This window comes from Streptomyces bullii, from assembly GCF_042657145.1.
In the GTDB taxonomy this organism is placed as follows: domain Bacteria; phylum Actinomycetota; class Actinomycetes; order Streptomycetales; family Streptomycetaceae; genus Streptomyces; species Streptomyces bullii.
The window spans coordinates 109188-331863 of record NZ_JBHSNY010000007.1 but is presented as its reverse complement, the minus strand read 5'-3'; the positions used below and the strand labels follow the sequence as shown (position 1 = coordinate 331863).

Annotated in this window: 198 protein-coding genes, 2 tRNA genes, 10 pseudogenes and 1 riboswitch (2 of these 211 only partly in view); of the genes and pseudogenes, 93 read left to right on the top strand and 117 right to left on the bottom strand. The window is 72.5% G+C overall.

Annotated elements, in window-relative coordinates; all coding sequences use genetic code 11:
- On the top strand, nucleotides 1–202 hold the 3' end of the coding sequence (mscL, locus tag ACFPZJ_RS21990; RefSeq protein WP_381024227.1) for a large conductance mechanosensitive channel protein MscL. The gene continues 275 nt to the left of window position 1, outside the view; only the last 202 of its 477 coding nucleotides appear in the window; its start codon lies off the left edge, out of view; it ends in the stop codon at nucleotides 200–202.
- A 22-nt stretch (nucleotides 203–224) separates the two neighbouring features.
- Here the strand turns inward: mscL and ACFPZJ_RS21985 are convergent, their stop codons facing one another.
- Nucleotides 225–401, bottom strand: a complete 177-nt coding sequence (locus tag ACFPZJ_RS21985) for a hypothetical protein (protein ID WP_381024225.1) — start codon at nucleotides 399–401, stop codon at nucleotides 225–227.
- Between the two features lie 113 nt (nucleotides 402–514).
- Between ACFPZJ_RS21985 and ACFPZJ_RS21980 the strand changes: the two genes are divergently transcribed.
- From ACFPZJ_RS21980 to ACFPZJ_RS21965, 4 genes are all read left to right on the top strand, one after another.
- Nucleotides 515–1747, top strand: a complete 1233-nt coding sequence (locus ACFPZJ_RS21980; RefSeq protein ID WP_381024223.1) for a low temperature requirement protein A — start codon at nucleotides 515–517, stop codon at nucleotides 1745–1747.
- Between the two features lie 53 nt (nucleotides 1748–1800).
- Nucleotides 1801–2829, top strand: coding sequence for a P1 family peptidase (locus ACFPZJ_RS21975; protein ID WP_381024221.1), 1029 nt, complete (start codon nucleotides 1801–1803; stop codon nucleotides 2827–2829).
- A gap of 150 nt (nucleotides 2830–2979) precedes the next feature.
- Complete coding sequence (locus tag ACFPZJ_RS21970; protein WP_381024219.1) at nucleotides 2980–4203, top strand: L,D-transpeptidase; 1224 nt, start codon at nucleotides 2980–2982, stop codon at nucleotides 4201–4203.
- A gap of 184 nt (nucleotides 4204–4387) precedes the next feature.
- Nucleotides 4388–5134 (top strand): DUF6227 family protein, encoded by a 747-nt coding sequence (locus ACFPZJ_RS21965; RefSeq protein ID WP_381024216.1) that lies wholly within the window; start codon nucleotides 4388–4390, stop codon nucleotides 5132–5134.
- A gap of 48 nt (nucleotides 5135–5182) precedes the next feature.
- On the opposite strand, the gene ACFPZJ_RS21960 is transcribed toward ACFPZJ_RS21965, so the two are convergent.
- The 5 genes from ACFPZJ_RS21960 to ACFPZJ_RS21940 all read right to left on the bottom strand — a co-directional run bounded on the left by ACFPZJ_RS21960 (nucleotide 5183) and on the right by ACFPZJ_RS21940 (nucleotide 11262).
- Nucleotides 5183–5434: a hypothetical protein gene (locus ACFPZJ_RS21960; protein ID WP_381024214.1), complete on the bottom strand. Its 252-nt coding sequence runs from the start codon at nucleotides 5432–5434 to the stop codon at nucleotides 5183–5185.
- A gap of 116 nt (nucleotides 5435–5550) precedes the next feature.
- Entirely contained in the window at nucleotides 5551–7593 is a 2043-nt protein-coding gene (locus ACFPZJ_RS21955; protein ID WP_381024211.1) for a PTS fructose transporter subunit IIABC, read from the bottom strand.
- A 235-nt stretch (nucleotides 7594–7828) separates the two neighbouring features.
- The gene (gene pfkB, locus ACFPZJ_RS21950) at nucleotides 7829–8776 is read right to left on the bottom strand and encodes a 1-phosphofructokinase (RefSeq protein WP_381024209.1); all 948 of its coding nucleotides are present in this window, start codon (nucleotides 8774–8776) and stop codon (nucleotides 7829–7831) included.
- Nucleotides 8773–9534: a DeoR/GlpR family DNA-binding transcription regulator gene (locus tag ACFPZJ_RS21945; protein WP_381024207.1), complete on the bottom strand. Its 762-nt coding sequence runs from the start codon at nucleotides 9532–9534 to the stop codon at nucleotides 8773–8775. Before ACFPZJ_RS21945 ends, pfkB begins: the two co-directional genes overlap by 4 nt.
- Before the next feature lie 216 nt (nucleotides 9535–9750).
- The gene (locus ACFPZJ_RS21940; RefSeq protein WP_381024205.1) at nucleotides 9751–11262 is read right to left on the bottom strand and encodes an MFS transporter; all 1512 of its coding nucleotides are present in this window, start codon (nucleotides 11260–11262) and stop codon (nucleotides 9751–9753) included.
- 97 nt (nucleotides 11263–11359) lie between these two features.
- Between ACFPZJ_RS21940 and ACFPZJ_RS21935 the strand changes: the two genes are divergently transcribed.
- Nucleotides 11360–12343: a helix-turn-helix transcriptional regulator gene (locus ACFPZJ_RS21935; RefSeq protein WP_381024203.1), complete on the top strand. Its 984-nt coding sequence runs from the start codon at nucleotides 11360–11362 to the stop codon at nucleotides 12341–12343.
- A gap of 86 nt (nucleotides 12344–12429) precedes the next feature.
- On the opposite strand, the gene ACFPZJ_RS21930 is transcribed toward ACFPZJ_RS21935, so the two are convergent.
- Nucleotides 12430–13197: a TetR/AcrR family transcriptional regulator gene (locus ACFPZJ_RS21930; RefSeq protein ID WP_381024201.1), complete on the bottom strand. Its 768-nt coding sequence runs from the start codon at nucleotides 13195–13197 to the stop codon at nucleotides 12430–12432.
- Between the two features lie 640 nt (nucleotides 13198–13837).
- A complete protein-coding gene (locus tag ACFPZJ_RS21925; RefSeq protein WP_381024199.1) occupies nucleotides 13838–14836 on the bottom strand; it encodes a sigma-70 family RNA polymerase sigma factor in 999 nt (332 codons plus the stop codon).
- A 192-nt stretch (nucleotides 14837–15028) separates the two neighbouring features.
- On the opposite strand from ACFPZJ_RS21925, the gene ACFPZJ_RS21920 reads away from it, so the two are divergent.
- Complete coding sequence (locus ACFPZJ_RS21920) at nucleotides 15029–15559, top strand: GNAT family N-acetyltransferase (RefSeq protein ID WP_381024197.1); 531 nt, start codon at nucleotides 15029–15031, stop codon at nucleotides 15557–15559.
- Between the two features lie 15 nt (nucleotides 15560–15574).
- Here ACFPZJ_RS21920 and ACFPZJ_RS21915 read toward each other — a convergent pair whose 3' ends face one another.
- On the bottom strand, nucleotides 15575–16339 hold the full coding sequence (locus ACFPZJ_RS21915) for a dioxygenase family protein (RefSeq protein WP_381024660.1): 765 nt from the start codon (nucleotides 16337–16339) through the stop codon (nucleotides 15575–15577).
- 159 nt (nucleotides 16340–16498) lie between these two features.
- Here ACFPZJ_RS21915 and ACFPZJ_RS21910 point away from each other — a divergent pair, with 159 nt between their 5' ends.
- On the top strand, nucleotides 16499–17035 hold the full coding sequence (locus ACFPZJ_RS21910; RefSeq protein ID WP_381024194.1) for a MarR family winged helix-turn-helix transcriptional regulator: 537 nt from the start codon (nucleotides 16499–16501) through the stop codon (nucleotides 17033–17035).
- A gap of 151 nt (nucleotides 17036–17186) precedes the next feature.
- On the opposite strand, the gene ACFPZJ_RS21905 is transcribed toward ACFPZJ_RS21910, so the two are convergent.
- Both ACFPZJ_RS21905 and ACFPZJ_RS21900 read right to left on the bottom strand, forming a co-directional pair.
- On the bottom strand, nucleotides 17187–18716 hold the full coding sequence (locus ACFPZJ_RS21905) for an MFS transporter (RefSeq protein ID WP_381024192.1): 1530 nt from the start codon (nucleotides 18714–18716) through the stop codon (nucleotides 17187–17189).
- Between the two features lie 187 nt (nucleotides 18717–18903).
- Nucleotides 18904–19548, bottom strand: coding sequence for a TetR/AcrR family transcriptional regulator (locus tag ACFPZJ_RS21900; RefSeq protein ID WP_381024190.1), 645 nt, complete (start codon nucleotides 19546–19548; stop codon nucleotides 18904–18906).
- Between the two features lie 306 nt (nucleotides 19549–19854).
- Here ACFPZJ_RS21900 and ACFPZJ_RS21895 point away from each other — a divergent pair, with 306 nt between their 5' ends.
- From ACFPZJ_RS21895 to ACFPZJ_RS21885, 3 genes are all read left to right on the top strand, one after another.
- Complete coding sequence (locus ACFPZJ_RS21895) at nucleotides 19855–21183, top strand: M6 family metalloprotease domain-containing protein (RefSeq protein WP_381024187.1); 1329 nt, start codon at nucleotides 19855–19857, stop codon at nucleotides 21181–21183.
- Nucleotides 21184–21403: 220 nt separating this feature from the next.
- Nucleotides 21404–23125 (top strand): IclR family transcriptional regulator domain-containing protein, encoded by a 1722-nt coding sequence (locus ACFPZJ_RS21890; RefSeq protein ID WP_381024184.1) that lies wholly within the window; start codon nucleotides 21404–21406, stop codon nucleotides 23123–23125.
- A gap of 60 nt (nucleotides 23126–23185) precedes the next feature.
- Nucleotides 23186–23258 (top strand) — tRNA-Arg (locus ACFPZJ_RS21885).
- Between the two features lie 123 nt (nucleotides 23259–23381).
- Here the strand turns inward: ACFPZJ_RS21885 and ACFPZJ_RS21880 are convergent.
- Together ACFPZJ_RS21880 and ACFPZJ_RS21875 are read right to left on the bottom strand one after the other, a co-directional pair.
- Nucleotides 23382–23876 carry a YxiG-like protein gene (locus ACFPZJ_RS21880; protein ID WP_461097115.1) on the bottom strand — a complete coding sequence of 165 codons (495 nt, stop codon included), beginning with the start codon at nucleotides 23874–23876 and terminating at the stop codon, nucleotides 23382–23384.
- Between the two features lie 2 nt (nucleotides 23877–23878).
- The gene (locus tag ACFPZJ_RS21875; RefSeq protein WP_381024181.1) at nucleotides 23879–25084 is read right to left on the bottom strand and encodes a tyrosine-type recombinase/integrase; all 1206 of its coding nucleotides are present in this window, start codon (nucleotides 25082–25084) and stop codon (nucleotides 23879–23881) included.
- A gap of 428 nt (nucleotides 25085–25512) precedes the next feature.
- On the opposite strand from ACFPZJ_RS21875, the gene ACFPZJ_RS21870 reads away from it, so the two are divergent.
- The gene (locus ACFPZJ_RS21870; RefSeq protein WP_381024179.1) at nucleotides 25513–25917 is read left to right on the top strand and encodes a hypothetical protein; all 405 of its coding nucleotides are present in this window, start codon (nucleotides 25513–25515) and stop codon (nucleotides 25915–25917) included.
- A gap of 275 nt (nucleotides 25918–26192) precedes the next feature.
- On the opposite strand, the pseudogene ACFPZJ_RS21865 reads toward ACFPZJ_RS21870, so the two are convergent.
- Together ACFPZJ_RS21865 and ACFPZJ_RS21860 are read right to left on the bottom strand one after the other, a co-directional pair.
- Nucleotides 26193–26826, bottom strand: a pseudogene (locus ACFPZJ_RS21865) (site-specific integrase); the annotation flags it as partial.
- Nucleotides 26827–26857: 31 nt separating this feature from the next.
- Nucleotides 26858–27415, bottom strand: coding sequence for a hypothetical protein (locus ACFPZJ_RS21860; protein WP_381024177.1), 558 nt, complete (start codon nucleotides 27413–27415; stop codon nucleotides 26858–26860).
- Nucleotides 27416–27608: 193 nt separating this feature from the next.
- Here ACFPZJ_RS21860 and ACFPZJ_RS39900 point away from each other — a divergent pair, with 193 nt between their 5' ends.
- The 3 genes and pseudogenes from ACFPZJ_RS39900 to ACFPZJ_RS21850 all read left to right on the top strand — a co-directional run bounded on the left by ACFPZJ_RS39900 (nucleotide 27609) and on the right by ACFPZJ_RS21850 (nucleotide 28674).
- The gene (locus ACFPZJ_RS39900) at nucleotides 27609–27818 is read left to right on the top strand and encodes a hypothetical protein (protein ID WP_461097112.1); all 210 of its coding nucleotides are present in this window, start codon (nucleotides 27609–27611) and stop codon (nucleotides 27816–27818) included.
- Nucleotides 27787–28227: pseudogene (locus ACFPZJ_RS21855) on the top strand (hypothetical protein); the annotation flags it as partial. The gene ACFPZJ_RS39900 and the pseudogene ACFPZJ_RS21855, both read left to right, overlap by 32 nt.
- A 225-nt stretch (nucleotides 28228–28452) precedes the next feature.
- Complete coding sequence (locus tag ACFPZJ_RS21850) at nucleotides 28453–28674, top strand: hypothetical protein (protein ID WP_381024175.1); 222 nt, start codon at nucleotides 28453–28455, stop codon at nucleotides 28672–28674.
- A gap of 799 nt (nucleotides 28675–29473) precedes the next feature.
- On the opposite strand, the gene ACFPZJ_RS21845 is transcribed toward ACFPZJ_RS21850, so the two are convergent.
- Entirely contained in the window at nucleotides 29474–30262 is a 789-nt protein-coding gene (locus ACFPZJ_RS21845) for a calcium-binding protein (protein ID WP_381024173.1), read from the bottom strand.
- Between the two features lie 352 nt (nucleotides 30263–30614).
- On the opposite strand from ACFPZJ_RS21845, the gene ACFPZJ_RS21840 reads away from it, so the two are divergent.
- The 4 genes and pseudogenes from ACFPZJ_RS21840 (at nucleotide 30615) to ACFPZJ_RS21825 (ending at nucleotide 32362) form a co-directional block, all read left to right on the top strand.
- Nucleotides 30615–30890, top strand: a complete 276-nt coding sequence (locus ACFPZJ_RS21840; protein WP_381024170.1) for a hypothetical protein — start codon at nucleotides 30615–30617, stop codon at nucleotides 30888–30890.
- A 5-nt stretch (nucleotides 30891–30895) separates the two neighbouring features.
- Complete coding sequence (locus ACFPZJ_RS21835; protein ID WP_381024168.1) at nucleotides 30896–31150, top strand: hypothetical protein; 255 nt, start codon at nucleotides 30896–30898, stop codon at nucleotides 31148–31150.
- A 97-nt stretch (nucleotides 31151–31247) separates the two neighbouring features.
- Nucleotides 31248–31538, top strand: a pseudogene (locus tag ACFPZJ_RS21830) (SAM-dependent methyltransferase); the annotation flags it as partial.
- 134 nt (nucleotides 31539–31672) lie between these two features.
- Nucleotides 31673–32362, top strand: a complete 690-nt coding sequence (locus ACFPZJ_RS21825; RefSeq protein ID WP_381024165.1) for a nucleotidyl transferase AbiEii/AbiGii toxin family protein — start codon at nucleotides 31673–31675, stop codon at nucleotides 32360–32362.
- On the opposite strand, the gene ACFPZJ_RS21820 is transcribed toward ACFPZJ_RS21825, so the two are convergent.
- A complete protein-coding gene (locus ACFPZJ_RS21820; protein ID WP_381024163.1) occupies nucleotides 32254–33534 on the bottom strand; it encodes an MFS transporter in 1281 nt (426 codons plus the stop codon). The genes ACFPZJ_RS21825 and ACFPZJ_RS21820 overlap by 109 nt on opposite strands.
- Before the next feature lie 134 nt (nucleotides 33535–33668).
- On the opposite strand from ACFPZJ_RS21820, the gene ACFPZJ_RS21815 reads away from it, so the two are divergent.
- Both ACFPZJ_RS21815 and ACFPZJ_RS21810 read left to right on the top strand, forming a co-directional pair.
- Nucleotides 33669–34739 carry an ArsR/SmtB family transcription factor gene (locus ACFPZJ_RS21815; RefSeq protein WP_381024161.1) on the top strand — a complete coding sequence of 357 codons (1071 nt, stop codon included), beginning with the start codon at nucleotides 33669–33671 and terminating at the stop codon, nucleotides 34737–34739.
- A gap of 9 nt (nucleotides 34740–34748) precedes the next feature.
- Nucleotides 34749–35258 (top strand): glutathione peroxidase, encoded by a 510-nt coding sequence (locus ACFPZJ_RS21810; protein ID WP_381024158.1) that lies wholly within the window; start codon nucleotides 34749–34751, stop codon nucleotides 35256–35258.
- A gap of 156 nt (nucleotides 35259–35414) precedes the next feature.
- Here the strand turns inward: ACFPZJ_RS21810 and ACFPZJ_RS21805 are convergent, their stop codons facing one another.
- The 3 genes from ACFPZJ_RS21805 to ACFPZJ_RS21795 all read right to left on the bottom strand — a co-directional run bounded on the left by ACFPZJ_RS21805 (nucleotide 35415) and on the right by ACFPZJ_RS21795 (nucleotide 37855).
- Entirely contained in the window at nucleotides 35415–35606 is a 192-nt protein-coding gene (locus tag ACFPZJ_RS21805; protein ID WP_381024156.1) for a DUF397 domain-containing protein, read from the bottom strand.
- Nucleotides 35607–35844: 238 nt separating this feature from the next.
- Nucleotides 35845–36702, bottom strand: a complete 858-nt coding sequence (locus tag ACFPZJ_RS21800) for a helix-turn-helix domain-containing protein (protein ID WP_381024153.1) — start codon at nucleotides 36700–36702, stop codon at nucleotides 35845–35847.
- 400 nt (nucleotides 36703–37102) lie between these two features.
- Nucleotides 37103–37855 (bottom strand): GOLPH3/VPS74 family protein, encoded by a 753-nt coding sequence (locus ACFPZJ_RS21795; protein WP_381024151.1) that lies wholly within the window; start codon nucleotides 37853–37855, stop codon nucleotides 37103–37105.
- Between the two features lie 223 nt (nucleotides 37856–38078).
- Between ACFPZJ_RS21795 and ACFPZJ_RS21790 the strand changes: the two genes are divergently transcribed.
- On the top strand, nucleotides 38079–41240 hold the full coding sequence (locus ACFPZJ_RS21790) for a D-alanyl-D-alanine carboxypeptidase (RefSeq protein WP_381024148.1): 3162 nt from the start codon (nucleotides 38079–38081) through the stop codon (nucleotides 41238–41240).
- A gap of 81 nt (nucleotides 41241–41321) precedes the next feature.
- Here the strand turns inward: ACFPZJ_RS21790 and ACFPZJ_RS21785 are convergent, their stop codons facing one another.
- Nucleotides 41322–43007, bottom strand: a complete 1686-nt coding sequence (locus tag ACFPZJ_RS21785; RefSeq protein WP_381024655.1) for a hypothetical protein — start codon at nucleotides 43005–43007, stop codon at nucleotides 41322–41324.
- Nucleotides 43008–43202: 195 nt separating this feature from the next.
- A complete protein-coding gene (locus tag ACFPZJ_RS21780; RefSeq protein ID WP_381024145.1) occupies nucleotides 43203–44072 on the bottom strand; it encodes a hypothetical protein in 870 nt (289 codons plus the stop codon).
- Nucleotides 44073–44120: 48 nt separating this feature from the next.
- Between ACFPZJ_RS21780 and ACFPZJ_RS21775 the strand changes: the two are divergent.
- Nucleotides 44121–44837, top strand: a pseudogene (locus tag ACFPZJ_RS21775) (SDR family oxidoreductase).
- 175 nt (nucleotides 44838–45012) lie between these two features.
- The gene (locus ACFPZJ_RS21770) at nucleotides 45013–46584 is read left to right on the top strand and encodes a sodium:solute symporter family protein (RefSeq protein WP_381024142.1); all 1572 of its coding nucleotides are present in this window, start codon (nucleotides 45013–45015) and stop codon (nucleotides 46582–46584) included.
- 31 nt (nucleotides 46585–46615) lie between these two features.
- On the opposite strand, the gene ACFPZJ_RS21765 is transcribed toward ACFPZJ_RS21770, so the two are convergent.
- The 3 genes from ACFPZJ_RS21765 to ACFPZJ_RS21755 form a co-directional block, all read right to left on the bottom strand.
- Nucleotides 46616–47734: an ADP-ribosylglycohydrolase family protein gene (locus ACFPZJ_RS21765; protein WP_381024139.1), complete on the bottom strand. Its 1119-nt coding sequence runs from the start codon at nucleotides 47732–47734 to the stop codon at nucleotides 46616–46618.
- Between the two features lie 371 nt (nucleotides 47735–48105).
- Nucleotides 48106–48447: a hypothetical protein gene (locus ACFPZJ_RS21760; RefSeq protein ID WP_381024136.1), complete on the bottom strand. Its 342-nt coding sequence runs from the start codon at nucleotides 48445–48447 to the stop codon at nucleotides 48106–48108.
- Nucleotides 48419–48919: an ATP-binding protein gene (locus tag ACFPZJ_RS21755; protein WP_381024134.1), complete on the bottom strand. Its 501-nt coding sequence runs from the start codon at nucleotides 48917–48919 to the stop codon at nucleotides 48419–48421. The genes ACFPZJ_RS21760 and ACFPZJ_RS21755 overlap by 29 nt, the downstream gene beginning before the upstream one ends.
- A 112-nt stretch (nucleotides 48920–49031) precedes the next feature.
- Between ACFPZJ_RS21755 and ACFPZJ_RS21750 the strand changes: the two genes are divergently transcribed.
- From ACFPZJ_RS21750 to ACFPZJ_RS21740, 3 genes are read left to right on the top strand one after another with little or no spacing between them, the layout of a single operon-like run.
- On the top strand, nucleotides 49032–49844 hold the full coding sequence (locus ACFPZJ_RS21750; protein ID WP_381024131.1) for a helix-turn-helix domain-containing protein: 813 nt from the start codon (nucleotides 49032–49034) through the stop codon (nucleotides 49842–49844).
- Nucleotides 49841–50038 (top strand): DUF397 domain-containing protein, encoded by a 198-nt coding sequence (locus ACFPZJ_RS21745; protein ID WP_381024129.1) that lies wholly within the window; start codon nucleotides 49841–49843, stop codon nucleotides 50036–50038. The genes ACFPZJ_RS21750 and ACFPZJ_RS21745 overlap by 4 nt, the downstream gene beginning before the upstream one ends.
- A 58-nt stretch (nucleotides 50039–50096) precedes the next feature.
- A complete protein-coding gene (locus ACFPZJ_RS21740; RefSeq protein WP_381024127.1) occupies nucleotides 50097–50603 on the top strand; it encodes a DUF2165 domain-containing protein in 507 nt (168 codons plus the stop codon).
- Here the strand turns inward: ACFPZJ_RS21740 and ACFPZJ_RS21735 are convergent.
- The 3 genes from ACFPZJ_RS21735 to ACFPZJ_RS21725 all read right to left on the bottom strand — a co-directional run bounded on the left by ACFPZJ_RS21735 (nucleotide 50600) and on the right by ACFPZJ_RS21725 (nucleotide 54716).
- Nucleotides 50600–51163, bottom strand: coding sequence for a hypothetical protein (locus tag ACFPZJ_RS21735; RefSeq protein WP_381024125.1), 564 nt, complete (start codon nucleotides 51161–51163; stop codon nucleotides 50600–50602). The genes ACFPZJ_RS21740 and ACFPZJ_RS21735 overlap by 4 nt on opposite strands.
- Before the next feature lie 80 nt (nucleotides 51164–51243).
- On the bottom strand, nucleotides 51244–53829 hold the full coding sequence (locus ACFPZJ_RS21730) for a bifunctional FO biosynthesis protein CofGH (RefSeq protein ID WP_381024123.1): 2586 nt from the start codon (nucleotides 53827–53829) through the stop codon (nucleotides 51244–51246).
- A 38-nt stretch (nucleotides 53830–53867) separates the two neighbouring features.
- Entirely contained in the window at nucleotides 53868–54716 is an 849-nt protein-coding gene (locus ACFPZJ_RS21725; RefSeq protein WP_381024120.1) for an LLM class F420-dependent oxidoreductase, read from the bottom strand.
- Nucleotides 54717–54903: 187 nt separating this feature from the next.
- Here ACFPZJ_RS21725 and ACFPZJ_RS21720 point away from each other — a divergent pair, with 187 nt between their 5' ends.
- Nucleotides 54904–56433 (top strand): CehA/McbA family metallohydrolase, encoded by a 1530-nt coding sequence (locus ACFPZJ_RS21720; protein ID WP_381024117.1) that lies wholly within the window; start codon nucleotides 54904–54906, stop codon nucleotides 56431–56433.
- Between the two features lie 85 nt (nucleotides 56434–56518).
- Here the strand turns inward: ACFPZJ_RS21720 and ACFPZJ_RS21715 are convergent, their stop codons facing one another.
- Entirely contained in the window at nucleotides 56519–57364 is an 846-nt protein-coding gene (locus ACFPZJ_RS21715; RefSeq protein ID WP_381024653.1) for an endonuclease/exonuclease/phosphatase family protein, read from the bottom strand.
- A gap of 97 nt (nucleotides 57365–57461) precedes the next feature.
- Here ACFPZJ_RS21715 and ACFPZJ_RS21710 point away from each other — a divergent pair, with 97 nt between their 5' ends.
- Nucleotides 57462–57854, top strand: coding sequence for a nitroreductase/quinone reductase family protein (locus ACFPZJ_RS21710; protein ID WP_381024114.1), 393 nt, complete (start codon nucleotides 57462–57464; stop codon nucleotides 57852–57854).
- Between the two features lie 9 nt (nucleotides 57855–57863).
- Here ACFPZJ_RS21710 and ACFPZJ_RS21705 read toward each other — a convergent pair whose 3' ends face one another.
- The 6 genes from ACFPZJ_RS21705 to ACFPZJ_RS21680 form a co-directional block, all read right to left on the bottom strand.
- Nucleotides 57864–59327: an aldehyde dehydrogenase family protein gene (locus ACFPZJ_RS21705; RefSeq protein WP_381024112.1), complete on the bottom strand. Its 1464-nt coding sequence runs from the start codon at nucleotides 59325–59327 to the stop codon at nucleotides 57864–57866.
- A complete protein-coding gene (locus ACFPZJ_RS21700; protein ID WP_381024110.1) occupies nucleotides 59324–61147 on the bottom strand; it encodes an N-acyl-D-amino-acid deacylase family protein in 1824 nt (607 codons plus the stop codon). The genes ACFPZJ_RS21705 and ACFPZJ_RS21700 overlap by 4 nt, the downstream gene beginning before the upstream one ends.
- 22 nt (nucleotides 61148–61169) lie before the next feature.
- A complete protein-coding gene (locus tag ACFPZJ_RS21695; protein WP_381024108.1) occupies nucleotides 61170–62288 on the bottom strand; it encodes an LLM class flavin-dependent oxidoreductase in 1119 nt (372 codons plus the stop codon).
- Between the two features lie 123 nt (nucleotides 62289–62411).
- Nucleotides 62412–63158, bottom strand: a complete 747-nt coding sequence (locus tag ACFPZJ_RS21690; RefSeq protein ID WP_381024106.1) for an SDR family NAD(P)-dependent oxidoreductase — start codon at nucleotides 63156–63158, stop codon at nucleotides 62412–62414.
- A gap of 9 nt (nucleotides 63159–63167) precedes the next feature.
- Nucleotides 63168–64082, bottom strand: a complete 915-nt coding sequence (locus ACFPZJ_RS21685; protein ID WP_381024651.1) for an LLM class F420-dependent oxidoreductase — start codon at nucleotides 64080–64082, stop codon at nucleotides 63168–63170.
- 2 nt (nucleotides 64083–64084) lie between these two features.
- Nucleotides 64085–65323 (bottom strand): amidohydrolase family protein, encoded by a 1239-nt coding sequence (locus tag ACFPZJ_RS21680; RefSeq protein ID WP_381024103.1) that lies wholly within the window; start codon nucleotides 65321–65323, stop codon nucleotides 64085–64087.
- A 206-nt stretch (nucleotides 65324–65529) separates the two neighbouring features.
- Between ACFPZJ_RS21680 and afsR the strand changes: the two genes are divergently transcribed.
- On the top strand, nucleotides 65530–68499 hold the full coding sequence (gene afsR, locus ACFPZJ_RS21675) for an SARP-family global regulator AfsR (protein WP_381024100.1): 2970 nt from the start codon (nucleotides 65530–65532) through the stop codon (nucleotides 68497–68499).
- A gap of 192 nt (nucleotides 68500–68691) precedes the next feature.
- Nucleotides 68692–68844: a hypothetical protein gene (locus tag ACFPZJ_RS21670; RefSeq protein ID WP_381024097.1), complete on the top strand. Its 153-nt coding sequence runs from the start codon at nucleotides 68692–68694 to the stop codon at nucleotides 68842–68844.
- Nucleotides 68845–69171: 327 nt separating this feature from the next.
- Here ACFPZJ_RS21670 and ACFPZJ_RS21665 read toward each other — a convergent pair whose 3' ends face one another.
- On the bottom strand, nucleotides 69172–70782 hold the full coding sequence (locus tag ACFPZJ_RS21665) for a FadD3 family acyl-CoA ligase (protein ID WP_381024095.1): 1611 nt from the start codon (nucleotides 70780–70782) through the stop codon (nucleotides 69172–69174).
- A gap of 102 nt (nucleotides 70783–70884) precedes the next feature.
- Between ACFPZJ_RS21665 and ACFPZJ_RS21660 the strand changes: the two genes are divergently transcribed.
- From ACFPZJ_RS21660 to ACFPZJ_RS21645, 4 genes and pseudogenes are all read left to right on the top strand, one after another.
- A complete protein-coding gene (locus tag ACFPZJ_RS21660) occupies nucleotides 70885–72042 on the top strand; it encodes a lipid-transfer protein (RefSeq protein WP_381024092.1) in 1158 nt (385 codons plus the stop codon).
- A 1-nt stretch (nucleotide 72043) separates the two neighbouring features.
- On the top strand, nucleotides 72044–72457 hold the full coding sequence (locus tag ACFPZJ_RS21655; RefSeq protein WP_381024091.1) for a Zn-ribbon domain-containing OB-fold protein: 414 nt from the start codon (nucleotides 72044–72046) through the stop codon (nucleotides 72455–72457).
- Nucleotides 72454–73224 (top strand): enoyl-CoA hydratase/isomerase family protein, encoded by a 771-nt coding sequence (locus ACFPZJ_RS21650; protein WP_381024088.1) that lies wholly within the window; start codon nucleotides 72454–72456, stop codon nucleotides 73222–73224. The genes ACFPZJ_RS21655 and ACFPZJ_RS21650 overlap by 4 nt, the downstream gene beginning before the upstream one ends.
- Before the next feature lie 74 nt (nucleotides 73225–73298).
- Nucleotides 73299–73544 (top strand): annotated as a pseudogene (locus tag ACFPZJ_RS21645) (alpha/beta fold hydrolase); the annotation flags it as partial.
- Nucleotides 73545–73754: 210 nt separating this feature from the next.
- Here the strand turns inward: ACFPZJ_RS21645 and afsK are convergent.
- Both afsK and kbpA read right to left on the bottom strand, forming a co-directional pair.
- Nucleotides 73755–76142: a protein serine/threonine kinase AfsK gene (gene afsK / locus ACFPZJ_RS21640; RefSeq protein WP_381024086.1), complete on the bottom strand. Its 2388-nt coding sequence runs from the start codon at nucleotides 76140–76142 to the stop codon at nucleotides 73755–73757.
- A 189-nt stretch (nucleotides 76143–76331) separates the two neighbouring features.
- Nucleotides 76332–77054 (bottom strand): AfsK-binding protein KbpA, encoded by a 723-nt coding sequence (gene kbpA, locus ACFPZJ_RS21635; protein ID WP_381024083.1) that lies wholly within the window; start codon nucleotides 77052–77054, stop codon nucleotides 76332–76334.
- A 133-nt stretch (nucleotides 77055–77187) separates the two neighbouring features.
- On the opposite strand from kbpA, the gene ACFPZJ_RS21630 reads away from it, so the two are divergent.
- Complete coding sequence (locus tag ACFPZJ_RS21630) at nucleotides 77188–77823, top strand: TetR family transcriptional regulator (RefSeq protein WP_381024649.1); 636 nt, start codon at nucleotides 77188–77190, stop codon at nucleotides 77821–77823.
- A gap of 104 nt (nucleotides 77824–77927) precedes the next feature.
- Here ACFPZJ_RS21630 and ACFPZJ_RS21625 read toward each other — a convergent pair whose 3' ends face one another.
- Nucleotides 77928–78380, bottom strand: a complete 453-nt coding sequence (locus tag ACFPZJ_RS21625) for an Lrp/AsnC family transcriptional regulator (protein ID WP_381024082.1) — start codon at nucleotides 78378–78380, stop codon at nucleotides 77928–77930.
- An 82-nt stretch (nucleotides 78381–78462) separates the two neighbouring features.
- Between ACFPZJ_RS21625 and ACFPZJ_RS21620 the strand changes: the two genes are divergently transcribed.
- On the top strand, nucleotides 78463–79086 hold the full coding sequence (locus ACFPZJ_RS21620; protein ID WP_381024079.1) for a LysE family translocator: 624 nt from the start codon (nucleotides 78463–78465) through the stop codon (nucleotides 79084–79086).
- Nucleotides 79087–79110: 24 nt separating this feature from the next.
- Here the strand turns inward: ACFPZJ_RS21620 and ACFPZJ_RS21615 are convergent, their stop codons facing one another.
- Together ACFPZJ_RS21615 and ACFPZJ_RS21610 are read right to left on the bottom strand one after the other, a co-directional pair.
- Nucleotides 79111–79587, bottom strand: coding sequence for a nitroreductase family deazaflavin-dependent oxidoreductase (locus tag ACFPZJ_RS21615; RefSeq protein ID WP_381024077.1), 477 nt, complete (start codon nucleotides 79585–79587; stop codon nucleotides 79111–79113).
- A complete protein-coding gene (locus ACFPZJ_RS21610) occupies nucleotides 79584–80771 on the bottom strand; it encodes an acyl-CoA dehydrogenase family protein (RefSeq protein WP_381024074.1) in 1188 nt (395 codons plus the stop codon). Before ACFPZJ_RS21610 ends, ACFPZJ_RS21615 begins: the two co-directional genes overlap by 4 nt.
- A 138-nt stretch (nucleotides 80772–80909) precedes the next feature.
- Here ACFPZJ_RS21610 and ACFPZJ_RS21605 point away from each other — a divergent pair, with 138 nt between their 5' ends.
- The 3 genes from ACFPZJ_RS21605 to ACFPZJ_RS21595 all read left to right on the top strand — a co-directional run bounded on the left by ACFPZJ_RS21605 (nucleotide 80910) and on the right by ACFPZJ_RS21595 (nucleotide 83254).
- A complete protein-coding gene (locus tag ACFPZJ_RS21605; RefSeq protein WP_381024071.1) occupies nucleotides 80910–82073 on the top strand; it encodes a thiolase C-terminal domain-containing protein in 1164 nt (387 codons plus the stop codon).
- A 76-nt stretch (nucleotides 82074–82149) separates the two neighbouring features.
- Nucleotides 82150–82608 (top strand): pyridoxamine 5'-phosphate oxidase family protein, encoded by a 459-nt coding sequence (locus ACFPZJ_RS21600; protein ID WP_381024068.1) that lies wholly within the window; start codon nucleotides 82150–82152, stop codon nucleotides 82606–82608.
- On the top strand, nucleotides 82592–83254 hold the full coding sequence (locus ACFPZJ_RS21595) for a pyridoxine/pyridoxamine 5'-phosphate oxidase (RefSeq protein ID WP_381024065.1): 663 nt from the start codon (nucleotides 82592–82594) through the stop codon (nucleotides 83252–83254). Before ACFPZJ_RS21600 ends, ACFPZJ_RS21595 begins: the two co-directional genes overlap by 17 nt.
- A 38-nt stretch (nucleotides 83255–83292) precedes the next feature.
- On the opposite strand, the gene ACFPZJ_RS21590 is transcribed toward ACFPZJ_RS21595, so the two are convergent.
- The 4 genes from ACFPZJ_RS21590 to ACFPZJ_RS21575 all read right to left on the bottom strand — a co-directional run bounded on the left by ACFPZJ_RS21590 (nucleotide 83293) and on the right by ACFPZJ_RS21575 (nucleotide 85931).
- On the bottom strand, nucleotides 83293–84222 hold the full coding sequence (locus tag ACFPZJ_RS21590; protein WP_381024063.1) for a GNAT family N-acetyltransferase: 930 nt from the start codon (nucleotides 84220–84222) through the stop codon (nucleotides 83293–83295).
- A gap of 129 nt (nucleotides 84223–84351) precedes the next feature.
- Complete coding sequence (locus ACFPZJ_RS21585) at nucleotides 84352–84954, bottom strand: GNAT family N-acetyltransferase (protein WP_381024060.1); 603 nt, start codon at nucleotides 84952–84954, stop codon at nucleotides 84352–84354.
- 39 nt (nucleotides 84955–84993) lie between these two features.
- A complete protein-coding gene (locus tag ACFPZJ_RS21580) occupies nucleotides 84994–85482 on the bottom strand; it encodes a Zn-ribbon domain-containing OB-fold protein (RefSeq protein ID WP_381024057.1) in 489 nt (162 codons plus the stop codon).
- Nucleotides 85482–85931 carry a DoxX family protein gene (locus tag ACFPZJ_RS21575; RefSeq protein WP_381024055.1) on the bottom strand — a complete coding sequence of 150 codons (450 nt, stop codon included), beginning with the start codon at nucleotides 85929–85931 and terminating at the stop codon, nucleotides 85482–85484. Before ACFPZJ_RS21575 ends, ACFPZJ_RS21580 begins: the two co-directional genes overlap by 1 nt.
- A gap of 375 nt (nucleotides 85932–86306) precedes the next feature.
- Here ACFPZJ_RS21575 and ACFPZJ_RS21570 point away from each other — a divergent pair, with 375 nt between their 5' ends.
- The 4 genes from ACFPZJ_RS21570 to ACFPZJ_RS21555 all read left to right on the top strand — a co-directional run bounded on the left by ACFPZJ_RS21570 (nucleotide 86307) and on the right by ACFPZJ_RS21555 (nucleotide 91681).
- Nucleotides 86307–87509, top strand: a complete 1203-nt coding sequence (locus ACFPZJ_RS21570; RefSeq protein ID WP_381024053.1) for a flavin-containing monooxygenase — start codon at nucleotides 86307–86309, stop codon at nucleotides 87507–87509.
- 432 nt (nucleotides 87510–87941) lie between these two features.
- Complete coding sequence (locus ACFPZJ_RS21565) at nucleotides 87942–90167, top strand: acetate--CoA ligase family protein (RefSeq protein ID WP_381024050.1); 2226 nt, start codon at nucleotides 87942–87944, stop codon at nucleotides 90165–90167.
- Nucleotides 90168–90174: 7 nt separating this feature from the next.
- A complete protein-coding gene (locus tag ACFPZJ_RS21560) occupies nucleotides 90175–90996 on the top strand; it encodes an enoyl-CoA hydratase/isomerase family protein (RefSeq protein ID WP_381024047.1) in 822 nt (273 codons plus the stop codon).
- Nucleotides 90997–91036: 40 nt separating this feature from the next.
- Nucleotides 91037–91681, top strand: coding sequence for a flavin reductase family protein (locus tag ACFPZJ_RS21555; RefSeq protein ID WP_381024044.1), 645 nt, complete (start codon nucleotides 91037–91039; stop codon nucleotides 91679–91681).
- A 17-nt stretch (nucleotides 91682–91698) separates the two neighbouring features.
- Here ACFPZJ_RS21555 and ACFPZJ_RS21550 read toward each other — a convergent pair whose 3' ends face one another.
- A complete protein-coding gene (locus tag ACFPZJ_RS21550; protein WP_381024041.1) occupies nucleotides 91699–93009 on the bottom strand; it encodes an MFS transporter in 1311 nt (436 codons plus the stop codon).
- Nucleotides 93010–93080: 71 nt separating this feature from the next.
- Here ACFPZJ_RS21550 and ACFPZJ_RS21545 point away from each other — a divergent pair, with 71 nt between their 5' ends.
- Entirely contained in the window at nucleotides 93081–94124 is a 1044-nt protein-coding gene (locus tag ACFPZJ_RS21545; RefSeq protein ID WP_381024039.1) for a GlxA family transcriptional regulator, read from the top strand.
- Here ACFPZJ_RS21545 and ACFPZJ_RS21540 read toward each other — a convergent pair.
- From ACFPZJ_RS21540 to ACFPZJ_RS21525, 4 genes are all read right to left on the bottom strand, one after another.
- Complete coding sequence (locus tag ACFPZJ_RS21540) at nucleotides 94008–95291, bottom strand: MFS transporter (RefSeq protein WP_381024036.1); 1284 nt, start codon at nucleotides 95289–95291, stop codon at nucleotides 94008–94010. The genes ACFPZJ_RS21545 and ACFPZJ_RS21540 overlap by 117 nt on opposite strands.
- Nucleotides 95292–95427: 136 nt before the next feature.
- Nucleotides 95428–96477, bottom strand: a complete 1050-nt coding sequence (locus ACFPZJ_RS21535; protein WP_381024033.1) for an alcohol dehydrogenase catalytic domain-containing protein — start codon at nucleotides 96475–96477, stop codon at nucleotides 95428–95430.
- 11 nt (nucleotides 96478–96488) lie between these two features.
- Complete coding sequence (locus ACFPZJ_RS21530) at nucleotides 96489–97640, bottom strand: acyl-CoA dehydrogenase family protein (RefSeq protein ID WP_381024030.1); 1152 nt, start codon at nucleotides 97638–97640, stop codon at nucleotides 96489–96491.
- 10 nt (nucleotides 97641–97650) lie between these two features.
- Complete coding sequence (locus ACFPZJ_RS21525) at nucleotides 97651–98577, bottom strand: SDR family NAD(P)-dependent oxidoreductase (protein ID WP_381024027.1); 927 nt, start codon at nucleotides 98575–98577, stop codon at nucleotides 97651–97653.
- A gap of 104 nt (nucleotides 98578–98681) precedes the next feature.
- On the opposite strand from ACFPZJ_RS21525, the gene ACFPZJ_RS21520 reads away from it, so the two are divergent.
- Entirely contained in the window at nucleotides 98682–99617 is a 936-nt protein-coding gene (locus ACFPZJ_RS21520; protein WP_381024024.1) for a cyclase family protein, read from the top strand.
- Between the two features lie 604 nt (nucleotides 99618–100221).
- Here the strand turns inward: ACFPZJ_RS21520 and ACFPZJ_RS21515 are convergent.
- The 4 genes from ACFPZJ_RS21515 to ACFPZJ_RS21500 all read right to left on the bottom strand — a co-directional run bounded on the left by ACFPZJ_RS21515 (nucleotide 100222) and on the right by ACFPZJ_RS21500 (nucleotide 104413).
- A complete protein-coding gene (locus ACFPZJ_RS21515; RefSeq protein WP_381024646.1) occupies nucleotides 100222–100701 on the bottom strand; it encodes an ATP-binding protein in 480 nt (159 codons plus the stop codon).
- A 510-nt stretch (nucleotides 100702–101211) separates the two neighbouring features.
- On the bottom strand, nucleotides 101212–102090 hold the full coding sequence (locus ACFPZJ_RS21510) for an acyl-CoA dehydrogenase family protein (protein ID WP_381024643.1): 879 nt from the start codon (nucleotides 102088–102090) through the stop codon (nucleotides 101212–101214).
- Between the two features lie 8 nt (nucleotides 102091–102098).
- The gene (locus ACFPZJ_RS21505) at nucleotides 102099–103220 is read right to left on the bottom strand and encodes an acyl-CoA dehydrogenase family protein (protein ID WP_381024022.1); all 1122 of its coding nucleotides are present in this window, start codon (nucleotides 103218–103220) and stop codon (nucleotides 102099–102101) included.
- Nucleotides 103220–104413, bottom strand: a complete 1194-nt coding sequence (locus ACFPZJ_RS21500) for an amidohydrolase family protein (RefSeq protein ID WP_417801331.1) — start codon at nucleotides 104411–104413, stop codon at nucleotides 103220–103222. Before ACFPZJ_RS21500 ends, ACFPZJ_RS21505 begins: the two co-directional genes overlap by 1 nt.
- A gap of 85 nt (nucleotides 104414–104498) precedes the next feature.
- Between ACFPZJ_RS21500 and ACFPZJ_RS21495 the strand changes: the two genes are divergently transcribed.
- On the top strand, nucleotides 104499–106007 hold the full coding sequence (locus ACFPZJ_RS21495; RefSeq protein WP_381024020.1) for a class I adenylate-forming enzyme family protein: 1509 nt from the start codon (nucleotides 104499–104501) through the stop codon (nucleotides 106005–106007).
- Between the two features lie 363 nt (nucleotides 106008–106370).
- Here ACFPZJ_RS21495 and ACFPZJ_RS21490 read toward each other — a convergent pair whose 3' ends face one another.
- Together ACFPZJ_RS21490 and ACFPZJ_RS21485 are read right to left on the bottom strand one after the other, a co-directional pair.
- The gene (locus tag ACFPZJ_RS21490) at nucleotides 106371–106883 is read right to left on the bottom strand and encodes an EF-hand domain-containing protein (protein ID WP_381024017.1); all 513 of its coding nucleotides are present in this window, start codon (nucleotides 106881–106883) and stop codon (nucleotides 106371–106373) included.
- Nucleotides 106884–107070: 187 nt separating this feature from the next.
- The gene (locus ACFPZJ_RS21485; protein WP_381024015.1) at nucleotides 107071–107445 is read right to left on the bottom strand and encodes an STAS domain-containing protein; all 375 of its coding nucleotides are present in this window, start codon (nucleotides 107443–107445) and stop codon (nucleotides 107071–107073) included.
- A 355-nt stretch (nucleotides 107446–107800) separates the two neighbouring features.
- On the opposite strand from ACFPZJ_RS21485, the gene ACFPZJ_RS21480 reads away from it, so the two are divergent.
- Complete coding sequence (locus ACFPZJ_RS21480) at nucleotides 107801–108382, top strand: sigma-70 family RNA polymerase sigma factor (RefSeq protein WP_381024014.1); 582 nt, start codon at nucleotides 107801–107803, stop codon at nucleotides 108380–108382.
- Nucleotides 108379–109803, top strand: a complete 1425-nt coding sequence (locus ACFPZJ_RS21475; RefSeq protein ID WP_381024011.1) for a maleylpyruvate isomerase N-terminal domain-containing protein — start codon at nucleotides 108379–108381, stop codon at nucleotides 109801–109803. The genes ACFPZJ_RS21480 and ACFPZJ_RS21475 overlap by 4 nt, the downstream gene beginning before the upstream one ends.
- Nucleotides 109804–109811: 8 nt before the next feature.
- Here the strand turns inward: ACFPZJ_RS21475 and purU are convergent, their stop codons facing one another.
- A complete protein-coding gene (gene purU, locus ACFPZJ_RS21470) occupies nucleotides 109812–110693 on the bottom strand; it encodes a formyltetrahydrofolate deformylase (RefSeq protein WP_381024009.1) in 882 nt (293 codons plus the stop codon).
- Nucleotides 110694–110760: 67 nt separating this feature from the next.
- A complete protein-coding gene (locus ACFPZJ_RS21465; RefSeq protein WP_381024006.1) occupies nucleotides 110761–111261 on the bottom strand; it encodes an SCO4402 family protein in 501 nt (166 codons plus the stop codon).
- A gap of 117 nt (nucleotides 111262–111378) precedes the next feature.
- Here ACFPZJ_RS21465 and ACFPZJ_RS21460 point away from each other — a divergent pair, with 117 nt between their 5' ends.
- On the top strand, nucleotides 111379–112689 hold the full coding sequence (locus tag ACFPZJ_RS21460) for an ABC transporter substrate-binding protein (protein WP_381024003.1): 1311 nt from the start codon (nucleotides 111379–111381) through the stop codon (nucleotides 112687–112689).
- An 84-nt stretch (nucleotides 112690–112773) separates the two neighbouring features.
- Here ACFPZJ_RS21460 and ACFPZJ_RS21455 read toward each other — a convergent pair whose 3' ends face one another.
- Nucleotides 112774–114591, bottom strand: a complete 1818-nt coding sequence (locus tag ACFPZJ_RS21455) for a hypothetical protein (protein ID WP_381024000.1) — start codon at nucleotides 114589–114591, stop codon at nucleotides 112774–112776.
- Nucleotides 114592–114788: 197 nt separating this feature from the next.
- The gene (locus tag ACFPZJ_RS21450) at nucleotides 114789–116174 is read right to left on the bottom strand and encodes a transcriptional regulator (RefSeq protein WP_381023998.1); all 1386 of its coding nucleotides are present in this window, start codon (nucleotides 116172–116174) and stop codon (nucleotides 114789–114791) included.
- A gap of 318 nt (nucleotides 116175–116492) precedes the next feature.
- On the opposite strand from ACFPZJ_RS21450, the gene ACFPZJ_RS21445 reads away from it, so the two are divergent.
- From ACFPZJ_RS21445 to ACFPZJ_RS21435, 3 genes are all read left to right on the top strand, one after another.
- Nucleotides 116493–117155, top strand: coding sequence for a bifunctional DNA primase/polymerase (locus tag ACFPZJ_RS21445; RefSeq protein WP_381024638.1), 663 nt, complete (start codon nucleotides 116493–116495; stop codon nucleotides 117153–117155).
- 72 nt (nucleotides 117156–117227) lie between these two features.
- Complete coding sequence (locus ACFPZJ_RS21440; RefSeq protein ID WP_381023995.1) at nucleotides 117228–118004, top strand: ABC transporter ATP-binding protein; 777 nt, start codon at nucleotides 117228–117230, stop codon at nucleotides 118002–118004.
- Nucleotides 118001–119593: a transporter gene (locus ACFPZJ_RS21435; RefSeq protein WP_381023992.1), complete on the top strand. Its 1593-nt coding sequence runs from the start codon at nucleotides 118001–118003 to the stop codon at nucleotides 119591–119593. Before ACFPZJ_RS21440 ends, ACFPZJ_RS21435 begins: the two co-directional genes overlap by 4 nt.
- 9 nt (nucleotides 119594–119602) lie before the next feature.
- On the opposite strand, the gene ACFPZJ_RS21430 is transcribed toward ACFPZJ_RS21435, so the two are convergent.
- Together ACFPZJ_RS21430 and ACFPZJ_RS21425 are read right to left on the bottom strand one after the other, a co-directional pair.
- Nucleotides 119603–120490 carry an alpha/beta fold hydrolase gene (locus ACFPZJ_RS21430; RefSeq protein WP_381023990.1) on the bottom strand — a complete coding sequence of 296 codons (888 nt, stop codon included), beginning with the start codon at nucleotides 120488–120490 and terminating at the stop codon, nucleotides 119603–119605.
- 647 nt (nucleotides 120491–121137) lie between these two features.
- Nucleotides 121138–121830, bottom strand: coding sequence for a metal-dependent transcriptional regulator (locus ACFPZJ_RS21425; RefSeq protein ID WP_381023988.1), 693 nt, complete (start codon nucleotides 121828–121830; stop codon nucleotides 121138–121140).
- 212 nt (nucleotides 121831–122042) lie between these two features.
- On the opposite strand from ACFPZJ_RS21425, the gene ACFPZJ_RS21420 reads away from it, so the two are divergent.
- Entirely contained in the window at nucleotides 122043–122798 is a 756-nt protein-coding gene (locus ACFPZJ_RS21420; RefSeq protein ID WP_381023986.1) for an SIS domain-containing protein, read from the top strand.
- Between the two features lie 428 nt (nucleotides 122799–123226).
- Here ACFPZJ_RS21420 and ACFPZJ_RS21415 read toward each other — a convergent pair whose 3' ends face one another.
- The 3 genes from ACFPZJ_RS21415 to ACFPZJ_RS21405 all read right to left on the bottom strand — a co-directional run bounded on the left by ACFPZJ_RS21415 (nucleotide 123227) and on the right by ACFPZJ_RS21405 (nucleotide 127384).
- Entirely contained in the window at nucleotides 123227–124627 is a 1401-nt protein-coding gene (locus tag ACFPZJ_RS21415; RefSeq protein WP_381023983.1) for a PAS domain-containing protein, read from the bottom strand.
- Nucleotides 124628–124920: 293 nt separating this feature from the next.
- A complete protein-coding gene (locus tag ACFPZJ_RS21410) occupies nucleotides 124921–125568 on the bottom strand; it encodes an FkbM family methyltransferase (protein ID WP_381023981.1) in 648 nt (215 codons plus the stop codon).
- Nucleotides 125569–126283: 715 nt separating this feature from the next.
- Nucleotides 126284–127384 (bottom strand): citrate synthase 2, encoded by a 1101-nt coding sequence (locus ACFPZJ_RS21405; RefSeq protein WP_381023978.1) that lies wholly within the window; start codon nucleotides 127382–127384, stop codon nucleotides 126284–126286.
- Between the two features lie 321 nt (nucleotides 127385–127705).
- Here ACFPZJ_RS21405 and pdxH point away from each other — a divergent pair, with 321 nt between their 5' ends.
- Nucleotides 127706–128374: a pyridoxamine 5'-phosphate oxidase gene (gene pdxH / locus ACFPZJ_RS21400; protein WP_381023975.1), complete on the top strand. Its 669-nt coding sequence runs from the start codon at nucleotides 127706–127708 to the stop codon at nucleotides 128372–128374.
- 33 nt (nucleotides 128375–128407) lie between these two features.
- Here pdxH and ACFPZJ_RS21395 read toward each other — a convergent pair whose 3' ends face one another.
- From ACFPZJ_RS21395 to ACFPZJ_RS21335, 13 genes are all read right to left on the bottom strand, one after another.
- Nucleotides 128408–129037, bottom strand: coding sequence for a hypothetical protein (locus ACFPZJ_RS21395; protein WP_381023972.1), 630 nt, complete (start codon nucleotides 129035–129037; stop codon nucleotides 128408–128410).
- 159 nt (nucleotides 129038–129196) lie between these two features.
- Nucleotides 129197–129811, bottom strand: coding sequence for a TetR/AcrR family transcriptional regulator (locus ACFPZJ_RS21390; RefSeq protein ID WP_381023969.1), 615 nt, complete (start codon nucleotides 129809–129811; stop codon nucleotides 129197–129199).
- Entirely contained in the window at nucleotides 129799–130533 is a 735-nt protein-coding gene (locus tag ACFPZJ_RS21385; RefSeq protein WP_381023966.1) for an enoyl-CoA hydratase family protein, read from the bottom strand. Before ACFPZJ_RS21385 ends, ACFPZJ_RS21390 begins: the two co-directional genes overlap by 13 nt.
- Nucleotides 130530–132098 (bottom strand): 4-coumarate--CoA ligase family protein, encoded by a 1569-nt coding sequence (locus ACFPZJ_RS21380; protein WP_381023963.1) that lies wholly within the window; start codon nucleotides 132096–132098, stop codon nucleotides 130530–130532. Before ACFPZJ_RS21380 ends, ACFPZJ_RS21385 begins: the two co-directional genes overlap by 4 nt.
- 30 nt (nucleotides 132099–132128) lie before the next feature.
- On the bottom strand, nucleotides 132129–133262 hold the full coding sequence (locus ACFPZJ_RS21375) for an acyl-CoA dehydrogenase family protein (protein ID WP_381023961.1): 1134 nt from the start codon (nucleotides 133260–133262) through the stop codon (nucleotides 132129–132131).
- Between the two features lie 82 nt (nucleotides 133263–133344).
- Complete coding sequence (locus tag ACFPZJ_RS21370) at nucleotides 133345–135180, bottom strand: acetyl/propionyl/methylcrotonyl-CoA carboxylase subunit alpha (protein ID WP_381023958.1); 1836 nt, start codon at nucleotides 135178–135180, stop codon at nucleotides 133345–133347.
- Nucleotides 135181–135190: 10 nt separating this feature from the next.
- Nucleotides 135191–136789, bottom strand: coding sequence for an acyl-CoA carboxylase subunit beta (locus ACFPZJ_RS21365; RefSeq protein WP_381023955.1), 1599 nt, complete (start codon nucleotides 136787–136789; stop codon nucleotides 135191–135193).
- Nucleotides 136786–138405, bottom strand: a complete 1620-nt coding sequence (locus ACFPZJ_RS21360) for an acyclic terpene utilization AtuA family protein (RefSeq protein WP_381024635.1) — start codon at nucleotides 138403–138405, stop codon at nucleotides 136786–136788. Before ACFPZJ_RS21360 ends, ACFPZJ_RS21365 begins: the two co-directional genes overlap by 4 nt.
- 68 nt (nucleotides 138406–138473) lie before the next feature.
- The gene (locus tag ACFPZJ_RS21355) at nucleotides 138474–139268 is read right to left on the bottom strand and encodes a TIGR03084 family metal-binding protein (RefSeq protein WP_381023951.1); all 795 of its coding nucleotides are present in this window, start codon (nucleotides 139266–139268) and stop codon (nucleotides 138474–138476) included.
- Between the two features lie 352 nt (nucleotides 139269–139620).
- The gene (locus ACFPZJ_RS21350; RefSeq protein ID WP_381023948.1) at nucleotides 139621–140583 is read right to left on the bottom strand and encodes an EamA family transporter; all 963 of its coding nucleotides are present in this window, start codon (nucleotides 140581–140583) and stop codon (nucleotides 139621–139623) included.
- A 128-nt stretch (nucleotides 140584–140711) separates the two neighbouring features.
- Entirely contained in the window at nucleotides 140712–141899 is a 1188-nt protein-coding gene (locus ACFPZJ_RS21345) for a lipid II:glycine glycyltransferase FemX (RefSeq protein ID WP_381023945.1), read from the bottom strand.
- Nucleotides 141900–141999: 100 nt separating this feature from the next.
- Nucleotides 142000–144903, bottom strand: a complete 2904-nt coding sequence (locus ACFPZJ_RS21340) for an FAD-binding and (Fe-S)-binding domain-containing protein (protein ID WP_381023944.1) — start codon at nucleotides 144901–144903, stop codon at nucleotides 142000–142002.
- A 96-nt stretch (nucleotides 144904–144999) separates the two neighbouring features.
- Nucleotides 145000–145512 (bottom strand): DUF2269 family protein, encoded by a 513-nt coding sequence (locus ACFPZJ_RS21335; RefSeq protein ID WP_381023942.1) that lies wholly within the window; start codon nucleotides 145510–145512, stop codon nucleotides 145000–145002.
- Nucleotides 145513–145973: 461 nt separating this feature from the next.
- On the opposite strand from ACFPZJ_RS21335, the gene serC reads away from it, so the two are divergent.
- A complete protein-coding gene (serC, locus tag ACFPZJ_RS21330) occupies nucleotides 145974–147092 on the top strand; it encodes a phosphoserine transaminase (protein WP_381023939.1) in 1119 nt (372 codons plus the stop codon).
- A 55-nt stretch (nucleotides 147093–147147) separates the two neighbouring features.
- Here the strand turns inward: serC and ACFPZJ_RS21325 are convergent, their stop codons facing one another.
- The 3 genes from ACFPZJ_RS21325 to ACFPZJ_RS21315 all read right to left on the bottom strand — a co-directional run bounded on the left by ACFPZJ_RS21325 (nucleotide 147148) and on the right by ACFPZJ_RS21315 (nucleotide 150534).
- Nucleotides 147148–148659, bottom strand: coding sequence for a cellulase family glycosylhydrolase (locus ACFPZJ_RS21325; RefSeq protein ID WP_381023937.1), 1512 nt, complete (start codon nucleotides 148657–148659; stop codon nucleotides 147148–147150).
- 106 nt (nucleotides 148660–148765) lie between these two features.
- Nucleotides 148766–149578 (bottom strand): ABC transporter permease, encoded by an 813-nt coding sequence (locus ACFPZJ_RS21320; protein ID WP_381023934.1) that lies wholly within the window; start codon nucleotides 149576–149578, stop codon nucleotides 148766–148768.
- Entirely contained in the window at nucleotides 149575–150534 is a 960-nt protein-coding gene (locus tag ACFPZJ_RS21315) for an ATP-binding cassette domain-containing protein (protein ID WP_381023932.1), read from the bottom strand. The genes ACFPZJ_RS21320 and ACFPZJ_RS21315 overlap by 4 nt, the downstream gene beginning before the upstream one ends.
- Nucleotides 150535–150653: 119 nt before the next feature.
- On the opposite strand from ACFPZJ_RS21315, the gene ACFPZJ_RS21310 reads away from it, so the two are divergent.
- Nucleotides 150654–151442 (top strand): TetR/AcrR family transcriptional regulator, encoded by a 789-nt coding sequence (locus ACFPZJ_RS21310; RefSeq protein WP_381023929.1) that lies wholly within the window; start codon nucleotides 150654–150656, stop codon nucleotides 151440–151442.
- On the opposite strand, the gene ACFPZJ_RS21305 is transcribed toward ACFPZJ_RS21310, so the two are convergent.
- Nucleotides 151439–152410 carry a WD40 repeat domain-containing protein gene (locus tag ACFPZJ_RS21305; RefSeq protein WP_381023926.1) on the bottom strand — a complete coding sequence of 324 codons (972 nt, stop codon included), beginning with the start codon at nucleotides 152408–152410 and terminating at the stop codon, nucleotides 151439–151441. The genes ACFPZJ_RS21310 and ACFPZJ_RS21305 overlap by 4 nt on opposite strands.
- An 87-nt stretch (nucleotides 152411–152497) precedes the next feature.
- Between ACFPZJ_RS21305 and ACFPZJ_RS21300 the strand changes: the two genes are divergently transcribed.
- Nucleotides 152498–153172 carry a GDSL-type esterase/lipase family protein gene (locus tag ACFPZJ_RS21300; protein ID WP_381023923.1) on the top strand — a complete coding sequence of 225 codons (675 nt, stop codon included), beginning with the start codon at nucleotides 152498–152500 and terminating at the stop codon, nucleotides 153170–153172.
- A gap of 68 nt (nucleotides 153173–153240) precedes the next feature.
- Nucleotides 153241–154236, top strand: a complete 996-nt coding sequence (locus tag ACFPZJ_RS21295; RefSeq protein ID WP_381023920.1) for an aldo/keto reductase — start codon at nucleotides 153241–153243, stop codon at nucleotides 154234–154236.
- 135 nt (nucleotides 154237–154371) lie between these two features.
- Here ACFPZJ_RS21295 and thpR read toward each other — a convergent pair whose 3' ends face one another.
- Nucleotides 154372–154944, bottom strand: a complete 573-nt coding sequence (gene thpR / locus ACFPZJ_RS21290; protein ID WP_381023917.1) for an RNA 2',3'-cyclic phosphodiesterase — start codon at nucleotides 154942–154944, stop codon at nucleotides 154372–154374.
- A 141-nt stretch (nucleotides 154945–155085) separates the two neighbouring features.
- Between thpR and ACFPZJ_RS21285 the strand changes: the two are divergent.
- A pseudogene (locus ACFPZJ_RS21285) lies at nucleotides 155086–155381 on the top strand (Uma2 family endonuclease); the annotation flags it as partial.
- A 26-nt stretch (nucleotides 155382–155407) separates the two neighbouring features.
- Here the strand turns inward: ACFPZJ_RS21285 and ACFPZJ_RS21280 are convergent.
- Together ACFPZJ_RS21280 and ACFPZJ_RS21275 are read right to left on the bottom strand one after the other, a co-directional pair.
- Nucleotides 155408–156775 (bottom strand): MFS transporter, encoded by a 1368-nt coding sequence (locus ACFPZJ_RS21280; protein WP_381023915.1) that lies wholly within the window; start codon nucleotides 156773–156775, stop codon nucleotides 155408–155410.
- A gap of 27 nt (nucleotides 156776–156802) precedes the next feature.
- Nucleotides 156803–157240, bottom strand: coding sequence for a MarR family winged helix-turn-helix transcriptional regulator (locus ACFPZJ_RS21275; protein WP_381023911.1), 438 nt, complete (start codon nucleotides 157238–157240; stop codon nucleotides 156803–156805).
- 155 nt (nucleotides 157241–157395) lie between these two features.
- Here ACFPZJ_RS21275 and ACFPZJ_RS21270 point away from each other — a divergent pair, with 155 nt between their 5' ends.
- Nucleotides 157396–157578, top strand: coding sequence for a ribbon-helix-helix protein, CopG family (locus ACFPZJ_RS21270; RefSeq protein WP_381023909.1), 183 nt, complete (start codon nucleotides 157396–157398; stop codon nucleotides 157576–157578).
- A 52-nt stretch (nucleotides 157579–157630) separates the two neighbouring features.
- On the opposite strand, the gene ACFPZJ_RS21265 is transcribed toward ACFPZJ_RS21270, so the two are convergent.
- Complete coding sequence (locus tag ACFPZJ_RS21265) at nucleotides 157631–159082, bottom strand: NCS2 family permease (RefSeq protein WP_381023907.1); 1452 nt, start codon at nucleotides 159080–159082, stop codon at nucleotides 157631–157633.
- Between the two features lie 149 nt (nucleotides 159083–159231).
- Here ACFPZJ_RS21265 and ACFPZJ_RS21260 point away from each other — a divergent pair, with 149 nt between their 5' ends.
- Both ACFPZJ_RS21260 and ACFPZJ_RS21255 read left to right on the top strand, forming a co-directional pair.
- On the top strand, nucleotides 159232–159519 hold the full coding sequence (locus tag ACFPZJ_RS21260) for a DUF2530 domain-containing protein (protein WP_381023905.1): 288 nt from the start codon (nucleotides 159232–159234) through the stop codon (nucleotides 159517–159519).
- A 267-nt stretch (nucleotides 159520–159786) separates the two neighbouring features.
- Nucleotides 159787–162198: an HAD-IC family P-type ATPase gene (locus ACFPZJ_RS21255; RefSeq protein WP_381023902.1), complete on the top strand. Its 2412-nt coding sequence runs from the start codon at nucleotides 159787–159789 to the stop codon at nucleotides 162196–162198.
- A gap of 49 nt (nucleotides 162199–162247) precedes the next feature.
- Here the strand turns inward: ACFPZJ_RS21255 and ACFPZJ_RS21250 are convergent, their stop codons facing one another.
- The 4 genes from ACFPZJ_RS21250 to ACFPZJ_RS21235 all read right to left on the bottom strand — a co-directional run bounded on the left by ACFPZJ_RS21250 (nucleotide 162248) and on the right by ACFPZJ_RS21235 (nucleotide 168703).
- Nucleotides 162248–163084 carry a hypothetical protein gene (locus ACFPZJ_RS21250; RefSeq protein ID WP_381023900.1) on the bottom strand — a complete coding sequence of 279 codons (837 nt, stop codon included), beginning with the start codon at nucleotides 163082–163084 and terminating at the stop codon, nucleotides 162248–162250.
- Nucleotides 163085–163316: 232 nt separating this feature from the next.
- The gene (locus ACFPZJ_RS21245) at nucleotides 163317–164201 is read right to left on the bottom strand and encodes a calcium-binding protein (RefSeq protein ID WP_381023897.1); all 885 of its coding nucleotides are present in this window, start codon (nucleotides 164199–164201) and stop codon (nucleotides 163317–163319) included.
- Nucleotides 164202–164413: 212 nt separating this feature from the next.
- Nucleotides 164414–167536: a sacsin N-terminal ATP-binding-like domain-containing protein gene (locus ACFPZJ_RS21240; RefSeq protein ID WP_381023894.1), complete on the bottom strand. Its 3123-nt coding sequence runs from the start codon at nucleotides 167534–167536 to the stop codon at nucleotides 164414–164416.
- A gap of 240 nt (nucleotides 167537–167776) precedes the next feature.
- The gene (locus ACFPZJ_RS21235) at nucleotides 167777–168703 is read right to left on the bottom strand and encodes a DUF3027 domain-containing protein (RefSeq protein ID WP_381023890.1); all 927 of its coding nucleotides are present in this window, start codon (nucleotides 168701–168703) and stop codon (nucleotides 167777–167779) included.
- 313 nt (nucleotides 168704–169016) lie between these two features.
- Here ACFPZJ_RS21235 and ACFPZJ_RS21230 point away from each other — a divergent pair, with 313 nt between their 5' ends.
- From ACFPZJ_RS21230 to ACFPZJ_RS21215, 4 genes are all read left to right on the top strand, one after another.
- Entirely contained in the window at nucleotides 169017–170453 is a 1437-nt protein-coding gene (locus tag ACFPZJ_RS21230; RefSeq protein WP_381023887.1) for an MFS transporter, read from the top strand.
- A 703-nt stretch (nucleotides 170454–171156) separates the two neighbouring features.
- Nucleotides 171157–171627: a hypothetical protein gene (locus tag ACFPZJ_RS21225; RefSeq protein ID WP_381023884.1), complete on the top strand. Its 471-nt coding sequence runs from the start codon at nucleotides 171157–171159 to the stop codon at nucleotides 171625–171627.
- Nucleotides 171628–171640: 13 nt separating this feature from the next.
- Complete coding sequence (locus tag ACFPZJ_RS21220) at nucleotides 171641–172363, top strand: futalosine hydrolase (protein WP_381024633.1); 723 nt, start codon at nucleotides 171641–171643, stop codon at nucleotides 172361–172363.
- Nucleotides 172353–173258, top strand: a complete 906-nt coding sequence (locus ACFPZJ_RS21215) for a 1,4-dihydroxy-6-naphthoate synthase (RefSeq protein WP_381023882.1) — start codon at nucleotides 172353–172355, stop codon at nucleotides 173256–173258. The genes ACFPZJ_RS21220 and ACFPZJ_RS21215 overlap by 11 nt, the downstream gene beginning before the upstream one ends.
- A 20-nt stretch (nucleotides 173259–173278) precedes the next feature.
- Here the strand turns inward: ACFPZJ_RS21215 and ACFPZJ_RS21210 are convergent, their stop codons facing one another.
- A complete protein-coding gene (locus tag ACFPZJ_RS21210; RefSeq protein ID WP_365822972.1) occupies nucleotides 173279–173662 on the bottom strand; it encodes a cold-shock protein in 384 nt (127 codons plus the stop codon).
- Between the two features lie 163 nt (nucleotides 173663–173825).
- Between ACFPZJ_RS21210 and ACFPZJ_RS21205 the strand changes: the two genes are divergently transcribed.
- On the top strand, nucleotides 173826–174074 hold the full coding sequence (locus ACFPZJ_RS21205; RefSeq protein WP_381023880.1) for a hypothetical protein: 249 nt from the start codon (nucleotides 173826–173828) through the stop codon (nucleotides 174072–174074).
- On the opposite strand, the gene ACFPZJ_RS21200 is transcribed toward ACFPZJ_RS21205, so the two are convergent.
- Complete coding sequence (locus ACFPZJ_RS21200; RefSeq protein ID WP_381023878.1) at nucleotides 174053–174715, bottom strand: HAD family hydrolase; 663 nt, start codon at nucleotides 174713–174715, stop codon at nucleotides 174053–174055. The genes ACFPZJ_RS21205 and ACFPZJ_RS21200 overlap by 22 nt on opposite strands.
- Nucleotides 174716–174767: 52 nt before the next feature.
- Nucleotides 174768–175781, bottom strand: a complete 1014-nt coding sequence (locus ACFPZJ_RS21195) for a hypothetical protein (protein ID WP_381023875.1) — start codon at nucleotides 175779–175781, stop codon at nucleotides 174768–174770.
- A 179-nt stretch (nucleotides 175782–175960) separates the two neighbouring features.
- On the opposite strand from ACFPZJ_RS21195, the gene ACFPZJ_RS21190 reads away from it, so the two are divergent.
- Both ACFPZJ_RS21190 and ACFPZJ_RS21185 read left to right on the top strand, forming a co-directional pair.
- Nucleotides 175961–178510 carry a helicase-associated domain-containing protein gene (locus ACFPZJ_RS21190; protein ID WP_381023873.1) on the top strand — a complete coding sequence of 850 codons (2550 nt, stop codon included), beginning with the start codon at nucleotides 175961–175963 and terminating at the stop codon, nucleotides 178508–178510.
- A 624-nt stretch (nucleotides 178511–179134) separates the two neighbouring features.
- Nucleotides 179135–180790: a DNA repair helicase XPB gene (locus tag ACFPZJ_RS21185; RefSeq protein WP_381023870.1), complete on the top strand. Its 1656-nt coding sequence runs from the start codon at nucleotides 179135–179137 to the stop codon at nucleotides 180788–180790.
- A gap of 70 nt (nucleotides 180791–180860) precedes the next feature.
- Here the strand turns inward: ACFPZJ_RS21185 and ACFPZJ_RS21180 are convergent, their stop codons facing one another.
- Nucleotides 180861–181037 carry a hypothetical protein gene (locus ACFPZJ_RS21180; RefSeq protein WP_381023868.1) on the bottom strand — a complete coding sequence of 59 codons (177 nt, stop codon included), beginning with the start codon at nucleotides 181035–181037 and terminating at the stop codon, nucleotides 180861–180863.
- Nucleotides 181038–181304: 267 nt separating this feature from the next.
- Between ACFPZJ_RS21180 and ACFPZJ_RS21175 the strand changes: the two genes are divergently transcribed.
- A complete protein-coding gene (locus ACFPZJ_RS21175; protein WP_381023866.1) occupies nucleotides 181305–183371 on the top strand; it encodes a HelD family protein in 2067 nt (688 codons plus the stop codon).
- A gap of 209 nt (nucleotides 183372–183580) precedes the next feature.
- Here ACFPZJ_RS21175 and ACFPZJ_RS21170 read toward each other — a convergent pair whose 3' ends face one another.
- Nucleotides 183581–184282, bottom strand: coding sequence for a copper homeostasis protein CutC (locus tag ACFPZJ_RS21170; RefSeq protein WP_381023863.1), 702 nt, complete (start codon nucleotides 184280–184282; stop codon nucleotides 183581–183583).
- An 84-nt stretch (nucleotides 184283–184366) separates the two neighbouring features.
- Nucleotides 184367–185044: a maleylpyruvate isomerase family mycothiol-dependent enzyme gene (locus tag ACFPZJ_RS21165; RefSeq protein WP_381023860.1), complete on the bottom strand. Its 678-nt coding sequence runs from the start codon at nucleotides 185042–185044 to the stop codon at nucleotides 184367–184369.
- Nucleotides 185045–185091: 47 nt separating this feature from the next.
- Between ACFPZJ_RS21165 and ACFPZJ_RS21160 the strand changes: the two genes are divergently transcribed.
- Both ACFPZJ_RS21160 and ACFPZJ_RS21155 read left to right on the top strand, forming a co-directional pair.
- Nucleotides 185092–185736 (top strand): HD domain-containing protein, encoded by a 645-nt coding sequence (locus ACFPZJ_RS21160; protein WP_381023858.1) that lies wholly within the window; start codon nucleotides 185092–185094, stop codon nucleotides 185734–185736.
- Between the two features lie 26 nt (nucleotides 185737–185762).
- Nucleotides 185763–186848: a GNAT family N-acetyltransferase gene (locus ACFPZJ_RS21155; protein ID WP_381023856.1), complete on the top strand. Its 1086-nt coding sequence runs from the start codon at nucleotides 185763–185765 to the stop codon at nucleotides 186846–186848.
- Here the strand turns inward: ACFPZJ_RS21155 and ACFPZJ_RS21150 are convergent.
- Nucleotides 186821–187108, bottom strand: coding sequence for a DUF4031 domain-containing protein (locus ACFPZJ_RS21150; protein ID WP_381023854.1), 288 nt, complete (start codon nucleotides 187106–187108; stop codon nucleotides 186821–186823). The genes ACFPZJ_RS21155 and ACFPZJ_RS21150 overlap by 28 nt on opposite strands.
- Before the next feature lie 7 nt (nucleotides 187109–187115).
- Nucleotides 187116–187511 (bottom strand): hypothetical protein, encoded by a 396-nt coding sequence (locus ACFPZJ_RS21145; RefSeq protein WP_381023851.1) that lies wholly within the window; start codon nucleotides 187509–187511, stop codon nucleotides 187116–187118.
- Nucleotides 187512–187566: 55 nt separating this feature from the next.
- On the opposite strand from ACFPZJ_RS21145, the gene ACFPZJ_RS21140 reads away from it, so the two are divergent.
- The 3 genes from ACFPZJ_RS21140 to ACFPZJ_RS21130 all read left to right on the top strand — a co-directional run bounded on the left by ACFPZJ_RS21140 (nucleotide 187567) and on the right by ACFPZJ_RS21130 (nucleotide 189991).
- The gene (locus ACFPZJ_RS21140; RefSeq protein WP_381023848.1) at nucleotides 187567–188511 is read left to right on the top strand and encodes a MurR/RpiR family transcriptional regulator; all 945 of its coding nucleotides are present in this window, start codon (nucleotides 187567–187569) and stop codon (nucleotides 188509–188511) included.
- A 37-nt stretch (nucleotides 188512–188548) separates the two neighbouring features.
- Entirely contained in the window at nucleotides 188549–189484 is a 936-nt protein-coding gene (murQ, locus tag ACFPZJ_RS21135) for an N-acetylmuramic acid 6-phosphate etherase (protein ID WP_381023845.1), read from the top strand.
- A gap of 135 nt (nucleotides 189485–189619) precedes the next feature.
- Nucleotides 189620–189991, top strand: coding sequence for a restriction system modified-DNA reader domain-containing protein (locus tag ACFPZJ_RS21130; RefSeq protein WP_381023844.1), 372 nt, complete (start codon nucleotides 189620–189622; stop codon nucleotides 189989–189991).
- Between the two features lie 91 nt (nucleotides 189992–190082).
- On the opposite strand, the gene ACFPZJ_RS21125 is transcribed toward ACFPZJ_RS21130, so the two are convergent.
- Nucleotides 190083–190307 (bottom strand): hypothetical protein, encoded by a 225-nt coding sequence (locus tag ACFPZJ_RS21125; protein WP_381023841.1) that lies wholly within the window; start codon nucleotides 190305–190307, stop codon nucleotides 190083–190085.
- Between the two features lie 3 nt (nucleotides 190308–190310).
- On the opposite strand from ACFPZJ_RS21125, the pseudogene ACFPZJ_RS21120 reads away from it, so the two are divergent.
- The 3 genes and pseudogenes from ACFPZJ_RS21120 to ACFPZJ_RS21110 all read left to right on the top strand — a co-directional run.
- A pseudogene (locus ACFPZJ_RS21120) lies at nucleotides 190311–190508 on the top strand (transcriptional regulator); the annotation flags it as partial.
- On the top strand, nucleotides 190500–190790 hold the full coding sequence (locus ACFPZJ_RS21115; protein ID WP_381024678.1) for a hypothetical protein: 291 nt from the start codon (nucleotides 190500–190502) through the stop codon (nucleotides 190788–190790). The pseudogene ACFPZJ_RS21120 and the gene ACFPZJ_RS21115, both read left to right, overlap by 9 nt.
- A gap of 15 nt (nucleotides 190791–190805) precedes the next feature.
- Entirely contained in the window at nucleotides 190806–191378 is a 573-nt protein-coding gene (locus ACFPZJ_RS21110) for a hypothetical protein (RefSeq protein WP_381023838.1), read from the top strand.
- Between the two features lie 3 nt (nucleotides 191379–191381).
- Here ACFPZJ_RS21110 and ACFPZJ_RS21105 read toward each other — a convergent pair whose 3' ends face one another.
- The gene (locus ACFPZJ_RS21105; RefSeq protein WP_381023835.1) at nucleotides 191382–192926 is read right to left on the bottom strand and encodes a carboxylesterase/lipase family protein; all 1545 of its coding nucleotides are present in this window, start codon (nucleotides 192924–192926) and stop codon (nucleotides 191382–191384) included.
- Nucleotides 192927–193150: 224 nt separating this feature from the next.
- Nucleotides 193151–193303, bottom strand: coding sequence for a hypothetical protein (locus ACFPZJ_RS21100; protein WP_381023832.1), 153 nt, complete (start codon nucleotides 193301–193303; stop codon nucleotides 193151–193153).
- Here ACFPZJ_RS21100 and ACFPZJ_RS21095 point away from each other — a divergent pair.
- Nucleotides 193230–193442, top strand: a pseudogene (locus tag ACFPZJ_RS21095) (oxidoreductase); the annotation flags it as partial. The gene ACFPZJ_RS21100 and the pseudogene ACFPZJ_RS21095 overlap by 74 nt on opposite strands.
- 135 nt (nucleotides 193443–193577) lie before the next feature.
- Here the strand turns inward: ACFPZJ_RS21095 and groL are convergent.
- The 4 genes from groL to thrC form a co-directional block, all read right to left on the bottom strand.
- A complete protein-coding gene (groL, locus tag ACFPZJ_RS21090) occupies nucleotides 193578–195200 on the bottom strand; it encodes a chaperonin GroEL (RefSeq protein ID WP_381023830.1) in 1623 nt (540 codons plus the stop codon).
- 824 nt (nucleotides 195201–196024) lie between these two features.
- On the bottom strand, nucleotides 196025–196228 hold the full coding sequence (locus ACFPZJ_RS21085) for a cold-shock protein (protein ID WP_004986573.1): 204 nt from the start codon (nucleotides 196226–196228) through the stop codon (nucleotides 196025–196027).
- 461 nt (nucleotides 196229–196689) lie between these two features.
- Nucleotides 196690–196965 (bottom strand): MoaD/ThiS family protein, encoded by a 276-nt coding sequence (locus ACFPZJ_RS21080; protein WP_381023827.1) that lies wholly within the window; start codon nucleotides 196963–196965, stop codon nucleotides 196690–196692.
- Nucleotides 196962–198242: a threonine synthase gene (gene thrC, locus ACFPZJ_RS21075; protein ID WP_381023824.1), complete on the bottom strand. Its 1281-nt coding sequence runs from the start codon at nucleotides 198240–198242 to the stop codon at nucleotides 196962–196964. Before thrC ends, ACFPZJ_RS21080 begins: the two co-directional genes overlap by 4 nt.
- 18 nt (nucleotides 198243–198260) lie before the next feature.
- Nucleotides 198261–198418, bottom strand: a riboswitch (SAM riboswitch).
- A 132-nt stretch (nucleotides 198419–198550) separates the two neighbouring features.
- Between thrC and ACFPZJ_RS21070 the strand changes: the two genes are divergently transcribed.
- The 3 genes from ACFPZJ_RS21070 (at nucleotide 198551) to otsB (ending at nucleotide 201922) form a co-directional block, all read left to right on the top strand.
- Nucleotides 198551–199522 (top strand): glucosyl-3-phosphoglycerate synthase, encoded by a 972-nt coding sequence (locus ACFPZJ_RS21070; protein ID WP_381023822.1) that lies wholly within the window; start codon nucleotides 198551–198553, stop codon nucleotides 199520–199522.
- Nucleotides 199523–199594: 72 nt separating this feature from the next.
- On the top strand, nucleotides 199595–200983 hold the full coding sequence (locus ACFPZJ_RS21065) for an alpha,alpha-trehalose-phosphate synthase (UDP-forming) (protein WP_381023819.1): 1389 nt from the start codon (nucleotides 199595–199597) through the stop codon (nucleotides 200981–200983).
- A gap of 75 nt (nucleotides 200984–201058) precedes the next feature.
- Nucleotides 201059–201922: a trehalose-phosphatase gene (gene otsB, locus ACFPZJ_RS21060; protein WP_381023817.1), complete on the top strand. Its 864-nt coding sequence runs from the start codon at nucleotides 201059–201061 to the stop codon at nucleotides 201920–201922.
- A gap of 53 nt (nucleotides 201923–201975) precedes the next feature.
- Here the strand turns inward: otsB and ACFPZJ_RS21055 are convergent, their stop codons facing one another.
- Nucleotides 201976–202209, bottom strand: coding sequence for a DUF3263 domain-containing protein (locus ACFPZJ_RS21055; RefSeq protein ID WP_381023816.1), 234 nt, complete (start codon nucleotides 202207–202209; stop codon nucleotides 201976–201978).
- 35 nt (nucleotides 202210–202244) lie between these two features.
- Nucleotides 202245–203492 (bottom strand): ABC transporter substrate-binding protein, encoded by a 1248-nt coding sequence (locus tag ACFPZJ_RS21050; protein ID WP_381023814.1) that lies wholly within the window; start codon nucleotides 203490–203492, stop codon nucleotides 202245–202247.
- Between the two features lie 131 nt (nucleotides 203493–203623).
- On the opposite strand from ACFPZJ_RS21050, the gene ACFPZJ_RS21045 reads away from it, so the two are divergent.
- The 3 genes from ACFPZJ_RS21045 (at nucleotide 203624) to ACFPZJ_RS21035 (ending at nucleotide 206786) form a co-directional block, all read left to right on the top strand.
- Nucleotides 203624–204565 carry an ROK family protein gene (locus ACFPZJ_RS21045; RefSeq protein ID WP_381023812.1) on the top strand — a complete coding sequence of 314 codons (942 nt, stop codon included), beginning with the start codon at nucleotides 203624–203626 and terminating at the stop codon, nucleotides 204563–204565.
- Complete coding sequence (nagA, locus tag ACFPZJ_RS21040; protein WP_381023809.1) at nucleotides 204565–205737, top strand: N-acetylglucosamine-6-phosphate deacetylase; 1173 nt, start codon at nucleotides 204565–204567, stop codon at nucleotides 205735–205737. Before ACFPZJ_RS21045 ends, nagA begins: the two co-directional genes overlap by 1 nt.
- 119 nt (nucleotides 205738–205856) lie before the next feature.
- Entirely contained in the window at nucleotides 205857–206786 is a 930-nt protein-coding gene (locus ACFPZJ_RS21035) for a 1-phosphofructokinase family hexose kinase (protein ID WP_381023806.1), read from the top strand.
- A gap of 13 nt (nucleotides 206787–206799) precedes the next feature.
- On the opposite strand, the gene ACFPZJ_RS21030 is transcribed toward ACFPZJ_RS21035, so the two are convergent.
- The gene (locus ACFPZJ_RS21030) at nucleotides 206800–207717 is read right to left on the bottom strand and encodes a carbohydrate-binding protein (RefSeq protein WP_381023804.1); all 918 of its coding nucleotides are present in this window, start codon (nucleotides 207715–207717) and stop codon (nucleotides 206800–206802) included.
- A gap of 118 nt (nucleotides 207718–207835) precedes the next feature.
- Nucleotides 207836–209506: a diguanylate cyclase CdgB gene (gene cdgB, locus ACFPZJ_RS21025; protein ID WP_381023802.1), complete on the bottom strand. Its 1671-nt coding sequence runs from the start codon at nucleotides 209504–209506 to the stop codon at nucleotides 207836–207838.
- Nucleotides 209507–209835: 329 nt separating this feature from the next.
- On the opposite strand from cdgB, the gene ACFPZJ_RS21020 reads away from it, so the two are divergent.
- Nucleotides 209836–210420, top strand: a complete 585-nt coding sequence (locus tag ACFPZJ_RS21020; RefSeq protein ID WP_381023800.1) for a flavin reductase — start codon at nucleotides 209836–209838, stop codon at nucleotides 210418–210420.
- Between the two features lie 56 nt (nucleotides 210421–210476).
- Nucleotides 210477–210736, top strand: a pseudogene (locus ACFPZJ_RS21015) (GNAT family N-acetyltransferase); the annotation flags it as partial.
- Between the two features lie 152 nt (nucleotides 210737–210888).
- Here ACFPZJ_RS21015 and arfB read toward each other — a convergent pair.
- Nucleotides 210889–211326, bottom strand: coding sequence for an alternative ribosome rescue aminoacyl-tRNA hydrolase ArfB (arfB, locus tag ACFPZJ_RS21010; protein ID WP_381023797.1), 438 nt, complete (start codon nucleotides 211324–211326; stop codon nucleotides 210889–210891).
- A gap of 181 nt (nucleotides 211327–211507) precedes the next feature.
- Between arfB and ACFPZJ_RS21005 the strand changes: the two genes are divergently transcribed.
- Entirely contained in the window at nucleotides 211508–212083 is a 576-nt protein-coding gene (locus tag ACFPZJ_RS21005) for a TerD family protein (RefSeq protein ID WP_381023795.1), read from the top strand.
- A gap of 86 nt (nucleotides 212084–212169) precedes the next feature.
- Here ACFPZJ_RS21005 and ACFPZJ_RS21000 read toward each other — a convergent pair whose 3' ends face one another.
- Nucleotides 212170–213567, bottom strand: coding sequence for a M1 family metallopeptidase (locus ACFPZJ_RS21000; RefSeq protein WP_381023791.1), 1398 nt, complete (start codon nucleotides 213565–213567; stop codon nucleotides 212170–212172).
- Nucleotides 213568–213685: 118 nt separating this feature from the next.
- Between ACFPZJ_RS21000 and ACFPZJ_RS20995 the strand changes: the two genes are divergently transcribed.
- On the top strand, nucleotides 213686–214186 hold the full coding sequence (locus tag ACFPZJ_RS20995) for a hypothetical protein (protein WP_381023789.1): 501 nt from the start codon (nucleotides 213686–213688) through the stop codon (nucleotides 214184–214186).
- Between the two features lie 153 nt (nucleotides 214187–214339).
- Here the strand turns inward: ACFPZJ_RS20995 and ACFPZJ_RS20990 are convergent.
- The 4 genes and pseudogenes from ACFPZJ_RS20990 to ACFPZJ_RS20975 all read right to left on the bottom strand — a co-directional run.
- A pseudogene (locus ACFPZJ_RS20990) lies at nucleotides 214340–215224 on the bottom strand (aminoglycoside phosphotransferase family protein); the annotation flags it as partial.
- 129 nt (nucleotides 215225–215353) lie between these two features.
- Complete coding sequence (locus tag ACFPZJ_RS20985; protein WP_381023786.1) at nucleotides 215354–216853, bottom strand: MFS transporter; 1500 nt, start codon at nucleotides 216851–216853, stop codon at nucleotides 215354–215356.
- A gap of 55 nt (nucleotides 216854–216908) precedes the next feature.
- The gene (locus ACFPZJ_RS20980; protein ID WP_381024630.1) at nucleotides 216909–217889 is read right to left on the bottom strand and encodes a zinc-binding dehydrogenase; all 981 of its coding nucleotides are present in this window, start codon (nucleotides 217887–217889) and stop codon (nucleotides 216909–216911) included.
- A 76-nt stretch (nucleotides 217890–217965) separates the two neighbouring features.
- Nucleotides 217966–219126: an NAD(P)-binding protein gene (locus ACFPZJ_RS20975; RefSeq protein WP_381023784.1), complete on the bottom strand. Its 1161-nt coding sequence runs from the start codon at nucleotides 219124–219126 to the stop codon at nucleotides 217966–217968.
- 156 nt (nucleotides 219127–219282) lie between these two features.
- Between ACFPZJ_RS20975 and ACFPZJ_RS20970 the strand changes: the two genes are divergently transcribed.
- Nucleotides 219283–219978 (top strand): pentapeptide repeat-containing protein, encoded by a 696-nt coding sequence (locus ACFPZJ_RS20970; RefSeq protein ID WP_381023782.1) that lies wholly within the window; start codon nucleotides 219283–219285, stop codon nucleotides 219976–219978.
- 67 nt (nucleotides 219979–220045) lie between these two features.
- Here ACFPZJ_RS20970 and ACFPZJ_RS20965 read toward each other — a convergent pair.
- Nucleotides 220046–220119, bottom strand: a tRNA-Thr gene (locus ACFPZJ_RS20965).
- 106 nt (nucleotides 220120–220225) lie between these two features.
- Nucleotides 220226–220636: a DUF3224 domain-containing protein gene (locus ACFPZJ_RS20960; RefSeq protein WP_381023779.1), complete on the bottom strand. Its 411-nt coding sequence runs from the start codon at nucleotides 220634–220636 to the stop codon at nucleotides 220226–220228.
- A 112-nt stretch (nucleotides 220637–220748) separates the two neighbouring features.
- Between ACFPZJ_RS20960 and ACFPZJ_RS20955 the strand changes: the two genes are divergently transcribed.
- On the top strand, nucleotides 220749–221744 hold the full coding sequence (locus ACFPZJ_RS20955; RefSeq protein WP_381023776.1) for a helix-turn-helix transcriptional regulator: 996 nt from the start codon (nucleotides 220749–220751) through the stop codon (nucleotides 221742–221744).
- Between the two features lie 199 nt (nucleotides 221745–221943).
- On the top strand, nucleotides 221944–222676 hold the 5' portion of the coding sequence (locus tag ACFPZJ_RS20950; protein WP_381023774.1) for an ABC transporter ATP-binding protein. It continues 356 nt past the right edge of the window; the window shows 733 of its 1089 coding nt (coding positions 1–733); the start codon lies at nucleotides 221944–221946; its stop codon lies off the right edge, out of view.

The following is a 222676-nucleotide window of genomic DNA, read 5'->3' as shown; positions in this document are numbered from 1 at the left end:
CACGCTCAGCTTCGTGATCACCGCGGCCGTCGTCTACTTCCTGATGGTCCTGCCGATGTCCAAGTACCTGGCCCGGCAGGAGGCCCGCAGGAAGGAGCAGGAGGGCGCGCAGGAGATCGTCGACGTCACCGAGCTGGAGGTGCTCAAGGAGATCCGGGACGCCCTGGTCGCCCAGCGGGGCTCGGGCCACGACCGGCAGTGACGCCGACTGCGGCCCGACCGGTTCAGAGGTGGTGGGGCGGCTTTTCGTCCAGGAAGCGCTTCAGGTCGGACACGGCGTCGCCGTCCGTGCGCTCGCCCCATCCGCCGTCGGTGTCGTCCGAGGTCTGCTGGTCCAGCGGGTCGTCGAAGACCAGGGCGGGTTTCGGCTCGCGCGGCTCGGGGTCGGGGGCGGTGCTCATGCGTCCAGGGTACGGCCCAGGGCCCGGCCCGCGGTCCGGCCGTTGGGCCCGCCCGCTCCCCTTGTGGACCCGCTCGCGAGAAAAACCGGGCCCCGTCTGTTGTGCTGAGAGGCATGACGTCGAGCCCGTCCCCCGCATCCGCCTCGCCCGGCGGGCCGGACAGCCGCGGACCGCTGCGCCGGCTCCGGGCCCGCGGCCGCGACGAGGCGCACCGGTCCGCCACCCCGCTGGAGCTCTTCTTCGACCTGTGCTTCGTCGTGGCCATCGCCCAGGCGGGCATCCAGCTGGTGCACTCCGTCGCCGAGCGCCACGCGGGCGAGGGCATCCTCGACTACGCGATGGTGTTCTTCGCCATCTGGTGGGCGTGGATGAACTTCACCTGGTTCGCCTCGGCGTACGACAACGACGACGTGCTGTACCGGGTCGTCACACTGGTGCAGATCGCGGGCGTCCTGGTCCTGGCGGCCGGGGTCTCGCGGGCGTTCGAGGACCACGAGTTCCTCGCCGTCTGGCTGGGCTACATGATCATGCGGCTCGCCCTGGCGGCGCAGTGGCTGCGTGCGGCCCTCGCCGGGGAGGGCCCGGAGCGGACGACGGCGCTGCGGTACGCCGTCGGGGTCCTGCTCTGCCAGATCGGCTGGCTGGGGCTGCTGTTCCTGCCGGTGGAGGCCCGGCCCTGGGTGTTCCTGGTGATGGTGCCGCTGGAGCTGTGCGTGCCACCCCTCGCGGAGAAGGACCACCCCACGACATGGCACCCGCGCCACATCGCGGAACGGTACGGGCTGTTCACCATCATCGTGCTGGGCGAGACGATCGCCGCGGCCACGGTGGCCGTGAAGTCCGGCATCGACGAGAACGACGCGCTGGACGAGCTGCTGCCGATCGCCGCGGGCGGGCTGCTGGTCATCTTCGCCGCCTGGTGGATCTACTTCGTGGTGCCCATCCACGGCCATCTGCGCTCCAACAGGCAGGCGTTCCTGTGGGGCTACGGCCACTACCTGGTGTTCGCGTCGGCGGCGGCGATCGGTGCGGGCCTGGAGGTGGCGGTGGAGCAGACGGTCGGCACGGCGCACGTTTCGACGCTGACCGCGTCGGCCGCCGTGACACTGCCGACGGCGCTGTTCCTGCTGACCGTGTGGGCGTTGCACGCGCGGCACTTCAAGGTGGGCATCTCCCAGCAGCTCGTGCTGCCGACGACGGCGCTGCTGGTGATCTGCTGCACGTTCCTCGGGCACTGGGCGGTGCTCGCGGCGGGCATCGTCTCCGCGCTGGCGGTGGCGACCGGTACGACGCTCACCGCGCGCCGGGCCGCCCGGGCGACCAGGACGGCGGCACCCGCCGGCTGACGTGGCGTCGCGGCGGCACCGATGCGCCAGGCCGCTGCACGAGACTTGGCGCCATGACAGTTGACGCGCTGACGGATGTCGCCGGGGTGCGGGTGGGGCACGCGACCCGGACCGGCGACGGATGGCTCACCGGTACCACGGTCGTGCTCGCCCCGCAGGGCGGTGCCGTCGCCGCCGTGGACGTGCGCGGTGGCGGCCCCGGCACCAAGGAGACCGACGCCCTGGACCCCCGCAACCTCGTGCAGAAGGTCGAGGCGATCGTGCTGACCGGCGGCAGCGCCTACGGTCTCGACGCGGCGTCCGGGGTGATGGCCTGGCTGGAGGAGCGGGGCCGCGGGGTGCGCGTCGGGCCGGATCCCGCGCACGTCGTGCCGGTGGTGCCCGCCGCGTGCGTCTTCGACCTCGGGCGGGGGGGCGACTTCCGGGCCCGGCCGGACGCGGCCACCGGTCGGCAGGCGGTCGAGGCGGCCGCGGCGAGCGAGCCGGGAGCGCCGGTGCCCGAGGGGTGCGTGGGCGCCGGTACGGGCGCCGTGATCGGGTCGGTGAAGGGCGGGATCGGAAGCGCCGCCACGGTCCTCGACTCGGGGATCACGGTGGCCGCGCTGGTGGTGGCCAACGCGGTGGGGTCGGCGGTGGACCCGGAGACGGGCGTCCTGTACGGGGAGTTGTTCCAGGGGCGCGTGCGCTACCCGGAACGGCGGGTCCACGAGGTCGCGCGCCGGCGGCTCGCCGAGGTCGCCGCGCGCAACGCCCCTCCCCCGCTGAACACCACGCTCGCGGTCGTCGCCACCGACGCCGACCTGTCCAAGGCGCAGGCGCGGAAGCTGGCCGGCACGGCGCACGACGGCATCGCGCGGGCCGTCCGCCCGGTGCACCTCCTCAACGACGGCGACACCGTGTTCGCCCTGGCGACCGGGCAGCACCCGCTCGACACCGGCACCCCCCTGGCGCTGAACGACGTCCTCGCGGCCGGCGCGGACATGGTCACCCGCGCGATCATCCGCGCGGTACGCGCCGCCGAGTCGGTGGACGGGCCGGGTGGGGCGTGGCCGTCGTACGAGGAGTTGTACGGGCGGCGTTGAGAGGGTCCGTGGCTCTCCAGCCGGGCGATTGTCGCGGTTCTGTCACGTGATGGTCCTCATCGCGGCCGCAGGGAACCCCGGCGGCCGCCCCGTCCCTCTTCCTCCACGTACTGGAACGGACCACGCGCATCACACGAACTGGAGCAGCCCGTGACAACGCCGGACATTGCAGCGCGGCGCGCACTGGGGGCCTGTGCCGTCCTGGTGGTCGGCGCCCTGACTCTCACCGCCTGCGGTGGCAGCGCCAACGCCAAGAACGACGACCGGGGCGACGGCAAGGCCTCCTCCCCCAAGACCTCCGTGGCGAAGATCGCCATCTCGGCGAAGGACGGCTCGACCGGCGCTTCCATCAACACGACCGGCGTGAAGGTCAGCGACGGCCGGCTGACCGAGGTGAGGATGACGGTGGCGGGCACGCGCCAGGCCGTACCGGGGGCGATATCCGCGAACGGCACCGTCTGGAAGCCGAAGGAGCAGCTGGAGCGCGGCACGAAGTACGAGATATCAGCGACCGCGAAGGACGCCGATGGCCGCCCGGCCGCCGCCAACTCCATCTTCACGACCGTCACCTCGGCGAACAGCTTCATCGGGACGTACACGCCGGACAACGGCACAACGGTCGGTGTCGGGATGCCGGTGTCGTTCACCTTCGACAGGGCGATCACCGACAAGAAGGCCGTGCAGTCGCACATCACGGTCACCTCCAGCAGCGGCCAGAAGGTGGTCGGGCACTGGTTCGGCGCGCAGCGGCTGGACTTCCGGCCCGAGGAGTACTGGAAGGCCGGCTCCAAGGTCACGATGAAGATCGACCTGGACGGCGTCGAGGGCACGAACGGCGTCTACGGGGCGCAGCAGAAGACGGTCACCTTCACCGTCGGGCGCTCGCAGGTCTCCACGGTCGACGCCGCCACGCAGACCATGACGGTGGTGCGGGACGGCAGGACCATCAAGACGATCCCGGTGTCGACCGGCAGCGCGAAGTACACGACGTACAACGGGCAGATGGTGATCTCCGAGAAGTTCGTGCAGACCCGGATGAACAGCCGGACCGTCGGCCTGGGCGGCGAGTACGACATCCCGAACGTCCCGCACGCGATGCGTCTGACGACGTCCGGCACCTTCATCCACGGCAACTTCTGGTACGACAAGGGCAATCCGCCCTTCGGCCGTGAGGGCACCAGCCACGGCTGCGTGGGGTTGCAGGACGTGGAGGGGGCGCGGGGCGCCACACCCGCCAAGTGGTTCTACGACAACTCCCTCATCGGGGACGTGGTGACCGTCAAGAACTCCCCCGACAAGACGGTGGCGCCGGACAACGGGCTCAACGGATGGAACATGCCGTGGAGCCAGTGGGTCGCCGGAAGCGCCACCTGAACCCTGAACCACTGAACCATCGTCTGAGCAGCGGTCTCTGACGACTTTCCGGGCCGCGCGGGAACGTTCCGCGCGGCCCGCGCGTTTTCCATGCGTACGTTTTCTCGGTTCCCGGACATGATGTCCGACCGAGGGGCTACGGTATGCACCCACAAGGTGACATGCAGCAACGCCGGGAGAAACCTTGAGCGTTCCGTACGAGACGGCAGCGTACGAAGCCCCCGACTCGCCCGAGTCTCCGGAGGAGCACCTCGCGCGACTCCTCGGCCGCGCGCTGAACTCCTTCGAGCTGCCCGACGAGACGATAGGGCGGCTGGACTGCGCGCTGGCGTGCGACAGTTCGCTGCACTCCGCGCACCACAGCGCGGGGCTGCACCGGGAGACGTACCGGCACACCTGGCTGCTGGCCGACGGCTCGTGGCTCACCCTGTGGGAGCTCGTGCACAACACCGCGCCGGGCAGTGAGCCGCAGCACGAGGTGTACGCCGACGAGGAGGAGCTGCGCGCCGCCACCGCCCGGCTGCCGCTGCCGCCGGACGCGCCGGACTTCGAACTGCCGGTCACGGTGCAGCTGTCGCCGGTCCTCCCGCCCCGGCACGTCTACGTGCCCGACGACTCGGCGGACCACGCGCGCCGGTTACTGCGCCGAGCGGAGAACCCGGACGGGCCGGGCGCCGACATGGCCGCGTTGCTGGCCACGGCATGTGCGCACCGGATCACCCAGGCCTTCGGCCGCCCGAGCCGGGCGGGACGGGCCGGACGGTGCTTCTCGCTCTACGAGCACGCGTTCCTGCTGCGCGACGGCAGCGAGGTCTCCCTCTGGGAGGTCGAGCACACGGCCACCCCCGACGGACGGCACATGTGCGAGGTGTACGTCACCGAGGACGCGGCACGGCAGGCGATGGAGCGGCGAGCGGCGCAGGTCTCCTGACACACCGCTCTCCCGACACACCGCTCTCCCGGCGCGTCGGCCCGGGGCTCAGTGACCTTCGCCGAACCGCCGCACCAGGCCCGTGAAGGCGGCCCGCTCCGCCGGGGTCAGTTCGACGGCCTCCACGCCGGGGCCCGCGCCCTGCTGCCGGGGCAGGCCGGGCAGGCGGTCGGTGGCGGGCCAGGAGGCCTCGGCACGGCCGCGGCGCAGGACACGGATCAGGCCGACCGTCCAGGCCCCGGTCGCCAGGGCGAGGAGGACCACGCCCGTCAGCTGCAGGATCGAGTCGTGCTCAGACATGTGCCCCAGTACACACCACGGTCCGGGGCCGTGGCCCCGGACCGTGATGATCGTGATCTATCTCGCAGCCGACGTGAACGGCTCACACCCGCACAAAGGGGCGGACTGTCGCCGTTCTACGCCGCCACCGGCTGCTTCTTCTCCGCCGGGGCGGCCCGGTCGTCCGGGGTGCCCGCGACCGCGGCGCCCGGCTGGGTCTTGCGCATGCCCTTCAGGACGATGACCAGACCGGCCGTGACCGCCGTGCCGGCCGCGATGGCCAGCAGGTACAGGAACGGCTTGCCGATCAGGAAGGTGACCCAGATGCCACCGTGCGGGGCCCGCAGGGTCGAGCCGAAGGCCATGGTCAGGGCGCCGGTGACCGCGCCGCCCGCCATGGAGGCGGGGATGACCCGCAGCGGGTCGGCGGCGGCGAACGGGATCGCGCCCTCGGAGATGAAGGACGCGCCGAGCACCCAGGCCGCCTTGCCGTTCTCGCGTTCGGCGGCGGTGAACAGCTTCTTGCGGACGGTCGTGGCCAGGGCCATGCCCAGCGGCGGGACCATTCCGGCGGCCATCACCGCGGCCATGATCTTCATGGCCGAGTCGCTCGGGGCGGCGACCGAGATGCCGGCCGTGGCGAAGGTGTAGGCGACCTTGTTGACCGGGCCGCCGAGGTCGAAGCACATCATGAGGCCGAGCAGCACGCCGAGCAGGATGGCGTTGGCACCGGACAGGCCGCTGAGCCAGTCGGTCAGGCCCTTCTGCGCCTCGGAGATCGGCTTGCCGATCACCACGAACATCAGGAACCCGACGACCGCCGAGGAGACCAGCGGGATCACCACCACCGGCATGATGCCGCGCAGCACCGGCGGGATGGTGAGCCGCTGGATGCCGAGGACCACACCACCGGCGATGAGACCCGCGACCAGGCCACCGAGGAAGCCGGCGCCGATCGTCACCGAGATCGCGCCGCCGACGAAGCCGGGCACGAGACCGGGCCGGTCGGCCATGCCGTAGGCGATGTATCCGGCGAGGACCGGGACGAGGAACCCGAAGGCGGCAGCGCCGATCTGGAACAGCAGGGCGCCCCAGCTGTCGACCTGGCCCCAGTCGAAGTGCTCGGTGACCGACTTGGCCTCGTTGATCTGGTAGCCGCCGATGGCGAAGCCGAGGGCGATCAGCAGACCACCGGCCGCGACGAAGGGGACCATGTAACTGACGCCGGACATCAGCCACTTGCGCAGCTTGGTTCCGTAGCCCTCGCCGGGCTCGCCGGCGCGTTCGACGGGGGTGCCGGGCCTGGCGGCGGCGGTGACCTCGCCGCGTTCGGCCTTGGCACGGACCTCGGCGATCAGTTCGGCGGGCCGGTTGATGGCCGCCTTCACCCCGGTGTCCACGGTCGGCTTCCCGGCGAACCGGTCCTTCTCCCGAACCGAGACGTCGTGCGCGAAGATCACGCCGTCGGCCGCCGCGATCACGGCCGGGTCGAGCCGGGTGAAGCCGGCCGAGCCCTGCGTCTCGACGACGATCTCGACGCCCGCATCGCGGCCCGCGTTCTCCAGCGACTCGGCGGCCATGTAGGTGTGGGCGATGCCGGTCGGGCAGGAGGTGACGGCCACGATCCGGAACGGGCGCCGGGCCTCGGGCGTCTCGGTGGTGGCCGTGGCGGCGGCGGAAGAGGCCGCTTCCGCCGACGCCACGGTGTCTTCGGAGGCTCCGGAACCCGATGCCTCAAGCTCCTCGCCCCGGATCAGCGCCGCCGCTGCCGCCGCGTCTCCCACCGAGCGCAGGGCGTCGGTGAACTCGGCGTTCATCAGCTGCCGGGCCAGCGACGACAGGATCGTCAGGTGGGCGTCGTCGGCGCCGGCCGGCGCGGCGATCAGGAAGATCAGGTCGGCGGGGCCGTCCGCCGCGCCGAAGTCGATGCCGTTCGCGCTGCGGCCGAAGGCCAGGGTCGGCTCGGTGACGTGTGCGCTGCGGCAGTGCGGGATGCCGATGCCGCCGTCAAGGCCGGTGGGCATCTGTGCCTCGCGGGCGGCCACGTCGGCGAGGAAGCCCTCCAGGTCGGTCACCCGGCCCAGGGCCACCATGCGCTCGGCGAGGGCACGCGCCGCCGCTTCCTTGGTATCGGCGGACAGGTCGAGGTCGACCAGGTCCGCGGTGATCATGTCGCTCATCGCGGGCTCCTTAGCACGCGTATCGCCCGGGGAGTGGGGTGGGCGGAAGTGGGGACGGGGGTGCGGTGGGGGGTCGGGGTGGGCAAGGCGGGGCCGGGGAACCCCCGCCTTCCCCGGGCGGCAGAGCGGCTCAGGTTGCCCTGCCGTCCGTCGGAGGCGGCGAGTAACGGTGAGCTTCGCCGCTTGTCGGCCGGTTCGGCAAGAAGCGGACCAATACGGACAAGCGTGGGATACGTCATGTCACCGGCTCCTTCAGTACGCGGTCCACCGGCACCTGCGCCGTGACCGTCACCGCCGCGGGGTCCAGGTCGGACGGCGTCGGCATGACACTGCCGGGCAGCTGCACGGCCGCCGCGCCGTGCGCCACCGCCGAGGCCAGGGCCTCGGGGCCGCGGCCGCCGGCGATCAGGAAACCGGCGAGGGAGGAGTCACCGGCCCCGACATTGCTGCGGACGGCGTCGACGCGCGCGGTGCCGTACCAGGCGCCGGCGTCGTCCACGAGCAGCTGGCCGTCGGCGCCGAGGCTCGCGAGGACGACCCGGGCGCCCATCTCGCGCAGCTCCTCCGCCGCCTTCACGGCGTCGCCCACGGTGGAAAGGGGGCGGCCGACGGCCTCGGCGAGTTCCTCGGCGTTCGGCTTGACCACGTCGGGCCGCTCGCGCAGCGCCTCGAGGAGGGCGGGCCCGGAGGTGTCCAGCGCGATACGGGCACCGGCGGCGTGCGCGCGGGCGACCAGTGCGGCGTACCAGGACGGGGCGAGTCCGCGCGGCAGGCTGCCGCAGCAGGCGATCCAGGAGGCGTCCCGGGACTGCTGCCGCACGGTCTCCAGCAGCAGTTCCTGCTCGGCCGCCGACAGCTCCGGCCCGGGCGCGTTGATCTTCGTGAGGACCCCGTCGGCCTCCGCGAGCGCGATGTTGGAGCGGGTGGCTCCGGCGACCGGGACCGGCGCGACCTCGATGCCCTGCGCGTCGAGCAGGTCGGCGACGACCGCGCCCGGCGCTCCGCCCAGCGGCAGCACGGCGACCGTGCGCTGCCCGGCGGCGGCGACGGCCCGTGAGACGTTCACGCCCTTGCCGCCCGGGTCCATGCGCTCGCCGGTGGCGCGGATGACCTCGCCGCGGTCGAGCGAGGGGACCTCGTAGGTGCGGTCCAGCGACGGGTTCGGGGTGACGGTGAGGATCATGCGCGCACTACTTCCGTGCCGCCGCGCTCGATGGCGACGGTGTCTTCGGGGCTCAGCCCGCTGTCGGTGATCAGCAGGTCCACATCGCTCAGGTCGCCGAAGCGGGCGAAGTGCTCCTGGCCGTGCTTGGAGGAGTCGGCGAGCAGCACCACGCGACGGGCGGCGGCCACGGCCGCCCGCTTGACGGCCGCCTCGGCGAGGTCGGGGGTGGTCAGGCCGTGCTCGGCGGAGAAACCGTTGGCCGCGACGAACAGCACGTCGGCGCGGATCTCGCCGTACGCGCGCAGCGCCCAGGCGTCCACGGCGGCGCGGGTGCGGTGCCGTACGCGCCCACCGACCAGGTGGAGCTGGATGCCGGGGTGGTCGGCGAGGCGGGCCGCGATGGGCAGGCTGTGCGTGACGACGGTCAGCGAGGTCTCCAGCGGCAGGGCGGCGGCCAGCCGGGCCACCGTGGTACCGGCGTCGAGGATCATCGTGCCCTCGGTCGGCAGTTCCGCCAGGGCCGCTTTGGCGATGCGGTCCTTCTCGTCGGCGGCGGTCGACTCGCGCTCGGCGAGGTCCGGCTCGAAGTCGAGGCGTCCGACCGGTATGGCGCCGCCGTGCACCCGGCGGACGAGCCCGGCGCGGTCGAGGGCCTTCAGGTCGCGGCGGATCGTCTCCGCGGTGACCTGGAACTCCTCGGCCAGCGACACGACGTCCACCCGCCCGCTGTCGCGGGCGAGCCGGAGGATCTCCTGTTGGCGCTCCGGTGCGTACATGTCCGTTCACCTCCGACCTGTGCCCGAACGTGTGGTTTAGGCGGGAGGCTACGCCTGGATTTCCAGAAAGTAAACAGCTTCGGGCTCAATCGGGCATGATCGGGCTTCCGGATGCGTCCGTTTCTCTGTGACCGAACGCCTCATGCCCGGCACGCGAGGTGCCGGGCCCCTTCCGTGTCCGGTGCTCCAGGAGACCAGGAGACGAGGTGGGGGACGTCAGGAGACCAGTTCGGGCTCCCGCTCCGCCGCCCGGACCTCCTCGCCGGCGCCCTCGACGTGCTGGGCCGGCCGCTTCGGCAGCGCGAACATCAGCAGGAAGATCGCACCCATCACGGCGGCCACCCAGCCCAGCGCGTACTGGAAGGCGTCCACGAAGGCCGGGCCCACCTCGGACGGGCGCAGGGTGTCGCCCATCACTCCGAAGAACACCACCGACACCAGCCCGAGCCCCAGCGCGTTGCCCATCTGCTGCACCGTGCTGATCAGCCCGGACGCCGACCCGGCGTGCGCCCGCGGCACCTCGGACAGGATCGCGTCGGTCAGCGGCGCGAAGATCAGCCCCATGCCCCCGCCCATCACGACCAGCGGCAGCGCCATCTGCCAGGGTTCGATGCCGAGGCCGTACCGCTCGGACTCCCACAGGTAGAGCAGGACTCCGGCCCCCATGACCAGCGCCCCGGCCTGGAGCACCTTGCGCCCGAAACGCGGCACCAGCTTCTGCACCGACAGCCCGGCCGCCACCGACACCGCGATCGAGAAGGGCACACCGGTCAGCCCCGCCCTGAGCGGGCTCCAGCCCAGGCCCTCCTGCATGTACAGCGTCCACACCAGGAAGAAGACGCCGAGCCCGATCCCGAAGACGGTCTGGACGGCGATCCCGGCCGCGAAGCTCTTCACCCTGAACAGCGACAGCTCGATCAGCGGGGAGCCGTCCCGCGCGCCCTTGCGCCGCTCGTACGCCACCAGCGCCGCGAGGACGGCGAGCGAGCCGGCCATCGAGACATGACCCCACAGCGGCCAGTCCAGCTCGTGGCCGCGGGTGAGCGGGTAGAGCAGCATCAGCAGGCCCAGCGTCACCAGCGCGACGCCCACCAGGTCCAGCTTCAGGGCCTTCGGCGCCTTGGACTCGGTGATGAAGCGGGCGCCGAGAACCAGGCCCGCGACACCGACGGGCAGGTTGATGAGGAAGATGGGCCGCCAGCCCAGCCCGAACAGGTCCCACTCGGTCAGCAGCGCGCCGAGGAGCGGACCGGAAACCGCCCCCAGCCCGACGATCGCGCCGAACAGCCCGAACACCTTGCCCCGCTCGTGCGCCGGGAAGGTGGCGTGCACGATCGCCAGCACCTGCGGCACCATCAGCGCCGCCATACCGCCCTGGAGCAGGCGGGAGGCGACCAGCATCTCCGGGTTCACGGCGAGGCCGCACAGCGCCGAGGCGACGGTGAAGCCGCCGATGCCGACGAGGAACACCCGCTTGCGGCCGTGGATGTCGCCGAGCCGCCCGCCGGTGATGAGACCGGCGGCGAAGGCGAGGGCGTACCCCGCGGTGATCCACTGGATCTGGCTGAAGGTGGCGCCCTCCTCACGCCGGATCGACGGCAGGGCGATGTTGACGATGGTGACGTCGACGAGGTCCATGAAGGCCGCCGTCATCACGATCGCGAGGGCGAACCAGCGGCGCCGGTCGGGAGCGGCGTCCGGCTTGCGCACAGGGGTTTGGGTGGTCATGCCGTAAAGCTAGAAGCCATATAGGTCAGATCATGTCCTAGTGATCGGGCATGCTCCGGTCCATGACGACGGACACGCGCAGCAAGGGGACGGCCCCATGACGACGGACACCCCGGCCCGGCTGCTCCAGCTGCTCTCCCTCCTCCAGACGCCCCGCGAGTGGCCCGGCGGCGAGCTCGCCGACCGCCTCGGCGTCTCCCGGCGCACGGTCCGCCGCGACATCGACCGGCTGCGCGAACTCGGCTACCCGGTGCAGGCCACCAAGGGCGCCGACGGCGGGTACCGGCTCGTCGCGGGCAAGGCCATGCCGCCGCTCGTCCTCGACGACGAGGAGGCCGTCGCCATCGCGGTCGGCCTGCGCGCCGGCGCGGGCCACGCGGTGGAGGGCGTGGACGAGGCGTCGGTGCGCGCCCTGGCCAAGCTGGAACAGGTGCTGCCCGGCCGGCTGCGTCACCGGGTCGCCACCCTCCAAGCCGCGACGACCCCGCTGACCAGCGGAGACGGCCCGAGCATCGCGCCGGAGACGCTGACCGTGATGGCCTCCACGGTGGCCGGGCGGGAGCGGTTGCGGTTCGCCTACCGCGCGGCCGACGGGACGGACACGCGGCGGGTCGTCGAGCCGTACCGGCTCGTGTCGACGGGCCGCCGCTGGTACCTCGTCGCGTACGACCTCGACCGCGCCGACTGGCGCACGTTCCGCGTCGACCGGGTGAGCGAGCCGTTCGCGACAGGGGCGCGGTTCGCCCCGCGGGAACTGCCGACGGGAAGCGCCGCGGAGTACTTGCGGCAGTCGATGCAGCGCCGGCAGGAGACGTACGACGTCGACGTCGCCTTCGCCGCCCCCGCCGAGGCCGTCGCGACCCGCCTGCCCGGCTGGCTCGGCAGCCCCGAGCCGGTCGACGACCACAGGTGCCGACTGCGGGCCACGGTCACGGACCACCTGGAGTGGCTGGCGGTCCGCCTGGCGATGCTCGGGTACGACTTCACGGTACGGGAGCCCGAGGAACTCGTGCGGTGCGTCAGGGAGTTGGGGGCCCGGTTGAGCAGAGCGGCGGAGGGAGCCCGGGCGGCGGAGGGCTGAGGCGCCGGGGGCGGCGGATCGCGGAGGTGCCGGCGGCGAAGAGCTCAGGTCCCGGGCGGCCGAGAGGCGACGCCACGATGTGAGGATCAGCCCGTCGTGGGGGCGCCCAGGTCCCGCCACGGAAAGTCCCGCAGCGCGGCCAGGTTTCCCAGGGCCCGTTCCACCGGGCCCCGCGGCCCCGTCGCCGGGGTGTCCTCGGCCGCCCAGTCCTCCACCGCCACACGGACTGCGGCGCTCGCGACGGCCGCGGCGAAGTGCAGACGGGGCGGCACGGCGGGCGCGGCGATGCTCTCGGCGGTGCTCCCGGCAACGTTGTCACGGTTCCCGTCAGGCAGTTGAGCCCCTGTCATCTGACCACTCGTCAACGCCGTCAACCGACTCGACAGCGCGTCGGCCAGTTCGCGCTCGGTGTCCTGGCACACCTCCGCCCACACCTTCCGCAGGGAGGGGTTCTCCATGGCCAGACGGATCAGGGTGCGGACCCACTCCCAGGAGGACACCGACACCCCGAGCCCGGGGGACAGGGTGTGACGGACGGCCGCTTCCAGGGCCTGCGGGACCGTGGCTCCGGGCGGGGCGGTGCGCACCGCCTCCACCCAGCGCCGGGCACCTGCCGCGTAGAGGGGGGCCACCGCCTCCTCCTTCGTGGCGAAGTACCGGTAGAAGGTGCGCGGGGCGACGCCGGCGGCCTGTGCGATGTCCTCGGCGCGGGTGGCCCGCAGACCGTGCCGTACGAAGAGGCCGGCCGCCGCACGGGCGATCGCCATACGGGTCTCCGCCTTCCGCCGCTCGGTCAGCGAGACCGGCTGTTTCGGGGGGTGCGGAGGGGTGGGAGACGGGGTGGTGCTGCTCACGTTCGGCAGGCTATGCCGTTGTGGCACAATCTGTCATCCGGCGGGCCACCCCGGGGTTCAGGTTCGGGGTGACCCGCCCTCCAGAAGGAGACGGCCGGGCTCCGGCGCCCGGGGGGAAGGCGCCGAAGCCCGGCTCGGGAGAGTCCCGGCGCCGGGGGGAGTGCGACGGGACGTGGCTCAGGGGGACCAGGGTTTCCCGGGGATGTGGCCCCGGGCCCGAACTCCTGGGCCCTGAATGCTTGTTCCCAGGGCCTTGGCACTTGAAGCGGCGTTACATCGCCATGTTTGCGCGGTCTCGCGCCACCCGGCGTACGCGCCTGCCTCCAGGCGCACACCGACCGCACCGACGCCCGCCGGCACCGGCCGGCCGACACCCGCCGGCCCGTCGCCCGCACCTCCCGCTGGCGCAGCTGCAGGCTCTCAACAGGCCGGGCACAGCTCACGAATCACAGGCGGCCCGGCACGAGGAACGCGCCGGTAGACACCCTGGCCGTACGGCACCCCGGCCATATGGCACCCCGGCCGGACGGCAGCCCGGCGCGCACGGAAGGCGTCCGCCGCGCGGATCAACGGGAGGCACCGCCTCCGCCCCGCGGATCGACGGACACCCGCATCCGCCGCCGTCCGGACGGGCTCGCGCTCACGCCGCCGCGTCGAACCCCGTGTCGCGCGCCAGCTTCTTCAGCTCCAGCAGCGCGTGCTTCTCGATCTGGCGGATGCGCTCGCGGGTCAGACCGTGCTCCTTGCCGACCTCGGTCAGCGTGCGCTCACGGCCGTCCTCGATGCCGTACCGCATCTTGATGATGGAGGCCGTGCGCTGGTCGAGGCGGCCGATGAGGTCGTCCAGCTCCTCGCTGCGCAGCAGCGTCAGCACCGACTGCTCGGGCGACACCGCCGACGTGTCCTCCAGCAGGTCGCCGAACTGCGTCTCGCCCTCGTCGTCCACCGACATGTTCAGCGAGACCGGGTCACGGGCCCAGTCCAGCACGTCGATGACGCGCTCCGGCGTCGAGCCGAGCTCGGCGGCGATCTCCGTCGGCTCCGGGTCCCGGCCGTTCTCGCGGTTGAACTCACGCTGCACGCGCCGGATCCGGCCCAGCTCCTCCACCAGGTGGACGGGCAGGCGGATGGTGCGGGACTGGTCGGCTATCGACCGCGTGATGGCCTGGCGGATCCACCACGTCGCGTACGTGGAGAACTTGAAGCCCTTGCGGTAGTCGAACTTCTCGACCGCGCGGACCAGGCCGGCGTTGCCCTCCTGGATCAGGTCGAGGAGCGGCAGACCGCTGCGGGGGTAGCGGCGCGCGACGGCGACGACCAGGCGGAGGTTGGAGCGGATGAAGATCTCCTTGGCCCGCTCCCCCTCGGCGACCAGGGCCTCCAGCTCCTCACGGGTGGCGTCCGCCTTCGTCTCCTCGTACCCGTCGAGGATCTGCCGCGCGAACACACCCGCCTCGATGACCTGGGACAGCTCGACCTCCTTGGCGGCGTCGAGCAGCGGTGTACGCGCGATCTCGTCGAGGTACATGCCGACCAGGTCGCGGTCGGCGATCTCGCCGCCATGGGCGCGAACACTGCTTGCCGCGTCGGCCGTCTCGCCGGTGGCGGACTGACGACGGGCGACGGCACGGGTTGCCATGCGTGCTCCCTTGCGATGGTGAGGTCAGCGGGTGGTCCTTCAGACGCTCAGCGCTCTTGTCAGGTCCCTCCGGACTCTGGCCGAGTGCCCTGCATCCGTGGGAAACAACGACTGGAATCCGGACAGAATTCCCAACCCGTCCCTCAATTTTTCTGATCATGCAGTACCCTGTGCCGCCACAGAGGAGGCGTGATGCTGTCGGAGCGTGCGGAGGTCCAGGTCAGACCGGGGACCGAGGAGGACCTCCAAGCCCTCACCGACCTCTACAACCACTACGTACGTGAGACGGCGATCACATTCGACACCGCGATCTTCGCTCCGGAGGAGCGCCGCCCGTGGCTGCTCTCCCACCTTGAAGACGGCCCGTACCGGCTGATGGTTGCCACGGGCGCGGATACGGACACGGACACACGGAAGGTCCTGGGCTACGCCACGTCCAGCCCCTTCCGGGCGAAGCCCGCGTACGCCACCTCCGTGGAGACGTCGGTCTACGTCGCCCCGGACGCCGGCCGCCGGGGCGTCGGCACACTCCTGTACAAGGCCCTCTTCGAGGCCCTGGCGGGCGAGGACCTGCACCGCGCCTACGCGGGCATCGCGCAGCCGAACGAGGCGTCGGCGCGGCTGCACGAGCGCTTCGGCTTCCGGTACGTGGGGACGTACCGCGAGGTGGGCCGCAAGTTCGGCCGGTACTGGGACGTGGCCTGGTACGAGAAGGAACTGTGAGGGGCGCCGCCCGGCTCAGCCGAACTGTACCGACCGCTTCGCCAGGCCCATCCAGAAGCCGTCGATCAACGATTTCCGCAGGTCCAGCTCCCCGGCCGCGTCCGCCGCGCCCATGGTCACGAACAGCGGCGCGAAGTGTTCGGTGCGCGGGTGGGCGAGCAGGCCCGCCGGGGACTTGCGGGTGAAGTCCAGCAGCGCGTCCACGTCGCCGGCCTCCAGCGCCCGCCGGCCCCAGTCGTCGAACTCGGCCGACCAGGAGGGCACCCCGCCGCCGTGCCGCAGCGCGGCCAGGTTGTGGGTGAAGAAGCCGGAGCCGACGATCAGTACGCCCTCGTCGCGCAGCGGCGACAGTTTCCGGCCGATCTCCATGAGCCGCACCGGGTCCAGGGTCGGCAGGGAGATCTGCAGCACCGGGACGTCGGCCTCGGGGTACATCTCGACGAGCGGCACGTAGGCGCCGTGGTCGAGACCGCGGTCCGGGATGTCCTGCACGGGCATGCCGGGGGCGCGCAGCAGTTTGCGCACGGACTCGGCGAGTTCCGGCGCGCCCGGGGCCTCGTACGTCACGCGGTAGTAGTGCTCGGGGAAGCCCCAGAAGTCGTAGACGAGCGGGACGGTCTCGGTGGCGCCGAGGGCCAGCGGGGCCTCCTCCCAGTGGGCGGAGACCATCAGGATCGCCTTCGGGCGCGGCAGACCGGCGGACCAGGCGGCGAGCTCACCGGGCCAGACCGGGTCGTCCGCCAGCGGCGGTGCGCCGTGGCTGAGGTACAGGGCGGGCATGCGCACCTGTGGGGTGGCGGACAGGGCGGCGGACATGGTGGCGGCTCCCTCCGGGACATGCTTCCACCGAGCTTGAATCCTCAAGCTTCTCTTGCAAAACCGACTGTACGCCCCATTTATTTAATATTCAAGGAGCCGTACAGTGGAGAAGTGGAGAACATGAAGGCACCCTCATCCGCACCCGCACCGGTCCCCGACCCGCCACCGGCCGAGGAGACCCGCTGGCTCAGTGACGAGGAGCAGCGGGTCTGGCGCTCGTACATCGAGGCCACCACCCTGCTCGAGGACCACATGGACCGCCAGCTCCAGCGGGACGCGGGCATGCCGCACATCTACTACGGCCTGCTGGTCAAGCTCGCCGAGTCGCCGCACCGCCGACTGCGGATGACGGAGCTGGCGATGCACGCGAAGATCACCCGCTCCCGGCTGTCGCACGCCGTGGCGCGCCTGGAGAAGAACGGCTGGGTGCGGCGCGAGGACTGCCCCTCCGACAAGCGCGGCCAGTTCGCGGTGCTGACCGACGAGGGCCACCAGGTGCTGCGGCGCTCCGCGCCGGGCCATGTGGCGCTCGTACGCCACGCGGTCTTCAGCCGGCTCACCCCGGAACAGCAGAAGTCCCTCGGCGAGATCATGCGGATCATCGCCGAGGGACTCCAGCCCGACGAAGCGGGCGCGGACCTGCCCTGGCTCCGCTGACCGCTCATCGGCACAGCCGGGACAGGTCCTGAGGACCGTACGGACGAGGCGTCCCCTCCCCGTCCGTACGGCGCCGAAGGGGTACGACGCACAGCGCGCGGCGCGTACGGCGAGCGGTACGACGCGACGGCTGCCGCCGGTCGGCGTCGGCTCAGTGGGCGACGACCGGGACGGGCACCTCGTCCTCGACGGTCTCGGCGGAGCCGGTCACCGTCGTACCGCCCGGACGGCCGGCGTTGACGAAGGTCAGGGCGATGGCCGCGGCCACGACGAGGATGCCGACGGCGAACCAGATCGCGCTGGTGTAGCCCTCCACCATGCCCTCCAGCTGGACCAGCTGCTGCTGGGACCGGCTGGTCGCCCCGGCCATGTGGTCGGCGATGTAGGACGCGGTCGCGGAGGCGGCGATCGTGTTCAGCAGGGCCGTGCCGATCGCGCCGCCCACCTGCTGCGAGGTGTTGACCATCGCGGAGGCGACACCGGCGTCCCGCGGCTCGACGCCCTGGGTGGCCAGGGACATGGCCGGCATGAACGCCGTACCCATGCCGAGGCCGAGCAGCAGCATCGACGGCAGCAGCAGGGCCGCGTACGAGGAGTCGGTCTCCAGCTGGGTCAGCAGCAGCATGCCGAGCGCGGCGACCAGGAAGCCGGGGCCCATCAGCAGGCGCGGCGCGACCCGGGTCATCAGGCGGGTGCCGATCTGCGTGGAACCGGTGATCATGCCCGCGATCATCGGCAGGAAGGCGAAGCCCGTCCTGACCGGCGAGTAGCCCTTCACGATCTGCAGGTAGTAGGTCAGGAAGAGGAACAGGCCGAACATCGCGATGATCGCCAGGCCGAGGGAGAGGTAGATCCCGCCGCGGTTGCGCTCGGTGACCACGCGCAGCGGCAGCAGCGGGGCCTTGACCCTGGCCTCGACGGCGACGAAGGCAGCGAGCAGCACCGCCGACGCGACGAACATCGTGACGGTGACGGAGTCGCTCCAGCCCTCGGACTCGGCGCGGGTGAAGCCGTAGACGAGGGCGACCAGGCCGAGCGTGGACAGGACGACGCCGGGGACGTCGAGCGGCGAGCGGTTGCGGCTGCCCTCCGGCTCACGGATGACGAACCAGGCACCGGCCGCGGCGACCACGGCGAACGGGATGTTCACGAAGAACGTCCAGCGCCAGTCCAGGTACTCGGTGAGGAAGCCGCCGAGGATCAGGCCGACGGCGCCGCCGCCACCGGCGATCGCGCCGTAGATGCCGAACGCCTTCGCACGCTCCTTGGCGTCCGTGAACATCACGGCGAGCAGCGAGAGCGCGGCCGGGGCGAGCAGGGCACCGAAGGCGCCCTGCAGGGCGCGGGCGCCGAACATCATGGCCTCGTTGGTGGCCGCGCCGCCCAGTGCGGAGGCCGCGGCGAAACCGGCCAGGCCGACGACGAACGCGCGCTTGCGGCCCCACAGGTCGGCGATGCGTCCGCCGAACAGCAGCAGACCGCCGAAGGCGAGCGCGTAGGCCGTGACGACCCACTGGCGGTTGCCGTCGGAGATGCCGAGGTCCTGCTGGGCGGAGGGCAGGGCGATGTTCACGATGGTGGCGTCCAGGACGACCATCAGCTGGGCGAGCGCGATGAACACGAGCGCTCTCCAGCGGCCCGGGTCGACGGCTCCTGGTGCCTTTACGGCTGTTTCAGACATGGGGGTACCCACTTCGGGACTTCGTGACGGAAATTCGGGACGTCGTTACGGAAAACGGAAACGGACAGGTGACTCGGTCACGGAGACGGCTGACGCCGGGTGACCGGGTGACTGCTTGACTCGGTGGCTGGACGGCTGGACGGCTGCTGACCGACTGATGACTGGGGTGGCGCGCTGAACTGATCGGTCAGGACTGCCGCAGCTCCTCCAGGGTCACGGCCGTGCCCGGCAGGACGGACGGGGCCGGCGCCCGCATCCCGTCCAGGAACAGCTGAAGATGGCGGTGGACGAAGCGGTCGGCGCTCAGGCACTCCGTACCGGCCGGGGGCCGGCTGAGCTGGGCGACGGCGACCAGGAGGTCACCGACGCCGACGTCGGGACGCAACTGCCCGGCCGCCCTGGCCCGGTCCATGACCTCGGCGACGAGCCCCTCGACCCGTTCGCGCGCGGCCTCCAGGTCCGGGTGGTGCCGGTCGAAGGTGCTGGAGATCATCGGGCACAGCGCGCTGATCCGCTCGTCGGCGGCGGCGTGCACGAAGCGCTCCAGCGCCCCGAAGGCGTCCCCGGTCTCCGCGAGCGCGTGCTCGGCCGCCCGCGCCGTACGCTCCATGACGGAGCACACGACCTCGCCAACCAGCGCATCGCGGTCGGGGAAGTTCCGGTACACCGTGGCGTTGCCCACGCCGGCCCTGCGGGCGATCTCGTCGAGCGGCACCTCGGGGCCGTACTCGACGAACATCTCCCGGGCGGCGGTGACGATCCGCTCCCGGTTGCGCAGGGCGTCGGCGCGCGGCCGGGTCGCCTTGCGCGGCGCGGGGGTGGCGGTCTGCACGGCGTACTCCTGGATGACTGGTGGCGGCTGGACTCCGACTGCCCTGAGCGGCTGCGGCCGGAAGGCCGGCCCGGCGGCGATCCGGGGAGTGACTCCCCGTTTCGTCGGACGCTGGGTTAAACGGGGAATCGATCCCCGGTTATTTCCCACCCGGCCGACGAACTCCCGTGACCTGAGTCACACCCCCTACTCGCGGGAAACCCACGATCGGTCCGCTCCAACGCGCGCCCCCCATTCCGTCGACGCAGTGTGATCGCAGGGGTGCAGCCGGCGACCATCGGCTGCCACGGAGCGGAGGGTGCCCGCATGCAGCAGCCGCCGAGCAGCCGTCGGATACGCCCGCGCCGCGTGGCCGCCCTGGCCTCGGCGACCGCCCTGACCTTCACGGTCAGCAGCTCGGCAGGCACCGGGCACCTCCCGCCCGGCACCACCGCGGCCGGCGCGGGCCCCGCCACCGTGGCACGCTCGGCCGCGCACGGCCCCTGCATGATCAGCGGCGACAGGGACGTCCAGATGTCGGAGGGCATACCCACCTCCACCGGCTACGCCCGCGCCACCGGCACCGTCCGCGCCCTCACCCTGATGATCGACTTCTCCGACGCGCGCGGCGAGGGCAGCGCCCTGCACCGTTTCCGGGAGTTCTTCCCGCAGACCCGCCAGTGGTTCCGCACCAGCTCCTACGGCCGCCTCGACTACCGCCCCGAGACCCCGATCCCGACCTGGCTGCGGATGCCCAAGTCCTTCCGCGCGTACGGCATAGAGCGCGGGGCCCCCTTCGACCCGGGCTACCGGGAACTCGTCCAGGACATCGTCGCGGCGGCCGACCCGAAGGTGGACTTCCGCGCGTACGACCTCGTGAACGTGCTGGTGACCCCCAACGCGGGCCCCTCCGCCCTCGACACGGTCCTGTCCGTCACCTTCGCCGGAAACCCGGAGGCCCCGACCGCGGACGGCGTCCCGGTGGCCAACGCCTCCTTCGTCTACTCCCGCCAGGACGACGGCTCCGGCTCCTACGAGCGCACCGGCTACCGCGTCCTGCCCCACGAGAACGGCCACGTCTTCGGCCTGCCCGACCTGTACACCCAGGAAGGCGGGGGCGCGGTCGGCCACTGGGACATCATGAGCGAGGACTGGGGGGCCAACAACGACCTGCTCGGGTGGCACAAGTGGAAGCTGGGCTGGCTGGACGCCCCCCAGGTGCACTGCGCGGCGGCGCGCGGGACGACGGAGTACACACTGACGCCGCTGGCCCGGGCGGGCGGCTCGAAGCTGATCGTCGTACCACTGGACCGGACGACCGCGTACGCCGTCGAACTGCGCACCCGCGCGGGCAACGACGAGAGCGTGTGCCGGCCGGGCGTGCTGATCTACCGGGTCGCCGCGGACGTCGACACGGGTATGGGCCCGGTGACGGTGTACGACTCCCAGCGCGACAGCGGCGGCTGCACCCGCAGCCCCAACGTCCACGCGGAACTCTCCGACGCGACGTTCCGCCCGGGCGAGACGTTCACGGACCCGGGCAGGGGGGTTCGGGTGAGTGTGGTGGGGGTGGAGGGAGATGAAGACGGGGACGGCGGTGGCGATGGGGTGCGAGGAGGGCAGCAGTCGTATCGGGTGCGGGTGACGAGGGAGTAGGGCGGGTCGCCCGGCTGAGGGCAGGGGTTGGCGGTCCCCCGGACCGGATGACGGTAGCTCTGCCGTAGTTTTGGGCCGGATGGCGCTAGCCCTGCCGCACCTCAGGGCCCGGATGGCGCTTGGCCCTGCCGCACCACCGTCCCCGGATGACACTCAGCCCTACCGCACCCTCCGGCCCGGATTACGGTAGCCCTGCCGCACCCCCCGTCCCGGAGAGCCGATGCCCGCGAAGACCACCGACGAGGCCCCGCGCGAGCGGACCGCCGTACCGGCCGAGGCGGTCACGCCGCTGATCCGCGGTGTCGCCGTGCTGAGGCAGCTCACCGAGGCAGGCGGAACGCTCAGCCCCAGCGGGCTGGAACGGGCCACCGGCCTGGCCCGCTCCACGGTCGACCGGATCACGGCCACCCTCGCCCGCATGGGCTACGTCCGCCTCGACGGCCGGGAGGTGACCCTCGCCCCCCGCCTGATGGAACTGGGCAACGCCTACCTGGCCGCCCTGCGCCTGCCGGCCCTGCTGTCCCGGCGGGCCGACGCGCTGGCCGACGAGCTGGACGAGTCGGTGTCCCTGGCCGTCGCCGACCGCGACGGCATCCGCTTCATCCACCAGGCCACCCGCCGCCGCGCGATGTCCCTCAGCTTCCGCATCGGCGACCTGCTCCCGGCGGAACGCACCGCTCCCGGCCCGTTGTTCGCGACGCAATGGACGGAAGAAGACTGGCAACGCTGGCGGGAACGCAGGGCGGCGGACCCGCAGGACAGGACGTTCCCGGCGATACCTCCACGCGGGCCCGCACGAGGCGACAGGGACGCCGAGGCTGCCGTGCACAGCGGTCACGGGCATGACGACGCGGACTTCGTACGCCGCACCACGCAGGCGGCCGAGGACGGCTGGGCGCTGGACGACCAGCTCATCGAGCCGGGTCTGGTCGCGGTCTCCGTACCCGTACGGGAGCCGCGGACGGGCCGGGTGGCGTGCGTGGCGAGCGTCGTGAGCCACACCAGCCGGCACACGGCCCGGGACCTGGGCAGCAGCCTGCTGCCGAGCCTGCGGTCGGCGGTGGCGGACATGGAACGCGAGCTGCGGCTGGCCCCGCCGCCGGAGCCGGGACCGCCGCCCGCGGGCCTGGCGATCTGGACGGGCGCGTCGAAGCAGGAACTGGGACGGGAGTTCGTCGAGTCGCTGGCCCGCGGGCTGACCGTCCTGACGGCCTTCGGGGAGGGCCGTCAGGAGCTGACGCTGACGGAGGTCGCCAAGGCGACGGGCCTGGCCCGGGCGACGGCCCGCCGGGCCTTGATCACGTACCAGCACCTGGGCCTGGTGACACCGGCCGGCGAGCGCGGGTTCGCGCTGACGCCGAGGGTGCTGTCCCTGGGGTTCCCTCCCCTGTCCCGTACGTCGCTGCCCCAGATCGCCGAGCCCCACCTGGCGGAGCTGGCGGACCGCGTCCACGAGTCGACGTCGCTGGCCGTTCTGACACCGTCCGGCGACGAGATCCAGTACATCGCCCGGGCGGCGACGAACCGCGTGATGAGCGTCAACATCACGGTCGGCACCCGCCTGCCCGCCCACGCGACTTCACTGGGCCGCGTGCTGCTGGCGGACCTCCCGGCCTCGGAACGCCACCTCGGCGAGCCGCACGCGCCGACCCCGCACACGGTCACCAGCACCACGGCCCTGACCGGCGTCCTGTCGGAGGTCCGTGCCGAGGGCTACGCCCTGGTAGACGAGGAGTTGGAGGAGGGCCTGCGCTCCATCGCGGTCCCGATCCGCGACCGCACGGGCCGGGTGGTCGCGGCCCTCAACACGGCGATGCACGCGACCCGCCACACGGTCGAGGAGTGCGTGACGCACATCCTCCCCGAGCTGAAAACCACCGCAGGCCACATCGAAACGGACCTCCACACGGCGAGCCGCTTCACCCACGTCCCACTGACCTGACCCCCACCGGGCGATCGATATCCGGTACCCTGACGCCTGTGGCCGCACGGCCACACCCACGCCTTCGTAGCTCAGGGGATAGAGCACCGCTCTCCTAAAGCGGGTGTCGCAGGTTCGAATCCTGCCGGGGGCACAGCCAGAAGGGCCAGCTCAGGAGGGGTTTCCTCCCAGGCTGGCCCTTCACCGTTCCGGGCTCCGTGCCACACGCGTGCCACTACGTCCGCTCGGCAGCCCGTCAAAGCGGAAGGGATGCCCGCTACTCCGTGACAAAGGGGGCGTACCCGTCCGGCACCTCGCTGACCTGCAAGTCCGAGAAGAGCAGGGTGAGACGGTGCGCGTTGGTCTCGATGCGGACCTCATGGAAGTCGATCCCAACGGCTTGCGCCCAACGGCGGGTCGCTTCCGACTGCGGGAGGACCTTCGCACCTGGGTACAAGGAGTGCCACTTCACGCCCCAGACGTACCCGTCGAGGTCGACGCCGGTCTCATGGTCGATGAGGCGGTCGTCCAAAGAGACACGCCAGGTCTCCGGCAGTACGGACGATTCGCACCGGGCCTCGACGCAGTACCGGAAGAGATACCGCAGATACGCCGGCTCGACGCCGGTGCGGGGATCCGCCGTCACGTAGACGATGACCTCGTAGTCGCGCATGTAGCTGGTGTATCCGTGGTGGACGACGGCGTGATCGAAGGTCTCGTCCAACATCTGTTCAAGCACTGCGGCGTCCCTACGACCGTTTCTATCCCACACGATCAGCCCCTGACAGCCTGATATCTACCGGTGCCAGGGGCTGAGGACTCCACAAGGATCGCTCGGACAAGTCTTAGCCGGGAGCTTCCTCTCCCCCCACCGTCGCGGATCATGGCCCCGAGTCGGTCGGCGATGGCCCGGTCCCGGTCGCTGGTCATGTGCTGGTAGATCAGTGCGGCCCGGGAGCTGCTGTGCCCCATCCGCGTCATCAGCTCCCGCGTGCTGGCCCCGGCCGTCGAGGCCAGTGTGTTGCCCGTGTGCCGCAGGTCGTGGAAGTGCAGCTCGGCCGTGACGCCCGCAGCCTTCCGAGCCTTGACCCAGTCGTCCCGGAAGTTGCTCCGCCGCAGCTGCCCACCTTGCGGCCCGACGAAGACGTGTCCATCGCGGCCGGGAGCGGCGAAGTGCTCCAGGTGGTGTGTGACCGCGTCGAGCAGTTCAGCCGGGAAGGAGACGGAGCGCACCCCGGCCGCGGATTTCGGCGCCTTGTCGAAGAGCCGGCCGTTCTGGAGCTCGGCCTGAGCCCGGCGGACGGTGACGGTCAGCCCCTCCAGGTCGATGTCCCGGCGCCTCAGGGCCGCCAGTTCCCCGAGCCGCAGGGTGGTGAAGGCCGCCAGGAGCACGAGCAGCCGGTAGCGCGGTGCGATGGAGTCGGCGACGGCGAAGACCTCCGCCACCGTGAGGACCGGCCGCTCGGGCACGTCGTAGCGGTCCGCGCCCTTGATGCGGCACGGGTTGCGCCGGATCAGCTCGTCGTCCACGGCCGTGTTCATCAGGGCACGCAGCAGTTGGTACGCCTTGACCACCGTCGGCTCACCGACGCCGGCCGCGAGGAGCTTGCCGCGCCAGCTGCGCACCCGGGCCGTCGTCACGTCGGCCACGCTCCCGGCCTCGAAGGTGGGCAGGATGTGCAGCCGTATCACCGACTCGTTCCGCTCACGGGTGCGGTCGGCGAGCTTCCGGTCCCGCAGCCACGCGGTGGCGTACTCCCCGAAGTTCACCGCCCCAGCGTCCGGGTCCGACCACTGCCCACGCGCGATGTCCGACTCGATGTGTGTCAGGGCGACTTGGGCATCGGTCTTGGTCGCGTACGTCTTCTCGGCCGGACGCAGTTGCCCCGTCTCGGGATCGCGGTAGCGGACCTGCCAACGGCCGGACGGAAGCTGTCGGACCGACCCGAAGTCCCGGCGCCTGCCTCTCCTGTTGGCCATCAGGCAGCCCTCCGCAGAGACCCGTGCCGGTGACCGGTAACCGTCCACAGCCTCGCCGGTTTCCAGGGCAGTAGCCGTTGCGTCCAGGAGGATTGCAAAGTCCTCGACTTCGATGCCGAGGCGGAGACGGCGAGGGCTGCTCACAGTGAACACGCAGTGCCGTACCAGCTGCCGTGGCTCGACGCGCGTTGAGCCTGCCACACGGGGCCACAGCGCTTGCGGTCGACAAGCTCATGACGAAAGAGCATGGTGGAACTAAAGGGGCATAGGGGAAATCAGGGGCTTCAGGCTAGCAATGCCAGGTCTCCTGAAAGCGCAACTGTCCGGATACGTCTTCTGGGCTCATGGCATCGATCTCGCTCGCGGAAGCCGCCATGCCACTGCACCCGTGCCGCCCCTGAGCGTCTGCCGAAAGCAAGGAGCTCGTTATGACTCGCAGGATCACCACGGTGGCAGCAGTCCATGGCATGGACTACGAGAACATCGGCACCAACGAACGAAGCTCTGCCATCCGCAACGGAGTGGAGTTCTTCCAGGAAGGAGAAGGGTATCGCCGCTTCTTCGACGGGGAACTGCGCTGGGGCGGAGAATGCCGCGGCGAGATCCATCTGGACGGAAGGGTTCAGAACAGCGAACTCTTCGTGCAGGGGACCGCGCTCCTGTACGAGGCGGACAGCGAGGACAACTGGGACCTCGACGGCAGCCAGCCACTCCAATTCTCCGTGCCGAAGGGCGCTACCGTTCAGCGGTCAGCGCACGTCACCAACACGGACGAGGACGCCGAGGACTACGTCCACTGGGACGTCACGATATCCAACAACATCGTCGAGTGACCTACCCCCACAACCGCACCGGCGCTGGCCGCTGGTGCGGTCACGGTGGGGCCCGCACAACTCATAGGATGAGGCTCGACTGCAAAAGCCGGTGTCGAGCCGGAGCAGTGCCGTCAAGCGTTGGACGGGGCGCCCAGGCGGCCGTGTAAGCGCCGACTAGGTTCGATCAGGCAGGGAGAGTCCCCCGCAACCTGTGCTGGGCGGGAGAAGAGCATGTGCCCTCTGCATGCCCGATCGAGGAGCGACCGGCGGGGAACAACGGCGGTCGCCAGCGTTGGGCGCCTCCGCAGCAGCCGGTCCATGTGGCTCATGGCCTCGCGCTGGGTGTCCTGAACGACATGGGTGCCACCACTCGGGGCACGACCCCGGCCGCCGTGAGAAGCGTGGCCGTGCCGGGCATCGTGCAGCCGGATGATCCCCGCCTTGGCGCGGGCAGCAGCCTGCAGCATCCGGTGCCAGCGCAGGGGCGCGATGCAGAGAGCGGGTAGCGGGACGGCACGACGGCGACGGCCCTTGGGGTCATCGCCGTACAGGACGCCACGGCGGCGTTGGGTCTGCTGCCGGACGTGGAGTACGCGGTTGTCGAGGTCGAGGTCCGACCAGCGAAGGCCGACGATCTCACCCCGCCGAAGGCCCATCGATGGCAAGCACGAAGGCCGCGTACAGCGGGTCCCTGCGGGACGCCGTCAGGAAGTCGAGCGTCTCGTCGAGGGTCCAGGCTTCAACTCGACGAGTGTTGGTGCGGGGTGGCTCGACCAACTTGGCAACATTGCGTGTGATCAGGTCCTCGCGGCAGGCGGAGGAACAGCGCGGAGCGCAGACTCGGTGCGACTCCTTGACGGTTGCGGCGGTGGTCTTCTTCTCCAAGCGGACGAGGAACCGGCGGACGTCGGCGACGCCAAGGGATTCAGCCGGTAGATCGCTCTTGTGCTGGTGGCGCCTATGATCTCGGCGGCTTGCGAGGTTTGCGCGGTCTGGCCCAGCTGCCGTGTGGCCGGTTCCGGTTCTGGACCAGTGCCGCCGCGTCGAACTGGGCTTTGCTGGTCACTGCTCGTGGTTCAGGTACGAGCTTGGTCGCAGTCGATCGCCACGGGACAGCCGAGGCCCAGCCGACCAAGGGCATGGTCTCGTCGTAGTGCGGCGCGAACTGCGCGACGATGATGGTGGGCATCTGATAGTTCAGGCTGCGGACGTGTTCGATGAACGCGTCCGGCAGCGAAACATGGTGGGTTTCCACGTAGTGCGGGAAGTCCTGGCGCCATAGCCAGGTGCCGTCGGTCACCAGTGACGAGCATCCGGGAGAGTGCCGGTGGGCGCTCCCGGTGATGACGTCGTGTCCGCCCTCCATGACGTCGACGAGGACGTGGCCGGCGTCCAGGTAGGCCACCAGGTCCGCCTCGTCCGGCTCGCCGACAGGCCGGACGGCATCGTGTATCGATCCGTTCGGCCGGCCGGAGCGGTTCTCCAGTTCGTCGTAGAAGCCCAGCAATCCCAGCACTGCGTCTCCTTCGACGAGCGTTCCAATCCCTGCTGGCACTCGTGGATGCGGCCACCGTTAATCATCGGGGTGTGCAGTAAAACGATCACGCGGTGGCCTCAGGGCACAGCATAAACACTGCCCACTGGCAGAAAGCCTTCGAGGATCTGATGGACCGCATCGCGGGCAGGTTCGCCCGGGTCGAAGTCGCCGAATGCGGCACCTGGTGCTGGGACTCCTCGCGGACCTGCCGCGGAAAAACTGCTGGACCATCGCCGAATGGGCCGGGGACACGACTCCCGACGCCATGCGGCACCTCCTGAGCCGCGCCAAGCGGGACGCCGGCGCCGTCCGCGACGACCTACGCGCCCACGTGGTGGCCAAGCATCCCGTCCGGTCATCACCACCTGCTGATCCGCCGTAACCGAAGCACCGGCGAACTCGCCTACTACCGCTGCTACTCACCCCAGCCGGTGCCCCTGACAGCCCTGGTGCGGGTCGCGGGACTCAGGTGGAGGGTCGAAGAGACGTTCCAGTCAGTGAAGCGTCCTGGTCCCGCTGGGTCACTCTCGCCATGCTCGCCCATGCCTTCCTGGCCGTCGTCCGGCGCCGACGAACACCGCCTCCGCCCCGGCCCCGGCCCCGGCCCCGACGACTTGATACCGCTGACGTGCAACGAAATCCAGCGACTCTTCACAGCCCTCGTCGCCCAACCCGTCCACGAGGCTGGTCACTGGCTTCGCTGGTCCCCCTGGAGGCGTCGTCATCAAGCCCGCACCGCGCCACTGCCGCCACCGGACCGTCGAAGATCCTCGCGACGACACCTGGCATGACTGCCTGATCTGGACGCACTCCGCCACCGCATCCGGCCCGTCGTCGCCCTGATGCGCCCGCCACTGACACCTTGCTGGGTGGAGGCCGGTGCGGGGACGAGCCGCAGGTCACCGGCGCGACGCTCCAGCCCCTCTCCTGGAGTGGAGGTTGCCGTCCGGCTATGTGTCGAACCTGACGTGCACGGCCGCAGCGAAGGGGACACCTGCGGGCGCATACTGGGGGCAATGACAAAGCCTGCTGCACTGAAGCGTCATTTGCCTACCAGCCCCTTCAAGGCCCGGGTCACGCCGGCTCCCAAGCACTTCGCGGTGGGTGACCAGGTGACGCACGACATGTACGGCCTCGGCCGGGTGATCGGCGTCGAGGACGGTATCGCGGCACTCGTGGATTTCGGGTCGGCGCAAGAGCGGATCTTGAGCCCGTACGCCAAGATGACCAAGCTGTAGGACCTCTGTGCCCAGTCAAGGCACGCCAGGTTTCTCCAGGGACTCGAAACGAAAAGGACGACCTCTCATCGATCTGACCTCGCTGTTCTCCGCTCCGGAAGGGGCAGCTCGCTGCTCTGCCACAGCATCGCCGCCTCCGACGACGAACCCTTTCCAGGCCCCGGACTTCGGGGAGGACCAGGCTGCCGTATTCGAGGACGCTCAAGGACACGTCTCAGGCATGAGTGCAGCGTGACCCAAGGCATATGGCTCCCACCGGCTACGGGGGGAATCGACAGCTGGCCGCGGGCCTTCCGTTTCCGTACTCCCCAGAGCTACGGATCAGCAGGCTTCTGACACCCACGGCTGACATCGACGAGGCCGGACGGCGGTGTACACCAGCGCTTCTGTCCGGCCGTCGCGCCAGTCGACGGCAGCAGCCGGCGCGGGCTCGGGTTCGAAGCCTGCCGGGGGGACTCGGGCCACCGGGGCTGGCGGTCGCGAGGATCGTGGTGACGTCGTCTTCCGTCGAACTCTAGGCGGTGGCCGTCCTCCCGCAGGTGCCATGCCTCCCGCTCGGCCCAGGCGCGGTCGGCCCGGCGTAACTGACGAAGACCGACTCCCCTGCTGCGGGCATCCCTGCACACTCCCCGGAATGTCATCGCTGACACTGGAAATCACGGTGAAAGCGGTACAGCGCCGACGCTGCTGGGGTTGTCACCGGACGGGTTCACCGGGGCGGGGATCCTGTCGGCGTGATGGCAAGTCGGCCATGACCTGGCACCGAGCCCCGGGAGAACCGACCGTCATGGGCTTGTGACTACTGCACGTCCACGTAGTCGCCGGTCGCCTTGGCCGCCGGCGTGGTGGAGGTGCCGGCGAAGTACCAGCGCCAGTAACCGTCCTCGGAAGCGGTGACCGTGCTCGTCAGGCCCCCGGTGCTGGAGGTGTACACGGTCTTGACGGTGGTGTAGGTCGTGGTGCCCGCCTTGCGGAACTGCAGCTTGACCGGCTGGTTGGTGTAGCCGCGGTAGTCGAGCGTGTCCCAGTTGGCCCGGCTGAGTTTGCCGGTGACCGTGAGCGTCCCGCCCTTGGCGATCGGTTCGGGACCGGCGTTGACGGTCAGGTTCGACAGGCGCTGCAGACGCGTGGTGGTGTAGGCCCACCGCTCCGTCCAGCTGTCGTCATTGGCCCAGACCTGCACACCGACTTTCCACGTCCCCGCGTCGGCGTTGGTGACCCACCAGTCCGGCTCGAAGGTGAAGGTCTTGGAGCAGGCGGAGGTCGTGGCGCTGGATGCGACGCAGTCCGCGGGCGTGGTGTCCTCGTTCGGAACGACGTAGTCGGTGGCGCTGTAGTAAGGGTCGGTGCCGTCCGGGCCGCGCCACAGGTAGAAGTCCGCGTCCCAGATGCCCGACGGGTCGGTGGCTGTCACGGACACCGTGACGGTCTTGTCGGTGACGCCGACGACGATGTCCTTGCCACCGTTGACGGAGACGTCGGTGATCTGTATGTCGCCGACGACCTCGTCCGCGTACGCTGCCGGGCCGGTGAATCCGCCCAGCGCGGCGGCAGCGGCCAGCACAGCGAAGATTGCGCGCTTGCGCATGGATCTCCCTTGCAAGGTGAAGACACCCGCCGGATGAACGCACGGCGGGCGGATGAGACCGCACACCGTAATGAGCACACCCACGGGGCACAAGCAGACGGCGATCTCCGTCATTGTGCGCGATAACCGGACATCCGGGCGGAGCGGAGTGGAAGCCAACAACGGCCCGGCGGGCATTGCCGCTCGCAGCACCAGTCAGTCTCAGCGAGACTGGCCCCTCTCACGTGGTGTACGCAGCCCCACGAAGATCGCTTACGTCTCCTGCCAGTTGGCGGTGCCGCCGTGAGAAAATCCGGCAGATGGCGTCGAGCCAGGTGGCAGAGGCCGTAGGGGCCTCGGGGGTGGGGCGGAGATGACGAGGCGTACGAGGGCCTGGCTGGCCGGTGGTTGGCTTGTGCTGGTTGTCGTCAGCTGGTCGTTCACGGAGTCGATCGACGACGGGATCGAGCCGACGTCGGGGCCGCGGCCGAAGCCGTCAGTGTCGGCGTCGGTGTCGTCCCCGGCATGTGCGGTGCCGACGCCGACGCCGTCGGCTGACCCGGAGGGCGACATCCTCGCCCACCGCGATGCCGACCCCGACCTGGAACCCGCCGTCGTCACGGCAGTCGTCTGCAAGGTCGATGACTGACATTCGTGGAGGATGAGCAGGTGCACGGTGACGGGGAGAGCGACGGGTCTGCGGCGGGCGATCGCGACGCGATCGGGATCTCGCTCGGGCTGTCGCTCGGGACCGCCGTCGGGATCGCGCTCGGGCTGACGGTCTTCGACAACCTCGGGCTGGGGCTCGCCCTGGGGATGGGCCTCGGCGCCGCCGTGGGCGCGGGTGCCGGTGCCGGTGCCGGTTGGGCAGCGGGGCAGGCACGCGCGGATGAGGGCGACAGCCCCTGACGGCAGGCGGGGCGTGCGGCCGAAACGTCCCGGTGTCGGGGGTCAGTCCGCACAACTCGGCGGTGCAGCGTTGTGTTGACGTACGTCGGGGATCGAATATCTGGTGATCAGCGACAGTACCGCGACCAGCGCGGGCCTGATCGCCGCGTCGGAGGCGTACAACGCCAGCGGTGCCGTGCCGTACCACGTGCGCGGCGTCGAGGAGATCGGCGCCTTCTTCGACGGGCTGGAGCTGGTGGAGCCCGGGATCGTGCGGGTCACCGAGTGGCGTCCGGAGGGCGGCACCGGCGCCGGTGGTGGCGCGGACGGTTCCGTGGGCGGCGCCGCGGGTGGCGCCGCGGGCGGTTCCGGCGTGCTCGTGGACGCCTACTGCGGTGTGGGGCGCAAGGTCCAGGCAGGGGCGTCACCCGTCCGCGCCGATCGTCTCCGCGGGCCGCGCACCAGCGGCGATAATCGGGGCATGCCCGCATCGCCGTCCCCGGTCTTCCCGTCGCGCCGCCCGTTCCGTGGGCGGGTGGTTGCGTGAGGCCGTCCCAGCCGGCGGGCCCGCCTGAGACGCATCTGCGGCTGCTGGGCGACCTGCTCGCCGCGGGTGAGCCGTACGGCCTCGTGGTCGCCGGGGGTTACGCGGTGCTGGCGCACGGCCTGGTGGACCGGCTCAGCCGGAGCGTGGACGTGGCCACCGAGCACGCCGCCGGTATGGCGGAGATCGCCGGCACCGTGCGGACCGGGCTGGAGGCACGGGGCTGGGTCGTACGGGCCGTGGAGACGTTCCCGCTCTCCGCGCGGCTGACCGTCGGCGACCCGGGCGGCGGGGAGGAGTGCGAGGCCGGTCTCCACAAGGAGGTGCTGTGGCGGCCGCCCGTGACGACGGAGTACGGTCCGGCGCTCGCCCTCGACGACCTCGTCGGCACGCGGGTGCGGGCGCTGGCCGACCGTGGGCTGCCCGGGGACCTCATCGACGTCCATGCCGCCTCGGCCCGTTGGAGCCGCCCCGAACTGGAGGAGCTCGGCCGACGCCACGCGCCCGACACCTTCGACCTGTCCGACCTCCAGGCCCGCTTGAGCGGTACGGACTGGCTCGACGACGCGGGGTTCGCCGCCTATGGACTCGACGAGCGGGACATCGTCGCGCTGCGCCGCTGGGCACAGGAATGGGCGGACGACATCGCGGAGCGGCTGGTCGAGGGGGAGGCGCCGGAGGACTCGTGAGCGGTGCGGCGCCCCTCCCACCGCCGCCCTGCCGCCGCCAGCGTCAGCGTCACGGCGACCGACCCCGCCGCCAACGCCGTCATCGCCGCCGCCGGGGAGACGAGTTGGGCCACCGCGCCCGCCAGCGCCGCGCTCACGCCCTGCATCGTGAGCATGCCGGCGGAGTGCAAGCCGAGGGCGTGGCCCGCCAGTTCGCCGGGGGTGAGCGACATCAAGCGTTCCTGCTGGGCCAGGTTCGCGCCGAAGCCGACGGAGGCCAGGGTCGCGAGGGCCGCTGCCAGGGGGAGCGGGGGGTGCAGGGCGAAGGCCAGGTAAGGCACGGCAAGGAGCAGCAGGAGCGGGGTGCCCAGGCGGGGGCGCAACCCGGGCGGTGACAGGCGGCCCACGGCGACGTCCCCGGCGAGCATGCCGAACGCGGCGCAGGCGAACAGGATGCCCGCGGCCTGCGGGGCGTAGGAGACGTACAGCGACTCGCAGCCGACGATCAGGCCGTTGGGGATCCACAGGGCCAGGTAGACGTGGCGGCGGGGCGGGGACGACCACAGAACGGCGTTGGTGCGCCAGGTGGCGGTCATGGACGGGCGGCCCGCGGCGCGTGGCGGGCGGCGGGTCAGGCCGAGGCGCAGGCCGAGGGCCGCCGTCAGGTACAGCACGGCGGAGAGCAGCAGGGCCGGGCGCGGGGACAGCGCCGCCACCAGGACGCCGCCCGTGGCGAATCCTGCGATCTGCATGACGCCGCTCATCATGTTGAACACCGAACGCCCCAGCAGGTAGCCGTCCTTGCTGAGCAGCTCGTTCAGCAGTCCCCAGCGCACTCCCCCGGCCACGGACTCGGCGAGGCCCTTGGCGAGGACGACGGTGAGGACCGCCCAGACCGGCAGGCCGGGCAGCGCCAGGACGGCCGTACCGGCCGCGAAGACCAGCGCGAGGCCCGTCAGGGCGGCGCGCGGGGGCAGCCGGTCGGCGGCCGACAGCAGGAACGTCGCGCCCAGCACCTGGGCGAGGGACGAGCCGAACATGCTCACCGCTGTCAGCAGCGGCGACTGGGTCGCCCGGTACACCAGGGTGCCCAGGGCCAGGCCGCCCGTGGTCTGGGCGACCGTCTGCGCCGACGCCGCCAGGAAGAACGGGGTGAACTCCGGGGTGCGGAAGAGATCGCGGTAACTGCGCATGGCTTCAGGCTCCGGCGGCCGGGAGCCGGGTCGTTATTGTTTCGCGCACGTGCGAAAGACTGAGACAGGTGGTCCACCTCCGTCGTTCGCCGTCGGTGGTTCGTGGTTCTCAGGCGAGGGGGTGGCGGCCGCTGATGGGCTGGTGGCAGATCAACGCCGACACCCTCGCGGGAAGCCGGTTCGTGCTCTCCCCGCTCGCCGAGACCTTCGCGAGTCTGCGGCTGCTGCACACGGCCGAGGCCACGCACCCCGGCGAACGGGCCTGGCTCGACGCCCACCTGCCCGCCTACCGGCGGTGCCTGGCGGACGACCCGGTGACCGCGCTGCTCGTTACCTGCGGGCTCGGGCCGGAGTGGATCGCCGACTTCCTCACTCCCACGCCGCGTGCCGGGGAGAGTTTCGAGCAGGAGGTCGCACGCGTCCGGGCGGCCTCACCGGACGCGGCCCGCGCCCACCTCGCCGTCTCCCTGCGCGGCCCGCTCCCGGCCCGCCTGGAGCGCGACGACCTCCCGGAGCGGGCCGCCGGCCTGCTGACGTACGTCTGGCGGGAGGCCGTACGGCCGTACTGGCCGCGGCGCCGGCGCGTCCTGGAGGCCGATGTGGCCGCGCGCACGGCGCAGGTCGGCCAGGGCGGCTGGGCGGCCGCGCTGGAGACGCTGCGACCGGGCACGCGGTGGCTCGGCGGGAACCGACTGCAGGTGAACGCCCACGAGTATCCGCCGCGGGAGATCTCCGGAGCGGAGCTGGTGTTCGTGCCCGTCACGCCGCAGCGCGTCGGCTGGGTGTCGTGGGAGGGCACGGACCGCTACGCACTCGTCTACCCGTGCGCGGGCGTCCTCGCCGACGGCGCCGGCCGACCCGTGCCCGCGAGCCTCGGCGCGCTGCTCGGCACGGCGCGCGCCCGAGTCCTGGTGCTGCTCGGCTCTCCCCTGAGCACGAGTCAGCTGGTCGCCGTGACCGGCCAGGGGCTCGGCTCGGTCGGACGGCATCTGCGGGTGCTGCTGGACGCGGGGCTGGTGGAGCGGCGGCGGGCGGGGCGTTCGGTGCTGTACGAGCGGACGGCGGCCGGGGAGGTGCTGGTGCGGTCGAGCCGGGGCCAGGAACCGCTCGTCGAGGCCGGGCACGGGCAGAACCCGCTCACGGCCGGGCACGGCCAGGAACCGCTCATGGAGGCCGGGCGCGGGGACGACACCTCGCGCGGCTAGCATCCGCGCATGACCACTGACATCCAGGGCGAGTCGCCCCTCAACGTCGAGATCGGCGCCCTCCAGGGCGGTTCCGCGGACCTCTCCCAATACGCCGGCACGGTCGTGCTGGTCGTGAACGTGGCCTCCAAGTGCGGGCTCACCCCGCAGTACGAGGGGCTGGAGAAGCTGCACGAGCGGTACGCGGGGCAGGGCTTCACCGTGCTGGGCGTGCCCTGCAACCAGTTCCTCGGGCAGGAGCCCGGCAGCGCCGGGGAGATCGCCGAGTTCTGCTCGGCGACGTACGGCGTGACGTTCCCGATGACCGAGAAGGTCGAGGTCAACGGGGAGGGCCGGCATCCGCTGTACGACCGCCTGGTCGGCTTCGCCGACGGCGAGGGGCACAGCGGGGACATCCGCTGGAACTTCGAAAAGTTCCTGATCGGCCGGGACGGCACGGTCGTCGCCCGCTTCTCGCCGCAGACCGAGCCGGAGTCGGCGGAGGTCGTGGCGGCCGTGGAGAGCGCGCTCGCCCGGTGAGAGCGGGGCACAGACCTGAGCAGGGCACAGACCTGCAAGGTCACAGACCGAACCCCCTCGGCAAGGACGGCGGGCTTGTCGAGAGGGCTCTTCCGGTGGTGCTGGTGCGATTGTCGCTCGCGCGGTGGGGCCGGGAGCGCGAGGCTGCTGCGCCGCTTAGGCCTTGACGGACGTCACGAAGGCGTTCCACGCGTCGGCGGGGAAGGCCAGCGTGGGACCGTCGGGGACCTTGGAGTCGCGTACGGCCAGTTCCGCCACGGACGGGGTCCTGACCTCGACACACGCGCCGTTTCCCGTGGAGTAGGAGGACTTGGTCCACGTCTCCGCGGAACCCTGAAGAATTGCCATGTTCGCTCCGGTAGCCAGTTGCTGAGCTGCTGTCACCGCTTCGCCGTCCGGCTGGACGGCGGAGCGGTTTGCGCCAACGTCGCTATGTCGTTGGCGTGATCGACGCTACTCGCCAACCTCGGCATTCGGAGCAGTCATTCACTCGACTGGATGGCATATTCCAGGGGAGTCTTCCAGTCCGGCGTGTCAGGGGTGTAGCATCCGGCGGCGTTTCACCGGCTACATCGCCGGGCACGGGTCATCGCGCGTACTCCTTGGCCACGTCCTCGATGAGCTGGCGGGACTGGTCGACGTTCAGCGACTGCGCCCGAAGGTGCTCGTACATCACCGTGTACTTCTGCACGTCGTGCGCCTTCTCCAGGTAGAGGTCGCTGGTCACGCCCTCGATGTAGACGACGCTGGAGTCGGCCGCGTCCGAGAACTCCAGGATGGCGTACTGCCCGTTGACTCCCGGATGCGCGCCCATGTCGAAGGGCAGCACCTGCACGGTGACGTGCGGGAGCTGGGACATCTCCGCGAGGTGCTCCAGCTGCTCGCGCATGACCTGGCGGCTTCCCACGACCCGGCGCAGGGACGCCTCGTCCAGGACCACCCACAGGCGGAGCGGGTTGGTCTCGGTGGTGATTCGTTCCTGCCGGCGCATCCGCACCTCGACCCGCTTGTCGATCTCCGTCGGCGAGGTCTCGGGCAGCGCGCCCCGGATGATGGCCTCGGCGTACGCGCGGGTCTGCAACAGGCCGGTGATGATCTGGGGTTCGTAGACCCGCAGCGACTCGGCGTCCGTCTCCAGGCCGATGTAGACGCTGTAGGGGATGTCCCCGAAGGCATGCCACCAGCCCTGCTGGCGCGAGTCCTTCGCCATCTGCATCAGCGACTCGACGATCCGCTGGTCCTCGACCTCGTACACCCCGCACAGGTCGCGGACGTCACGCTGGCTGATGCTGCGCCGGCCGTTCTCCAGCCGGCTGATCTTCGACTGCGACACCAGCAGTCGTTCTGCCACTTCCTCGGCCGTCATGCCCTTGAGCTCGCGGAGCCTGCGCAGCTCCTGGCCCAGCCGGCGCCGCCTGACGGTGGGATTGACATTGGACGCCACGGGACGTGCACCTCCGGCTGCGTGCCTCTACTTTGCGTATCTGCTGTTGAGCAGACTGCCACCAAGGCGCTTCGTACCGCTGGGAAACGGCGGATATGCGACGGGTACACGCCAGTTGGGGCACGCCGAGCGGGGTGGCAGAACCAGAACGGTTCTGCCACCCCGCTCGGACAGCGGCTCCCGGTGACCGGGTCTGGGGATCCCGTTGCGCGTGGTACCGGTCGTCGTACGGGCGTGACGCCGTACGTACTGCCGTACCTCCGCGCTGCGGTGCTGTGGTGCGGCGGTTTCGTGGTGCGGCGGTGCGATGTCGTGGTGGTTCTGCGGTGCGGTGGTTCTGCGGTGCGGTGCCTCTGCGGTGCGGTGGTGCGGTGTCCTGGTCCCGTGGTGGGACCGCGGCTCAGTGGGCCACGGCGCGTGCCATGGATCCACGGCGCGGCTGCACCGGAACACCACGGGCCGGTTCGGCCACTCCCCTGCCTCCGGGGGCGGCCTGGCGGCCGGCCGGGGCCGGGCGGCGCGGCTGGGCTGCCACGCCGTTCTGGACGTCCATCACGGCGTGCGCCACGAGGCCGCCCATCGGGTCGTGCCGGATCAGGTCCCGCAACCGGCTACGGGACGAGCGTCCCTCGTTGCCCGGGTACAGGTGCTTGCCGAGGCCGACCGCGTGTGCCAGCGCGGCGAGCGCCGCGGTCCGCGGGTCCGGCGGTACGCCGGTGCGGATCGCGGAATCCAGCCGGGCCCTGATCTCCCGGCTGATCGCGTTGTCCGTCGCCTGGTAGCGAGTCGTCGGCAGCACCCCGCACATCTGACCGGCCACGGCGTGCACCATGCCGCACCGCTCCAGATGCGAGAGGTAGGTCTGGCGGAGCCCGAGACGGGGTCCGCCGATCCAGTGGACGGCCCGAACCGGAGCGCCGCGCCTTCGCAGCAACTCCAACGCGCAGTCCAGTGTCGGATCTCCTGTCGGCCGTGGTACGACCACGGCGATACGATCCCCGTCTGGGGCTATCCGTCCGGCCAACGCCAGCTCCACTAGCTGCGCTCCGGCCAGACCGAGGTCGAGCGACTGCGGCTGTGCAGTGGTACCCGTGGTCGGGTCCAGTGCCAGCAGCAGAAGCTCCTCCGGAAGTGTTCTGCGGCTCCTGCCCATCCATGCCTCCCCGCGTGGATGAATGACAGGGTGACCCCTCTCACATTGGTCTGTCGAGGGTGCGTGACCGGTTCGTAGTGGAACCAGTAGGTATGTCGTTCTCGTCTACCGCGTGAGTCGGGCCCGCACACAGGACACTGGTACATGGTTCGGACAGCGCCGGGGGAGCGGTGTCCCGGGCGGCGATTCACGGTTCGTTTCGCGCACGCTGGGCGTGCGGCGCATGGAGGAGGCATCGGTGGCGGGCGAGTCCCCCGACAGGTCGAAGCAGCGCGAGTCGTCGGCACAACCGACGTCGGGGAGCGCGGGTCCGGTTCCCGAGGCCAGGAGCGAGGCGGGCGAGACGGGTACGTCGCGCGAGCCGCGCGACCCTCGGCTGGCGGTGGCCCGCGAGGCCTCGGCGTCGTCCTCCGCGTCTTCTGGGTCGTCTTCTTCGTCGTCTGCTGCGTCCTCCTCCGGGGCGCGGGGCGGCGTCGACACGGCGACGCGGACGCTGTCGGTCCGTGAGGTGAGGGCGGAGGACGAGCAGGCCGAGGACACGCAGGCGGATGCCGAGGAGGGCGGGCTCGGCGGGGGCGAGGGCTCTGGCAACGCGGACGCGGACGCGGCGGCGACCGGTGACGCGGACTCGTCCGATTCCTCCAACTCTTCCGTGCTTTCCGACTCTTCCGACTCTTCCGGTGCTTCGGGCTCTTCCGGTTCTTCGGGCTCTTCCGGTGCTTCCGGTGCTATCGACGCCTCCGGTTCGTCGGGTGGCGGTGCTGGGGCCACCGCCCGTGACGGGCGGCTGCGGGAGGCTGTCGCCGCGTGGGCGCGGCCGGCGGACGGGAACACGGGCGCCGACGCGGCCGGGAGCGGCGCCGGGGACGACGAGGGCGCCCCGGGCTCCCAGGCGCCCGCGCGCGGGGCCGAGGACGCCGAGGACGCCACTGCGGCCGGGACCGCGGTCGAGGGCGCCGAGGTCGGCGCGGGGGCGGCTTCCACGGACGACAGCGACAGCCAGGCGGCGCCGAAGGCGGGCGCGGCTGTGGGCAGGGCCGTGGGGACGGGCAGCGACACCGACGCGGGGAGCGGCGCGGGGGCGGACGGCACCGCGACTGCGAGCGGCGACCGGGGCGACGCGGACGCCACGGCGGACGCCGACACCGACGCCGGCGCGCAGGCGGTGGTGGACGCTGCCGAGCCCGCGAGCGGCGCCGACGGCGGCTCACGCGCCGCGGCGGACGCGGACGCGGCCACGGAGACCAGCAAGCCCGCGAGCCACAACGAGGACGACGCCGACACGGCCACGGACACCGCCAAGCCCGTGAGCGACGCGGAGGACGGCTCGGACGCCACGGCGGACGCCGACACCGACGCCGGCGCTCAGGCGGTGGTGGACACCGCCACGCCCGCGAGCCACCCCAAGGGCGACGCCGATGCGGCCACGGACACCAGCAAGCCTGCGAGCGCGGCCGAGGACGACGCCGACACCGACGCGGACGCCGCCGAGCCCGCGAGCGACACCGACGCCGACTCAGGCACCGCAGCGGGCGCCGGTGCTGCCTCGGACGCCGCCCAGCCCGCCAAGGGTGCCGAGCCCCTCAAGGACGGCTCACGGGCCGGAGTGGACGGCGGCGCGGTCACGGACGCCGTCAGCCCCCGGCCGGAGGCCGGAGCCCGCGGCGCGGACGACGACGGCGGTGAGGCCGAGGCCGCCGGGCACGACGGCCCCGAGGGTGCCGACGGCGCCCGTCGCCAGAGCGACACGCAGCCCGTCGATCAGCCCACCGCCGTGTTCAAGGCCGTGCGGCCCCCCGCCCCCGCCGTCGATCAGCCCACCACCATGCTGAAGATCGGCGACGCGGCGGGGAAGGCCGGCAAGAGCGACGACAAGGACGGCGCTCAGGCCGCACAGGACGCACCGGCCGCGCAGAGCGCCAAGACCGAGTCCGATGCCGAGCGGACCAGCAAGTTCGTCGCCCTCAGGGATCTGGACGACCCGGCGACCCGCAGGCCGAAGCCCGCCGAGGCGACGACCGCGCTGCCCCGGGTGGCCCCGGCGGAGTCCGCCTCGGCCGTGCCGCAGGTCGGGCCGGAGCGTACGACGCAGCAGCCGTTGCCGCCGAAGCCGCCGCTGGACCTGCTGGCGGAGCTGACGAACACCCCGCCGCCGCCGGACACCCCGCTGCGGACGGCCGTGCGGCGCGTGAAGATCTGGACGCCGCTGGTGCTGCTGCTGGTGATCGTCTTCGCGGTCGTACAGAGTGTGCGCCCGCTGCCGACGCCCACGCTCGACCTCACCGCCCAGGACAGCTACACCTTCCAGGGCGGCAAGGTCGACATCCCGTGGCCGGCCGCGGGGCAGGCGGCGCTGGACGTGCAGGGCATCGGCACGTTCGGCTCGTCCGGTGAGCAGAAGCCCGTGCCGATCGCCAGTGTCGCCAAGGTCATGACGGCGTACGTCATCCTGCGCGACCACCCGCTCAAGAGCGGCGAGGACGGGCCGAAGATCGAGATCGACCAGGCGGCAGAGGACCAGTCCGACGCGGGTCAGGAGTCGACCGTCGACGTGACCAAGGGCGACAAGATCTCCCAGCGGGAGGCCCTGGAGAGCATCCTGATCGCGTCCGCGAACAACGTGGCGCGGCTGCTGGCCCGCTGGGACGCGGGGTCCGAGAAGGCGTTCGTGGCGAAGATGAACGACGCCGCGAAGGACCTCGGCATGAAGAACACGACGTACACCGACCCGTCGGGTCTGAACAACACGACCGTCTCCACGGCCGTCGACCAGGTGAAGCTGGCGAAGGCGGCGATGCAGCAGCCCGCCTTCCGTGAGGTCGCCGCGATGATGTCCTACGTCGACTACAAGGGCGTCAAGCACGACAACTGGAACCGTCTGGTCGGTTACAACGACGTCGTCGGCATCAAGACCGGCACCACCACCTCGGCGCTCGGCAACCTCGTCTTCGCGGCGAAGAAGGAGGTCGGCGGCGAGACGCGCAGGATCGTCGGTGCCGTGGTGCGCCAGCCCGCGGGAGGCCCGGACAACACCATCCTGGGCGCCGCCCTGCACGAGGGCGACAAGCTGATCGGCGCCGCGCAGGACGCCCTCAAGTCGGAGACGATCCTGAAGAAGGGCACGGTCGTCGGGTACGCCGACGACGGCCTCGGCGGCCGTACGCCGGTCGTCGTCACCGAGGACGTCACGGCGGTCGGCTGGGCGGGCCTGACGGTGGAGCTGACGTTCGCCGCCGACGAGTTGCCGCACCAGGCCAAGGCCGGCGCGAAGGTGGGCACGCTCACCGTGGGCGACGGCACGAACAGCGCCGTGAAGGTTCCGGTCGCCCTGCAGAAGGACCTCGTGGAGCCCGGTCTCGCGGACAAGCTGACGCGGCTCGGCTGACCCGCGCCGAACGCGCGGCGCCCCGCCCGGTCCCGGCGGATCGGGCGGGGCGCTGTCCGTTCCCCCCGGATGGCCCCAGGGCTACTGCTCCCCCGCCTGCTCCTTCTCGCACTCCAGCGTCGTCGTGCGGGACGGGCCCGCGTACGTGGAGCTGATGCGGACGTTGCCCGACCCGTGGGTGGTCAGGCGGGTGAACTCGCCGTCGGCGGTCAGACAGGCGTTGTCCGCCCACAGCCACGGCGAGTAGGCGATCCGTACGGTGACCGAACCGGCCCTCGGCATGTGGACGACGAGGTTGGCGCCGTCGGCGCTCACCACCGAGGCTGGCTTGTCGACCAGCGGGGTCGCGTTCTTCACGCGGTAGATCTTCCAGTTGGCGTCCTCCCAGACCTTCTTGAGATAGTCCGGCTCGCTGGACACCAGGGCGTGTTCGAGTTCCGCGGGGCCGTCCGGGTCGCCGTTGACGAGGACGACGAAGCCCACGGCCCACTGGGAGAGCCAGGCCCGGTACGCCTCGGAGGAGAAGGCGCCCTCGGGCACCTTGGTGCCGCCGTGCCCCTCGTAGAAGAGGCGGCCGCGCTCGACGTCGACCTGGCGGTTCCAGCCGCGGGCCATGTTGATGTACGGCGCGAGGATCGCGGCCTCCCGGTGGTCGCGGGCCGGAACGACCTCGACCCGCGTCTTCCAGGCCCCGAGCCGCTCCAGCTCGTCGACGACGCCGTCGGTCTTGACGGCCCACTCGGGCACCTTGGTGTTGGTGACGATGTCGGCGACCGTCTTGCCGGACAGCCAGGTCAGGGACAGGGCCAGGGCCACCGCGCAGGTCACCCTGCGCCGCCGGGGCGTGAACCAGCCGAGCGGCAGCCGGGCGGACAGCGGGTCGGCGGCCTCGTCCTCGCGGCCGTCCCCCCGGTACCCGGCGACGACGAGCAGCGCCGCGGGCGCCGCCAGCTCCGCGAGCCGTTCGACGTTGGTGCCGACCGGCGAGGAGATCAGGTAGCAGAGCACCACGCCGAGCGCGTACACCACGGCGCCGAACCGCAGCACCCGCCAGGCGCGCGGCGCCGTCAGCACGACCGCCGCGCACAGCAGGACGGGCGGCCATATCCGTGCGAACGGCATGGGCTGCTCGCCCTCGAACGGGAAGAGCAGCGTGGTGGTGGCGACGACGGCGACCGGCGGCACGACCAGCACGGCGGCCCGGCCCCACTCGCGCGTCAGCAGGTACGCGGCGCCGACCACGAGGAGGAACAGCCCGGCGACGGGGCTCCCCAACGTGGACAGCGTCGCGGCCAGCGCCGCCACGGCCAGGCGCCGTCTGCCACGCCCGCTGACCACCGCCAGCAGGGCGGCCATCGCGAAGGCCGTGCCCAGCATGAACGTCGAACGCCCCGACACCACCTGGCACCACAGCGAGAACGTCACCGCGAGCGCGGGCCACACCGGTGCGCGCACCCCCGTCCGGGCGACCACCGCGCCGGCCAGCCACGACGCCGTGAGCCCCGACAGCATCGTGACGGGGACCACGCCGAGCGCCGCCATCAGGTACGGCGAGATCACGCTGTAGTTCGCCGCGTGCACACCGCCGTACCAGAACAGGTTGTACGCGGAGTCCGGGTACAGCCGCGCGAACTCCGCCCACGCCACCTGCGCGGCCAGGTCGCCGCCGCCGGTCGCGAACACCGCCCACCACACGAAGTACAGCGGCAGCGCGCAGACGAGGGCCGTGAGCGGGACGCGATGGCGCTCGTACCACGGCTCACGCACCTGCCCGGGCTTGTCGCCGCGCAGGACAGGGCGGTGTGGGGTCAGCTCGGCGAAGGCCACTGCGGCTGTTCCGTTCGGCTCGTGTCGGGCGGGTGTCTACCAGGTAGACGCTAATCAGCCTCCGACAGTTGGCCGACAGGTCCCCGCGAGTGATCGGGGAGTCGGCCGGTATGGCCCTCTATGCCCCGGTAGGTGTCAGCGGAGCTGGTCCACGTAGGTGTCGGTGCCCGGGACCGTGGGGACGAACGGCGCCACCAGTTCCACCCTGCCCAGTCCCGACCCGGTGACCGCCGTGTCCAGTCCGGTGAAGTGCGCCTCCCAGCACTCGCGCGGGTCGGACTGGAGGAACCACAGCAGCGTCAGCCGGGTGCCGACCGCCTCGACCTGCTTGACGTACGTCATGCGGTCGCCGGGCAGCGGGGCCGGGCGGAAGACGGTCACCAGCGCGGCCGGAGAGCCGGCCAGCCTCTGCGGCAGGTGGCGGGTGCGCAGCCACTCCACCAGCTCGGCGCGCCGCTCCGGCGACCGGGCGTCGACGACCTGGAGGACCAGGCCCGCGTAGGGGTGGTCGAGGGCGTGGACGTCCCGGGGGCCCGCCGCGCCGTCCCGGTAGACCGTCGCCTCGTGGTGCTGGAACGCGGTGAAGACGTGGGTGCGGTCGTGGTGGACGCGGCCGTCGCGGTTCAGCCGCCGGTTGATGGCGACCGTCCAGCGCATGTGGTCGTCGTAGCGTCCGTCGGTGATCCAGTACGTGGCGAGGTAGCAGCCCGTCGTGACCGGCCGGGCGACGGCCGACTTCTCCGGGTAGCGCAGCAGCCGCAGCTCCCGGGTGGCGACCCAGCGGCGGCCGGCGTACATCCAGGGCATGGCCATCGCGCCGGCGTAGTAGTGGTCGTCCTCGTACCAGCGGTTGTAGGCGTACTCGTGTCCGGGGTGCGGCTCGACCATGGTGATCAGGGCGTGGCCGGGGTGGGTGCCGTAGGGGCCGACGGCGGCCAGTTCGGCGTACAGCTCGCTGCGGGTCTCCTCGCTCACTACCTTCCCCTTCCTGGGTGAGTGACCCATACTCTGACGCTCCGTCAGATAAGGCCAGAGCCGCCGGGGAGGTCTCCCATGTCACCACTCGCGGGCAAGACCGTCGTCGTGTCGGGGGTGGGCGCGGGGCTCGGGCGGCAGGTCGCGGCGGCTGTCGTGCGGGACGGGGGCAGGGCGGTGCTGGGGGCGCGTACGGCGGCGAATCTGGCGGGGACGGCCGCCGAGCTGGACCCGGGCGGTACGCGCACCGCCCACCGGGCGACCGACATCACGGACGAGGCGCAGTGCGAGGCGCTGGCCGCCCTGGCGCGGGAGCGGTTCGGAGGGATCGACGCGGTCGTCTGGAGGACGCGGACTTCGCGGTGTGGCAGCGGGTGATCGACGTGAACCTGCTGGGGACCCTGCGGATGACGCGGGCCTGCCTGCCGGCGCTGAAGGAGCGCGGCGGCTCGGTCGTCTTCGTCGGGACGCAGTCGGCGGTGACGGCTCCGTCGCAGGTGCGGCAGGCGGCGTACGCGGCCTCGAAGGGGGCGCTGACCAGTGCGATGTACTCGCTCGCGCGGGAGCTCGGGCCGTACCGCGGGCCCGCCGGTGCAGGCGTACGTGCGGTTCACGGCGCGGGCGGAGGGGATATCGGAGGCGGAGGTGCTGGAGCGGCTGACGGACCGGACGGCGCTGCCGGAGCTGGCGACGGACGGTGACGTGGCGGACGCGGCGGTGTTCCTGGCCTCGGACCGGGCTCGGGCGATCACCGGCCAGTCGCTGCTGGTCAACGCGGGTGAGCTGATGCGCTGACACCGACGCTTTCCAGCCACACGACGGACTTGCGTCGGGGTTCATATACGTAAACACAAGTCATCAAGCCGAACTTTTTTACGGTCTCTTGACCTTCCTCTCGCTTGCCGTGGGCATGTCGTCGAACCCAGAGTTCACATGCCTGACCCTGGCGGCGAACCCTGGAAGGGGACACATGAACGGTCTCGACTGGGCCGTGCTCATCGGCTACTTCGCCGTGATGGTCGCGATCGGCGTCTGGTCGCACAAGCGGGTGGACAACGTCAGCGACTTCTTCACGGCCGGCGGCAAGATGCCCTGGTGGTTGTCCGGCATCTCGCACCACATGTCGGGCTACAGCGCGGTGATGTTCACGGGGTACGCGGGCATCGCGTACACCTACGGTGTCACGTCCTTCGTGACCTGGTCCTTCCCCATCGCCCTCGGCATCGCCATCGGGTCGAAGCTGTTCGCGCCGCGCATCAACCGGCTGCGCTCCCGTCTCCATGTGGCCTCCCCGCTGGAGTACCTGAAGAACCGTTACGACCTCAAGACCCAGCAGGCGCTGGCGTGGTCCGGCATGCTGCTGAAGATCGTGGACGTGGGCGCCAAGTGGGCCGCGATCGCCACCCTGCTCTCCGTCTTCACCGGGATCTCGCTCAACCAGGGCATCCTCATCACCGGCACCATCACGGCGATCTACTGCACGATCGGCGGCCTGTGGGCCGACGCGCTGACCGAACTCGGGCAGTTCGTCATCCAGTTGCTGGCCGGCATCGCCATGCTCATCGCGGTGTGGGTACGGCTCGACGACCACGGCGGCTTCTTCGGCGTCTGGGACTCGCCCGAACTCCAGGGCCACGAGAAACCGCTGGTCGGCCCGTACGGCACGGTCTTCCTGCTGGCCTTCCTCTTCATCAAGCTCTTCGAGTACAACGGCGGCATGCTCAACCAGGCCCAGCGCTACATGGCCACCCCCAACGCCCGTGAGGCGGAGCGCTCGGCGCGGCTGTCGGCGGCGCTGTGGCTGGTCTGGCCCCTGGTGCTGTTCTTCCCGATGTGGATGTCGCCGCTGCTGGTGGAGTCGCAGAAACCGGACGGTTCCGACTCCTACGCCCTGATGACCGAGCAGCTGCTGCCGCACGGACTGCTGGGCCTGGTCATCGTCGGCTTCTTCTCCCACACGATGGCCATGTGCTCCTCCGACGCCAACGCCATCGCGGCGGTGTTCACCCGGGACTGCGCGCCGGTGATCTGGGCCAGGGCGCGGACGTGGAGCCAGGGCCAGGGCCTGCGCGTGGCGCGGATCGCGACGGTGGTCTTCCTCGGCCTGTCCATGGCCGCGGCGACCCAGGTCAACTCCCCGGCGTTCAAGGACATCATCACGGTCGTCATCAAGTGGGTGGCCGGGCTGATGGGCCCGATGGCGATCCCGATGATGCTGGGCCTGCTGCGTCCGTTCCGCCGCTCCGGCCCGACGGCCGCGCTGGTGAGCTGGTCGATGGGTCTGCTGGCCTTCTGGCTGGTGAACTACCCGATCCACTGGAACATCGACGGCGGCGTGCCGCTCCAGTACCAGGTGTCGATCCCGCTGGCCGTGTCGCTGGTCCTCTACGTCCTGATCGGGTTCGTCAGGCCGGAGGACACCCCGGAGCGGCTGGCGATCATCGAGAAGATCAACACCGACGGGGACGGCGCCGCCGCGGCGGCGGTTCCGACGCCGGCGGGGGGTGTGCAGGACACGGTGCGTACGCCGGTCAAGGACTGACGGTCGCCCTCGGCGGACCGCCGGGAACCGGCTACGCGCCCCTGGGATACCGGGCCAGCCACGCCGGGGACGACCCGGCCGGGCCGTGCAGCGCGGGGCCCTGGGTCATCTCCATGGCGAAGTCGTCGGCCAGTTCCAGCATCGTCGGACGGCCCTCCAGCTCGGCCAGCCAGGCCGGGGGGAGGGCCGTCTCGCCGTGCAGGGCGCCGAGCAGCCCTCCGGTCAGGGCCCCCGCCACGGCCGACGGCCCGTCGTGGTTGACGGCCAGGCGCAGTCCGTGCCGGACGTCCTCCCCCACCAGCGCGCAGTACACGGCGGCGGACACCAGCCCGTCCGCCGTGCCGTCCCCGATCAGCCCCGCCACGCGGTCCGGCGTCGGCATGCCCTGCCGTACGGCGCCCAGCGCGTGCTGGAGCGCGTCGGACACCGGCTGGTGACCGGGCCGGGCGGCCATCAGGGCGAGCGCCCGCTGCACCGCGCCGTCGAGGCTGTCGCCCCGGGCCAGCGCGTGCACGATCACGGCGTACGCGCCCGCCGCGAGATACGCCGTGGGATGCCCGTGGGTCTGCGCCGCGCACTCCACGGCGAGCTGCACGACCAGCTGCGGCTCCCACCCGACGAGCAGCCCGAAGGGCGCGGAACGGGCGGCGGCCTCAGGCCCCGCCTCGCCGGGATTCTTGGGCGCCTCCAGGGTCCCCATCGTCTCGTCCCCGAGCCCCAGCAGCAGCGTCCGGACCGGGTCCCGCCGCGCGTACAGCCACTCCTCCCGCGCCAGCCACCCGTCGTCCTTGCGCCGCTCGTCGGGCCCCCAGTCGCGCTGGGTGGTGGCCCAGCGCAGGTAGGCCCGGTGCAGGTCGGTCGGCGGATGCCAGGCGCCGGTGTCGCGGCGCACCTGGGCGCGTATCAGCCCGTCCACGGAGAACAAGGTCATCTGTGTGAGGTGCGTCACAGACCCGCGTCTGCCGTACGCCGGGACCATGTCGACCAGGCCCTCGACCCCGTACAGCTCGCGGATCCCCTGGAGATCCAGCCCGTCGACGGGCGCGCCGAGGGCGTCCCCGACGGCCACCCCGAGCAACGTCCCGCGCACCCGACTCCGGAAGTCCTGCTGCTCGGTACGTCCCCAGACGGCACCAGCTGTCGCACTCACCTAGTCCTCCCCAGGGGCACCGTCCGTACGTACGACAGCTCAGCACTCTATGCGAAGGGGGGCGGACGACCAGAGGGGCGGGGCGGTATGCGAGGTGTGGGCGGATTGGTTACGAAAGTCACTCGGTGTTCGGGTGGTAGTCCCAGGCGCTGCGGGGCGCAGCTGAGACGGCACAGGTCACACGGCTTGTCCCAGGCGTGGCCAGGCGGCCTGTCGCTCTGGCTGGTCGTTCGTGCGGCAGTCCCGGCAGCGGCCGGGGCGGGGTGAGCGGAAGGCGCGTTCGCAGCCGTCGCAGGTCTGGAGCGGGGCCGGGCGGCTGGGGGTCGGCGCCGGGCCCGGCGAGGCGGGCAGCGGGGGCGGCAGGAGGGTGGTCAGGCGGTGGGCGAGGAAGGCCGCCGGGTGCTTGATCGGGTCCTGGGGCAGGCCGTCGTGAGCGTGCGCCGTACGGCCGTGGCGGGCACGCCTCGGTCCAGCCAGGCCGAGACCGCCGGGGCCAGGCGGCGCACGTCCCGTTCGGTGAGCGGCAGGCGGGAGTCGACGGCACGCAGGCCCGCGAGGAGGTCGGCGGCGGTGCGGTGCGGCGGCAGGGCCGCGGGCGCCGCCGTCGGCCGGGGCGGCTCGGGCGCCGCGGCCGCCGCAGTTCTTTTCCCAGTCCTTCCGTCTTTGGCGTCGGGCCGGACCGGGTCATGGATCAGCGGGTTCCGGCGCGGCATCCGGTGGCGACGGGTGCCCGGTGCTCCGGGTCTTCGGCAGTTGCTCCGTGCGCCTCGGGGCCACTTCCGCCCACACCGTCTTGCCGTGTGCCGGTGCCCGCTCGACGCCCCAACGGTCCGCGCAGGCCGCCACGATCCGCAGGCCACGCCCTGTTTCCGCGTCCTCCGCCACCGGATCCTGAAGACACGGGACCCGGTCGCCCCGGGCGTCGGTCACCTCGATACGGAGGGTGCGATCCGCGTACAGCCTCAGTCCCAGCCGGAAGTCCCTGCCCCGGACCCGCCCGTGCAGCACGGCGTTCGACGCCAGCTCGGCCACCACCTGCGACGCGGCCTCGAACGGCTCGCCCCAGTCGTCCAGTTGGCGCTCGGCGAGCAGACGGGCCAGTCGCGCGCCTCTGCGCGTGGCGGACAGCTGGATGGAGAAGTGACGGGCGAGACCCGTGACTTGGGGGAGCAATTCCTGACTCATGTCACCCAGCGTGGCCACGTGTCCCTACTCTGAACAGGAACGACCCCGGTACGGAGAGTGACTGTCCGGGCGCGGTCCGGGGTCGTACGGCTCGTACGTCGGGAGGGACGAGGTGGAGGACGAGGAGGCCACGGCCGTACTGAAGACGGTCGGACGGCAGATCAAGCTGTGGCGGGAGGCCGCCGGGCTGAAACAGGCGGAGCTGGGCGCGGCGATCGGGTACGGCGAGGAGATGGTCTCGTCGGTGGAGCGCGCGCGCCGGATCCCGAAGCCGGACTTCCTGGCCAGGGCCGATGAAGTGCTCGGGGCGGGCGGCAAGTTGTCCGCGATGCAGCGGGACGTGGAGCAGGCTCGGTATCCGAAGAAGGTTCGAGATCTGGCCAAGCTGGAGGAGGAAGCCGTGGAAATGGGTGCCTACGTGAGTCACCACATCCACGGCTTGTTGCAGACGCCCGAGTACGCGCGGGCAGTGCACGTGCTCCGGCGGCCCGCGTACACCGAGGACGAGATCGACCGTCTCGTCGCCGCCCGTATGGCGCGGAAGGCCGTCTTCGATCGCGTGCCCCGTCCGCTCATCACCTTTGTCCAGGAAGAAGCCACGCTGCGGCGACCGGTCGGGGGCAGAATGGTGCTGCGCCAGCAGCTCGAACACCTCCTGGAAGTCGGCAGGTTGCCACACGTCGAGATCCAGGTCATGCCCACGGACCGTGAGGACCACGCGGGCTTGAGCGGGCCCATCCGCCTGCTGAAGCTCAACGACGGCAAGACGTTCGGGCACTTGGAGGTCCAGTTGCACAGCCGTCTGATCAGCGATCCCCGTGAGGTGCAGATCCTCGAAATGCGCTATGGCATGATCCGGGCCCAGGCCCTCTCGCCGCGCGAGTCGCTCGCCTTCATCGAGAAAGTACTGGGAGAAGAGACATGACCTCCACCCCACTGACGTGGTTCAAGAGCAGCTACAGCAGCGCCGACGGCCCCGACTGCGTAGAGGTGGCCATATCCCCCACGACCCCCGCCACCGCCGTCCACGTCCGCGACTCCAAGGACAGGGACGGAGCGCGGCTGTCGTTCACCGGCAACTCCTGGGGAAAATTCGTGGAGTTCACGGCGGGACGCTGAGGAGCCGGCCTGGCTCAACACCTACCGGGCACCGCGCCCGGTCGGGAAAATGATCGGCATGACCACGACCACCCCCCGCACTCTTCACCTCGCAGCCACCCTTCTCACGGCCTCCGTCGCCCTCTACATGGCCCTGGTCGCGTTCGGGAACATCACGGACTTCGGGACCAACCAGCAGTTCGTCAGACATGTGCTGGCCATGGACACGACCTTCAAGGACGAGGACCTGATGTGGCGGGCGATCACCAGCAAGGGGATCCAGGACGCCGCCTACGTCGCGATCATCGTCTGGGAGACCCTCGCCGCGCTCGTGCTCAGTTACGGGACCTGGCTGTGGGCGCGGCGCGACCAGGCCCGCGCCCGCCGGTTCTCCACGTACGGCCTGCTGATGGTCATGCTGCTGTTCGGCGCCGGGTTCATCGCGATCGGCGGTGAGTGGTTCTCCATGTGGCAGTCGGAGAACTGGAACGGGCTGGACGCCGCGACCCGTGTCTTCGTGTTCAGCGGGATCGTGCTGATCGTCAACCACCTGTCCCGGGAGGGAGACAGGGGCGAGCGGCGCTAGTTGACGACGACGACCGTCGTCCCCACCGATCCGAACGTCCACAGCGCCGTCCCGTCGGCCTTGCGCATCCGGACCCCACCGGTCTGCGTGCCCGAGGCCGGCGGGGGCGAGGAGCCGTCGACCGCGTTGGAGAAGGCGATCGAGACGCCGGACTTCGCCGTGAAGTACACGATGTGCTCGATCCGGACGCCGTCCGAGCCGGTGGTGGCCTCGTTGCGCGAGGACACCGTGTACGTGCCGGGGTCGGGGCTGACCGTCCCCGGCCACACCGCGAACGTGCGGCGCGTGGCGTCGCTCGCGTCGACCAGCCACACCCGCTTCTGCCCGAGCGAGTAGACGATGCGCCGTCCCGTGCCGGAGCCGTCCGGCACCACCGCCGGGGCGGTCTCCTTGGGCGTCGGCCGCGCGCTCGCCGACGCCGAACTCTCCGGCCGGGCGGCTGTCGGGGAGGGGTGCGGGCCCTGGTCCGCCTGTACGGCCAGGACTGCCACCGCCGCGACCGCGCCCACGGTCAGTCCGGTCACCCAGGCCCACGAGGGAATTCGGGCAGGCACGGGCACGCCTCTCCTCAGTCTCCGGCCCCCGTACCGAGCGACACGGGGGTCGGATCATCGTACCGACCCGGGTTCACCGGCTTGTCTCAGTCCAGTACCGGCAGCAGCTCCGGCAGATGGCCGTCCGAGGCCAGGGCCGCCCGCTGCCGATCCTCCGGGACCTCCCCGTAGAGGGTGGTGCGCGGCTTCGCCGGGCGGCCGGCGGCCTCGGCGACGGCCACCAGGTCGCGCACCGACTTGTACGAGCCGTACGACGAGCCCGCCATGCGGGAGATGGTCTCCTCCATGAGGGTGCCGCCGAGGTCGTTGGCGCCGGAGCGCAGCATCTCGGCCGCGCCCTCCGTGCCGAGCTTCACCCAGCTCGTCTGGATGTTGGGGATCCAGGGGTGCAGGAGGAGCCGCGCCATCGCCGTGACCGCGCGGTTGTCGCGCATCGTGGGACCGGGGCGGGCGATGCCGGCCAGGTAGACCGGCGCGTTCGTGTGCACGAACGGCAGGGTCACGAACTCCGTGAAGCCGCCGGTGCGCCGCTGGATGGCGGCCAGTGTCCTCAGGTGTCCCAGCCAGTGCCTGGGCTGGTCGACGTGTCCGTACATCATCGTCGACGACGAGCGGATGCCCAGCTCGTGCGCGGTCGTGACGACCTCGGTCCAGGTCGCCGTGGGCAGTTTGCCCTTGGTCAGGATCCAGCGGACCTCGTCGTCGAGGATCTCGGCGGCCGTGCCGGGGATCGTGTCGAGTCCGGCCTCCTTCGCCGCCGTCAGCCATTCCCGGATCGACATCCCGGTGCGGGTCGCGCCGTTGACGACCTCCATGGGCGAGAAGGCGTGCACGTGCATGCCGGGGACGCGCTCCTTCACCGCCCTGGCGATGTCGAAGTACGCCGTGCCCGGCAGGTCGGGGTGGATGCCGCCCTGCATGCAGACCTCCACCGCGCCCACGTCCCAGGCCTGCTGGGCGCGGTCGGCGACCTGCTCCAGCGACAGGGTGTAGGCGTCGGCGTCCGTGCGGCGCTGGGCGAAGGCGCAGAAGCGGCAGCCGGTGTAGCAGACGTTGGTGAAGTTGATGTTGCGGGTGACGATGTAGGTCACGTCGTCGCCGACGGCCGACCTGCGGACGTCGTCGGCCACGGAGCACAGGGCGTCCAGCGCGGCCCCGTCCGCGTGCAGGAGGGCCAGCGCCTCCTCGTCGGTCAGTTGCGTCGGGTCGTCGGCCGCCGTCCGCAGCGCCTGGCGCACGTCCGTGTCGATGCGTTCGGGCGCCATGCCGGGGGCGGCCGCCTCGCGCAGGGCCTCCCAGTCGCCGTACACCACGTCGAAGTCGTCCCGGCGGTCGGAGGTACGGCCCTCGGTGTCGATGGACGCGTGCAGGTCCGTGCGGCCCGAGGGGACGAACACCTCCTCCGGCTCCTGCCAGGGGCGGCCCTCGACGACGGCGTCCTCGCGGGCCAGGCCGGTGTCCGGGTCGGCCAGCGCGCTCACGTGCGGGCGCAGCCGCGGGTCCAGCCAGGGCTCGCCGCGCCGGACGAACTCCGGGTAGACGCAGAGACGTTCCCGCAGCGCGAAGCCCGCCGCCGCCGACCGCTCGGCCAGTTCCTCGATCTGCGGCCAGGGGCGCTCCGGGTTGACGTGGTCGATCGTGAGCGGGGAGACACCGCCCCAGTCGTCGATGCCGGCGTGGATCAGGCGTTCGTACTCGGAGTCGACCAGGTTGGGAGGTGCCTGGAGGCAGGCGGCCGGGCCCAGGACGTGCCGGGCCACCGCGACCGTGGCGACCAGTTCGTCGAGTTCGGCGTCCGGCATGCCCCGCATCGCCGTGTCCGGTTTGGCCCGGAAGTTCTGGATGATGAGTTCCTGGATGCCGTGGTAGGCGCGGGAGATCTTCCGGAGCGCGAACAGCGACTCGGCGCGCTCCTCGTACGTCTCCCCGATTCCTATGAGGATTCCCGAGGTGAAGGGCACCGAGGAGCGGCCGGCGTCCTCCAGGACGCGCAGGCGTACGGCGGGCTCCTTGTCGGGGGAGCCGTGGTGGGGGCCGCCCGGCTCGGACCAGAGCCGGGTCGCCGTCGTCTCCAGCATCATGCCCATCGAGGGGGCGACGGGCTTCAGGCGCTGGAAGTCGGTCCAGGTCATGACGCCCGGGTTCAGGTGCGGCAGCAGGCCCGTCTCCTCCAGGATGCGGACGGAGACGGCCCGTACGTAGGCGATGGTGTCGTCGTAGCCGTGCGCGTCGAGCCACTCGCGCGCCTCGGGCCAGCGGTCCTCGGGCTTGTCGCCGAGGGTGATGAGGGCTTCCTTGCAGCCGAGCGCGGCGCCCTTGCGGGCGATGTCCAGGACCTCGTCCGGGGACATGAACATCCCGTGACCGGCGCGGCGCAGCTTGCCCGGGACGGTGACGAAGGTGCAGTAGTGGCACTTGTCCCGGCACAGCCGGGTCAGGGGGACGAAGACGCTCTTCGAGTACGTGATGACGCCGGGCCGGCCCGCCGCCTCCAGGCCCGCGTCGCGCACCCGGGCGGCCGAGGCGGCCAGGTCTTCCAGGTGCTCGCCGCGGGCCTGGAGCAGGACGGCCGCCTCGGTGACGTCGAGGGAGACGCCGTCCCGGGCGCGTTTGAGGGCGCGACGCATGGAGTTCTCGGTGGGGCCGGTTCCGGAGGTCGCGGAAGTCGTCATCCTTCGAGCATACGGTCGGGCCGATCAGCGCCCGGGCGTCAGCCCAGGAAGGCCCCGTAGCCGTCCAGGGCCCGCAGCACCTCGGCCTCCCCGGCGGGCGGCAGTTGGACGACGACCTCCTCGATGCCGAGGTCGGCGTAGTGGGCGAGCTTGCCCGGACTCGGGTGGACGGCGTACGGGACGACCTGGAGCCCCTGGGGGTCGCGGCCCGCGTCGGCCCAGGCGGCGCGCAGCCGCGGCAGGGTCTCGGACAGTCCCCGTCCGCCGATGGGCAGCCAGCCGTCGGCGTACTCGCAGATGTGCGCGAACAGTTTCGGCCCGGCCGTCCCGCCGATCAGCGTGCGGGGGCCGATGACCGGACCGCGTGGCTTCTGTACGGGTTTGGGGTGGGCGAAGCTGGCCCGGACGCTGCCGAACTCGCCCTCGTACGCGGTGGGTTCGTCCGACCACAGGGCACGCATGAGGCCCATCCGGTCGCGGACCAGTTCGCGCCGGGTGCGCCACTGCACGCCGTGGTCGGCCGCCTCCTCGACGTTCCAGCCGAAGCCGAGGCCGAGGGTGAAGCGCCCACCGGACAGGTGGTCCAGGGTCGCGATCTGCTTGGCGAGGTCGATCGGGTCGTGCTGGGCGACCAGCGTGATGCCGGTGCCCAGGCCGAGCCGCTCGGTGACGGCCGCGGCCTGGCCCAGCGCGACGAAGGGGTCGAGGGTGCGGCCGTACTCGGGCGGCAGCTCGCCGCCCGCCGGGTAGGGGCTGGTCCGCTCGACGGGGATGTGCGTGTGCTCGGGCAGGTACAGCCCGGCGAAACCACGCTGCTCCAGCTCACGGGCGAGCCGGGTCGGGGTGATCGTCTCGTCGGTGAGGAAGACCGTGACGGCGATGCGCATGCCCTCTCTCTACCCCGCCGCATCCCGTCTGTCCATACCGACTGGTCGGCACCACTTCCCTCCTCGTGCCCGAAAGCCGCCGATTCCCTTGCCGTGCACGGCAGTTCACTGCTCAATACGAAGGTTGCACGCACCACCCCTGCACCACCCATGCCCTGTCCGACCGCGACACCTTGGGAGCAGCAGCATGTGCGAGGACAACCACGGCGCCCACGGCGACACCGGCTCGGTCGGCAGACGCGCCCTGTTCGTGACGGGAGCCGCCGCCGCCCTTACGTTGGGAAGCGTGAGCTTCGCAGCGGCGGCCGGCCGGGACCAGGAGACACGGACCGTGCGCGGCACCCTGCCGCCCGGATCCCCCGACTTCGTGTACGTACCGGTCGAAGTCCCCTCCGGAGTACGGGAGATCAAGGTCGCCTACACCTACGACCGGCCCGCCGTCCCCGCCGGGACGACGGGCAACGCCCTCGACATCGGCGTCTTCGACGAACGTGGCACCGACCTGGGCGGTCGGGGCTTCCGCGGCTGGTCGGGCGGGGCCCGCACCGAGTTCTTCGTCCGCGCCGACGACGCCACGCCCGGCTACCTGCCCGGCCCGGTGCGCGAGGGCACCTGGCACATCGCGCTCGGACCGTACACGGTGGCCCCGCAGGGCCTGTCGTACGAGCTCACGATCACGCTGACGTACGGGGAGCCCGGCGAGGCCGCCGAGCCGGTGTACCCGCCGGAGCGGGCCGAGGGGCGGGGCCGCGCCTGGTACCGGGGCGACTGCCATCTGCACTCCTGGTACTCCGACGGCCGCCGCACCCCCGCGGAGATCGGGGCGCTGGCGCGGGCGGCGGGCCTGGACTTCATCAACTCCTCCGAGCACAACACGCACTCGGCGCACGCCCACTGGGCGGACGTGGCGGGCGACGACCTGCTCGTCCTGCTCGGGGAGGAGGTCACGACCCGCAACGGTCACGTGGTGGCGCTCGGCACCGACCCGGGCACGTTCATCGACTGGCGCTACCGGGCCCGCGACAACCGCTTCGGCCGTTTCGCCCGGCAGATCCGCCGCGCGGGCGGCCTGGTGGTCCCCGCGCATCCGCACGCCACCTGCGTCGGCTGCAACTGGAAGTTCGGCTTCGGCGAAGCGGACGCGGTGGAGGTGTGGAACGGGTCCTACTCACCCGAGGACGAGGTGGCGCTGGCCGACTGGGACAGCATGCTGGTCGCCTCGGTGCGCTCGCAGTCCCGGTCCTGGATCCCGGCGATGGGCAACAGCGACGCCCACCGCGATCCGGACGCCGTGGGGCATCCCCAGACGGTGGTCCTGGCCGACGCCCTGACCCGGGAGGCGATCCAGGAGGGCATCCGCGCGGGCCGTTCCTACGTCGCCGAGTCCCGGAACGTGTCGCTGTCCTTCACCGCGAGCGGCGGACGGGGTGAGCACGCGGGCATCGGCCAGCGGTTGCCCGTGGACCGGGACACCCCGGTCACCGTCCGGCTGGAGGTCACCGGCGCCCCGCGCTGCACCGTCCGCTTCGTCACCGACCAGGGCGTGCTGCACACCAGCGCCCCGCTGCCGGTGTCCGGCTCGGGCGTCGTCGAGTGGCGCACGACGCCCTCGTACGCGGCGTACGTACGGGCCGAGGTGCGGCACGAGACCGCGGTGGGACCACTGCCGGGGGCGTTGGCGGCGTTCACCAACCCGGTCTTCCTCGGGCGCGGCTGACACACGCGGACGGCGTCCCGGGCGGTGAGCGCCCGCGGCTCCGGCAGCGGCCGCTCGCGGCCCGGGCGTCCCGCCGCCTCCCTCGTCACACGGGCCGGCCGGCGTCCGGGTCAGGCCGTTCCGCCAGGTCGGCCACCACCGCCGCGTGGTCCGACGGCCACACGCCCTCCACCGGCCCGTCGCCCGCGCGCCGTACGCCCTGGACGTGCCCGAGCCCGCCGGGGCCGGGCGGCCCGACGTGGACGTAGTCGATCCGCACACTCGGCTCGTGGCAGGGCGCCACATACGGGTTGGCCGCGTCCCAGGTGGCGGAGGGAGCCGCCGGGTCGGCGTACTCCCAGGCGTCGAAGAGGACCTGGCGGGGCACGGCCGGCGCGGTCCTGTAGCCGCCGAGGAGACGGATCTCGTCGGAGTCCGGCCAGGCGTTGAAGTCGCCGGTGACGACGGACGGGAACGGGGTGTCGCCGCGGTGCCGGGCGACGAACTCGGCGAGCGCGGCGACCTGGCGGCAGCGGACCGCCGAGGCGTGCAGGGGCGAGGTCAGGTGGGTGGTGAAGAAGGCGATCTCGTAGGAGGGATGGGCGAGGCGGGCGTACAGGGCGAGCCGGCCGTCGTCCACGTCCGCCGGGGCGGGCAGCGGCAGCACGTCCCGGTCCACGACGGGCCATCTGCTGAGCACGGCGTTGCCGATGTCGACCTCGGCGCCGCCGATCCTGCGCCGCCAACGCTCGGGAGCGTGGGAGGCCGCCCAGGTCCAGTGCAGGCCCAGCTCACCGGCCAGCCACTCCGCGAGGTTCTCGCCGTCGGCGGCCCACACCTCCTGCAATCCGACCACATCGGGGCGCAGCTCCCGCAGCGCCGTCAGGATCGCCTTCTGCCGCGCCTCCCAGGGACCGAACCGCCACCACAGGTTCCACGTCACCACCCGCATCCGCAGCCACCCGCTCTCCTCGCGCCGCGTCGAGGACCATTGAAGCAAGGACTGTTGGAGAAACAGTGAGAGCCCGGTGCGAAGGAGTGTCCCGACGATGTCCCGCCCCGCCGACCTGAGGTTCCGCGCCACCACCGCCTTCCAGCGGCGGATCAACCCGCTGATGCGCCGCCTCCCGCTGCAGACGGTGCTGGAGACCACCGGCCGCGTCTCCGGGCTGCCCCGCCGGACGCCGGTGGGCGGCCGGCGCGTCGGCGGCTCCTTCTGGCTGGTGTCGGAGTTCGGCAACCGCTCGCAGTACGTCCGCAACATCCGGGCCGATCCCCGGGTACGGGTGCGGATCCGGGGCCGCTGGCACACCGGCACCGCCCACCTGCTGCCCGACGACGACCCCGTGGCCCGGCTGCGCTCCCTGCCCCGCCTCAACAGCGCCGGGGTCAGGGCGTTCGGGACGAACCTGCTGACGGTACGGGTGGACCTGGACGACTGAACGCCGCGCTCAGCCCTGCCACACGATCGACTGCACCTCGCTGTAGGCGTGCAGCGCGTAGGAGCCGACGTCCCGGCCGACGCCGCTCTTCTTGAAGCCGCCGAAGGGGGCCTCCATGTTGCGGGCCACGGTGTTCACGCCCACCCCGCCCGCCCGCAGCCGCCGCGCCACCCGGAAGGCGCGGGCGACGTCGCCGGACCAGACGTAGTCGATCAGGCCGTAGTCGCTGTCGTTGGCCAGCCGGACGCCTTCGTCCTCCTCGTCGAAGGGGATCACGACGACCACCGGGCCGAAGATCTCCTCGCGGGCCACGCGCATGTCGTTGGAGCAGTCGGCGAGGAGCGTCGGGGCGACGTAGAAACCGCGGTCGTGCGGCGGGCGTGCGCCGCCCGTGACGACCACCGCCCCCTCCGTGCGGCCCGTCTCCACGTACGACTCCACCCGCTCCCGGTGCCGCGCCGAGATCACCGGACCGACCGCCGTGTCCGGCTGCCGCGGATCACCGACCTTCAACCGGCGTGCGTAGCCGGCCAGTCGCTCCACCAGACGCTCGTACACGCCCCGCTGGGCCAGCACCCGCGTCGGGGCCGTGCAGATCTGCCCGCTGTAGAAGGAGAACGTCGTCCCGATCCCGGCCACCGCCGAGGCGAGGTCCGCGTCGTCGAACACGAGCGCCGCGCCCTTGCCGCCCAGCTCCATCAGCTGGCGCTTCATGCCGCGTCCGCACACCTCGGCGATGCGCTGCCCGACCGCCGTGGAGCCGGTGAAGCTCACCATGTCGACGTCGTCCGAGGCGACGGCCGCCTCGCCGACCTCGGTACGCGCGCCGCTGACCACGTTCACCACGCCGGGCGGCACGCCCGCCGCCTCCAGCGCGCGAGCCATCCGGTAGACCGACAGCGGGTCCTGCGGGGCCGGTTTCACCACCACCGTGTTGCCCATCGCCAGGGCCGGGGCGATCTTCCCCGCCGGGTTGGCCCAGGGGTTGTTGTAGGAGGTGACGCAGGTGACGACGCCCACGGGCTGCCGTACCGCCAGCGCACCCGTGACCCCCGCCCTGCCCATCGGGCCGGCTTCGGTGATCTGCGGCGGGACCGGCCACTCGGCGCTCTCCACGCGCGCGTAGCGCCGGAAACGGGCGGCGGCGACGCCCACCTGCATGCGCCTGGCCGTCGGTGTGGTCGCCCCGGTCTCCGCCCGGGCCACCTCGGCGTGCGCCGTGAGGTCCCGCGCGATCAGGTCCGCCGCCCGGGCCAGGACCGCCGTCCGCTCCTGCGGCGCGGTGCGCGACCACGGCCCGAAGGCCTCGCGGGCCGCGGCACAGGCCGCGAGCACCTGATCCCGCGAGGCCTCCGGCGCCCACCCGACGGTCAGTTCGGTCGCCGGGTCGACCACCTCGTAGTGGCCGCCGTCCGGCTCCACCCACGCGCCGCCCACGAACAGCGGCTGCCGGGCCGGCCCCGACGGACTCACCGGGTGCTCACCGTCCGCGTGTCCCGCCCGGAGCGCAGCACCTTGCCCGGCACCGCGCCCGTCACCACGTCGTCCCGGATCGCCTCGACCCCGTTGACCCACACGGCCCGCACGCCGAGGGCCTTCGCGTCCAGCCGCGGGCTGCCGCCCGGCAGGTCGTGCACCAGGGTGGCCTGGCCCGCGCCGATCCGCTCCGGGTCGAACAGGACCAGGTCGGCGTGCCAGCCCTCCCGGATGCGGCCCCGCCCCCGCAGCCCGAACAGCCGCGCCGGGTCGTCCGTCAGCATCCTCACGGCCTGCTCCAACCCGACCAGCCGCCGTCCGCGCAGGCAGTCCCCGAGGAACCGGGTGGTGTACGGGGCTCCGCACATGCGGTCCAGGTGCGCTCCGGCGTCCGAGCCGCCGAGCAGCACGTCCTCGTGCCGCCAGGTCTCGGCCCGCAACGCCCACGACGCCGGGTCGTTGTCCGTCGGCATGGGCCACAGCACCGTCCGCAGCTCGTCGTGGGCGCAGATCTCCACCAGGCACGTGAAGGGGTCCTGGCCGCGCTCCTCGGCGACGTCCTGCACGACCCGCCCGGTCAGGCCCCGGTTGGCCTCGCTGTAGGTGTCGCCGATGACGTACCGCCCGAAGTTCGTCAGCCGCCGGAAGACGCCCGCCTCCTTCGAACCGGCGCGCCGCAGCAGCTCGGCCCGGACCGCCGGGTCGCGGAGCCTGCCGATCCGTTCCGGGACGGGCAGGCCGAGGATCTCGCCCCAGCCCGGGATGAGGTTCAGCGCGCAGAACGTGCCCAGGGACATGTTCATCGGAGTGAGGATCGGCATGGTCAGCGCCACGATGCGGCCGCCCGCCTTCCTCGCCCGCTCGCTCGCCTCCAGCTGTCGCGGCACCCGCTCCGGGACGGCCGCGTCGATGGTGAGGACGTTCCAGTTCAGGGGCCGTCCCGCCGCCGCGCTCATCTCCACCAGCAGATCGATCTCGGCATCGCTGAACTGGTCCAGGCAGCCCGCGACGATCGCCTCGATCTGCGTGCCCTCGTGCTCGCCGACCGCGCGCGCGAGCGCCAGCAACTCCTGCGGGCGCGCGTGCCGGGAGGCCACGGGCTGCCCGTCCCCGTCGGTGTGACTGCTCGACTGGGTGGTGGACAGCCCCCAGGCACCGGCCTCCATGGCCTCGTGCGACAGCCGCACCATGGCGGCGAGTTGTCCGTCCGACGGCTGTCCTCCGACCGCCTCCGCCCCCATCACGTGCCGCCGCAGCGCGCAGTGCCCGACCATGAACCCGGCGTTCACGGCGACCCGCCCCTCCAGGGCGTCGAGATACTCGCCGAAGGTGTGCCAGCTCCACGGCGCCCCGCGCTCCAGGGCGACCAGGGACATCCCCTCGACCTTGGACATCATGCGGCGGGTGTAGTCGGCGTCCTCGGGCCGGTCGGGGTGCAGCGGGGCCAGGGTGAACCCGCAGTTCCCGGCCGCGACCGTGGTCACCCCGTGGTTGAGGGAGGGTGTGGCGTACGGGTCCCAGAACAGCTGGGCGTCGTAGTGCGTGTGCGGGTCGACGAAGCCGGGGGCGAGGACGAGTCCGGTGGCGTCCTCGGTGGTGCGGGCCTCCTCGGTGACCTGAGGACCGACGGCGGCGATGCGGCCGTCCCGGACACCGACGTCGGCGGTGCAGGCGGGCGCCCCCGTCCCGTCCACGACGGTCGCGCCCCTGATGACGTGATCGAGCATGGAGCTCCTCCTCGACTCCGAGTGCGGACACGCCCGGCGCGGGCCGCGTCGGTGTGCGGCGCCGCCGCGTGGGCGCGAGCGGCCACCCACCGCCCGCAGCCGCCGGCGACGCTCACGCGGCAGCCCGGAACCGCGCAGTCCGGTGCACGGGGTCCGTATCGATCTTCGGAATCACGTGCTCCCCGATCAGCCGGATCGTCTGCACCGTGTCCTCGGGCGGGATGCCGATCGGCACCCCGAACACCAGCTGATCGGCCCCGGCCTGCTCCCAGCGCTTGCACTGCGTGAGCACCTCCTGCGGATCCCCGCAGATCAGCAGCTCCTCGGCGATCAGATGCTCGATGACCTCCTCCGTGAACGCGGGCAGCGTCTCGGGCCACACGGGAAAGCCCTTGGGCCGGGGAAACGTGTCGTGGTACCGGAACAGCAGCGACTGGAGGTAGTGCAGCCCGCCGCCCGCCGCGATCCGCACCGCCTCCTCGTGCGTGGGCGCGCACACGGCCGTGGACGTCACCATCACGTTGTCGTTGACGAAGTCCCCGACGGGCTCGGCGTCGACGATCGCCGTCTTGTACCGCTCCAGCACCCACTCCATGTCGGAGACCTTCTGCACGCTGAAGCCCAGCACGCCCAGGCCCTTGCGGGCGGCCATGGCGTACGAGGGCGGGGAGCCCGCCGCGTACCACATCGCCGGGTGGGAGCCGCCGTACGGCTTCGGCAGCACCTTCCTCGGCGGCAGCGACCAGTGCCTGCCCCGGAAGCCGGCGTACTCGTCCTGGAGCCACATCTTCGGGAACTCCGCGATGGTCTCCTCCCAGATCTCCTTGGTGGCGTTCATGTCGGTGACGCCCGGGAGGAAGCCGAGGATCTCGTGCGAGCCCGCCCCGCGTCCGGTCCCGAACTCGAAGCGGCCCTCGGTGAGGTGGTCGAGCATCGCAGCCTTCTCGGCGACCTTCACGGGGTGGTTGACCGGGGCGAGCGGGTTGAAGATCCCGGAGCCGAGGTGGATGCGCCGCGTCGCGTGGGCGAGGTAGCCGAGGAAGACGTCGTTGGCGGAGAGGTGGGAGTACTCCTCCAGGAAGTGGTGCTCGGAGGCCCAGGCGTACTTGAAGCCGCACCGGTCCGCCTCGATGACGTACGCGGCCTCCTCCATCAGCGCCTTGTGCTCGGCGAGCGGGTCGGTCTCGGCGCGCTTGCCCACGTATCCCTGTACAAAGAGCCCGAATTCCACGGAGGTTCACCGTCCACAGGGTCTCGTCCCGCTGTTTCTGACGCTACGTCAGATCGATGGGTCGCACTGTTGCACCGACCCCCTGGACCGTCAATAGCTGACGGCCCGTCAGGTAGCTGCCGATCAGGAGATGCTCACACCCGCCAGCCATCCCCCGTCGATCACGAACGGCTGCCCGGTGATGTAGGACGAGTCGTCGCACGACAGGAACAGCGCGAGCCGCGCCACCTCCTCCGGACGCCCGATCCGCCCCAGCGGCACCAGCCTGCGGTAGAACGCGCCGGTCGCCTCCGGGCCGGCCCCGTCGGGCCTGCTCATCGCCGTGTCGACGGCGCCCGGGCACACGGCGTTGACGCGGATCCCCCGGCCCGCCAGCTCCAGCGCGGCGACCCTGGTCAGGCCGACGACGGCGTGCTTGGTGGCGGCGTACGCGCCCACCGCGGCCATGCCGGCCAGCCCGGTGTAGGAGGCGGTGTTGACGATCGTGCCGCCGTCGGTCATCTCCGGGGCGACGGTCTTGATCCCGAGGAAGCAGCCGACCTGGTTGACCCGTACGACCTCCATGAACTCGTCGAGCGGGGTGTCGAGCAGGGCGTGGAAGCGCAGGATGCCCGCGTTGTTCACCAGCCCGTCCACCCGGCCGCAGGCGTCCTTCACGGCCGCCACCGCGCCCCGCCAGTCGTCCTCCCGGCCGACGTCGAGGTGGACGTACCGGGCACCGATCTCCTTCGCGAGGGCCTCTCCCTGGTCGTCGAGGACGTCGGCGACGACCACCTCGGCGCCCTCGGCGGCGAACAGCCGGGCCTCCTGCTCGCCCTGGCCGCGTGCGGCGCCGGTGACGATGACGACCCGTCCGTCGAGCCTTCCCATGCGCTCTCCTCACAGGTGGGGTGCGATGTCGGCGCCGAACGCCGCGATCTGGTCGGTGAGTTCGGCACGGCTCCGACTGCGGAACCGCACCTGGATCTGGTGCACTCCCATCGCGCGGTACGCACGCAGCGACTCGGCGAGGCCGTCCGGGCAGCCGGTGAGCGTGCGCCGCCCGACCTCCCACGACGGCTCACCCACGTACAGCGGCTCGGTGATCGCACCGACGGTGAAGGGGCCGCGCAGACGCGCCTCTTCGCGCAGGCAGCGGATGCGGTCGAGCTGCGCGGGCAGCCGGTCCCGGGGGTCTCCCTGGGGCAGCCAGCCGTCGCCCTTGAGAGCGGCCCGGCGGACGGCGGCGGGCGAGGAGCCGCCGACCCAGACCGGAACGTGCCGCTGGGCCGGACGGGGACGCTGCCCGAGCCCCTCGAAGTCGTGGAACGTGCCGTGGTGCTCGGGGAACTCCTCCGGCCCGAGGGCGGCGCGCAGGGCGTCGATGGTCTCGTCGAGCACGGCGCCCCTGTGGCGGAAGTCCGCCCCCAGCGCCTGGAACTCCTCCTTCACGTGCCCGGCCCCGACCCCGAGGATCACCCGCCCGCCGCTGAGGTGATCGAGCGTGGCGTACTGCTTCGCGGTGAGCAGCGGATGCCGCAGCCCGACGACGGCGACATGGCTGAGCAGCCGGACGCGCGTGGTGGCGGCGGCGAGGAAGGAGAGCGTGGCGACGGGGTCGTACCAGACCGTGCTCATCGCCGCCGCCAGACGGCGCGGGATCCCGACGTGGTCGCAGCTCGCGATGTAGGCGAAACCGGCACGGTCGGCGGCCCGGGCGACCGCCAGCAGGTCCTCGGGGCCCGCCGTGGTCTCCCAGGGCTCGGTGTAGAGGGTGCTCTGGGACTGGACGGGAAGCTGGATGCCGCAGGGCAGGGTCAAGGGGCACCGCCCGGCCACAGTCCGTCGTCCGTGAGCCCGAGGAGCTCGATCGCGTTCCTCCGTACGATCCGCTCGACGACGTCCGCCTCCAGGTGCCCCATCTGCGCCTCGCCGACCTCGCGGGACTTGGGCCAGGTGGAGTCGGAGTGGGGGTAGTCGGTCTCGTACAGGACGTTTCCGACTCCGATGGAGTCGAGGTTGCGCAGCCCGAAGGCGTCGTCGAAGAAGCAGCCGTAGACGTGCTCGGCGAACAGCTCGGACGGCGGCCGGTGCACCTTGTCGGCGACGCCGCCCCAGCCCCGGTTCTCCTCCCACACCACGTCGGCGCGCTCCAGGATGTAGGGGATCCAGCCGATCTGCCCCTCGGCGTACATGACCCTGAGGTTCGGGAAGCGCTCGAACTTGCCGCTCATCAGCCAGTCGACCATCGAGAAGCAGCAGTTGGCGAAGGTGATGGTGGAGCCCACGGCGGGCGGTGCGTCGGCGGAGGTGGACGGCATCCGGCTGCTGGAGCCGATGTGCATGGCGACGACGGTGCCGGTCTCGTCGCAGGCGGCGAGGAAGGGGTCCCAGTCGTCGGTGTGCACGGACGGCAGTCCGAGGTGCGGGGGTATCTCGGAGAAGGCGACGGCCCGGACGCCGCGGGCGGCGTTGCGCCGGACCTCCCGGGCGGCCAGTCCGGCGTCCCACAGGGGTATGAGGGTGAGGGGGATCAGCCGCCCGTGGGCGTCGGGCCCGCACCACTCCTCCACCATCCAGTCGTTGTAGGCCCGGACGCACAGCAGCCCGAGTTCCCGGTCCTCCGCCTCGGTGAAGGTCTGCCCGCAGAAGCGGGGGAAGGTGGGGAAGCAGAGGGCGGACTGGACATGGTTGACGTCCATGTCGGCGAGGCGAGCGGGCACGTCGTACGACCCGGGCCGCATCTGCTCGTAGGTGATGACCTCCAGGCGGATCTCGTCCCGGTCGTGACCCACGGCGGTGTCGAGCCGGGTGAGGGGCCGGTGCAGATCCTCGTAGACCCACCAGTCGCCGACCGGACCGTCCTCCCCGGGCCGGCCCATGACCGGCTTGAAGCGCCCGCCGAGGAAGGTCATCTCCTTCAGCGGCGCGCGGACGATCCTGGGCGCGGTGTCCAGGTACTTCCTGGGCAGCCGGTCCTGCCAGACGTTCGCGGGTTCCACGGTGTGGTCGTCCACCGAGATGATCAGCGGAAACGTGCTGTCGCGGGTGTCCATGGCGCTCACGGTAGCGCTGATCTGACGGTCCGTCAGCTATACGGCGGGGGCCGAACGACGGTGACGCGTGTGCGGAAGTGTGCGGAGCGCGTGTGGACCTTGTGACCTCAGGTGTGCCCGCCTGTGATCGGTGTCTCCCACGGCTGACGCACATGCCGTGAACAAGGCAAACTGGCGTGGTTGTTCAGGAGGCCAAGGGGGACTGCATGGACGGTGTGCCGCGCGTACCGGAGCAGCGGCGTCCCGGCTCCTCGGCGGAGCCGCCGACGCTGCGCTTCAGCGTGCTCGGACCGGTGCGCGCCTGGCGCGACGACGAGCCGCTCCAGACCGGCTCCCCCCAGCAGCGCGCCCTGCTGGCGGCCCTGCTGCTGCGCGAGGGCCGTACCGCCACGGCGGCGGAGCTGATCGACGCCCTGTGGGGCGAGGAGCCGCCCTCGCAGGCCCTGGCGGCGGTCCGCACCTACGCCTCCCGCCTGCGCAAGGTCCTGGACGCCGGTGTCCTGGTCAGCGAGTCGGGCGGCTACGCGCTGCGCGGCCTCGGCGAGGGCACCCTGGACCTCGCGGTCGCCCAGGACCTGGCGACGGAGGCGGAGAAGGCCCGCTCCGCCGGGGACCTCTGCCACGCCCGTGACGTGCTCCGGCGGGCCCTCGCCCTGTGGGACGGCGAGGCGCTGGCGGGCGTACCGGGCCCGTACGCCGAGGCGCAACGGGTCCGCCTGGAGGAATGGCGCCTGCAACTGCTGGAGTGGCGCCTGGACATGGACCTGGAGCAGGGCTGCCACGCCGAGGCCGTCTCGGAACTGACGGCGCTCACGGCGGCGCACCCCCTGCGGGAGCGGCTGCGGGAACTGCTGATGCTGGCGCTGTACCGCAGCGGCCGCCAGGCGGAGGCACTGGCGGTGTACGCGGACACCCGGCGGCTGCTGGCCGAGGAGCTGGGCGTGGACCCGCGCCCGGGCCTGCGGGAGCTCCAGCAGCGCATCCTCCAGGCGGACCCGGGCCTGGCGGAGCCGTCGTCGCCGGCGCCGGAGCCGGCGGTGGTGCCGGTCCGCCCGGCGCAACTGCCCGCCACGGTGCCCGACTTCACGGGCCGCGGCGCCTTCGTGCGCGAGCTGAGCGAGACCCTGGCGTCGGCCTCCGGCGCCGAGGGCCGGGTGATGGCGGTCTCCGCGCTGGCCGGCATCGGCGGCGTCGGCAAGACGACCCTGGCGGTGCACGTCTCCCACCAGGCCCGGGCCGCCTTCCCGGACGGGCAGTTGTACGTGGACCTCCAGGGCGCGGGCCCCCGGGCCGCGGAACCGGAGACGGTGCTGGGTTCGTTCCTGCGGGCCCTGGGCACGGCGGACTCGGCGATCCCGGACTCCCTGGAGGAGCGGGCCGCCCTGTACCGCTCGGTGCTGGACGGCCGCCGGGTCCTGGTCCTGCTGGACAACGCCAAGGACGCGGCCCAGGTCCGGCCGTTGCTTCCCGGCACGGAGGGCTGCGCAGCCCTGGTCACCTCCCGGGTCCGCATGGTGGACCTGGCGGGCGCGCACCTGGTCGACCTGGACGTGATGGCGCCGGACGAGGCGCTGGCGCTGTTCACGAAGATCGTGGGCGAGGAGCGGGTGGCGTCCGAACGTGAGGCGGCCCTGGACGTGGTGGCGGCCTGCGGCTTCCTGCCCCTGGCCATCCGGATCGCGGCCTCCCGCCTGGCGGCACGCCGTACGTGGACGGTGTCGGTCCTGGCGGCCAAACTCGCCGACGAACGCCGTCGGCTGGACGAGCTCCAGGCCGGCGACCTGGCGGTGAAGGCGACCTTCGAGCTGGGATACGGCCAGCTGGAACCGGCCCAGGCCCGGGCGTTCCGCCTGCTGGGGCTGGCCGACGGTCCGGACATCTCCCTGGCCGCGGCGGCCGCGGTCCTGGACCTCCCGGTCGACGACACCGAGGACCTGCTGGAGTCCCTGGTGGACACGTCCCTGCTGGAGTCGGCGGCCCCGGGCCGCTACCGCTTCCACGACCTGGTCCGGCTCTACGCGCGTGCGTGCGCGGAACGGGACGAACAGCCGCCGAGCGAGCGGGAGGGGGCGTTGTCGCGGCTGCTGGACTTCTATCTGGCCACCGCGGCGGGGGTGTACGTCCTCGAACGGCCCGGCGACCAGCTGCTGGCGCACCTCGCCCCCACCACGCAGCCGGGGCTGACCTTCACCGACCGCAAGATGGCCGGTGACTGGCTCTACACGGAAGCCGCCTGCCTGCTGGCCTGCGTCCGCCAGCACGCCGCGGGCGCCTCCCTGCGTCGCGCGGTGGACCTCCTGTTCTCCGCCAAGGACCTCGCGGAGTCGGGGGTCGACTCCCGGCAGTACGAGCAAGTCGGCATGGCGGTCCTCACGGCCGCGGAACGGGCGGGTGACGCCCTCGTGCAGGCTCGCGCCCAAACGATCCTGGCGCACTCGCACAGCCTGTCCGGCAAGTTCCAGCAGGCCGACGAGCACGCGGCGCTGGGAATGCGCCTCAGCACGGCCGCCGACGACCCCGTGTCGGGTGGCTACGCGCCCAACGTGCGCGGGATCGTCGCGATCTACCAGCACCGGTACGAGGACGCGGAAGCGTACCTGGGGCAGGCCCTGACAGCGTTCCGCACCGACGACAACCGCCCAGGTGAAGCGAGTGCGCTGAGCAACCTGTCACGGGTCCATCTCAGCACCGGGAAACCGGAAGGCGCCGTGGCTCTGGCGGAGCAGGCCCTGTCCATCTACCGCGAGGTCGGCATCACCTGGCGCCTGGCCAACGGCAAGTACGCGCTGGGCCTGGCGCTCTCCGCGGTCGGGCGGCACGACGACGCCATGCGCGAACTCAGCTCCGCCCTCCCCGTCTTCCAGCAGAGCCGTCAGCGGCTCTGGGAGGGGATGACGCTGTTCCGCATGGCCGAGGTCTCGTTGGCGGCACGGCAACCGGCGCGGGCCGCCGCACAGGCGGAGAAGGCACTCGCCCTGCTCCGCGGCATCGGCGGCGAATGGCGGCGCGGGAACGTGCTGACCGTTCTCGGCCGCGCACTGGTCGCGATCGGTCAGTCCGGCCGGGCCCAGGCCTGTCTGACCGAGGCACTGGCCATCTACGAGAAGCTGGACAGGCCGGAGGCCGCCGAAGTCCGGGCCCTGCTGTCGCCGGCGACCGCCGGCTGCCCCTCGTAGTCGGCGTTCATCGTTCGTTTATCGCCTCACGGCAGTCTCTTCGTCAGTCGATGCGTCGCGTCGGGGGGCAGACGGATCGACTCGCACGGCCGCGTCACCAAGGTGAGCGGGCCTGTGGCGTCCGCCCGGCAGCGCTCGGGGGAGCCGCCGGGCGGACAGCCGAGAACCTCGCACCCTACGGAGTTGAATGCCATGAGCGATGAGAAGACGACCGAGCCTGTCGTGGTCAAGCCCCAGGACGATCACGCCACCGGCGGCACCGAGACCAAGCCGCTCGACGACCACGCCACGGGCGGCGGCGAGCTGACCCCTCAGGACGACCACGCGACCGGGGAGCAGGCGTAACCCACCTCGGTCCACGGGGGATCGGCCGCGGCGGCGCGGAGGGGGAGCCGTCGCGGCCGAGGCGCGTGCGGAGGCTGTCGCGCCTCACAGTGCGACGACCCCGACCCTCTCCCCGCACGGTGTGGTCATGTCGTCCTGGTCGGCCGTGTTCGCTCGCGCCAGACCGCCCGGGAGAGCGCCTCGCAGTCCGGCACGAAGGTGTCGACGCGCGTCAGCCCGCCAACGGCAGGTGAGGACCGGCGCCGGTGTCCGAGCCCGCGTCGCGCTCGGCGAAGTGGCGCTCGTGGTCGCGCGGCTCGGCCTCCGCCTGCGCCGGCTCTGCCTGCGTCAGCGCTCCGCCCGCCGCCGTCCCCACCGGCCGCGCAGCTCCCCCTTCACCACCTTCCCGCCGGCGTTCCGCGGCAGTTCCGCCACGAACTCCACCGTCCTCGGGACCTTGTAGTTCGCCATCTCACGGCGCGCCCATGCGATCAGGTCGTCAGCGGTCAGCACCGTGCCAGGGTGCCGTACCACGTACGCCTTCCCGACCTCCCCGAGGCGCCGGTCCGGGATGCCGACGACCGCGACCTCGGCCACCTGCGGGTGCAGGAGCAGGGTCTGCTCTATCTCGGCCGGGTAGGCGTTGAAGCCGCCGACGACGAACATGTCCTTGACGCGGTCGGTGATGCGGAGACGGCCCTCCGCGTCCAGCACGCCCACGTCGCCCGTGCGCAGCCAGCCGTCCTGCGTCAGGACCTCCGCCGTGGCCGCCTCGTCCTCGTGGTAGCCGCGCATGACGTTGAAGCCGCGGACCAGCACCTCGCCGGGCACCCCAGGGTCCACCGCCCGTCCGCCGGCGTCCACCACCTTCACCTCCGTGCCGGGGATCGGCCGGCCGGACGTCGACGCGATCACGCCCGGGTCGTCGCCCCGGCGGCACATCGTGACGATGCCGCTCGCCTCCGAGAGCCCGTACGCCGTCAGGACCGTTGTCACACCCAGTTCGCCGCGCAGGCGCTCCACCAGCGGCAGGGGGACCACCGCCGCGCCGGTCACCACCAGCCTCAGTGCCGACAGGTCGTACCCGTCCCGGCCCGGGTGGTCCAGCAGCGACTGGAGGAGGGTGGGCGGGCCGGGGAGGACCGAGACGCGTTCCGCCGCGATGTTCGCCAGGACCGTGGCCACGTTGAACACCGGCTGGGGGATCATCGTCGCGCCCCGCATCAGGCAGGCCAGCACGCCCGCCTTGTAGCCGAAGGTGTGGAAGAAGGGGTTCACGATCAGGTAGCGGTCGCCCTGCCGGAGGCCGGCGAGCTCGCTCCAGATCTCGTACGCCCGCAGCGTCTGCGCGTGCGTGATCACGGCGCCCTTGGGGCGGCCCGTGGTGCCCGAGGTGAAGACGATGTCGGACGGGGACGTCCCGTCCACCGTGCCGGCCCGGGCCCGTACCTCCGCCTCCCCCACCCCCTCCCCGCTCGCCAGGAAGTCCTTCCAGGTGAGGAAGCCGGCGGGGGCGTCCTCCGACAGGACGACCGCCCGATCCAGAGCGGGCAGTCCCGGCAGCGGTCCCTCACAGGTCCCCTCCCCCGCCGCCCTGCGCAGCGACGCCACGTACGACGTGCCCAGGAACGTGCCCGTCACGAACAGCAGCCGGGCGCCGCTGCGGCGCAGGACGTCCGCCGCCTCCGCGCCCTTGAAGCGGGTGTTCACCGGGACCAGGACGCCGCCCGCCGAGACCGCCCCGAGCGCGGCGACGATCCAGTCGAGGGAGTTCGGGGCCCAGATCCCCACCCGGTCCCCGGGCCGTAGCCCCTGCGCGACGCAGGCTGCCGCCGCCCGTTCGACCCGGGCGCCCAGTTCGCCGTACGTGACGCGGGTACGGCCCTCGACGACCGCCTGGGTCCGCGCGTACCGCTCGGCCGCCGACCGCACCAGGTCCGGAACGCTGTCCCACTCCACGGCCGGCCTCCTCGGAAACGGTACGGGAGCTGACAGTCCGTCAGATTAGCGGTAATCTGACGGACTGTCAGCAATACCGCCCACGGCCACGGAGGTGCGCGCATGGCAGGACCGGGAGGGCTCAAGGACGCCACCGCCATCGTCGGGATCGGGCAGACCGCCTTCGCCAAGCACCTCCCCGAGGACGAGCGCACCCTCGCCTGCCGTGCCGTGCTCGCCGCGCTGGACGACGCCGGGATCACGCCCGGCGAGGTCGACGCCCTCGCCTCCTACACGATGGAGGAGACCGACGAGGTGGAGCTGGCGAAGACCGTGGGGTTCGGCGATCTCACCTTCTTCGGACAAGTGCCCTACGGCGGCGGCGGTTCCTGCGGCACCGTCGCCCTGCTCGCCGCCGCCGTCGCCACCGGGCAGGCGACCGTCGGTGTCGCCTGGCGGTCCCGCAAGCGCGGCTCCGGACCCCGGCCGTGGACGAACACCACCCGCCAACTGCCCACGCCCGCCCAGTGGACCCGGCCCTTCGGCCTGCTCCGGCCCGTCGACGAGATCGCCATGCTCGCCCGCCGCTATCTGCACGAGTACGGCGCCACCCGGGACCACCTGTTCAACGTCGCCCTCGCCTGCCGCAACCGGGCCAACCAGAACCCGGCCGCGATCATGTACGACCGGCCCCTGACCCGCGAGATGTACATGACCTCCCGGTGGATCAGCGAGCCCCTGTGCCTCTTCGACAACTGCCTGGAGACGGACGGGGCGCTGGCCTGTGTGGTGGTCAGCCGTGAGCGCGCCCGGGACTGCCGCCGCAAACCCGTCCTCGTCCACGCCGCCGCCCAGGGCCTGCCCGCCCAGCACCACGGCATGGTCAGCTACTGGAACGACGACCCGCTCACCGGCCCGGCCTGGACCGCCGCCCGGCATCTGTGGAAGCACGCGGACCTCACGCCCGAGGACGTGGACGTCGCCCAGATCTACGACGCGTTCACCCCGCTCGTGCTGCTGTCCCTGGAGGGGTACGGCTTCTGCGGCCGGGGCGAGGGCGGCGCCTTCACGGAAGGGGGCGCTTTGGAGACCGGGGGACGGCTGCCCCTCAACACCGCCGGCGGCGGGCTCTCCGAGGCCTATGTGCACGGCTTCAACCTCATCACCGAGGCCGTGAAGCAGCTGCGCGGCACCAGCACCGCGCAGGTGCCCGGCGCCTCGGCCTGCCTGGTCACGGCGGGCGAAGGCGTCCCGACCTCCGCCCTCCTCCTCAGGAGCTGAGATGCTCGAACCCGTCATCGACACCGACGGCGCGCCCTTCTGGCAGTACGCCGCCCGGGGCGAGCTGCGCGTCCAGGCGTGCGCCGAGTGCGGGGAGCCGCGCTTCCCGCCCCGGCCCTGCTGCCCCCACTGCCGGTCCTTCGCGAGCGTGTGGCAGAGGACGGAGGGCCGCGGACGCGTCTGGTCCTACGTCGTGCCCCACCCGCCCCTGCTGCCCGGCTACGCGGAGCTGGCGCCGTACACCGTGGTCGTCGTCGAACTCGCCGAGGCGCCGCGGATACGGCTGGTCGGCAATCTGGTCGCCGGGCCCGGGCAGCCCCTGAACTCGCTCGCCGCGGACCGCGTCCGCATCGGCGCCCGGGTCCGGGCCGTCTTCCACGACGGACTGCCCCAGTGGGTCCTGGAGCGGCCATGACCGTGCGGGTCAGCGCCGACCAGGACACCGGGGTCGCCGTCGTCACCCTCGACCGGCCCGAGCGGCTCAACGCCATCGACCTCGCCACCGCTCGGCAACTGGCCGCCACCTGGCGGGAATTGCGGTTCGACGACTCGGTGCGGGCCGTCGTCCTCACCGGTGCCGGCGAGCGGGCGTTCTGCACCGGCCTCGACCGCGACGCCGACGTACCGCAGCCCGGATCGCCGTACATGCAGGACGATCCGCTGCTCACCGCCGGCCCGAAGGCGAACGACCTGTGGAAACCGGTCGTCGCCGCCGTGCGGGGCATGGCCTGCGGAGGCGCCTTCTACCTGCTCGGCGAGGCGGAGTTCGTCGTCGCCGACACCACCGCCCGTTTCTTCGACCCGCACACCACCTACGGCATGGTCAGCGCGTACGAGTCCGTCCTCATGGCGCAGCGCATGCCGTACGGGGAGGTGGCGCGGATGATGCTGATGGGCACCGCCGAGCGGCTCTCCGCTCAACGGGCGTACGACATCGGCCTGGTCAGCGAGCTCACCCCGCCCGGGGAGGCGCTGGCCGCCGCGACCGCCCGGGCCGCCGTCATCGCCGGGTATCCGGCCGGGGCCGTGCAGGGGACCGTGCGGGCCCTGTGGGCGTCCCGGGAAGCGGCCCTCGCCCACGGGTTCGCCCAGGCACCGCACCTGATCGCGCTCGGGAACCTGCCGCGCGAACGGCAGGCGGAGCTGTTCGCCGGACGCCGGCGCAGGTACCGGTCGCGTTAGCCGTCGTCGTGCACGACTGGGGAGCGCCGGTGGCCTGGCACACCGCGCTGCTGCGGCCGGACGTGGTGGCGGGGTGGGAACTGACCGCCCCCTGGGCCGGCGCCGTGGTGACGGCCCCGGCCCTGTACATGTAAGGCGACCGGGACCTGGTGCCCGCCTTCCGCGGCACGCCCGAACGGATCGCCCGGCTCCCCGAGCTGATGCCGAGCCTGCGCGGGAAGCCCGTCGTGCTGCCTGGCTGCGGCCACTGGACCCAGCAGGAACGCCCCGCCGAGGTGACCGCCGCCCTGCTCGACCTCCTCACCGGCCTGGCGGCCTGACGGACCGGGCAGGTCATCGCATGGCGACCACCGCGTCCCCGGCGTACCGTCTGCCCTGAGAGCGGCGAACGGGCCGCTCCCCGACGCGACGGCCGCCGTCTGGACCCCTTCCGCACGCCGGAACGACGGCCGTCCCCGAGCGGCCGTGCCCGAGCAGCGGAAGTCCCCGGCAGCGGGTCCCGCTTCCGCGGCGTGACCCGACGGCGGGCGCTAGGTGGAGCGCGCCGTGCCCGTGCCCAGCTCCGCGTCCAGGGCGTACACGCAGCGGTCCTTGCTGCACGCGTACACGACCCCGTCCTTGACGACCGGGGAGCCGGTGATCTCGCCGCCCGTGGCGAGCTTCCAGCGCAGCCGGCCGTCGTCGGCCTTGAGGGTGTACAGCAGGTGGTCCGTCGAGCCGAAGTGGATGCGGCCCTCCGCCACGGCCGGGGCACCGACGATGTCGCCGCCCGCCTGGAAGCGCCACTTGGGCGTCCCCGTCACCGCGTCCAGGGTGTACAGGCCCTTGCCGCTGCCGACGTGGACGTGGCCCGCGGCCACCAGCACCGGGTCGACCGAGGTCCGGGACTCCGTCGCGATGCGCCAGCGGTCGCGGCCGTCGGTCGCGTCGAGGGCGTACACCGTGCCGAGGTAGTCGGCCAGGTAGATGCCGCCGCCGGTGACCGCCGGGCCGGGCACGAAGGCGGGCGGGCTGAGGAAGGCCGCCGGGGCCTCGAAGTGCCACTTCACATGGCCGCCGGCCACGTCCAGCGCCAGGACTCGGGTGCCGGCGGAGACGTACACGCAGCCGTCCGGGGCCTGCGTGAGCCGTACCGGTACGCCGCCGCAGGAGGCCGCGTCACCGATCGGGTAGGACCAGCGCTCGTCGCCGGTGCGCGCGTCCAGCGCCCTGAGCCGGGCGTCCTGCCAGGCGTAGACCGTGCCGTCGTGGACGACCGGGCCCGCCTCCGGGGACTCGAAGTCGGTCTGGCAGCCGGTGATCTCCCACAGCTTCTGGCCGTTGGACGCCTCCCAGGCCTGGACGCCGCCGCCGCGGGTGCCGGTGACGACCGTGCCCCGGTCGGCCTTGAGCGAGTACACCCAGGCGTCCGTCTGCAGGCGCCACAGGTCCGTGCCCTCACGGGCGTCCAGGGCGAACAGCGTCGGCCCGTCGGAGGCGTGGACACGGCCGTCCGCGACCGCCATCGACCAGGCGACGTCCCGGGTCTTGAAGCGGCGCCGGCCGGTCGCCACGTCCAGGGCGTGCACCTCGAAGGAGGTGACGTAGACGAGGTCGCCGTCGACGGAGGGGGTGCCCCAGACGTCGTTGGACATGCGGAAGCGCCAGGGCCGCCAGCCGCCGGGCTGCTCCGGCGGCGCGGCCGGGGCCGCGGGTGCCGGCACGGCGGGGTCGGCGCCGTTGACGCCGGGGCGCGGCTTGGACCAGGACGCGGCGAGCGCGGCCTCCGGCGGGGGTGCCTTGACGGCGGCGGCGCGCACCTCGGCGACGCGCGGGCCGGGCCCGATGGGCACCCGGGCACCGGCCAGCTGTACGGGACCGGTGTCGGGGGCGCCGACCGGCGCGGGCACGGGTGCGGGCGCGGACGGCGGGGGCGGGACGACGGGGTCGTGGGGGGGCGGCGGCGGAACGGGGGGCGCGGCGGGCCGGGCCGCCCCCGCGCCGCCGCTGCGGCCGGTGCCCGGGCCCGGCTTGCTCGGCGGACGGCCGTTGCGCCGGGCCTCGATCAGGCTCACCGCGCGCTCGGGCAGCCAGGCCGACGCCGTACCGCTGTCGTCGGAGCCGGAGCCGAACAGGTGCGGGGCGAGCTGGGCCTGGAGGTCGGCGGGGGTGGGCCGGGCCGAGGCCTCCATCTGCATGCAGGACTCGATCAGGGGGCGCAGCTCGTCCGGCAGGCCCTCCAGGTCCGGGCCCTCGCGCAGCAGCATGAAGACCGTCTCGACCGGGTTGGCGCCGTGGAAGGGCGGATGCCCCGTGGCGGCGAAGACGAGCGTGGAGCCCAGCGAGAACACGTCGCTCGCACCCGTCACGCTCCGCGAGTCCTTGGCCTGCTCCGGCGACATGTAGGCGGGCGTACCGACGGCGACGTTGGTCATCGTCAAACGGGTGTTCGACACGCCCGAGGCGATACCGAAGTCGATCACGCGGGGCCCGTCCTCGACGACGAGGACGTTGGACGGCTTCAGGTCGCGGTGGACGAGCCCGGCCCCGTGGATGGACTGCAGGGCCTCGGCGACACCGGCCGCCAGCCAGCGCACCGCCTGGGCCGGGAGCGGCCCGCACTCGTTCACTATCTCCTCGAGGGAGGGCGCGGGGACGTACGCGGTGGCGAGCCACGGCACGGCGGCGCGCGGATCGGCGTCCACGACGGCCGCCGTGTAGAAACCGGACACCGCCCGGGCCGCCTCCACCTCGCGGGTGAAGCGGACCCGGAACAGCTGGTCCTCGGCCAGCTCCGTGCGGACCGTCTTGATCGCCACGCGCCGGCCGGACGCCGAGCGCGCGAGATAGACCAGCCCCATGCCACCGGCACCCAGCCGTCCCAGCACCTCGAACGGCCCGATCCGCCGCGGATCGTGCTGCGTCAGCTGATCCACCACTTGCCTGCCACCTCCCCGTACGAGCCGCGCCGGTCACTTCTGTACGCGACCCCGTGCAGCGTCTCACCACCGCACCGCCGTGGCGGCACGCACCCCGATTCTTCCTGTCCGGGGCGCTGGTTGCGAACCCGGTGAGAATTGGGGTGTCCAGCACCATATACGGATCAAAAGGGACCGAGAAGCGGCAGCTCAGCGGTGCAGCAGCGCGAACGACGCCCCTTGATTGTCGGTGACGACGGCGACCGTGCCGTAGGACGTCTCAAAGGGTGGCACCTGGACGCGTCCGCCGAGCCGGGTCACCTCCTCCAGCGTGGCCGGGACGTCCTCCACCGCGAAGTGGACGAGGAAGTGGGGCGGCATCTCGGCGGGAAAGACGGCCGAGACCGGCGCGCGGCCGAAGTCGGGCTCGGCGTCCGGCCCGAACAGGGCGTCGTGGAAGAGGTCGCCGTAGAAGGCGTTGGCCGCCCCGGTGTCGCGGGCGTACAGCTGGGCCCAGGCGAAGGTGCCGGGCTCGTGGCGGGTGCCGAAGCCGGGGTGGCTGCCCGGCTGCCACAGGGCGAAGACGGCGCCCTCCGCGTCGGTGACCAGCGCGGTGACGCCGAGCTCGGCGACCGGCAGGGGCACCGAGACGATCTGTCCGCCGGACGCCCGGATCCGCCCGCACAGCGCCTCGGCGTCCGGGGTGGCGAAGTAGACCGTCCACACGGTGGGCAGCCGGCCGTCCAGCTTGCGCACGAGCGCGGCGACGGGCTCCCCGTCCTTCAGCGCCCGGGCGAAGGAGCCGTACCACTCCTCGAAGGTCCACCCGAAGAGCGCACCGTAGAACCGCTTGCCCGCCTCGACGTCGGGCAGCTGCACGTCCACCCAGCAGGGGACGCCCTCTGCGTACACCGATGCCCTGTTTTCGGCCATGCCGCCAAAGTAACCGCGTTGTCCACGGCCCGCAGACCAGGCACACAGCCCCCACAGCCCCGCACACCCCATTTGCAGTCGGCCGAATCGCGCCCCGATCACGCCTCGGTAAGCTGACGGCATGACAGGACAAGTGCGTACCGTCGACGGCCGCGTGGCCGGTCGGCGTGGGCAGGCGACCCGGCAGAAGCTGCTCGACTGCCTCAGTGAGATGCTCAGTTCCTCTCCGTACCGGGACGTCAAGGTCATCGATGTCGCCCGGAAGGCGGGGACGTCGCCCGCGACCTTCTACCAGTACTTTCCGGACGTCGAGGGTGCCGTCCTGGAGATCGCCGAGCAGATGGCCGCCGAGGGCGCCGGGTTGACGCGGCTGCTGGAGGGCCGCTCCTGGGCCGGCAAGGCGGGCTGGCAGACCGCGCAGGAACTCGTCGACGGATTCCTGGAGTTCTGGCGTCAGAACGAGGCGATCCTGCGCGTCGTCGACCTCGGTGCCGCCGAGGGCGACAAGCGCTTCTACAAGATCCGCATGAAGATCCTCAACTCGGTCAACAACTCCTTGGCGGACACCGTCGCCGAGTTGCAGTCCAAGGGCCGGGTCGACAAGGACGTGAACCCGGCGGCCGTCGCCGGTTCGATCGTCGCGATGCTCGCGGCCGTCGCCTCGCACCAGAAGGGCTTCTCCTCCTGGGGTGTGAAGCAGGCCGAACTCAAACCGAACCTCGCGCTGTTGGTGTACCTCGGCGTCACCGGGAGAAAGCCGACGAAGTAACCCGGCCGGCCCCACGCCGGTTCTTGTCCCGTCCCAAGTCCTGTCTGCCAGGCGGTGGTTCACCCGAGTGGACCGCCGCCTGTCGCGTTTCCCGGCCGGCCGTGCTACGCGGGCAGCGGCCGGTCCTTCACCACGTGCTTCATCACCAGCGTGGACGTCAGCCGCTGCACGCCCGGCAGGGTGGCGAGCCGCTCGTCGTACAGCCGCTGGTAGGCCGCGAGGTCGGCGGCGACGACCCGCAGCAGGTAGTCCGGCTCCCCGAACAGCCGCTGCGCCTCCAGCACCTCGGCCACCTCGCTCACCGCCTTCTCGAACTCGGCGACCGTCTCGCGGTCCTCCTGCCGCATGGAGACGAAGACCAGCGCCTCGAAGGTCAGCCCCACGGCGGACGGGTCCACGACCGCCCGGTAGCCGCTGATCGCCCCCGATCGCTCCAGCTCCCGCAGCCGCCGGTGGCACGGCGAGACGCTCAGCCGCACCCGCGCGGCCAGCTCGGTCACGGTCAGCCGCCCGTCCTGCTGGAGCTCGGCAAGGATTTTCCGGTCCATGTCGTCCATGGAGAAGATTCTGCCTCGCTGTTCGAGAAAGCGGGGCAAATTCAGGAACACCTTCGGGCGGAATCCGCCTAATGTCCCCAGCATGGACTCGGGATCCCTTCTCTCCTTCCTCGCTCTGGACCTGCTGCTGGTGTGCGTGCCGGGTGCCGACTGGGCGTACACGATCTCGACCGGGCTGCGCGGCCGGTCGGTGGTGCCGGCGGTGACGGGCCTGGTGGCCGGGTACGCCCTGCACACCGTGCTGGCGGCGGCCGGGCTGGCGGTGCTGGTGGCGGGCTCGCCCGCGCTGCTCACCGCGCTGACGGTGGCGGGGGCGGCGTACCTGGTGTGGCTGGGCTGGGGGGTGCTGCGCCGGCCGGGCACCCCGGGCGCGGCCGAGGAGGCCGTGGGGGCGGGCGGTGCCCGGGCCTTCCTGCGCGGGGCCACGATCAGCGGACTGAACCCCAAGGGCCTGCTGCTCTATTTCTCCGTCCTGCCGCAGTTCCTGACCACCGGGGGCGCCCGTCTGCCGGTGCCCGTGCAGACCGGCGTGCTGGGACTGCTCCACATGGGGTGCTGCGCGGCCGTCTACCTCACGGTCGGTGTCGCGGCACGGGCCGTCCTCGGCGCCCGCCCGGCCGCCGCCCGCGCGGTGGTGCGCACCTCGGGCGCGGCGATGCTCGGCATCGGAGCGTTCATGCTGGTGCAGCGGCTGGCGACGCTGTAGGGGACAGCCGGGACGGCACTGTGATCACCTGCGGACGAGCCGGAACAACCGGATCTCCCGCTCCACCCGCGCCTGGTACGCCGCGTACGGCGGCCAGAACCCCAGCACGGCCTGCCAGGCCACCGCACGCTCCTCACCCTGGAGCAGCCGGGCGGTGACCGGGATGTCCCGGCCCCTGAAGCTGATCACGGCGTCGGGGTGGGCGAGGAGGTTGTGGCTCCAGGCGGGGTGGCCGGGCCGGCCGAAGTTGGATCCGACGAGGAGCCAGCCGCGCCCGCCCTCCTCGGGCATGCACGCGAGCGGAGTACGGCGGGGCAGCCCGCTCCTGGCGCCGGTCGAGGTGAGCACCAGACCCGGCAGCATGCGTGCGCTGAGCAGGACCCTGCCGCGCGTCAGCCGGTGGACGGCGCGGTCCAGCGCGGGCACGACGTACGGGGCGGCCCGCGCGAAGCCCCGGGTCGACGAGACCCGCTGCACGAACCTCGCCCCCGTCCCCCTCACACGGCCTCCCCGCCCGCTCCGAACAGGTGCGCCGCGTCGGCGGCGTACGCCCGCAGCCGGTGCGCCGGCCCGAACAGCAGCTCGTCGCCCGCCGCCCGCTTGAGGTACAGGTGGGCGTCGTGCTCCCAGGTGAAGCCGATCCCGCCGTGCACCTGGATCGCCTCGGCCGCGGCGGTGCGCAGCGCCTCCAGCGCCTGGGCGAGGGCGAGGCCGCCCACCCGCTCCTCGGTGTGAGCGGTGGCCCAGGCCGCGTAGTACGCCGCCGAGCGGGCCGCCTGGAGTCGGACGTACACGTCGGCCAGCCGGTGCTGCACCGCCTGGAAGGAACCGATCGGCCGCCCGAACTGCTCCCGCTGACCGGCGTACTCGACGGTCCGCTCCAGTACCCGGTCGGCGGCGCCGACGGCCTCGGCGGCGAGGACGGCGGCGGCGGTGTCGCCGGTACGGGCCAGCGCGGGCAGGACGTCCGCGCCCTCCTCGCCCAGCAACTCAGCCTTCACGTCGCGCAGTTGCACACGGCCCTGCGGCCGGGTGGCGTCCAGCGCCGTCTGCCGTGTCCGGACCAGCCCGGCGGCCCCGCCGGGGACGAGGAACAGCAGGACGCGGGAGCGGGCGAAGCCCCCGGTGTGGGCGGCGACCAGGAGCAGTCCCGCCCCGTGCCCGTCGAGAACCTGGCCGGCCTGCCCGTACAGCCGCCAGCCGTCCTCCGTCCGCCGGGCCTGGACCCCACCGACGCGGCCGCCGCCCGCCCAGTCCCCGCCGTTGCCGCCGGTGAGCGCGAGGGCGGTGGTCAGGGCGGTGCCCGGCACGGCGAGGGCGGCGGTGAGGCGGCCGGAGGCGAGACGGGGCAGCAGGTCGGCGCGCTGGGCGGCGGTGCCCAGGGCCAGCAGGACGGGCGCCGTGAGGACGGCGGTCGCCAGCAGCGGCGAGGGGGCGAGCACCCGGCCGGTCTCCTCGCAGGCCAGGGCCAGTTCGGTCGCCGAGCAGCCGACACCGCCGTACGCCTGCGGGAGGGCGAGTCCGGGCAGGCCGAGCCGGTCGGCGAGGGCGGTCCACAGGGCGGGGTCGTGTCCGGCCGGGGTGTCGACGGCGGCCCGCAGTTCCTCGGAACCGCACCGCTTGTGCAGCAGCTCGCGCAGGGTGCGGCGGATCTCGTCCTGCTCGGCGGTGAAGCGGGCGTCCATGACGGCCTCCGGGAGGATCTCGCCGGACCTGACGGATCGTCATGTTAGGGCGACGGGGCGGGGAAGCCCAGGGGTAGGACACCTGCCGGACGTCCGGACACCTGCCGGCCCTCCCATATCTGATGTACCGTCAGATCCATGTCCAGGAACGTAGCCGTCGTCGGCGTGGCCCTCTCCGACTGCGGGCGCGTGGACGACGCGACACCGTACGCCCTGCACGCCCAGGCCGCCCGCCGGGCCGTGGCCGACGCGGGACTCCCCCGGGAGCTGGTCGACGGTTTCGCCTCGGCGGGCCTGGGCGCCCTGGCGCCGGTGGAGGTCGCCGAGTACCTGGGCCTGCGCCCCACATGGGTCGACTCCACCTCGGTCGGCGGCGCCACCTGGGAGGTCATGGCGGCCCACGCGGCCGACGCGATCGCGGCCGGGCACGCGCGCGCGGTGCTGCTCGTCTACGGCTCCACGGCCCGCGCGGACATCCGGGCGGGCCGCCGCACCGCGAACCTGTCCTTCGGCGCCCGGGGGCCCGCCCAGTTCGAGGTGCCGTACGGCCACACCCTGATCGCCAAGTACGCGATGGCGGCCCGCCGCCACATGATCGAGTACGGCACGACGATCGAGCAGCTGGCCCAGGTGGCGGTCCAGGCCCGGGCCAACGCGGCGCTGAACCCGGAGGCGATGTTCCGCGCCCCGATCACCGTGGACGACGTTCTGTCCGGCCCGATGATCGCCGACCCCTTCACCAAGCTGCACTGCTGCCTGCGCTCCGACGGCGGCGCGGCGGTGCTGCTGGCGTCCGGGGAGTACGTGCGGGACTGCCGTACGGCGCCGGTGTGGGTGCTCGGGACCGGGGAGCACGTCTCGCACGCGGCCCTGTCCGAGTGGCCGGACTTCACCACGTCTCCCGCGGCGGTGAGCGGACGGCTGGCCTTCGGACGGGCCGGGGTGCGGCCGGCGGAGATCGACTTCGCGGAGATCTACGACGCCTTCACCTACATGACCCTGGTGACGCTGGAGGACCTCGGGTTCTGCGGCAAGGGAGAGGGCGGGGCGTTCGTCGGGACGGGACGGCTGAGGGTGGAGGGCGGGGACCTGCCGGTCAACACGGACGGCGGCGGACTGTCGGCCCAGCATCCCGGGATGCGGGGCCTGTTCCTGCTCGTGGAGGCGGTACGGCAGCTCAGGGGGGAGGCGGGTGCCCGGCAGGTGCGGGGGCGGGACGGCGGGCCACCGCGCCTCGGGGTGGCTTCCGGCACCGGGGGCTGGTTCTGCTCCTCGGGAACGGTGGTACTGGGCCGGGAATGAGGGAACACCCGCCCGCCCGGCCGGTGTTGACATGGGCGCAAGGTCAGTGACGCCCGAACCGCCGGAGGAGACCGACATGGCGCTGAGCCGTGCAGAGCGCGAGAAGTTCCTGGCCGAACCGCACATCGCCGCGCTGGCGGTCGACGCGGGACCGGGCAGGGCCCCGCTGACCGTGCCGATCTGGTACCAGTACGAGCCCGGCGGCGACATCTGGATCATGACGGGGCTGGACTCCCGCAAGAACACGCTGATCAGCGAGGCCGGCCGCTTCTCGCTGATGGTCGACCGGCTGGAGCCCACCATCCGGTACGTGTCGGTGGAGGGGCCGGTGGTCGAGACGACCCCCGCCACGCTGGAGCAGCTCCGGGAGATCTCCGCGCGCTACCTCCCGGCCGACAAGGTCGACGCCTACGTCGACTTTTCCTGGAAGAACCACGGCGAGCAGGTGGTCCTCCGGATGCGCCCCGAGCGCTGGGTGTCCTCCGACCTCGGTTCGCTCTCCGACTACGCTCCGGAGGATGCCGGATCTTCCTGAGCTGCTGAGGTCCCTGCGGGTGTGGGACCCGGCCGTCACCGACCTGCCGCCCTTCGACCCGGGCGCGGCGCCCGCCGACCCGCTGTCGCTGTTCACCCAGTGGTTCGCGGAGGCGGTGACGGCCGGGCAGCCCGAGCCGCACACCGTCTCCCTGGCGACGGCGGACGAGGCGGGCCTGCCCGACGTACGGATCGTGATGCTGCACGGCGCCGACGCGGACGGCTGGTCCTTCGCGACCCACGCCGGCAGCCGCAAGGGCCGCCAGCTGGCCGCACGGCCGTACGCCGCGCTCGCCTTCTACTGGCCCGTGCTGGGCCGGCAGGTCCGGGTGCGGGGGCCGGTGAGGGTGGCCCCGCCCGAGGAGGCCCGGGCCGACCTGCACGCCCGCTCCACCGGCGCCCTGGCCGCCGCGCTGACCGGACGCCAGAGCGAGGTCCTGGACTCCCTGGAGGACCTGCGGCACGCCTCCGAGGCGGCCTGGGAACGGGCCCGCCGCGAGCCGGAGGCCGCCGTACCGTCCTGGACCCTGTACCGGCTGCGGCCACAGGAGGCCGAGTTCTTCCAGGGCGACGCGGCGCGACGGCATGTGCGGCTGCGGTACCGGCGGGACCAGGAAGGGTGGGCGAGGGAACTGCTGTGGCCGTGAGCGGCCTCGGTCCCGGGGGCCTCCGGTGAGATCGGCCCCTAGGTGAAGTCGTACACCGCGAAGTCCGCGACCGGACGGTAGCCGATCCGCTGGTACAGCGCGTTGCTGGTCGGGTTGGCCAGGTCCGTGAAGAGCAGGACCTCGCGCACCCCGGCCGCCAGCGCGGCCCGGCTGACCTCGGCGGTGGCGGCGCCCGCGTAGCCCCGGCCGCGCAGGCGGGGCGGGGTGTAGACGCCGGCGACACGGACCTGGCCGGCGACCTTGGGGGTGGTCCCGGCCATCGCGACGGGGGTGCCGTCGGGGGTCTCCCAGAAGGTGACGCCGCCGCGCTCGATGCGGGCGTCCGCCCACGCGGCGGCGTCCTGGACGGTGCCCGTGCCGACGGCCTCGCCGAACTCCTCGCACCAGCGCACCAGTCGCTCACGGTCCGCCGCGCCGGCGACCCGGGGCCGGCCGGGCGGCAGGGGCTGCGGCACGGTCGGCGTGCCGAGCCGGTAGAGCCGCTGGCGCTGCCGCAGCGTGACCGTGACGCCCGTGTGCCGCTGCCAGGCCTCGGCGAAGGCGGCGGCGGTGTCCTGCTCGGCGTTCACCCCCGGCAGGCGCTGCCCGACGGCGGCCAGCCGGGCGGCGAGGGCGTCGGCCTCCTCGCCGGTCAGGGCGGTGAGGTTCAGCCAGTGCGGCGGCGTGCGGAAGAGGGACGCCCGGACCGTACCGTCCCGCTCCAGGACACCGAACTCCGGTACGCCGTCTCCGTACACGTGCGGTCCGCGGGTGCGGAGCGTCTCCGTGACGGTCAGCGGGACGGTGTGCTCGGCCGGCCGGGAACGGAGGAACGCGCCCGCCCGCGACAGGAAGTCGTCGAGGTCGTGGGTGAGACACCAGTGGTCGGAGCCGTCGAGATCGCTGGCGTCACTGAAGCCGTCGGGGGTGATGGAGCCGCCGGAGTCACCGCAGTCGTGGGAGCGCATGCGTCCCATCATGGGGTCGTTCCCAGTGCCCGGTCAGCGGCGAGGACCGGACGAGGCCCATCCCGAGGGCTGATCGGTGATGGCGGGTGGTGAGCGTCACGCCGGCGGTCGTCAGGCACCTCGGGGACCCTACGCGCCCGCCGGTTCCGGGTCCGTCGCCAGTCGTGCGTGCAGGTGGGCGTCCCGGAACGCGTCGTGCCGGTCCGCCTCGAAGACCGCCGCGCGCAGGGTGCCCTCGTAACGGAACCCGCAACGCTCCGCGACCCGGCACGAGACGGCGTGGCCGACGGCGTGGTCCAGCTCCAGCCGGTGCACCGCGAGTTCCTCGAACGCCCAGCGCGCGGCGAGCAGCAGGGCCCGCGTGGCGACGCCCCGGCCGCGCGCCTCCGGCAGCACCCAGTAGCCGACGCGCGCGATCCTCAGAACGGGCTTGATCTCGTTGACGCCGATGTGGCCCAGCGTCGTACCGCTCTTTGCGTCCGTGATCCGGAACGACACCGACGTGCCCTCCGCGGCGGCCCGCGCCCGGGCGCGCAGCGACTCCCGGGCGTCCGCGAGGTCCGTGACCGTCCGGACCGGGGTGTTCCAGCGGCGGAACTCCGGGTCCTGGTTGCCGCGCAGCCACGCGGCGACGTCCGCGTCGGACGCGGGGTCCCAGGGACGCAGGCGGAGGCCGTGGCCGCACGGGTCGGGGAGGGGACGGTTCCGGGAACGGTTTCGTGTGGGGGCCATTGAGTCATTCAAACCCATCGGTCTCCCCGGGCCACGGCGTCATGCGTGCCCGCGGACCCGGAACACGGGCACCCCCTCCCGGAACACCACCTCCAGCTCCGTTCCGGCCCGCAGTCCCCCTTCCAGCTCCGTCACGGTCACCGGTCCGCCCTCCACCTCTGTCCCGGCTGCCGGTTGCCCCACCGGCTCCGTCCCGGGCGGCAGTTCCGCTTCGCCCGCCGTCACGATCTCCGTCATCATCCGCGGCCCTTCGACCAGGTCGACGACGGCGGCGACATACGGCGTGCGGTGGGTGAACGGCGGCAGGTCGTTGCGGTGGACGACGGACCAGGTGTAGAGCGTGGCCCGGCCGCTCGCGCGCTCCCAGGTGACGTCCTCGCTCCAGCAGTGCGGGCAGAACTCGCGCGGGTAGTGGTGGGCGTGACCGCACGCGCCGCAGCGACGGATCAGCAACCGGCCCTCGGCCGCCGCGTCCCAATACGTACGGGTGAAGGGGTCCACCTCCGGGAGGTCGTGGCGCCCGGCCATCAGAGGATTCCCAGCGCGTCGTCCAGCGACCACGTCTGCCACGACATCCCGAACAGCGCGACCACCGAGATCAGCGCCATCATCGCGTTCTGCCCCTGCTCGGCCACGTCGTGGATCATGAGGATGAGGTAGAAGAGGTTCAGGAGCAGTCCGCCCGCCAGGGCGACCGGGGTGAGGAACCCGGTGATCAGGCCCAGCCCCAGGGCGAGTTCGGCGTAGACGACGACGTACGCCATCGTGCGCGGACGTGGCGCCACGAGCCGGTCGAAGCCGGAACGGACCGCGCCCCAGCGGTGCTGGGCGGCCACCTCGGCCGCCCAGAGAATGCCGGTGCCGCGCTCGAACCAGGCCTTGCGGTCCTTGTGCCGCCAGCTCTCCAGCCACCACAGCCCGAGCCCGACGCGCAACACGGCCAGCCATTCGGCACCGGTGAGCCAGATCGTGTCCATGGGCGCCCCCCACTCATTACCTGACGGCACGTCAGTTCAGCGGAGCCGGGCCGGTTTCGCAAGAGACCGGCGGCGGCGCCGTCAGCGGCGGTGTCGGCATCGGCGGCGACCGCGGGCGGACCGCACGGGCGACGGTGAAGCCGTGTCCCGACGGTGCAGCCGTGCGTCGGCCATGAACTGCCACGAGATCGCCGACATCCGCGCCCAGCCCCACCTTGCCGTCCCAGCCGGCGCCCGCGCCCCTCACCGACCCCCCACAACAAGGCCCCCGCCCCCACGACCCCCACCCCCTCCTCCCACAGCCGTGATCAATCCGCAACCGATTCCGGTCTTGACCGATACCCATCAAGCAGGTGCATGGCTACGCTCGCGCTCATGCCCGACTCCACAGACTCCGTACCACCGGCAGCGCCGCATCCCGCCGACCGCCCCGTCTACGTCATCGGCGGCGGCCCCGGCGGCCTGTCCGTCGCCTACGCGCTGCGCGCCCAGGGCGTACGGGCGGTCGTCCTGGAGAAGTCCGACCACGTCGGAGCGTCCTGGCGGCGTCACTACGACCGGCTGCACCTGCACACCACCCGGCGCCTGTCGAGCCTGCCCGGGCTGCCGATCCCGCGGCGGTTCGGCCGCTGGGTCTCGCGGGACAACGTGGTCCGGTACCTGGAGAAGTACGCCGAGCACCACCGGCTGGAGATCGTCACCGGCGTCGAGGTCTCCCGCGTCGACCGGGCGCCCGACGGCACCGGCTGGCTGCTGCACGCCACCGGCGGCCGTGAGCTGACCGGCGCCGCGGTCGTCGTCGCCACCGGCTACAACCACACCCCGCGCGTCCCGGACTGGCCCGGACGCGACACCTACACCGGTGAGTTCCTGCACGCCTCGTCCTATCGCAACGCCGAGCCGTTCGCCGGCCGGGACGTCCTCGTCGTGGGGGTCGGCAACACCGGCGCCGAGATCGCCGTCGACCTCGTGGAGGGCGGCGCCTCCCGGGTGCGGTTGGCGGTGCGCACCGTCCCGCACATCGTGCGCCGCTCGACCGCGGGCTGGGCCGCCCAGTACTCGGGCGTGCTCGTACGGCGCCTGCCCGTGCGGCTCGTGGACGGGCTCGCCCGGCCGCTGGCCAGACTCAGCACGCCGGACCTGTCGGCCCACGGCCTGCCCCGCCCCGACACCGGCCTGCTCAGCCGGGTCGCCGAAGGCGCGGTCCCCGTGCAGGACGTCGGCCTGATCGACGCCGTGCGCAAGGGCAGGGTCGAGATAGTCGCGGCCGTGGAGAGCTTCGAGGACGGGAAGGTCGCCCTCGCCGACGGCAGCCGCGTCGAACCGGACGCCGTCATCGCGGCCACCGGGTACGTCCGCGGCCTGGAGGGTCTCGTAGGCCACCTCGGCGTACTCGACGCGCGCGGCAAGCCAGTCGTACAGGGAGCCCGCACCCCACCGGACGCGCCCGGCCTGTACTTCACCGGCTTCACCAACCCCATCAGCGGCATGCTCCGCGAACTGGCGATCGACGCCCGGAAGATCGCGAAGGCACTGGCCAAGGACGGCGCGGCCACGCTGTCCCGACTGCCGGTCTGAGGCACCCCGGCAACCACGCCCGCTCCTCGACTCGACCGCCCCCGACTCGGGCACGCTACTGACCTGGGCTCACGCCCCGGCTTGACCCGTTGCCCGACTCGGCCGGCTCCCTCGGCACGAGCGCGCTCCTGGCCTCGCCCCGCACCCCGGCTCAGGCACGCCACTGACCTCGCCCCGCACCCATGCTCGCCCCGCACCCCGGCTCGGCCGGCTCTCCTCGGCGCGGGGCGCGCCTCTTCCGTCCGGCCTGCTTCCCAGCCTCGCCCGGCCCGCCTCACCCCCTGTCCGGCTTCCCCCGCCGCCCGCCTCCGCCCGCTCCTCGACTTTCCTTTCCTGCCCGCACAGCCATTCCTGACGGTCTGTCAGTTCTGTAATCTGACGGAGCATCAGCTATTCGCTGTTTCGAGCTGTCTCACAGGAGCGGGCGGAGCGATGCTTGGATCGACTCACGGCACCCTGACCACCGACTCCCGACGGGCCCGGGCCATCGCCTGTGGCGAGCGGCCCGGGCCCGCCGTGCACGGCAGGCCGGCCGAGGTGGGCGACCTCGATGTCAGCGGGCGCCCGCTGCACGCCGAGGTTCCCGACCTGGACCGCTTCTTCCGCCCCGAGTCCGTCGCCGTGATCGGCGCCTCGGACGCCGAGGGACGGCCGAACACCGACATCACCCGGAAGCTGCTCGACTGGGCCGGGCGGGTCGGCGCGCGGCTGCACCCCGTGCATCCGAGCCGCCCGACCGTCTTCGGCATCCCCTGCTTTCCTTCCGTCGCCGACCTGCCCGAGCAGGTCGATGTGGCGGTCGTGCTGGTCGGTGACCCCCTTCCGGTGGTCGAGGAACTCGCCGAGGCCAAGGCGAGGTTCGCGGTCGTCTTCGCCTCCGGGTTCGCGGAGACCGGCCCGCAGGGCGCCGCCGCCCAGGCCCGACTGGCCGCCGTCGCCGCACGGTCCGGGATGCGGCTGCTGGGCCCGAACACCAACCTCAACGCCTTCGAGCGGTTCCGGGACGACCTCGACGGGCCCGCGATCGCGCTCATCACCCAGTCCGGGCACCAGGGACGGCCCGTCTTCGCCCTCCAGGAGCTCGGCATCCGGCTCTCGCACTGGGCGCCGACCGGCAACGAGGCCGACCTGGAGACCGCCGACTTCCTCTCCTACTTCGCCGAACGACCCGAGGTGGGCGCCATCGCCGCCTATGTCGAGGGGCTGAAGGACGGACGCTCCTTCCTGCTGGCCGCCGACCGGGCCGCCCGGCGCGGGGTGCCGGTCGTCGCGGTGAAGGTGGGCCGCACCGACACCGGCGCCCGCACCGCCGCCTCACACACCGGCAAGCTGACCGGCGCGGACGCGGTGGTGGACGCGGCGATGCGGCAGTTCGGCGTGGTCCGTGTCGACGGCCTCGACGAACTCCAGGACACCGCGGCCCTGTTGGCGCGGGCCCGGCCGCCGCGCACCGACGGGGTCGTGGTCTATGCGATCTCGGGTGGCACGGGCGCACACGTCGCCGACCTGGCGGCCGGGGCCGGGTTGAAACTGCCGGTGCTGTCCGAGGCCAGGCAGGCGGAGCTGCACCAGTGGATACCCGAGTACCTGTCCGTGGCCAACCCGGTCGACAACGGGGGCCATCCGGTCGGGGACCGGCGCGGCCGGAGGATCATCGACGCGATCCTCGCCGACCCCGAGGTGGGCGTACTCGTCTGCCCGGTCACCGGCCCCTTCCCGCCGCTGAGCGACCGGCTCGTCAGGGACCTGGTGGACGCGGCCGAGCGGACCGACAAGCTGGTGTGCGTGGTGTGGGGGTCGCCGGTCGGGACCGAACCCGCCTACCGGGAGGTGCTGCTCGGCTCCTCGCGCGTGGCCACCTTCCGCACCGTCGGTAACTGCCTCACGGCCGTCCGCGCCTACCTCGACCACCACCGGTTCGTCAGCGGCTACCGCTCCCCCTTCGACGAGGCGCCGCGCACCCCCTCGCCGTCCTTCCGCAAGGCCCGGGCACTCATGCACCCGGGCCGGCAGCTCAGCGAGCACGCGGCCAAGCAGCTGCTGCGGGCGTACGGGATCCGGGTGCCGCGCGAACAGCTGGTGACCAGCGCGGCGGCGGCCGTGCGGGCGGCGGGGCAGGTGGGTTACCCGGTGGTGATGAAGGCCTCGGGCGCCAGGATCGCCCACAAGACCGAGCTGGGCCTGGTGAGGATCGGCCTGACCTCGGCCAGCCAGGTCCGGGACACCTACCGGGAGCTGACCGACATCGCCCGCTACGAGGACATCGCACTGGACGGCGTCCTGGTCTGCCAGATGGTCGAGCAGGGCGTCGAGATGGTCGTCGGCGTCTCCCACGACGACCTCTTCGGGCCGACCGTCACCGTCGGGCTCGGCGGGGTGCTCGTCGAAGTACTGCGCGACACGGCCGTGCGCGTACCGCCCTTCGGGGAGGAGCAGGCGCGGGGCATGCTCGCCGAGCTGCGCGGGCGGGCCCTCCTCGACGGGGTCCGGGGGCGTCCCCCGGCGGACCTCGACGCGCTCGTCGAGGTCGTCCTGCGGGTGCAGCGCATGGCGCTGGAGCTCGGGGACGAGCTCGCGGAACTCGACATCAATCCACTGATGGTGCTGCCCAGGGGACAGGGCGCCGTGGCGCTGGACGTGCTGGCGGTGTGCCGCTGAGATGAACATGCCTGATTCCCCCCGTGTGCCCGGAAATTCCGCTGAATCATGGGTACAGCACGCCACTGACAACCAGGTCTGCCGCATCACGCTCAACCGGCCCGAATCCCTCAACGCCCTCACCCCTGACCAGCGTGAACGCCTCATCCGACTGCTGTCCGAGGCGTCCGCCGACCCGGACGTGCGAGCCGTCGTGCTCACGGGGACGGGCCGGGGTTTCTGCGCCGGCGCGGACCTGCGGGGCTCAGCCTCGGCCGACCGGCGGGTCCCCGGCGACGTGGCCCGCACCCTCCGCCTCGGCGCCCAGCGCCTCATCGCGGCCGTCCTGGACTGCGAGAAGCCGGTGATCGCCGCCGTGAACGGCACGGCGGCCGGCCTCGGCGCCCATCTCGCGCTCGCCTGCGACCTCGTCCTCGCGGCGGAGTCGGCCCGGTTCATCGAGGTGTTCGTCCGGCGCGGGCTCGTGCCGGACGGCGGCGGCGCGTACCTGCTGCCGCGGCTGGTGGGGCCGCAGCGGGCGAAGGAGCTGATGTTCTTCGGCGACGCGCTCGGCGCGGCGGAGGCGGAGCGCCTGGGACTGGTCAACCGGGTCGTGCCTGACGCCGAGTTGGACAGCACGGCCCGCGAGTGGGCCGACCGCCTCGCCATCGGCCCGACCCGCGCCCTCGTGCTGACCAAGCAGCTCGTCAACGCCTCCCTCGACACCGACCGCGCCACCGCCTTCGCCGCCGAGGCCGCCGCACAGGAGATCAACATGACGACGCAGGACGCCCAGGAGGGCCTGGCGGGCTTCACGGCCCGCACAACCCCCGCGTACCGGGGCTGCTGACCTTCCCGTCTGACGCTCCGTCAGTTTTAATGGGTGCGTGATGGGACAAGCAGGAATGGCCGAAGCCGCCGTCCGCTACCTCAGGTCGGCCCGGACCCCGGTCCCGGAACCCTTCCCCGCGCTGCCGCGCCCCGACCTGCGGTGCGTCGGCGAGAACGAGCGGGCGCCCGTGGACCAGCGGGAGTTCCGGCGCGTCCTGGGGCACTTCGCGAGCGGCGTGACCGTTGTCACCGCACCGGCCGGGCGGGACGAGGACTCCCCCGCCGGCTTCGCCTGCCAGTCCTTCTCCTCCCTCTCCCTCGACCCGCCGCTCGTCGCCTTCATGGTGGGCCGTACGTCGACGACGTGGCCGCGCATCGCCCGCGCCGGGGTGTTCTGCGTGAACGTCCTGGGCGCCCACCAGTCCGCGCTGTGCCGCGCCTTCGCGGTGAGCGGCACGGACAAGTTCGCGGGCGTCGCCCACGACGCCGCCCCGGTGACCGGCTCCCCCCGCCTGACCGGCGCCCTCGCCTGGATCGACTGCACCATCCACGCCGTCCACACCGGCGGCGACCACCTGATCGTGGTGGGCAGGGTGGCGGCCCTCGGCACGGGCGAGGCCGCCGGCACCGGCGATCCGCTGGTCTTCCATCAGGGGCGGTTCGCCCGCCTCGCGCCCCTGCCCGCGGAGGGACCGGCGCAGTAGGTTCGGCGAAGGGGACCTCAGCCGGCGACAGGCGCGCCGGCCGCCGCCGGCCGGCGCCGGATCACCAGGGCCATCAGCGCCGCCGCCGCGCACAGCGCTCCGGAGGCGTACCAGACCACGTCGTACGAGCCGAAGGTGTCGCGGGCGACGCCGCCGAGGAAGGCGACGACCGCGGCGCCGACCTGGTGGGAGGCGAGGACCCAGCCGAAGACGATGGCGCTGTCCTCGCCGTACTGCTCCCGGCACAGGGCCAGGGTGGGCGGCACGGTGGCGACCCAGTCGAGGCCGTAGAAGACGATGAAGAAGAGCATCGGCGGGTGGACGCTCGGCGCCAGCAGGATCGGCAGGAAGAGCAGGGAGACGCCGCGCAGGGCGTAGTAGACCGCGAGCAGGCGGCGCGGTTCGAAGCGGTCGGTGAACCAGCCGGAGGCGATCGTGCCGACCACGTCGAACACGCCGATGACGGCGAGCAGGGAGGCGGCGGTCGTGACCGGCATGTGGTGGTCGTGGGCGGCGGGCACGAAGTGCGTCTGGATCAGGCCGTTGGTGGAGGCTCCGCAGATCGCGAAGGTGCCGGCCAGCAGCCAGAACGGGCCGGTGCGCACGGCCGAGAAGAGCACCGTCAGCGCCCGGCGCGCGGCGCCCGGCACCGGCACCGGCTTGGGGACGAACTCCTTCGCCCCGTAGGGCTTCTGGCCGATGTCGGCCGGATGGTCGTGCAGCAGGAGCCAGACGAACGGCACGACCGCGAGGGCGGCCAGGGCCACCGTGACGGCGGCCGGGCGCCAGTCGTACGACTCCACCATCCAGGACAGCACGGGCAGGAAGATCAGCTGTCCGGAGGCCGAGGCGGCGGTGAGGATGCCGCTGACCAGGCCGCGCCGCTCGGTGAACCAGCGGTTCGTCACCGTCGCGGCGAACGCCAGCGCCATGGAGCCGGAGCCGAGGCCGACCAGCAGACCCCAGCAGAGCATGAGCTGCCAGGCCGAGGTCATCCACACCGTGGTGCCCGAGCCGATCGCGATCACCGTCAGGGCCACCGCGACGACCCGGCGGATGCCGAAGCGGTCCATCAGCGCCGCGGCGAAGGGAGCCGTCAGCCCGTACAGCGCCAGGTTGACGGAGACGGCGGCGCCGATCGTGCCGCGCGACCAGCCGAAATCCTGGTTCAGCGGGTCGATGAGCAGTCCGGGCAGGGAACGGAACGCGGCGGCGCCGATGATGGTCACGAAGGTGACGGCGGCGACGAACCACGCTCTGTGGATGCGCGTCGGCCGGAAGGACCGGGTTTCCTCTACGGGCGTCGCGGCTTCGGTTGTCTGGGTCACGTCCTCAAGCTTCCGGTCCGCGATCACTCCCATCGAGTGGCCCGGAGGACAGCATTCGTTAGGATCGGGCCATGGATCCGGTCGCTGACTTCCGCCCGCACCGCGTCGTCGTCCTGGCCCTCGACGGGCTGCTCCCGTTCGAACTCGGCATCCCGCACCGGATCTTCGGGCGCCCCAAGGACGCCCGGGGGCGGCACCTGTACGAGGTCGTCACCTGCTCGGTCCGGCCACCGGGGCCGGTCGAGACGGACGCGGACTTCGCCATCCACGTCGCCAGCGGCCCGGAGGCCCTGGCCACCGCCGACACCGTCATCGTGCCGGCGTCGTACGAGCTCGGCCCGGTGCACGAGGAGGGCGTGCTGACCGACGAGCTGGCCGACGCGCTCGCGCACATCCGGCCCGGGACCCGGCTGGCCTCCATCTGCACCGGTGTCTACGTACTGGCCGCCGCCGGTTACCTCGACGGCCGCCCGGCCACCACCCACTGGGCCGACGCCGAACGCCTCCAGCGAATGTTCCCGCGGGTCAAGGTCGACCCGGACGTGCTGTTCATCGACGACGGCGATGTGCTGACCTCCGCCGGTGTGGCGGCCGGCATCGACCTGTGCCTGCACATCGTGCGCCGCGACCACGGCGCCGCCGTCGCCAACGACGTGGCCCGGCGCACGGTCGTACCGCCGCACCGCGACGGCGGGCAGGCGCAGTACATCCAGCGGCCGGTGCCCGACCCGCAGCAGGCGTCCACGACCACCGCCCGCGCCTGGGCGCTGGGGCGCCTGCACAAGCCGATCCAGCTGCGGGACATGGCCGCGCAGGAGTCCATGTCCGTACGGACCTTCACGCGCCGCTTCCGCGAGGAGGTCGGTGTCAGCCCGGGGCAGTGGCTCACACAGCAGCGGGTGGAACGGGCCCGGCACCTGCTGGAGTCCACCGACCTGTCCGTCGACCGGGTGGCCCGCGACGCCGGCTTCGGCACGGCCCAGTCGATGCGTCAGCACCTACAGGCGGCGCTCGGCGTCACCCCCACCGCGTATCGGCGGACCTTCCGGGCCAGGAGCAACGGCCTTAGGCGCGTCGGCGAAGCGGCCGACGGGCCGGTCGCCGCGCGCGGTTGAGCCGGCCGGGCGGACCTCTCCCCACCAGCCGGCCGCCGTCAGCACCAGGGCCAGGCCCACGCCGGCCAGGACCGCCGTCGAAGGGGCCGTGACCTTCAGCAGCAGACCGGCCAGGGAGCCGGTGGCGGCGTAACCCGCGCTGGCGGCCGCGTACATGACCGAGTAGCCCGCGGCCACGGCCTCCGGCGGCACCGCCTCGCGCAGCGACAGGTTCCGGGTGACGAGCACACAGGCCTGGAGCATGCCCCCGACCACCAGGGCGGCGGCGATACCGGCCGTGGTGGGTGACAAGGCGGCGACGACCACGCAGGCCGACATCCCGCACATCAGCACCGCGCTGCGCGTGCCGAGCCGCCCCGGCCAGGCACGCAGCCCGTACAGGAACGCCCCGAGTCCCGATCCCACCGCCAGTCCGGCCAGCAGCGGTCCGGCCCAGCCGACCTCGATGCCGCGCTGCTCCAGCAGCGCGGGCAGGACGAGTTCGGCCAGGCCGAGCAGGGTGATGCTGGCTGCGCCGGTGACGAACACCGGCCAGGCGCCGACCAGGGCACGTGCCCGTGACGGGCCTGCCGGGCTCTTCCCGTCCGCGCCGCCCGACGCCCAGCCGGCCGGCAGGAACCACAGGCCCGCCACCGACACGGCCATCAGGACGGCCCCCAGAAGCAGCGGGACACGCGGGGCGACGCCCAGGGCGAGTCCGGTGACCGCCGCCGGGGAGACGGCCCAGACACCGGACATCAGCAGCGACTCGGTGGACAGCGCCTGCTGCACGGCCCGTTCGGGGACCAGGGTGGTGAGCAGGGTGCGCAGCCCGCCGGCGACCCCCGCGGGCGCGCCACCGGCCAGGAGCGCGAACGCGGCGAGCAGCGCGGCGTGCGCGTCAGGCCACAGCCCGAGGCCCGCGAAGCCGGCCGATCCGGCCGCCAGTCCCGCGGCCAGCTGGGGCCGGGCCCGGTCCGGCCGCAGCCGCATCCCGAGCAGCGGCGCTCCCACGATCTCCCCGACCACGTAGGCCGCCGCGAGGATCGCGCCCAGCGAGTAGCCGCCCGGGCGTTCGCGCACCAGGAAGACCAGCGCCAGCGGCGCCATGGCCACCGGCAGCCGGGAGGCGACGGCCGTCAGGGACCAGGCCAGGACCTGCGGGGAGACGACATCGCGGTAGGTCATGCGACGACGGTAGGGGCCGCCGCCGACAACGCCCCAGCCGATTTCCGGGCCTGTGGAAAACGGCTCGGCGCCCCAACGGCCCACACCGCCGCGCCCGTGGAGAACCTGCCGGGCCGTGACCCGGGACAGCCCTGCGTCAGAACGTGAGGACCGCCCGCGCCACCCGTCCCGCCTCGGCGTCCGCGGCCGCCTTCGCGAAGTCCTCCACCGGGTAGGTCCCGGTCACCAGCTCGTCGAGCAGCAGCCGGCCCCGCCGGTACAGCTCCGCGTACAGCGCGATGTCCCGCTGCGGCCGGGAGGAGCCGTAACGGCAGCCGAGGACGGACTTGTCGAGGTACAGGGAGGAGACCCGGAAGGACGCCTCGGCGGTCGCGGGAGGCACGCCCAGCAGCACGGCCTGGCCGTGCCGGTCCAGCAGGTCGATCGCCGCCCTGACCAGCTCCACGCGCCCCACGCACTCGAAGACGTGGTCCGCGCCCGTCGGCAGCACATCCCGCACCTGCTCCGACGAGGTCAGGAAGTGCGTCGCGCCGAACCGCCGCGCCACCGCCTCCTTGGCCGGGTCGGCGTCGACGGCGACGATCTCCGACGCACCCGCCAGCCGGGCGCCTTGGAGCACGTTGAGGCCGATCCCGCCGGTGCCGATCACCACCACGCGGTCCCCGTGGCCGACCCGCGCCCGGTTCAGCACCGCCCCCACCCCGGTCAGCACCCCGCACCCGATCAGCGCGGCGGACGGCATCGGCACGTCCTTCGGGATCGGCACGGCCTGCACGCCCCGCACCACGGTCCGCCGGGCGAACACCGAACTGGACGCGAACTGGTACACCGCCCGCCCGCCCCGCGTGAACGGCTGCCCGGGCCGCCCGATCGCCCTCCGGCACATCGTCGGCCGCCCCCGGTCGCAGTCCGCGCACGTACCGCAGTTGGCGAGCGTGGACAGCGCCACGTGGTCTCCGGGCCCGACATGGGTGACGCCCGCGCCCACCGCCTCCACCACCCCGGCGCCCTCGTGCCCGAGCACCACGGGAACCGGGAAGGGGATGGTCCCGTCCACCACGGACAGGTCGCTGTGGCACAGCCCGGCCGCCGAGACCGCGACGAGCACCTCACCGGGACCCGGGTCCCGTACGTCCAGGTCGTCCACGACCCGGACCCGCTTCCCGTCGAAGACGACGCCTGTCATCGGCCGACTCATCACACGGCTCCCTTGGGCTCCCTGGGCAGGCCGAGCACCCGCTCGGCGATGATCGTGCTCTGGATCTGGTCCGAGCCGCCGTAGATCGTGTCGGCCCGGGAGAACAGGAACAGGTGCTGGTGCGCGTCGAGTTCGTACGGCGCGGACGGCGACCAGTCGGCCGGGCCCGCGCTCGCCGCCGCGCCCCGCACCAGCATCGCCAGCTCCCCGAGCCGCTGGTGCCAGCCCGCCCACAGCAGCTTGGCCACGCTGGGAGCGCCCGGGTCGCCCGAACCCCCCAGCGTCCGCAGGGCGTTCCAGCGCATGGCGCGCAGCTCGGCCCACTGCCGTACGAGCCGGTCGCGTACGACGGGGTCACCGGCAGCGCCGGTCCGCACGGCGGTCCGTACGACGTCGGCCAGCTCCTGTGCGAAGCCGATCTGCTGGGCGAGCGTGGACACGCCCCGTTCGAAGCCGAGGAGGCTCATCGCGACGCGCCACCCGTCTCCCTCGCCGCCGACGACGTGCTCCCCGCGCGCGCGTGCCCCGTCGAAGCAGACCTCGTTGAAGTCGCTCGTGCCGGTCGCCTGGCGGATCGGGCGGACCTCGATCCGGCCGGGCTGGTCCATGGGCACGAGGAGGAAGCTCAGGCCCCGGTGGCGGCGGGAGCCGGGCTCGGTGCGGGCCAGGACGAAGCACCAGTCGGCCTCGTGGGCGAGCGAGGTCCAGATCTTCCGGCCCGTGACGCGGTAGGTGCCGTCCGGGTCGCGCACGGCCGTGGTGCGGATGCCGGCCAGGTCGGAGCCGGCGTCGGGTTCGCTGTAGCCCTGGCACCACAGTTCCTCACCGGCGGCGACCGGCGGGAGGAAGCGGGCCTTCTGTTCGCCGGTGCCGTGGGCGATCAGGGTGGGGGCCAGGAGGTTCTCGCCGATGTGGCCGGAGCGTGGGGGCGCGGGCGAGCGGGCGTACTCCTCGGCCCAGGCGACCTGCTGGGTGAGGGTGGCGGTGCGGTTGCCGTACCCGGACTCGGACCAGCCGAGGCCTATCCAGCCGGCCTGTCCGAGGCTGCGTTCCCAGGTGCGGCGGTCGGGCACGTCCCGGGCGTGGGCGGCGAGCCAGGCGCGTGCCTCCGCCCGGAACGCCTCGTCCTCCTCGGTGAACCCGAAGTCCACGGGTGCCCCCCTACTTTCCCTGCTCGCCCTGCTTGGCCTGCTTGGCCTGTCGCGCGGCCCTGGCCATCTCCGTCACCTGCTCCAGCAGCGGCATCGGGTCCACCCCCACCGTCCCCGGCAGGAAGTCGGCGATCCTCTCCGGTGTCCAGGAGCCCTCGGCGTAGGCGGCGCGCAGTTCCCTCGGCTGGGCCCACACGGCGATCTTCGGTCCGGCGACGGTGTACACCTGCCCGGTGATCCGCGCCTGCCGGGCCCGGTCGGACAGCAGGTAGACCACCAGGGCGGCGACGTCCTCCGGTTCGCCGATCTCCGCAGGCTCCACGGGCACGTTCGCGGACATCCGCGTCCGGGCGACCGGTGCCACCGCGTTCGCCGTCACGCCGTACTTGTGCAGGCCCAGCGCGGCGCTGCGCACCAGCGAGACGATCCCGCCCTTGGCGGCGCTGTAGTTGGCCTGGGACACCGAGCCCTGGTGGTTGCCGCTGGTGAAGCCGATCAGTGTGCCGGTGCGCTGTTCGCGCATGACCGCGCAGGCCGCGCGGAAGACGGTGAAGGTGCCTTTGAGGTGGGTGGCGACCACCGGGTCCCACTCCTCCTCGGTCATGTTGAACAGCATCCGCTCGCGCAGGATCCCGGCCACGCAGACCGCGCCGTCGAGCCGCCCGTAGCAGGCCAGGGCCGTGTCGACGACCCGCTGCCCGCCCGCCATGGTGGAGATGTCGTCGGCCACCGCGACGGCCCGGCCGCCCGCCGCCTCGATCTCTTTGACCACGGCGTCGGCGACCTCGCTGGCCGGTCCGGCGCCGTCGACGGCGACCCCGTGGTCGTTGACGACGACCCGCGCGCCCTCGGCCGCCGCCGCGAGGGCGACCGCCCGGCCGATGCCCCGCCCGGCGCCCGTGACGGCGACGACCTTGCCTGCCAGGAAGTTCCCCACGCCCGGCCCCTTCCCGTTCCCCGGTATCTGACGGACCGTTAGTTTTGCTTCGCTCTGATTCTACGACCCGTCAGATACTCCGCGACAAGCCCCGGGGAGGACCCATGTCGCCGCCGACGCTCCGTCCCGAGTTCCACGAGATCGCCGAGCGCGTGAACAACTGGGGCCGTTGGGGCGCCGACGACGAGATCGGCACGCTGAACCTGATCACCGACGAGGTCGTCCGGGAGGCCGCCGCGACGGTCCGCACCGGACGCCGTATCCCTCTCGCCCTGCCCCTGCGGCAGGACGGCGTGCAGACCGGGATGATCCCGGGGCGGATCAATCCCCTGCACGTCATGGTGCAGATCAACCAGGAGGTCTTCGGGCCGGGCACGGTCGCGTGCAGCGACGACGCCGTGACGATGGGGCTGCAGGCAGCCACCCACTGGGACGCGCTGCCGCACGTCTCGCACTCCGGCAGGCTCTACAACGGCCGCCCGGCCGGCACCGTCACCGCGCACGGCGGCGCCGGGTTCAGCGGCATCGACAAGGTACGGCACCTCGTCTCGCGCGGGGTGCTCCTGGACGTCGCCCGCGTGCGGGGCGTCGACCGGCTCGACGGCTCGTGCGCCGTCGGCCCCGAGGACCTGGACGCCGCCGAGGAACTGGCCGGCACCCGCGTGCGTGCCGGTGACATCGTGCTCGTACGGACCGGGCAGATGAGGGTACTGCTGGCCGGGGACCGGCACGCGTACGCCTACCCGTCGCCGGGGCTGTCGATCCGGACGCCGGAGTGGTTCCACGCGCGCGATGTCGCCGCCGTCGCGAACGACACCCTGACGTTCGAGATCTTCCCGCCCGAAGTGGAGGATCTGTGGCTGCCGGTGCACGCCCTGGACCTGGTGGAGATGGGGATGCCGCAGGGGCAGAACTGGAATCTCGAAAAGTTGTCCACAGCCTGTGGAGAAGCGGGCCGCTACACGTTCCTGCTGGCGGCGACACCCGAACCGTTCACCGGAGCGACAGGGGCTCCGGTTGCGCCCGTGGCCGTCCTCTAGGCGGTCGCGCCCGGCCTGCGGGGATCATCGGCTGGCGGCGCGGCTTCCCCATTCCCGACCACGCCCGGCCGTGAGGCCCCCACCTCACCCGCCCGAACGCGCCAGTACGCGCCGCCACCCGACTCCGGCGTTTCCTCCCCCGCTCTCGACTTCGCTCGAGCGGAGGGGACCCCCATCGGTTCCCCGTGGCCCGACGGAACCGACGCCGCATCACGACTCACACTCGCCGAGGGCCTCCCGTCGTCGACGCCCTCGCCGTCCCCTCGCGGCGAATCGTTGCCCCCAAGGGTGATCAGACCATCACGGGGCGTCAACACCCGTAGGGCGATTCATCACTTAAGCCCTCTTTGCTCCGACCGCGCACGGAAGCACATCCCGGCGCACCGCCGCACGGGCCCGCACACACGCCCCGGCCCCGTGCCTCCCCGTGCACCGGTCCCGTCGCCGCCACCGCATCGCCGGACACGGCGCACCGCCGCACGCGAGGCATTGCCTGGCAAAGCACATCACCGGACGCGACGCACTGCCGGAGAGCGCATGACCAGACAGGACACATGACCAGACACGGCGCATCGCCAGACACGGCGCATCGCCAGGCGCGGACCTACACCGCCTCGTACGCCAGCCCCTCGCAGGCCGTACCGCCGCCGAACGCCACCGCGCCGGCCGGGCATCCCGTTGCGGTCCCGTGGGACTGGGCGTACCGGTCCAGTTCGCACCAGATGCGCTTGCCTGCGCCCTCGGCGCTCCAGCCCCAGCGGTCGGCGAGGCCGTCGACGAGGGCGAGACCGCGCCCGCCGGTAGCGTCGCCGTCCACGCAGCGCGGCACCGGCGCCCGGTCGCTGCGGTCGGCGACCTCCAGGCGGACGGTGGCCCCCTCGGCCGCCGCGCCCGGAAGGGACAGTCTCAGCACGGCGGGGCAGCCGGTGTGCACCACGGCGTTGGTGACGAGTTCGGAGACGAGCAGGATCAGCGTCTCGGCGAGCGGTTCGTCGGCCTGTATCCCGGACCCGGCCAGCCGCGAGCGGGCCCACCGCCGGGCTCGCCCCACCTCTGCGGGGTCGGGCCGGATCTCCAGCTGCACTTGAAGCACCTGCACCGCTCACACCATCCGAACCGGCGGACACTTAGGCTCGCGCCTCACGAGGGCCACGATCGTAGCCATTTTCTGCATGGCCAGAACAACGGCCGGGACGGGGATCACGGACCGTGAATCCCTTGTGGGACAGCATGGTTGACGTACAGTCACCCCAACAAGCGCTTCGGGCATATTCCAGCGCGAAGGAGTACCCGTGCGGCATACTGTGCGACGCTCGCCGCGGCGAGTCGAACAGGCAGCGGCGCAAGCCCTTGCCGCCCTGCGAACAGCGGCGCGCACCGGCGGAACCGGGGCCGCCCCTGGGGCAACTCCGGCGCGGCGCGCGCTCAGAACCACTCGCATCTCACACAAGGTACCGGAGCGGACGTCCGGCGACAGGCCGTGACGAGACTCCCGTAGGACACGACCCGGTATCAACGCTCCGTGATTCCGCTGTGCCACGATCCGCGACATGGGCGCGGCCGGTTCCGGTGATGCAGCAGCCCAGACTGCCCCTCAGGCCGTTCCGTTCAGCAGTTCGGACGCCAGCAGCTCCTCACTGTCCGTGACATCGCCCGCACGCCGGGTCCGTACCCAGGCCCGCTTGAGGTGCAGGTGGACATCGGAGTCCCAGGTGAAGCCCATGCCGCCGTGCACCTGGAGGCAGTCGCGGGTGCCGCGTACGGCGGCCTCGTCGGCGAGCAGGCGGGCCGCGGCGATGTCGGCCGGGTCGGCGGTGACGGCGGCCGCGTACACCGCGGCGCGGGCCGTCTCGACGCGCACCAGCATCCCCGCGCACAGATGGGCCACCGCCTGGAATGTCCCGATCGGCCGGCCGAACTGCTGGCGCGCCCGGGCGTGTTGCGCGGCCAGCTCGCACGCGCGTGTGGCCGTGCCGAGCTGCTCGGCGGCGGTCAGCAGGACGGCCACCGGGTCCCCGGCCGCCGCCGCGCCGGGCACCCGGTGCAGGGGCGTCAACGGGTCCACCGAGCGCAGCGGCACGGCACCTTCGGTGTCCCCCCGGACCACGTCGGCCTCCGTCAGCCACTCCACCAGGCCGCCCTGGACGGCCGTCACGACGGTCCGTCCGGTGGCCGCGCCCGGCACCGCGCCGGCCGCCAGGTGCGTGGCCACCAGCGGCCCGGGCAGCAGCGCCCGCCCCGCCTCCTCGAACGCCAGCACGGTCTCCGGCAGTCCGAGCCCCACCCCGCCGTCCGCCTCCGGCAGCCGCAGCGCGAAGAACCCGGCGTCTGCCAACTCGCGCCACAGCGCCCGGTCGAGTCCGCCCTCCCCGTCGACGGCGGCCCGCAGCGCCTCGTGTCCGAAGCGCCGCGCCAGCAGCTGCCGTACGCCGTCCCGCAAGGCCCGCTGATCGTCGGTGAGTCGGAACCGCACGGCGTCGCTCACCGGCCCTTCGGCAGGCCCAGGATGCGCCGGGCCACGATGTCGTGCTGGATCTGGGTGGTGCCGGCCGCGATGGTGTACGACAGGGACGACAGCCGGTCGGGCATCCACGGCCGCGCGAGGTCGAGACAGTCGGGGCCGAGGACGTCGGCGGCGGCGTCGTACAGGTCCTGACGTGCGTGCGAGTACCGCAGCTTGAACACCGATCCCCCGACGCCCGGGGACCGTGCCGTGCTCGCGTTCCACTGCACCAGCCGCCACAGCGCGCGGAACTCGGCGTCCAGCCGGCCCAGCCGCCGCCGCAGCACCGGGTCGTCCCAGCGGCCGTTCACGCGCGCGTGCGCGGCGAGTTCGCCCAGGACCCGGCGGCAGGCCACCACCTCGCCGGCGAAGGCCGTGCCGCGTTCGAAGGACAGCGTCACCAGGGTCACGCGCCAGCCGTCGTTCTCGTCCCCGACCCGGTTGCCGACCGGCACCCGCACCTCGTCCAGGAACACCTCGGCGAACTCGGCGGACCCGGCGAGCGTGCGCAGCGGCCGTACGGTGATGCCCGGCGCGTCCATGGGCACGGCCAGCCACGTGATGCCCCGGTGACGCTCGGCGGAGGGATCCGTGCGCACCAGCAGCTCGCACCAGTCGGCGACTTCGGCGTGCGAGGTCCAGATCTTGGACCCGGTCACCACGTAGACATCGCCGTCGCGCCACGCGCGCGTGCGCAGCGCCGCGAGGTCGGAGCCGGCCTCCGGTTCGCTGAAGCCCTGGCACCACACCTCCTCGCCGCGCAGGATCGGCGGCAGCCAGCGGGCCCGCTGCCGCTTGGTGCCCTCGGCGGCGATGGTCGGCCCGGCGTGCAGCAGGCCGACGAAGTTGGCGCCCACGTAGGGGGCGCCCGCACGTTCCGTCTCCTCCAGGAAGATCAGCCGCACGGCCGGGGAGGCGTCCCAGTGGACGTCGCCGTACCCGGCGTCGTGCAGCATCCGCTGCCAGCCGAGGTCGTACGCCCGTCGCCCGGGCCAGTCGTCGGGGGACGGCTTCGGCGGCAGGGTCGGTAGCACCGTGGCCAGCCACTCCCGCAACCGCGCCCGGAACTCCTCCTCTTCCCGCGTGTACGACAGGTCCATCAGCGATCGAGGTCCAGGTCCAACATCCGGATCGCGTTGCCCCGCATCAGCTTGTACACCGTCACGTCGTCGAGGCCCTTCACATGGTCGAGGGCGACCTCCTTGGTGTGCGGGAACGTCGAGTCGACGTGCGGGTAGTCGGTCTCGAAGGTGGCGTTGTCCCGGCCGACCACGTCCAGCGAGGCGATCCCGTGCCGGTCGCGGAAGAAGCAGCAGAACATCTGCCGGTAGTAGTACGTCGACGGGGGCTCGGGGATCGTGTCCCGCACCCCGCCCCAGGCCCGGTGCTCCTCCCAGACGTCGTCCGCGCGCTCCAGGGCGTACGGGATCCACCCCATCTGCCCCTCCGAATAGGCGAGTTTCAGGCGCGGGAAGCGCACCAGTACGCCGCTGAAGAGGAAGTCCATCATCGAGGCCATCGCGTTGTTGAAGGACAGCGAGGCCTGCACGGCGGGCGGGGCGTCCGGGGAGGCGGCCGGCATCTGCGACGACGACCCGATGTGCATGTTGACGACCGTCCCGGTCTCCTCGCAGACGGCGAAGAACGGGTCCCAGTGGCCGGAATGGATGGAGGGCAGCCCGAGGTGGGTGGGGATCTCGGAGAAGGTCACCGCCCGCACCCCGCGCGCGGCGTTCCGCCCGATCTCCTCCACCGCCAGTGCGACGTCCCACAGCGGGATCAGGCACAGCGGGATGAGCCGTCCGCCGCTGTCGCCGCACCACTCCTCCACCATCCAGTCGTTGTAGGCGCGCACGCAGGCCAGCGCGACCTCCTTGTCGTGCGCCTCGGCGAAGGTCTGCCCGCAAAAGCGCGGGAAGGTCGGGAAGCAGAGCGATGCCTCGACGTGGTTCAGGTCCATGTCCTTCAGGCGCTCGGCGGGGTCCCAGCAGCCGGGCCGCATCTGCTCCCGTGTGATGCCCTCCAGGGTCATCTCGTCGCGGTCGAAGCCGACGGCGGCGATGTTGCGCTTGTACGGGAACTTCAGGTCCTCGTAGATCCACCAGTCGGTGGGCGGGCCGTCCGGGTCCATCGTGATCTGGTACTTGCCGCCGACGTAGGCGAGCTCCCCGATGCCGGCGGTCAGTGGCCTGGGCCCGCGGTCCCGGTACTTCGCGGGCAGCCAGATCTCGAAGAGGTGGGCGGGCTCGATCACATGGTCGTCGACGCTGATGATGCGGGGCAGTTCGGTCATGGTCCCCTCCGCCGGGCCGCTACTGATCTGATGGTGCGTCAGATAGCATCCCATCTGACGCACTGTCAGCCAAGCAGGGGGCACCGTGAGAGAGACCCCGCACTCCCTGAGTTCCTCCCGCACGCTGTGGGAGCTGCTCGACCGTCGCGCCCGCCTCACGCCCGACCGCCCGCTCTTCCTCCAGGACGACCGCTCGCTGACGTTCGGCGGCCTGCGCGCGCGGGCCGAGCGGGTGGCGGCCGGGCTGTACGGCAGGGGCGTACGCCCCGGCACGGTGGTCGCCTGGCAGCTGCCCACCCGCGTCGAGACGGCCGTGCTGTCCTTCGCGCTGGCCCGGCTCGGCGCCGTGCAGACGCCGGTCATCCCGTTCTACCGGGACCGCGAGGTGGGCTTCGCGCTCCGGGAGTCGCGGGCGGAGTTCTTCGCCCTTCCCGGCGTGTGGCGCGGCTTCGACCACACCGCGATGGCGCGGCGGCTCGGCGCGAAGGGCGTCTTCGAGGCGTACGACGACCTGCCCGACGGCGACCCGGCCGTGCTGCCCCCGCCGCCCGCCGAGGGCACCTCGGTCCGCTGGATCTACTGGACCTCGGGCACGACCTCCGACCCCAAGGGCGTGCTGCACACCGACCGTTCCCTGATCGCGGGCGGCTCCTGCCTCGCGCACGCGCTGCGCCCCGCACCGGACGACGTGGGCTCGATCGCCTTCCCGTACGCCCATATCGGCGGCCCCGACTACACGGTCATGCTGCTGCTGTACGGCTTCCCGGCGGTGCTGTTCGAGCAGTTCGCGCTGCCTGAGGCCCTGGAGGCGTACCGCGCGCACAGGGTGACGATCGCGGGCGGGTCGACGGCGTTCTACTCGATGTTCCTGGCCGCGCAACGTGAACGGCCCGGCGAGAAGCTGATCCCCTCCCTGCGGCTGCTCGCGGGCGGCGGAGCGCCCAAGCCGCCGGAGCTCCACCGCGCCGTCGTACGGGAGATGGGGGTGGAACTCACCCACGGGTACGGCATGACCGAGGTGCCGATGATCACGATGGGCTCGCCGGACGACGGCCCCGAGCTGCTGGCGACGACAGAGGGGCGGCCGCCGGAGGGGATGGAGATACGGATCGTGGACGGGGAGGTGCGGCTGCGCGGGGAGGCGGTGTGCCGGGGCTATCTGGATCCGGCGCAGACGGCCGAGGCCTTCGACGAGGAGGGGTTCCTGCGCACCGGCGACCTGGGGCGGCTGACCGGCAGCGGGCACCTGGTCCTCACCGGCCGCCTGAAGGACGTGATCATCCGCAAGGGCGAGAACATCTCGGCCAAGGAGATCGAGGACCTGCTGCACCGGCATCCGGCGGTCGGGGACGTGGCGGTGATCGGGCTGCCGGACCCCGACCGCGGGGAGCGGGTGTGCGCCGTCGTCGAACAGCCGCCGGGGGCGCCGCCGCTGACGCCGGCGGACGTGACGGCGTTCCTGCGCGCGGAAGGGCTGTCGGTCCACAAGCTGCCGGAGCAGTTGGAGATCGTCGACGCCCTTCCCCGCAACGAGACCTTGCGCAAGGTCCTCAAGTACAAGCTGCGGGAGCGCTATTCGGGGACGGCGGAGTGAGGGGCGTACGCCGGCGCGCCCTCCGCCTTCCCCGCAAGCTGCGGTGACACGGTGCCGGGGGGAGCAGCGGGCGAAAGCCGGAATGGCCTCCGCCGTCCCACCGGCTGCGGCAGCTGGCGATCTCCGCCTTCCCCGCAAGCTGCGCTGGCACGCTGCGGGAAGCGGCGAAGCAGCGGGCGAGGCCCCCAACGGCCTCCGCCACCCCCACCGGCCGCGGCAGCGCTGCCCGGGCACGGCCAAGCAACGGGCGAAAGCCCGAACAGCCTCCGACCGGCCCACCCACTGCCGCAGCGCTACTCGGGCACGGTGAAACAGCGGGCGAAAGCCTGAACGGCCTCCGCCGTCCCACCGGCTGCCGCAGCGCTACTCAGGGACGGTGAAGTAGCGGGCGAAGGCCGGGATGATCTCCGCCTCGCCGACCTTGCCGTCGCCGTCCGCGTCCAGGGCGGCGGCAGCCGCGCGGGCGGCGTCCTCCGGGACGCCGAGTGCCGTGAGCGCGCGGGCGGTGTCGGCCACGGTGGCCGCACCGTCTGCGTCGGTGTCGGCGACACGGACGGCCGCGTGCAGGAAGGGGCGGGCGATCTCGGCGAACCGGTCCGGGTTGTCGCGCAGGCGCTTGACCGCTCCGGTGACGAACTCCTCGCGCGTGATGCGCTGGTCGCCGTCGCGGTCCGCGATGCCCGCCATGCCCTGCCAGAACGCCTCGGCTCCGCCGTACAGGGACTGTCCCTGGTCGGACCGTGCCGCCACGCCGAACTCGGCGAGCAGTGCCTTGGCCGCTCCGCTGAAGTCCTCGCGGTCGATGTAGCCGTTGCCGTCCTGGTCGAAGGTGGCGAACCGGGCGGCGATCCTGCGCTCGTACTCGCTGCTGACCATGTCTGTTTCGGGCCGCCTTACGTCGGTGGGGAGATTCTCGCTCGGAGCGTACGACGGAGGGGACTGTCCGGGAGCACGAAAACGTCGCTTGTGCCAAGACCGGGGGAATTCCGGGACAACGGCGTGGCAGAGAAAGGTGACCTGGCGCACACCCACCCGAGCCCGGGCTGAGGGGGACGTGCGGGACTCAGGCCGACAGGGGACGGGAATCCTCGTCCACGGCCGAGGTGAGGTCCGGGTGGACGTCGAAGAGCCGACGGACACCGAGCGCGCCGAGCACCCGGTTGACGTGACTGCCGTCGACGGCGCCCTGGGCGGGCAGTATCAGCCGCAGGCTGCCCTGGCAGGAGCGCAGCAGCCGGCGGGCGGCGATGAGCACGCCGACACCGCTGGAGTCGCAGAACAGCACCTCGGACAGGTCCAGGACGAGACGGTGCCGGCCGTCGGCCACCGCGTCGTGCACCCGCTGGCGCAGCACCGGTGACGTCACCAGGTCCAGTTCGCCCGACACTTGGAGCACGGCCCACCGGCCCTGCTCACCGTCGGTCACTTTGAAGGTCACCACGACGCCCTTCGCTCGCCAAACGGAAGCAGTCCCTACGCTTCCTTGCAGCGCGGCTGCCCAGCGGGCGTTTCCCTGAAACCCGGCCCGTAAAACGGATGCCGAGCAGAAAAGGCTTGTTCCAGTCGACTTCGACCCTGTTCGATCGAGTCTGATCGCAACATCGATGGGCAGGCGCGGCCCGAGCGGCAAACAGGCACGCCCCGACGGCCCCTACCACCTGCGGCTCGTCAGGGGGCGCACATTGCCACAAAGGGGCGTGCGCTGACGGACGTGCCGACTACATTCGGGGAGACGGTGGCCACAGGCTGGACACGGCACGGGCCTGGGTGACGAGCGGGGGTGAGGAGGCCGCATGACTGAAAAGGACGTACCGCCCCGCTGGGACCGCAAGATGCAGCAGCGGCTCGCGCACGGCGAGGCAGCCGCCCTCGGCGAGCTCTACGACCGCTTCGCCTCCCTCGTGCACGGCCTCGCCCACCGCGTCCTCGGCGACGAGCGCGCCGCCGACGCCATCACCCGGGACGTCTTCGCCCACGTCTGGGAACATCCGGACGCCTACGATCCCAGGCAGGGCCCGCTGCGCACCTGGGTCGCCACGCTGACCCACCGGCTTGCCGTGCAGCGGCTGCGCGCCGACGAGACCGCCGCGCTGGCCCGCGGCGGCCCAGGCAGCCCGGAGGACCTGGAGCGCACGGTGCGCCACGCCGCGGTCGCCGCCCGCGCCGATTACATCGTCCAGTCCATGCCCGCCCCCCTGCGCGCCGCCCTGGAACTGGCCTACTTCCAGCGCCGCGACTACCGCCAGACCGCCGCCGACCTGGGCGTCACCGAGGACGAGGCCCGCCGCCGCCTCCGCCTGGGCCTCCAACTCCTCTCCACCGCCCACGACACCGAGGCACCCGGGGCTCCGCCCGGATACGGGGGTGCGGCGTGACCGGCGCGGAGGGCTTCGATCCGGACGACGAGCGGCAGCCGAACGCCGACGACGACGGCGCCGACCACGGCGGCGGCGTCGGCCACAGCGGCGCCTCCGGCCACAGCGACTGCCCTCCGCACAGCGACGAACCCCGCCACACCGACGAACCCGACCACAGCCACGAACCCCGCCACAGCGACGATGCCACCCCCGGCGGCAGCCCCCAGCCGCCGCCGGCGCCGCGTATACCGCTGCCGCGTTCCTCCGTCGAGGACAGCGGGCTGCCGCTGCCCGCGTCCGAGGATCTCGCCGGCCCGCCGGCTGTCCCCGTGCTCGACCACCCTGTGCTGAAGTCGCTGCTGGGCGCCTGGGCGCTGGCCGCCTGCCCGGCGGAGGAGGCCGCGGCCGTCGAGGAGCACCTCGGGGCGTGCGGTGCCTGCGCGGACGAGGCGCGGCGGCTGCGCGAGGCCGTCGGCCTGTTGCAGCGCCCCGAGAGCCTCGACCTGGACCCGGGTCTGCGTACCCGCGTCCTGGACTCCTGCCTGGAGCGCCGCCCGCCGCGCATCCCGGTGCCCGACTGGGCCGCCGCGTACGACGCGGAGACCGCGCGTCTGGACGCCCTGTTGCAGGACTTCGGGGACGCCGAGTGGCACGCCCCCGTACGGCTGCGCTGGTACGAGGCCGACGAGGCGACCAGCCGCCGTACCACCGTCGCCGGGGTCATCGCCCACCTGCTGTCGGTCGACGGGCTGATCGCGGTCGCCCTCGGCCTGGACGACCCGCTCGGCGACGTCCGGTCCCCGTCGCCGGCCCCGGCGGCCCGCACCGAGGCGTACTGGCGTGCCTCCCCCTACCCGGCCACCCGCTCGGTGCGGGCACCCTGGCGGGAGCAGAGCCACAGTCTCGTCAGGACGGTCTCCTTCGTCGACGGCGGATCGGGACGGACGCCGGTCTCCTACGGCTCCTTCGAACTGCCGCTGCACGACGCCATGCTGGACCGCGCCTTCGAGTGCTGGGTGCACGCGGAGGACATCGCCGAGGCGGTGGACTACCCGTACGACACGCCCTCCGGGCGGCATCTGAACCGGATGGTCGACCTCGCCGCCCGCATGCTGCCGCGGGTGCTGGCCGCCCGCCGCCGCTCCGGGCTGGCCGCGCCCGCCACCCACCGGCACCTGGTCGCGGCCGGTGAGCCGGGCCGCAGCCTCCGGCTGGAGATCGAGGGCTCGGGCGGCGGCGAGTGGCTGATCCCGCTGGACTCGCCCGCCGCGAAGGGCTCCGCCGAGCACGAGGTGGCCCACATAGCGCTCGACGGGGCCGAGTTCTGCCGCCTGGCGGCGGGACACGTGCCGCCGCAGGAGGCGGCGGCCGGGCAGGTCGGGGATCGCGAGGCGATCAGGGAGGTGCTGTTCGCGGCGGCGTCACTGAGCCGGATGTGATCCGGTGCTCAGGCGAACACCACCGTGCGCCGCCCGTTGAGCAGGATGCGCCGCTCGGCGTGCCACTTCACGGCCCGGGCCAGCGCCTGGCACTCCACGTCGCGCCCGATCGCGACGAGCCCCTCGGGCGTCACGTCGTGCCCCACCCGCTCGACCTCCTGCTCGATGATCGGTCCCTCGTCGAGGTCGGCGGTGACGTAGTGCGCGGTCGCGCCGATCAGCTTCACGCCCCGGGCGTGCGCCTGGTGGTAGGGCTTGGCGCCCTTGAAGCTCGGCAGGAAGGAGTGGTGGATGTTGATGATCCGCCCGGCGAGCTGCTTGCACAGGTCGTCCGAGAGGACCTGCATGTAACGGGCGAGGACGACGAGTTCGACGTTCTCCTCGCGGACGATCTCCAACAGCCGCGCCTCGGCCTCGGGCTTGGTGTCCTTCGTCACCGGAATGTGGTGGAAGGGAATGTTGTACGACGCCACCAGCTCGGCGAAGTCAGTGTGGTTGGAGACCACCGCGGCGATCTCCACGGGCAGCGCCCCGATCCGCGCCCGGAACAGCAGGTCGTTCAGGCAGTGCCCGAACCTGCTGACCATGATGACGATGCGCATCTTCTCGTCGGCCCGGTTGATCTGCCAGTCCATCTGGAAGGAGTCACCGATCGCCGCGAAGCTGGCCCGCAGCTTGTCCACCGTCACCGGGGCATCCGCCGAGAAGTGGACGCGCATGAAGAACAGTCCCGTGTCGTGGTCCCCGAACTGCTGGCTGTCCTCGATGTTGCAGCCGGTCATGAACAGGTAGCTCGACACGGCGTGCACGATGCCCTGCTTGTCGGGGCAGGACAGCGTCAGGACGTACTGGTCGGCCGGGGCCGCGGCTCGGGTGGACTGCTCGTTCATGCTGGACAGGGTCCCATATCCACGGGACCTGCCGGGCCTGCGTCCGCTCCCCGGGACCACCGTCCCGCTATGCGGACCGGGTGAGGATCCGCAGCACCTCCAGCGACCGCGGCGGCGCGTCCGGGTCCTCCCCGTCGCTCGCCGCCAGCCGCACATGCGCGTCGCGGGCCGCCCGCACCGCCTCCGGCCACCCGGGGTGTTCGAGGTAGACGTTGACCGGCGCGTCGGGGCCGACCTGGTGCATGATCCGCAGCACGCGCAGCACGGCCGTGTCGACGAGGGCCGCCTCCTGCGAGTCGCGGAAGATCGTGCCGACGTACTTCTCGGCGGACCAGTGGTCCAGCCAGGTGTCCTCGACCAGCCGGTACACCGCGTCGGTCACGTCGCCGTAGCCGTCCACGCCGGCCAGCCAGACGTCCCGCTGGAAGGCGGGATCGGAGAGCATGTGCAGCGCCGAGCGCACGTTGCTGCGCCAGCGCCACCACGGCATGTCGTTCACAGGCATGCCGCCCATGGTGGATGAGCGACGGCCACGACGGGAAGAGTTCTCCGAACCTTGCACGGTCATCGATCGTACGTTCCCCTCCTCGGGAGCCCCACCGGCCCCCGTAATTCACCTCCGCGTCACCAACTGTTGACCGGAGGTCACTCCCGGGTTGGCCATGTGACGGAATCGTGCGTGACCATGACCGGCAGGCGACGCACCCCCCGCACCTTCCTCCCCGGCCTCCTCACCCGTCACCTCACATCCGGTGTCCTGACCGCCGGCGCACTGGTGGCGTGTGCGTCGCTCGTCACCGGCTGCGGGGTCGTCCCCGGTACCACGGGGGGTTCCAGGGACGACCCGATCACCGTCATGACCTGGGCGCCCGAGGGCACCAAGGCCACCAACAAGCCCGGCATGCCCGCCTTCGCCCGCGCCTACGCCCGCTGGGTCAACGCCAACGGCGGGATCGACGGCCGCAAGCTCAACGTCCTGACCTGCAACGACCACAACGACGCCGTGGACGCCGCGAAGTGCGCGCGGCGGGCCGCCAAGGAGAACGCCGTCGCGGTCGTCGGATCCTACAGCCAGCACGCCGACTCCTTCTTCCCGCCGCTGGAGGGCGAGGGCATCCCGTACATCGGCGGCTACGGCATCACGAACGAGGAGTTCACCAGCCCGCTGTCGTACCCCGTCAACGGCGGCCAGCCGGCCCTGCTGGCCGGTCTCGGCAGCGCCCTCGCCGAAAGCTGTGGGCCGGTCACGCTGGTCCGCCCCGACACCATCGCCGGCGACCAGCTGCCCGCGCTGCTCGACTCGGGCCTCCAGGCGGGCGGGCACCGGACGGCCGACGACCATCGGGCGGCAGAGGACGCCACCGACTACGACGGCCAGTCGCGCCGGGCACTGGAGGCGACGGCCACGGACCCGGCGAGGACGGGCTGCGTGGTGCCCGCACTCGGCGACCGCACCGGCACCTTCATGGACTTCTTCCGGCGTGCCCGCGCGGACTACCCCGACGTACGCACCGCCACCGTGCTCGGCAGCGTCGACCAGACGACGATCGACGCGACCGGCGGGGCGTCGGGGCCGTACGAGGGGTCGTACATCACCGGCTGGTACCCGGTGGCCGGCGATCCGCGCTGGGACGGGATGAAGGAGGTCATCCGGGAGGAGGCCTTCGGCGACAACCGCATCGACCCCGCGGACGCCGGAGTGCAGACCACCTGGATCGCCTACACCGTCTTCCGGCAGATCGTCGAGTCGCTGGGCGGCGGAGAGGTCACCGCGGACACGGTGCGACGGGCCCTCGACGGCGGTCTGCAGGTCACCACGGGCGGGCTGACGCCGAAGCTGCGCTGGAGGTTCCAGGACAAGCTCGCCTCCGTCGGATTCCCGCGCCTGGTCAACGCCAACGTGACCCTCCAGGTCGTACGGCAGGGACGGCTGGTGGCGGCCCGCAAGGGCTTCGTGGACGTGACGCGGACCCTGCGGGACGCGAACGTGGTGTGAGCACCCGCCGTCGCGGCTGCGGCATGGCATGCCGGAGCGGGCCGGGTGATCCCCGGCCCGCTTCCGTACGAGGCTCAGAGAGGCTCAGAGCTGGGTCGGCTGCCGCTCGGTCAGGCCGTACTGCCTCGCGATCGCGTTCCACAGCTGGGCGGCCTTGGCCTTCTCGGTGCTCGCGGTGCCGCTGGCCCGGTTGCCCGCCTGCGTCTGGGCGGTGGTGCGGGCCTGGCCCTTCTTGCAGCCCTTCTTGCCGGCGACCTGGTCGGCCCACGCCGCGTAGTGGTTGTCGGCCGACGCCGAGGCCCGCCACGCCTTGGTGAGGGCGGTGGTCAGCGCGGCGTGGTCGGGCAGCCGGTCCACCGTGAGGCCGGACAGGCGGGTGACCAGCTCGTTGCGCTGCTTGGCGGCGTCGCGCAGGTCGGCAGCCGCCTGGGAGAGGTTCTTGCAGGCCTTCACGTCGGCCACCGCGTTGATCACGGTGGTGCGGCTGTCGCCGCTGTCGGCCAGCAGCTTGTCCAGCTCGACGGCCTGCTGACGGACCGGGTCGGCCGACGGCGAAGCCGAGGCGCTGGTCGCGGGCGCGGTGGCGGAGACGGTCTGGTTGCCGCTCTTGTCGTCGTCGCCCCCGCCGCCGGCGAGCAGCGCGCCGGCGCCCACGCCGAGCACGGCGAGCCCGACGCCGACAGCCGCCAGGAGCGGCACACGGGACCCGGAACGGCCGCGTCCGCCCCGCCCGCCGCCCTCGCCGGGCGGGGCGTAGGAGGGCCGGGGAGCGGCGTGCGTGGGCGGCGCCTGCTCGACACGGGGCAGGTGCTGGGTGGCGGCGGCCGGGCTCTGGCCGCCCGGCTCGTTGCGGAAGAGGTTCTCGAACCCGGCGGGCGGCTGCCGGTCCGGCCCGCCGGGCGCGGCTCCGTACGGCGTCCCGCCGGGCTGGTCGGTCACCGGCGCGATGTACTGCGTGGCCTCGGCGTCCGGGGTGGCGGCGGGCGGCAGCGGCCCGGCGCCGGCGCGCGGCGCACGCCCCAGGTACCGCGTGGCCTCGGGGTCGGGCCCGGCGGGCGACTCGGGCGGCAGCGCCCCGGCCCCGACCGGCGGTATGTACTGCGTCGCGCCCTCGTCGGCCGTGCCTGCCACGGGCGGCAGGTACTGCGTGGCCGCGTGGCCGCCACCGGCCGGCGCGCCCGGGACGGGCGGCAGGTACTGCGTGGCGCCCTCGTCGGCGGGCGGCAGAGGGGCGCCTCCGGCCGCGGAGTGCGGCGCGCCGGCCCCGCCCGGCGGCATCGGCGCGCTGTGACCGCCGGGGCCGCCCGGAGCGCCGTAGGCACCGGAGGGCGGGGAGGGCTGCCCGCCGGGCAGCGGCAGGCTCTGGGCACCGGGCCCGCCCTGGGGGCCGTGGCCGCCGGAGGGCTGCGGGATGCCGGGCGGCGGCAGGGGCGCGCCCGTGCCCGGGGCACCGTACGCGTGCGTGCCCGGCGCGGGCGGCTGCGGTGACGCGTGGCCGTCCGGGGCGTAGGAGGGGTGGCCGCCGTGGGCCGGGGGCTGGGCGGCCTCGGGGGGCAGGGGGCCGGGACCCGGCTGGGGCGGCACGGCGCCGGGCGGCTCCTGCGCCCCCCAGGGGGCCTGGTCCGGGGTGCCCCACTGCTGGGGCGGCGGGGACTGCCAGCCCTGGCCCGGCGCCGGGGGCGGGGGCGGGGTCTGCTGCTCGGGGCCCCACGGCTGGCCCCAGGTCTGGCCGCTCGGCGGGGCCGAGGCCGGGGTCCGGCCCGGCGGCTGCGGGGCCGCGCCCTGGCCGCCGGGTCCGCCCGTCATCCCCGGCAGCAGGGGCGCACCACCGTCGGAGGGCAGCACGATGCCTTCGCGCGCGGGGCGCGCCGAGGGCTCCTCGCCCTGTCCACTCTGCGTCACCGGGACTCCTACTTATGGGGGACCTTGTGAATCGTCGGCTCACGCTACCGGGTCCCCTGAGCCCGGTGCCACGCAGCACGGGGCCTCCCCTCCTGCCCTGTGAGCGCCGTAACAAACCGGGCCCCGTGCGCCTGTGGGCTCACCTCCCCCGCGTCAACCCCGCGTTCGCCGTCGGTTCACGTCCCCGCCCCGTTGCGTCAGGCCGCCGCCTGGAGATCCAGCCGTGCCCCGAACTCCCGCACGACCGGCTCGTCGCGGTACGGCTCCAGCCGCTGCTGGAAGTCCTCCAGGTACTCGGCGCCCCGGTTGGAGCGGAGGCCTTCGAGCAGTTCCACGGCCTTCATGCCCGTGCTGCAGGCCTGTTCGATCTCGCGCTGCTGCACCTGCGCCGTGGCCAGCAGCACGTAGCCGATGGCCCGGCGCCGCGCCCGCGACTCGGGGTGCCCGGCCAGTGACTCCCGCGCGTGCCGCGCCGCCGCCTCGGCGTGCCCCAGGTCCCGGTGGCAGTGCGCCAACTCGTCGGCCAGGTACGCCTCGTCGAAGTGCGCGATCCACGCCGGGTCGTCCCCGGAGTCCGGGTCGGCCGCCTCCAGGGCGCTCACCGCTCGGCCGGCCGCCGTCTGAGCGGCGCGCGCGTCGCCCAGCAGCGCGTGCCCGCGCGCCTCCGCCGCGTGGAACATCGCCTCCGCGCGGGGAGTGACCCGCCCGCGCGCCCCCTCCTGCGCCGCGCGCGCCAACTGCGCGATCTCGCGCGGGTTGCCGAGCTGCGCGGCCAGGTGGCTCATGGAGGCGGCCAGGACGTATCCGCCGTACCCGCGGTCCCCGGCCGCCTGGGCGAGCCGCAGCGCCTGGATGTAGTAGCGCTGGGCCAGCCCCGGCTGCCCGGTGTCGACCGCCATGTACCCGGCGAGTTCGGTCAACCGTGCGACGGCGGCGAACAGTTCGCGTCCCACGCTCTCCCGGTACGAGCCGGCCAGCAGCCCGGAGACGACGCTGTTGAGGTAGTGCACGACGACCGGGCGCACATGTCCGCTGCCGTACTGGTGGTCGAGGTCCACCAGCGCCTGCGTCATGTCCCGTACGGCCGCCACGTCGGACTGCCCCACCCGCGGCCCGGCCGACCGCGCCACCTGCGAGTCCGGTGCGGAGATCAGCCAGTCGCGGCTCGGTTCGACCAGCGCGGACGCGGCGACGGAGGAACCGGACAGGAAATCCCGGCGGCCCACGTCACTGCGCCACAGCTCACACACCTGCTCGATGGCACCGAGGACGGTCGGCGAGAACTGGAGTCCCACACCCGACGCAAGGTTCTTGCCGTTGGCCATGCCGATCTCGTCGATCGTGACCGTTCGGCCCAGTTTGCGGCCCAGTGCCTCGGCGATGATCGCCGGGGCCCGTCCCCGCGGCTGCTGGCCCCGCAGCCAGCGCGCCACGGACGTCTTGTCGTACCGCAGGTCGAGACCGTGCTCGGCGCCGCACATGTTGACCCGGCGGGCGAGCCCGGCGTTGGAGCATCCGGCTTCCTGGATGAGCGCCTGCAGCCGTTCGTTCGGCTGTCGCGCGACGAGAGGCCTTGCGGCCATTGGCACTACCCCCTGTGGCTGCGGTGCCTGCCCACGCACCGAGTTGACGTGTCTTCCGCGGCCGAACCTCCTCGCGTCCCAGGAGTCCCAGGGAAGAGATCCGGCCGTGAAGATCAATGCCCCGCCGACATGCCGACAATGCGAGGCATGTGAGGATTGCCGGGGTAAGACGGAAGTCGACCCCACTCGTGGCTACCCAGCTCCCGCCGCGGCTCCTCCCGCGCGCCCCCACACATGCACCCATGCGCCCCGGGCGGTGAACCGGTGCTCCTCCCCCGCGCATGCGCGCGTGCGTAACCCCTGGTGATGGCCGGAGTTGTGTTCATCGTGGAAGAGACGATCGCCGGCACCGAAGCCGCTCAGATCCCGAAGCAGCGCGGGGAATCGCTGCTGGACACCGCCGTCCGTTACGCCGAGGAGCGCCACTGGGACGTGTTCCCGGGCACCTGGCTGGAAGCCGTCGACGGGGTGCAGCGTTGCTCCTGCGGTGACGCCGCGTGCCCGCTGCCCGGCGCGCACCCGGCCCGCCCGGACTGGGAGTCCCAGGCGACGGGCAGTGCCACGGTCGCCCGTCGGCTGTGGCAGAAGCAGCCGACGGCGTCGATCCTGCTGCCCACCGGCCGTACGTTCGACGCGCTCTCGGTGCCGGAGACGGCCGGGTTCCTGGCGCTGGCCCGGATGGAGCGGATGGAGCTGACGCTCGGGCCGGTGACGCTGACGCCGGAGCGGCGCATGGAGTTCTTCGTGCTGCCGGGAGCGTCGGTGAAGGTGCCGGACCTGGTGCGCAGGCTGGGCTGGTCCCTGTCGTCCCTCGCCCTGAACGTGCTGGGCGAGGGCGAGTACGTGGCGGCGCCGCCCACGCGGTTCGGGTCCCGGGGGGCTGTGCAGTGGGCCTGCCGTCCCACGGCGGCGAACCGGTGGCTGCCGGACGCGGAGGAGTTGATCTCGCCGTTGGCCTACGCGTGCGGCAGGGACCGCTGAGGGCGTCTGCTGCCACCGGCTCTTCCTTGGGCTCGGTCGTCCCCCCGTAGGGTTGAGGCGACGGAGGGAGACGTGGTGGGTGCTGGCGCGGTGCGCGTGCGCAATCTGTGGAAGCGGTTCGGGCAGCAGGTCGCCGTGGCCGGGATCGATCTGGAGCTGCCGGCGGGCAAGTTCATCGGGCTCGTGGGGCCGAACGGGGCCGGGAAGACCACCACGTTGTCGATGGTGACCGGGCTGCTGCGGCCCGACCAGGGCAGCGTCGAGGTCGTCGGGCACGACGTGTGGCGGGATCCGGTCGAGGTGAAGGCCCGGATCGGAGTCCTGCCGGAGGGGCTGCGGCTGTTCGAGCGGCTGTCGGGGCGTGAACTGCTGGCTTATTCGGGGCGGTTGCGGGGGCTGCCCGGCGCCGAGGTCGACAAACGGGCCACCCAGCTCCTGGACGTCCTCGACCTGGCCGGCAGCCAGCACAAGCTCGTCGTCGACTACTCGACCGGCATGCGCAAGAAGATCGGACTCGCGACCGCTCTCCTCCACAATCCCGAAGTGCTCTTCCTCGACGAGCCGTTCGAGGGCGTCGACCCGGTCTCCGCGCAGACCATCCGGGGCGTCCTGGAGCGGTACACGGCGTCGGGTGCCACGGTCGTGTTCTCTTCCCACGTCATGGAGCTCGTCGAGTCGCTGTGCGACTGGGTGGCGGTGATGGCGGCCGGGCGGATCCGCGCGCACGGCCCGCTCGCCGAGGTCCGGGGCGACGCGCCCTCGCTGCAACGGGCGTTCCTTGAACTCGTCGGCGCGCAGGGCCGCGACGCCGGTACCGATCTCGACTGGCTGGGGGGCGGACGCCGGTGAGCGCGCCCGCCCTCACCCCCGTCGTCGTACGGCTGAAGCTGTCGCTGCTGCGCAACGGGCTGCGGCAGTCCGGCGGACGGCGGGCCGCGTACGTCGCCTCCGCCGTCGGCGCGCTGCTGTTCGCGGCGCTGCAGCTGATCGGCCTGATAGTGCTGCGCGGCACCGCACACGCCGAGGCCCTCGTGGTGCTGCTGGTGGCGGTGCTGGGGCTGGGCTGGGCGGTGATGCCGCTGTTCTTCCCCAGCGGCGACGAGACGCTCGATCCGACCCGGCTGGTGATGCTGCCGCTGCGGCCCCGCCCGCTGGTGCGGGCGCTGCTCGCGGCCTCCCTGGTCGGCATCGGCCCGCTGTTCACGCTGTGCCTGCTGACCGGTTCCGTGATCGCGGTCGCCCACGGCGGGGCGGCCTACGCCGTCGGAGTCGTCGCCGTCGCCCTGGCGCTGCTGGTGTGCGTGGCCTTCGCGCGGGCCGTCGCCGCCGCCAACGTACGGCTGCTGACCAGCCGCAAGGGGCGGGATCTCGCGGTGCTGAGCGGGCTGGTCATCGCGGTCGGGGCGCAGGTCGTCAACTTCGGTGCGCAGCGGCTGGGTTCGTCGGGTCTCGAACAGCTCGATCCGGCCGCCGACGTGCTCCAGTGGGTGCCGCCCGCGTCGGCGGTCGGCGCGGTGCACGCGGTGAGCGAGGGCGCGTACGGGATCGCCGTCGCCCAGCTCGCCCTGACCGCCGGCGCGTTGGCGGTGCTGGTCGGCGTGTGGACACGGCATCTGACACGGCTGATGACCGCGCCCGACGGCTCCACGCTGCCCACCGCCGGGACGGCCGCCCGGCAGCGCACCTCGACGGGGCTGTCCCGGCTGCTGCCGGCGGGCCGCACCGGCACGGTCATGGAGCGCGGCCTGCGGTACGTGTGGCGCGACCCCAAGACCAAGGCGGCCTGGGTGACGGCACTGGCCATCGGGCTGATCGTGCCGGTCTTCAACGCCTGGCAGGGCACCGGGTCCGTGTACTTCGCGTGCTTCGCCGCCGGGATGCTCGGCATCCAGATGTACAACCAGTTCGGACAGGACACCTCCGCGTTCTGGATCGTCGCGATGAATATCTCCTCGACCCGTGACGCGTACGTCGAGCTGCGCGCGCGGGCGCTGGCCCTACTGTTGATCACGCTGCCGTACGCGACGCTGGTGACCGTGGTGACGACCGCGATGCTCGGCGACTGGCCGCGGCTGCCGGAGGCCCTGGGGCTGTCCTACGCGCTGCTCGGCGCGATGCTGGCGACCGGCGCGTGGACCTCGGCCCGCTTCCCCTACTCCATCCCGCAGGAGGGTTACAAGAACGTCGCCCCCGGGCAGGCCGGGCTCGCCTGGATCTCGATCTTCGGCGGGATGATCGCGGCCGCGCTGCTGTGCGCGCCCGTCATCGCTCTGGCGATCTGGGCGAACGTCAGCGCCGGAGGCGAGGCGTGGAGCTGGCTGCTGCTGCCCGCGGGCACCGGGTACGCGGCGGCCCTGACGAGCCTCGGTCTCCGGCTGGCCGCCCCGCAGACGGCGCGGCGGCTGCCGGAGATCCTGGCGGCCGTCAGCAAGGGGTGACCGGCGCGCTCAGTCGTCCCGGAGGCTGTCCAGGAACGGTTCGATCGCCGCCCGCCACGCCTCCGGCTGGTCGTAGTGGACGAGGTGGCCGGCGTCGGCGACCTCCGCGTACTGGCCGCGGGGCAGGACCCGGACCATCTCCTGGGCCTCGGCGCGGCCGAGCTGCCCGTCCAGGCCGCGGACGACCAGGGCGGGGCAGCGGACCTGGGCGAGCTCCTCCCAGTGCGCGTCGTACACCCACGTCTCGCGGGAGCTGAGCATCTGCTCCGGTTCGAAGACCGGCCGCCAGCCGTCCGGGGACTCGGCCATCACCTCGGCGTAGAACTCACCACGGGCCGGGTTCGGCCGCTCCGCCCAGGGGTCGTCCTCGCCGAACCACTTGCGGACGTCGGCGAGCGTGGCGAACGGGACGGGCCAGGACTTGAACCACTCGGCCCACTCGCGCTGCGAAGCCGCACCGAGCGCGGAGGCCCGCATGTCACAGATGATCACGCCGCGCACCAGGTCGGGGCGTTTGGCGGCGAGCTGCCAGGCGGTCAGCGCGCCCATGGCGTGACCGATCAGGACGGCCGGGGCCAGGGCCAGTTGTTCGAGGGCGGCCTCGGCGTCCTCGACGTAGGCGTCACGGGTGAAGGACGCCTGAGGGGGCTTGTCGCTCTGGCCGTGGCCGCGCTGGTCCAGGGCGACGGCGCGGTAACGGTCGGAGAGCCAGCGGGCGGTGGACGCCCAGTGCGAGGCCCGGCCCATCAAGCCGTGCAGTAACAGCACACCCGGGGTGCGTGCGCCGTGTTCCCGGTCGGGTGCGTCCGCCGCCGGGTCGGTCTTGGGCGGGTCGCCGAACTCCCAGGCGGCGAGGCGTACGCCGCCCGCCCCGGTCACGTCGATGCGTCGCACCATTGGTCCTGGCACCCCCCAAGCTCCGCTCGGACCGCGCGCTCCCGCTCGAGCCGGCCGGTCCTGTCAACCGTCTTCCGCCTGCCGTGCTGCTCGTTCCTGTTGCCGTCGCGCCTGCCGTTTGCGCGGCGCTCGTCGTGCCTGTGGTGTCTGTTTGCCTGCACACCTGTGAAGCGCGGGTTCCGCTTGACCCGTCACTCGCAGACTATCGAATGCCTATTCGAAAATGCTCCCTCGGCGGGCAACACCCCTCGTTCGAGTGACCTCTCTCAGGGATTGATCCGCGCTGCCGAGGGGAGATCTTTACCGTGAGGCGGACCGCTCGGGGAAACCGGTCCGCGGGGGATGACCCTGAGAGCTCGGGGCTCCGGGTCAGCACAGGGGAGGACAGGCCCCGGCGCCGTGTGGCGCCGGGGCTCTCCACGTGTTCACGGCACATCCTCCCGCCCCCTCCCCGGCCGGGCCGACATCGCTGTCATCCCCGGACCAAGAGCCTTCAGGTCATATGCCTCACGCGACAGCCTCGCACGCGAAGCGGGCGAGCGCTGCGATTCGACGGACTGAATCCTGGATTCGACGCGATCCGGTCAACGCCCCAACCGCCCCACCAGCACCACATGGTGGCGAAGAGCGCGTGCCGGGTGGCGCGATCAGGGCTTGGCCACGAACACGTGGGAGGCGACGTCCGCCTCCAGCTCGGCCGCCTCGCCGCCGCTGCCGACCAGTACGCCGCCCGCCGACTCCGTGACGCTCACCACCGAGCCGGGCTGCACGCCCGCGCGGCGCAGCGTGTACATCAGCTGCGCGTCGGTCTGGATGGGCTCGCCGATGCGGCGGACGACGACCGTCTTGCCCTCGGCCCCCGGGTCGAGATCGGCCAGCGAGACCATGCCCTCGTCCAGGAACGGCTCGGGACCGTCCTTCTCGCCCAGCTCCTCCAGGCCCGGGATGGGGTTGCCGTACGGCGACTCGGTCGGGTGCCGCAGCAGCTCCAGGACGCGGCGCTCCACGGCCTCGCTCATCACGTGCTCCCAGCGACATGCCTCGGCGTGCACCTGCTCCCACTCCAGGCCGATCACGTCGACGAGCAGGCACTCCGCGAGCCGGTGCTTGCGCATCACGCGCGTGGCGAGCCGGCGGCCCTCGTCCGTGAGCTCCAGATGGCGGTCGCTGGCGACGGAGACCAGGCCGTCACGCTCCATCCGGGCCACCGTCTGGCTGACCGTCGGCCCGCTCTGGTCGAGCCGCTCGGCGATCCGGGCGCGCATGGGGACCACACCTTCTTCCTCCAGCTCGAGGATGGTGCGGAGATACATCTCCGTGGTGTCGATCAGTCCGGACATACGTGCCCCTCGATTAGCTCTGCCGGAGGCTGGCCGCCTCACCGGCGCGTGCGCTGGCCCTGCACTCAATTCTGACGCATGCGACTGGCAACCGTGCGGCGGCGTGGAAAGCGGGCCGCCGGCAGTTGCCAGGGGGGTCACGCCCGTATTGACACCGCACTGGTCCAGACCGCACCGTGATCCGCGACACACCTACCCCCGGAGGGACCCGCATGAGCGACCGTCGGCCGGCCGACCAGTTTCTCGACGCCGCGATCGGCCTGCTCGAACGGCTCCGTGACGAGGAGGCCGCGGGCATCGCCGCCGCCGGCGCGCTGCTCGCCGACACCGTCGCCTCCGGCGGCCGGCTCTTCGCCTTCGGCGCCGGCCACTCCTCCCTCGCCGCGCAGGACGTCGTCTACCGCGCGGGCGGCCTCGCCCTGATGAACCTGCTCGCCGTCCCGGGCGTGGTCGGCGTCGACGTCATGCCCGCCCCGCTCGGCTCCGCCCTGGAACGGGTCGACGGCCTCGCGAGCGCCGTCCTGCACAGCTCCCCGCTCCGCGCCGGCGACGCCCTGGTGATCGTCTCGCTGTCCGGGCGCAACGCCCTGCCCGTGGAAATGGCCATGACCGCCCGGGCGACGGGCGTGAAGGTCATCGGCGTGACCTCGGTGGCGTACGCCTCGCAGACCACCTCGCGGCACGCCTCGGGAACGTTCCTGAAGGACCACTGCGACGTGGTCCTCGACTCGAAGATCGCGGTCGGCGACGCGGAACTCACCCTCGACAACGTCCCCGCGCCCTTCGCCCCCGCCTCCACGGTCGTCGCCACGGCCCTCCTCCAAGCCGTCATGGCCACGACGGCCGCCGCCCTAGCCGACCGAGGAATCGAGCCGCCGCTGCTGCGCTCGGGGAACGTCGACGGCGGGCACGAGTGGAACAACCACGTCATGGAGCAGTACGGGGACCGGATCTTCTACCGGCACTGACCCGGCGGGCCCGGCGGGCCCGCCTCACCCACCTAACCCGCCGGCCCACAAGGCCCGCCTCCTCGCCCGACCCGCCGGCCAACCCGACCCCCCGGCCACCCTGCACCGCGGACCCGCCTGGCCCGTCGGCCCACAAGGCCCGCCTCGCTCGCCCGACCCTGTGACCCACACAACCCGCCGGCCCACACGACCCGCCGGCCCACAAGGCCCGCCTCCTCGCCCGACCCGCCGGCCAACCCGACCCCCCGGCCACCCTGACACCACGGGCCCGCCTGGCCCGTCGGACCCGCGGAACGGCCTGGCCCGTCGGACCCGCGGAACGGCCTGGCCCGTCGGACCCGCGGAACGGCCTGCCGCCCGGCCCTCGGGCCCGCGGAACCGCCCGACCTGCGCCGGCACCGCCCGGCCCGGCTGACTCCCCGGCTCGCCTATCCCTGCGGGCGCACCGAGTCCGCCAGGTCCAGCGCCGCCGCGATCCGTACCGCCACATCCTCCGCGTAGGTCGCGTCGGACCGCTCGAACGCGCTACGGCCCGCACCCCGCAGAAACGTCACGACGCCCAGCGTCCGGCCCCGGCTGCGCAGCACCGCGCACAGCGCGTGCACCGCGTCCGGCGGCCACTGCCGTGCCAGCGCCCACGCGCGGGCCTCGTCGGCAGACACCGGGCCCGCGCCCGCCCGCACCGTCCCGGCCCGCTCGGCACACTGCAGGGCCGGATGCCCGGCCTCGTACCGCGCGGGCAGCCCCGCTTGGCCGGCGAGCCTGCTGGGACCCGGTGCCCCGGACGGGGTGGCGGCGACCCGCACCAGCCGGATCGGCCCGTCGGCGTCCGCGTCCGCCACCGGGCCGCCCGCCACGCGGTCGATCAGCGCGTGGTCGGCGAAACCGGCGAGCGCGAAGTCCAGGTGGACGGTCGCGGCCTCCCCCGGGTCCTCGCACTCGGCGGCCGCCCGCGCCGCCCGGTGCAGCTGCTGGGTACGGAACCGCAGCAGCGCCGCCTCCTGTTCGCTCTGCTTGGCCTCCGTGACGTCCTGGAAGAGCCAGCCGACCCCGAGCGGAACCGGCTCCTCCGCGAGCGGGGAGGCGAGGCGCAGGAAGCCGCTGCGCCAGCAGCGCCGCTTGTGGCCCTCCGGTGTGCGCACGCTCACCCAGATCTCGGCGGGTGCGGGCGGGGCGCCCTCGGCCAGTACGTGCGTGAGGGCACTCTCCAGTTCCTCGACGCCCTGGGCGAGCAGCTCCCCGAGAGGTCGCCCGAGGACGGACGTACGGCCCGTGCCCAGCGCGCGGGCCGCGTGCGCGTTGACCACCGCCGGGCGCAGGTCGGCGTCGACGAGCACGACGCCCCAGCTCGCGTCCTCGAACAGTGCCTCGCTCAGCGCGATCGACCGCTCCAGGTCGATCTGCGCGTGCACCTCGCTGAAGGCGCAGTACACGCCCGCGGGCTTGCCGTCCGGGCCGCGTACGGCCGCCGACTGGGTGCGTACGAGGACCCGCCCGCCGTCCTTCGTGAGCAGCGCGAACTCGTGCACCTGTCGGCCCGGGGCGTGCATGGCGGACATCAGCCGCCCCTCGACTTCCTCGGCGTCCGCGCGGCGCACGGCCCACCCGGCCAGCCCGTGCCGGCCCACCGCCTCGGCCGCCGTCCACCCCAGGATCCGCTCCGCCTCACGGTTCCAGTGCGTCACGACCCCGTCCGCGTCGAAGGCGCACAGAGCCGCGTCCATCCCGTCCAGCAACGCGGCAAGCAGATCCGAACCGTCCGAGCTGTCCCGCTCGGGCTCCTCCGGCCCCAGCTCGTCGGTGGTCCCACTACGCCGGGAAGCACTCACCTGGACCCCCTGCAGGCTGCGTCCGCACGTACGGCACGTCGGTTCGCTACTTGCAATCATTCAACTTGAACGTGACCCAGCGCACATCGGGTTCCCACAAGATTGCAGGAATCGTTGTACGGGTCCATCCACCGTCAGGGCCTGCTGCCGTGGCGTCCGACGCCCCCCGCGCCGCCGGCGATCCGCTCGTACGCGCGTACGAGACGGCGGCCCGTTCGTACCGGCCCCGTCCCCGGGCGATCAGCCCGTCGGCACCCCGGCGGCCCGCCGATCGAGGGGATCCTTTGAGGGACTTACCGCTTTCCACCCGTAGACGGAACCATGAATTCGTAGGTGGGCGAGGCATTGAAAACACGCCCTGTGGCCTGGTAGCCGTGCGGTTCCAGAACGGAAAGGATGCCGGCCATTTCTTCTTCCGTATGCGCCTCGGCGAACACCCGCGGCCGGTAATTTCGCAGAATCTCCCGAGCGCCCGCGAGTGCCTGTGCCTCCATGCCCTCGATGTCGAGCTTGATGACAGCGACGGGCCCTTTCACCAAGGTGTCCAGCCGACGAGTGTGGAGCGTGTGGTTCACCCGGTCCAGACGGACGTCCACCGTGCCCTCCGTGTCGGACAGCGCCCACTGCGAGGTCTCCACCCTGCTCTCCAGGCCGTTCAGCTCCAGGTTGCGCCGCAGACGTTGCATCGCCACTGAGCGCGGTTCGAAGGCGTAGACCCGGTCGGACGGGCAGCACAGGGCGAAGAAGACCGTGTGCGTTCCGATGCACGCACCGACATCAAGGTAGGTTCCGGGGATCTGCAACGAGGCGATGTAGTCAAGGAAGGCATGCTCGTAGAATTTTCCCCGGAGCAGCGGCCCGTACATGGTGCCGGGGCATTCCGGGTCGACGCCCTCGTCGTCGAAACGGCAGATTTTACCCGCGTACTTGATCTCGATCACAGATATTCTCCTCGCCTGGGTCGCCCCCATTTTCGATCCTGCACGTATTGCCGAGTCACCGCTGATCGAGTGATACGAGCTGGGACGACTCCTGCGCCTGCTGCCGCGCCGACCGCGAGCGCGTCCCGGACGACGTCGTCGCCGTCGACACAGCCGAGTGCGGGGCTCTGGCCTGCCGCGGGCGCGCACCTGCCGGGGCTGCTCGGTCAACGTCTCGAAAAACCGGTTGATCGGTGGCCGAGCGGTTCCTAAGGTGCCTGGTACACGAGAAGGGAGGTGGTTCGGCAGATGTATGAAAACCGGACGCGTGAGGTGGCTGCGGGCTAGCGGCCCGTCACCACATCCAGTGCGGTGCCGGACCAGCACGTGAGAGACGCGTGCAGCCGGCCCAATCCCAAGCAGTCACCCGACCCGCGAGTCGCCGGTACGTCCGGCCGGCTCCTCCACTGGAGGAACCAGACTCGCGGGTCGTCTGCGTTCTGGCCCTCGTTCCCGCACGCGCATGTGCGGACCCGCTACGGCTGAGAGCCGGCTGAGCTGGTGGGGCGGCCCGTGCGGCTGTATCCACCGGAGCGGTGGATCGAGGAGCGCGGAGCGGTGTGCGCCCGTGCCGCGGCACGACGAGCTGCGGGCCGCGGATCGCTGAGGAGCTGGACCGGCTCGCGTCCTGATGCCCGGCCGGGGTCAGGACGCGAGCCGCTCGGTGTGGGATGGGTCAGCGGGCTATGTCCGCGTACCCCTCGATCTCGCGCGGGTCGCGGGGGCCGGGGCCCATGTAGCGGGCCGAGGGGCGGACCAGGCGGCCGGTGCGCTTCTGTTCCAGGATGTGGGCGGACCAGCCGGCCGTGCGGGCGCAGGTGAACATCGACGTGAACATGTGGGCCGGCACCTCGGCGAAGTCCAGGACGATCGCCGCCCAGAACTCGACGTTCGTGGCCAGGACCCGGTCGGGGCGGCGGGCGTGCAGTTCGGCCAGGGCCGCCTTCTCCAGGGCCTCGGCGACCTCGAAGCGGGGGGCGCCGAGGTCGCGGGCCGTACGGCGCAGGACGCGGGCGCGGGGGTCCTCGGCGCGGTAGACACGATGGCCGAAGCCCATGAGGCGTTCGCCCTTGTCGAGGGTCCTCTTGACGTAGGCCTCGGCGTCCCCGGTGCGTTCGATCTCCTCGATCATGTGGAGGACCCGGGAGGGTGCACCGCCGTGCAGCGGGCCGGACATGGCGCCGACGGCGCCGGACAGCGCGGCCGCCACGTCGGCGCCGGTGGAGGCGATGACCCGCGCCGTGAAGGTGGAGGCGTTCATGCCGTGCTCGGCCGCCGAGGTCCAGTAGGCGTCGACCGCCGCGACGTGCTTGGGGTCGGGCTCGCCGCGCCAGCGGATCATGAAGCGCTCGACGACGGACCGGGCCTTGTCGATCTCGCGCTGCGGAACCATGGGCAGGCCCTGGCCGCGGGCGGACTGGGCGACGTACGACAGGGCCATGACGGCGGCCCGGGCGAGATCCTCGCGGGCCTGCTCGGCGTCGATGTCGAGGAGCGGTTTGAGGCCCCAGACGGGGGCCAGCATGGCGAGTGCCGACTGGACGTCGACGCGTATGTCGCCGGAGTGCACGGGGATCGGGAACGGCTCGGCGGGCGGCAGGCCGGGGTTGAAGGCGCCGTCGACGAGCAGGCCCCAGACGTTGCCGAACGAGACGTGCCCGACGAGGTCCTCGATGTCGACGCCCCGGTACCGCAGGGCGCCGCCCTCCTTGTCCGGTTCGGCGATCTCCGTCTCGAACGCGACGACTCCCTCGAGCCCGGGTACGAAGTCGGACATCAGGCGGCTCCTCGAGATGTGGACGACAGATGGTGTTGTGGGGTGGGACGGCCCCCTGGTGGACGTCCGGGGGCACGGCCGGGGGACGACCATGTGCCGGTGTGCGGGCGGAAGCGGTGGCCGTCCGCCGGTTCCACGGTCGTTTCCGGCGACTCGCGGTCCTGGACGGTCCGATCCCCCCTGTGATGCCCCGTGCGGTCGGCGGTCATCCAACCGGGACGGCACCAGCACGATATCCCCGGGTGTCAACCTTGGGGAGGGTTCGCGGCACTCAGTGCCACTCAGTGACGAAGGCCACCGTGCATACGGCAAGATGACCGGGTGACCGACCGCGACGCCGTCCCCTTCGATCTCGCCTCGATGCGCAAGCAGTACCGGGCCGAGGGTCTCTCCGAGTCCGACCTGGCCGCCACGCCCGTGGAACAGTTCGCGCGCTGGTTCAAACAGGCCGCGACGGAGGGCGGCATGTTCGAGCCGAACGCCATGGTGGTCTCCACGGCGGACGCCGAGGGCCGGCCGAGCTCCCGCACGGTGCTGCTGAAGCACTTCGACGAGCAGGGGTTCGTGTTCTACACCAACTACGACTCCCGCAAGGCGCGTGACCTGGCCGAGAACCCGTACGTCTCCCTGCTGTTCCCCTGGCACCCGATGGCCCGGCAGGTGATCGTCAGCGGGGTCGCGCGCCGGACCGGACGCGACGAGACGGCGGCGTACTTCCGTACCCGGCCGCACGGGTCCCAGCTCGGGGCCTGGGCCAGCGCCCAGTCCTCGGTGATCTCCACGCGCGCCGATCTCGACGGCGCGTACGCCGAGCTGGCGGCCCGCTACCCGGAGGGCGAGCAGGTGCCGGTCCCCCCGCACTGGGGCGGTTTCCGGGTGGCTCCGCAGACGGTGGAGTTCTGGCAGGGCCGGGAGAACCGGCTGCACGACCGGTTGCGGTACGTGGAGCAGGCGGACGGGAGCTGGCGGGTGGAGCGGCTCAGTCCGTGAGGAGCGGATTGCTGCCCCGCACCGCCGGGCTCGTCAGAGCTTGCCCCAGACGTACGCCGTGCGATGGCCGTCGAGGAGCTCGGCTATCCGGGTGCGGAACCGCGGGGTGAACTCGGGCCAGTTCCAGAACTCGAAGCCCAGGTGGCCCACGGCGAAGCAGTCGTCGGCCCAGACCCATTCGGGCAGCGGGACGGGCTGGGCGCAGGCCGGGCAGTCGACGGCGGCGGCGCCGGTCCTCCGCCAGTCGGTGATCGCCGCGACGAAGCGCGGCCAGACGCCGTCGCCTGCCGTGCCCGGGTGCTCCTGGTCGCTGCCGTCCGCGTCGTCCGGCACGAGGTCGTGCGGATCGGCGTCGAGCGGGGTCGTCGTGGCGCAGCGTGGGCAGGTCACCGCCTCCGGGGCGTCCTGGCCGCCGTCGAAGACCGTGCGCCCGGTGTGCACGGCCAGGCCGTCGGTCGGTTCCCAGTCGGCGTCGTCCTCCGCCGCCGCCCGCTCCCAGTGCGGGCCCGGCGGGTGCCCGAGCGGCTGCCCCAGGACGCAGTCCTCGCGCTCGGCGAGGACGATGCCCTCGGCCACGAGCCAGTCGACCACGCGCTGCGCGAGTCGTGGTGCCTCGTCCTCGCCCGCGTCCAGGTCGACGATCGTCTGGAAGTAGTCCCCCATGGCTGTCCCCCGTCCCCCGTGGTGTCACCTGCTGTCACCGGCTTCCCACCGTACGGCCCGCCACTGACAACGGCCGGGAACGACGCCGGGCGACGGCCTCGCCCCGGTCCTTCGCGCCCTTCTCCTGCTCGCCGCCGCCCTTCTCACTCCCGGGCAGCCTCAGCCCAGCGCCTCGTCCAGCAACTTCGCCCACTGCGTCACCACCCGGTCGCGCCGCGCGGCGTCGTCGGTGAGGAGGTTGGCCAGTCCCAGGCCCCGGGCCATGTCGAGGAGGCCCTGGACGGTTTCCCGGACACCCGGCCGGGACTCGTCGGCGCCGAGCAGTTCCACCGCGATGCGGTGGGTGTCGCGGCCCACCCGGGCCTCCAGCTCCGTGACGCGCGGGCGCAGCTGGTCCTCGTTGGAGGCGGCGACCCACAGGTGCAGCGCGGCGCGGAACAGCGGGCCGGTGTAGAGGTCCACGAGGGCCGCGACCACGGCCCGGCGGTCGCCCGCGGCGCCCTGCGGGAAGAGGGAGCGCAGGGCCACCGAGCGTTCCTCGGCGACGTACTCGACGGCCGCCGTGAACAGGTCCTCACGGGTCGGGAAGTGGTGCTGGGCGGCGCCGCGGGAGACCCCGGCGCGTTCGGCGACGACCAGGACCGTGGAGCCTGCCCAGCCGTGCTCGGCGAGGCAGGCCACGGCGGCTTCCAGGAGCCGCTGCCGGGTGGCCCGGCTGCGGTCCTGCTTGGGGAGTCGGTCGGCCCGAGCGTCGACCGCGTTCACAGCACCCATGCGGGATCCCGTCGTTCCAGGAAGGCCGTCATCCCCTCGCGGGCCTGCGCGGAGGAGAACAGCCGCGCCGAGAGCGCGGTCAGGTCGGCCGCGTCCCGGTCGAAGGTCTCCAGCACCCTAGCCGCGAGCAGTCGTTTCGTCTCGGCCAGGGCCTGGGGGGAGGCGCGGCGCACCCCGTCGAGGACGGGAGCCAGGACGGCGTCCACGTCGTCGCCCGCCGCCGTGAGCAGGCCGATGCGGGCGGCCTCGGGGGCGTCGAAGCGTTCGCCGGTGAGGTAGTACCGGGCCAGGGCGCGGGGGTCGGTACGGGGCAGCAGGGTCAGTGAGATGACCGCCGGGGCCACGCCGACGCGGACCTCGGTGAAGGCGAACGTGGCGTCCAGGGACGAGACGCCGATGTCGCAGGCGGCCAGCAGACCCAGGCCGCCCGCCCGGACATGGCCGGTGACCCGGGCGATGACCGGCTTGTCGACGCGGACGATCTGCCGGAGCAGGCCGACCAGCGCGTCCGGGGGCGGCGGGTCGCGCAGGTCGGCGCCCGCGCTGAAGGTGTTGCCGGTGTGGGTGAGGACGACCGCGCGGACGCCGTCGTCCTCGGCGCAGGCGGTCAGCGCGTCGCCGAGCTCCCCGACGAGCGCGGCCGACAGGGCGTTGCGGTTGTGCGGACAGTCGAGGCTGAGGGTCTCGACGCCACGCGCGCGCGTGCGGCCGACGAGGGTCATGGGCGCTCCCGGAGGCGGCGGCGCAGGATCTTGCCGGAGGCGGCGCGGGGGACGCCGTCGATGAAGGTGACGCGGCGGACCCGCTTGTACGGGGCGACGCGTTCGGCGACGTACATCATGACCTCTCCTTCGGACAGGTCGGGGGCGGTCGGCCGGCGGACGACGTGGGCGTGCGGGATCTCGTTGCCGTCGTCGTCGTGGACGCCGACGACGGCGGCGTCGGCGATGCCGGGGTGGGTCAGCAGCAGCGCCTCCAGTTCGGCGGGGGCGACCTGGAAGCCCTTGTACTTGATGAGTTCCTTGACGCGGTCGACGACGAAGAGCCAGCCGTCCTGGTCGACGTGGCCGACGTCCCCGGTGTGCAGCCAGCCGTCGCCGTCGATCATCGCGGCGGTGGCGTCGGGGCGGCCCAGGTAGCCCTTCATGACCTGGGGGCCGCGGATGAGGATCTCGCCGGACTCGCCGACGGCGAGGTCCTTGCCGGGGTCGTCGAGGGAGACGATGCGCATCTGGGTGCCGGCGATGAGCCTGCCGACCGTTCCGGGGGGCGCGTCGTGCACGGCGTCCAGCGGGACGACGTGGGTGCCGGGCGAGAGTTCGGTCATGCCGTAGGCCTGGCCGACGGGCGGCAGGCCCAGCCGCTTCGAGCAGGCGGCGGCGAGTTGGGCGTCCAGGGGGGCTGCGGCGCTGACGAGGTACTTCAGGGACGACAGGTCGTAGTCGGCGACCAAGGGGTGCTTGGCGAGGGCCAGGACGATCGGCGGGGCGACGTACAGGCCGGTGATGCGGTGGTTCTGTACGGCCGCGAGGAACGTCGTCAGGTCGAAGCGCGGCAGCACCACGACGGTGGCGCCCTGCCTGAGCGGCGCGTTCATCAGGGCCGTGAGGCCGTAGATGTGGAAGAACGGCAGGACGGCGAGGATGCGGTCGCCCGGTCCGGCCGAGATGGCCGGCTGGAGCTGGGCGAGGTTGGTGGCGATCTGGCGGTGCGTGAGCATCACGCCCTTGGGGACGCCGGTGGTCCCGGACGAGTACGGCAGGGCGGCCACGTCCTCGGCCGCGTCGATGTCCACCTCGGGCGCGGGGGCCGTGGAGGCCAGCATGTCGATCAGTGAGCGGTGTCCGGGCGCGCTGTCGCACACGAAGATCTCCCGTACTCCGCCGGAGATCTCGGCGGCCCGGCGCGCGATGTCCAGCATGGGTGACACGGTGACGATCCAGCGGGCCGCCGAGTCCCGCAGCTGCTTGCCGAACTCCTCGGCGGTGGCGAGCGGGTGGACGGTGGTGACGGTGGCGCCCGCGCGCGTGGCGGCGTAGAACGCCACGGGGAAGGAGATCGTGTTGGGGCTGTGCAGGGCGAGGACGTCGCCCTTGCGGACACCGGCCTCGGCGAGGGCGGCGGCGATGCGCCGGTGGAACCGGTCCACCTGCTCGTACGTGAGGGTCGTGCCGTCGGTGCCGTCGATCAGGGCGGGTGCCTCACCGAACGCGGCGGCCCGGCCCAGCACCGCCTCGTGGATGGGGAGTTCGACGGGCGGGACGTCTGCGTACTCGCTGCGGAACACGGTTCCTCCTCGCGGCACCGCTGTGCCGGATCAGTACGACTTGGGCAGGCCCAGCGTCTGGTGGGAGACGTAGTTGAGAATCATCTCCCGGCTCACCGGTGCGATACGAGACACCCGCGCGGCCGTGATGAGCGAGGCGAGCCCGAACTCGCGCGTGAGGCCGTTCCCGCCGAGGGTGTGCACGGCCTGGTCGACCGCCTTCACACAGGCCTCCCCGGCCGCGTACTTGGCCATGTTGGCGGCCTCGCCGGCGCCCGCGTCGTCCCCGGCGTCGTACAGACGGGCCGCCTTCTGGGTCATCAGCCGGGCCAGTTCGAGGTCGATGTGCGCCTGGGCCAGGGGGTGGGCGATGGCCTGGTGGGCGCCGATGGGGGCGTTCCAGACGGTGCGCTCGCGCGCGTACGCGACGGCCCGGGAGATCGCGTACCGGCCCATGCCGATCGCGAAGGCGGCCGTCATGACGCGCTCCGGGTTGAGGCCGGCGAAGAGCTGCAGCAGGCCGGCGTCCTCGTCGCCGACGAGGGCGTCGGCGGGCAGCCGTACGTCGTCCAGGACCAGCTCGAACTGCTTCTCCACGGCGTGCAGTTCCATGTCGATGGGGCGCCGGTGGAAGCCGGGCGCGTCGCGCGGGACGATGAACAGGCAGGGCTTGAGGCGCCCGGTGCGGGCGTCCTCGGTGCGGCCGACGACGAGGGTCGCGTCGGCGATGTCGACGCCGGAGACGAACACCTTGCGGCCGGTCAGGAGCCAGTCGGCGCCGTCGCGGCGGGCCGTGGTGGTGATGCGGTGGCTGTTGGACCCGGCGTCGGGCTCCGTGATGCCGAAGGCCATGAGGCGGCTGCCGTCCGCCAGGCCCGGGAGCCACCGCCGCTTCTGGGCGTCCGTGCCGAAGCGGGCTATCACCGTGCCGCAGATGGCCGGGGAGACGATCATCATCAGCAGGGGGCAGCCGGCGGTGCCGAGTTCCTCCAGGACGAGGGAGAGTTCGGTGATGCCGCCGCCTCCGCCGCCGTACTCCTTTGGCAGGTTGACGCCCAGGTAGCCGAGTTTTCCTGCCTCCGACCAAAGTTCCTGGGCGTTGCATGGGCGGCCGTGGCGGTTGCCGAGTGCTGCGACCGCGGATCGCAGGGCCTTGTGTTCGTCGGATTCCGTCGTTTGGGGCATGGGGCTCCTTCCCGGGTGCGGGTTCGTCATGGCGGGCGGGGGTGACGCGGTGGAGCCGCGCTCGCGGTGCGGCCCCGCGCCCCTAGAGCACGACCGCCAGCACCATGCCCGGCTCCACCTGCTGTCCGGGTACGGCGTGCAGGGCCGTCAGGGTGCCTGTGACGGGCGCTGTGATCTGGTGCTGCATCTTCATCGCCTCCAGCCACAGCAGGGGCTCTCCGGCCCGTACGGCGGCTCCTGCGGCCAGGCCGTCGGCGACACGGACGACCGTGCCCGGCATGGGGGCCAGGAGGGAGCCGGGGGCGTGCTGGGCGGTGGGGTCGGGGAAACGGGGCAGGGCGGTGAGGTGTGTGGTGCCGACGTCGACCTGGTCGCCGTAGCGGGCCACGTCGAACCGCCGTTGTACGCCGTCCACCTCCAGGACCACGAGCGCGGGGTCGGCGCGCACCACCCGCACGCCGTCGGCGGCCGGGCCGGTACGGGTGTGCCGGTAGCGCACCTCGTGCTCCTGCCCGGCCACGGCGTACCGCTTGAGCTGCGGCTGGGAGGGCAGGTTGCGCCAGCCGCCGAAGCGGGAGCGGCCGTGCGCGTCGGCGAGGGCGGCGGCCAGCGGCGCGTACGGGTCCGGCGCCGGTTCTGTGAGGTCGGGCAGGTGGCGGTCGTAGAAGGCCGTGTCCATGCAGCCCGTGGTGAACTCCTCGTGGCGCAGGGAGCGCACGAGCAGGTCCCGATTGGTGACGGGGCCGTGGAGCACCGTCCGCTCCAGGGCCGTCGCGAGCTTGCGGACCGCCTCCGCGCGCGTGGGGGCGTGAGCGACGGCCTTGGCCACCAACGGGTCGTAGTGGACGGTGATCTCGTCGCCGTCCTCGTAGCCGGTGTCCAGGCGGATGCCGTCGGGCACGGCGAGGCGGTGCAGACGGCCGGTCTGCGGGGCCCAGTGGCGGGCGGGGTCCTCCGCGTAGAGGCGTGCCTCCACGGCGTGGCCACGCGCGCGTGGCGGTTCGTCGTCGAGGGCGTGGCCCTCGGCGATCCGGATCTGCTCCGCGACCAGGTCGACGCCGAACACGGCCTCGGTGACGGGGTGTTCGACCTGGAGGCGGGTGTTCATCTCCAGGAAGTGCGCCCTGTCGTCGGCGACGAGGAACTCGACGGTGCCGGCGCCGACGTACGACACGGCGCGGGCCGCGCGCACGGCCAGCGCGTGCACCTCGCGGGTGAGCCGCTCGGACAGCCCGGGCGCCGGCGCCTCCTCGATCACCTTCTGGTGGCGCCTTTGGAGGGAGCAGTCGCGGGTGCCGAGCGCCCACACGGTCCCGTGGGTGTCGGCGAGGACCTGCACCTCGACGTGCCGGCCGCCCTCCACATAGGGCTCGACGAAGACCTCGCCGTCGCCGAAGGCGCTCGCGGCCTCGGCGCGTGCCCCGTCCAGGGCCGCCTCCAGCTCCTCCAGCCGCCGGACGACCCGCATGCCGCGTCCGCCGCCGCCCGCGGCCGCCTTCACCAGCACCGGCAGGTCGGCCTCGGTGACCTCGCGCAGGGGCTCGATGCCCATGAGCTCCTTGGCGCGCGTCTTGGACGCCATCGCCTCGATCGCCTCCGGGGGCGGCCCGATCCAGACCAGTCCCGCGTCGCGGACGGCCCGCGCGAAGCCGGCGTTCTCGGAGAGGAAGCCGTACCCGGGGTGCACGGCGTCCGCGCCGGCCGCGACGGCGGCCTTCACGATCGCCTCGCCGCGCAGGTACGTCTCGGCGGGCGCCGCTCCCGGCAGCCGTACCGCCGTGTCGGCCACGCGCGCGTGCAGGGCGCTTTCGTCGGGGTCGGAGTACACCGCGACCGTGCGGATGCCCAGTTCCCGGCAGGTGCGGAAGACGCGGCAGGCGATCTCGCCCCGGTTGGCGACGAGCACAGAAGTGATCACTGGGGGTCCCTCACATCCGGAAGACGCCGAAGCCGCCGCGCGCGCCCTCGTAGGGCGCGGTGTGGATGGCGGACAGGCACAGGCCGAGGACGGTGCGGGTGTCGCGCGGGTCGATGACGCCGTCGTCGTACAGCCGCCCGGACAGGAACATCGGCAGCGACTCGGACTCGATCTGCTGCTCCACCATGGCGCGCAGCGCCGCGTCCGCCTCCTCGTCGTAGGGCTGCCCCTTCGCGGCGGCCGACTGCCGGGCGACGATCGACAGCACACCGGCGAGCTGCTGCGGACCCATGACGGCCGACTTCGCGCTGGGCCAGGCGAACAGGAACCGCGGGCCGTAGGCCCGGCCGCACATGCCGTAGTGCCCGGCGCCGTACGACGCCCCCATGAGGACGGACAGGTGGGGCACCGTCGAGTTGCTGACCGCGTTGATCATCATCGCGCCGTGCTTGATGATGCCGCCCTGCTCGTACTCCTTGCCGACCATGTAGCCGGTGGTGTTGTGCAGGAACAGCAGCGGGATGTCGCGCTGGTTGGCGAGCTGGATGAACTGGGCGGCCTTCTGCGCCTCCGCGCTGAACAGCACCCCCCGGGCGTTCGCCAGCACCCCGACGGGATAGCCGTGCAGCGCCGCCCAGCCGGTCACCAGGCTGGTGCCGTACAGCGGCTTGAACTCGTCGAAGTCGGAGGCGTCGACGATCCGGGCGATGACCTCCCGCGGGTCGAAGGGGGTTTTCAGGTCGCCGGGGACGATGCCGAGGAGCTCGTCCTCGTCGTACTTGGGCGGCTCGGCGGGGCCCGGATCGCCGGACGCCTTGCGGTGGTTGAGCCGGGCCACGACGCGCCGCGCCTGCCTGAGCGCGTCGTGCTCGTCGACGGCGAAGTGGTCCGCGAGGCCCGACACGCGCGCGTGCATCTCGGCTCCGCCTAGGGACTCGTCGTCGCTCTCCTCCCCGGTGGCCATCTTCACCAGCGGTGGCCCGCCGAGGAACACCTTCGCCCGCTCCTTGACCATGATCACGTGGTCGGACATGCCGGGGACGTACGCGCCCCCGGCGGTGGAGTTGCCGAAGACGACGGCGATCGTCGGGATGCCGGCCGCGGAGAGCCGGGTGAGGTCGCGGAAGATGGCGCCCCCGGGGATGAAGATCTCCTTCTGCGACGGCAGGTCGGCGCCACCCGACTCCACCAGGCTGACGCAGGGCAGCCGGTTGGCGAGGGCGATGTCGTTCGCGCGCAAAGCCTTCCGCAGGCTCCAGGGGTTGCTCGCTCCGCCGCGCACGGTCGGGTCGTTGGCGGTGATGAGGCACTCGACGCCCTCCACGACGCCGATGCCGGTGACCAGGGAGGCGCCGACGGTGTGGTCGCTGCCCCAGGCCGCCAGCGGGGACAGCTCCAGGAACGGGGTGTCGGGGTCGAGGAGCAGCTCGATGCGCTCCCGGGCGAGGAGTTTGCCGCGGGCCCGGTGCCGTGCGACGTACTTCTCGCCGCCGCCCGCGAGGGCCTTGGCGTGCTCGGCGGCCAGCTCCTCCAGCTTGACGAGCATGGCCTCGCGGTTGGCCCGGTACTCGGGGCCGCTCGTGTCCAGGGCCGAGGTCAGGACGGTCACAGCAGGGCCTCCGGGATGTCCAGGTGGCGGGAGCGCAGCCATTCGCCGAGGGCCTTGGCCTGCGGGTCGAAGCGGTGCTGGGCGGCGACTCCCTGGCCGAGGATCCCCTCGACGACGAAGTTCAGGGCGCGCAGGTTCGGCAGCACGTGCCGGACGACGGGCAGTTCGCGGCTCTCGGGGATCAACTGCCGGAACCGCTCGGCCGTGAGCTCGTGCGCGAGCCACCGCCAGGCGTCGTCGGTCCGGGCCCACACTCCGACGTTGGCGTGGGAGCCCTTGTCCCCGCTGCGGGCGCCGGCGACCAGCCCGAGCGGGGCGCGTCTGACCGGCCCGGGCGGCAGCGGCTCGGGCAGCGGCGGCTCGGGGACGTCCTTCAGTACGGCGGTCTGCCGGGCCGGTTCCACAGGGACACGGCGCCCGTCGTGGAGAACGGCCACATGGTCGACGGCACCATGGGGGACGTATACATCCTCGAAGACCCCATAGGGTGTGCCCTTTCCCGGGGGCGCCAGCACATGGAATCCGGGGTAGGAGCCCAGCGCCAGCTCCACGGCGGCCCCGCTCAGCGCCCGGCCGACGACCTGCTGGTCCGGGTCCCGTACGACGAGCCGCAGCAGCGCGCTCGCGGTCTCCTCGGTGCCGGCGTCGGGCCGGTCGGTGCGCACCAGGTCCCACCGCACCTCGGCGGGCGGCGACTTGGCCAGCGCGTCCCGCATCTGCTCGCGCACGAGGGCGGCCTTGCGCTCCACGTCGAGCCCGGTGAGGACGAAGACGACCTCGTTGCGGAAGCCGCCGAGCCGGTTGAGCCCGACCTTCAGCGCCGGGGGCGGGGCCTCTCCCCGTACCCCTTCCACCCGCACCCGGTCGGGCCCCTCCCGGCGGATCCGTACGGTGTCCAGCCGGGCGGTGACGTCGGGTCCGGCGTACCGGGCGCCGGCCGTCTCGTACAGCAGCTGGGCGGTGACCGTGCCGGTGTCGGCGAAACCGCCGGTGCCGGGGTGCTTGGTGATGACGCTGCCGCCGTCCTCGTGGAGCTCGGCGAGCGGGAAACCGGGGTGCCGTACGTCGCCGTCGTCGAAGAAGGCGTAGTTGCCGCCGGTGGCCTGCGTCCCGCACTCCAGGACGTGCCCGGCGACGACCGCGCCCGCGAGCCGGTCGTGGTCCGTCGGCCCCCACCCGAAGTGGGCGGCGGCGGGCCCGGTGACCAGGGCCGCGTCGGTGACCCGCCCGGTGACCACCACGTCGGCGCCCTCCCGCAGACAGGCCGCGATGCCGAAGCCGCCGAGGTAGGCGTGGGCGGCCAGTGCCCCGGGATACCGGGCGGTGAGGTCGTCGCCCTCGACGTGCGCGACCCGTACGGGCAGACCGAGCCGGCCGGCCAACGCGCGGACGGCGTCGGCGAGTCCGGCGGGGTGGAGCCCTCCGGCGTTGGTGACGATCCGGACGCCCCGCTCGTGCGCGATCCCCAGGCACTCCTCCAGTTGCCGCAGGAAGGTGCGGGCGTACCCGGCGGAGGGGTCCTTCAGACGGTCCCGGCCGAGGATGAGCATGGTGAGTTCGGCGAGGTAGTCGCCGGTGAGGACGTCGAGTTCGCCGCCGGTGAGCATCTCGCGCATCGCGTCGAAGCGGTCGCCGTAGAAGCCGGAGGCGTTGCCGACGCGCAGGGGTGTCGTGGTCGCCGCCGTCACCGTGCCGCTCCCTGCGGCGGTCGTCCGGGACCGGCCGGCCCCGCGAAGGCCTGGGCGAGATCGAGCCAGCGGTCGGCGTCGGGGCCGTGCGCGCGCAGAGCGGTGTCCGACCGGTGGATCCGCTGGGTGACCAGGAGGCAGAAGTCGAGGGCGGGGCCGGTGACGCGCTGCGGGGCGTCCTCAGGGCCGTACGTCCACAGGTCGCCGCCGGGCGCGAGGAGTTCGACGCGGAAGGCGTCGGCGGGCGGCGTGAGCCCGTGCGCGCTGTAGGCGAAGTCCCGGGTCCGCACCCCGAGCCGGGCCACATGCCGCAGCCGGTCGGAGGGTGCGCGCACCACACCCAGCGCGTCCGCGACGTCCAGACCGTGCGCCCAGGTCTCCATGAGGCGGGCCGTCGCCATGGACGCGGCCGACATGGGTGGGCCGTACCAGGGAAAGCGCGCACCGGGTCGGGCGGCCCGTAGAGCATTCTCGAGCGCCAGGCGCCCTTCCCGCCACCGCGCCAGCAGCTCGGCCGGTGGCAGCCGGGCCCCCTCCTCCGCGCCCTCGTCGACGAACGACTCCGGCGCGGCCAGCGCCTTCTCGACCAGTTCGCGGAACGCCTCGCCGTCGGTCACGGCCAGCAGGGCCGAGCGGTCGGTCCAGGCGAGGTGGGCGATCTGGTGGGCCACGGACCAGCGGGGCGCGGGCGTCGCCAGCGTCCACCGATCCGGGTCGAGCCCGGCCACGAGCCGGTCGAGCTCCCCGCTCTCGTCGCGCAGATCGTCGATCACGGGCGTCGGATCGGACACGGGCGCTCCCCTCGGGGCACGGCGGTGTGCGGGTGGTGCGGGGTGGTGCGGCGTGGTGAGGAGCATGGCAGCGGCGCCTGAAACAATCAAGCGTGCTTGCATGAATTTGTGCGGCGGGGCTGTCGACTGTGGGGCTGCGGTGAAGTTCACCGGTCCGCCCGGTCCGGATCCTGGCAGGCGGAAACGGCCTCCGGGCGGTCACCGGCCTTCGGGCGGAACCGGCTGCCCGGCAGTCACGGCCTCGGGCGGTCCCCCGCCTCGGTGCGGTCACCCTCCGGGCCGTCACCGGCGTCCGAGCGGTCGCCCGCCTCCGCGCCGTCACCCACCTCCGCCCGTCACCCGCCTCAGGCCGTTACCGGCCTTCCGTCCCCTTCGGCTTGCCGCGGCCCACCTGGGTGCGCACCGCGCCCATGCTCGCCGCGACGACCAGGGCGATCGCGGCGGCCTGGGAGGCGGAGAGGGCCTGGGCGAGGACGAGGAAGCCCGCGGTCGCCGCGATGGCCGGTTCGAGGCTCATCAGGATGGCGAAGGTGGAGGCGGGCAGTCGGCGCAGCGCGAGGAGTTCCAGGGTGTAGGGCAGGACGGAGGAGAGGAGCGCGACGGCGGCGCCGAGCGCGAGGGTCGTCGGGTCGGTGAGCTTCGCCCCCGACTCCGCGATCCCCAGCGGCAGGAACAGCAGGGCCGCGGCGGCCATGGCGAGGGCGAGGCCGTCGGCCTGCGGGAAGCGGCGGCCCGTACGGGCGCTGAACACTATGTAGGCCGCCCACATGGCGCCGGCCCCCAGAGCGAAGGCGGCACCTGCGGGGTCAAGACGGTCGAAGCCTCCGCCGCCGAGGAGGAACACGCCGGCGAGGGCGAGCGCGGCCCACAGGAGGTTGACGGCACGGCGGGAGGCCAGCACCGACAGCGCCAGGGGGCCGAGGACCTCCAGGGTGACGGCCGGGCCCAGCGGGATGCGGGCGACGGCCTGGTAGAACAGGCCGTTCATCGCGGCCATGGTGATACCGAAGACGATCACCGTGCCCCAGTCGGTGCGCGAGTGCCCGCGCAGGCGGGGCCGGCAGATCACGAGCAGCACGACCGCGGCCACCAGCAGCCGCAGCGTCACCACGCCCAGGGCTCCGGCGCGCGGCATCAGGCTCACGGCCAGCGCGCCGCCGAACTGCACCGAGACTCCTCCGGCGAGCACCAGGCCGACGGGCCCGAGGGAACCCCGCCGGGGCGGGGCGCCGGCCGGAGCGGGCGGGTGCCCGGTCGCATGACCGGCCGGGGTCGGTGCGGGGCTGGAGGGCGTGGCGGAGCTGGGGGTGGTCACGGGGCCTTCCAAGGAGCTCGTGCTCTGTACACGTTCGTTCATCGCCATGTACTGCGTGGTCCAGAGTAATGGACTTCGACAGGGGCGTGAACCCTTTACAGGCCTGTCCTTGCCACCCGGTCACCGACTCACCGCCGCGACATGTACCACCCCAGCGCCTTGTGCAGCAGCCGGTTGAGCGGGAAGTCCCACTCGCCGAGGTACTCGACGGCTTCGCCGCCCGTGCCGACCTTGAAGCGGAGCAGTCCGAGCAGGTGGTTGGAGTCCTCCAGCGTGTCGGTGATGCCCCGCAGGTCGTAGACGGCGGCACCGAGTTCGTGGGCGTCGGTCATCATGCGCCACTGCACCGCGTTGCTCGGCTGCACCTCGCGCCGGCGGCTGGTGGAGGCGCCGTACGAGTACCAGACGTGCTCGCCGACGGTCAGCATCGTGGCCGCGGCGAGGACCTCGCCGTCGTGGTGGGCGAGATAGAGCCGCATGCGGTCGGGGTGCTCGGCGGTGAGCGCGGTCCACATGCGCTGGAAGTACGACAGGGGGCGCGGCAGGAAACGGTCCCGTTCGGCCGTCTCGGTGTACAGCTCGTGGAACGCGGGCAGGTCCTCGTAGCCGCCGCGGACCACCTTCACCCCGGCGTTCTCCGCCTTCTTGATGTTGCGCCGCCACTGCTGGTTGAGCCCGGCGTGGATGTCCTCCAGCGACCGCCCGGCGAACGGCACCTGGAAGACGTACCGGGGCTGTCCGGCGGCGAAGCCCTCCTCCCCGCCGGGTTCGGTCCGCCGCCAGCCCATCCGCCGCAGGCGGTCCGCGAGACCGGCGGCCCGCTCGTCGTACGCCGTCGCCTCCACGTCACCCAGTCGCCGCGCGGACGGGTCGGCGATCGCCGTCTTCACCGCCTCGGCGCTCCACCGGCGCACCACGACGGGCGGACCCATCCGCACCGAGAACGCACCCTGCCGCTTCAGGTGCGCGAGCATCGGCTCCAGCCAGCGGTCGATATCGTCGGCGAACCAGTCGATCAGCGGCCCCTCGGGCAGATACGCCAGGTACCGCCTCAGCCCGGGCAGCGGCCGCAACAGCACCAGCCCGACACCGACGAGCCGCCCGTGCCCGCCCGCACCCTCACCCGCGCCTGCGTCCTCTCCCGCGCCTGCGCCTGCGCCTGCGCCTGCGCCTGCGTCGAACCATCCCAGGCTCTGCGCCCGCCAGTCCGGCTTCACCTCGCCCCAGGACGGGACCTGCATGTGGCTGGCGGAGGGGCGGTCCGCGACGAACGCGAGGTGCTCTTCACGGGTGATGGGCTGGACGCGGAAAGCCATGCGCGGGCTCCTTCGGGTGGCTGATCCGGTCAGCGTAGGAGCCGCCAGGCCGTCTCCCGGCTCTGACACTCGCCGCCGTCCGCCCCGTGGCCCGAACGACTCAAAGGCGTCCGCGTCCGTCGTCGGCCGGCCCCGTGGGCAGCGCCTCCGCCAGCACCTCTGCCAGATGTCTCCCCCGCACCCCGGCCAGCTGTTCCAGCTGTGTCCGGCAGGAGAAGCCGTCCGCGAGGACGATCGTTCCCTCCGCCGCGCCGCGTATCGACGGGAGCAGCCGGTCCTCCGCGCAGGCCGTCGACACCTCGAAGTGGCCCCTTTCGAAGCCGAAGTCGCCCGCGAGGCCGCAGCAGCCGCCGCTCAGCTCACCGGTGAGGCCCGCGGCGGCGCGCAGCCGTCGGTCGGGGGTGTCGCCGAGGACCGCGTGCTGGTGGCAGTGGGTCTGGCCGGCCACCGGGCGGTCCACGCGGGGCGGTGTCCAGGTGGGGGCGTGGCGTTCCAGTGCCTCCGCGAAGGTCAGGACCCGGGCGGCGAGGCGGGCGGCGCGCGGGTCGTCGTGGAGCAGCTCGGGAACGTCGGTGCGCAGGGCGGCGGCGCAGCTCGGCTCCAGGACGACGACCGGGGTGTCCGTGTCGAGCACCGGCTCCATGAGGTCGAGGGTGCGGCGCATGACCGTGCGGGCGCGGTCCAGCTGGCCCGTCGAGACGTAGGTCAGCCCGCAGCAGACGCGGCCCCGGCCGCGCAGCAGGGACAGGGGGTCGAGGGCGACCGTTCTGCCGTCGCCCACCGGCGGTTTCGCCAGGTGCACGGTCGGCGGGAGCGCGACGCGCAGCCCGGCGGCCCTGAGCACCCGTACGGCCGCCTGCCCCACGGACGGTGACAGGTGCTCGGTGAACGTGTCGGGCCACAGGACGACCAGCGTGCCGCCCCCGGCGGTCGTCTCCTCGCGCTGCCCCTCCCACCACCGGCTGAACGTCCGCGGCGCCAGCCGCGGGATCTCCCGCTCGGGCGCGATCCCGCCGAGCCGTTTCGCCGCCCACGCCAGCGGCCGGACCCGAACGAGGGCGTTGACCAGCCGGGCCGTGCGCGTACGGGCCACCGCGCGGAGCCAGAGCGGCAGCCACCCCATCGTGTAGTGGGCCGCGGGGCGGCGGCGCCCGGCGTAGTGGTGGTGGAGGAACTCCGCCTTGTACGTGGCCATATCGACCTCGACCGGGCAGTCCGACCGGCAGCCCTTGCAGGACAGGCACAGGTCGAGGGCGTCCCGCACCTCCTCCGAGCGCCAGCCGTCGGTCACCAGTTCGCCCGCCAGCATCTCGTGCAGCAGACGGGCACGCCCGCGCGTGGAGTGCTGCTCCGCGCCGGTCGCCCGGAACGACGGGCACATCACGGCCGAGCCCGCCGCCGACGTCGTACGGCACTTGGCGACCCCCACGCAGCGCCGCACGGCCGCCGCGAAGTCTCCGCCGTCGGACGGGTAGCCGAAGGCCACGTCGACCGGCTCGCGGGGCAGGACCGAGAAGCGCAGGCCGGCGTCCAGCGGGGCGGGGCGGACCAGCATGCCGGGGTTGAGCAGGTCGTCGGGGTCCCAGACGCCCTTGACGCGCTCGAACAGGGCGACCGTCTCCGCCCCGTACATCTTCGGCAGCAGCTCGGCCCGCGCCTGCCCGTCCCCGTGCTCCCCGGACAGCGAGCCGCCGTGCGCCACCACCAGCTCGGCCAGCTCCTCGGAGAAGCGCCGGAAGCGGGCGACGCCCCGCTCGGTCAGCAGGTCGAAGTCGATGCGGACGTGGATGCAGCCGTCCCCGAAGTGCCCGTACGGCGTGCCGCGCAGCCCGTGAGCGGCCAGCAGCGCGCGGAAGTCCCGCAGGTACGCGCCGAGCCGGGCGGGCGGCACCGCGCAGTCCTCCCAGCCGGGCCACGCCTCGGACCCGTCCGGCATCCGGGTCGCCGTACCGCTCGCGTCCTCCCGGATCCGCCACAGCGCACGCTGCCCGGCCGGATCGGTGATCACCAGCGCGTCCACGACGTCCGCCGCCCGGACGATCGCCTCCGCACGCGCGCGTGCCCCGGCGGCCGACTCCCCGCCGGTCTCCACGAACAGCCAGGCACCGCCCCCCGGCAGCCCGGCCGCCGACGGCACCAGGTCCGCCGCCATGCCCTCCACCGTCAACGGCCGGTACGGCAGCAGCCCGGCCGCGGCCTCGGCGGCGGCGCTCTCGTCGGCGTACGCCAGCACGGCCAGCGCACGCGCGCGTGGGGCCTCCACCAGCCGTACGACCGCCTCCGTCAGCACGCCCAGCGTGCCCTCCGAGCCGCAGAAGGAGCGGGCCACGTCGGCGCCCCTCTCGGGCAGCAGGGCGTCCACGGCGTACCCCGAGATACGGCGGGGCAGCTCCGGGAAACCGGTGCGCAGCAGCGCCAACTCCCCCTCGACCAGCTCCCGCAGCCCCTCCGGCGCCCCGGCCCAGTCCGGGCCGAGCCGCAGCCGCCGCCCGCGCGCGGTGAGCACCGACAGCTCCCGGACGCTGTCCGCGGTCGTCCCCCACGCCACCGAGTGCGAGCCGCAGGAGTTGTTGCCGATCATCCCGCCGAGCGTGCACCTGCTGTGGGTGGAGGGGTCCGGGCCGAAGCGCAGCCCGTGCGGGGCGGCGGCCTCCTGGAGGCGGTCGAGGACGAGGCCCGGCTGGACGACGGCCGTCCGCTCCCGCGGGTCCAGCGCGACGAGGCGGTTCATGTGCCGGGTGAAGTCCAGCACCACGCCCGTGCCGGTGGCCTGCCCCGCGATCGAGGTCCCACCGCCGCGCGCCACGACCGGCACCCCGCGCTCCCGGCACACCTCCAGCACCGCCGCCACGTCGTCGGCGTCCCGGGGCGCCACGACCCCCAGCGGCACACGCCGGTAGTTGGACGCGTCCATGGTGACCAGCGCCCGGGACATGACGTCGAAGCCCACCTCGCCCCGGACGGCCCCGCGCAGCTCGGCCTGGAGACCCGAGAGATCCGTCATGCGTCCAGGATGCACTCGGCCACCGACAGTGACGCCCCGGGCCACGGAACCGGACCTGCACCTGGACCTGACCTTGCGTACGGTTCCGCGCCCCGCTCAGCGTTCCACCGCCCGGACGGACGCGCGCAAGCGGCGGCCCCGACAGGTCGGCCCCCAGGGCTTCAGTACCGAGATCGCCGTCATGAAGACGTACGCGGACAGGGAGACGACCGGGCCGAACAGCACGTCGCCGGGGTCGGGAAGCGGACGGCCCGCGGCGACGGAGGCGACCGCGGTGTTCACCCCGGGGCGCAGCGCGAACACCGTGGCGGTGGTCGTGGCCAGGGTCAGCCAGAACTTGGTGCACACCCAGCGGTGTCTGGCCAGGCCCCACGGGGTGCCCAGGGACAGCACCAGGCCGCTGAGGAGGGTGAGGAACGCGACGGGGAGCAGGAGCCAGTCGGCGAACAGCTTCATGTTCCGGACGGAGGCCTCCACGGTCACCGCGGCCCCGGTGGTGGTGGCGGTGATCCCGAGGGCGAGCAGCCCGAGCGTGAGCCCGAGCCAGCTCGCGGAGGCGGCGACGTGGACGACGACGAAGGCCCGGCGTGCGGTACGGCTCAGTTTCACACGCACCACCGTGCCGGGCACGGACGGCCCGGACGTCTGCCGCCGGGAGTAACCCGGCGTACTGGCGTCGGCGTACACGGCCCGGCCGCGACGCCTCCCACCGCCCCTCTCTTCGACCCGCCCGAGACGCCAGCCCGCCCGCGACGCCTCCCAGCCGCACACCCCCCAAGCCCCCGGCCACGACCTCTCTTCGACCCGCCCGAGACGCCAGCCCGCCCGAGACGCCAGCCCGCCCGCCACGCCTCCCAGCCGCGACGCCTCCCGCCGCCGCGCCCCCGGCCACGCCCCTCTCTTCGACCCGCCCGAGACGCCAGCCCGCCCGCCACGCCCCCGGCCGCCCCCTCTCCTCGACCCGCCCGAGACGCCGGCCCGGCCGCACAGTCCCCGGCCCCGCCCAGAACCCCGTCTCACCCGACGGACGACGTTTCGCCCGGGTTTCCCCGAACGGCTACGCTCCCACCGTGGCTGAGATCCAGATTCCCTCTGACATCAAGCCCGCGGACGGTCGTTTCGGCGCGGGTCCCTCCAAGGTGCGGACGGAGGCGCTGGAGGCGCTCGCCGCCACCGGTACGTCCCTCATGGGCACCTCCCACCGTCAGGCCCCCGTCAAGAACCTGGTCGGCCAGGTGCGCGAGGGCATCCGCGAGCTGTTCCAGCTCCCCGACGGCTACGAGGTGATCCTCGGCAACGGCGGCTCCACCGCGTTCTGGGACATCGCGACCCACGGTCTGATCGAGAACAGGTCGCAGCACCTCAGTTTCGGTGAGTTCTCCTCCAAGTTCGCCAAGGCCGCCAAGCTCGCCCCCTGGCTGGCCGAGCCCACGGTCGTCTCCTCCGACCCGGGCACGCACCCGGAGCCCGAGGCCGAGGCGGGCGTGGACGTCTACGCCTTCACCCACAACGAGACCTCGACCGGTGTCGCCATGCCCATCAAGCGGGTGGCCGGTGCCGACGAGGGCGCCCTCGTCCTGGTCGACGCCACCTCCGGCGCCGGCGGCCTGCCGGTCGACATCGCGGAGACCGACGTCTACTACTTCGCGCCGCAGAAGTCGTTCGCCTCCGACGGCGGCCTGTGGATCGGCGTGTTCTCCCCGGCGGCGATCGAGCGCGCCGAGCGGATCCACGCCTCCGGCCGCCACGTTCCGGAGTTCTTCTCCCTGCCGACGGCGATCGACAACTCCCGCAAGAACCAGACGTACAACACCCCGGCCCTCGCCACGCTGTTCCTGCTCAACCAGCAGCTGGAGTGGATCAACGGCCAGGGCGGTCTGGACTGGGCGGTCCGTCGTACGGCCACCTCCGCCCGCACGCTGTACGGCTGGGCCGAGGACGTGAAGTTCGCCACCCCCTTCGTCGCCGACCCGGCCAAGCGTTCCCAGGTCATCGGCACGATCGACTTCACGGACGAGGTGGACGCCGCCGCCGTCGCCAAGGTGCTGCGCGCCAACGGCATCGTCGACACCGAGCCCTACCGCAAGCTCGGCCGCAACCAGCTGCGCGTCGCGATGTTCCCGGCGATCGACCCGGCGGACATCGAGGCGCTGACGAAGTGCGTGGACTACGTGATCGAGAAGCTGTGACGGCTTCCCGAGCTCGTCGAGGGGCGCCCGGTGCTCACCGGGCGCCCCTCGCGCGTCACGCCGCCGTACAGGTCACGCCGGGCACACCCCCGCCCCCGGGCGCGCCCCCGAACCCGAAGGTCGCCGAACCGCCCGCGGGCAGGCTGCCGTTGTGCGCGGCGTTCACCGCGGTGACGGTCGCACCGCTCTGGGTGTAGGACGCGTTCCACATGCTGGTGACCTTCTGCGACCCGCTCCAGGTCCATGTGACCTTCCAGGACTTCAGCGGTGTGCCGCCCGTGTTGGTCACCTTGACCTCGGCGTTGAAGCCGCCGCCCCAGTCGCTGCTGACCGTGTAGACGGCACTGCACGCAACCGGGCCACCGCCCGGGTCGGGGGTGCCGCCGCCCCCGCCGGCGGGGAAGCCCGGCGCCTTGATGCTCGCCAGGTACCCGTCCTTCACGGTGTCCACGGTCTGCCAGTCGTCCTTCAGAACGCCGCCGGTGTCACCGGAGTTGGGGTTCCAGGACCAGAAGGTCCAGTGGAAGCTGTCCGCGCCGTGCGTCGAGGTCGACCGGAGGTAGGACACCAGGGCCGCCAGCCACTTCTGGTCCACCGGGGACTGCAGCGTCGTACCGAACTCGCCCAGCCAGACCGGCGCGATGTTCTGCTTGAAGACGTAGCCCCAGTACTTGTCCCAGATCCCGGGCATGTTGTCCGGGAAGGACGGGTCGCTGAACCACGGCTGCTGGGCCACGCTGGTCGCGTAGTCGTGGGCGGAGTAGACGAGCCGGTTGGGGACGTCCAGCCGGACCGGGTGCTGGGCGACGCCCATCAGGTTGCCGCCCCACCAGCCGTTGGCGCCGTTGTACGACTGCACGCCCTCGACCATGATCAGCAGTTCGGGGTTGACGGACAGCACGGCGTTGCCGGCCCGCTGGGCGGCCAGCCGCCAGTCGCGTGCCGTGTCGCCGCACCCCCAGCAGGCCGGATCGTGCGGCTCGTTGTGCAGGTCGATGCCGATGACGGTGGGGTTGCCCTGGTAGCGGGCGGCCAGCGACTTCAGGTTGGTGATCCACGTCGACTCGGGGACCGAGGAGGTGTACCAGAGCGCCGACTGGCCCGCCGCGTCCGGGCGGTGCCGGTCCAGGACGATCTTGAGGCCGGCCTGGCCGGCGTACCCGACGATCCTGTCCAGCACCTGCAAGGACGTCAGCCCCTGCAGGTCGGCGTTCCTGCCGTTGGCGTAGCTGATGCTGTCGGGCATGGTGCCGGGCTTGAGGATGTCGTCGCTGTAGGGCATCCGGATGGTGTTGTAGCCGAGCGACTTCATCTGGTCGATCATGCTCTTGTAGTCGCGGGCCCACAGGCCGTGGACCACGTGGTTGGCGGTCTCGAAGCCGAACCAGTTGACGCCGGCGATCCGGACGGGCTGGCCGGCCGCGTCCAGGATCTGGCGGCCGCTGGTGTGCCAGTAGCCGGCGCCGCCGGCCTTCGGCTCCGCCGCGTCGGCGGCCTGCACCCCTGCCAGCGGTATCAGGAGCGCGGCGGCCACCGCGCACAGCGCTCTTCGCATGCTGCGGAACATGTCGCTGCTTCCTCTCGGGAGGCGCGGGCCGGAACCAGTGGGAGCGCTCCCACTCCCGCACCTCCCATGGAAGGCACGCCACATGAACACGTCAAGGACTACGGCATCACCGGCTCAGCCTGTGGAACCTGCGCACCGCGAGCGGCAGGAAGAGCACCGTCAGGACGACCGGCCACACCCCGGCCATCAGCATCGCGTGCTCCTCGACCCACGAGTCACCGCCGCCGACCGGCGTCCCGAACAGCTCGCGGGTGGCCGCCGCCGTGGAGGAGATGGGGTTCCAGGCCGCCACCCAGCCCAGCCAGTCGGGCATGAGCTGCGGGGCGACGAAGATGCTGGAGATCATCGTCAGCGGGAAGGCGACCGCGAACAGGCCGCCCGCGGCCTCCGGATTGGGCACCAGCAGCCCGAGCCAGATCCCGATCCAGATCAGCGCGAACCGCAGCCACAGCAGCAGACCGAAGGCGGCCAGGAAGCCCCAGCCCCCGTCCGGGCGCCAGCCCATGGCGAACGCGGTGAGCATCATGATCGCGAGCTCGGCGCAGGCGACGACCAGATCGGTGACCCCGCGCCCGGCGACCACGGCCGACGACGCCATCGGCATGGAGCGGAACCGGTCGATGACGCCCTTGGTGGAGTCGTAGACGACGACGGTCGCGGTGTTGATGAAGCCGAACGCCATCGTCATCACGAACATGCCCGGCATCAGGAAGTCCTGGTAGTCCCCGCCACCCGGTACCTGCATCGCGCTGCCGAAGACATAGCCGTACAGCAGCACCGACAGGATCGGGAAGCCCAGCTGCCAGGCGATGTTGACGGGCTGGCGCTGGTAGTGGGTCAGGCCGCGGCGGACGATGTTCCAGCAGTCGGCGAGCAGCCAGTACGCGCGACTGCGGGCCACGGGAGCCAGGGCGGTCATGCGGCGGCCTCCTCCTTCGTACGGTGTCCGGTCAGACGCAGGAACACGTCGTCGAGGCTCGGCCTGCGCAGTCCGATGTCCTCCACCCGTACGCCCTCGTCCCGGAGCGTCCGGGCCACGTCCGTCAGCGCCGCGACCCGGTCGCTCACCGGGGCGTGCACCCGCAACCGGCCCTCGTCCGTCTCGGGTTCACCGTCCGCGACGCGGGCGACGGCCTTCACCACTCGGGGGATCTCGGCCCGTTCGGCGACGACGACCTCGATGTGGTCGCCCCCGACCCGGTTCTTCAGCCCGTCGGGGCTGTCGTCGGCGATGGCCCTCCCCCGGTCGATGACGGTGATCCGCGAGGCCAGCTTGTCGGCCTCCTCCAGATACTGCGTGGTCAGCAGCACGGTCGTACCGCCCGCCACCAACGCCCGTACGGAGTCCCACACTTCGCCCCGGCTGCGCGGATCCAGCCCCGTCGTCGGCTCGTCGAGGAAGAGGACGGCCGGGGCGAGGATCATCGAGGCGGCCAGGTCGAGGCGCCGTCGCATACCACCGCTGTAGCCCGCGACGCCCTTGTCGCCGGCGTCCGTCAGGTCGAACTGCCCCAGCAGCTCGGCCGCCCGCAGCTTGGCCCGCTTGCCGCCCAGGTGGAACAGCCGGCCGAACATCTCCAGGTTCTGCCGCCCGGTGAGCACCTCGTCCACGGCCGCGTACTGCCCGGTCAGCCCGATCCGGGCGCGTACCTCGCGCGGCTGCCGGGCCACGTCGAGCCCGGCCACCGTCGCCCGACCCCCGTCCAGCCGTACGAGCGTGGACAGGATGCGCACGGCGGTGGTCTTGCCGGCCCCGTTCGGTCCGAGCAGCCCGTGCACGCTGCCCGTGCGGACGGCCAGGTCGAATCCGTCCAGGGCGCGCTTCTCGCCGTAGCGCTTCTCCAGACCTTCGGCCTGTACGGCGTATCCGGTCATGCCGACCCCCAAAAAACTGAGTACGGTGTACCCACAAGAGAGTACGCCGTACTCAGTTTTTGTCCAGTGGTGTGCGACGACGGGCGAAGGTCCACGTCAGCAGGGATACGCTGATGTTCATGACGAGGATGGAGACCGGCGGCAGCAGCAACGTCAAGGTCAGCCTGGAGTTGCTGTGGGGCGCCGGCGAGCGCCCCAGCCGGGGTCCCAAACCGGGCCTGAGCCTCGACCGGATCGTCGAGGCGGCCGTCGCGATCGCCGACACCGACGGCCTGGAGGCGGTGTCGATGCGGCGCCTGTCCACGGCGCTGGATGCCGGGACGATGTCGCTGTACCGGTACGTGCCGGGCAAGGCCGAACTGCTCGACCTGATGCTCGACCGGGTGCAGGGCGAGGCCCTGGAGGCGAGCCGGCTGGAGACGGCCGACTGGCGGGCCGCGGTCACCTCCCTGGCCCGCGGCTACCTCGGCCTCTACCGCCGCCACCCGTGGCTGCTCCGCGTCAACCAGGCCCGCACGGTCCTCGGCCCGAGCTCCCTGCGCTCACTGGAGGCCGCCCTGGTGCCCCTGAAGAACATGGGGCTGCGCGACCCCGAGCTGATCTCGGTGATCATCACGGTGGAGAGTTTCACCGGCGGCATCGCGCGGATGGAGATCGACGCCGTCGAGGCCGCAAAGGAGACGGGCCTGAGCCACCAGGAGTTCTGGGAGCAGCAGACGCCGTTCCTGGAGAAGGCCATGGAGAGCGGAAAGTTCCCGGCCCTGGCCGCACTGTCCGGGGACGCCTTCTCCACCGACTTCGACCACTTCGAGTTCGGGCTCCAGCGGCTGCTCGACGGGCTGGAGGTCCTGGTCGCACAGCGCGGCAGGACCTCGGGAGACAGGACGACAGGAGACAAGGCTCCCTAGTGCCGGCGGCGCATCCTCCGCAGCCCGAGCAGCACGGCGCAGGCGACGGCCACGGCGAGGGCGCCGGCCTTGAGGCGGTCACCGGAGTCCTCGCCCGTGCCGTCACCGCGCTGCGCGGTCCCGCCCCGGGACGGTGACGTGCCGCCGCCTCCGGGCACGTCCTCCGCCTCGACGGGGCTGCCCGTGCCCTCACTGCCGTACATGAGCCTCGTCCCGTCGGCGGAGTAGCTGACGGACTCCCCCTGCGCCTGCAACGGCACGCTGAGCCGCCCCTTGCGCTGGATCCTCCCGTCGTTCCAGGCGTACCAGACACCGCCGAAGTAGCCGCGTACGGCGAGCTGTCGCCCGTCGGGCGAGAGGGCGGCGTCGGTGGCCCACAGGTCGACCGGGGCGACGGGCCGGAAGAGGTTGGTCCCGGACGGGGAGAGCCGGGCGGGCCCCTCGTACAGGTGCCCGCCCTCCTCGTTCTTGTCGATGATGTAGACGCGCCCGGTCTTCGGGTGCACGACGAGCGACTCGGCGTCGCGCGGCCCGTCGGAGTACTTGACGACGTACTGCGTGGCCCGGATCGTCTGGTCCTTCAGCTGCTCGGGCTCGGGCAGCCGGTAGACCCAGACGTAATCCCAGACCACGCCGTCGTTGTCGCCGATGTCGCCGACGTAGATCTGGTGGTCCGGGCCGATGGCGACGGCCTCGACGTCGCGCGGGGTGCCCACGCCGGTCAGGGTGATCCTCGCCACGGTCTCGCCGGTGCGGCTGTCGACGGCGTAGAGGTAGGCGCCGTCGTCCTGGTCGTTGTGCGTCCAGTAGACGCCGCGGTGGAGGTGCGAGGCGGCCAGTCCGCTGGACTCGGTGATGCGCGGATCCTTGAGGGTGAAGTCCTCGTCACCGTCGGCGGCGGAGGCGGCGGGCACGCCGGACGCGCCCACGAGGAGGGCCGCGGCGAGGAAGGCGAGCGGTCGGCGCATGCCCCAAGCCTGCCATCCTGTCCGGCGTTTCACCGGGGTGGCCGGTCTCACATCGCACCGGCCGCGGTGATCCACGATGATGAGCGGATGCTCAGGTTCATGCCCGTAGGTGACTCCATGACGATCGGGAGCGCGGGCGAACACACATGGCGCTACCGGCTGTGGCAGCACCTGTGCGCCTCGTACGGCGGCCCCTTCACCCTCGTCGGTCCGCGCGAGACGCTCTACGACAAGCAGGCCGACGCCCCGACCTCGTACGCGTACGCCGACCCCAGCTTCCCGCGCGCCCACCTGGCCGGCTGGGGCGAGGGCTGGCTGCACATGGCGCCGCTGATCGGCGAGGCGGTGCGGTCGTGCCGCGCGGACGTCCTCCTGGTCTCCCTGGGCCTGATCGACCTCGGCTTCTACACGAACGCGGAACAGACGGCGGAGAACGTACGGAGCTTCACCGCCCGGGCGAGGGCGGCGAACCGCCGGATCCGGATGGTGTGGCTGCCGGTCGTCCCGAACGTGCGCGCACGGACGGAGCCCGCCTTCGGCGCGGAGGTCGCCCGCTTCAACGAACTGCTGGCCAAGGCGGCGGCGGACCTGGACGAGCCGGGCTCTCCGCTGCTGCTGGCCTCGCCGCCGCCGTCGTACGACATCCACGCCGACACCTACGACGGCACACACCCCAACACCAGCGGCGAACACAAGATCGCGGCGGCCTTCGCGGAGGCGATGCACCAGGGCTGGGGGCTGGGCGATCCCTACGAGTCCTGAGCCACCTCCTCGAGCGTGCGACGGTGGTGCTTGCCTGGAGTTCACTCCAGGACGTTGGCTTGTGGACCATGAAGTACACGCAGCTCGGACGCACCGGACTCAAGGTCAGCCGCCTCGTCCTCGGCACGATGAACTTCGGTCCGCAGACCGAAGAGGCCGACAGCCACGCCATCATGGACGCGGCGCTGGACGCGGGCATCAACTTCTTCGACACCGCCAACGTGTACGGCTGGGGCGAGAACAAGGGCCGTACCGAGACGATCATCGGGAACTGGTTCGCCCAGGGCGGCGGGCGGCGCGAGAAGACGGTCCTCGCCACCAAGGTCTACGGCAACATGGGGCCGGACGGCGCGACCGTCTGGCCCAACCACGACAAGCTGTCCGCCCTCAACATCCGGCGCGCCGTCGACGCGTCGCTCCAGCGGCTGCGGACCGACTACATCGACCTCTACCAGTTCCACCACATCGACCGGAACACCCCGTTCGAGGAGATCTGGCAGGCCATCGACGTCCTCGTCCAGCAGGGCAAGATCCTCTACGTCGGGTCCAGCAACTTCCCCGGCTACAAGATCGCCCAGGCCAACGAGATCGCCGCCCGGCGCGGCGGGACCATCGGCCTCGTCAGCGAGCAGTGCCTGTACAACCTCGTCGAGCGCCGCGCGGAGATGGAGGTCGTACCGGCCGCGCAGGACTACGGGCTCGGGGTCATCCCCTGGTCGCCACTGCACGGCGGCCTGCTCGGCGGCGTGCTGAGGAAGGAGGCCGAGGGCGCCCGGCGCACCTCGGGACGGGCGGCCGAGAGCCTCGCTGACCCGGCCGTCCGCGCCCGGATCCAGTCGTACGAGGATCTGGTCGACAAGCACGGCCACGCCCCGGGCGAGGTGGCCCTGGCCTGGCTGCTCACCCGCCCCGGCGTCACCGGCCCGATCGTCGGTCCGCGCACGGCCGGGCAGCTCGACTCCGCCCTGCGCGCGGTCGAGCTGGAGCTGTCGGAGGAACTGCTGTCCGGGCTGGAGGACATCTTCCCGGGCCCCGGGCCCTCTCCGGAGGCCTTCGCCTGGTAGTCCGGGCACGCCGGGGGTGGCGGTCGCGGCGGTGCTCTACTTCCCGAGCGCCGCCGCGACCGCCACCACCACGAACATCATCACGAGCGCACCGGCCATGATCCGGTTCCGGGTCTTCGGGTCCACGGGTCGAGCCTAACCGGCCGCGCCGAGCGGCCAGCGGGCGACCGCCTCGTACCGGGGCTGCTCGCCGGCCACTCCCGACTTCGGCAGGTTGCTGCGCACCAGCACCAGCTCCTCCACCGTCCAGGTACGGCTCACGAACGCGTCCAGGGCGTCGACGTACGCGCGCACGTCGACCGCCTCCCGGCTGCGCGCCACCGTCAGGTGGGCCTTGTAGCGGCGGTGCTCGCCCATGTCGAGCCCGGCCTTGCGGGCCGCCGCCTCGGAGCGGTCCGCCAGCAGGCGCATGGTGTGGAGGTCCCCCTCGGCCCCGGCCCACAGGGCCCGCCCGTGCCCGAACTGGCCGCCGCCACGCAGCGCCAGCGGGAACGGCTCGGTGCGGTGGGCGGCCCGCTCCAGCCGGGCCGACAGATCGGGTACGAGCTCGTCGTCGACCTCCCCGTAGAACGCGAGGGTGAAGTGCCACCCGGGCCGGCCGGTCCAGCGCAGCGCGTCCGCACCGGGCAGTTTCTTCAACTGGGCGACCTCAGCGGCGAGTTGATGGGTGACGTCCTCGGGGGGCAGTACGGCGGCGAAGAGTCTCATGAGGGTCAGTCTCCCCGCCACGTGCCCAGGCGTGTCCGTTTGACCGTGCGTATCGATGTCCTGCGCTGCTGCATGCGACCAGGCAGCAGCGTGGAGGAGCGCCACAGTGACTGTTCTGGAAGACAGGATCGAGATGGCCGAGGGGCCCGGAAGGACGAGAAGGGGCACTGGCGACCCGCGGACGTCGAGTTCGTCGCCGAGTGATCTCCAAGGACACGGCCAGGAACGACTACGGACCGAAGAAGAAGGCCTACGCCGCCGCCGGGGTGCCGGTGTACCTGATCGTGGATCCGTACACCGGCACCTGGCATCTGCACACCCTGCCGAAGGACGGCGTCCACCGGGGCGAGCTGAGCCTGGACTTCGGCGAGGAGATCGATCTGACCGGCACGGTGGTCGGTCTCGTGCTCAAGACGGACGAGTTCCCCCGGGACTGAGCACGCCGATCGGCGCCCGGCTCGTCTCACGCCGCCGCCGTCAGCTCCTTCCGCCGCTCGCGCGGCACGAACCGTAGGTGCGGGTGTCCGCGGTGCCAGCCGATCGACAGGCGCAGGCCGCCCACACGGGCCAGGATCAGGCCGATCACCGCAGCGGCGGCGGCCGCGATCGCGCCGCCCACCGCGAGGCCCACGCGGGCGCCGTACGTGTCGGTGATCCAGCCGACGATCGGGGCGCCGACCGGCGAGCCGCCGAGGAACACCATCATGTACAGCGCCATCACACGGCCGCGCATGGCCGGGTCGGTGGACATCTGGATGCTGGTGTTCGTGGTGACGTTCACCGTCATGCCGAACAGGCCCAGCGGCACCATCAGCAGGGCGAACATCCACAGCGTCGGCGTCGTGGCCGCCAGGATCTCCAGCGCGCCGAAGGCCATCGCCGCCCCGATCAGCACCCGCAGCCGGGCGGTGCCGCGCCGCGCGGCCAGCAGGGCGCCGGCCACCGAGCCGACCGCCATCAGCGTGTTGAACATGCTGTAGGCGCCCGCGCCCGCGTGGAACACGTCGTCCGCGAAGGCCGACAGGTAGACCGGGAAGTTGAACGCGAACGTGCCCACGAAGCCGACCAGGACGATCGGCCAGATCAGCTCGGGCCGTCCGGTGACATAGCGCACGCCTTCACGCAGCTGTCCCTTGCCGCGCGGGGCGCGCTCCACGGTGTGCAGCTCACGGCCGCGCATCAGCAGCAGGCCGGTCAGGGGAGCGATGAAGGACAGGCCGTTGAACAGGAACGCCCAGCCGGTGCCGACGCCGGTGATCAGCAGGCCCGCGACGGCGGGGCCGACCAGCCGGGCGGACTGGAAGTTGGCCGAGTTCAGGCTGACCGCGTTCTGCAACTGCTCCTTCCCGACCAGTTCGGAGACGAAGGACTGGCGGGCCGGGTTGTCGACGACCGTGGCCAGGCCGACGGCGAAGGCGGCGACGTAGACGTGCCAGACCTGGACGTGGCCGGTCAGGGTCAGCACGGCCAGGGCCAGCGCGGTGAGCGCCATCGACGTCTGGGTCACGAGCAGCGTGGGCCGCTTGCGCAGACGGTCCACGAGGACGCCGCCGTAGAGGCCGAACAGCAGCATCGGCAGGAACTGCAGCGCGGTCGTGATGCCGACGGCGGCCGAGGAGCCGGTGAGGCTGAGCACCAGCCAGTCCTGGGCGATGCGCTGCATCCAGGTGCCGATGTTGGAGACGACCTGGCCGAGGAAGAACAGGCGGTAGTTCCTGACCCTCAGCGAGGAGAACATGGAGGACGTGCGGGCGGGCTTGCGGAGAGGGTCGGTCGGGGAGTCGTGGGGAGTAGGTGCGGGGGCGGAAGCTGCTCCGGGTCCCGTACTCAAAAGGGTTCGCCTCCTTGCTTTGCCTGCTTACAGATGTGCGAGCTTCTCCAGCACGGGGGCGGCGGCGCGGAGTCTCGCCCACTCGTCCTCGTCGAGGTTCTCGGCCAGGGAGGCCAGGAACGCGTTCCGCTTGCGGCGGCTCTCCTCGAGCATGGCCTCGGCCTGCTCGGTCTGCGTCACGACCTTCTGGCGCCGGTCCTCGGGGTGCGGCTCCAGACGGACCAGTCCCTTGGCCTCCAGCAGGGCCACGATGCGGGTCATCGAGGGCGGCTGGACGTGCTCCTTGCGGGCGAGCTCGCCCGGGGTGGCCCGGCCGCAGCGGGCCAGGGTGCCGAGCACCGACATCTCAGTGGGGCTGAGCGACTCGTCGACCCGCTGGTGCTTGAGACGACGGGACAGCCGCATCACGGCGGAGCGGAGGGCGTTCACGGCGGCAGCGTCGTCGCCATGGCTGAGGTCCGGCATGTCTTTAGCGTAACTCATTACTCTCGCTAAATACCAGCGATGACACGCACGGGCACCCGTGACTCCGGCCACGGAAACCCCCACATCACTCATACGGGTGAACCAGCGGCGGAACGCGACACGCCGCACGGCCCGGTCTCGCGACCCTCGTGGTCATGGGGACCAGCGTGCTCAGCCTGCGCATAGACCACGACCTGCTCGAACGGCTCCGGCACCGCGCCGCGAAAAGGGGAATGAGCGTCCAGGACTATGTCGTCCGGACGCTCATTCGGGATGACTTCGACGAGCGGTTCCAGACCGCCGTCGAGGAGACGGAGAAGTTCTACGGGGTCACCTGACCGGGAACACGCGATCGAGCGGATCACGCACCCCGCTCACGTCAGGCCGGGCTCACGTCAGGCCGAGGGCCGGCATCAGGTAGTAGAAGCCGAACACCGCGGCCACCACGTACATCGCCGCCGGCACCTCCCGGCCGCGCCCGGCCGCCAGGCGCAGCACCACGAAGGTGATGAAGCCCATGCCGATGCCGTTCGTGATCGAGTAGGTGAACGGCATCATCACCATCGTCACGAAGGCCGGGATGGCGATGGTGTGGTCGGCCCAGTCGATCTCCTTCACCGACCCGGCCAGGATCAGGAAGCCGACCGCGAGCAGCGCCGGGGTGGCCGCCTGGGAGGGCACCATCGTGGCGATCGGCGTCAGGAACAGCGCCACGGCGAACAGCGCGCCGGTCACGACGTTCGCGAAGCCGGTCCGCGCGCCCTCCCCGACACCGGCCGTCGACTCGACGAAGCAGGTGGTGGCCGAGGAGGAGCTGGCGCCACCGGCGGCGACGGCGACGCCGTCGACGAAGAGCACCTTGTTGATGCCGGGCATCTGCCCCTGTGCGTCGGTCAGCTTCGCCTCGTCGGAGACGCCCATGATCGTGCCCATCGCGTCGAAGAAGCACGACAGCAGCACGGTGAAGACGAAGAGCGCACCGGTCAGGAGACCGACCTTCTCGAAGCCGCCGAAGAGGCTGACCTGCCCGATGAGCCCGAAGTCCGGGGTGGCGAGGGGGTTGCCCGGCCACTTGGGCGTCGTGAGCCCCCAGCTCGGCACCTTCGCCACCGCGTTGATGACGACGGCGACGACGGTCATGGCGACGATCGAGATGAGGATCGCGCCGGACACCTTGCGCACGATGAGGGCGAGGGTGAGCAGGGCGCCCAGGACGAAGACGAGCACCGGCCAGCCGTCGAGGTGACCGTCGCCGCCCAGCTGGAGCGGGACGGTGGTCTGGGCGGCGTCGGGGATCCGGCTGACGAACCCGGCGTCGACGAGCCCGATCAGCATGATGAACAGGCCGATACCGATGGAGATGGCCTTGCGCAGGCCGTAGGGGACGGCGTTCATGACCCGCTCGCGCAGCCCGGTGGCCACCAGCAGCATCACGACGACGCCGGCCAGGACGACCATGCCCATGGCGTCCGGCCAGGACATGCGGGGCGCGAGCTGGAGGGCGACGACGGAGTTCACACCGAGACCGGCGGCGAGCGCGATGGGCACGTTGCCGATGACGCCCATGAGCAGCGTGGTCAGCGCCGCCGTCAGGGCCGTCGCGGTGACCAGCTGGCCGTTGTCCAGCTGATGCCCGTACATGTCCTTCGCGCTGCCCAGGATGATCGGGTTCAGCACGATGATGTAGGCCATCGCGAAGAAGGTGGCGAAACCGCCCCGGATCTCCCGGGACAGGGTGCTGCCCCGCTCGGAGATGCGGAAGAAGCGGTCGAGGGGGCCGTACGCGGAACCCGCCCCTGGCTGCTCAGGGGCGGGGATCTTGGCGGGGGCCGAGGCGGACATGCGGGACCTCATCACCAGCGGGCTCCCCCGGGCGCCGTTGGCGTTTCCTACGAACAGAAGCGGTCAGAGACAAACGGTTTCAGTATGAACATATGACGACGTGGGCGCCATCTCCGCGCGTAGACACGGCGGGCTCGTAAGCTGTGCGCATGGCGAAGTGGACCCCCAAGCACGAGGCGCCGGAGCCCCTGGAGGGCCCCGTGGTCGCCACCATCACCGGCGGCACGATCGTCTGGTTCGTCCTCTTCCTCGTGCAGCTGCCGTTCTACGGCTGGTTCGACGACCACGGGCACACGTGGTGGCTGTGGACCTGCCTGGCGGGCGGCGGGCTGGGATTCATCGGCATCTGGTACGTACGCAAGCGCGATGCCGCGCTCAAGAGGACGGCGACGCAGAAGCCGGGGGAACGGGAGAAGGCGGCGTCGGACCCCAAGTGACCACCGCACTCCCCGCCCCACCACCAGACACCACCGCGGTTCCACCGCCCGACCGCCCCACCGCCGGAGGCACCCCGCACCCCGACCGCACCGCCGCGGGGAACGCAGGCCCCTGGCCCCACCGCAAGTGACCACCGCACTCCCCGCTCCACCGCCGGAGGCACCCCGCACCGCCGTACGACCACGGCACGACAACCGTCCTACCCAGGTCGGATCTTCCGCGCATTCAGCGGGTGAAGGCCCAAATCCGCACGTACCGTCGAATGCATGACGCATCTCGACGCCGGCGCTCAGGTCGACGGCTCTGCCCACCCTGCCGGTGCTGCCGGTGCGGCCATCACCTCCAGGGTGACCGGGCTGACCTCCGCCGAGGTCGCCGAGCGGGTCGCGCGCGGGCAGGTCAACGACGTTCCGGTGCGCAGCAGCCGCTCCGTCGTCGACATCGTCCGCGCGAACGTCTTCACCCGGTTCAACGCCATCATCGGCGTCCTCTGGCTGATCATGCTGGTCGTCGCCCCCATCCAGGACAGCCTCTTCGGCTTCGTGATCCTCGCGAACACCGGCATCGGCATCGTCCAGGAGTGGCGGGCGAAGAAGACCCTCGACTCCCTCGCGCTCATCGGCGAGGTGCGTCCCACCGTCCGCCGGGACGGCGTCGCCGTGGAGGTCGGCACCTCCGAGATCGTCCTCGACGACCTCATGGAGATCGGCCCGGGCGACAAGGTCGTCGTCGACGGCGTGTGCGTCGAGACCGACAACCTGGAGATCGACGAGTCACTGCTCACCGGAGAGGCCGACCCCGTCCTCAAACGCCCCGGCGACCAGGTCATGTCGGGCAGCTTCGTCGTCGCCGGCGGTGGCGCCTTCCAGGCCACCAGGGTCGGCCGCGAGGCCTACGCCGCCCAGCTCGCCGAGGAGGCCTCCCGCTTCACCCTCGTCCACTCCGAGCTGCGCTCCGGCATCTCCACGATCCTCAAGTACGTGACGTGGATGATGGTCCCGACCGCGATCGGCCTGATCATCAGCCAGCTTGTCGTCAAGGACACCGACCTCAAGGACTCCGTCGCCCGCACCGTCGGCGGCATCGTCCCGATGGTCCCGGAGGGCCTCGTCCTGCTCACCTCCGTCGCCTTCGCCATCGGCGTGATCCGGCTCGGCCGCAAACAGTGCCTCGTGCAGGAGCTTCCCGCCATCGAGGGACTCGCCCGCGTCGACACCGTCTGCCTCGACAAGACCGGCACCCTGACGGAAGGCGGCATGGACGTCACCGAGCTGCGCCTGATCGGCGCCGGCGACGAGACGTACGTACGCAAGGTGCTCGGCGCCCTCGGCGAGTCCGACCCCCGCCCGAACGGCTCGCTCCAGGCGATCATCGACGCCTACCCGGACGTCGACGACTGGCGCTGCACCGAGGCCCTGCCCTTCTCCTCCGCCCGCAAGTACAGCGGCGCCTCCTTCAGCGAGGCCGACGGCGAGACCAGTACGTGGCTGCTCGGCGCGCCGGACGTGCTGCTGCCCGACGACGACCCGGCGCTCGCCGAGACCGAGCGGCTCAACGAGCAGGGCCTGCGGGTGCTGCTGCTGGCCCGCGCCGCCCGCGACCTCGACGATCCCGAGGTGGCCGAGGGCGCCCGCCCCACCGCCCTCGTCGTGCTGGAGCAGCGCCTGCGGCCGGACGCCGCCGACACCCTGCGCTACTTCGCCGAGCAGAACGTCCGCGCGAAGGTGATCTCCGGCGACAACGCCGTGTCGGTCGGGGCGGTCGCGGCCAAGCTCGGGCTGACCGGCACGGCCGTCGACGCCCGCCGGCTTCCCGCCGACCGGGCCGAGATGGCGACGGCCCTGGACGAGGGCACGGTGTTCGGGCGGGTCGCCCCGCAGCAGAAGCGGGACATGGTGGGCGCGCTGCAGTCGCACGGGCACACGGTCGCGATGACCGGCGACGGCGTGAACGACGTCCTGGCCCTGAAGGACGCCGACATCGGGGTGGCGATGGGCTCGGGCTCGGAGGCCACCCGGGCGGTCGCCCAGATCGTGCTGCTGAACAACAGCTTCGCCACGCTGCCCTCGGTCGTCGCGGAGGGCCGCCGGGTCATCGGCAACATCACCCGCGTCGCCACGCTGTTCCTCGTCAAGACCGTCTACTCGGTGCTGCTGGCGATCCTGGTGGTGTGCTCGCAGGTCGAATATCCCTTCCTGCCCCGCCACCTGACGCTCCTGTCCACCCTCACCATCGGCGTCCCGGCGTTCTTCCTCGCCCTCGCGCCGAACAAGGAACGGGCCAGGCCGAACTTCGTACGGCGGGTCATGCGGTACGCGATCCCGGGCGGGGCGCTGGCGGCGCTGGCGACCTTCGCGACGTACCTGATCGCGCGCGAGCACTACACGGGCGCGGGCGCGCTGGACGCGGAGACCAGTGCCGCGACGCTCACGCTCTTCCTGATCTCCATCTGGGTACTGGCGATCATCGCCCGCCCCTACACCTGGTGGCGGCTCACGCTGGTGGCGGCGATGGGCGCGGCGTTCCTGGTGGTGCTGGTCGTGCCCTGGCTGCAGGATTTCTTCGCGCTGAAGCTGGTCGGGGTCACGATGCCGTGGATCGCGGTCGGCATCGCGGCGGTGGCGGCGGCCACCCTGGAGTTGCTGTGGAGGTGGGTGGACCGCCGCGTGCCCGCCTAGCGCACGGCAGGTGCTGTCGCTCCGCGACCGCCGCGCCGCTCGGGGCGTGTCACTGCACGTCCACGTAGTCGCCCGTAGCGTTGACCGCCGGAGTCGTCGAGGTGCCCGCGAAGCTGAAGCGCCAGTAGCCGTCGTACTGGGCGGTGGCGGTGGCCTTCACATTGCCGTACGAGTCGGAGTACACGGTCTTGACGGTGGTGTACGTGCTGGTGCCCGCCTTGCGGAACTGCAGCTTGACCGGCTGGCCGGTGTAGCCGTGGTACTGGTTGTCCTCCCAGTTGGCGCGGGAGAGCTTGCCGGTGGTGGTGAGGGTCCTGCCCTTGACGACCGGCTCGGGCCCGGCGTTGGCGGTCAGCTTGGAGTAGCGCTGCACGAGGGTGGTGGCGAGGCCGCCCTGGTCCTTGAAGCCGACCTTGCTCATGTCGGGGTTGTTCGGGTCCTGGCCGTTGAAGGCGTAGGCCTCGGCGGCGACGCTCCAGCCGCCGGCGTCGGCGTTCCTCAGATCGCCGTCCGCCGGGTAGATGTCGATGATGCCCTTGCAGGTGGCGGTGGTCGTCGAGGTGGCCGTGCAGGTGGCGAAGTCGTCGCCCTCCAGCGTCTTGGTGGGGTCGTCGAGGGTGCCGCGGTAGAGGTAGGCGTCGGAGTAGAAGTCGCCGGCGGTGGTGTCGACGTCGGAGCCGTGGGTCAGCGTGTAGGTGTAGGTGGTGCTGACCTCGTTGGTGGTGCCGACCTTGATCGCCGGGGCGATCTTGAGGTTGGAGAAGCTGACGTCCAGGGTGTACGGGGTACCGCTGGAGTCGGCCGCCTGCGCCGTCGGCATGACGAAGGCGGAGAGGGCCAGGGCGCCGCTGATGACGGTCGCGGCGGCGGTGGCTCGTGTGCGCATGTGTTCCCCAGGTGGAGAAGTGGTTCGGGGAGTCTGACTGACTCACGCGATCAGATCCGCGGCCCCTGGGGCGGGTTGTGGGGCGCATTGGTGATTTTGCCGTGGCGTACGCGAGGTTTGGCACCCGCATGACGAAGAACGCCGCCGGCCCCGGGACGACCCGGGACCGGCGGCGCGCACCCGCTCAGCGGGCTCCTTGCGACACGTCCTACTGCACGTGGTGCTGGACGTCTTACTGCACGTCGACGAAGTCACCCGTGGCGTTGACCGCCGGGGTGGTCGAGGTGCCCGCGAAGGAGTAGCGGAAGTAGCCGTCGGTGGAGGCGGTGACGGTCGTGCTCAGGTTGCCCGTGGAGTTCGACTTGATCGTCTTGAGGGTGGTGTAGGTGCTGCTGTCCTTCTTGCGGAACTGCAGCTTCACGGACTGGCTGGTGTAGCCCGCGTACTTGAGGGTCTCCCAGTTGGCGCGGGACAGCTTGCCCGTGACCGTGATGGTCTTGCCCTTCTTGACCGGCTCGGGCGAGGCGTTGACCGTCAGCTTCGACGCCCGCTGGACCTTGTGGGTCCCGTAGTAGTCGTTCCAGTACACGTCGCCGCTCTTGGCCAGGGCGCCGGCGGTGACGTGCCACGTACCGGCCAGCGCGTTGGCGTACAGGTCGCCGACCGGGTCCTCGGTGAGGCCGGGGGTGGCCGTGATGGTGAGCTTGCACGTCGACGTCGTGGCGCTGGTGGCCGTGCAGGTGGCCGCTTCCTCGTTCGGCGGGAGGAAGCCGTCGATGTCCTCCTCGACGTCGGTGCCGTGCCACAGGTCGATGTACGCGTCCTCGATGCCCGAGGCGTGGCTGGCGGTCAGCGACACGGTGAAGGTCTTGGCGTACGTGGTGCCGACGACGACGGCCTTGCCGGAGTTGACCTTCACGTTCGACACGACGGGCGCGTCCTCGGCGGCGGCCGCGGTGCTGAAGGCCGACTTGGCGGAGGAGGCGCCGAAGCGCTCGGCGGCGCTCGGGTGGTTCAGGTTCACGTCGCCGTGAGAGTCCGCCTGCGCGGCCGGCACGGCGAAGGCGGAGAGGGCCAGGGCGCCGGAGACGGCGGCCACGGTGGCACGAATACGCATGCGTTCCCCAAGGTGGAGAGGGGCCCCGACGCTCGTCGTTCCCCACGGCTCGTCGTCCTGCCGGGGCCCAAGTGATCGTGGAGTCTGTTGACTCACGTGATCAGATTCGCGACAGGGGTGAATGGTTGTACGGCCGGTGAAAAACTCGTGCCGGAAATCTTCACGCGGCCGCGCGATCACCGGGGCCACCGGCAGAAGCCGGCGGCGCGGGCTCAGTCGAACCAGCGGTCCCGGGCCAACTCCTGCGTGCGTGACGGATCCTCCAGCAGCGCCGCCACCTCGAAGCGGCGTGGCCACTGGGCGGATGCCCAGGCCAGGCCCGCGGCCACGCCCTCCAGGGTGGCGGCGTGCAGGACGCCGTCGTCGGTCAGGCGCCAGTCGATCTCCACGCCGTCCACGACGAGTTCCTCGTGTTCGACGTATGAGGACGGGGTGCGCGGGCCGAGCAGGACCCGCACGGGCTCCGGCACCTCGTGCTCCGTGCCCTCGGAGTCCACCTCCCCGGTGACGGACTCGCTCAGCCTCCGTACCTGGAAGAGTTCGGCGAGGTCGGCGGCCCGGGTCGGGCGGACCGGCAGCAGGGGGACGCCTTCGGTGAAGGGCAGCAGGTCCGGGGAGTCCACCACCACGGCCTCGGCGGCGTCCACGACCTCCACGCGCCCGTCGACGACCGCGCGCAGCTCGTCCGGCAGGGTCACCTGCTCGGGGTCCAGGTCCGCCAGCGCGCCGTACAGGGCGTGCAGTTGGGCCGCTGTCACCGGCCGGTCCGGGTCGGCGAGCCGGTCCAGCAGCTCGGCCGCGCCGCCCGGCTCGTCGAGCAACGCGGCCACGGACGTCCGTACGCCCAGCGCCCGCAGCACCTGCTCGTCGTGGAAGCCGGTGGCGTCGGCCTCGTCGTACAGCCCCTCCAGCAGCGGGTCGCCGCCCGCCGCGCGCAGGCCGGCCGGGCGGCGGCCGCCGAGGACCGGGTGGCCGCGCAGCCACCACGCCGTGTACGGCCGTACGACCTCGTGGGTGCCGTCCGGCAGCAGGACGCGCACCGGCTGGACGATCGCGTCGCGCAGGGGCGGCCGCGACAGCAGGGCGAGCGCCTGGGGCCACTTGTCGTCGTCCACCAGCTCCAGATCGCGTACGGCGATGATCTCGGTCGCCACCGGTGGCACCGGGGAGTCCGGGAAGCGGTCGAGGACGTCCTCGCACCACACGTCGACGGCGTCCAGCAGGCCCGCGTCGTCGGGCTCGGGGAAGTCCCCGTCGCGGGGCTCCAGTTCGTCCGGGTCGAGGACGACGTCGGTGGCGCGGACGAGCGCGAAGTTCACCAGGACACCGCAGGCGGCCAGCGGCTGTTCGCCCCACTTGTCGGCCAGTTCGGCGTCCACGGCGGCGAGTTCACCCTCGCGCATGACCTGGGCGAAGGGGCCGGCGGGGAGGACGAGTTCGCAGGCGGGGGACAGTTCGCCCTCTTCGTCGGGGAGGGCCAGCGCACCGAGCCAGGGCTCGTCGCCGGGCTCCAGGCCCGCGTCGCGGACCAGGCCGAGCACGGTGTCGGCCAGCTCCTCGGCGTCGAGGGCGTCCTCCTCCCAGGTCACCCCGCCCTCGTCGTCGAGGGAGGCGGCCACGGCGGCGCGTACCTGCGGGGTGGTGAGCACCGCGCGGGGGCCGGCCGGCAGCGCGCCGAGCTTCTCCAGGATGGGGTGGGCGGCGTCCGGGTGGGTGACCTTCAGACCGAGCCGGGCCAGCACCTCCGGGTCGATGCGGGCGGCGTCGGGCGCGGGGAGGAGGACCTGCCGGGGGCCGATCGTCGTACGGCCGTCGGCGAGCGGGACCGGGAGGCCGGAGAGCCGGTCGGGGTCGACCCCGGCGAGACTGTCGTACAGCCGCCGCCACCAGCCGGGTTCCTTCTCCAGCCCGGCCAGCCGGTCGATCGCGTCGGTGAGCGGGACGCGGGCGACGCCCAGCGTGCGCAGCTCCGCGCGCCGCTCCAGCCCGGCGGGCAGCAGGGTGGGCAGCACCTCGGCGAGGACGCGTACCGTCTCCGCGCCCGCGCCCTCGACCACCTCGGCGTCCCGGGGCCGCAGGGATTCGGGGAGGTCGTCGGCGCCGTGGTCGCGGGGCTCGGCGGCGGGCGGCAGGAAGGAAATCCGCGGCAGCCGGTCGAGGATCGCCTGGCGCAGGGCGCCGTCCAGTTCGCCCTTGCCGAGCGGGCCGGGCACGAGGTCGATGATCCCGGCGGTCACCGGCCGCCAGTCGGCGAGCAGTTCGGCGTAGACGTCCGCCGCGCGCTGGACGAGGAAGTCGGTCAGCGGGCCGGGCGCCGCGTGCCGGCGGGTGGAGTCCAGCGGGAAGGACGCGACGAGCAGGGCCGGGACGCCGAGCGGCTCGTCGCTGGGGGTGGGGGCGTGGACGACGGGGCTCGTGCGGGGGCGGGCCGGGGCGCCGTCGGCTTCGACGGGCACGGCCCAGGTGACGGACCAGTGGGGCCGCAGCCGCTCCTCCACCGGCCGGTCGGCGAGGAGGCCGGGGGTGAGGGGGCCGTGGGCGGCGGCGGTGCGCCAGTGGGTGACGCCGTTGGCGGAGTCGTCGACGACGGTGAAGGGTCCGTCGGTGCGGCGGCCGACCGTGCGGGGGCTGTCGTCGCCGATCTCCACGACGACCTCGGACAAACCGGGCAGGGTGAGGAGCAGGGCGTCGTCGACCGCACGCAGCAGCCGCTCGGCGAGGTCGGCGGCGGCCGCGTCGCGCAGCGGCAGGATGACGGCCGTGTCGTACGGGTCGGGCGCGGTGCCCTCGGCGGCGAACGGCAGCCGCAGCAGCGGCACGTGCCCGTCGCGGCGGCGGATCTCGTCGCCCAGTCCGGGGCTGTGCCGGGCGACGTCGCCCGCGAGTTCGCGGGCCTCGGCCAGGGACCAGCGCACCCCGCCGTGCCGGCCGACGACGGCGGGCTCGTCGGTGACGGCGAGGACGGCGGCGAAGCCGACGCCGAACCGGCCCACGGAGGGGGTGTCCCGTTTGGCGGAGGCGCGCAGCGTGGACAGCGACTCGACACCGGCCGCGTCCAGCGGGGCGCCGGTGTTGGCGGCGACGAGGACGCCGTCGCGCAGGGTCAGCCGCAGCCGGCCGGGCACGCCGGCGCGGGCGGCGGCGTCGGCGGCGTTCTGGGCGAGTTCGACGACGAGCCGGTCCCGGTAGCCGCCGAGGACCAGGTCCTCCTCGGCGTTGGCGTCCTCACGGAACCGGGCGGGACTGGTGGCCCACGCGTCCAGCACCCCGCGACGCAGGCGTGCCGTACCGAACGGGTCCGCGCCCTCGGCGGCAGGCCGCACGAACTTGCTCACGTTCACTCTCCTCATCGGCGTGACGATGAAGGTATCGCGAGCGGCAGCCCCCGTGTCTCCGGCACCCGGGCGTCACCGGTGCCCCTGCGGACGCGCGTGCTACGAGTGTCCCAGCTGCGCCGAAGCCCGTCCCACGAGAGTGACCGAGCCGCGCCGCCCCGCCGACGACTCACCCCACGAGTGCCCGAGCCCGGCCGACCACTCATCCCACAAGTGCCCGACCCCGCCGGACGACTCGTCCTACGAGTGCCCCAGCTCCGCCGACGACTCGTCCTCCGTGACCGGGACCGAGCCCGAGTCCGCCGCGGGCCGCAGTGGGAACGGGTCGACCCGGGTCTCGTCGATCACCGGCGGGGCCGGCTGCGGCGGCTTCGGCATGACCGCGGCCTCGGAGTGGCCGCCGCAGCCGTACGCCAGCGACACGACCCGCCCGTCGGCCGGGGAGAACTCGTTGGCGCACACGCCGAAGGCCTGGCCGAGCGAGCCGCCGATACGGACGAGGAAACCGCAGCTCACACAGGAGGCAGGGGCCGCCTGGGCCATCGGGGTCTTCGGGCCGAACGCCTCCTCCCAGCGGTCGGCGGCGATGTGCAGGCCGTAGCGGGAGAGAACGCGGGCGCGGCGCAGCCCGAGTTCGTCGGCGACCGCCGCGATCGAGCCGCGCGGCGGGGCGGCCGGGAGGTCGGCCGGAGCGGCGGCGGTGACCTCGGCGTCCTCGGCCTCCGCCATGGCGGCCATCTCCGCGGAGATGGCGGAGTTCGGCGGCGGCTCGTCCTCGCCGGTCCAGCCCGGCTCCAGGCGCAGATCCTCGGCGTCGGTGGGGAGCAGGTCGCCGGGGCCCATGTCGCCGGGGCGCAGGCGCTCGCTCCACGGCACCCACTCGGGGGCGAGCAGCGCGTCGGGGCCGGGCAGCAGGACCGCCTCGTCCACTGTGACGATCTTGGCGCGGGAGGCGCGGGCCACCGTCACGGCCCAGCGCCAGCCGCGGTACCCGAGCTCCTTGCACTCGAAGAGGTGCGTGACGACGCGGTCGCCCTCGGAGACCAGACCCACGTGCTCGCCGACGACCCCCGGCGCGGCGGCCTCCTCGGCTGCGGCGCGAGCGAGGTCGACGGCCTCGGCGCACAGGCGGTCAGGGGTGCGGCTTCGCGTTGTCGCTGCGCTCACAGGTATCGCTTCTCTCCATACGCCGTCTCACGAGTGCGCCACTCCCAGCGCGGGGGGCGGACGGAGCGGACCGGGGGACCGCGTCGACGTCCGCGCCGAAACGTGCTCGGGCGCGCCTGCTCCATCCATTCTGCTGGATGGCTGAGATACGCACGCTACCCTTCCGCCGCACCATGCGTACACCGGCCGTTCCGTTCGCCGCTTCGCGGCGGGCGTTTCCCGCGGACCCGCCCGGCTCGGCCGACCGGAAAGTGCACCGCCATACGCGCGGTAACCGCACTACCCCCCGCCTTATCGGGGCACTATGAACGTCGTGGCAGCCGCGAGGACGCCCCAGGGCGCCGCCACCGGGACCGGTGGGCCGAAAGGGGTCAAGGGGAACAGGCGACGCAGCGGGCCGGGCCGCAACGGCGGCCCGCTCCGTGTGGTCGGCCGTGCCCTGCACTTCCCGGTGACCGGGACGGCCCGCGGAATCCGCAGGGCGACCCACGCGCACGGGGCCGGCGAGTCCGGCCTGGGCAAGCTGATCGAGCTGCACTGCGTGAACGGCGCCGGCGACGTCATGATCACCGTCGCGCTCGCGTCCACCGTGTTCTTCTCCGTGCCGACCGACGAGGCGCGCGGCCGGGTCGCGTTGTACCTGGCGATCACCATGGCGCCGTTCACGATCCTCGCGCCGGTGGTCGGCCCGCTCCTGGACCGCGTTCCGCACGGCCGCCGGGCGGCGATGGCCGCGGCGATGTTCGCCCGGGCGCTGCTCGCGCTGGTGCTGTCCGGCGCGGTCGTCACCGGCAGCATCCAGCTGTATCCGGCGGCGCTGGGCGTGCTCGTCGCCTCGAAGGCGTACGGGGTGGTCAGAAGCGCCGTCGTGCCGCGGCTGCTGCCGCCCCGGTTCTCCCTGGTGAAGGCCAACTCGCGGGTCACGCTGGGCGGGCTGCTGGCGACCGGGGTCGCGGCGCCGATCGGCGCGGGCCTGCAGCAGATCGGTCCGCGCTGGCCCCTGTACGGCGCGTGCGTCATCTTCCTCGCCGGAACGTTCCTGTCCTTCTCCCTGCCGCCGAAGGTCGACTCGGCCAAGGGCGAGGACACCGCGTTGCTCGCGGCGGACGAACAGCATCTGCACGGACCGCACCGCAAGCCGGTCAAGCGCCCCGGGCTGCGCACGGTCGGCCCGGCCGTCACCCACGCCCTGGGCGTCAACGCCGCCATCCGCTGCCTGTCCGGGTTCCTGATCTTCTTCCTGGCGTTCCTGCTGCGCGAGCACCCGATGACCGGGCAGAGCGCGGCGGTGTCGCTGGGCATGGTGGCGGTCTCGGCGGGCGCGGGCAACGCGCTCGGTACGGCGGTCGGGGCATGGCTGCGGTCCCGGGCGCCGGAGTTCATCATCGTGACGGTGGTGGCCTGTGTGCTGGGCGCGGCGATCACCGCCGCGGTCTTCTTCGGGGCGGTGCTGGTGGCGTGCCTGGCGGCGGTCGCCGGTTTCGCGCAGGCCCTCGCCAAGCTGTCCCTGGACGCGCTGATCCAGCGGGACGTGCCCGAACTGGTCCGCACGTCGGCGTTCGCGCGCTCCGAGACGCTGCTGCAGATGGCGTGGGTGCTGGGCGGTGCGATCGGCATCGCCATGCCGCTGAACGGCACGCTCGGCCTGGCGGTCGGCGCCGCCATCGTCGGCACGGGCTGGCTGACCACGGTCCGCGGCCTGATCGGCTCGGCCCGCCGAGGGGGCGCGACACGACCGCGCGTGGCCTGAGGGGGACGGCGCAGTCCGCAGGGCAGGAGGAATCCGCAGGGCACAGCGGAATGCGCAGGGGAGCGGGATCCGCACGGCTCAGCGGGATCCACCGGGACGGCCCGCCCCCGCCCGCCCGACCACCGCACGCAGGCCGGCCGACCCAGCCCGCGACCAGGGCACCACACGCCCCCGCCTGCCCCGACAGGCGCCGCGACAAGACCTGCCGCACGGCCTCCGCACCCGCCGGCTCAGCCCACCGCAGGGGCGCCGCATGGCCGGGCGCGACCCGAAGGGCGGGCCCAGAGGGACCTGCCGGAATGGCCCCGCCCCCGCCTGCCCCGACAGGCGCCGCGACAAGACCTGCCGCACGGCCTCCGCACCCGCCGGCTCAGCCCACCGCAGGGGCGCCGCATGGCCGGGCGCGACCCGAAGGGCGGGCCCAGAGGGACCTGCCGGAATGGCCCCGCCCCCGCCTGCCCCGACAGGCGCCGCGACAAGACCTGCCGCCCCTGCCCCGACGGGCGCCGCGACGAGACCTGCGGGCGCCGCGACAGAAACGCGCCACGGCCTCCCGCACCCGCCCGACCACCGTCCCGGGCCGGCCGGCCCGGCCCCACCAAGGCGCCGCACCACCGCACCTGGCGTAACCGGCGGAGTAACGGTACGGGCACGCCGTACCCCACGTGGGAGGACCGTGCGGAGCGCCCGATAGCCTTCGGGCATGACCTCCCAGCGTTCCCGTCGCGCCGCAGCCGCTCTCGGCGCCGTTTCCGCCGGACTCCTCGTCCTGTCCGCCTGTGACAAGCCGACGCCGATCGCCACCGTCACGTTCGGCAAGACCTCGGTGAGTGCCGAGGCCAAGTGCTACGAGGACGACCTCAGCCGCGAGCAGGCGACCAAGTGCGCCATGCGGAAGGCCTCGGACACCATCAAGGTGGAGCAGGGCGAGACCCTGCGCGTCGGGGTCGACCCGGAGATCGCGGACGAGGGCTGGGCCCTGTGGATCAACGGCCAGCAGGCGACCGACACGTTCAACAAGACGTACTACTCGTTCCAGGGCGCGGACCTCTTCGCCAGCCAGCAGGGCCAGGCCCCGCAGAAGCACCTGTACATCAGCATCGTCGAGCAGAACAAGGCCGGCTCGGAGTTCAAGGGCGTGTGGAACTTCAAGCTCGAGAACGCCGACGCCTGATCCGCCCGTGCCGATGCGCGTCCTCGTCGCCACCGCCGTCCCCGCCGAACGGGACGCGGTGGCCCGGGCCTTCGCGCGCGCGGGCCGGGAGGTCCGGCTCCCCGCGGTGACGCTGTACCGGTACGACGGGACGGACGCGGGCAGCGGGCACGACCTGCTGGCCGCCGGTGTCGGCCCCGCCCTGGCCGCCGCCGGCACGGCCACCGCGCTGACCGCGGCCGCCCTGGACGGCCGCCCCTACGGCCTGGTCGTCTCCGCCGGTATCGCCGGCGGTTTCCCGCCGCACGCCCCGGTCGGCTCCCTCGTCGTCGCCGACGAGATCACCGCGGCCGACCTGGGCGCCGAGACGGCCGACGGGTTCCTCCCGGTGACGGACCTCGGCTTCGGGACCGTCACCCACCGCCCGCCCGAGGCACTCGTCCGGCAGGCCGCCGCCGCCACCGGGGCGCGCACCGGGGCCGTGCTCACCGGGTCGACCGTGACCGGCACGGCCGCCCGAGCCGCCGAGCTCCGCGCGCGGCACCCCGGCGCCCTCGCCGAGGCGATGGAGGGCTTCGGTGTCGCCGAGGCGGCCGCCGCGCACGGGGTGCCCGTGCTGGAGGTGCGGGCGGTGTCCAATCCCGTCGGCCCCCGAGACCGCGCCGCCTGGCGCATCGCTGACGCCCTGGCCGCCCTGACGGAGGCCTTCGGGAAGCTCGCGCCCGTCCTGGAGGGTTGGACATCGCATGACCGCTGACCGGCTTCGGATCGCCTACTCCCCCTGCCCCAACGACACCTTCGTCTTCGACGCGCTGGCCCACGGCCGCGTCCCCGGCGCCCCCGCCCTGGACGTGACGTTCGCGGACATCGACGTCACCAACGGCATGGCCGAGCGCGGCGAGCTCGACGTGCTGAAGGTGTCGTACGCCGTGCTGCCGTACGTCCTGGACGACTACGCGCTGCTGCCCTGCGGGGGCGCGCTGGGCCGGGGCTGCGGGCCGCTGGTGCTCACGCGGGAGCCGGGTGTCGACCTCACCGGACGAACGGTCGCCGTGCCGAGCGAGCGGTCGACGGCCTATCTGCTGTTCCGGCTGTGGGCGGCGGACACGCTCGGAGTCACGAGGGGCGGGCCCGAGGAACCCTCGGTCGAGGGTGGTCGCGGGAGGCGGGCCGGCGGGGTCGGGGAGATCGTCGTGATGCCGTTCCACGAGATCATGCCGGCCGTGCGGGACGGGAAGGTCGACGCGGGCCTCGTCATCCACGAGGCGCGGTTCACGTACCGGACGTACGGCCTGCACAAGCTGGCCGACATGGGCGAGCACTGGGAGCACACCACCGGGCTGCCGATCCCGCTCGGTGCGATCATCGCCAAGCGGTCCCTGGGCGCGCCGACGCTGCGGCTGCTCGCCGACTCCATCCGTGCGTCCGTACGGGCGGCCTGGGACGACCCGGAGGCGTCCCGTCCGTACGTCATGGAGCACGCCCAGGAGATGGACCCGGCCGTCGCCGACCAGCACATCGGGCTGTACGTCAACGAGTTCACCGCCGGCCTCGGCGAGGACGGCTACGCGGCCGTGCGCGGGCTGCTGACACGCGCGGCGGCCGAGGGGCTGGTACCGCCCCTCGGCCCGGGCGCGCTGCGTTTCCCGTAGACCGGATCTACAGACCGGATCTAGACGTCGAGCTGGTCGGCGACCGCCCGCAGCAGGCCGGCGATCTTCTTGCCGGAGGCCCTTTCGGGGTAGCGGCCCTTCTCGAGCATCGGGGTGATGTTCTCCAGGAGGGTCGTCAGGTCCTGGACGATGGAGGCCAGCTCGTCGGGCTTCTTGCGCTGCGCGGCGGCGACCGACGGGGTCGGGTCGAGCAGGGTCAGGGAGAGCGCCTGGTCGCCGCGCTGCCCGGCGACCACACCGAACTCCACGCGCTGACCCGGCTTGAGCGTCTCGACTCCGGCGGGGAGGACCGAGGAATGAACGAAGACGTCACCGCCGTCGTCGCGGGAGAGAAAGCCGAAGCCCTTCTCGCTGTTGAACCACTTGACCTTGCCGGTAGGCACGTCTGTCCTCGTCCTCGTACTCGTCGGAAAACTGCTACGGAAACGGCTCTTGATAGCACTCGGGCGGGCCGTCGGGACCCGCCGGTTCCAAGGCTAATGCTCTTCAGGCCGGTGACAAGACGTCACCCGGTTGTTCCTTCGCGCTGGGAACTACCCTGGTCGGGTGCGTGACAAAACCCAAACGAATTCCGCCGCGCCCGGTGACCGTCTGGTCCGCGCCGGTGCCGTCGTCTTCTTCATCGGTGCCGTGGCCACCCTGGTCACGGTGGCCCCGCTGTTCCTCGGGACGACGCCCTTTCCCACCTACATGTTCGGATTGAGCATGCTCATGGCGGTCGGATTCCTGATCGCCGGTGCGGGTGTGCTGCGTTCGGTCGCGGCCGGACGGCGTCAGGCGCGCTCCGGGCGGTAGTCCGGCCCGCCGAGGTGGTCGGAGAACCAGCCGGGGAATGCGGTCAGGTCGGTGAGGACGACGTCGGCGCCGGCCGCGCGCAGTTCCTCGGCCGGGCAGGGGCCCGTGGCCACCGCGACCGACAGGGCGTCGGCGACCCGGGCGCCGCGCACGTCCCCCACGTGGTCGCCGACGTAGACGGCCGCTTCGTGTTCGCGCAGCGCCTCCGCCTTCTGCTCCGCCCACAGGTCGCCGATCACGGCGTCCGGCTCGATCCCGAGGTGGGCCAGGTGCAGTTTGGCGTTGGGCTCGTACTTCGCGGTCACGACGATCGCCCGCCCACCGGCGTTCCGTACCGCGTCGACGGCCTCGCGGGCGCCGGGCATCGCGGGGGTCGCGGTGACGGCGATCGCCGGGTACATCGCGCGGTAGAGGTCGGCGACGGCTTCGACCTCGTCGGCCGGGAACCAATGGATCAGCTCCTGCGCGAGCGGCGGACCGAGCCGGGTGACCGCCAGATCGGCGTCGATGTACGTCCCCGTCCGCTCGGACAGCGCCTGGTAGCAGGCGCGGATGCCGGGCCGGGAGTCGATGAGCGTCATGTCGAGGTCGAACCCGACGGTCGGCGCGGACGAGGGCGCGGGCAAGGTCGAGAAGGCCATATGGGCCATTGTGCCCAGGCGGTACGACAACCAGGCCTGTCCCCCGTGTGAGCTACCTGTGCCGCTGCGAGCGCCACACCAGGAACAGCGCCGACGCCACGGCCGCGCCCCGCACCACCCACGGCCAGGTCCCGGCGACCGCGTCGTTCATGTGCCCCTCGGGGATGGGGTCTCCCCAGCGGCCCTCGGTGCGGCCCCACAGCCACACCAGGCCGGCCGTGACCGCGAGCCCGGGCAGGCCCATGACCGCCCACTTGCGCTCCGGCTGGGTGAGCCGGCGCGAGGTGTAGGCGATGGCCCAGCCCACCAGCAGGCCGAACCAGTTCCCGAGCACGGCGCCCGCGACGAGCAGCAGGGCGGCGAGCAGCAGCAGCGGATTGCTCCAGCCTCCGGCGGGCAGCCTCGGCATCCTGCGGCGCGCGGCCGGGGCCTCGACGGGCTCCTGCACGGCCTGCGCCGGCTCCCCGGCGGCCTCCTTCTCCACCGCCTCCGCCGGCGCCTGCTTGCGCGGCGGAGGCTTGAGCAGCTCCGGGACCTCCACGCCGCCCACGAACCCGGGGACGTCGTCGCCGAGCGCGAGGGGGCCGTTGTCCACCCGCCACCAGTCCGGCTGGGCGGCGCCGTCCCCGAGCTCGTGCGCCGCCGCCAGGTGCGGCGGGGACGGGGCGTCGGCGGGCGACGGCTCCTCGGGCCGCTCCGCGCGGGCCGGACGGGGACGCGGTACGACACGCCGCAGCACACCCCTGGAGCGTTCGGCGGGCTCCTTCGGCTCACGGTCGGCCTGGGTGCGCTGGACGGGGACGGCGGCGGCCGGGGAGGGGGCCGCGCCGCCGGTTGCGGAGTCCTCGGCGGCGGCCACGACCTCGTGGGGGCTGCCGAGCCGGTTCAGGATGCGGCGGACGGCGGCGGGACTGTCCACGGGTGCCTTCGCCCGGCGCCGGTCGATCTCGTCGCGCAGGTGCGCGACCAGGCGCATGCGGGCGGCCGACGGCAGCTGCCGCTGCTGCGCCACGTCACCGACGCGGCTCAGATACTCGTAGACGACCTGGTCGCTCTCGATCCCCACGAAGTCCCTCCGGGGGTTGGCGCGTTCGAACCCGTGGGATGACGGTATCGCGTGTGAGCGGGTGCCCGGGGTCCGTGGGGCCGCCGACCAAGGGCCGGGCGCGCCGGGAGCGGGGAACGCCCCGCGCCTGGCGAACGGAGCCGGCCCCACCGCCGTACCCACCCGCTACCGTGGACCGGATGAGCACCGAGGAGACCCCCGCGGCCCCCCGTTCCCTCGCGGAAGCACTCCGCGCGCGGGGCGACGACGCCCTGGCCGCCCTCCTGCGCAGCCGCCCCGACCTCATCACGCCCGTCCCCACCGACCTGACGCAGCTCGCCACCCGCGCCGGGACCCGCGCCTCGGTCGTGCGCGCCCTGGAGCGGCTGGACCGGTTCGCGCTGCAGACGGCGGAGGCGCTGGCCGTGGCGGGGGACCCGGCGACGTACGGGGACCTGCTCGGTCTCATGGCGGGGGACGACCACGACCCCGCCGTCGCCGCCGCCCTGCCGCGCGCTCTCGGCACCCTGCGCGAGCAGGCCCTGGTATGGGGCGACCGGCTGCGGCTGGTCCGCACGGCACGGGAGCTGCTCGCGCCGTCCCCGCAGCACCCCTCTCCGACCGGGCTGGGGCCCACCGTCCAGGAGGCCACCGCCGGGATGTCCCCGGGCCGCATCCAGGAGATCGTCACCGCCGCCGGGCTGCCCTCCACGCACGACTCGGTCTCCGCCGTGGCCGCCCTGACCGCCCTGTTCACGGACCGCGAGCGGATGGCGGCGCTGCTCGCGGGGGCCCCCGCCGACTCGGTCGACGTGCTGGAGCGCCTGGTGTGGGGGCCGCCGTACGGGCAGGTCACGGCCGATCCGGCGCCCCGGCTGCGCTGGCTGCTGGACCGGGGGCTGCTGCTGCCGACCGCGCCCGGGACGGTCGTCCTGCCGCGCGAGGTGGCGCTGCACCTGCGGCGGGGCCGCGCGCACCGCACGCCCGAGCCGGTGCCGCCGCCCGTGGAGGCCACCGCCACCCACCGTCCGCAGATGGTGGACGCGACGGCGGCCGGGCAGGCCTACACCGCGCTGGCGACCGTCGAGGAACTGCTGAAGGACTGGGACGAGGGCGGCCCGGCCGTGCTGCGGGCCGGCGGGCTGAGCGTGCGGGACCTGAAGCGGACCGCCGTCGCCCTCGACGTGTCCGAGCCGGTCGCCGCGTTCTGGGTGGAACTGGCGTACGCGGCGGGACTGATCGCCCCCGACGGGGAGGCCGACGAACGGTACGCCGCGACCCCGGCGTGCGACGACTGGCGCGAACTGCCCGCAGCCGAGCGCTGGGCGCGGCTGGCCACGGCCTGGCTGGCCGGCACCCGGACGGCCGGGCTGGTCGGCGGACGGGACGCGAAGGACCGTACGCTCTCGGCGCTGGGGCCGGGACTGGACCGGTCGGCGGCGCCCGAGGTGCGCTACCGGGTGCTGACGCTGCTGGCCGGGCTGCCGGAGGGTGCCGCGCCGGCCGCCGAGTCCGTGCTGGCCCGGCTGCGGTGGGAGCGGCCGCTGCGCGGGCCGCAGCAGGACGACGATCTGCGCGCCCGGCTCGCCCGCTGGACGCTGTCGGAGGCGGAACTGCTGGGCGTCACGGGGCGCGGAGCGCTGTCGGCGCACGGGCGGGCCCTGCTCGGCGCGCCCGCGCCCACGGCACCGCCAGAGCAGCCCGAGGCACCGCCGGAGCAGCCCGAGGGGCCCGGCGACAAGCTGCCCGTCCACCACCGGCCCGTCCCCGCCCTCGCGCCCCTCGCCCCCGCCGAACAGGCCACGGCCTCCGCGACCGCCGCCCGGCTGCTCGCGCCGCTGCTGCCCGAGCCGCTCGACCACGTCCTGCTCCAGGCGGACCTGACGGCGGTGGCGCCCGGCCCGCTGCGACGGCCCCTCGCGGACATGCTCGGCGTCCTCGCCGACGTCGAGTCCAAGGGCGGGGCCACCGTCTACCGGTTCACGCCCGGCTCGGTGCGGCGCGCCCTGGACGCCGGGCAGACCGCCGCCGACCTGCACGCCTTCCTCGCCGCGCACTCCCGTACGCCGGTGCCGCAGCCGTTGACGTACCTGATCGACGACGTCGCCCGCCGCCACGGGCATCTGCGGGTGGGCGCGGCCTCGGCCTATGTGCGCTGCGACGACGACGCCGTGCTGAACGAGATCCTCGCCGACAAACGCGCCGCCGGTCTCGGGCTGCGCCGCCTCGCCCCGACCGTGCTGGCCGCGCGGGCCGACCCGGCCGGGCTGCTGGAGGGCCTGCGGGCGATGGGCTTCGCTCCGGCCGCCGAGTCGGCGGAGGGCGACGTGCTGATCACCCGTGCGCACGCCCACCGCACGCCGCCCCGTACGCCTCCCGAGCCGGTGCCGGACGGGCCGCCGGTCCCCGACGACACCCTCCTCGCCGCCGCCGTCCGCGCCATCCGGGCCGGCGACCTCGCCTCCACCGCGCCGCGCAAGCAGTCCGGGACCTCCGCCGTCGCGGGCGGCGAGCTGCCGCGCACGTCCTCCGCCGAGACCCTGGCCACCATGCAGGCGGCCGTCCTGACCGGCGATTCCCTGTGGATCGGCTACGTCAACGCCGAAGGCGCCGCCAGCCAGCGCGTCGTCGCCCCGATCCGCGTCGAGGGCGGCTTCGTGACGGCGTACGACCACACCGCGGACGAGGTCCGCACGTATCCGCTGCACCGGATCACGGGGGTCGCGGAGCTCGCCGACGGCGACCGCTGAGGCCCGGAAGGATCACTCGTCCGGGTGTGCGCCGGGCGCCCTGCCGGCCGCGCCGGAGACTTCGCACCCGCGGGCGATCCTGCTCGGCGTGTCGCATTCCGCGTGGGCCAGGGGGCAGCCACCGGGTGTCCTGACCGGACCCGGACGCCCCGCGGGGCCGGGTCAGAAAGGGCCGGCTCCCCAGGCCCTCCCAGCTCCCCGCCCATGCCGTCGCCGTGTCGGCCGCCGCGCTGGTGACCACCGCCGCCCTCCTCGCGGCGCTCACGCCCGAGGTCTCGGCGGCCCCCGGCCGCGCTGACGCTCGCGTTCGCCGGGGCCGAGATCCTGAGGGAGCGGGGCGCGTCCGGTGGCTGTCCCCGTCGATCCGGACGACTCGGCGTGGCGGACCAGCCGGCCCACCAGGGCGGCGGACGGGCCGCGGAAGACCTCGGCCCGGCGGCCGAGCCGGCGCTCGCCGGTGACGAGCGGAGCGGACCGCTCGCAGCGGTGCGCATCGCTCCGGGCCACCCACCGGGGTGAAGAGACATCCTCCACGACGGGTGGCGCACGCCACCCCGGCCCACGGAAGGATCAGGCACACTGGACGTTTGGCCGCGCCGTCTGGCCTACGAAAGGGTGCCGCGCGTGAATGGTCCGCTCATCGTCCAGTCCGACAAGACCCTGCTCCTGGAAGTCGACCACGAGCAGGCCGACGACTGCCGTCGGGCGATCGCGCCGTTCGCGGAGCTGGAGCGGGCTCCGGAGCACATCCACACCTACCGGGTGACCCCGCTGGGCCTGTGGAACGCCCGGGCCGCGGGCCATGACGCCGAGCAGGTCGTGGACGCGCTGGTGGAGTACAGCCGCTACCCGGTGCCGCACGCGCTGCTCGTCGACATCGCCGAGACGATGGACCGCTACGGCCGGCTGTCCCTGGTCAAGCACCCGGCGCACGGGCTGGTGCTGACCAGCACCGACCGGCCGGTGCTGGAGGAGGTCCTGCGCTCGAAGCGGATCGCGCCCCTGGTCGGCGCCCGCATCGACCCGGACAGCGTCGCCGTGCACCCCTCCGAGCGGGGGCAGATCAAGCAGGTGCTGCTGAAGCTGGGCTGGCCCGCCGAGGACCTCGCCGGGTACGTGGACGGCGAGGCGCACCCGATCGAGCTGCGCGAGGACGGCTGGGCCCTGCGGCCCTACCAGAAGCAGGCCGTGGAGAACTTCTGGCACGGCGGGTCGGGCGTGGTCGTCCTGCCCTGTGGTGCCGGGAAGACGCTGGTCGGCGCCGGGGCGATGGCGCAGGCGAAGTCCACGACGCTGATCCTCGTCACGAACACCGTCTCGGCGCGGCAGTGGAAGCACGAACTGGTCAAGCGCACGAGCCTGACCGAGGACGAGATCGGCGAGTACAGCGGGACCAAGAAGGAGATCCGGCCCGTCACCATCGCCACCTACCAGGTGCTGACGACCAAGCGGAAGGGCGTCTACCCCCACCTGGAGCTGTTCGACTCCCGGGACTGGGGGCTGATCGTCTACGACGAGGTGCACCTGCTGCCCGCGCCGGTGTTCAAGTTCACCGCGGACCTCCAGGCGCGGCGGCGGCTCGGCCTGACCGCGACGCTGGTGCGGGAGGACGGCCGCGAGTCGGACGTGTTCTCGCTGATCGGCCCCAAGCGGTTCGACGCGCCCTGGAAGGAGATCGAGGCGCAGGGCTACATCGCGCCCGCCGACTGCGTGGAGGTCCGGGTGAACCTCACGGACTCCGAGCGGCTCGCGTACGCCACCGCCGAGACCGAGGAGAAGTACCGCTTCTGCGCGACGACCGACACCAAGCGGAAGGTCACGGAGGCGATCGTCCGCCGCTTCGCGGGCCAGCAGATCCTGGTGATCGGGCAGTACATCGACCAGCTCGACGAACTGGGCGAGCACCTGGGCGCGCCGGTGATCAAGGGCGAGACGTCCAACGCGCAGCGGGAGAAGCTGTTCGACGCCTTCCGGGAGGGCGAGATCAGCGTGCTGGTGGTGTCCAAGGTCGCGAACTTCTCGATCGACCTGCCGGAGGCGACGGTCGCCGTCCAGGTGTCGGGCACGTTCGGGTCGCGGCAGGAGGAGGCCCAGCGGCTCGGCCGGGTGCTGCGTCCCAAGGCGGACGGGCACCAGGCGCACTTCTACTCGGTGGTGGCCCGGGACACCATCGACCAGGACTTCGCGGCCCACCGCCAGCGCTTCCTGGCGGAACAGGGGTACGCCTACCGGATCATGGACGCGGACGAGCTGCTGGCGGAGGGCGAACCGGGCAGGTGAGGCCCGCTCTGCTTGCAGGTCCTGCCGGTCCTGCCGTCGTACCGGACGCCGTCCGGGCAAAGGTGCCGGGTCACGTGCGGCGGACGCCGGCCTCCGTGCCGTACTCACCGAGGACGATCACGTCGAAGGCGGCGCCGACGAACACCCGGACGGCTCGCAGGGCTTCGCCGAACGGGTGACGGTGGCTGCCGGTCGCGCCGGACGGCCGGGCCGGTGCCGGGGCGGGGGAGATGGTTGCTGCGCTCATGTCCCCATGGTGGATTCCCGGACATAAGGAGAGCATCGGCCTGCGGGGCGAACCCGCGTACCCCGCTCGTACGCCTGTGGGCCGATCCACCCCCCTCAGGTAGGACGGCTCCGTCCCCTAGGGGACGGAGAAAACGGTTGGCCCTCGCACTGCCGGCCGTCCTAGAATCCCCGCTTCTCCCCGCCTCCCTCACGGAGTGCCGCCGACCGCTCGGAAACCGGCCGGCAACCGCAGCCATCCACGCAGCCGGCCCTCGGAGGCACCCCCGTGTCCACGCCCGTCGACGATCCTCTGTCCCGTGAACGCTCCCACCTCGCCGCGTCCCGGGCCGCCCTGCGCGCCATGCGGGAGGACGTCGAGTCCCTCGACATCAGCGACGTCACCGCGAACTGGGTCAACGCCCAGGTGCTGGCCCACCAGATCGAGGAGCGCGTCAAGGCCCTGGCCGACCTCAGCGACACCCCGCTGTTCTTCGGCCGGCTCGACTACCTGCACGCGCCCGGAGCCGAGCAGGCCGAGGGTGCGGAAGGGGAGTCGTTCTACATCGGGCGCAGGCATGTGCACGACGCGGACGGCGACCCGATGGTGATCGACTGGCGTGCGCCGGTCTCACAGCCGTTCTACCGGGCCTCCAAGAAGGACCCGATGGACATCGCGCTGCGCCGCCGCTTCGGCTACACGGGCGGCGAGCTCACGGCCTACGAGGACGAGCACCTGTCCGACCCGGCCGAGGCGGCCACAGCCAGCAAGCTGCTCCAGCACGAGATCGAGCGGCCGCGCGTCGGCCCGATGCGCGACATCGTCGCGACCATCCAGCCGGAGCAGGACGAGATCGTCCGCAGCGGCCTGGCCGGGTCGCTGTGCGTCCAGGGCGGCCCGGGCACCGGGAAGACCGCCGTCGGCCTGCACCGGGTCGCCTACCTGCTGTACGCCCACCGCGAGCGGCTCGCCCGTACCGGCACGCTGGTCATCGGCCCGAACCGGTCCTTCCTGCACTACATCGAGCAGGTGCTGCCCGCGCTGGGCGAACTGACGGTCGAACAGGCCACGGTGGCCGATCTGGTGGGTCACGTGGAGGTGCGCGGCACGGACGACGCGGCGGCCGCGCTCGTCAAGGGCGACGCGCGGATGGCCGAGGTGCTGCGCCGGGCCCTGTACGCGCACGTGACGGTGCCCACCGAACCGGTCGTGGTCGTGCGCGGCTCCCGCCGCTGGCGCGTCCCGGCGTACGAACTGCAGGACATCGTCCGCGAGTTGCTGGACCGCGGCATCCGGTACGGCGCCGCCCGCGAGGCCCTGCCGCAACGCATCGCGCACGCCGTGCTGGTGCAGATGGAGCGGTCGGGCGAGGCGCCGGACGACCGGGTGCAGGACGCGGTGGCCCGCAACAGCGCGGTGAAGGCGGCCGTGAAGGCGATCTGGCCGGCCGTCGACCCGGCGAAGCTCGTGCTGCGCCTGCTGTCGGACCCGGACTTCCTCGCGGAACACGCCGACGGCCTCCTGACCGAGGAGGAGCGGAAAGCGATCCTGTGGACCAAACCGGCCCGGTCGGTGAAGTCCGCGAAGTGGTCGCCCGCGGACGCGGTGCTGATCGACGAGGCCACGGACCTCGTCCAGCGCACCCCCTCCCTGGGGCACGTGGTCCTCGACGAGGCGCAGGACCTCTCCCCCATGCAGTACCGGGCGGTGGGCCGCCGCTGCACCACGGGGTCGGCGACGGTCCTCGGCGACCTCGCGCAGGGCACCACGCCGTGGGCGACGCGGAGCTGGCCGGAGGCGCTGGCCCACCTGGGCAAGCCGGAGGCGGTGGTCGAGGAGCTGACGGCCGGTTTCCGCGTCCCGACCGACGTCATCGCCTACGCCTCGCGGCTGCTCCCGCACATCGCCCCGGACCTGACCCCGGTCGCGTCGATCCGTGAGAACCCGGGCTTCTTCGAGGTCCGCGCGATCACGGGCACCGCCGAAGTCGTCGACGCCTGCCGGGAGTCGCTGCGCCACGAGGGCTCCACCGGCCTGATCGCCGCCGACGCCCGGATCCCGGAGCTCGCCGAGGCCCTCACGGCGGCCGGCATCGGCTACCTCGGCCCGGGCGAGGAGACGACGCCCGACACCCGGCTGACCCTGGTCCCGGCGTCCCTCGCCAAGGGTCTGGAGTACGACTACGTGGTGCTGGACGAGCCCCGCGCGATCGTCGACGGCGAACCGGACGAACGCACCGGCCTACGCCGCCTGTACGTGACCCTGACCCGAGCCGTCTCCGGCCTGACGGTGACCCACGCGGCCCCTCTGCCGCCGCAGCTGACCCAGCCGCCTGCGGACGGTCGCGCCGTCTAGCTGCGCGCGGTCGCGCACGCGGTGGCCCGGCTGCGGGCATGCCTGCCGCTGGGGAGGCACGGGCGCGGCGGCAACCCCGCAACGCCGAGATACCGGCTGCGGACATGCGTGCCGCCAGGGCGTCACGGGTGGGCGCAGCGGCACCCCGCGACGCCGGGTCGCGCACCCTCCGGCCTCGGCGCCGACGCCGGACACCGCTCGGCCGGGCCTCAGCACGCGTCCAGCACAGCCCGCCACTCCGCCACGGCCTCCGCCGACACCGGTGCCTGCCAGCCCCCGGGCCGGGCCGCCCCGCCGATGTGGAAGCCGTCGACCCCGGCGGCACGCAGCACCGGCACATGGTCGAGCCGCAGCCCGCCGCCCACCAACAACTGCTGCTCGTACCCCGGCTGCCCACGCCGCTCCGCCTCGGCGAGCAGCGTGGGGAGCCCGTCGTCCACCCCGCCCGCCGACCCGGCCGTCAGGTACGTGTCCAGCCCCGGCAGCCCGTCTAGCTGCTTGCGCAGCGCGTCCCGGTCGGCGGCCCGGTCGATCGCCCGGTGGAAGGTCCACGCGCAGCCGTCCAGCACGCCCACGACCCGCTCGACGGTGTCCAGGTCGACCCGCCCGTCGGAGTCGAGGAAGCCGAGCACGAACTCCTCCGCCCCGGCCTCGCGCAGCTCACCGACGGTGCGGACCAGCCGGTCGACGTCCCCGGCGTCCCCGGCGGCGAAACCGTCCGCGCGCCGCAGCATGATGCGCGCCCGGATGTCGACCGCGGCACGGATCCCGGCGACGGTCCCGGCCGACGGGGTGAGCCCGTCGGCCGCCATGTCGGTGACCAGTTCGAGGCGGTCCGCGCCTCCGGCCTGGGCGGCGACCGCGTCCTCGACGTCGAGGGCGATCACCTCCAGGACTGCACGCTTGCTCATGGGACCCCCTTCGGTTGCCGGTACAGGTCTAGTCCAATCTACAGGTCTAGTCCACCCGTACCCCCGAAGCCACCGCGGGATCCCTCACCCGAAGATGTTCAGCTCCCCCTCCTCCACCCCCGCCAGCTCGTACGACGCCCCGCCCACCGGCCGCCCCGCGTACAGCCGTACCAGCGTGGGCGCGTCCCCGATGTACCGCGCGGGCGGCCGGTCCCCCGCCGCGTCGCCCAGCCGGAGCGGCTCGTCCAGGTCGTCGAGGTCGGCGTGCAGCGGCAGGTGGCCCTTCTCACGGGTGACCTGGGCGAGCAGCGTCAGCGCGTACGGCAGCGAGTCGCCCGCGTACGCCCCGGGCTCCCCGAACGCCTCCCGCACGTCACCGGCGTGCACCCACTCGCCCAGCGCGACCGCGTCCAGCACTCCGCCCGCCTCGGCGATCACCGGTCCGGCCTCGGTCATCCCGCGTTCGAGCTCGTCGACGATCTGCGCGTGGGTCCAGCCGGCCCGTTCGGCGATGTCCCGGTCGTTCGCCTCGGGCGAGAACACGCCCTTCTCCAACCGGCTCTCCACCACCCGCGTCAGCGCGGCCGAGCAGTGCGCCAGCACATCCCGCACCGTCCAGCCCGGGCACGCGGCGGCCGGCCGCGCGAAGTCCTCCTCGGCCCTGGCACGCAGCAACGGGATCAACGCGTCCCGCTCGGCGGTCAGCAACCGCCCGGGCAGCTCGGGGTCTCGTACCTCGTACACATCCGCTGGAGTCGTCATGGACTCCACGCTAGGGGCCCGGACGCACCTGGCGGGAGAATGACCCCATGCCCGATCCCGAAGCCCTGCGCGTCCGCTTCGTCCGCACCCTGGAGGCAGCCCGGGGCGCCGCCGGCGGTCCGGACCCCGTGCCGTACGCCGACAACCTGCTGGCCCGCTGGCAGGAGCCGCAGCGGCGGTACCACACGCTCGCCCACCTCACGGCGGTGCTGGACCACGTCGACGTCCTGGAGCGGTACGCGGCGGACCCCGACGTGGTGCGTCTGGCCGCCTGGTTCCACGACGCCGTGTACCTGCCCGACCGTTCCGAGAACGAGGAGCGTTCGGCCCGCCTCGCCGAACGCGCCCTGCCCGAGGCCGGACTGGGCGGCGAGAAGACGGCGGAGGTGGCCCGCCTGGTCCGGCTGACCGTCGGCCACGACCCGGCCGGAGACGACCCCGACGGCCAGGTCCTGTGCGACGCCGACCTCGCGGTCCTCGCCTCGCCCCCGTCCTCGTACGCCGCCTACACCGCCGCCGTCCGCGAGGAGTACCACTTCGTCCCGCCCGACGCATTCCGCGCGGGCCGCTCCGCCGTCCTGCGCCAACTCCTGGACCTGCCACGGCTCTTCCACACCCCGCACGGCCGGGAGCAATGGGAGGCGACGGCCCGCTACAACCTGCGGGCCGAGCTGGAAATGCTGTCGACCTGAGGGCGGCGCCCGCCTAGCCTCGCCGTATGCACGACTTGGGCGGGGCACAGGTGGAAGAGGCCGTCGCGGACTGCGTGGCGCTGCTCAGGACGGTCACGGACCGGGACTGGGAGACGGTGCGGGCCGGGCGGCTGGAGTGGGACTGCCGGGCGACGGCGGCGCACATCGCGAGCGACCTCATCGCGTACGCGGGACAGCTGGCGGGCCGGGCCCAGGACGCCTACGTCCCGTTCGAGATCTCCCTCGACGAGGGCACCGGCAACGCCGGGATCCTGGACGTGATCGAGACGACCGGCGCCCTGCTCGCCGCCGCTGTGCGCACCACCCCCCGCGGGGTCCGCGCCTTCCACCCGTACCCCTTCCGCAGCGCCGACCGCGTGGGCTTCGCCGCGATGGGCGCGGCCGAGGTCCTGCTGCACACGCACGACATCGCCGAGGGCCTGGGGGTGGCGTACGAACCGCCCGCCGGGCTGTGCACGTTCGTCCTGACCCGGATCTTCCCGCATGTGCAGCCCGGCCCCTCCCCGTGGCAGACCCTGCTGTGGGCCACCGGCCGCGGCGACCTGCCCGGCCGCGCGCCGGTCACCGAGTGGCGCTGGTACAACAGCCCGTTGCTCCGCACCGACCGGCTCACGCTCGAAGGCGTCGCCCCGGCGGCCGCCATCGACCTGTCGACGGGCGGCGACGGCGGCTTCGAGTGGCTCACCGGCGGGCCGATCGACGGCACCCGGGAGGGCGCCGGAATGATGGTCAAGCAGTACGAGACCGGGGTGCTGCGCCCGGAGTGGGGCATGTACGCGCTGGTGCGCCGCGAGGACGGGCGCGCGGTCGGCGCGATGGGCTTCCACGGCGCGCCGGACGAGGACGGCCGGGTCGAGGTCGGCTACGACCTCGTCGAGGACGCCCGCGGCCACGGCTACGCCACCGAGGCGCTGCGCGCGCTGTCGGCGTGGGCTCTGGCGCGGGACGGCGTACGGGCCGTCACCGCGGTGGTCGACCGGGCCAACGTCCCCTCGCAGAACGTCGTCGCCCGCGCCGGCTTCGCCCTGGTCGCCCAGGACGCCGCGGAGGACGAGCAGTTCGTCTACGAGCTGCGCGCGTCCGGGGACTGAGCGCGCCCCTTGGGCCGGCGCAGCCCCGCCGCGTGCAGCAGCCGCACCACCTCGCGGCTGCTGACCTGGACGGCTCCGGCGCGCACCGCGTCCGCGTAGCGCTGGGCGGGAAGGTCGTAGTGGTCGCGTTCGAAGGCGCGCCGGGGCACGCCCAGTCCCTCGGCGAACGCGTGGAGTTCGTCGAAGGAGACGTCGCTGATCACGTGGGACCACATCCGGCCGTGTCCGGGCCAGGTGGGCGGGTCGATGTAGACGGTCACCGCATCCTCACGAGGAGGGCGCCCGGCCGGTGGCCTCTCCCAGCGCCCCGACCGCCGCGACCTTCACGCCCGCCTTGTGGCACACCCAGTGGGGGTCGGGCCCGAGTTCGGGCTCGACGTCCAGCGCGTGCGGGTCGCCCGAGCCGCACACCGAGCACAGCGGCCAGCGGCCGTACCGCTCCAGCAGGGCGTCCTGCACGTCCTGCGCGACCAGCCCGGCCAGGTAGGCGGCGCCCTCCGGCCACTGTTCGACCCACCACCGCCGCTCGGCGACGGACTTCTCGACCAGGGAGACCACGTCCGCCTCGGCGACCTCGCGCGCGACCAGGTCGGCGAGCACCAGGGCACGTGCCGCGTGCAACGCCTGTTCCAGGGGGCTGACGGGGTTGCCGATGGGTTCCATGCACCCATTGTGCGCACGCTTGACCACCACGCCGAGCCGAAAATATCTTTCACATGTGACCGAGCATGTGAAGGAAAGTTTCGCAAGCGAGCGCGGCGGCTCCTCCCGCACAGGCCTGACGCCTCCCGCGCCCGCCGCCCTCGCGGCCAAAGTACGCACGCTGGCCCCGTCGATGACCCGTTCCATGCAGCGGGTCGCCGAGGCCGTCGCGAGCGATCCGGCCGGCTGCGCGGCCCTCACGGTCACCGGCCTCGCCGAACGCACCGGCACCAGCGAGGCGACCGTCGTACGCACCGCCCGCCTGCTCGGCTATCCGGGCTACCGCGACCTGCGCCTCGCGCTCGCCGGCCTGGCCGCCCAGCAGCAGTCGGGCCGGGCGCCCGCGATCACAACGGACATCGCGGTGGACGACCCGATCGCGGACGTAGTGGCGAAGCTGGCCTACGACGAGCAGCAGACCCTCGCCGACACCGCCGCGGGACTCGACACCGCCCAGCTCGGCGCGGCGGTCGCGGCGCTGGCCACCGCCCGTCGCACCGACGTGTACGGCATCGGCGCCTCCGGCCTGGTCGCCCAGGACCTCACGCAGAAACTGCTGCGGATAGGGCTGATAGCCCACGCGCCCGGCGACCCGCACCTCGCCGTCACCAACGCCGTGCAACTGCGCGCGGGCGACGTGGCCCTTGCCATCACGCACTCCGGGTCGACGGGCGACGTGATCGAGCCGCTGCGCGTCGCCTTCGAGCGCGGGGCGACGACCGTGGCGATCACCGGGCGGCCCGGCAGCGCGGTCACCCAGTACGCCGACCACGTGCTGACCACGTCCACGGCGAGGGAGAGCGAGCTGCGGCCGGCCGCCATGTCCTCCCGGACGAGTCAACTCCTGGTCGTGGACTGCCTGTTCGTGGGAGTGGCGCAGCGGACCTACGAGACGGAGGCGCCGGCGCTGTCGGCGTCGTACGAGGCGTTGGCCCATCGGCACCGCAGTGCCTCCCGGTAACACCGCACCTCCTCGGAACCACCGGAAAGAGCCGTCCATGATTTCCCCGTCCGACCCCCGAGACCTCCGCGTGCAACTGGAGTCCCTCACCACCGAGGCGTTCCGCCCCGAATTGGCCGGCATCGACCGCCTGCCCACCCTCGACATCGCCCGGCTCATGAACGACGAGGACGCGACCGTGGCCGGCGCGGTCGCGCGGCGGCTGCCGGAGATCGCCGCCGCCATCGACGCCCTGGCCGCGCGGATGGCGCGCGGCGGGCGGCTGGTCTACGCGGGCGCGGGCACCGCGGGCCGGCTCGGCGTCCTGGACGCCTCCGAGTGCCCGCCGACGTTCAACACCGACCCCGCGCAGGTCGTGGGTCTCATCGCGGGCGGCCCGCAGGCCCTGGTCACCTCCGTCGAGGGCGCGGAGGACTCCGGGGAGCTGGCCGGGGCGGACCTCGACGCGCTGCGGGTGGGGCCCGACGACACGGTCGTCGGCATCTCCGCCTCCGGCCGCACCCCCTACGCGATCGGCGCGGTGGAGCACGCCCGGGCGCGCGGGGCCCTGACCATCGGCCTGGCCTGCAACTCCGGCAGCGCGCTGGCGGCCGCCGCCGACCACGGCATCGAGACCGTCGTCGGCCCGGAACTGCTCACCGGCTCCACCCGCCTGAAGGCCGGCACGGCCCAGAAACTCGTCCTCAACATGCTCTCGACGATCACGATGATCCGGCTGGGCAAGACGTACGGGAACCTGATGGTCGACGTCCGGGCCTCCAACGACAAGCTGCGCGCCCGCTCCCGCCGGATCGTCGCCCTGGCCACAGGCGCCGGCGAGGACGAGATCGAACGGGCCCTGGCGGCCACGGACGGCGAGGTCAAGAACGCGATCCTCACCATCCTCGCCGAGGTGGACGGCCCCACGGCCGCCCGCCTCCTGCAGGAGTCCGACGGCCACCTGCGGGCGGCACTGGCGGCGGCGACGGGCTGAGCCGCCCCTCCTCCTCCAACGCGCTCTGGCGTTCCGGCACTTGGCCTGTGCCGGAACGCCAGAGCGCGTTGACGGTGTCCCCCGTGGCCGCTAGTCTCAGATTTGCCAGTCCCGAGAGATTGAGAGTGACTCCCCATGGCTGTCCACATTCACGTGTCGCTGCCCGACGCGGAGGTCCAGACCCGGACCGTCGGCAACGACGTGCACATCGACATCCGGCCGATCGCCCGTGAGGAGCAGTCGACGGAGACGCAGCCCGGCGACCTCGCCCCGTTGATCCAGGCGAACGCCCTGAAGGCCGGCGAGACCCTGTACTGGTCGCGCCCCAAGCTCGGAGTGCGGCACACGGCGACCGTTCTCCCCAATGGATGGATCCGGTTCGAGGGCAAGGCCTACCGGTCACCGTCCGGTGCGGCCGTGGCCGCGACCGGCGGCTCGCAGGCCAACGGCTGGACGGCCTGGCGGCGCGAGAAGGACGGCGTGATCATCGGCTCACTGCGCCCCTGATCCGCGGGGAGCCGGCTGCACTCGCCCTCATCATGGACAGGCTTCCGCGACGGTGGGGCGAAGGGTTGTACAGCTGACGATCACCCCTCATTCACCCTCGTCCGACCTCCCGGTTGACCTGCCGCACCCTGGCCCGCAGCGTCTCGCCCACGGGCAGGGAGCGCAGCACCTCGGCCAGGTGCTCCGCCGTCCGTACGTTGCACCGCCCCAGCTCGACCAGGGCGAACGGCTCGTCGCTCGCCCCGGTCACCGGGTCGACGCCGAGCGACGGCAGCACGACACCGACCCCCTTGAGAGGGTCCCGCAGCGACTCCACGATGTCGGCCAGCTGGAGGCGGGAACGCGGCGGATGCAGCCGGATTGCGCGCGGCTGTTGGACGAGGTGCTGGGGACGGGGAAGTTCTTCGCGAGGAACTGTGGGGCGGCGGCGAAGTCGAGATACCGGGAGCATTTCGCGGAGGCCGCAGAGGCGGAGGCGCAGACGACAGCGATCAGGGAGTACGCCTCCATGCTGATTTCACGCGCGGGGACGTACCCGAGCGCCGAGAAGCTCCGCCCCCCCACCGGTCCCGCGCCCACGTCCTCCTGGCTGCCCTCGGCCGTACGGCGCCCGTCCTGTCCCTCTCCCAGGCCGACTGCGCCGCCCTCGCCCCGCTGGTCGCCGAGAGTCCGGGTCTTCAGCGCGCCGAAGGACGGCCGCTACCAGCAGGTCTCCTCGTATTCCTGGCGCCCCCGTCGAACTGCCCTCCCCCTGGCCATCGCCCTGAACACCGAGAAGCTCAAGGACCACGCCGACTGACCCACAATTGACCCCATGAACCACGCCCAGCTCACCGCCCTGGGCCGTGCCCTGCGCCTCCTCGGCGAGCACGGCGAAGCCCTCACCGCCGACACCCCGGACGCCAAACTGCACGAGGTGCGGGCCGATCTGCGGCGAGCCCTGGACCTGCTGGAGGAGAGCGTCACGACGGCCGCGCCGAGCACGCGGTGCCCGGAGCATCCGAACGGGCCCGTCGACGCCTCCGCCCCCGACCTGTGCCTGCTGTGCGAGACGCGCCGCAGGGCCGCCCGCCGCGCCGAGTACGCAGGCGGCGGCTCCCCACAGCCCCGGCCCACCGAGCCCGTCCAGTCCCGCTACGGAGTGCGCGGCGACCGCCCCCAGCCCCAGCAGCGCTGGCTCCCGGAAGCCTGGAACGGCCAGGCGTGGCAGCTGTGCGGCACCCCGCGCCGGGACCGCCGCGAGGCCGAGCTGTACGTCGCCGCCCAGCTGCGCGGGCCCCGGCCGGCCATGGCGTACCGGGTGGTGCACGAGTTCACCGACTACGAGGTGCTGCGCGTGTGGGGGCACCCGGTGCGGGTCGACATCGAGCCGATGGGCAACCTGTAGCGCCTACAGAAGCGGCAGAGGCGCGAACGCGTACCCCTCCCACAGGCGGCGCGACGCCTCCTGCGGGTAGGGCCTGACCTCCGGCTGCGCGTCCAGCACCTGCGTCAGCCGCCGCTCAGTGTCGTACGCCGGCCAGCCCGGGTCGCCGCTCCTGGCGAACGCCGTCCAGGACGCCCGGAACCGGGACGACAGCGCCTCCGCCTCCGGCGACGGCTCCACCCCGGCGAACAGCAGGGCACCCAGGTCGGCCTGGTACGTGCCGAACAACAGGGGGATGTCCAGGCCGTGGCAGGCGCCGAAGGCGCCGCCGTTGACGGGGGCCGGCCAGGTCAGTTCGTAGACGTACGCGCGTCCGCCGCCCGCGAGCCGCGCCTCGGCCAGACGCAGCGAGGGCATGGCGAACAGCCAGTCCGTCTGCACGCGTTCGAACAGTTCGCCCGGCGTGGCCCGCGGGTAAGCGGCGCGGTACGCCCGTTCCCCGGTCGGTGCGAACAGGCGCAGCGCCGAGGTGGCCTGCTCGTCGCTGATCTGACCGAGGCGGCCGGAAAGGGCGACGAAGAGGCGGAACTCGTCGCGGTTGTGGCCGACGACGAGGTCGACGTCCCCGGCCGCGCCGGACGCCAGTGCCTGCCAGGGAGTCGTCGGCAGGATCTCACCGTCGACGACAGGAGAGAACGGGGTCACCGTGGGGGCCACCTGACCCCAGCGGTCCACGTACTGGAGCATCTTCGCGCTCAGCGCCTCACCGGCGGAGGTCAGCCGGCGCGGGTCCACGGTGGACAGGTCGGCGGCCGTCGGGCGCAGGCCCGCCTCCGCGGCGAGGGCCGTCGCGATGTCCCGGGCCAGTTCGTCGGAGAAGAAGGTCCCCGGCACGCTCTGGGCGATCGCCCGCCGGAACAGTCCGGCCGCGCTCGGCATGGCCAGCAGCGAGGCGACCGAACCGGCGCCCGCCGACTCGCCGAACACCGTGACCTGGTCCGGGTCGCCGCCGAACACCGTGATGTTGTCCCGTACCCACTCCAGCGCGGCGACCTGGTCGAGCAGGCCCCGGTTGGCGGGCGCACCGTCGATCCGGGCGAAACCCTCCATGCCGACGCGGTAGTTGAGCGTGACGACGACCAGGTCGCCGTCGCGGGCGATCAGGCGGGCGTCGTAGCCGGGGCTGCCGGAGTGGCCGAGCTTGTAGGCGCCGCCGTAGATCCACACCATCACGGGGCGGCGGGCCACCGGGTCCGGGTCCGGTGTCCAGACGTTGACGGTCAGCCAGTCGTCGCCCTCCGGGGTGTCGAGGACACCGGGGCGGCCCGCTATGCCCAGGTCCTGCGGGGGCGGCGGCCCGAAGGCGGAGGCGTCCCGTGTGCCGTCCCAGCCGCGGGCCGGCCGGGGCGCCGCGAACCTCGCCTCGCCCACCGGCGGTTCGGCGAAGGGGATGCCGCGGAACACCGCGAGCCCGTCCTCCCACCGCCCGCGCACCGCTCCGGCGGCGGTGTGGACGACGGGCTCGGCGGCGTCGCCGGCCTTCGACGGGCGGGGGGCGGGTGTCGTCATCGCGGGCTCCTCGCTGCGGGAGGTGGACGTGCGTGGACGCGCCGTGTCGTTCGTGACATGCGACCGCCCACGATAATTGACTGAGGCAATCAAGTGGAGGCCCGGCCGACCGTGCCGGCAAAGGCCCCCCGGACGCGCCTCGCCGAGTCGCCCGAGGAGCTGGAGGCGATCCTCGCCCCGCTGGCGGCGGCCGGTGTGGACGCCTTCCACGCGTCGACGCGCCGCTACTGACTGCCGGAGTTCGAGGGCTGCTCGACCGGCTGGAGAGCCGCCGTACGCGAGACCGTCTCGCCCGAGTTCCCGGTGATCTTCCGCCACTCGCAGTGGAAGCAGGACGCCTGCGCGTTCGCCGAGGCCGCGGCCGCCGCCGAGCGCATCGGCTTCGACGGCGTGGAGATCCACGGCGCCCACGGCTACCTCCTCGACCAGCTCCTGTGGGCGGGCACCAACCGCCGGGTGGACCGGTCGGTAGGTGCACGCGCAATGATCGCGTCTCACGGTCAACCGGTCCGGCGCGGGAGGGCATTCCGCCCGGCGGGCGCGCCGCCCTGTGATCCCGCACACGCCCGAGGGCGGCACCCCCTGCTTCCAGGGAGTGCCGCCCTCGGCACGGAAAGGGACGTGTCCGATCCTCGAAGAATCTTCGGAGGATCAGAAGTCCATGTCACCGCCCGGCATGCCGCCGCCGGCCGGGGCAGCGGCCTTCTCCGGCTTGTCGGCGATGACGGCCTCGGTGGTGAGGAAGAGCGCGGCGATGGAGGCGGCGTTCTGCAGCGCGGAACGGGTCACCTTCGCCGGGTCGATGATGCCTTCCTTGACCAGGTCGACGTACTCGCCGGTCGCGGCGTTCAGGCCGTGGCCCGGGGTCAGGTTGCGCACCTTCTCCACCACGACGCCGCCCTCGAGGCCGGCGTTGACGGCGATCTGCTTCAGCGGGGCCTCGAGCGCGATGCGCACGGCGTTGGCGCCGGTCGCCTCGTCACCCTCGAGCTCCAGCTTCTCGAAGACCTGGGAGGCCTGGAGCAGGGCCACGCCACCACCGGCGACGATGCCCTCCTCGACGGCCGCCTTGGCGTTGCGGACGGCGTCCTCGATGCGGTGCTTGCGCTCCTTGAGCTCCACCTCGGTGGCGGCACCGGCCTTGATGACCGCGACGCCGCCCGCGAGCTTGGCCAGGCGCTCCTGGAGCTTTTCGCGGTCGTAGTCGGAGTCGGACTGCTCGATCTCGGCGCGGATCTGGTTCACGCGGCCCGCGACCTGCTCGGCGGAACCGGCACCGTCGACGATCGTGGTCTCGTCCTTGGTGATGACGACCTTGCGGGCGCGGCCCAGGAGGTCCAGGGAGGTGTTCTCCAGCTTGAGGCCGACCTCCTCGGAGATGACCTCACCGCCGGTGAGGATGGCGATGTCGTTCAGCATCGCCTTGCGGCGGTCGCCGAAGCCCGGGGCCTTGACGGCGACGGACTTGAAGGTGCCGCGGATCTTGTTGACGACCAGGGTCGACAGGGCCTCGCCCTCGACGTCCTCGGCGATGATCAGCAGCGGCTTGCCCGACTGCATGACCTTCTCCAGGAGCGGGAGCAGGTCCTTGACCGCGGAGATCTTCTGGTTGGCGATCAGGATGTACGGGTCGTCGAGGACGGCCTCCATACGCTCCATGTCGGTGGCGAAGTACGCCGAGATGTAGCCCTTGTCGAAGCGCATACCCTCGGTGAGCTCCAGCTCCAGACCGAAGGTCTGGGACTCCTCGACGGTGATGACGCCTTCCTTGCCGACCTTGTCCATCGCCTCGGCGATGAGCTCACCGATCTGGGTGTCGGCGGCGGAGATGGAGGCCGTGGAGGCGATCTGCTCCTTGGTCTCGACGTCCTTCGCCTGCTCCAGCAGGGCGGCGGAGACGGCCTCGACGGCCTTCTCGATACCGCGCTTCAGGGCCATCGGGTTGGCGCCGGCGGCTACGTTGCGCAGACCCTCCTTGACCAGGGCCTGGGCGAGAACGGTCGCGGTGGTCGTACCGTCACCGGCGACGTCGTCCGTCTTCTTGGCGACTTCCTTGACCAGCTCGGCGCCGATCTTCTCGTACGGGTCCTCGAGCTCGATCTCCTTGGCGATGGAGACACCGTCGTTGGTGATCGTGGGGGCGCCCCACTTCTTCTCGAGGACGACGTTGCGGCCCTTGGGGCCGAGGGTCACCTTGACGGCGTCCGCGAGCTGGTTCATGCCGCGCTCGAGGCCGCGCCGCGCCTCCTCGTCGAACGCGATGATCTTGGCCATGTGAAGTGGTCCCTCCAGGACTGGGGGTGATTACTTCGGACCGCGCCCGCGCCCGCGACGGACGGCCCCGACCGGTGGTTCCTTGCCCCACCTGGCCCGTGGCCTCACCGACCCGGTCCTTCCAGTTGTCACTCTCACCTTCAGAGTGCTAACGCCAATGATTAGCACTCGCCCTAGTCGAGTGCAAGCGGCTCCCGCCCTACGGTCCCCCTACTCAGCCCCGGGCGAACAGACCGTCGCAGCACTCGACACCCCGGCGGCGGTGTTACGAAGGGGCACCGACCAGGCACGCGACCGCGAGCACGCGCGCGACACCACCACTCCGACGCGCCACGCGCCGGCGGCGCCTCAGGCGCGTCAGCGCCCCGACAAGCCGCAAGGCGGCACGACGGCCGGATCACGAAGCCGGGAACCGGCGCCTGGCACCCGCGACGAAACCGGGAACCCGGCGCCCCGCGACACGCTCAGCACGACGAGCCGAACGCGGTCGCGGCCACCACCCCGCCGCATCGGCGCCCGCGCCACCGGACGGCCCCGGAGGCGCCGCACCCGCGGTCGCGGCGGGACCACGACGAGCAGGGACACGGGCGCGAGCGGCCCGCCGAACAGCCCGGTGCGCCGCGCACGGAGGCCAGTGGGCCCCGGAGAGACCAGCAGGCCGCCTGGGCCGCACCACCGGCGGGTCGGCGAGCCGGGCGACCCGGGGGTCAGGACGCCCGCGCGCCTCAACTCGGCCCCCGGGACAAGCCGAAGGGCCCGTACCCCGGGAGGTACGGGCCCTTCGGAGAAGACCCTTTGGTTGCGGTTGGTCGTTGGTCGCGCGTTCAGGCGGTGACGCGAACCATGTCGGCCTGCGGGCCCTTCTGGCCCTGCGAGATCTCGAACTCGACCCGCTGGCCCTCTTCCAGGGTGCGGTAGCCGTCCATCTGGATCGCGCTGTAGTGGACGAAAACATCCGCACCACCGTCGACCGCGATGAAGCCGTACCCCTTCTCCGCGTTGAACCACTTGACGGTGCCCTGAGCCATGCCTAACTCCCCTATTACTGGCCCTTGCACAGATCCACACTTCGCGGATCCGGGTCAGACCTCACCCCCCAACGGTTGGGGGCGTGCGCCGGAACGCGTCGACCGCGGCCGAATGTATCTGTCCAACTGCCGTCTGCAACAGGTCAATCGGACGAGAATTCTGGACGCGACCGGTCCGGAATGTGGCGACAATTCGTCCCACTTCAGGGCAAGTCGGACCACGCGAAAGCCACAAAAGGCGCGAATGACACCCACACTTTGGCTACATCTCGACGGGTGCGCGGCAGGAATTCAGGGTGCGCGATCAGCGGATCGACATCGCGTTCCCCAACTGTACCGCGCTCAATCACACTGAATTGCCCCTTCCGCTTCTCTTACGGAGGGGGCAATTCGATGAACTCTCGGTGACCTTCGTTACCGATGGTAACGACCACACCCGGAATCGGGGCGGCCGACCCGATTCAGCCGCCGGCGACCGCCGGAATGATGGACACGCCGGCGCCCTCGGGGGTCGGCGTCTGCAGGCCCTGCTCGAACCGCACGTCGTCGTCGTTGACGTACACGTTGACGAACCGGCGCAGCTTGCCCTGGTCGTCCAGGACGCGGGCGGCGATGCCGGTGTGGTTCTTCTCCAGGTCGGCGATGACCTCGGCGAGGGTCGCGCCCTCGGCCGGAACCTCGGCCTGGCCGCCGGTGTAGGTGCGCAGGATGGTGGGGATGCGGACGGTCACGCTCATGCGAGGCCAGCCTCTCGGAAGGAGTCCAGGGTCGGGCGGATGGTGGCGGTCAGACCGGTGCCGGCCACCGCGTCGAGGGTCTTGAGGCCGTCGCCGGTGTTCAGCACGACGGTGGTCTTGGACGGGTCCAGTGCGCCGTTGTCGATCAGCTTGCGCGTGACGCCCACCGTCACGCCACCCGCCGTCTCGGCGAAGATGCCCTCGGTGCGGGCCAGCAGCTTGATCGCGTCGACCACCTGCTCGTCCGTGACGTCCTCCACGGCACCGCCCGTGCGGCGCGCGATGTCCAGGACGTAGGGGCCGTCGGCCGGGTTGCCGATGGCGAGGGACTTGGCGATCGTGTTCGGCTTCTGGGGACGTACGACGTCGTGCCCGGCCTTGAAGGCCGTCGACACCGGCGAGCAGCCCTCGGCCTGAGCACCGAAGATCTTGTACGGCCTGTCCTCGACCAGCCCCAGCTTGATCAGCTCCTGCAGACCCTTGTCGATCTTGGTGAGCTGCGAACCGGAGGCGATCGGGACGACGATCTGGTCCGGCAGCCGCCAGCCGAGCTGCTCGCAGATCTCGTACGCCAGGGTCTTGGAGCCCTCCGCGTAGTACGGCCGCAGGTTGACGTTGACGAAGCCCCAGCCCTCGCCCGCCGGGTCGCCGATCAGCTCGGAACAGAAGCGGTTCACGTCGTCGTAGTTGCCGTCGATGCCGACGAGCTCACCGCCGTAGACGGCGGCCATGACGACCTTGCCCTGCTCCAGGTCGTGCGGGATGAACACGCAGGAGCGGAAACCGGCCCGGGCGGCGGCCGCGCCGACGGCGCCGGCCAGGTTGCCGGTGGAGGAGCAGGAGAGCGTGGTGAAGCCGAAGGCGCGGGCGGCCTCCAGGGCCTGGGCGACGACGCGGTCCTTGAAGGAGTGCGTCGGGTTGCCGGAGTCGTCCTTCACATACAGTCCGCCGGTCACGCCGAGCTCGCGCGCCAGGTTGTCGGCCTGGACCAGCTTGGTCCAGCCCGGGTTCAGGTTCGGCTTGCCGGCCACGTCCGCGGGGACGGGCAGCAGCGGCGCGTAACGCCAGATGTTCGCGGGGCCCGCCTCGATCCGCTTGCGGAGCTCCTCGGCGTCGTAGGCGGAGAAGTCGTAGGCGATCTCCAGCGGGCCGAAACACTCCTCGCATGCGAAGACCGGTCCCAGGGGTACCCGGTGACCGCACTCGCGGCAGCTCAGCGCGGCCGCGGGACCGAGGTCGACGGAATGGGTGGTGCTTGCAGCAGTCTGCACAGCCATGTGAGGCGAGGCCCTTTCTCCTCATCTTCCTCACGACGCATCTCGCCGTGAGACGGATTTGGCACCTTCCCTAGCCGGGAGCCTCGCGCGAAGCGGTCGCCAGTGACCTACGAGAACCGGCTGGAGGGTTGCCGGGGCTTCATCGGGCCGTGTCCCTCTGCCCCTCTGGATGAGCTGTATGCGGTTGTCAGCGGCGGGCGACCCCGGACATGCGATGGTCACCCGCGTTGGTCAAGACTGTAACCGAAGGCCAGGACAGTTGAGATAGTCGTCCGAACCGCGAGACAACAGTGAGGAGCCCGCAGACCGTGCTGGAAGAAGTCGAGCGCTGGCTGAGCACCCGCTCCTGGTCCGTGACCGATCGCCCCCTCCACCGCATCCTGGCCGCCAAGCACCGCACGGGCCAGTCGGTCTCCGTCGTCCTGCCCGCGCTCAACGAGGAGGAGACCGTCGGCGACATCGTCGCGGTCGTCCGCCACGACCTCATGCGGCAGGTGCCCCTGGTCGACGAGATCGTCGTCGTCGACTCGGGGTCGGCCGACCGCACGTCGGAGGTGGCCGCCGCCGCGGGCGCGACGGTGGTGCACCGGGACGAGATACTCCCGCGTCTCCCGGCCCTGCCCGGCAAGGGGGAGGTGCTGTGGCGCTCCCTGCTGGCCACCCGCGGGGACATCGTCTGCTTCGTCGACGCCGACCTGAGGGAGTTCTCCTCCGACTTCGTCTCCGGGATCGTCGGCCCGCTGCTCACCGACCCGGACGTGCACCTGGTGAAAGCCATGTACGACCGTCCGCTCACCGTGTCCGACGGGCCCGCCTCCGGCACGACGGCGGCCGGGCAGGGCGGCCGGGTCACCGAGCTGATGGCCCGCCCGCTGCTCAACATGCACTGGCCGCAGCTGGCCGGTTTCGTGCAGCCGCTCGGCGGCGAGTACGCGGCCCGCCGCTCGCTGCTGGAACAGCTGCCGTTCCCGGTCGGGTACGGCGTGGAGCTCGGCATGCTGGTCGACGCCCTGCACCTGGTGGGCCTGGACGCCCTCGCCCAGGTCGACGTCGGGGTGCGCAAGCACCGGCACCAGGACGGCCAGGCGCTCGGCCGGATGTCCGCCGCGATCTACCGCACGGCCCAGCTGCGGCTGGCCCGCGGCCATCTGATCCGGCCGGCGCTCACCCAGTTCGAGCGGGGCGAGGACGGCTTCGAACCGCGCACGTACTCGGTGGACACCGAGGAGCGGCCGCCGATGGTGGAGATCGCCGAGTACCAGAAACGCAAGGTGGCGTGAGGTGCACGCGTCCGGCCGTATACGGCGGGATCGTACGTTTGAGCGTTTCCGGGCCGGGCTAGGTTGAGGCGTATGGCTTCAACGTACGGTGCTGCGCAGGTACTGGTGGCCTCCAACCGTGGCCCGGTCTCCTACTCGGTCGGCGACGACGGCTCGCTGCACGCCAAACGGGGCGGCGGCGGGCTGGTCTCCGGGCTGTCGGCGATCGGGCCGGACGCGGGCGCGCTGTGGGTGTGCTCGGCGCTGTCCGACGGCGACCGCGAGGCGGTCCGGCGCAGGGTCGGCGAGGACGGCGTGCGGATGCTGGACATCCCGGCCGACGTGCACGCCGACGCCTACAACGGCATCTCCAACTCGGTCCTGTGGTTCGTGCACCACATGCTCTACCAGACGCCCCTGGAGCCGGTCTTCGACGCGGAGTTCCGGCGGCAGTGGGCGTCGTACGAGACGTACAACCGGGCGTTCGCCGAGGCGCTGGCCGAGGAGGCGGCCGAGGGTGCGGCCGTGCTGGTGCAGGACTACCACCTGACGCTGGTGCCGGGCATGCTGCGCGCACTGCGCCCGGACCTGCGCATCGGGCACTTCTCGCACACACCGTGGGCGCCGCCGGAGTACTTCCGGATGCTCCCGGAGGACGTCGCCGGCCAGGTGTTGCGCGGCATGCTGGGCGCGGACCGGCTGGGCTTCCTCACCCGGCGCTGGGCGGACGCGTTCACCGCGTGCTGCGAGCAGTTCGCCGGCGGGCCGGGCGACACGCGCGTCGGGGTGCACGGGCTGGGCGCGGACGCCGACTTCCTGCGCGCCCGCTCCCACGAGCCGGACGTCGAGGAACGGATCGGGGCGCTGCGGCAGGAGATCGGCGAGGGTCGCAGGACGATCGTCCGGGTCGACCGCACGGAACTGTCGAAGAACATCGTGCGCGGCCTGCTGGCCTACCGGCAGCTGCTCGACGACCACCCCGAGTGGCGCGAGCGGGTCGTGCACGTCGCCTTCGCCTATCCCTCCCGCCAGGACCTCGCCGTGTACCGCGACTACACGGCCGAGGTCCAGCGCGTCGCGGAGGAGATCAACGAGCGGTACGGGTCGCCGGGCTGGACCCCGGTCGTCCTGCACGTCAAGGACGACTTCGCCCGGTCCCTGGCGGCCTACCGGCTGGCCGACGTGGCCCTGGTCAACCCCATCCGGGACGGCATGAACCTGGTCGCCAAGGAGGTACCGGTCGTCTCCGACACGGGCTGCGCGCTGGTGCTGTCGAGGGAGGCGGGGGCGCACGAGGAGCTGGGCGAGGACGCGATCACCGTCAACCCGTACGACGTCGTCGGCACGGCGAAGGCGCTGCACGAGGCGCTGTCGATGGCACCGGAGGAACGGGCGGCACGCTCCAAGCGACTGTCCGCGGCAGCGACCGCACTGCCTCCGGCGCAGTGGTTCCTGGACCAACTGGAGGCACTGAGAAGCTGACCCGCGCAGGCGGCGCCGGCCGACCCGTGGTGGTGGGTCATGCGTGGGTCGGCGGTCCCTGGATAGGGTCGCCGTATGGGCAGCCACACGGACTCCACGGACCCGCAGCACCCTTGGCCGACGCCTGCCACCCGCGGTGGTCGGGACGGCCTCGACGCCCTCCTGGCGCAGCCGGGCAAGGCGTTGGTCGGACTCGACTTCGACGGCACACTCGCGCCGATCGTCGCCGATCCCGAGCAGGCCCGGGCGCATCCCGACGCGGTGCCCGCGCTCGCCGCCCTCGCCCCGAAGGTGGCCGCCGTCGCGGTGATCACGGGACGGCCGGCCGGTGTCGCCGTGCGGCACGGCGGCTTCGCCGGCGTGCCCGGCCTGGAACACCTCGTCGTCCTCGGCCACTACGGCGCGGAACGCTGGGACGCCGCCACCGGCGACGTCACCGCCCCGCCCCCGCACCCGGGCGTCGCCGCCGTCCGCGCCGAGCTGCCGGGGTTCCTCGACCAGATCGGCGCCTGGCAGGGCACCTGGATCGAGGAGAAGGGCCGGGCGGTGGCCGTCCACACCCGCCGGGCCGCCGACCCGCAGGCCGCCTTCGAGGCCCTGCGCGACCCGCTGACCGAGCTGGCCCACCGACACGGCCTGATCGTCGAGCCCGGCCGCATGGTCCTCGAACTGCGCCCGCCGGGCATGGACAAGGGCGTCGCCCTGCTGGACTTCGCGCGCGAGATCGGCGCCGGATCCGTCCTGTACGCCGGTGACGACCTCGGCGACCTGCCGGCCTTCGGCGCGGTCGACACCCTCCGCTCCGACGGAACGCCCGGCCTGCTGGTGTGCAGCGGCAGCGACGAGGTGACCGAGCTGCGGAAGCGGGCGGACCTGGTGGTGGGCGGCCCGCAGGGCGTCGTCCGGCTGCTGCGGTCGCTGGCGGAACGGATCGGCTGAGAGCCGCCCCCGCATCCCCCGACGCCGCGTCCGAGGGTGCTGAGGAGCGGCTCTCAGCGTTCGGCGCGCCGGGCCTCCCGGACCCGGCGCAGGCGGTTGACCGTCACCGGGTCGAAGGCCAGGGCGCGGGGATCGTCCAGCAGGGCGTTGAGGAGCTGGTAGTAGCGCACGGGCGCCAGCCCCAGCTCCTCCCGTATCGCCCGTTCCTTGGCGCCGGGGCCGGGAAAGCCACGGCGTTCGAGGGCGAGGATGTCCTGTTCGCGCCGTCCGAGCTGCTCCTGGTCCATGCCAGGAACCGTAGCCCCCGCCACCGACAGCCGGGCTACTGGTGGGCGCTCTCCGCCCGCGTGGCCGTCGCCTGGATCTGCGTCAGGACGGCCGAGGGGCTGCCGCCCGGCGCGACCGCCTTGCCGATCCGCGCCTTGATCTGGGCGCTGACCTCGGCCCAGGAGGTCTTGCCGACCGGGTACAGCTCGGAGGAGGCCAGTTCCTGGAGGAACGGCTTGAGGTGACGGTCCTGCTCGGCGCCGGCCATGGCCCGGGACGCGGAGGTGGTGACGGGCAGCAGGTCGTACTCGCGGGAGAAGTCGACGACGTTCTTCTCGCTGTAGACGAAGTCGAGGAAGTCACCGATCTGCTCATGGTGGCCGTTCTTCTTGAAGGCCAGCATCCAGTCGGCGACACCTAGGGTCCGCTTGCTCTCCCCGTCGGCCCCCGGCATCGGCACCATGCCGAACTTCACGCCCTTCTTGGCGGCGATCTTCATCAGCGAGGGATGGCCATTGAGCATGCCGACCTCACCGTCGGCGAAGGCCGCGAAGGCGTCGGCCCGGTTGAGTTCGCCGGGCGCGACCGGGCCGGTCAGGCCCTTGCCGACCAGCTCGTTCTTCAGCCAGGTGAAGGTCTCGACGTTCTGCGGGGAGTCGATGCCGTAGGTGCCGACGTCGTCGGTGTAGCCGCCTCCGCCGCCGAGCAGCCACTGCAGGGTCTCCGCCTGCGCCTCCTCGGGGCCGAGGGGCAGGGCGTACGGGTACGTCACACCCTCGGCCTTGAGCGCCTGGGCGTCGGCGGCGAGCTCGGCCCAGGTCCTCGGCGGGGTGATGCCGGCCTCGGCGAAGAGGCTCTTGTTGTAGAAGAGCAGGCGGGTGGAGGAGGCGAACGGCATGCCGTACTGCACCCCGTTGACCTCGCCCGCGGCGGACAGCTGCGAGACGAAGTCGGCCTGGACGGGGATGGAGAGCACGTCGCCGGCCTTGTACAGCAGGTCCTTGGCCGCGTAGTCGGCGTACGCGCCGATCTGGGCCAGGTCCGGCGGGTTCCCGGCGTCGACCATCTTCTTGACCTCGCGGTCGACGTCGTTCCAGGAGTAGACGCTGACGTCGATCTTCACTCCGGGATGGTCGGCCTCGTACTCCTTGACGAGTGCGCCCCAGTACTTCTCGGAGCTGTTGGCCGCGCTGTTGCCGTAGTCGGCGGCGACCAGCTTCAAGGTCACGTCGCCCGAGGCGCCGGTGAGGCCGCAGCCGCTCAGGACCGCCGTCATGCCCAGGGCGGACACCACCGCGATCATTCCTGTCCTACGCCGACGTTGCACCGTTGCCCCATATCTCGCTGTGCGAAAGTTTTCGATTCATCAGACTTTAGGTCTACACCACGTGAGTGGACTAGACCTCTCACGGGTCCCCGGGCCACACTGTTCCCGTGAGACATGTCATCGCCCTGGACGTGGGCGGCACCGGGATGAAGGCCGCCCTGGCAGGGGCGGACGGCGGCCTGCTGCACCAGGCGCGCCGGGCCACCGGCCGCGAGCGCGGACCGGAGGCCGTCGTCGCGGGCATCCTCGACTTCGCCGGCGAACTGCGGGCGTACGGCATGGAACACTTCGGGGAACCCGCGTCCGCCGCCGGCGTCGCCGTCCCCGGCATCGTCGACGAGGCCGGCGGCGTCGCCGCCTACGCGGCCAACCTCGGCTGGCGCGACGTCCCCCTGCGCGACCTGCTGGCGCGGCGGCTCGGCGTGCCGGTCGCCCTGGGGCACGACGTGCGCACCGGCGGGCTCGCCGAGGGCCGCCTCGGCGCGGGCCGGGGCGCCGACCGGTACCTGTTCGTCGCGCTGGGCACCGGCATCGCGGGCGCCATCGGCGTCGACGGCCGGGTGGAGGCGGGCGCGCACGGCTTCGCGGGCGAGATCGGCCACATCGTCGTACGGCCCGGCGGGACGCCCTGCCCGTGCGGGCAGCGCGGCTGTCTGGAGCGGTTCGCGTCCGCGGCGGCGGTGAGCGAGGCATGGGTTTCGGCCTGCGGCGACGCCCACGCGGACGCCGCCGACTGCGCGAAGGCCGTCGAGTCCGGCGACCCCCGGGCCCGGGCCGTGTGGCAGACGGCCGTGGACGCCCTCGCCGACGGACTGGTCACCGCGCTCACCCTGCTGGACCCGAGCACCCTGATCATCGGTGGCGGGCTCGCCGAAGCGGGGGAAACCTTGTTCACGCCACTGCGGCACGCCGTCCGGCGGCGTGTCACCTTCCAGAAGCTGCCCTCCATCGTCCCGGCGGCGCTGGGCGACACGGCGGGATGCCTGGGCGCGGGCCTGCTGGCCTGGGATCTCCTGGACACCACCGACCGTACGGAGGTAACCCCCTGATGCCCGACGCCCTGCCCGCGACGGACGGAACACCCCTGGTCCTGTCCGGCGCCCGCGTGGTCCTGCCCACCGGAACCGTCGACAACGGCCGGGTGGTCGTCGAGGGCGCCCGCATCGCCCGCACAGCCCCCCCGGACCACGCCCCTGTCGTCGACGTGAGCGGCCACTGGCTGGTCCCCGGCTTCATCGACCTGCACAACCACGGCGGCGGCGGAGCCTCTTTCACCTCCGGGACCGTCGAGGACGTGCTGCACGGCATCCACACCCATCGGCTGCACGGCACCACCACCCTGGTCGCCTCCACCGTCACCGGCGACATGGACTTCCTCGCCCACCGCGCGGGCCTGCTGAGCGAGCTGGCCGAGCAGGGCGACATCGCCGGCATCCACTTCGAGGGGCCGTTCATCTCACCGTGCCGCAAGGGCGCGCACTCCGAGGAGCTGCTGCGCGACCCGGACCCGGCGGAGGTCCGCAAACTGATCGACGCGGCCCGCGGCCGGGCCACGATGATGACGCTGGCCACCGAACTGCCGGGCGGCGTGGACTCCGTACGGCTGCTCGCGGAGCACGGCGTGATCGCGGCGATCGGGCACACGGACGCCACCTACGAGCAGACCGTGGCGGCGATCGACGCCGGCGCGACCGTCGCCACGCACCTGTTCAACGCGATGCCGCCGCTCGGCCACCGCTCCCCCGGCCCGATCGCCGCCCTCCTGGAGGACGAGCGGGTCACGGTCGAGCTGATCAACGACGGCACCCATCTGCACCCGGCGGCCCTCCAGCTGGCGTTCCACCACGCGGGCGCGGACCGGGTCGCCTTCATCACCGACGCGATGGACGCGGCCGGTTTCGGCGACGGCCGCTACATGCTCGGCCCGCTGGAGGTCGAGGTCGCCGACGGGGTCGCCCGTCTGGTCGAGGGCGGTTCGATCGCGGGCTCCACCCTCACCCTGGACCGCGCCTTCCAGCGGGCCGTCACGGTCGACGGCCTCACGGTCGAGGACGCGGTCGCGGCCCTGTCCGCCAACCCGGCCCGCCTGCTGGGCATGACCGACACGATCGGCTCACTGGAGCCGGGGAAGTTCGCCGACCTGGTGGTCCTGAACCACAACTTCGAGGTCACAGGCGTGATGCGCCGGGGTGAATGGGTGGTCGATCCCCAACTGGCCTAGTCCGTCCCCCAGTCAGGAGACGGTGGCCGACGCCAGGACTGGGCCGGCCGCCGTCTCTTTGGCATGATCGGCCTTCCGGAACGTATGGCAAGCGCATCAATCGGGGGAGGTCGGCCCAGGTGATCCTGACGGTCACGCTGAACACCGCTCTCGACATCACCTACCGCGTGGCGGCCCTGCGGCCGCACGCCTCCCACCGAGTGTCCGAGGTGACGGAGCGCCCCGGCGGCAAGGGCGTCAACGTGGCCCGGGTCCTCGCCGCCCTCGGGCACGAGGTGACGGTCACCGGCTTCGCCGGGGGCGCCACGGGACGGGTCGTGCGGGACCGGCTCACCGCGACGCCCGGCCTGGTGGACGCCCTGGTCCCGATCGGCGGCGCCACCCGCCGCACCATCGCCGTGGTCGACGAGCGGACCGGCGACACCACCCAGCTCAACGAATCCGGCCCGGCCGTCACGCCCGCCGAGTGGGCCGCCTTCCAGGAGGCGTACGGGGACCTGCTCGCCCCGGCGTCGGCGGTGGCCCTGTGCGGCAGCCTGCCGCCGGGCGTGCCGGTGGGCGCGTACGCGGGCCTGGTCCGCACGGCCCGGGCGGCCGGGGTTCCGGTCCTGCTGGACACCAGCGGGGAACCGCTGCGCCGGGGGGTGGCGGCCCGCCCGGACGTCATCAAGCCGAACGCCGACGAACTGGCCGAGCTGACCGGCTCCCACGAGCCGCTGCGGGCCACGCTGGACGCCCGCCGGCGCGGCGCCCGTGCCGTGGTCGCCTCCCTGGGCGCCGAGGGCCTGCTGGCGGCGACCCCGGAGGGCCGCTGGCGCGCCACCCCGCCCGCCCCCGTCCGCGGCAACCCGACCGGCGCCGGCGACTCGGCGGTCGCGGGCCTGCTGTCGGCCCTGGTGGAACGCCTCCCGTGGCCGGACCGCCTGGCCCGCGCGGCAGCGCTGTCGGCGGCGACGGTGCAGGCGCCGACAGCGGGCGAGTTCGACCGCGGGATCTACGAGGAGCTGCTGGGGCGGGTGGCGGTGACGGGGGAGGTCAGCGCGGCCTGACGTCACCCGCCGGTTACTTCGTGAGGTACATCTGGTCCAGCACGGCGTCGCACTTGTTGCCCTGCTGGCAGGAGAGCTCGATCGTGTTGGTGCCCTTGGTCAGGTTGACGTTCGCCCAGGTCGTCTTCCAGCCCTGTTCCCAGTCGCCCTTGGGAGTGTTGCCGAAGTTCTTCATGTTCAGCGGCTGGGCGTTGGGCTTCCCGTTGACGGTCAGCGTCGCGTCGGCATCCACGCCGGGGATGCCGTAACGCACGTAGAGACGGTAGGTGCCGTCCTTCTGGATACCGTCCACGCTCCAGGTGACCTTGGCACCCACCTGGTTGAAACCGGCCACGTAGACGCCGCCGTCGGCCTTGGCGCCCTTGATGTCCGACGCGAGAGTGGCGCCGCCGTCCAGCCGCATCGCCTTGGCGTCGATCTTCGGCAGGTCTGCCTCGCTCGCGTCGCTCTCGCTCGCCGACGGGCTCGGCTCGGCGCTCTGGGACTGCCCCGGCGTCGCGCCGCCGGCCTGGTCGGTGGTGTCGCCCTTGTCCTTCTCGCCGCCCAGCATCGCCACGCCGATGCCGATCACGACCGCGGCGACCACCGCGATCGCGCCGATCAGCAGGCCCTTGGTGTTCGGGCCGCGGCCCCGGCCGCCCGCGGGCGCCTGCTGCTGCACGGTGGGCGCGCCGCCGGGGAAGGTCTCCGGGGCGGCGTAGTGGGCGCTGGGCTGGCCGTACGCCCCCTGCTGCTGCGGCATCTGCCCGTACGGAGCCGTCTGCTGCTGGCCGTACTGGCGCTGCCCGACCGTCCGCACGCGGTTGACCGCGTTCGGGTAGCCGTAGCCACCGGACGGCGGCTGGGCTCCGTTGGCCTGCCCGTCGGCGTAGAGATAGCCGAACGGGTCGTCGTCCTCGGGCGTGCTCGCGCCGTTGTTGCCGGGCGTCATCCCTTGGTCTCCTTAGGCAGGTGCGTGTGGATGCGGTAGGGGTGTGAGAGGGCGAGCCTACCCGCTCCAGGTGACCCAAACGGGTGACACAGACCGCATCAACTCGCTGACCTGGGTTTCATCCCGCGCGTCTGTGCTGTTTGGGACGAGATCGTTTCTCGACGTACATCCGTTCGTCGGCAGACTTCAACACTTCGTCCGCAGTCATGCCACAGTGTGCCCATCCGATGCCGAAGCTGGCGCCCACGCGGACGGCCCGTCCCTCGGCCCGGATGGGCTGGATGATCTCGTTGCGCAGCCGCACGGCGAGGTCCTGGGCGTCGGCCCGGCCGAGCCCGTCGGCGAGGATCACGAACTCGTCGCCGCCGAGCCGGGCCACGGTGTCGCCGTCGCGCACGCCGTTGCTGAGCCGGCGGGCGACCTCGATGAGGACGGCGTCGCCCGCGTTGTGCCCGAACCGGTCGTTGATCGACTTGAAGCCGTCGAGGTCGCAGAAGAGGACGGCGAGCCCCTTGGTGCCGTCGTCGCGGTCACCGGCGGGGGCGACGGTGTGCACATGGTGGTCGTAGGCGTCGTACGCCTCGGCGCCCGGCGGGAAGTCGAAGGCGTGGCCGATCGAGTCGAACGAGTCGAAGGCGGCGTGGCCGTAGGCCGCGTCCTGCGAGTCGGCCTCGGCGGGGTGCGGCGACGCGGGGCGCCGGCACAGCCGGGCAGAGAGCCGGGCGCGCAGCTCGGCGGAGTTCGGCAGGCCGGTGAGGGAGTCGTGGGAGGCGCGGTGGGCGAGCTGGAGCTCGCGGCGCTTGCGCTCCTCGATGTCCTCGACGTGGGTGAGCAGGAAGCGGGGCCCGTCGGCGGCGTCGGCGACGACGGAGTTGCGCAGGGACACCCACACGTAGCTGCCGTCGCGGCGGGCGAGCCGGAGCTCGGCCCGTCCGCCCTCGGCGGAGGTGCGCAGCAGCGTGCCGATGTCCTCGGGGTGGACGAGGTCGGAGAAGGAGTAGCGGCGCATCGCGGAGGCGGGACGGCCCAGCAGGCGGCACAGGGCGTCGTTGGTGCGCAGGATCCGGCCGTGCTGCTCGCCGCCCATCTCGGCGATGGCCATGCCGGAGGGGGCGTACTCGAAGGCCTGCCTGAAGCTTTCCTCGCTGGCGCGCAGCGCCTGCTGCTCGCGTTCCAGGCGGACCAGGGCGCGCTGCATGTTGGCGCGCAGCCGGGCGTTGCTGATGGCTATCGCGGCCTGGAAGGCGTACATCTGCAGCGCCTCGCGGCCCCACGCGCCGGGGCGCCGCCCGTTGCGCGGCCGGTCCACGGACAGCACGCCGACCAGCTCGCCGGAGGAGCCGCCGCCCTGCGGGCCCGGCGCGTACATCGGCGCGAAGAGGCGGTCGGCGGGGTGCCACTCGTCCTCGAAGCGGGGCGCCGGCCCGTCGGTGTACCACTGCGGGACGTCGTCGTCGTCGAGGACCCAGCCCTCGGTGTGCGGTATGAACACCAGGTCGCCCCACTGCTCGCCCATGCTCAGGCGGCGCTCCCAGGAGTCGCGGGAGCCGACGCGGCCGGTGATGAGGGCCTCGGCGGCGGGGTTGCCGGCGAGTGCGGCGACGACGAGGTCACCGTCGGGACGTACGAGGTTCACGCACGCCAGCTCGTACCCGAGGGCGTTGACCGCGCCGTCGGCGACCGTCTGCAGGGTGTCCGCCAGGCTGCGGGCCGTGTTCATGTCGGCCATGACCTGGTGCAGTTGTCGCAGGGACGCAAGACGGACGTAGGGTTCCGACTCGGTCTCCATGCTCGCCCTCCCCCCGAGACCTCGCAGTGAATCCAAGGGTTCTCTTCGGCGCTTCTTTCGGTCTGATGCCGTCGCACCTTCCCCGCCACTGAATCACAGCGCGCTGCTCACTCGGTACACAGGGTCAACAATTCCTGCCCCTTGTGACTCAAGTCACAGGCAAACATGAACAATTGAGTGGTGTTTCTGCGATTTCCCGATGCGTTTACTGAGCGCAAATTTGTGACGGTGTACGTCGGGAGTTCCGCCTGCTCCGACGTGAGTCCTAGGTCTCCGCTCGGACCGAGGTCCGATGCGGTGCGCACACACCGGAGACTAGCGTTTCGGGCGTGCCGAACACTCCCGCTGCCCCGTCCCCGATGATCCCTTCGCCCGCCGCCGGGCATGCTGAGGGGGTGAGCAACGACGAGTTCCGCGCCGCCATGTCCCGGCTGGCCGCCGGCGTGGTCCTGGTGACCGCGCAGGAGCCGCCGCTCGACCCGGACGACCCCGAGGCACCGGGCGGCGAGGACGTCGGCATGACGGCCACCGCGTTCATGTCGGTGTCCCTGGACCCGCCGCTGGTGCTGGTCAGCCTGCGCGAGGGCTCCCGCATGGACGAGCTGCTCGACGAGCAGCCCCTGTGGGCGGTCTCCGTCCTCTCCGAGAGCCAGCGGCACATCGCCGGCCGCTTCGCCATGAAGGGCCGGGTCAGTGACCGGCTGCTGTTCCAGGACATCCCGTACGCGCGCGGCGAGTACACCGGCGCCCCGCTGGTGCGCGGCGCCCTGGCGACCCTGGAGTGCCGCACCGAGCAGCGGGTGACGGCCGGGGACCACACACTGGTGATCGGCCGGGTGCTGACGGCCCGCGTGCCGAGTGCGGACGGCGGGCCGCTGACGTACTTCAGGGGCCGCTACCGGCAACTGGGCTGACCTGCGCGCCGCACACCCCTTCGCTCCCCGCCGATCACCCCGCCTACGCTGCCCGGGTGACGGCCAGGGCATCCCGCCTCGAAGAGATCACATCCGCGAATCTCGACGCCGCCCTCGCCGTCCGGGTCCGCCCGGCCAGGAACACGCGGTCGAGCCGGTCGTGAGGTCCCTCGCCGAGGCGTACGTCCGTCCCGGCGTCGCCTGGCCCGGCCTGATCGTCGACGGCGACCGCCCGGTCGGCTTCCTCATGGCCTTCTCCGACATCGACCGGCAGGGCGACGGCAGCGGCCCGTCCGCTCCGGACTGCGGCGGGGCCGCTGCGCCTCGAAGCTCCGGGCGAGGAACTGCGGGTCGGCCATCGGGTCGCCGGTCATCTTCCACACCCCTCGGCGCGGTCCGCCGTCGGTTGCCTGACGGAGGGCGGGGCGGGCATGCGACGGGGGCGTGCCGGTGACCGGGGACGGTGAGCTAGGTCCAGTTCCGCCCGGAGCGCCCGCGCTTGGTCTCCGCGCGCTGCTTCTTCTCCCGCAGCCGGCGTTCGTCGATGCCGCGGGGGACGCGGGTCGGCCTGCGCGGCCTGGGCGGGGGCGCGGTCGCCTCCGCGAGCAGCGCGGCCAGACGTACGGCTGCGGTCTCGCGGTTGCGCCACTGGGAGCGGTGCTCGGAGGCGCGGACCGTGACCACCCCGTCGGCCAGGCGTCCGGCCAGCCGTTCCAGCGCCCGTTGCTTCCACACCTCGGGCAGCGCCTCGGTCCGCGCGAGGTCGAAGCGCAGCTCGACCTGCGAGTCGGTGGTGTTGACGTGCTGCCCTCCGGGCCCCGACGACCGCGAGAACCGCCACAGGAGCTCGGCCTCGGGAAGGGAGACGGAGCCGCGGATGACATAGGGACCGGACATGCCGTACATGTTCCCGCCCGTGACCGGTCCACGTCATCCGAATATCCCCCTGCCTTCCCCGAATGCCCTCCGCGCGGCTCCGGCTCGGTAAAGAAAGTAAAGACACGGGAACCTTGTCCACCCCGCGCCGCGTTCCTTGGGGTAGCTGTAGCTTCGTGCCCGTACATCACGAGGGAAGGGACTCCCAACAATGGCTGTAAGCCTGTCCAAGGGTGGCAACGTCTCGCTCACCAAGGAGGCTCCGGGCCTGACCGCTGTCACCGTGGGCCTCGGCTGGGACGTCCGCACCACCACCGGCACGGACTTCGACCTCGACGCCTCCGCGATCGCGGTCAACCCGCAGGGCAAGGTCTACTCGGACGCCCACTTCGTCTTCTTCAACAACAAGCAGACCCCGGACAACACGATCGTCCACACCGGCGACAACCGCACCGGTGAGGGCGCCGGCGACGACGAGGCGATCAACGTCAACCTCGCCGCCCTCCCGGCCGACATCGACAAGGTCGTCTTCCCGGTCTCCATCTACGACGCCGAGAACCGCGGCCAGAACTTCGGCCAGGTCCGCAACGCCTACATCCGCATCATCAACCAGGCCGGCGGCACCGAGATCGCCCGCTACGACCTGTCGGAGGACGCGGCCACCGAGACCGCGATGGTCTTCGGCGAGCTGTACCGCAACGGCGCCGAGTGGAAGTTCCGCGCGGTCGGCCAGGGCTACGCCTCGGGTCTGGTGGGCATCGCCCAGGACTTCGGCGTGAACGTCTGACGGACGCGGCCACGCCGTCATCCGTCCCTGACGCCCCCGGTGCTGCGAAGCCCGGGGGCTTCGGCGTCCGGCGCGCCGGCGGGTGGCTACGGCCGCTCCGGCCGGCCCTCCCCGTACAGCCAGTCGGCCCAGACACGCGCGAAGTCCTTGTCGGGCGCCTGCTTCTCCACGTACGCCGTGAAGTCGTCGGTGTCCGCGGTGCCGTGCCGGTGAGCGTCCGCCCAGCCCCGGACGATGGCGCGGAAGACGGCGTCGCCGACCGTCTGGCGGATCTTGTGGAGGACCATCGCGCCACGCCAGTAGACGGGCGCGTCGGAGAGGTGCGCGGCGCCGGGCGGCCGCGCGGGCGGGAACGCCCAGACGGCCTCGGCGTCCTCGTCGGTGTCGAAGTGGTCGCCGGAGTACACGGCGTCGAAGGTCTCCTGCGCGGTGTCGCCGCCGTGGTCCTCCTGCCACAGCCACTCGGCGTACGTGGCGAATCCCTCGTTGAGCCACATGTCCCGCCAGGTCCTCGGCGTGACCGAGTCGCCGAACCACTGGTGGGCCAGTTCGTGGACGAGCGTGTCCAGCTCCGGGGCACCGGGGAAGAAGGGCCGGGTCTGGGTCTCCAGGGCGTATCCGGCGTCGTACGGGCGGTCGACGACGGCGCCGGCGGCGGAGAAGGGGTAGGGGCCGAAGGTGTCCTCGGCCCACCGCATGATCTCGGGGAACCGCGCGAGCACCGCCCGGCTCGCCTCCGCCTGGTCCGGGTCGACGGCCGTGTACACCACGGTGCCGTCGCCGCCGGTGGAGCGGGTGATCCGGTAGTGGCCGATCGCGACGGTGGCGAGGTAGCTCGCCATCGGCTCGGCGGCGCGCCAGGTGAAGGTCGTCCGGCCCCGCTCGGTGGTCTCGCCGGTCGGCTCCCCGTTGGAGACGGCCTGGAGGCCGGCGGGCACGGTGACGGCGATGTCGTACGTCGCCTTGTCGCGTGGGTGGTGGTTGCCGGGGAACCACGCCATCGACCCCGTCGGTTCGCCGAGCGCGACCGCGCCGTCCGCCGTGCGCAGCCAGCCCTCCACCGACCCGTCCGGGTCGGTGATCGTCTCCGGGGCTCCGGAGTAGTGGACGGTCACGCCGAACGCCCGGTCGGCGGCGAGCTCGTGGGGCGGCCGGACGGTGAGCTCCTGGCCGGCCCGGTGCCAGCGGGCGGTCCTCCCGTCGACGGTGACCCGCTCGACGCGCAGGCCCCTGAGGTCGAGGTTGAACGCGGACAGGTCCTGGGCCGCGCGTGCCCTGATCGTGGTGGTGCCGGTGAGGTGGTGCCCGCCCGGGTCGTAGGCCAGCTTCAGGCCGTAGTGGGTGACGTCGTAGCCGCCGTTGCCCGCCTTCGGGAAGTACGGATCGCGCACGCCGGAGCCGCCGGGGGTGCCGTGGACACCGCCGCCGCACGCGGCCAGCACGACGAGGGCGGCGGCGGTGACGAGCGGACGGTGAGGACGCACCCCGTGATCCTACGAACTCGCAGCCCGCAGGCGGGCCGGCGCCGCCGCCCCGGCCACGGGAACGGGGGCGGTCGGACCTGGCGGGACCGGCTCCCGGCGCCATGACACCATCACACCCGTGCTCGACATCGGTTACGCCCTCTCCAACCGCTTCCCCGACCCGCCGCAGACGGACTACCGCCGCGCGGACGTCCGCGCCCTGCGCCACGACCTGTTCTGCGGTGACGTGTACCTCGCCGACACCGAGTCGGACCGGGAGATCTCCACAGCCTGGGGATGGGTGCCGGTGCTCGACTTCGCGTGGGCGCTGTGCGACATCGTGGAACGCCTGGACCGGGACCCGGCCGGCTCCCGCGCCTCCCGCCCCCAGCGGGCCGAACTCGACTTCACCGAATCGACGGACCGGCTGCTCTTCGAGCGTCGCTTCGGCTGGGTCGACATCGCGTCCGACTGGATGCCCGCGGAGGAGCCCCCGCTGGCCTTCTCCCACGCCGAACTGCGCCGCGAGGCCCGGGACTTCCTGCACGACCTGGTCGCCGACCTGTGCGACCTGCACGAGGACCTGGCGGAGAACCCGGCGATCTGGACGCTCCAGGCCCGCTTCCCCAGGGTGCCCTGACCGCTCCCGTCACCCCGGTGGCTGGACCGTCGAGCCGGTCGCGGGGCCCGTACCCCACGACCGCCACGGCCGGTTGGTGGGGTGGGCGCGCGAATCGTGCGGCCCGCACTGGCAGGCGACCGGCGCGGACGGCCGACGCCAGGTGGTCCCGTCCCGCAGCCGGCGCGCGATCTCCAGCTGTTCCTCCTGCAGCGGCCTGCCGTCCTCGATCTCCCACAGGCAGTTCTGCAGGACCCGGCCGAGAGTCCAGGCGCGGGCCCGGGCGCGGTCCACGCTGAGGACATCGGTCATCGCGTCGAAGCGCCGACGGACCTCGTCGGCGTCGAACCGGTTGGCCAGGGCCGGAAGCAGCTCGAACCCGGGGTCGCCCGCCAGGGGCTTGGGGTCGATGGCGAGCCAGGGCGCGCGGTCGGCGGCGAGGACGTTGTCGTAGTGCAGGTCCCAGTGCAGGAGGCGGTCGCCGGGGGTGTCGACGACCTCGCGTACGGCGGCCGCGCAGTCGGCGAGCAGCCCCCGGGCCTCCGCGTCGGGCACGCGCTCCAGGGCCCGGGGCGTCCGCTCCAGCATGGCCCCGGCGATGTCACCGAGGTGGCGCAGGCCCTCGGGAGCGGGAAAGGACGTGAGGTGGGCCAGCAGCTCGGCGATGACCAGGACCGCCGCGCGGGAGTCCGGGAGACGGCTGAGCATGCGGGAGGCGTCGAGGCGCTCCAGCAGCATCGTGCCGGTGGCCTCGTCGTGGCCGAGGAGACGTACGGCACCGTCGCCGTCCCAGACGCGCAGCGCGACGGGCTCGCCCGCGCTCTCCTCGTCGGGGAGGTGCAGTTTGAGAACCGCCCGGGTGCCGTCCGCGCGGCGGACGACCGGCAGGACCAGGGCGGCCACGCCGGACATCGACGGGCCGTCGAGCCGCAGTTTCCAGCGGTCCAGGAACCCGGCCGCCAGAGCGGGCAGTCGCTCGACGAAGGCGCTCCCCGCCGCCCCGTTGTACTTCCGCTGTGCCGCCACCAGTTCCCGGGGTATGTCGATCACGTCCCGCACGCTACCGGCGGACGCTCACCGGGTGGGGCTGTGGACCGCCTGGGACCGTCTGCTGCCTGAAGAAGGCGGCCCCGTCCCTCCGCATCGCCCGTCGCGGAGCAGACGCCGAGCCCGCCGAGGTCCCTGCCCTCAGGCCACCGACTCGGGTACCGGCGCATCCGCCACAGTGCCGTGTCTCGGGGCCTTGGCCGTCACCATCAGGCCAGCGACCAGGGCGGCCAGCAGCATGATGCAGGCGGCCCACCAGAGGGCGACCGTGTAGCCGTGGACGACGCCCTCCCGCACGATGTCGGACCGCAGGCCCGGACCGGACGGACGGGCGGCGACGTAGGCCGCACCGCTCGCGGTCGCGATCGTGTTCAGCAGGGCCGTGCCGATGGAGCCGCCCACCTGCTGGGAGGTGTTGACGGTCGCCGAGGTCACGCCCGAGTCCTGCGGAGCGACCCCGGCGGTCGCGGTGGAGAACACCGGCATGAACGTCAGCCCCATGCCGAGGCCGATCAGGATCAGCGCGGGCAGGATCTCGGTGGCGTACGAGGAGCGCACGGTCATCCGCGTCAGGATCAGCATGCCGCTCGCCGCCAGCACCATGCCCGGGGCCAGCAGCATGCGCGGCGGCAGGCGGGGCAGCAGCCGCGCCGAGACCTGCGTGGAGCCGATGAGGATCGACGCGGTCAGCGGCAGGAAGGCCAGCCCGGTCCGCACCGGCGAGTACCCGAGGACGGCCTGCAGGTAGTACGTCATGAACAGGAACAGGCCGAACATGGCGAGGACCGCGAGCATCATGGTCAGGAAGCAGCCGGCGCGGTCGCGGTCCCGCAGGATGTGCAGCGGCAGCAGCGGCACGGCCGCCCGCGACTGCCACCACACGAACACCGTCAGCAGGGCGACGCCCACCGCGAACAGCGCCAGCACCAGCCCGTCGGACCAGCCCCGCGACTCGGCCTCGCTGAACCCGTAGACCAGTGCGACCAGACCACCGCAGCCCAGCACCACACCGGGCACGTCGAGACGGGCACCGGCATGGCGGGGCGGGTCGCGCAGCAGGGCGAGGGCACCGGCCACGGCGATGACCGCGATGGGCACGTTGACGAACAGGCACCAGCGCCAGTCGAGGTACTCGGTGAGCAGCCCGCCGACGATGAACCCCGTCGCCGACCCGCTGGCGGCCAGCACCCCGTAGATGCCGAAGGCCCGGCCGCGTTCCCTCGGATCGGTGAAGGCCGTGGTGAGCAGGGACAGGGCGGACGGCGCCAGCACGGCGGCGAAGACGCCTTGCAGGGCGCGGGCGCCGAAGAGCAGGCCCGGGGTGGTCGCGGCGCCACCGAGGGCCGAGGCGGCGGCGAAGCCGACGAGCCCGGTGACGAACGTCCGCTTGCGGCCCACCAGGTCCGCGATCCGGCCGCCCAGCAGGAGCAGACCGCCGAAGGCCAGCGTATAGGCGGTGATCACCCACTGCCGGTTGCCGTCCGTCATCCCCAGATCGCGCTGCGCGGACGGCAGCGCGATGTTCACGATGGTCGAGTCCAGCACGACCATCAGCTGGGCGAGTGCGATCACCACCAGACCCCACCAGCGGCGGGGGTCGGCGGGCACGGGATCCGCGGCCTCACCTGCCCAGACACTCATTTCGCCAGAAGACCATGAGCCCGGGCGTATCGCATGCGCGGTTCGCCCTTCCGGGTCATGGCTCCAGCACGACCTTCCCGATGGTCCTCCGCGTCTCCAGCGCCCGGTGCGCAGCGGCGGCCTGCGCCAGCGGGAACCGCTGCACGGCCGGGACGAGCCGCCCCGCGCCGGCCTCGGCGAGGGCACGCAGCTCCAGGGTCCGCACGGGGTCGGGCCCGCCGGCCTTCCCCAGCATCACCGGACCGAGCACCTCCTGCGAGACCCCCTCGACGAGGTACGGCCGCCCGTCGTGCAGGCCCTCGCCGGACCAGCCGAACACGATGTGCCGCCCGCCCGGCCCCAGCAGGGCGACGGCCTCCCGGGCCGCGGTGCCACCGACACCGTCGAAGACGACCGTGGCGCTCCGTCCGCCCAGGAAGGCACGCACCTTCCCCGGCCAGGAGGGGTCCTCGTAGTCCACGGCGAGATCGGCCCCGTTGGCCCGCACCCGCGCGGCCTTCTCCGGCCCGCCCGCGAGCCCGATCACCGTGGCACCGGCGTTCCCGGCGAACTGCACCAGCAGCGTGCCGATACCGCCGGCGGCGGCCGGTACGACCACCACGGAGCCGGGACCGAGCTCCGCGAACTGCACGATGCCCATCGCCGTACGGCCCGTACCGATCATCGCGACCGCTTGGGCGAAGTCCAGACGCTTCGGAACCTCGTGCAGACGGTCGACGTCCGTCACGGCGAGCTCGGCGTAACCGCCCGGCGCGAACCCGAGATGGGCGACGACACGCCTGCCGAGCCAGCCCTCCGGGACGCCGTCCCCCAGCGCCTCGACGACACCGGCGACCTCGCGGCCCGGGACGGTGGGCAGGACCGGCAGCTCGGGCAGCGGACCCCGCATGCCCTCACGCAGCGCCGTGTCCAGCAGATGGACACCCGCCGCCCGGACGGCGACCCGCACCTGCCCCGGTCCCGGCCGGGGGTCCTCCACCTCCGCGTAGGTGAGGTTCTCGGCCGGACCGAAAGCGTGCAGACGGATGGCGCGCATGGGATCCCCCGGTTCTTCACGACCGCTCTTCATGACCGCGGCCTTCACGGCTGTCTCGGGACCCCACTCTTCGACCTCAAGCATGCTTGAGGTCAAGCTCCTTCCGGCCGAGCGCCAACGACACCGCCGTCAGGGCACTGTTGAAGGACACTTCCGACAGCACCCCCGGAGCCGCGACCTGGTCCCCGGCGAGATACACACCGTCACCGCGATCCACGGCGGGCCGGTCACGCCAGCTCGTACCCGGCAGATCGACGGCGCCCGTACGCCCGTTCGCCACCGCCTCCCGCCGCCAGGTGACCCGCTCACGCCACCCCTCGAAGGCCAGGTCCAGCAACTCCTCCGCACGAGCGACACCGTCCGCCTTGGACTCCCGCGGGCCGATCGGGATCTGGCCCTGGATCAGCTGCTCGCCGGCCGGGGCGAGGGAACGGTCCCGAGCGGTGAACCGCTCCAGCCACCCGGGCGCGTCCAGATCCGACACGGCGAACGCGTCCCCGCGCCGGGCCCGCACCGCCAGGTCAACGAGCACCGTACGGCCGCTCGGCCACGTCAGGGAGTCGTCCCTCAGCAGACGGCGCGCGGCGTCCAGCGAAGTGGCGACCACGACCGGCGTGCCGGTGGGCAGCGTGTCCACACGCGACAGCGTCTCCATCCGGACACCCATGTTCCATGCCCGGGCCGCCATCCGGTCGACGACACCGCCCCATCCCCCACGCGGACAGTGCGCCTCGGGCGGCACCTTGGTCGCCCGCCGCAACCGCTCCTGCACGAAGGCGGCCGACAGCCCACCCGGATCGTGGTGGAACAGCGCCACGGCCGAGTAGTGAGCGGCGGCCCGGGCCCCCTCCTCACCCGCCACCCCCGACGCCCAGCTCAGGAAGTCCACGTCCACCGGCGCCTGTTGCGCGGTACGCCGCAGCAGCTTCAGCATCGAAAAGGGCGGGGTACGGCGCAGCGCGCCGCGATGGCGCAGCCGGAGCCGGGCCGCCTCCAGGGGAGGAATCGGCGCCGGCGGCCCGATCAGATCGCGCTGCCTGAGCCACGTCCAGTGCGGACCGCCGCTGTACAGGGCGTGCGGGCCCTCGTTCGTCCGGTACGGGCCCTCGGCGGTCCGCGCCCGGCCCCCCAAGGTGTGATGGGCCTCGTACACGGTGACCTTGGCGCCCGCCTCGGCAGCGGTGATGGCCGCGGTCAGTCCGGCGAAGCCGCCGCCGACGACGGTGATGCGGTGCATGACTGGGATCTCCCTCGGGGTCGGGATCGGGCTCGGAGGTCGCATCGGGTGCGATCCGCTCTCCGACTACGAGCCCCCGAGCCCTGCGGAATGTGACATCACCGACGTCGCCGCAGCTCAGACCGACTGTCAGTGGCAGGGCCCACCATGAAGACCATGAACGCCAAGGCGACCGGACCGACCCGCGGCCCGAAGCCCACACCCCTGAAGAGCGCACGCCGGCCGGACCTGCGACTGCCCCCACTGGAGCCGTACACGGCACAGGAACTCGACCCCGACGGCGACTACGACGGCCTGGAGTTCCGCGAGACGGACCTCAGCCGTCAGGACGGGGCGGGAGCCCGCTTCATGGACTGCGCCCTGACCGACTGCGTCCTGGACGAGACCCGGCTGCGCCACGCCCGCATCCTCGACTCGGCCCTCACCGGCCCCCGCGGCGTCGGCACCGACCTCGCCGAGGCCACCCTGCGCGACGTCGAACTGACCGACGCCCGCCTCGGCGGCACCCAGCTGCACGGCGCCGTACTGGAACGCGTCCTGGTCCGCGGCGGCAAGATCGACTACCTCAACCTGCGCACGGCCCGCCTCCGGGACGTCGTCTTCGAGTCCTGCCTCCTCGTCGAACCCGACTTCGGCGGCGCCCGCCTGGACCGGGTGCGGTTCGTGGACTGCACCCTGAAAGGCGCCGACCTCACCGCGGCCACCCTCAAGGACGTCGACCTGCGCGAAGCCGCGTCCCTGGACATCGCACGCGGCGTGGACCGACTGGCGGGCGCGGTGATCAGCCCGACCCAACTGCTGGACCTGGCACCGGTGTTGGCGGGGGCGATGGGGATCCGGGTGGAGGGGTGACCCCCGGCGGACACCTCCGCGGCAGGGAAAAGCCCAGGCCGGAAGGATCCGACCCGGGCTTTTTCGGAGCCCCCTGTCGGATTCGAACCGACGACCTACGCATTACAAGTGCGTTGCTCTGGCCAGCTGAGCTAAGGAGGCGCCGCGTACTACCACGCCGTACGCATGGGCGGCTCCACTGTACACAGACCTCGTTTCCCCGAGCCACGCTGTTTGCGCCCCGGCGGCGATCACCGACGTCGCCGGGTCAGTCCAGCTCGTAGTCGAAGCCGTACGCCACCGCATCCTCCCCGTGCCGAGCGGTGAACCCCCCGCTCCCCCGCAGCCCCGCCAGCTCCCCGCTGCCCGATCCCGCCACGACCTCGAACGTGCAGTGCACCGTGCCGTCGGCGTCGAAGTGGCCCCGTTCCTCCAGGGCGAAGCCTCCCTCGCGGCCGTCCAGGCGGCCGGTGATCAGTTCCATGCCGGTGTAGGTGCCGGTCTTCTCCGTCACGTAGACGATGGAGTACTCGCAGTGGGTGGCGGCGGCCTCGATGCCGCCGTGGAAGGTGTTGGTCACGGCGGCGTGGGCCAGGCGCGGGGCCGTGTCGGCCGGGCCGACCGGGTGCTCCTTCCAGTCGGCGAAGGTGAAGTGGCCCGTGGTCCGGGTGGTGGGCATGGATGTCCTCTCCGTCGGTCGTACGGCTCGGTCCGCCGTACGGGACGACCCTGACAGCCGTACCTGACATCTCCTGTCAGGTACGGCAGACGGGCCCGGGACAATGGCCGCCATGCGAGCCGACCGCCTCCTCTCCCTCCTGCTGCTTCTGCAGAACCGCGGCCGGATGACCGCCCCGGAGCTCGCCGCGGAGCTGGAGGTGTCGGTGCGGACGGTCTACCGGGACGTCGAGGCGCTGAGCGCCGCGGGCGTGCCGGTGTGTGCCGATCGGGGGCCGGACGGCGGATACCGCCTGGTCGACGGCTACCGGACCCGGCTGACGGGGCTCACGGACGCGGAGGCCGGTTCGCTGTTCCTGGCCGGGATGCCCGGTCCGGCGCGGGAGCTGGGGCTGGGGGCGGTGCTGGCGAGCGCGCAACTGAAGGTGCAGGCGGCGCTACCGGCCGACCTGGCCGAGCAGGCGCGGCGGGTCCAGGAGCGGTTCCATCTGGACGCGCCGGCGTGGTTCCGGGAGGCCGACCCGGTACCGTTCCTGGAGGCGGTGGCGCGGGCGGTGTGGGAGCGGCGGATGCTGCGCGTGCGCTACCGGCGGTGGCGCGGTGAGGTGCGGCGGGAGGTGCGCCCGCTGGGGCTCGTGCTGAAGGGGGGCGTCTGGTACCTGGTGGCGCAGGCGGAGGGAACGGCCGTACGGACGTACCGGGTGTCGCGGGTGCTGGAGGCGGCGGAGACCGGGGAGGTCTTCGAGCGTCCCGCCGGGTTCGATCTGGGGGCCTTCTGGGAGGAGTCCTCCCGACGACTGGAGGCCGCGGTGTGGCAGGGGACGGCCCGGTTGCGGATCTCGCCGCGTGCGCGGCGTCTGCTGCCGGCTCAGTTCGGTGCGGCGGGCGTGCGGGCCCTGCAGAGCGCGGGGCCGCCGGACGACGCGGGCTGGGTGGAGGTGGAGATGCCGGTGGAGGCGGAGGCGGTCGCGGTGAGCGATCTGCTCCGGCTGGGCACGGAGGCGGAGGTGCTCGGCCCGCCCGCTCTGCGGCGGGCCGTGGCCCGGGCGGTGGCGGTGCTGGCGGACCGTTACGGCCAGGACGCCCAGGTCCGGGAGACCGTCCCGTGAACGGCCGCTTCGAAAGTTTCCGCGAAATTCACAGGGCTCCGGGTACTGACAGACCAGGTGAACGCCGGGTACCGTCCTGAGCCAGTTCACCCCGTGGACTACACCACAACGACACCACACGGATCCACCCGTCGTGGCACCACCTTCCTACAACGGATCGTCCGGCACGTTCCTGCCGGTAGAAGGGGGCCCATTCACCATGGCCACTGTCTCGTTCGACAAGGCGACCCGGATCTACCCGGGTTCCGACAAGCCCGCCGTGGACGCGCTCGACATCGAGATCGAGGACGGCGAGTTCCTCGTTCTGGTCGGCCCGTCCGGCTGCGGAAAGTCCACCTCGCTCCGCATGCTGGCGGGGCTCGAGGACGTGAACTCCGGCGCCATCCGCATCGGCGACCGTGACGTCACGCACCTGCCGCCGAAGGACCGGGACATCGCCATGGTGTTCCAGAACTACGCGCTCTACCCGCACATGACGGTCGCCGACAACATGGGCTTCGCGCTCAAGATCGCCGGCGTCAACAAGGCGGAGATCCGGCAGAAGGTCGAGGAGGCCGCGAAGATCCTCGACCTGACCGAGTACCTGGACCGCAAGCCGAAGGCCCTGTCGGGCGGTCAGCGCCAGCGTGTCGCGATGGGCCGCGCCATCGTGCGTGAGCCGCAGGTGTTCCTCATGGACGAGCCGCTGTCCAACCTGGACGCCAAGCTCCGCGTCTCGACGCGTACGCAGATCGCGTCACTGCAGCGCCGCCTCGGCATCACCACCGTCTACGTCACCCACGACCAGGTCGAGGCCATGACGATGGGCGACCGCGTGGCGGTCCTCAAGGACGGTCTGCTCCAGCAGATCGACACCCCGCGCAACATGTACGACAAGCCCGCCAACCTCTTCGTGGCCGGCTTCATCGGCTCCCCGGCGATGAACCTGGTCG

What these genes read in the sequence shown, in the direction of transcription:
- ACFPZJ_RS21985 (WP_381024225.1), bottom strand. Translation starts at nt 401, where the DNA reads ATGAGCACCGCCCCCGACCCCGAGCCGCGCGAGCCGAAACCCGCCCTG.
- ACFPZJ_RS21980 (WP_381024223.1), top strand. Translation starts at nt 515, where the DNA reads ATGACGTCGAGCCCGTCCCCCGCATCCGCCTCGCCCGGCGGGCCGGAC.
- ACFPZJ_RS21975 (WP_381024221.1), top strand. Translation starts at nt 1,801, where the DNA reads ATGACAGTTGACGCGCTGACGGATGTCGCCGGGGTGCGGGTGGGGCAC.
- ACFPZJ_RS21960 (WP_381024214.1), bottom strand. Translation starts at nt 5,434, where the DNA reads ATGTCTGAGCACGACTCGATCCTGCAGCTGACGGGCGTGGTCCTCCTC.
- ACFPZJ_RS21955 (WP_381024211.1), bottom strand. Translation starts at nt 7,593, where the DNA reads ATGAGCGACATGATCACCGCGGACCTGGTCGACCTCGACCTGTCCGCC.
- pfkB (WP_381024209.1), bottom strand. Translation starts at nt 8,776, where the DNA reads ATGATCCTCACCGTCACCCCGAACCCGTCGCTGGACCGCACCTACGAG.
- ACFPZJ_RS21945 (WP_381024207.1), bottom strand. Translation starts at nt 9,534, where the DNA reads ATGTACGCACCGGAGCGCCAACAGGAGATCCTCCGGCTCGCCCGCGAC.
- ACFPZJ_RS21940 (WP_381024205.1), bottom strand. Translation starts at nt 11,262, where the DNA reads ATGACCACCCAAACCCCTGTGCGCAAGCCGGACGCCGCTCCCGACCGG.
- ACFPZJ_RS21935 (WP_381024203.1), top strand. Translation starts at nt 11,360, where the DNA reads ATGACGACGGACACCCCGGCCCGGCTGCTCCAGCTGCTCTCCCTCCTC.
- ACFPZJ_RS21925 (WP_381024199.1), bottom strand. Translation starts at nt 14,836, where the DNA reads ATGGCAACCCGTGCCGTCGCCCGTCGTCAGTCCGCCACCGGCGAGACG.
- ACFPZJ_RS21920 (WP_381024197.1), top strand. Translation starts at nt 15,029, where the DNA reads ATGCTGTCGGAGCGTGCGGAGGTCCAGGTCAGACCGGGGACCGAGGAG.
- ACFPZJ_RS21915 (WP_381024660.1), bottom strand. Translation starts at nt 16,339, where the DNA reads ATGCCCGCCCTGTACCTCAGCCACGGCGCACCGCCGCTGGCGGACGAC.
- ACFPZJ_RS21910 (WP_381024194.1), top strand. Translation starts at nt 16,499, where the DNA reads ATGAAGGCACCCTCATCCGCACCCGCACCGGTCCCCGACCCGCCACCG.
- ACFPZJ_RS21905 (WP_381024192.1), bottom strand. Translation starts at nt 18,716, where the DNA reads ATGTCTGAAACAGCCGTAAAGGCACCAGGAGCCGTCGACCCGGGCCGC.
- ACFPZJ_RS21895 (WP_381024187.1), top strand. Translation starts at nt 19,855, where the DNA reads ATGCAGCAGCCGCCGAGCAGCCGTCGGATACGCCCGCGCCGCGTGGCC.
- ACFPZJ_RS21890 (WP_381024184.1), top strand. Translation starts at nt 21,404, where the DNA reads ATGCCCGCGAAGACCACCGACGAGGCCCCGCGCGAGCGGACCGCCGTA.
- ACFPZJ_RS21875 (WP_381024181.1), bottom strand. Translation starts at nt 25,084, where the DNA reads ATGGCCAACAGGAGAGGCAGGCGCCGGGACTTCGGGTCGGTCCGACAG.
- ACFPZJ_RS21870 (WP_381024179.1), top strand. Translation starts at nt 25,513, where the DNA reads ATGACTCGCAGGATCACCACGGTGGCAGCAGTCCATGGCATGGACTAC.
- ACFPZJ_RS39900 (WP_461097112.1), top strand. Translation starts at nt 27,609, where the DNA reads ATGCGGCACCTGGTGCTGGGACTCCTCGCGGACCTGCCGCGGAAAAAC.
- ACFPZJ_RS21850 (WP_381024175.1), top strand. Translation starts at nt 28,453, where the DNA reads ATGACAAAGCCTGCTGCACTGAAGCGTCATTTGCCTACCAGCCCCTTC.
- ACFPZJ_RS21845 (WP_381024173.1), bottom strand. Translation starts at nt 30,262, where the DNA reads ATGCGCAAGCGCGCAATCTTCGCTGTGCTGGCCGCTGCCGCCGCGCTG.
- ACFPZJ_RS21840 (WP_381024170.1), top strand. Translation starts at nt 30,615, where the DNA reads ATGACGAGGCGTACGAGGGCCTGGCTGGCCGGTGGTTGGCTTGTGCTG.
- ACFPZJ_RS21820 (WP_381024163.1), bottom strand. Translation starts at nt 33,534, where the DNA reads ATGCGCAGTTACCGCGATCTCTTCCGCACCCCGGAGTTCACCCCGTTC.
- ACFPZJ_RS21815 (WP_381024161.1), top strand. Translation starts at nt 33,669, where the DNA reads ATGGGCTGGTGGCAGATCAACGCCGACACCCTCGCGGGAAGCCGGTTC.
- ACFPZJ_RS21810 (WP_381024158.1), top strand. Translation starts at nt 34,749, where the DNA reads ATGACCACTGACATCCAGGGCGAGTCGCCCCTCAACGTCGAGATCGGC.
- ACFPZJ_RS21805 (WP_381024156.1), bottom strand. Translation starts at nt 35,606, where the DNA reads ATGGCAATTCTTCAGGGTTCCGCGGAGACGTGGACCAAGTCCTCCTAC.
- ACFPZJ_RS21795 (WP_381024151.1), bottom strand. Translation starts at nt 37,855, where the DNA reads ATGGGCAGGAGCCGCAGAACACTTCCGGAGGAGCTTCTGCTGCTGGCA.
- ACFPZJ_RS21790 (WP_381024148.1), top strand. Translation starts at nt 38,079, where the DNA reads ATGGAGGAGGCATCGGTGGCGGGCGAGTCCCCCGACAGGTCGAAGCAG.
- ACFPZJ_RS21780 (WP_381024145.1), bottom strand. Translation starts at nt 44,072, where the DNA reads ATGGGTCACTCACCCAGGAAGGGGAAGGTAGTGAGCGAGGAGACCCGC.
- ACFPZJ_RS21770 (WP_381024142.1), top strand. Translation starts at nt 45,013, where the DNA reads ATGAACGGTCTCGACTGGGCCGTGCTCATCGGCTACTTCGCCGTGATG.
- ACFPZJ_RS21760 (WP_381024136.1), bottom strand. Translation starts at nt 48,447, where the DNA reads ATGCCGCGCCGGAACCCGCTGATCCATGACCCGGTCCGGCCCGACGCC.
- ACFPZJ_RS21755 (WP_381024134.1), bottom strand. Translation starts at nt 48,919, where the DNA reads ATGAGTCAGGAATTGCTCCCCCAAGTCACGGGTCTCGCCCGTCACTTC.
- ACFPZJ_RS21745 (WP_381024129.1), top strand. Translation starts at nt 49,841, where the DNA reads ATGACCTCCACCCCACTGACGTGGTTCAAGAGCAGCTACAGCAGCGCC.
- ACFPZJ_RS21740 (WP_381024127.1), top strand. Translation starts at nt 50,097, where the DNA reads ATGACCACGACCACCCCCCGCACTCTTCACCTCGCAGCCACCCTTCTC.
- ACFPZJ_RS21730 (WP_381024123.1), bottom strand. Translation starts at nt 53,829, where the DNA reads ATGACGACTTCCGCGACCTCCGGAACCGGCCCCACCGAGAACTCCATG.
- ACFPZJ_RS21725 (WP_381024120.1), bottom strand. Translation starts at nt 54,716, where the DNA reads ATGCGCATCGCCGTCACGGTCTTCCTCACCGACGAGACGATCACCCCG.
- ACFPZJ_RS21720 (WP_381024117.1), top strand. Translation starts at nt 54,904, where the DNA reads ATGTGCGAGGACAACCACGGCGCCCACGGCGACACCGGCTCGGTCGGC.
- ACFPZJ_RS21715 (WP_381024653.1), bottom strand. Translation starts at nt 57,364, where the DNA reads ATGCGGGTGGTGACGTGGAACCTGTGGTGGCGGTTCGGTCCCTGGGAG.
- ACFPZJ_RS21710 (WP_381024114.1), top strand. Translation starts at nt 57,462, where the DNA reads ATGTCCCGCCCCGCCGACCTGAGGTTCCGCGCCACCACCGCCTTCCAG.
- ACFPZJ_RS21690 (WP_381024106.1), bottom strand. Translation starts at nt 63,158, where the DNA reads ATGGGAAGGCTCGACGGACGGGTCGTCATCGTCACCGGCGCCGCACGC.
- ACFPZJ_RS21680 (WP_381024103.1), bottom strand. Translation starts at nt 65,323, where the DNA reads ATGGACACCCGCGACAGCACGTTTCCGCTGATCATCTCGGTGGACGAC.
- afsR (WP_381024100.1), top strand. Translation starts at nt 65,530, where the DNA reads ATGGACGGTGTGCCGCGCGTACCGGAGCAGCGGCGTCCCGGCTCCTCG.
- ACFPZJ_RS21670 (WP_381024097.1), top strand. Translation starts at nt 68,692, where the DNA reads ATGAGCGATGAGAAGACGACCGAGCCTGTCGTGGTCAAGCCCCAGGAC.
- ACFPZJ_RS21660 (WP_381024092.1), top strand. Translation starts at nt 70,885, where the DNA reads ATGGCAGGACCGGGAGGGCTCAAGGACGCCACCGCCATCGTCGGGATC.
- ACFPZJ_RS21655 (WP_381024091.1), top strand. Translation starts at nt 72,044, where the DNA reads ATGCTCGAACCCGTCATCGACACCGACGGCGCGCCCTTCTGGCAGTAC.
- ACFPZJ_RS21650 (WP_381024088.1), top strand. Translation starts at nt 72,454, where the DNA reads ATGACCGTGCGGGTCAGCGCCGACCAGGACACCGGGGTCGCCGTCGTC.
- kbpA (WP_381024083.1), bottom strand. Translation starts at nt 77,054, where the DNA reads ATGGCCGAAAACAGGGCATCGGTGTACGCAGAGGGCGTCCCCTGCTGG.
- ACFPZJ_RS21625 (WP_381024082.1), bottom strand. Translation starts at nt 78,380, where the DNA reads ATGGACGACATGGACCGGAAAATCCTTGCCGAGCTCCAGCAGGACGGG.
- ACFPZJ_RS21620 (WP_381024079.1), top strand. Translation starts at nt 78,463, where the DNA reads ATGGACTCGGGATCCCTTCTCTCCTTCCTCGCTCTGGACCTGCTGCTG.
- ACFPZJ_RS21610 (WP_381024074.1), bottom strand. Translation starts at nt 80,771, where the DNA reads ATGGACGCCCGCTTCACCGCCGAGCAGGACGAGATCCGCCGCACCCTG.
- ACFPZJ_RS21605 (WP_381024071.1), top strand. Translation starts at nt 80,910, where the DNA reads ATGTCCAGGAACGTAGCCGTCGTCGGCGTGGCCCTCTCCGACTGCGGG.
- ACFPZJ_RS21600 (WP_381024068.1), top strand. Translation starts at nt 82,150, where the DNA reads ATGGCGCTGAGCCGTGCAGAGCGCGAGAAGTTCCTGGCCGAACCGCAC.
- ACFPZJ_RS21595 (WP_381024065.1), top strand. Translation starts at nt 82,592, where the DNA reads ATGCCGGATCTTCCTGAGCTGCTGAGGTCCCTGCGGGTGTGGGACCCG.
- ACFPZJ_RS21590 (WP_381024063.1), bottom strand. Translation starts at nt 84,222, where the DNA reads ATGCGCTCCCACGACTGCGGTGACTCCGGCGGCTCCATCACCCCCGAC.
- ACFPZJ_RS21585 (WP_381024060.1), bottom strand. Translation starts at nt 84,954, where the DNA reads ATGGCCCCCACACGAAACCGTTCCCGGAACCGTCCCCTCCCCGACCCG.
- ACFPZJ_RS21580 (WP_381024057.1), bottom strand. Translation starts at nt 85,482, where the DNA reads ATGGCCGGGCGCCACGACCTCCCGGAGGTGGACCCCTTCACCCGTACG.
- ACFPZJ_RS21575 (WP_381024055.1), bottom strand. Translation starts at nt 85,931, where the DNA reads ATGGACACGATCTGGCTCACCGGTGCCGAATGGCTGGCCGTGTTGCGC.
- ACFPZJ_RS21570 (WP_381024053.1), top strand. Translation starts at nt 86,307, where the DNA reads ATGCCCGACTCCACAGACTCCGTACCACCGGCAGCGCCGCATCCCGCC.
- ACFPZJ_RS21565 (WP_381024050.1), top strand. Translation starts at nt 87,942, where the DNA reads ATGCTTGGATCGACTCACGGCACCCTGACCACCGACTCCCGACGGGCC.
- ACFPZJ_RS21560 (WP_381024047.1), top strand. Translation starts at nt 90,175, where the DNA reads ATGCCTGATTCCCCCCGTGTGCCCGGAAATTCCGCTGAATCATGGGTA.
- ACFPZJ_RS21555 (WP_381024044.1), top strand. Translation starts at nt 91,037, where the DNA reads ATGGGACAAGCAGGAATGGCCGAAGCCGCCGTCCGCTACCTCAGGTCG.
- ACFPZJ_RS21545 (WP_381024039.1), top strand. Translation starts at nt 93,081, where the DNA reads ATGGATCCGGTCGCTGACTTCCGCCCGCACCGCGTCGTCGTCCTGGCC.
- ACFPZJ_RS21540 (WP_381024036.1), bottom strand. Translation starts at nt 95,291, where the DNA reads ATGACCTACCGCGATGTCGTCTCCCCGCAGGTCCTGGCCTGGTCCCTG.
- ACFPZJ_RS21535 (WP_381024033.1), bottom strand. Translation starts at nt 96,477, where the DNA reads ATGACAGGCGTCGTCTTCGACGGGAAGCGGGTCCGGGTCGTGGACGAC.
- ACFPZJ_RS21520 (WP_381024024.1), top strand. Translation starts at nt 98,682, where the DNA reads ATGTCGCCGCCGACGCTCCGTCCCGAGTTCCACGAGATCGCCGAGCGC.
- ACFPZJ_RS21505 (WP_381024022.1), bottom strand. Translation starts at nt 103,220, where the DNA reads ATGGACCTGTCGTACACGCGGGAAGAGGAGGAGTTCCGGGCGCGGTTG.
- ACFPZJ_RS21500 (WP_417801331.1), bottom strand. Translation starts at nt 104,413, where the DNA reads ATGACCGAACTGCCCCGCATCATCAGCGTCGACGACCATGTGATCGAG.
- ACFPZJ_RS21490 (WP_381024017.1), bottom strand. Translation starts at nt 106,883, where the DNA reads ATGGTCAGCAGCGAGTACGAGCGCAGGATCGCCGCCCGGTTCGCCACC.
- ACFPZJ_RS21480 (WP_381024014.1), top strand. Translation starts at nt 107,801, where the DNA reads ATGACTGAAAAGGACGTACCGCCCCGCTGGGACCGCAAGATGCAGCAG.
- purU (WP_381024009.1), bottom strand. Translation starts at nt 110,693, where the DNA reads ATGAACGAGCAGTCCACCCGAGCCGCGGCCCCGGCCGACCAGTACGTC.
- ACFPZJ_RS21465 (WP_381024006.1), bottom strand. Translation starts at nt 111,261, where the DNA reads ATGACCGTGCAAGGTTCGGAGAACTCTTCCCGTCGTGGCCGTCGCTCA.
- ACFPZJ_RS21460 (WP_381024003.1), top strand. Translation starts at nt 111,379, where the DNA reads ATGACCGGCAGGCGACGCACCCCCCGCACCTTCCTCCCCGGCCTCCTC.
- ACFPZJ_RS21450 (WP_381023998.1), bottom strand. Translation starts at nt 116,174, where the DNA reads ATGGCCGCAAGGCCTCTCGTCGCGCGACAGCCGAACGAACGGCTGCAG.
- ACFPZJ_RS21430 (WP_381023990.1), bottom strand. Translation starts at nt 120,490, where the DNA reads ATGGTGCGACGCATCGACGTGACCGGGGCGGGCGGCGTACGCCTCGCC.
- ACFPZJ_RS21425 (WP_381023988.1), bottom strand. Translation starts at nt 121,830, where the DNA reads ATGTCCGGACTGATCGACACCACGGAGATGTATCTCCGCACCATCCTC.
- ACFPZJ_RS21420 (WP_381023986.1), top strand. Translation starts at nt 122,043, where the DNA reads ATGAGCGACCGTCGGCCGGCCGACCAGTTTCTCGACGCCGCGATCGGC.
- ACFPZJ_RS21405 (WP_381023978.1), bottom strand. Translation starts at nt 127,384, where the DNA reads ATGTCCGACTTCGTACCCGGGCTCGAGGGAGTCGTCGCGTTCGAGACG.
- ACFPZJ_RS21395 (WP_381023972.1), bottom strand. Translation starts at nt 129,037, where the DNA reads ATGGGGGACTACTTCCAGACGATCGTCGACCTGGACGCGGGCGAGGAC.
- ACFPZJ_RS21390 (WP_381023969.1), bottom strand. Translation starts at nt 129,811, where the DNA reads ATGGGTGCTGTGAACGCGGTCGACGCTCGGGCCGACCGACTCCCCAAG.
- ACFPZJ_RS21385 (WP_381023966.1), bottom strand. Translation starts at nt 130,533, where the DNA reads ATGACCCTCGTCGGCCGCACGCGCGCGCGTGGCGTCGAGACCCTCAGC.
- ACFPZJ_RS21375 (WP_381023961.1), bottom strand. Translation starts at nt 133,262, where the DNA reads ATGCCCCAAACGACGGAATCCGACGAACACAAGGCCCTGCGATCCGCG.
- ACFPZJ_RS21360 (WP_381024635.1), bottom strand. Translation starts at nt 138,405, where the DNA reads ATGCGCGAGATGCTCACCGGCGGCGAACTCGACGTCCTCACCGGCGAC.
- ACFPZJ_RS21345 (WP_381023945.1), bottom strand. Translation starts at nt 141,899, where the DNA reads ATGGCTTTCCGCGTCCAGCCCATCACCCGTGAAGAGCACCTCGCGTTC.
- ACFPZJ_RS21340 (WP_381023944.1), bottom strand. Translation starts at nt 144,903, where the DNA reads ATGACGGATCTCTCGGGTCTCCAGGCCGAGCTGCGCGGGGCCGTCCGG.
- ACFPZJ_RS21325 (WP_381023937.1), bottom strand. Translation starts at nt 148,659, where the DNA reads ATGTTCCGCAGCATGCGAAGAGCGCTGTGCGCGGTGGCCGCCGCGCTC.
- ACFPZJ_RS21320 (WP_381023934.1), bottom strand. Translation starts at nt 149,578, where the DNA reads ATGACCGCCCTGGCTCCCGTGGCCCGCAGTCGCGCGTACTGGCTGCTC.
- ACFPZJ_RS21315 (WP_381023932.1), bottom strand. Translation starts at nt 150,534, where the DNA reads ATGACCGGATACGCCGTACAGGCCGAAGGTCTGGAGAAGCGCTACGGC.
- ACFPZJ_RS21310 (WP_381023929.1), top strand. Translation starts at nt 150,654, where the DNA reads ATGACGAGGATGGAGACCGGCGGCAGCAGCAACGTCAAGGTCAGCCTG.
- ACFPZJ_RS21305 (WP_381023926.1), bottom strand. Translation starts at nt 152,410, where the DNA reads ATGCGCCGACCGCTCGCCTTCCTCGCCGCGGCCCTCCTCGTGGGCGCG.
- ACFPZJ_RS21300 (WP_381023923.1), top strand. Translation starts at nt 152,498, where the DNA reads ATGCTCAGGTTCATGCCCGTAGGTGACTCCATGACGATCGGGAGCGCG.
- ACFPZJ_RS21295 (WP_381023920.1), top strand. Translation starts at nt 153,241, where the DNA reads ATGAAGTACACGCAGCTCGGACGCACCGGACTCAAGGTCAGCCGCCTC.
- thpR (WP_381023917.1), bottom strand. Translation starts at nt 154,944, where the DNA reads ATGAGACTCTTCGCCGCCGTACTGCCCCCCGAGGACGTCACCCATCAA.
- ACFPZJ_RS21275 (WP_381023911.1), bottom strand. Translation starts at nt 157,240, where the DNA reads ATGCCGGACCTCAGCCATGGCGACGACGCTGCCGCCGTGAACGCCCTC.
- ACFPZJ_RS21270 (WP_381023909.1), top strand. Translation starts at nt 157,396, where the DNA reads ATGGGGACCAGCGTGCTCAGCCTGCGCATAGACCACGACCTGCTCGAA.
- ACFPZJ_RS21265 (WP_381023907.1), bottom strand. Translation starts at nt 159,082, where the DNA reads ATGTCCGCCTCGGCCCCCGCCAAGATCCCCGCCCCTGAGCAGCCAGGG.
- ACFPZJ_RS21260 (WP_381023905.1), top strand. Translation starts at nt 159,232, where the DNA reads ATGGCGAAGTGGACCCCCAAGCACGAGGCGCCGGAGCCCCTGGAGGGC.
- ACFPZJ_RS21255 (WP_381023902.1), top strand. Translation starts at nt 159,787, where the DNA reads ATGACGCATCTCGACGCCGGCGCTCAGGTCGACGGCTCTGCCCACCCT.
- ACFPZJ_RS21250 (WP_381023900.1), bottom strand. Translation starts at nt 163,084, where the DNA reads ATGCGCACACGAGCCACCGCCGCCGCGACCGTCATCAGCGGCGCCCTG.
- ACFPZJ_RS21245 (WP_381023897.1), bottom strand. Translation starts at nt 164,201, where the DNA reads ATGCGTATTCGTGCCACCGTGGCCGCCGTCTCCGGCGCCCTGGCCCTC.
- ACFPZJ_RS21225 (WP_381023884.1), top strand. Translation starts at nt 171,157, where the DNA reads ATGACCTCCCAGCGTTCCCGTCGCGCCGCAGCCGCTCTCGGCGCCGTT.
- ACFPZJ_RS21220 (WP_381024633.1), top strand. Translation starts at nt 171,641, where the DNA reads ATGCGCGTCCTCGTCGCCACCGCCGTCCCCGCCGAACGGGACGCGGTG.
- ACFPZJ_RS21215 (WP_381023882.1), top strand. Translation starts at nt 172,353, where the DNA reads ATGACCGCTGACCGGCTTCGGATCGCCTACTCCCCCTGCCCCAACGAC.
- ACFPZJ_RS21200 (WP_381023878.1), bottom strand. Translation starts at nt 174,715, where the DNA reads ATGGCCTTCTCGACCTTGCCCGCGCCCTCGTCCGCGCCGACCGTCGGG.
- ACFPZJ_RS21190 (WP_381023873.1), top strand. Translation starts at nt 175,961, where the DNA reads ATGAGCACCGAGGAGACCCCCGCGGCCCCCCGTTCCCTCGCGGAAGCA.
- ACFPZJ_RS21180 (WP_381023868.1), bottom strand. Translation starts at nt 181,037, where the DNA reads ATGAGCGCAGCAACCATCTCCCCCGCCCCGGCACCGGCCCGGCCGTCC.
- ACFPZJ_RS21170 (WP_381023863.1), bottom strand. Translation starts at nt 184,282, where the DNA reads ATGAGCAAGCGTGCAGTCCTGGAGGTGATCGCCCTCGACGTCGAGGAC.
- ACFPZJ_RS21165 (WP_381023860.1), bottom strand. Translation starts at nt 185,044, where the DNA reads ATGACGACTCCAGCGGATGTGTACGAGGTACGAGACCCCGAGCTGCCC.
- ACFPZJ_RS21160 (WP_381023858.1), top strand. Translation starts at nt 185,092, where the DNA reads ATGCCCGATCCCGAAGCCCTGCGCGTCCGCTTCGTCCGCACCCTGGAG.
- ACFPZJ_RS21155 (WP_381023856.1), top strand. Translation starts at nt 185,763, where the DNA reads ATGCACGACTTGGGCGGGGCACAGGTGGAAGAGGCCGTCGCGGACTGC.
- ACFPZJ_RS21145 (WP_381023851.1), bottom strand. Translation starts at nt 187,511, where the DNA reads ATGGAACCCATCGGCAACCCCGTCAGCCCCCTGGAACAGGCGTTGCAC.
- murQ (WP_381023845.1), top strand. Translation starts at nt 188,549, where the DNA reads ATGATTTCCCCGTCCGACCCCCGAGACCTCCGCGTGCAACTGGAGTCC.
- ACFPZJ_RS21130 (WP_381023844.1), top strand. Translation starts at nt 189,620, where the DNA reads ATGGCTGTCCACATTCACGTGTCGCTGCCCGACGCGGAGGTCCAGACC.
- ACFPZJ_RS21115 (WP_381024678.1), top strand. Translation starts at nt 190,500, where the DNA reads ATGCTGATTTCACGCGCGGGGACGTACCCGAGCGCCGAGAAGCTCCGC.
- ACFPZJ_RS21110 (WP_381023838.1), top strand. Translation starts at nt 190,806, where the DNA reads ATGAACCACGCCCAGCTCACCGCCCTGGGCCGTGCCCTGCGCCTCCTC.
- ACFPZJ_RS21105 (WP_381023835.1), bottom strand. Translation starts at nt 192,926, where the DNA reads ATGACGACACCCGCCCCCCGCCCGTCGAAGGCCGGCGACGCCGCCGAG.
- ACFPZJ_RS21100 (WP_381023832.1), bottom strand. Translation starts at nt 193,303, where the DNA reads ATGCGCTCGGCGGCGGCCGCGGCCTCGGCGAACGCGCAGGCGTCCTGC.
- groL (WP_381023830.1), bottom strand. Translation starts at nt 195,200, where the DNA reads ATGGCCAAGATCATCGCGTTCGACGAGGAGGCGCGGCGCGGCCTCGAG.
- ACFPZJ_RS21085 (WP_004986573.1), bottom strand. Translation starts at nt 196,228, where the DNA reads ATGGCTCAGGGCACCGTCAAGTGGTTCAACGCGGAGAAGGGGTACGGC.
- ACFPZJ_RS21080 (WP_381023827.1), bottom strand. Translation starts at nt 196,965, where the DNA reads ATGAGCGTGACCGTCCGCATCCCCACCATCCTGCGCACCTACACCGGC.
- thrC (WP_381023824.1), bottom strand. Translation starts at nt 198,242, where the DNA reads ATGGCTGTGCAGACTGCTGCAAGCACCACCCATTCCGTCGACCTCGGT.
- ACFPZJ_RS21065 (WP_381023819.1), top strand. Translation starts at nt 199,595, where the DNA reads ATGGCTTCAACGTACGGTGCTGCGCAGGTACTGGTGGCCTCCAACCGT.
- otsB (WP_381023817.1), top strand. Translation starts at nt 201,059, where the DNA reads ATGGGCAGCCACACGGACTCCACGGACCCGCAGCACCCTTGGCCGACG.
- ACFPZJ_RS21055 (WP_381023816.1), bottom strand. Translation starts at nt 202,209, where the DNA reads ATGGACCAGGAGCAGCTCGGACGGCGCGAACAGGACATCCTCGCCCTC.
- ACFPZJ_RS21050 (WP_381023814.1), bottom strand. Translation starts at nt 203,492, where the DNA reads ATGATCGCGGTGGTGTCCGCCCTGGGCATGACGGCGGTCCTGAGCGGC.
- nagA (WP_381023809.1), top strand. Translation starts at nt 204,565, where the DNA reads ATGCCCGACGCCCTGCCCGCGACGGACGGAACACCCCTGGTCCTGTCC.
- ACFPZJ_RS21030 (WP_381023804.1), bottom strand. Translation starts at nt 207,717, where the DNA reads ATGACGCCCGGCAACAACGGCGCGAGCACGCCCGAGGACGACGACCCG.
- cdgB (WP_381023802.1), bottom strand. Translation starts at nt 209,506, where the DNA reads ATGGAGACCGAGTCGGAACCCTACGTCCGTCTTGCGTCCCTGCGACAA.
- arfB (WP_381023797.1), bottom strand. Translation starts at nt 211,326, where the DNA reads ATGTACGGCATGTCCGGTCCCTATGTCATCCGCGGCTCCGTCTCCCTT.
- ACFPZJ_RS21005 (WP_381023795.1), top strand. Translation starts at nt 211,508, where the DNA reads ATGGCTGTAAGCCTGTCCAAGGGTGGCAACGTCTCGCTCACCAAGGAG.
- ACFPZJ_RS20985 (WP_381023786.1), bottom strand. Translation starts at nt 216,853, where the DNA reads ATGAGTGTCTGGGCAGGTGAGGCCGCGGATCCCGTGCCCGCCGACCCC.
- ACFPZJ_RS20980 (WP_381024630.1), bottom strand. Translation starts at nt 217,889, where the DNA reads ATGCGCGCCATCCGTCTGCACGCTTTCGGTCCGGCCGAGAACCTCACC.
- ACFPZJ_RS20975 (WP_381023784.1), bottom strand. Translation starts at nt 219,126, where the DNA reads ATGCACCGCATCACCGTCGTCGGCGGCGGCTTCGCCGGACTGACCGCG.
- ACFPZJ_RS20970 (WP_381023782.1), top strand. Translation starts at nt 219,283, where the DNA reads ATGAACGCCAAGGCGACCGGACCGACCCGCGGCCCGAAGCCCACACCC.
- ACFPZJ_RS20960 (WP_381023779.1), bottom strand. Translation starts at nt 220,636, where the DNA reads ATGCCCACCACCCGGACCACGGGCCACTTCACCTTCGCCGACTGGAAG.
- ACFPZJ_RS20955 (WP_381023776.1), top strand. Translation starts at nt 220,749, where the DNA reads ATGCGAGCCGACCGCCTCCTCTCCCTCCTGCTGCTTCTGCAGAACCGC.